Annotated in this window: 206 protein-coding genes, 3 tRNA genes and 4 pseudogenes (2 of these 213 cut by a window edge); 126 read left to right on the top strand and 87 right to left on the bottom strand. The window is 73.3% G+C overall.

What is annotated here, in order from left to right:
• Positions 1-79: the 3' end of a divisome protein SepX/GlpR gene (sepX, locus tag ACSNOA_RS05165; RefSeq protein WP_436656778.1), read on the top strand. It extends 713 nt beyond the left edge of the window; the window shows 79 of its 792 coding nt (coding positions 714-792); its start codon lies off the left edge, out of view; it ends in the stop codon at positions 77-79.
• Between the two features lie 433 nt (positions 80-512).
• Positions 513-589, top strand: a tRNA-Ala gene (locus ACSNOA_RS05170).
• Between the two features lie 62 nt (positions 590-651).
• Here ACSNOA_RS05170 and ACSNOA_RS05175 read toward each other — a convergent pair.
• The 4 genes from ACSNOA_RS05175 to ACSNOA_RS05190 all read right to left on the bottom strand — a co-directional run bounded on the left by ACSNOA_RS05175 (position 652) and on the right by ACSNOA_RS05190 (position 4911).
• Positions 652-1191 carry a tyrosine-type recombinase/integrase gene (locus tag ACSNOA_RS05175; RefSeq protein WP_436656779.1) on the bottom strand — a complete coding sequence of 180 codons (540 nt, stop codon included), beginning with the start codon at positions 1189-1191 and terminating at the stop codon, positions 652-654.
• Between the two features lie 1506 nt (positions 1192-2697).
• Positions 2698-3741 carry a DUF6461 domain-containing protein gene (locus tag ACSNOA_RS05180; protein WP_436656780.1) on the bottom strand — a complete coding sequence of 348 codons (1044 nt, stop codon included), beginning with the start codon at positions 3739-3741 and terminating at the stop codon, positions 2698-2700.
• Entirely contained in the window at positions 3728-3850 is a 123-nt protein-coding gene (locus ACSNOA_RS05185) for a hypothetical protein (RefSeq protein ID WP_436656781.1), read from the bottom strand. The genes ACSNOA_RS05180 and ACSNOA_RS05185 overlap by 14 nt, the downstream gene beginning before the upstream one ends.
• 122 nt (positions 3851-3972) lie before the next feature.
• Positions 3973-4911: an RNA polymerase sigma-70 factor gene (locus ACSNOA_RS05190; RefSeq protein WP_436656782.1), complete on the bottom strand. Its 939-nt coding sequence runs from the start codon at positions 4909-4911 to the stop codon at positions 3973-3975.
• 167 nt (positions 4912-5078) lie between these two features.
• Between ACSNOA_RS05190 and ACSNOA_RS05195 the strand changes: the two genes are divergently transcribed.
• Positions 5079-5564 carry a carboxymuconolactone decarboxylase family protein gene (locus tag ACSNOA_RS05195; RefSeq protein WP_436656783.1) on the top strand — a complete coding sequence of 162 codons (486 nt, stop codon included), beginning with the start codon at positions 5079-5081 and terminating at the stop codon, positions 5562-5564.
• Between the two features lie 123 nt (positions 5565-5687).
• On the opposite strand, the gene ACSNOA_RS05200 is transcribed toward ACSNOA_RS05195, so the two are convergent.
• Positions 5688-7133, bottom strand: a complete 1446-nt coding sequence (locus ACSNOA_RS05200) for an FAD-dependent oxidoreductase (protein WP_436656784.1) — start codon at positions 7131-7133, stop codon at positions 5688-5690.
• Between the two features lie 100 nt (positions 7134-7233).
• Here ACSNOA_RS05200 and ACSNOA_RS05205 point away from each other — a divergent pair, with 100 nt between their 5' ends.
• Complete coding sequence (locus tag ACSNOA_RS05205; protein WP_436656785.1) at positions 7234-7761, top strand: NUDIX domain-containing protein; 528 nt, start codon at positions 7234-7236, stop codon at positions 7759-7761.
• A 140-nt stretch (positions 7762-7901) separates the two neighbouring features.
• Here ACSNOA_RS05205 and ACSNOA_RS05210 read toward each other — a convergent pair whose 3' ends face one another.
• Complete coding sequence (locus ACSNOA_RS05210; protein WP_436656786.1) at positions 7902-8879, bottom strand: DUF4352 domain-containing protein; 978 nt, start codon at positions 8877-8879, stop codon at positions 7902-7904.
• Positions 8880-8978: 99 nt separating this feature from the next.
• Positions 8979-9635: a 4'-phosphopantetheinyl transferase family protein gene (locus tag ACSNOA_RS05215; RefSeq protein ID WP_436656787.1), complete on the bottom strand. Its 657-nt coding sequence runs from the start codon at positions 9633-9635 to the stop codon at positions 8979-8981.
• Between the two features lie 200 nt (positions 9636-9835).
• Here ACSNOA_RS05215 and ACSNOA_RS05220 point away from each other — a divergent pair, with 200 nt between their 5' ends.
• A complete protein-coding gene (locus ACSNOA_RS05220; protein WP_436656788.1) occupies positions 9836-10102 on the top strand; it encodes a hypothetical protein in 267 nt (88 codons plus the stop codon).
• Between the two features lie 85 nt (positions 10103-10187).
• Here ACSNOA_RS05220 and ACSNOA_RS05225 read toward each other — a convergent pair whose 3' ends face one another.
• From ACSNOA_RS05225 to ACSNOA_RS05235, 3 genes are all read right to left on the bottom strand, one after another.
• Positions 10188-10988, bottom strand: a complete 801-nt coding sequence (locus ACSNOA_RS05225; protein ID WP_436656789.1) for a peptidase — start codon at positions 10986-10988, stop codon at positions 10188-10190.
• 2 nt (positions 10989-10990) lie between these two features.
• The gene (locus ACSNOA_RS05230; RefSeq protein WP_436656790.1) at positions 10991-12322 is read right to left on the bottom strand and encodes a VWA domain-containing protein; all 1332 of its coding nucleotides are present in this window, start codon (positions 12320-12322) and stop codon (positions 10991-10993) included.
• Positions 12323-12710: 388 nt separating this feature from the next.
• Positions 12711-14303, bottom strand: coding sequence for a dolichyl-phosphate-mannose--protein mannosyltransferase (locus ACSNOA_RS05235; protein WP_436658320.1), 1593 nt, complete (start codon positions 14301-14303; stop codon positions 12711-12713).
• A 185-nt stretch (positions 14304-14488) separates the two neighbouring features.
• On the opposite strand from ACSNOA_RS05235, the gene rsmI reads away from it, so the two are divergent.
• Positions 14489-15337 carry a 16S rRNA (cytidine(1402)-2'-O)-methyltransferase gene (rsmI, locus tag ACSNOA_RS05240; RefSeq protein WP_436656791.1) on the top strand — a complete coding sequence of 283 codons (849 nt, stop codon included), beginning with the start codon at positions 14489-14491 and terminating at the stop codon, positions 15335-15337.
• Between the two features lie 127 nt (positions 15338-15464).
• Here rsmI and ACSNOA_RS05245 read toward each other — a convergent pair whose 3' ends face one another.
• Complete coding sequence (locus tag ACSNOA_RS05245) at positions 15465-16841, bottom strand: hypothetical protein (RefSeq protein WP_436656792.1); 1377 nt, start codon at positions 16839-16841, stop codon at positions 15465-15467.
• Positions 16842-16999: 158 nt separating this feature from the next.
• Here ACSNOA_RS05245 and metG point away from each other — a divergent pair, with 158 nt between their 5' ends.
• Complete coding sequence (metG, locus tag ACSNOA_RS05250) at positions 17000-18802, top strand: methionine--tRNA ligase (RefSeq protein ID WP_436656793.1); 1803 nt, start codon at positions 17000-17002, stop codon at positions 18800-18802.
• Positions 18803-18916: 114 nt separating this feature from the next.
• Here metG and ACSNOA_RS05255 read toward each other — a convergent pair whose 3' ends face one another.
• Together ACSNOA_RS05255 and ACSNOA_RS05260 are read right to left on the bottom strand one after the other, a co-directional pair.
• A complete protein-coding gene (locus tag ACSNOA_RS05255; protein ID WP_436656794.1) occupies positions 18917-19768 on the bottom strand; it encodes an alpha/beta fold hydrolase in 852 nt (283 codons plus the stop codon).
• 95 nt (positions 19769-19863) lie between these two features.
• The gene (locus ACSNOA_RS05260) at positions 19864-21108 is read right to left on the bottom strand and encodes a hypothetical protein (protein WP_436658321.1); all 1245 of its coding nucleotides are present in this window, start codon (positions 21106-21108) and stop codon (positions 19864-19866) included.
• 120 nt (positions 21109-21228) lie between these two features.
• Here ACSNOA_RS05260 and ACSNOA_RS05265 point away from each other — a divergent pair, with 120 nt between their 5' ends.
• The 7 genes from ACSNOA_RS05265 (at position 21229) to ACSNOA_RS05295 (ending at position 27557) form a co-directional block, all read left to right on the top strand.
• A complete protein-coding gene (locus ACSNOA_RS05265) occupies positions 21229-22137 on the top strand; it encodes a TatD family hydrolase (RefSeq protein ID WP_436656795.1) in 909 nt (302 codons plus the stop codon).
• 55 nt (positions 22138-22192) lie between these two features.
• Positions 22193-23062, top strand: coding sequence for a 16S rRNA (adenine(1518)-N(6)/adenine(1519)-N(6))-dimethyltransferase RsmA (gene rsmA, locus ACSNOA_RS05270; RefSeq protein WP_436656796.1), 870 nt, complete (start codon positions 22193-22195; stop codon positions 23060-23062).
• A gap of 9 nt (positions 23063-23071) precedes the next feature.
• Entirely contained in the window at positions 23072-23224 is a 153-nt protein-coding gene (locus tag ACSNOA_RS05275; protein WP_436656797.1) for a hypothetical protein, read from the top strand.
• Positions 23221-24171: a 4-(cytidine 5'-diphospho)-2-C-methyl-D-erythritol kinase gene (locus ACSNOA_RS05280; RefSeq protein WP_436656798.1), complete on the top strand. Its 951-nt coding sequence runs from the start codon at positions 23221-23223 to the stop codon at positions 24169-24171. Before ACSNOA_RS05275 ends, ACSNOA_RS05280 begins: the two co-directional genes overlap by 4 nt.
• Positions 24172-24551: 380 nt before the next feature.
• Positions 24552-26357 carry an ABC-F family ATP-binding cassette domain-containing protein gene (locus ACSNOA_RS05285; RefSeq protein WP_436656799.1) on the top strand — a complete coding sequence of 602 codons (1806 nt, stop codon included), beginning with the start codon at positions 24552-24554 and terminating at the stop codon, positions 26355-26357.
• A 115-nt stretch (positions 26358-26472) separates the two neighbouring features.
• On the top strand, positions 26473-26928 hold the full coding sequence (locus ACSNOA_RS05290) for a DUF4383 domain-containing protein (protein ID WP_436656800.1): 456 nt from the start codon (positions 26473-26475) through the stop codon (positions 26926-26928).
• Between the two features lie 152 nt (positions 26929-27080).
• Positions 27081-27557, top strand: a complete 477-nt coding sequence (locus ACSNOA_RS05295) for a DUF4383 domain-containing protein (protein WP_436656801.1) — start codon at positions 27081-27083, stop codon at positions 27555-27557.
• 35 nt (positions 27558-27592) lie between these two features.
• On the opposite strand, the gene ACSNOA_RS05300 is transcribed toward ACSNOA_RS05295, so the two are convergent.
• Together ACSNOA_RS05300 and ACSNOA_RS05305 are read right to left on the bottom strand one after the other, a co-directional pair.
• Entirely contained in the window at positions 27593-28276 is a 684-nt protein-coding gene (locus ACSNOA_RS05300) for a TetR family transcriptional regulator (RefSeq protein WP_436656802.1), read from the bottom strand.
• 226 nt (positions 28277-28502) lie between these two features.
• Positions 28503-29459, bottom strand: a complete 957-nt coding sequence (locus tag ACSNOA_RS05305) for an acyl-CoA desaturase (protein WP_436656803.1) — start codon at positions 29457-29459, stop codon at positions 28503-28505.
• Positions 29460-29586: 127 nt separating this feature from the next.
• Between ACSNOA_RS05305 and ACSNOA_RS05310 the strand changes: the two genes are divergently transcribed.
• From ACSNOA_RS05310 to cysN, 9 genes are all read left to right on the top strand, one after another.
• A complete protein-coding gene (locus ACSNOA_RS05310; protein WP_436656804.1) occupies positions 29587-30456 on the top strand; it encodes a helix-turn-helix domain-containing protein in 870 nt (289 codons plus the stop codon).
• Between the two features lie 7 nt (positions 30457-30463).
• Positions 30464-30535: transfer RNA gene (locus ACSNOA_RS05315), tRNA-Gln, on the top strand.
• 102 nt (positions 30536-30637) lie between these two features.
• Complete coding sequence (gene glmU / locus ACSNOA_RS05320) at positions 30638-32173, top strand: bifunctional UDP-N-acetylglucosamine diphosphorylase/glucosamine-1-phosphate N-acetyltransferase GlmU (protein ID WP_436656805.1); 1536 nt, start codon at positions 30638-30640, stop codon at positions 32171-32173.
• 57 nt (positions 32174-32230) lie between these two features.
• Positions 32231-33211, top strand: a complete 981-nt coding sequence (locus ACSNOA_RS05325; protein WP_436656806.1) for a ribose-phosphate diphosphokinase — start codon at positions 32231-32233, stop codon at positions 33209-33211.
• Positions 33212-33565: 354 nt separating this feature from the next.
• Positions 33566-34264: a 50S ribosomal protein L25/general stress protein Ctc gene (locus ACSNOA_RS05330; RefSeq protein WP_436656807.1), complete on the top strand. Its 699-nt coding sequence runs from the start codon at positions 33566-33568 to the stop codon at positions 34262-34264.
• A 97-nt stretch (positions 34265-34361) separates the two neighbouring features.
• On the top strand, positions 34362-34952 hold the full coding sequence (gene pth / locus ACSNOA_RS05335) for an aminoacyl-tRNA hydrolase (RefSeq protein WP_436656808.1): 591 nt from the start codon (positions 34362-34364) through the stop codon (positions 34950-34952).
• Positions 34953-35087: 135 nt separating this feature from the next.
• Complete coding sequence (locus ACSNOA_RS05340) at positions 35088-35918, top strand: inositol monophosphatase family protein (protein WP_436656809.1); 831 nt, start codon at positions 35088-35090, stop codon at positions 35916-35918.
• A 74-nt stretch (positions 35919-35992) separates the two neighbouring features.
• Positions 35993-36901: a sulfate adenylyltransferase subunit CysD gene (gene cysD, locus ACSNOA_RS05345; RefSeq protein ID WP_436656810.1), complete on the top strand. Its 909-nt coding sequence runs from the start codon at positions 35993-35995 to the stop codon at positions 36899-36901.
• The gene (gene cysN, locus ACSNOA_RS05350; RefSeq protein ID WP_436656811.1) at positions 36901-38205 is read left to right on the top strand and encodes a sulfate adenylyltransferase subunit CysN; all 1305 of its coding nucleotides are present in this window, start codon (positions 36901-36903) and stop codon (positions 38203-38205) included. The genes cysD and cysN overlap by 1 nt, the downstream gene beginning before the upstream one ends.
• 40 nt (positions 38206-38245) lie before the next feature.
• Here the strand turns inward: cysN and galK are convergent, their stop codons facing one another.
• On the bottom strand, positions 38246-39403 hold the full coding sequence (galK, locus tag ACSNOA_RS05355; RefSeq protein ID WP_436656812.1) for a galactokinase: 1158 nt from the start codon (positions 39401-39403) through the stop codon (positions 38246-38248).
• A complete protein-coding gene (galE, locus tag ACSNOA_RS05360) occupies positions 39400-40383 on the bottom strand; it encodes a UDP-glucose 4-epimerase GalE (protein WP_436656813.1) in 984 nt (327 codons plus the stop codon). Before galE ends, galK begins: the two co-directional genes overlap by 4 nt.
• A 182-nt stretch (positions 40384-40565) precedes the next feature.
• Between galE and ACSNOA_RS05365 the strand changes: the two genes are divergently transcribed.
• From ACSNOA_RS05365 to ACSNOA_RS05390, 6 genes are all read left to right on the top strand, one after another.
• Entirely contained in the window at positions 40566-41591 is a 1026-nt protein-coding gene (locus tag ACSNOA_RS05365) for a hemolysin family protein (RefSeq protein WP_436656814.1), read from the top strand.
• A 33-nt stretch (positions 41592-41624) separates the two neighbouring features.
• Positions 41625-42650 (top strand): tryptophan--tRNA ligase, encoded by a 1026-nt coding sequence (gene trpS, locus ACSNOA_RS05370; protein ID WP_436656815.1) that lies wholly within the window; start codon positions 41625-41627, stop codon positions 42648-42650.
• Positions 42651-42704: 54 nt separating this feature from the next.
• The gene (locus tag ACSNOA_RS05375; RefSeq protein WP_436656816.1) at positions 42705-43253 is read left to right on the top strand and encodes a 2'-5' RNA ligase family protein; all 549 of its coding nucleotides are present in this window, start codon (positions 42705-42707) and stop codon (positions 43251-43253) included.
• A gap of 58 nt (positions 43254-43311) precedes the next feature.
• Positions 43312-44235 (top strand): YihY/virulence factor BrkB family protein, encoded by a 924-nt coding sequence (locus tag ACSNOA_RS05380; RefSeq protein ID WP_436656817.1) that lies wholly within the window; start codon positions 43312-43314, stop codon positions 44233-44235.
• Positions 44232-44621 (top strand): GntR family transcriptional regulator, encoded by a 390-nt coding sequence (locus ACSNOA_RS05385; RefSeq protein WP_436656818.1) that lies wholly within the window; start codon positions 44232-44234, stop codon positions 44619-44621. Before ACSNOA_RS05380 ends, ACSNOA_RS05385 begins: the two co-directional genes overlap by 4 nt.
• Before the next feature lie 83 nt (positions 44622-44704).
• Positions 44705-45148, top strand: a complete 444-nt coding sequence (locus tag ACSNOA_RS05390; RefSeq protein WP_436656819.1) for a hypothetical protein — start codon at positions 44705-44707, stop codon at positions 45146-45148.
• Positions 45149-45299: 151 nt separating this feature from the next.
• Here the strand turns inward: ACSNOA_RS05390 and ACSNOA_RS05395 are convergent, their stop codons facing one another.
• The 3 genes from ACSNOA_RS05395 to ACSNOA_RS05405 form a co-directional block, all read right to left on the bottom strand.
• A complete protein-coding gene (locus ACSNOA_RS05395) occupies positions 45300-45671 on the bottom strand; it encodes a VOC family protein (RefSeq protein WP_436656820.1) in 372 nt (123 codons plus the stop codon).
• A 225-nt stretch (positions 45672-45896) separates the two neighbouring features.
• Positions 45897-47555, bottom strand: a complete 1659-nt coding sequence (locus ACSNOA_RS05400) for a glycoside hydrolase family 13 protein (RefSeq protein WP_436656821.1) — start codon at positions 47553-47555, stop codon at positions 45897-45899.
• A gap of 430 nt (positions 47556-47985) precedes the next feature.
• Positions 47986-49092 carry a LacI family DNA-binding transcriptional regulator gene (locus tag ACSNOA_RS05405; protein WP_436656822.1) on the bottom strand — a complete coding sequence of 369 codons (1107 nt, stop codon included), beginning with the start codon at positions 49090-49092 and terminating at the stop codon, positions 47986-47988.
• Between the two features lie 200 nt (positions 49093-49292).
• On the opposite strand from ACSNOA_RS05405, the gene ACSNOA_RS05410 reads away from it, so the two are divergent.
• From ACSNOA_RS05410 to ACSNOA_RS05465, 12 genes are all read left to right on the top strand, one after another.
• Positions 49293-50540, top strand: coding sequence for a sugar ABC transporter substrate-binding protein (locus ACSNOA_RS05410; RefSeq protein WP_436656823.1), 1248 nt, complete (start codon positions 49293-49295; stop codon positions 50538-50540).
• Positions 50540-52174 (top strand): ABC transporter permease subunit, encoded by a 1635-nt coding sequence (locus ACSNOA_RS05415; protein WP_436656824.1) that lies wholly within the window; start codon positions 50540-50542, stop codon positions 52172-52174. Before ACSNOA_RS05410 ends, ACSNOA_RS05415 begins: the two co-directional genes overlap by 1 nt.
• Positions 52171-53094 (top strand): sugar ABC transporter permease, encoded by a 924-nt coding sequence (locus tag ACSNOA_RS05420; RefSeq protein ID WP_436656825.1) that lies wholly within the window; start codon positions 52171-52173, stop codon positions 53092-53094. The genes ACSNOA_RS05415 and ACSNOA_RS05420 overlap by 4 nt, the downstream gene beginning before the upstream one ends.
• Complete coding sequence (locus ACSNOA_RS05425) at positions 53091-54929, top strand: glycoside hydrolase family 13 protein (RefSeq protein ID WP_436656826.1); 1839 nt, start codon at positions 53091-53093, stop codon at positions 54927-54929. The genes ACSNOA_RS05420 and ACSNOA_RS05425 overlap by 4 nt, the downstream gene beginning before the upstream one ends.
• A gap of 201 nt (positions 54930-55130) precedes the next feature.
• A complete protein-coding gene (locus tag ACSNOA_RS05430; RefSeq protein WP_436656827.1) occupies positions 55131-55472 on the top strand; it encodes a hypothetical protein in 342 nt (113 codons plus the stop codon).
• Positions 55473-55745: 273 nt separating this feature from the next.
• Positions 55746-56810 (top strand): BMP family lipoprotein, encoded by a 1065-nt coding sequence (locus tag ACSNOA_RS05435; RefSeq protein WP_436658322.1) that lies wholly within the window; start codon positions 55746-55748, stop codon positions 56808-56810.
• A gap of 254 nt (positions 56811-57064) precedes the next feature.
• On the top strand, positions 57065-58588 hold the full coding sequence (locus ACSNOA_RS05440) for an ABC transporter ATP-binding protein (RefSeq protein WP_436658323.1): 1524 nt from the start codon (positions 57065-57067) through the stop codon (positions 58586-58588).
• A complete protein-coding gene (locus ACSNOA_RS05445; protein ID WP_436656828.1) occupies positions 58585-59940 on the top strand; it encodes an ABC transporter permease in 1356 nt (451 codons plus the stop codon). The genes ACSNOA_RS05440 and ACSNOA_RS05445 overlap by 4 nt, the downstream gene beginning before the upstream one ends.
• A gap of 3 nt (positions 59941-59943) precedes the next feature.
• Complete coding sequence (locus ACSNOA_RS05450) at positions 59944-61224, top strand: ABC transporter permease (protein WP_436656829.1); 1281 nt, start codon at positions 59944-59946, stop codon at positions 61222-61224.
• A 14-nt stretch (positions 61225-61238) separates the two neighbouring features.
• Positions 61239-61943 (top strand): cytidine deaminase, encoded by a 705-nt coding sequence (locus ACSNOA_RS05455; protein WP_436656830.1) that lies wholly within the window; start codon positions 61239-61241, stop codon positions 61941-61943.
• A 45-nt stretch (positions 61944-61988) separates the two neighbouring features.
• On the top strand, positions 61989-63269 hold the full coding sequence (locus tag ACSNOA_RS05460; protein WP_436656831.1) for a thymidine phosphorylase: 1281 nt from the start codon (positions 61989-61991) through the stop codon (positions 63267-63269).
• A gap of 101 nt (positions 63270-63370) precedes the next feature.
• Complete coding sequence (locus ACSNOA_RS05465; RefSeq protein ID WP_436656832.1) at positions 63371-64051, top strand: DUF4272 domain-containing protein; 681 nt, start codon at positions 63371-63373, stop codon at positions 64049-64051.
• A 9-nt stretch (positions 64052-64060) separates the two neighbouring features.
• Here ACSNOA_RS05465 and ACSNOA_RS05470 read toward each other — a convergent pair whose 3' ends face one another.
• Together ACSNOA_RS05470 and ACSNOA_RS05475 are read right to left on the bottom strand one after the other, a co-directional pair.
• Positions 64061-64924, bottom strand: a complete 864-nt coding sequence (locus ACSNOA_RS05470) for a putative RNA methyltransferase (protein WP_436656833.1) — start codon at positions 64922-64924, stop codon at positions 64061-64063.
• Positions 64925-64943: 19 nt separating this feature from the next.
• Complete coding sequence (locus tag ACSNOA_RS05475; protein WP_436656834.1) at positions 64944-65768, bottom strand: sensor domain-containing protein; 825 nt, start codon at positions 65766-65768, stop codon at positions 64944-64946.
• A gap of 168 nt (positions 65769-65936) precedes the next feature.
• On the opposite strand from ACSNOA_RS05475, the gene ACSNOA_RS05480 reads away from it, so the two are divergent.
• A complete protein-coding gene (locus tag ACSNOA_RS05480; protein ID WP_436656835.1) occupies positions 65937-67022 on the top strand; it encodes an adenosine deaminase in 1086 nt (361 codons plus the stop codon).
• Positions 67023-67047: 25 nt separating this feature from the next.
• On the opposite strand, the gene ACSNOA_RS05485 is transcribed toward ACSNOA_RS05480, so the two are convergent.
• Entirely contained in the window at positions 67048-67344 is a 297-nt protein-coding gene (locus tag ACSNOA_RS05485; RefSeq protein ID WP_436656836.1) for a hypothetical protein, read from the bottom strand.
• 501 nt (positions 67345-67845) lie between these two features.
• Here ACSNOA_RS05485 and ACSNOA_RS05490 point away from each other — a divergent pair.
• The 4 genes from ACSNOA_RS05490 to ACSNOA_RS05505 all read left to right on the top strand — a co-directional run bounded on the left by ACSNOA_RS05490 (position 67846) and on the right by ACSNOA_RS05505 (position 73031).
• A complete protein-coding gene (locus ACSNOA_RS05490) occupies positions 67846-71565 on the top strand; it encodes a nitrate- and nitrite sensing domain-containing protein (protein WP_436656837.1) in 3720 nt (1239 codons plus the stop codon).
• On the top strand, positions 71562-71966 hold the full coding sequence (locus ACSNOA_RS05495) for a roadblock/LC7 domain-containing protein (RefSeq protein WP_120778597.1): 405 nt from the start codon (positions 71562-71564) through the stop codon (positions 71964-71966). Before ACSNOA_RS05490 ends, ACSNOA_RS05495 begins: the two co-directional genes overlap by 4 nt.
• 92 nt (positions 71967-72058) lie before the next feature.
• Positions 72059-72436 (top strand): DUF742 domain-containing protein, encoded by a 378-nt coding sequence (locus ACSNOA_RS05500; RefSeq protein ID WP_436656838.1) that lies wholly within the window; start codon positions 72059-72061, stop codon positions 72434-72436.
• Between the two features lies 1 nt (position 72437).
• Positions 72438-73031, top strand: a complete 594-nt coding sequence (locus ACSNOA_RS05505; protein ID WP_436658324.1) for a GTP-binding protein — start codon at positions 72438-72440, stop codon at positions 73029-73031.
• 885 nt (positions 73032-73916) lie between these two features.
• On the opposite strand, the gene ACSNOA_RS05510 is transcribed toward ACSNOA_RS05505, so the two are convergent.
• Together ACSNOA_RS05510 and ACSNOA_RS05515 are read right to left on the bottom strand one after the other, a co-directional pair.
• The gene (locus ACSNOA_RS05510) at positions 73917-76304 is read right to left on the bottom strand and encodes a transposase (RefSeq protein WP_436656839.1); all 2388 of its coding nucleotides are present in this window, start codon (positions 76302-76304) and stop codon (positions 73917-73919) included.
• A 39-nt stretch (positions 76305-76343) separates the two neighbouring features.
• Positions 76344-77288, bottom strand: a complete 945-nt coding sequence (locus tag ACSNOA_RS05515; RefSeq protein ID WP_436656840.1) for a DNA primase — start codon at positions 77286-77288, stop codon at positions 76344-76346.
• 128 nt (positions 77289-77416) lie between these two features.
• Here ACSNOA_RS05515 and ACSNOA_RS05520 point away from each other — a divergent pair, with 128 nt between their 5' ends.
• On the top strand, positions 77417-77758 hold the full coding sequence (locus ACSNOA_RS05520; protein ID WP_436656841.1) for a PadR family transcriptional regulator: 342 nt from the start codon (positions 77417-77419) through the stop codon (positions 77756-77758).
• Between the two features lie 180 nt (positions 77759-77938).
• On the opposite strand, the gene ACSNOA_RS05525 is transcribed toward ACSNOA_RS05520, so the two are convergent.
• From ACSNOA_RS05525 to deoC, 10 genes are all read right to left on the bottom strand, one after another.
• Positions 77939-78613, bottom strand: a complete 675-nt coding sequence (locus ACSNOA_RS05525) for a permease prefix domain 1-containing protein (RefSeq protein ID WP_436656842.1) — start codon at positions 78611-78613, stop codon at positions 77939-77941.
• A gap of 69 nt (positions 78614-78682) precedes the next feature.
• Positions 78683-80713, bottom strand: coding sequence for a thiol reductant ABC exporter subunit CydC (gene cydC, locus ACSNOA_RS05530; RefSeq protein ID WP_436656843.1), 2031 nt, complete (start codon positions 80711-80713; stop codon positions 78683-78685).
• Positions 80710-82395, bottom strand: coding sequence for a thiol reductant ABC exporter subunit CydD (gene cydD, locus ACSNOA_RS05535; protein ID WP_436656844.1), 1686 nt, complete (start codon positions 82393-82395; stop codon positions 80710-80712). The genes cydC and cydD overlap by 4 nt, the downstream gene beginning before the upstream one ends.
• Positions 82392-83399 (bottom strand): cytochrome d ubiquinol oxidase subunit II, encoded by a 1008-nt coding sequence (locus ACSNOA_RS05540; protein ID WP_436656845.1) that lies wholly within the window; start codon positions 83397-83399, stop codon positions 82392-82394. Before ACSNOA_RS05540 ends, cydD begins: the two co-directional genes overlap by 4 nt.
• 12 nt (positions 83400-83411) lie before the next feature.
• Positions 83412-84659, bottom strand: a complete 1248-nt coding sequence (locus ACSNOA_RS05545) for a cytochrome ubiquinol oxidase subunit I (protein WP_436656846.1) — start codon at positions 84657-84659, stop codon at positions 83412-83414.
• Positions 84660-84826: 167 nt separating this feature from the next.
• On the bottom strand, positions 84827-85732 hold the full coding sequence (locus tag ACSNOA_RS05550) for a M56 family metallopeptidase (protein WP_436656847.1): 906 nt from the start codon (positions 85730-85732) through the stop codon (positions 84827-84829).
• 10 nt (positions 85733-85742) lie between these two features.
• A complete protein-coding gene (locus ACSNOA_RS05555; protein WP_436656848.1) occupies positions 85743-86273 on the bottom strand; it encodes a BlaI/MecI/CopY family transcriptional regulator in 531 nt (176 codons plus the stop codon).
• 200 nt (positions 86274-86473) lie between these two features.
• Positions 86474-87310, bottom strand: coding sequence for an aldehyde dehydrogenase family protein (locus ACSNOA_RS05560; RefSeq protein WP_436656849.1), 837 nt, complete (start codon positions 87308-87310; stop codon positions 86474-86476).
• A complete protein-coding gene (locus ACSNOA_RS05565; protein ID WP_436656850.1) occupies positions 87303-88733 on the bottom strand; it encodes an aldehyde dehydrogenase family protein in 1431 nt (476 codons plus the stop codon). Before ACSNOA_RS05565 ends, ACSNOA_RS05560 begins: the two co-directional genes overlap by 8 nt.
• Before the next feature lie 5 nt (positions 88734-88738).
• Positions 88739-89698: a deoxyribose-phosphate aldolase gene (deoC, locus tag ACSNOA_RS05570; RefSeq protein WP_436656851.1), complete on the bottom strand. Its 960-nt coding sequence runs from the start codon at positions 89696-89698 to the stop codon at positions 88739-88741.
• A 136-nt stretch (positions 89699-89834) separates the two neighbouring features.
• On the opposite strand from deoC, the gene upp reads away from it, so the two are divergent.
• The 4 genes from upp (at position 89835) to ACSNOA_RS05590 (ending at position 93100) form a co-directional block, all read left to right on the top strand.
• Positions 89835-90467, top strand: coding sequence for a uracil phosphoribosyltransferase (gene upp / locus ACSNOA_RS05575; RefSeq protein WP_436656852.1), 633 nt, complete (start codon positions 89835-89837; stop codon positions 90465-90467).
• A 224-nt stretch (positions 90468-90691) separates the two neighbouring features.
• Positions 90692-91231: an RNA polymerase sigma factor gene (locus tag ACSNOA_RS05580; RefSeq protein ID WP_436656853.1), complete on the top strand. Its 540-nt coding sequence runs from the start codon at positions 90692-90694 to the stop codon at positions 91229-91231.
• A gap of 10 nt (positions 91232-91241) precedes the next feature.
• Positions 91242-92288, top strand: a complete 1047-nt coding sequence (locus ACSNOA_RS05585; RefSeq protein ID WP_436656854.1) for a CU044_5270 family protein — start codon at positions 91242-91244, stop codon at positions 92286-92288.
• Positions 92289-92422: 134 nt separating this feature from the next.
• Complete coding sequence (locus tag ACSNOA_RS05590; protein WP_436656855.1) at positions 92423-93100, top strand: GOLPH3/VPS74 family protein; 678 nt, start codon at positions 92423-92425, stop codon at positions 93098-93100.
• A 123-nt stretch (positions 93101-93223) separates the two neighbouring features.
• On the opposite strand, the gene ACSNOA_RS05595 is transcribed toward ACSNOA_RS05590, so the two are convergent.
• A complete protein-coding gene (locus ACSNOA_RS05595; protein WP_436656856.1) occupies positions 93224-94891 on the bottom strand; it encodes a phospho-sugar mutase in 1668 nt (555 codons plus the stop codon).
• Positions 94892-94960: 69 nt separating this feature from the next.
• Positions 94961-96997, bottom strand: coding sequence for a protein kinase domain-containing protein (locus tag ACSNOA_RS05600; RefSeq protein WP_436656857.1), 2037 nt, complete (start codon positions 96995-96997; stop codon positions 94961-94963).
• Between the two features lie 205 nt (positions 96998-97202).
• Here ACSNOA_RS05600 and ACSNOA_RS05605 point away from each other — a divergent pair, with 205 nt between their 5' ends.
• Both ACSNOA_RS05605 and ACSNOA_RS05610 read left to right on the top strand, forming a co-directional pair.
• Positions 97203-98786 carry an acyl-CoA mutase large subunit family protein gene (locus ACSNOA_RS05605; protein WP_436656858.1) on the top strand — a complete coding sequence of 528 codons (1584 nt, stop codon included), beginning with the start codon at positions 97203-97205 and terminating at the stop codon, positions 98784-98786.
• Between the two features lie 639 nt (positions 98787-99425).
• The gene (locus tag ACSNOA_RS05610; protein ID WP_436656859.1) at positions 99426-100685 is read left to right on the top strand and encodes an amidohydrolase; all 1260 of its coding nucleotides are present in this window, start codon (positions 99426-99428) and stop codon (positions 100683-100685) included.
• Here the strand turns inward: ACSNOA_RS05610 and ACSNOA_RS05615 are convergent.
• Entirely contained in the window at positions 100642-101583 is a 942-nt protein-coding gene (locus ACSNOA_RS05615; protein ID WP_436656860.1) for a DUF4349 domain-containing protein, read from the bottom strand. The genes ACSNOA_RS05610 and ACSNOA_RS05615 overlap by 44 nt on opposite strands.
• Before the next feature lie 116 nt (positions 101584-101699).
• Here ACSNOA_RS05615 and ACSNOA_RS05620 point away from each other — a divergent pair, with 116 nt between their 5' ends.
• The 3 genes from ACSNOA_RS05620 to ACSNOA_RS05630 all read left to right on the top strand — a co-directional run bounded on the left by ACSNOA_RS05620 (position 101700) and on the right by ACSNOA_RS05630 (position 104116).
• Complete coding sequence (locus ACSNOA_RS05620; protein ID WP_436656861.1) at positions 101700-102326, top strand: MBL fold metallo-hydrolase; 627 nt, start codon at positions 101700-101702, stop codon at positions 102324-102326.
• Positions 102327-102330: 4 nt separating this feature from the next.
• The gene (locus ACSNOA_RS05625; protein ID WP_436656862.1) at positions 102331-103293 is read left to right on the top strand and encodes a hypothetical protein; all 963 of its coding nucleotides are present in this window, start codon (positions 102331-102333) and stop codon (positions 103291-103293) included.
• Positions 103294-103354: 61 nt separating this feature from the next.
• On the top strand, positions 103355-104116 hold the full coding sequence (locus tag ACSNOA_RS05630) for an SCO6745 family protein (RefSeq protein ID WP_436656863.1): 762 nt from the start codon (positions 103355-103357) through the stop codon (positions 104114-104116).
• A gap of 234 nt (positions 104117-104350) precedes the next feature.
• On the opposite strand, the gene ACSNOA_RS05635 is transcribed toward ACSNOA_RS05630, so the two are convergent.
• The gene (locus ACSNOA_RS05635; RefSeq protein ID WP_436656864.1) at positions 104351-104806 is read right to left on the bottom strand and encodes a gamma-glutamylcyclotransferase; all 456 of its coding nucleotides are present in this window, start codon (positions 104804-104806) and stop codon (positions 104351-104353) included.
• Positions 104807-104912: 106 nt separating this feature from the next.
• Between ACSNOA_RS05635 and ACSNOA_RS05640 the strand changes: the two genes are divergently transcribed.
• Positions 104913-106316: an NAD(P)H-quinone dehydrogenase gene (locus tag ACSNOA_RS05640; RefSeq protein WP_436656865.1), complete on the top strand. Its 1404-nt coding sequence runs from the start codon at positions 104913-104915 to the stop codon at positions 106314-106316.
• Here the strand turns inward: ACSNOA_RS05640 and ACSNOA_RS05645 are convergent.
• Entirely contained in the window at positions 106294-107115 is an 822-nt protein-coding gene (locus ACSNOA_RS05645) for a DUF998 domain-containing protein (protein WP_436656866.1), read from the bottom strand. The two genes, ACSNOA_RS05640 and ACSNOA_RS05645, sit on opposite strands and share 23 nt — an antisense overlap.
• 137 nt (positions 107116-107252) lie before the next feature.
• The gene (locus tag ACSNOA_RS05650; protein ID WP_436656867.1) at positions 107253-107861 is read right to left on the bottom strand and encodes a DedA family protein; all 609 of its coding nucleotides are present in this window, start codon (positions 107859-107861) and stop codon (positions 107253-107255) included.
• 507 nt (positions 107862-108368) lie between these two features.
• Between ACSNOA_RS05650 and thrS the strand changes: the two genes are divergently transcribed.
• Positions 108369-109598, top strand: coding sequence for a threonine--tRNA ligase (gene thrS, locus ACSNOA_RS05655; protein ID WP_436658325.1), 1230 nt, complete (start codon positions 108369-108371; stop codon positions 109596-109598).
• Positions 109599-109603: 5 nt separating this feature from the next.
• Here thrS and ACSNOA_RS05660 read toward each other — a convergent pair whose 3' ends face one another.
• The 4 genes from ACSNOA_RS05660 to ACSNOA_RS05675 are packed head-to-tail and all read right to left on the bottom strand — an operon-like array spanning position 109604 to position 114344.
• Positions 109604-111664 carry an ABC transporter ATP-binding protein gene (locus ACSNOA_RS05660; RefSeq protein WP_436656868.1) on the bottom strand — a complete coding sequence of 687 codons (2061 nt, stop codon included), beginning with the start codon at positions 111662-111664 and terminating at the stop codon, positions 109604-109606.
• Positions 111661-113397 carry an ABC transporter ATP-binding protein gene (locus ACSNOA_RS05665; protein WP_436656869.1) on the bottom strand — a complete coding sequence of 579 codons (1737 nt, stop codon included), beginning with the start codon at positions 113395-113397 and terminating at the stop codon, positions 111661-111663. Before ACSNOA_RS05665 ends, ACSNOA_RS05660 begins: the two co-directional genes overlap by 4 nt.
• The gene (locus tag ACSNOA_RS05670) at positions 113391-113873 is read right to left on the bottom strand and encodes a MarR family winged helix-turn-helix transcriptional regulator (protein WP_436656870.1); all 483 of its coding nucleotides are present in this window, start codon (positions 113871-113873) and stop codon (positions 113391-113393) included. Before ACSNOA_RS05670 ends, ACSNOA_RS05665 begins: the two co-directional genes overlap by 7 nt.
• A 24-nt stretch (positions 113874-113897) precedes the next feature.
• Positions 113898-114344, bottom strand: coding sequence for a DoxX family protein (locus tag ACSNOA_RS05675; RefSeq protein ID WP_436656871.1), 447 nt, complete (start codon positions 114342-114344; stop codon positions 113898-113900).
• A 79-nt stretch (positions 114345-114423) separates the two neighbouring features.
• Here ACSNOA_RS05675 and ACSNOA_RS05680 point away from each other — a divergent pair, with 79 nt between their 5' ends.
• Positions 114424-114987, top strand: coding sequence for a TetR/AcrR family transcriptional regulator (locus ACSNOA_RS05680; RefSeq protein ID WP_436656872.1), 564 nt, complete (start codon positions 114424-114426; stop codon positions 114985-114987).
• A gap of 86 nt (positions 114988-115073) precedes the next feature.
• Positions 115074-116204 (top strand): hypothetical protein, encoded by a 1131-nt coding sequence (locus ACSNOA_RS05685; protein ID WP_436656873.1) that lies wholly within the window; start codon positions 115074-115076, stop codon positions 116202-116204.
• Between the two features lie 48 nt (positions 116205-116252).
• On the opposite strand, the gene ACSNOA_RS05690 is transcribed toward ACSNOA_RS05685, so the two are convergent.
• Entirely contained in the window at positions 116253-117692 is a 1440-nt protein-coding gene (locus tag ACSNOA_RS05690) for a GuaB1 family IMP dehydrogenase-related protein (protein WP_436656874.1), read from the bottom strand.
• An 87-nt stretch (positions 117693-117779) separates the two neighbouring features.
• Positions 117780-118376, bottom strand: a complete 597-nt coding sequence (locus tag ACSNOA_RS05695) for a LysE/ArgO family amino acid transporter (protein WP_436656875.1) — start codon at positions 118374-118376, stop codon at positions 117780-117782.
• A 68-nt stretch (positions 118377-118444) separates the two neighbouring features.
• Between ACSNOA_RS05695 and ACSNOA_RS05700 the strand changes: the two genes are divergently transcribed.
• On the top strand, positions 118445-119341 hold the full coding sequence (locus ACSNOA_RS05700) for a LysR family transcriptional regulator ArgP (protein ID WP_436656876.1): 897 nt from the start codon (positions 118445-118447) through the stop codon (positions 119339-119341).
• A 94-nt stretch (positions 119342-119435) separates the two neighbouring features.
• Here ACSNOA_RS05700 and ACSNOA_RS05705 read toward each other — a convergent pair whose 3' ends face one another.
• The gene (locus ACSNOA_RS05705) at positions 119436-121187 is read right to left on the bottom strand and encodes an acetyl/propionyl/methylcrotonyl-CoA carboxylase subunit alpha (RefSeq protein WP_436656877.1); all 1752 of its coding nucleotides are present in this window, start codon (positions 121185-121187) and stop codon (positions 119436-119438) included.
• Between the two features lie 147 nt (positions 121188-121334).
• Here ACSNOA_RS05705 and ACSNOA_RS05710 point away from each other — a divergent pair, with 147 nt between their 5' ends.
• Positions 121335-121946: a PadR family transcriptional regulator gene (locus tag ACSNOA_RS05710; protein ID WP_436658326.1), complete on the top strand. Its 612-nt coding sequence runs from the start codon at positions 121335-121337 to the stop codon at positions 121944-121946.
• On the opposite strand, the pseudogene ACSNOA_RS05715 reads toward ACSNOA_RS05710, so the two are convergent.
• Positions 121947-122054: pseudogene (locus ACSNOA_RS05715) on the bottom strand (hypothetical protein); the annotation flags it as partial.
• 18 nt (positions 122055-122072) lie between these two features.
• Between ACSNOA_RS05715 and ACSNOA_RS05720 the strand changes: the two are divergent.
• Together ACSNOA_RS05720 and ACSNOA_RS05725 are read left to right on the top strand one after the other, a co-directional pair.
• Positions 122073-123032, top strand: a complete 960-nt coding sequence (locus tag ACSNOA_RS05720) for an ATP-binding cassette domain-containing protein (RefSeq protein WP_436656878.1) — start codon at positions 122073-122075, stop codon at positions 123030-123032.
• A 17-nt stretch (positions 123033-123049) separates the two neighbouring features.
• Positions 123050-123805: an ABC transporter permease gene (locus tag ACSNOA_RS05725; protein ID WP_436656879.1), complete on the top strand. Its 756-nt coding sequence runs from the start codon at positions 123050-123052 to the stop codon at positions 123803-123805.
• Between the two features lie 186 nt (positions 123806-123991).
• On the opposite strand, the gene ACSNOA_RS05730 is transcribed toward ACSNOA_RS05725, so the two are convergent.
• The 6 genes and pseudogenes from ACSNOA_RS05730 to ACSNOA_RS05755 all read right to left on the bottom strand — a co-directional run bounded on the left by ACSNOA_RS05730 (position 123992) and on the right by ACSNOA_RS05755 (position 129331).
• Positions 123992-124645 carry an O-methyltransferase gene (locus ACSNOA_RS05730; RefSeq protein WP_436656880.1) on the bottom strand — a complete coding sequence of 218 codons (654 nt, stop codon included), beginning with the start codon at positions 124643-124645 and terminating at the stop codon, positions 123992-123994.
• A 9-nt stretch (positions 124646-124654) separates the two neighbouring features.
• Positions 124655-125311 carry a nucleoside triphosphate pyrophosphatase gene (locus tag ACSNOA_RS05735; protein ID WP_436656881.1) on the bottom strand — a complete coding sequence of 219 codons (657 nt, stop codon included), beginning with the start codon at positions 125309-125311 and terminating at the stop codon, positions 124655-124657.
• Positions 125312-125763: 452 nt separating this feature from the next.
• Positions 125764-127035: pseudogene (mycP, locus tag ACSNOA_RS05740) on the bottom strand (type VII secretion-associated serine protease mycosin).
• Positions 126942-128309, bottom strand: coding sequence for a hypothetical protein (locus ACSNOA_RS05745; RefSeq protein ID WP_436656882.1), 1368 nt, complete (start codon positions 128307-128309; stop codon positions 126942-126944). The pseudogene mycP and the gene ACSNOA_RS05745 overlap by 94 nt, the downstream one beginning before the upstream one ends.
• On the bottom strand, positions 128306-128761 hold the full coding sequence (locus tag ACSNOA_RS05750; protein WP_436656883.1) for a hypothetical protein: 456 nt from the start codon (positions 128759-128761) through the stop codon (positions 128306-128308). The genes ACSNOA_RS05745 and ACSNOA_RS05750 overlap by 4 nt, the downstream gene beginning before the upstream one ends.
• A gap of 363 nt (positions 128762-129124) precedes the next feature.
• Complete coding sequence (locus tag ACSNOA_RS05755; protein WP_436656884.1) at positions 129125-129331, bottom strand: acyl-CoA carboxylase subunit epsilon; 207 nt, start codon at positions 129329-129331, stop codon at positions 129125-129127.
• Between the two features lie 93 nt (positions 129332-129424).
• Between ACSNOA_RS05755 and ACSNOA_RS05760 the strand changes: the two genes are divergently transcribed.
• Positions 129425-131461 carry a protein kinase domain-containing protein gene (locus ACSNOA_RS05760; RefSeq protein ID WP_436656885.1) on the top strand — a complete coding sequence of 679 codons (2037 nt, stop codon included), beginning with the start codon at positions 129425-129427 and terminating at the stop codon, positions 131459-131461.
• A 35-nt stretch (positions 131462-131496) separates the two neighbouring features.
• The gene (locus tag ACSNOA_RS05765; RefSeq protein WP_436656886.1) at positions 131497-131793 is read left to right on the top strand and encodes a hypothetical protein; all 297 of its coding nucleotides are present in this window, start codon (positions 131497-131499) and stop codon (positions 131791-131793) included.
• Positions 131794-131886: 93 nt separating this feature from the next.
• Here ACSNOA_RS05765 and ACSNOA_RS05770 read toward each other — a convergent pair whose 3' ends face one another.
• A complete protein-coding gene (locus ACSNOA_RS05770; RefSeq protein WP_436656887.1) occupies positions 131887-132639 on the bottom strand; it encodes a GH25 family lysozyme in 753 nt (250 codons plus the stop codon).
• 190 nt (positions 132640-132829) lie between these two features.
• Between ACSNOA_RS05770 and ACSNOA_RS05775 the strand changes: the two genes are divergently transcribed.
• The 4 genes from ACSNOA_RS05775 to ACSNOA_RS05790 are packed head-to-tail and all read left to right on the top strand — an operon-like array spanning position 132830 to position 136012.
• Positions 132830-133573 (top strand): M50 family metallopeptidase, encoded by a 744-nt coding sequence (locus ACSNOA_RS05775; RefSeq protein ID WP_436656888.1) that lies wholly within the window; start codon positions 132830-132832, stop codon positions 133571-133573.
• A 29-nt stretch (positions 133574-133602) separates the two neighbouring features.
• Positions 133603-134586, top strand: a complete 984-nt coding sequence (locus tag ACSNOA_RS05780; protein WP_436656889.1) for a ketopantoate reductase family protein — start codon at positions 133603-133605, stop codon at positions 134584-134586.
• A gap of 60 nt (positions 134587-134646) precedes the next feature.
• Positions 134647-135147 (top strand): SigE family RNA polymerase sigma factor, encoded by a 501-nt coding sequence (locus ACSNOA_RS05785; protein ID WP_436656890.1) that lies wholly within the window; start codon positions 134647-134649, stop codon positions 135145-135147.
• Positions 135140-136012, top strand: a complete 873-nt coding sequence (locus ACSNOA_RS05790; RefSeq protein ID WP_436656891.1) for a hypothetical protein — start codon at positions 135140-135142, stop codon at positions 136010-136012. The genes ACSNOA_RS05785 and ACSNOA_RS05790 overlap by 8 nt, the downstream gene beginning before the upstream one ends.
• Positions 136013-136208: 196 nt before the next feature.
• Here the strand turns inward: ACSNOA_RS05790 and ACSNOA_RS05795 are convergent, their stop codons facing one another.
• Positions 136209-137792 (bottom strand): acyl-CoA carboxylase subunit beta, encoded by a 1584-nt coding sequence (locus ACSNOA_RS05795; RefSeq protein ID WP_436656892.1) that lies wholly within the window; start codon positions 137790-137792, stop codon positions 136209-136211.
• Positions 137793-137876: 84 nt separating this feature from the next.
• Here ACSNOA_RS05795 and ACSNOA_RS05800 point away from each other — a divergent pair, with 84 nt between their 5' ends.
• Entirely contained in the window at positions 137877-138752 is an 876-nt protein-coding gene (locus tag ACSNOA_RS05800) for a biotin--[acetyl-CoA-carboxylase] ligase (RefSeq protein WP_436656893.1), read from the top strand.
• 184 nt (positions 138753-138936) lie between these two features.
• Positions 138937-139509, top strand: a complete 573-nt coding sequence (locus ACSNOA_RS05805; protein WP_436656894.1) for a PH domain-containing protein — start codon at positions 138937-138939, stop codon at positions 139507-139509.
• Between the two features lie 245 nt (positions 139510-139754).
• Here ACSNOA_RS05805 and ACSNOA_RS05810 read toward each other — a convergent pair whose 3' ends face one another.
• From ACSNOA_RS05810 to ACSNOA_RS05820, 3 genes and pseudogenes are all read right to left on the bottom strand, one after another.
• Positions 139755-140474: a GtrA family protein gene (locus tag ACSNOA_RS05810; protein WP_436656895.1), complete on the bottom strand. Its 720-nt coding sequence runs from the start codon at positions 140472-140474 to the stop codon at positions 139755-139757.
• Positions 140475-140536: 62 nt separating this feature from the next.
• Positions 140537-141133: pseudogene (locus ACSNOA_RS05815) on the bottom strand (GtrA family protein); the annotation flags it as partial.
• A gap of 164 nt (positions 141134-141297) precedes the next feature.
• Positions 141298-141388, bottom strand: a pseudogene (locus ACSNOA_RS05820) (GtrA family protein); the annotation flags it as partial.
• 139 nt (positions 141389-141527) lie between these two features.
• Between ACSNOA_RS05820 and ACSNOA_RS05825 the strand changes: the two are divergent.
• The 4 genes from ACSNOA_RS05825 (at position 141528) to ACSNOA_RS05840 (ending at position 145808) form a co-directional block, all read left to right on the top strand.
• Positions 141528-143372, top strand: a complete 1845-nt coding sequence (locus ACSNOA_RS05825) for a phosphoenolpyruvate carboxykinase (GTP) (protein ID WP_436656896.1) — start codon at positions 141528-141530, stop codon at positions 143370-143372.
• Between the two features lie 37 nt (positions 143373-143409).
• Positions 143410-143727, top strand: a complete 318-nt coding sequence (locus tag ACSNOA_RS05830; RefSeq protein ID WP_436656897.1) for a hypothetical protein — start codon at positions 143410-143412, stop codon at positions 143725-143727.
• 88 nt (positions 143728-143815) lie between these two features.
• Positions 143816-145006, top strand: a complete 1191-nt coding sequence (locus ACSNOA_RS05835) for a geranylgeranyl reductase family protein (protein ID WP_436658327.1) — start codon at positions 143816-143818, stop codon at positions 145004-145006.
• 31 nt (positions 145007-145037) lie between these two features.
• Complete coding sequence (locus ACSNOA_RS05840) at positions 145038-145808, top strand: isoprenyl transferase (protein ID WP_436656898.1); 771 nt, start codon at positions 145038-145040, stop codon at positions 145806-145808.
• Between the two features lie 45 nt (positions 145809-145853).
• Here the strand turns inward: ACSNOA_RS05840 and otsB are convergent, their stop codons facing one another.
• The 3 genes from otsB to ACSNOA_RS05855 all read right to left on the bottom strand — a co-directional run bounded on the left by otsB (position 145854) and on the right by ACSNOA_RS05855 (position 147707).
• Complete coding sequence (gene otsB, locus ACSNOA_RS05845) at positions 145854-146678, bottom strand: trehalose-phosphatase (protein WP_436656899.1); 825 nt, start codon at positions 146676-146678, stop codon at positions 145854-145856.
• Between the two features lie 69 nt (positions 146679-146747).
• Complete coding sequence (locus tag ACSNOA_RS05850) at positions 146748-147101, bottom strand: hypothetical protein (protein ID WP_436656900.1); 354 nt, start codon at positions 147099-147101, stop codon at positions 146748-146750.
• A gap of 162 nt (positions 147102-147263) precedes the next feature.
• A complete protein-coding gene (locus ACSNOA_RS05855; RefSeq protein ID WP_436656901.1) occupies positions 147264-147707 on the bottom strand; it encodes an XRE family transcriptional regulator in 444 nt (147 codons plus the stop codon).
• Between the two features lie 264 nt (positions 147708-147971).
• Between ACSNOA_RS05855 and ACSNOA_RS05860 the strand changes: the two genes are divergently transcribed.
• From ACSNOA_RS05860 to ACSNOA_RS05885, 6 genes are all read left to right on the top strand, one after another.
• Positions 147972-148316, top strand: coding sequence for a hypothetical protein (locus tag ACSNOA_RS05860; protein WP_436656902.1), 345 nt, complete (start codon positions 147972-147974; stop codon positions 148314-148316).
• Positions 148317-148347: 31 nt separating this feature from the next.
• Positions 148348-148689 carry a hypothetical protein gene (locus ACSNOA_RS05865; protein WP_436656903.1) on the top strand — a complete coding sequence of 114 codons (342 nt, stop codon included), beginning with the start codon at positions 148348-148350 and terminating at the stop codon, positions 148687-148689.
• Positions 148690-149115: 426 nt separating this feature from the next.
• Positions 149116-150531: a PhoH family protein gene (locus tag ACSNOA_RS05870; protein ID WP_436656904.1), complete on the top strand. Its 1416-nt coding sequence runs from the start codon at positions 149116-149118 to the stop codon at positions 150529-150531.
• A 263-nt stretch (positions 150532-150794) separates the two neighbouring features.
• Entirely contained in the window at positions 150795-151475 is a 681-nt protein-coding gene (locus ACSNOA_RS05875) for a lytic transglycosylase domain-containing protein (protein WP_436656905.1), read from the top strand.
• 111 nt (positions 151476-151586) lie between these two features.
• On the top strand, positions 151587-152231 hold the full coding sequence (locus ACSNOA_RS05880) for a rhomboid family intramembrane serine protease (protein WP_436656906.1): 645 nt from the start codon (positions 151587-151589) through the stop codon (positions 152229-152231).
• A gap of 112 nt (positions 152232-152343) precedes the next feature.
• A complete protein-coding gene (locus ACSNOA_RS05885; protein WP_436656907.1) occupies positions 152344-153312 on the top strand; it encodes an NAD(P)/FAD-dependent oxidoreductase in 969 nt (322 codons plus the stop codon).
• Positions 153313-153315: 3 nt separating this feature from the next.
• Here the strand turns inward: ACSNOA_RS05885 and ACSNOA_RS05890 are convergent, their stop codons facing one another.
• On the bottom strand, positions 153316-154248 hold the full coding sequence (locus ACSNOA_RS05890) for a DMT family transporter (protein ID WP_436658328.1): 933 nt from the start codon (positions 154246-154248) through the stop codon (positions 153316-153318).
• Between the two features lie 26 nt (positions 154249-154274).
• Positions 154275-155306 carry a class II fructose-bisphosphatase gene (glpX, locus tag ACSNOA_RS05895; protein WP_436656908.1) on the bottom strand — a complete coding sequence of 344 codons (1032 nt, stop codon included), beginning with the start codon at positions 155304-155306 and terminating at the stop codon, positions 154275-154277.
• A 149-nt stretch (positions 155307-155455) separates the two neighbouring features.
• Between glpX and ACSNOA_RS05900 the strand changes: the two genes are divergently transcribed.
• The 3 genes from ACSNOA_RS05900 (at position 155456) to ACSNOA_RS05910 (ending at position 158092) form a co-directional block, all read left to right on the top strand.
• Positions 155456-156175 (top strand): DUF4245 domain-containing protein, encoded by a 720-nt coding sequence (locus ACSNOA_RS05900; protein ID WP_436656909.1) that lies wholly within the window; start codon positions 155456-155458, stop codon positions 156173-156175.
• A 104-nt stretch (positions 156176-156279) separates the two neighbouring features.
• Positions 156280-157089, top strand: a complete 810-nt coding sequence (locus tag ACSNOA_RS05905) for a hypothetical protein (protein ID WP_436656910.1) — start codon at positions 156280-156282, stop codon at positions 157087-157089.
• A gap of 142 nt (positions 157090-157231) precedes the next feature.
• Positions 157232-158092: a hypothetical protein gene (locus ACSNOA_RS05910; protein ID WP_436656911.1), complete on the top strand. Its 861-nt coding sequence runs from the start codon at positions 157232-157234 to the stop codon at positions 158090-158092.
• Positions 158093-158111: 19 nt separating this feature from the next.
• Here the strand turns inward: ACSNOA_RS05910 and ACSNOA_RS05915 are convergent, their stop codons facing one another.
• Together ACSNOA_RS05915 and xseA are read right to left on the bottom strand one after the other, a co-directional pair.
• Positions 158112-158333 (bottom strand): exodeoxyribonuclease VII small subunit, encoded by a 222-nt coding sequence (locus ACSNOA_RS05915; RefSeq protein ID WP_436656912.1) that lies wholly within the window; start codon positions 158331-158333, stop codon positions 158112-158114.
• A 22-nt stretch (positions 158334-158355) separates the two neighbouring features.
• A complete protein-coding gene (gene xseA / locus ACSNOA_RS05920; protein WP_436656913.1) occupies positions 158356-159576 on the bottom strand; it encodes an exodeoxyribonuclease VII large subunit in 1221 nt (406 codons plus the stop codon).
• Positions 159577-159742: 166 nt separating this feature from the next.
• Here xseA and ACSNOA_RS05925 point away from each other — a divergent pair, with 166 nt between their 5' ends.
• Entirely contained in the window at positions 159743-160729 is a 987-nt protein-coding gene (locus tag ACSNOA_RS05925; RefSeq protein ID WP_436656914.1) for a 4-hydroxy-3-methylbut-2-enyl diphosphate reductase, read from the top strand.
• A 42-nt stretch (positions 160730-160771) separates the two neighbouring features.
• A complete protein-coding gene (locus ACSNOA_RS05930; protein WP_436656915.1) occupies positions 160772-161239 on the top strand; it encodes a hypothetical protein in 468 nt (155 codons plus the stop codon).
• A gap of 15 nt (positions 161240-161254) precedes the next feature.
• Here ACSNOA_RS05930 and ACSNOA_RS05935 read toward each other — a convergent pair whose 3' ends face one another.
• On the bottom strand, positions 161255-162418 hold the full coding sequence (locus ACSNOA_RS05935) for a DNA recombination protein RmuC (protein ID WP_436656916.1): 1164 nt from the start codon (positions 162416-162418) through the stop codon (positions 161255-161257).
• A gap of 53 nt (positions 162419-162471) precedes the next feature.
• On the opposite strand from ACSNOA_RS05935, the gene ACSNOA_RS05940 reads away from it, so the two are divergent.
• Complete coding sequence (locus tag ACSNOA_RS05940) at positions 162472-163260, top strand: hypothetical protein (protein ID WP_436656917.1); 789 nt, start codon at positions 162472-162474, stop codon at positions 163258-163260.
• Between the two features lie 159 nt (positions 163261-163419).
• Here ACSNOA_RS05940 and ppc read toward each other — a convergent pair whose 3' ends face one another.
• The gene (gene ppc, locus ACSNOA_RS05945) at positions 163420-166206 is read right to left on the bottom strand and encodes a phosphoenolpyruvate carboxylase (RefSeq protein ID WP_436656918.1); all 2787 of its coding nucleotides are present in this window, start codon (positions 166204-166206) and stop codon (positions 163420-163422) included.
• Positions 166207-166390: 184 nt separating this feature from the next.
• Between ppc and ACSNOA_RS05950 the strand changes: the two genes are divergently transcribed.
• Positions 166391-167431 carry a S66 family peptidase gene (locus ACSNOA_RS05950; protein ID WP_436656919.1) on the top strand — a complete coding sequence of 347 codons (1041 nt, stop codon included), beginning with the start codon at positions 166391-166393 and terminating at the stop codon, positions 167429-167431.
• Positions 167432-167458: 27 nt separating this feature from the next.
• Here ACSNOA_RS05950 and ACSNOA_RS05955 read toward each other — a convergent pair whose 3' ends face one another.
• A complete protein-coding gene (locus tag ACSNOA_RS05955) occupies positions 167459-168382 on the bottom strand; it encodes a cyclase family protein (RefSeq protein ID WP_436656920.1) in 924 nt (307 codons plus the stop codon).
• A gap of 422 nt (positions 168383-168804) precedes the next feature.
• On the opposite strand from ACSNOA_RS05955, the gene mfd reads away from it, so the two are divergent.
• From mfd to ACSNOA_RS05975, 4 genes are all read left to right on the top strand, one after another.
• A complete protein-coding gene (gene mfd, locus ACSNOA_RS05960) occupies positions 168805-172467 on the top strand; it encodes a transcription-repair coupling factor (protein ID WP_436656921.1) in 3663 nt (1220 codons plus the stop codon).
• Positions 172468-172692: 225 nt separating this feature from the next.
• A complete protein-coding gene (locus tag ACSNOA_RS05965) occupies positions 172693-173481 on the top strand; it encodes a hypothetical protein (RefSeq protein WP_436656922.1) in 789 nt (262 codons plus the stop codon).
• Entirely contained in the window at positions 173481-174464 is a 984-nt protein-coding gene (locus ACSNOA_RS05970; RefSeq protein ID WP_436656923.1) for a nucleoside triphosphate pyrophosphohydrolase, read from the top strand. The genes ACSNOA_RS05965 and ACSNOA_RS05970 overlap by 1 nt, the downstream gene beginning before the upstream one ends.
• 99 nt (positions 174465-174563) lie before the next feature.
• Entirely contained in the window at positions 174564-176183 is a 1620-nt protein-coding gene (locus tag ACSNOA_RS05975) for a DUF885 domain-containing protein (protein WP_436656924.1), read from the top strand.
• A gap of 38 nt (positions 176184-176221) precedes the next feature.
• Here ACSNOA_RS05975 and ACSNOA_RS05980 read toward each other — a convergent pair whose 3' ends face one another.
• On the bottom strand, positions 176222-176914 hold the full coding sequence (locus ACSNOA_RS05980; RefSeq protein WP_436656925.1) for a hypothetical protein: 693 nt from the start codon (positions 176912-176914) through the stop codon (positions 176222-176224).
• Between the two features lie 236 nt (positions 176915-177150).
• On the opposite strand from ACSNOA_RS05980, the gene eno reads away from it, so the two are divergent.
• From eno to ACSNOA_RS06005, 5 genes are all read left to right on the top strand, one after another.
• Positions 177151-178434 carry a phosphopyruvate hydratase gene (eno, locus tag ACSNOA_RS05985; protein ID WP_436656926.1) on the top strand — a complete coding sequence of 428 codons (1284 nt, stop codon included), beginning with the start codon at positions 177151-177153 and terminating at the stop codon, positions 178432-178434.
• 32 nt (positions 178435-178466) lie between these two features.
• The gene (locus ACSNOA_RS05990) at positions 178467-179105 is read left to right on the top strand and encodes an FtsB family cell division protein (protein WP_436658329.1); all 639 of its coding nucleotides are present in this window, start codon (positions 178467-178469) and stop codon (positions 179103-179105) included.
• 35 nt (positions 179106-179140) lie between these two features.
• Complete coding sequence (locus ACSNOA_RS05995; RefSeq protein ID WP_436656927.1) at positions 179141-179695, top strand: DUF501 domain-containing protein; 555 nt, start codon at positions 179141-179143, stop codon at positions 179693-179695.
• Positions 179692-180213: an amino-acid N-acetyltransferase gene (locus tag ACSNOA_RS06000; RefSeq protein WP_436656928.1), complete on the top strand. Its 522-nt coding sequence runs from the start codon at positions 179692-179694 to the stop codon at positions 180211-180213. Before ACSNOA_RS05995 ends, ACSNOA_RS06000 begins: the two co-directional genes overlap by 4 nt.
• Positions 180214-180516: 303 nt before the next feature.
• The gene (locus ACSNOA_RS06005; RefSeq protein WP_436658330.1) at positions 180517-181455 is read left to right on the top strand and encodes a Ppx/GppA phosphatase family protein; all 939 of its coding nucleotides are present in this window, start codon (positions 180517-180519) and stop codon (positions 181453-181455) included.
• A gap of 19 nt (positions 181456-181474) precedes the next feature.
• On the opposite strand, the gene ACSNOA_RS06010 is transcribed toward ACSNOA_RS06005, so the two are convergent.
• The gene (locus tag ACSNOA_RS06010) at positions 181475-182101 is read right to left on the bottom strand and encodes a LysE family translocator (protein WP_436656929.1); all 627 of its coding nucleotides are present in this window, start codon (positions 182099-182101) and stop codon (positions 181475-181477) included.
• A gap of 79 nt (positions 182102-182180) precedes the next feature.
• On the opposite strand from ACSNOA_RS06010, the gene ACSNOA_RS06015 reads away from it, so the two are divergent.
• The 11 genes from ACSNOA_RS06015 to ACSNOA_RS06065 all read left to right on the top strand — a co-directional run bounded on the left by ACSNOA_RS06015 (position 182181) and on the right by ACSNOA_RS06065 (position 191622).
• Complete coding sequence (locus ACSNOA_RS06015) at positions 182181-182513, top strand: PadR family transcriptional regulator (protein WP_436656930.1); 333 nt, start codon at positions 182181-182183, stop codon at positions 182511-182513.
• Positions 182510-183538 (top strand): HAAS signaling domain-containing protein, encoded by a 1029-nt coding sequence (locus tag ACSNOA_RS06020; RefSeq protein WP_436656931.1) that lies wholly within the window; start codon positions 182510-182512, stop codon positions 183536-183538. Before ACSNOA_RS06015 ends, ACSNOA_RS06020 begins: the two co-directional genes overlap by 4 nt.
• A gap of 183 nt (positions 183539-183721) precedes the next feature.
• Positions 183722-184228, top strand: a complete 507-nt coding sequence (locus tag ACSNOA_RS06025; protein WP_436656932.1) for an LppU/SCO3897 family protein — start codon at positions 183722-183724, stop codon at positions 184226-184228.
• A 208-nt stretch (positions 184229-184436) separates the two neighbouring features.
• Positions 184437-185120 (top strand): dienelactone hydrolase family protein, encoded by a 684-nt coding sequence (locus tag ACSNOA_RS06030; RefSeq protein WP_436656933.1) that lies wholly within the window; start codon positions 184437-184439, stop codon positions 185118-185120.
• Positions 185113-185853, top strand: a complete 741-nt coding sequence (locus ACSNOA_RS06035) for a uracil-DNA glycosylase (protein ID WP_436656934.1) — start codon at positions 185113-185115, stop codon at positions 185851-185853. Before ACSNOA_RS06030 ends, ACSNOA_RS06035 begins: the two co-directional genes overlap by 8 nt.
• A 22-nt stretch (positions 185854-185875) precedes the next feature.
• Positions 185876-186667: a DUF4129 domain-containing protein gene (locus tag ACSNOA_RS06040; protein WP_436656935.1), complete on the top strand. Its 792-nt coding sequence runs from the start codon at positions 185876-185878 to the stop codon at positions 186665-186667.
• A complete protein-coding gene (locus ACSNOA_RS06045; protein WP_436656936.1) occupies positions 186664-187248 on the top strand; it encodes a hypothetical protein in 585 nt (194 codons plus the stop codon). Before ACSNOA_RS06040 ends, ACSNOA_RS06045 begins: the two co-directional genes overlap by 4 nt.
• Positions 187248-188255 carry an AAA family ATPase gene (locus tag ACSNOA_RS06050; protein WP_436656937.1) on the top strand — a complete coding sequence of 336 codons (1008 nt, stop codon included), beginning with the start codon at positions 187248-187250 and terminating at the stop codon, positions 188253-188255. Before ACSNOA_RS06045 ends, ACSNOA_RS06050 begins: the two co-directional genes overlap by 1 nt.
• Complete coding sequence (locus ACSNOA_RS06055) at positions 188255-189631, top strand: DUF58 domain-containing protein (RefSeq protein WP_436656938.1); 1377 nt, start codon at positions 188255-188257, stop codon at positions 189629-189631. The genes ACSNOA_RS06050 and ACSNOA_RS06055 overlap by 1 nt, the downstream gene beginning before the upstream one ends.
• Positions 189631-190191 (top strand): hypothetical protein, encoded by a 561-nt coding sequence (locus ACSNOA_RS06060; protein WP_436658331.1) that lies wholly within the window; start codon positions 189631-189633, stop codon positions 190189-190191. Before ACSNOA_RS06055 ends, ACSNOA_RS06060 begins: the two co-directional genes overlap by 1 nt.
• A gap of 105 nt (positions 190192-190296) precedes the next feature.
• Positions 190297-191622, top strand: a complete 1326-nt coding sequence (locus ACSNOA_RS06065; RefSeq protein WP_436656939.1) for an NAD(P)/FAD-dependent oxidoreductase — start codon at positions 190297-190299, stop codon at positions 191620-191622.
• A gap of 53 nt (positions 191623-191675) precedes the next feature.
• Here the strand turns inward: ACSNOA_RS06065 and ACSNOA_RS06070 are convergent, their stop codons facing one another.
• On the bottom strand, positions 191676-193541 hold the full coding sequence (locus ACSNOA_RS06070) for a hypothetical protein (protein WP_436656940.1): 1866 nt from the start codon (positions 193539-193541) through the stop codon (positions 191676-191678).
• Positions 193542-193631: 90 nt separating this feature from the next.
• On the opposite strand from ACSNOA_RS06070, the gene ACSNOA_RS06075 reads away from it, so the two are divergent.
• From ACSNOA_RS06075 to ACSNOA_RS06090, 4 genes are all read left to right on the top strand, one after another.
• Positions 193632-193712: transfer RNA gene (locus ACSNOA_RS06075), tRNA-Leu, on the top strand.
• A gap of 109 nt (positions 193713-193821) precedes the next feature.
• Complete coding sequence (locus ACSNOA_RS06080; RefSeq protein ID WP_436656941.1) at positions 193822-194637, top strand: Bax inhibitor-1/YccA family protein; 816 nt, start codon at positions 193822-193824, stop codon at positions 194635-194637.
• 97 nt (positions 194638-194734) lie between these two features.
• Positions 194735-195529 carry a Bax inhibitor-1/YccA family protein gene (locus ACSNOA_RS06085; RefSeq protein WP_436656942.1) on the top strand — a complete coding sequence of 265 codons (795 nt, stop codon included), beginning with the start codon at positions 194735-194737 and terminating at the stop codon, positions 195527-195529.
• A gap of 49 nt (positions 195530-195578) precedes the next feature.
• The gene (locus ACSNOA_RS06090) at positions 195579-195899 is read left to right on the top strand and encodes a hypothetical protein (RefSeq protein WP_436656943.1); all 321 of its coding nucleotides are present in this window, start codon (positions 195579-195581) and stop codon (positions 195897-195899) included.
• An 11-nt stretch (positions 195900-195910) separates the two neighbouring features.
• Here ACSNOA_RS06090 and ACSNOA_RS06095 read toward each other — a convergent pair whose 3' ends face one another.
• The 3 genes from ACSNOA_RS06095 to ACSNOA_RS06105 all read right to left on the bottom strand — a co-directional run bounded on the left by ACSNOA_RS06095 (position 195911) and on the right by ACSNOA_RS06105 (position 199116).
• Entirely contained in the window at positions 195911-197173 is a 1263-nt protein-coding gene (locus tag ACSNOA_RS06095) for an acetyl-CoA C-acetyltransferase (RefSeq protein WP_436656944.1), read from the bottom strand.
• A 90-nt stretch (positions 197174-197263) separates the two neighbouring features.
• Positions 197264-198067, bottom strand: coding sequence for an SGNH/GDSL hydrolase family protein (locus ACSNOA_RS06100; RefSeq protein ID WP_436656945.1), 804 nt, complete (start codon positions 198065-198067; stop codon positions 197264-197266).
• Positions 198064-199116: an SGNH/GDSL hydrolase family protein gene (locus ACSNOA_RS06105; RefSeq protein WP_436656946.1), complete on the bottom strand. Its 1053-nt coding sequence runs from the start codon at positions 199114-199116 to the stop codon at positions 198064-198066. Before ACSNOA_RS06105 ends, ACSNOA_RS06100 begins: the two co-directional genes overlap by 4 nt.
• Before the next feature lie 179 nt (positions 199117-199295).
• On the opposite strand from ACSNOA_RS06105, the gene ACSNOA_RS06110 reads away from it, so the two are divergent.
• Together ACSNOA_RS06110 and ACSNOA_RS06115 are read left to right on the top strand one after the other, a co-directional pair.
• Positions 199296-199652 (top strand): YkvA family protein, encoded by a 357-nt coding sequence (locus tag ACSNOA_RS06110; RefSeq protein ID WP_436656947.1) that lies wholly within the window; start codon positions 199296-199298, stop codon positions 199650-199652.
• Between the two features lie 76 nt (positions 199653-199728).
• Positions 199729-201099, top strand: a complete 1371-nt coding sequence (locus ACSNOA_RS06115; protein ID WP_436658332.1) for a cystathionine beta-synthase — start codon at positions 199729-199731, stop codon at positions 201097-201099.
• Between the two features lie 39 nt (positions 201100-201138).
• Here the strand turns inward: ACSNOA_RS06115 and ACSNOA_RS06120 are convergent, their stop codons facing one another.
• From ACSNOA_RS06120 to ACSNOA_RS06145, 6 genes are all read right to left on the bottom strand, one after another.
• On the bottom strand, positions 201139-202095 hold the full coding sequence (locus ACSNOA_RS06120) for a S1C family serine protease (RefSeq protein ID WP_436656948.1): 957 nt from the start codon (positions 202093-202095) through the stop codon (positions 201139-201141).
• A gap of 210 nt (positions 202096-202305) precedes the next feature.
• Positions 202306-202815 (bottom strand): N-acetyltransferase family protein, encoded by a 510-nt coding sequence (locus ACSNOA_RS06125; RefSeq protein ID WP_436656949.1) that lies wholly within the window; start codon positions 202813-202815, stop codon positions 202306-202308.
• Positions 202812-203741 carry a ribonuclease Z gene (locus ACSNOA_RS06130; RefSeq protein ID WP_436656950.1) on the bottom strand — a complete coding sequence of 310 codons (930 nt, stop codon included), beginning with the start codon at positions 203739-203741 and terminating at the stop codon, positions 202812-202814. The genes ACSNOA_RS06125 and ACSNOA_RS06130 overlap by 4 nt, the downstream gene beginning before the upstream one ends.
• A 438-nt stretch (positions 203742-204179) precedes the next feature.
• Positions 204180-204542 (bottom strand): YciI family protein, encoded by a 363-nt coding sequence (locus ACSNOA_RS06135; protein ID WP_436656951.1) that lies wholly within the window; start codon positions 204540-204542, stop codon positions 204180-204182.
• 139 nt (positions 204543-204681) lie between these two features.
• Positions 204682-205353, bottom strand: coding sequence for a peptide-methionine (S)-S-oxide reductase MsrA (msrA, locus tag ACSNOA_RS06140; RefSeq protein WP_436656952.1), 672 nt, complete (start codon positions 205351-205353; stop codon positions 204682-204684).
• Between the two features lie 110 nt (positions 205354-205463).
• Positions 205464-205883, bottom strand: a complete 420-nt coding sequence (locus tag ACSNOA_RS06145) for an HIT family protein (RefSeq protein WP_436656953.1) — start codon at positions 205881-205883, stop codon at positions 205464-205466.
• A gap of 206 nt (positions 205884-206089) precedes the next feature.
• Between ACSNOA_RS06145 and ACSNOA_RS06150 the strand changes: the two genes are divergently transcribed.
• From ACSNOA_RS06150 to ilvA, 3 genes are all read left to right on the top strand, one after another.
• The gene (locus tag ACSNOA_RS06150) at positions 206090-207232 is read left to right on the top strand and encodes a cystathionine gamma-synthase (protein WP_436656954.1); all 1143 of its coding nucleotides are present in this window, start codon (positions 206090-206092) and stop codon (positions 207230-207232) included.
• Positions 207233-207248: 16 nt separating this feature from the next.
• Complete coding sequence (locus ACSNOA_RS06155; protein ID WP_436656955.1) at positions 207249-208658, top strand: amidase; 1410 nt, start codon at positions 207249-207251, stop codon at positions 208656-208658.
• Between the two features lie 82 nt (positions 208659-208740).
• On the top strand, positions 208741-209961 hold the full coding sequence (ilvA, locus tag ACSNOA_RS06160; protein ID WP_436656956.1) for a threonine ammonia-lyase: 1221 nt from the start codon (positions 208741-208743) through the stop codon (positions 209959-209961).
• A gap of 70 nt (positions 209962-210031) precedes the next feature.
• On the opposite strand, the gene greA is transcribed toward ilvA, so the two are convergent.
• Entirely contained in the window at positions 210032-210529 is a 498-nt protein-coding gene (gene greA, locus ACSNOA_RS06165; protein WP_436656957.1) for a transcription elongation factor GreA, read from the bottom strand.
• A 153-nt stretch (positions 210530-210682) separates the two neighbouring features.
• Positions 210683-211120, bottom strand: coding sequence for a DUF4307 domain-containing protein (locus tag ACSNOA_RS06170; RefSeq protein WP_436656958.1), 438 nt, complete (start codon positions 211118-211120; stop codon positions 210683-210685).
• Between the two features lie 198 nt (positions 211121-211318).
• Between ACSNOA_RS06170 and mca the strand changes: the two genes are divergently transcribed.
• The 6 genes from mca (at position 211319) to purE (ending at position 219047) form a co-directional block, all read left to right on the top strand.
• A complete protein-coding gene (gene mca, locus ACSNOA_RS06175; protein WP_436656959.1) occupies positions 211319-212203 on the top strand; it encodes a mycothiol conjugate amidase Mca in 885 nt (294 codons plus the stop codon).
• Positions 212204-212251: 48 nt separating this feature from the next.
• Entirely contained in the window at positions 212252-212545 is a 294-nt protein-coding gene (locus tag ACSNOA_RS06180) for a hypothetical protein (protein ID WP_436656960.1), read from the top strand.
• Positions 212546-212724: 179 nt separating this feature from the next.
• Positions 212725-215253, top strand: coding sequence for a putative bifunctional diguanylate cyclase/phosphodiesterase (locus tag ACSNOA_RS06185; protein WP_436656961.1), 2529 nt, complete (start codon positions 212725-212727; stop codon positions 215251-215253).
• A 50-nt stretch (positions 215254-215303) separates the two neighbouring features.
• Positions 215304-217346 (top strand): thioredoxin domain-containing protein, encoded by a 2043-nt coding sequence (locus ACSNOA_RS06190; protein WP_436656962.1) that lies wholly within the window; start codon positions 215304-215306, stop codon positions 217344-217346.
• Positions 217347-217383: 37 nt separating this feature from the next.
• A complete protein-coding gene (locus ACSNOA_RS06195) occupies positions 217384-218559 on the top strand; it encodes a 5-(carboxyamino)imidazole ribonucleotide synthase (RefSeq protein WP_436656963.1) in 1176 nt (391 codons plus the stop codon).
• Entirely contained in the window at positions 218556-219047 is a 492-nt protein-coding gene (purE, locus tag ACSNOA_RS06200) for a 5-(carboxyamino)imidazole ribonucleotide mutase (protein WP_436656964.1), read from the top strand. Before ACSNOA_RS06195 ends, purE begins: the two co-directional genes overlap by 4 nt.
• 558 nt (positions 219048-219605) lie before the next feature.
• Here the strand turns inward: purE and ACSNOA_RS06205 are convergent.
• Together ACSNOA_RS06205 and ACSNOA_RS06210 are read right to left on the bottom strand one after the other, a co-directional pair.
• A complete protein-coding gene (locus ACSNOA_RS06205; RefSeq protein WP_436656965.1) occupies positions 219606-224507 on the bottom strand; it encodes an SCO7613 C-terminal domain-containing membrane protein in 4902 nt (1633 codons plus the stop codon).
• A gap of 159 nt (positions 224508-224666) precedes the next feature.
• On the bottom strand, positions 224667-226094 hold the full coding sequence (locus tag ACSNOA_RS06210) for a UDP-glucose dehydrogenase family protein (protein ID WP_436656966.1): 1428 nt from the start codon (positions 226092-226094) through the stop codon (positions 224667-224669).
• A 293-nt stretch (positions 226095-226387) separates the two neighbouring features.
• Between ACSNOA_RS06210 and ACSNOA_RS06215 the strand changes: the two genes are divergently transcribed.
• Entirely contained in the window at positions 226388-227551 is a 1164-nt protein-coding gene (locus ACSNOA_RS06215) for an acyl-CoA dehydrogenase family protein (protein WP_436656967.1), read from the top strand.
• 49 nt (positions 227552-227600) lie between these two features.
• Here the strand turns inward: ACSNOA_RS06215 and ACSNOA_RS06220 are convergent, their stop codons facing one another.
• On the bottom strand, positions 227601-228260 hold the full coding sequence (locus ACSNOA_RS06220; protein WP_436656968.1) for a hypothetical protein: 660 nt from the start codon (positions 228258-228260) through the stop codon (positions 227601-227603).
• 23 nt (positions 228261-228283) lie between these two features.
• Between ACSNOA_RS06220 and ACSNOA_RS06225 the strand changes: the two genes are divergently transcribed.
• Positions 228284-228437 carry the beginning of an acyl-CoA thioesterase gene (locus tag ACSNOA_RS06225; RefSeq protein WP_436656969.1) on the top strand. It continues 365 nt past the right edge of the window, so 154 of the gene's 519 nt are visible here — the first part of the coding sequence; its start codon is at positions 228284-228286; its stop codon lies off the right edge, out of view.

Below are 228437 nucleotides of genomic sequence, written 5' to 3' on the forward strand. Positions count from 1 at the left end.
CGGCTCGGTCTCCTACCGGCGCGCGGGTGGGCTGCGCGGCCGCGCCTACGAGGCCGGTCGCGGCTCCCACACGGCCTGACGGCCCCGGGTAGCGGCGGCTGCCCGGGTGGCCTTCGCGGGCCCGGGTTCGCCCTCAGGCCGGCCCGTGTCCGCCCTCGGGGCCGGCCCGTGTCCGCCCTCGGGGCCGGCCCGTGTCCGCCCTCGGGGCCGGCCCGTGTCCGCCCTCGGGGCCGGCCCGGCCGCATGATCGACTCGACTCCCTTGAAGTCGGGGTGACCACCCGGCCGGAACACCGCGACTTCAGGAAAGCCGAGTCGATCATGCGGATCGTGTCGATCGTGGTGCCCGGAATGGGCTGGTCTGCGGCTTCTCACCGTTGCGGGTTCCGCGTGATCGCCGATGGCGGCGCGGCGGACGGGGGCGGATTCGCCCCCGGGGCGCCCGACCTGTTAGCCTTGTCGCCGGCCCGCCCGGTGTAAGCCGGGTGGGACCGACGCCGGCACGCCGGCGGAGGGGCTGTGGCGCAGACCGGTAGCGCACCTCGTTCGCATCGAGGGGGTCAGGGGTTCAAATCCCCTCAGCTCCACCAGTAACACCGTTGAGCAGCGGCAATGCTGCTCACAAGATCATCGGGTACACATCCGGTACAAGTCAGCGCGAATCCTGGGTCTTCGGGGACCGTTGGCGCTTTGTGCTCGCGTCGCGGAGCGCGCTGCTGATGATGTTGCGGCGGCGGTCTTTCTTCGGCCACCAGTGGACGTAGGTCTCTAGGGTGATTCGCAGGCTGGAGTGCCGTAGGGCGTTCTGCACGTCCGTGTGATCGGCGCCTGAGGTGATCAGCCGGGTGGCGAAGTAGTGCCGCAGCGAGTGGAAGGTGCCTTCATCAGGCCACCCGGCCGCCCTGCGCCAGATCTGCCACAGGTCAGACCAACGTTGGCCGTGGATCGGCCGGCCCAGGTCGTCGGTGAATAGCAACGGCACCGGTCGTCGCTTGGGATCCTTGCCCGGGTCCGGCGTGCCCGCGGTGATGTCGGGCAGCTCGACCAGGGCGGGCGGGTACTTGCGGACGTGTTCGGCGAAGACGGCCGCGACGTGGTCGTCCAGATCGACGTCGCCGACTGAGCCGGCTTTCGGTGGGGCGAGGTAGAAGCCGCCGTAGCTGGCCTTGTGGAAGCGCAGTTGCTGGACCACGTGGAGTTCCTGCCGGTCCGGGTCGATGCACCGGGTGCTGTCCTCAAGGCGGCCCGCGTCGCGGGCCGCTCGCGCCGCCGAACCTGGGCCGGGCCGAAGGCCCGCCGCCGCGCCTCTGGCTTCGGCCGCCAGCGCGTCGGTGATAGCCCGCCGGCGGCGCGACATACGACGAAGCCCCGGGCCGCCATGAGTACAGGCAGATCCGGGGCTTCGGAGTTGAGCGTGACGACCAGGGCATGCCTCCGGCGGGGTCTCGGGCACTCCGGGATGGTGGTGCCATCCCGCCAACCTTCGTCCGGGCGGAGCCGAGCGGGCAGGGCCTGCCCGGTCAAGGTCGTTCAGCCGCTGGGTGCTCCACCTTGACCGGGCAGGCCCCACCCGCTCCACGGTGTGCGGACGAAGTCCGACGGGATGGCTGGAAGGGCGCAGCGGAGGGGAACCCGGCGCGACCGACTAACGGTGACGTCCGGAACCGCAACCGATGTTGGGTGAACGTGCAGGGCCATCAGAGGGGTTGGAACTAAACCCGCATGAGACGGGGCAGTGAACTGGGTCTACCTGAACTGAGGACCCGGACCAACCCGCGCTTAACGATCTGAAGCTGCTCAGGAGGCAAGTGGAGAGCGAAGTGGACCTCCCGCGGTAGATCCAGGTCTATTGCAGTCTGGGCAGCGAAGACCAGCCGCAACTCACTCGTGTCGCTGGGAGGCATCATGGGAAGGGTTGGTTGCCGCGACGGGGCGAGTTCGCACTCGATCACCTCCCCATAGCAGCCCAGCTCGCCATACGGACCGACCCCGATCCAGTATGTGTCCATGCCGTGCGACTTGTCCTCCTCACTCGTTCCGGGGCACTCCTGGAAGATCAGTGACCACGACTCCAAGAGGGGCGTCTCGCCGATCCCGAAGGCATAGGCCGGATCGTGTGCCTCCCCCGCGTGTCGCAGTACTGGCGGCAGGCCGTTGTCGAAGGTCTCCCACGTCACACGTCCCAATCTAGATCGACCGGCGGCTGCCAGGAGTTGGGGCCGGCGGGCTGGGATCGCCGAGGAGCTTGAAGCCGTCGAAGATCATCTAGTACAGATCGGGTACAACTGAGGGCAACCAACGGTGGCAAGCGTTGGCAGGCGTCCGCAGGTTCTTCCCCCTGATCGCGCCGTCGATCGGACCGATTGATGATGTTCTCTCGCTACCGTGGGTGTAAGGGGTTCAAATCCCCTCAGCTCCACCAGTAACACCGTTATCCAGGGAATCCGCCAGCAAGATCGGCGGGCACGCATCAGCGAGGATCCGGGGCCTTCGGGCCCCGTTTTTGTTTGGCGCGCGCGTCGCGGAGCGCGTCGCCGTTGAGCCATACGATCACGGGACACGGTAACGCCGTGAGCAACCGGACGACCTGCACACGACTGGTCAGCGAGGCGCGAGGGGCCCGGTGGGCAGCCACATCCCGGCCATGGCATCGTCGCTGACCCCGGAAAAAAACCGCTTACCGCCCAGTTTCAATGAGTCAAAGCGTGCTGCCGTGATGCCTCGCCCGTCGCCACAGTTCGGCGCGGATGGCCGGCCACCGCTCCTGAAGCGCCTGTTGGGCGTACCACAGCGCGTCCAATGGCTTTGACCTGTCGTGGGGGTCGACGACCGTCGCGGTGAAGGCCTGACCAGCGCGCATGCGGTAGAACCGGCGCCAGCGTTCGGGCGACATGCCCGGGCTGGCGTTGACTTCCGCGTTCAGCCGGGAATCCAATGCGTGAGACTCGGGCCCCAGGTCCTTGCGGGCGGGCCAGTCGTGCGTCAACGTGCCGAGCACCGCGTCGACCAACGGCTCGCTACGCAGATCCCAGTCGTCGGCGAGCTGGTCGAGCACCCAGCGCAGTGCGGCGCGGTACGTCGGCTCGTCGGCCATGAGGAGCCTGGCCGCAAGGTCCGGGTCCGTTGCGGCGAAGTTGCCCGGTGGGCGTGGGTCGTCGGGGATCGGCTTGCGCAGCACGACTGTCGGGTGCGGCTGGTCCAACCAGGCGGCGTCCAGCCGGACCCCGGTGCGCCGCTCCACCAAGGCCAGTTGGGCCGGGTAGTCCAGGTCGGGATCGTCGGTGAGCCCGCGCAGCGCGGCGCGATCCTCGTCGAGGGCTTCGGGCTGTTCACCGCCGGGCTGGTCGTCGTCGAGATACTGCAACTGGGTCAGCAACCGGCCGAAGACGGCGTAGCACAGCAAACTACGGCCGTTGGCGGAACCCCACCACGAGCTGTGCACGACAGCGCCGTCGGACAGCCGCCGCAGTACCTCCTCGCGGATGCCCTCGGCGTTCATCACCTCCGCCATCACCACGGCCGGGCCCACCTGGTTGAGGTGCACCACCGATGCGGGGGCATCAGGGTCCCATCCGCTCCGGTGCTCGATCTCGGCTGGATCTCCACCGAGCCGGCGCACCACCTCGGCCACCGTGACCGGCTTGGTCAACGGCTGTATGACCGTCCAGCATGGTACTTCGTCGATCAGTTCCGGCTTCGCGTCGAGCAGCCGCTGGTACCACGCCACATCATCGTCGGCCATGGACCGGAGTCTCCCACTCGACGGAACCGGACGGGGTCCGGCAGTACGCCTCCGCCAGGCCCGGAAAGCGGTCGGAGAACCAGGTGTAGTCCGAGGCGGTCGCGCTCATGTCCGGATCCTCGCAGGTGCCGCCGACAACTCGCCCCCGTGGCGCACGCGACGGGACCGGCATCCGGCTCGTGACCGCCGTCCGCCGGGCTCGCCCAACGGGCCCGGACGACGGTGACGGGTTCAACGGCGCAGGGCGGTCTCGCGCTCCATGTGCGACAGCTTCTCCGGGTTGCGTACGGCGTAGAGCCCGGTGACGAGCCCGTCGTCGATGCGTACGGCCAGGACGGTGTCGATCTCGCCGTCGAGCCGGAGGATCAGCGCCGGGTAGCCGTTGACCTGTGCCGGCCGCAGCGACGCGGCGCGGATCCTCGGCAGCCCGGCGGCCAGCACCCGGGACACCTTGTCGGCTCCCACGATGGGCCGCGGGACGGCCTGCTTGACGCCGCCGCCGTCACCGAGAAGGACGACATCCGGGGCGAGGATGTCGAGGAGGTTCTGCAGGTCGCCCGTGTCGACCGCCCGCTGGAACGCTTCGAGCGCGGATCGGGTCTCGGCCGCGGAGACCACCCCGCGCGGCCGCCGCGCCGCGACGTGTGCCCGCGCCCGGTGCGCGATCTGGCGCACCGCGACGGGGCTCTTGTCGACGGCCTCGGCGATCTCGTCGTAGGCCAGGTCGAACACCTCGCGCAGCACGAACACGGCCCGCTCGATCGGCCCGAGCGTCTCGAGCACGAGCAGCATGGCCATCGAGACGCTGTCGGCCAACTCGACGTCCTCGGCCACGTCGGGCGTCGTGAGCAGTGGCTCGGGCAGCCAGGAGCCGACGTAGGACTCCTTGCGGCGGCCGAGCGTCCGCAGCCGGGAGAGCGCCTGGCGGGTGGTGATCCGGACCAGGTACGCCCGCTGGTCCCGCACCGCGTCGAGGTCGACGCCCGCCCACCGCAGCCAGGTCTCCTGGAGCACGTCCTCCGCGTCGGCGGCCGAGCCCAGCATCTCGTACGCGACGGTGAACAGCAGGTTCCGGTGGGCGAGGAACGCCTCGGTGGCGGGGTCGGGACGGTTGTCGAGGCTGCCGTCCCGGTCGCGGTCGTCGAGCGGAGTCTGCGACGTGCCGGCCATGGGTGGCTCCTGTTCGCTCGCGGCTGTGTCACCCATCAGATGCCGGGCCGCGCCGTCGTGTGACACCGGGACGCTATGTCGTACGTCACGCCGTCGCCCCGTCACAGGGCTCCGCTCGGCGGCATCCCATGTTCGTCCACGCACCACCACGACGGAAGGACGAGGCCATGGAGACGCGGTTCAACATGTTCGACAACGAGGTCGCCGTGAAGTTCGCGAAGCGGTTCGCCAACGCCGGCCTGGTGATCCAGCAGTCGCCGCTGCCGGCGTCGACGCAGGAGTTGGTGTCGCTGCGGGCCAGCCAGATCAACGGCTGCGGGTGGTGCATCGACATGCACACCAAGGAGGCGGCGGCCGCCGGTGAGACGTCGGTCCGGCTCAACCTGGTGGCCGCCTGGCGCGAGTCGACGGTGTTCACCGAGGCCGAGCGCGCCGCGCTGGCGCTCGCCGAGGAGGGCACCCGGCTCGGCGACGCCCACCCGGGCGTGTCCGACGAGACGTGGGCCCAGGTGCGCAAGCACTACGACGACGACCAGATCGCGGCGCTGGTCGCCCTGGTCGCCCTCATCAACGCGGCCAATCGGCTCGCCGTGATCGTGCACCAGAAGGGCGGCTCCTACGAGCCCGGCATGTTCGCCGCCGCGTTCCACTGATCGCCACCGCCACCGCCACCGCCACCGCCGCGGCCACCGCCATCGCCGGCCCGGCCCGGATCGGCCGATCCGGGCCGGGCCGAATCGCCGCCGACGACAGCTACGTCGGCCCGCGGCAGCGGATCAGGTCCGCGCCGGAGTGCGGCCCTCGGCCGGGGTGGCGGCGCGGGGCGGGAACAGGCGGATCCGGAGCGCCCGCAGCAGGACGCCGGGCCGGCTCAGCGCCGCCGGATGGTCGAGCATCGTGGTGACCCGGCCCAGCCGGGCGCTCAGCACCGGGTCGGTCATCGACGCCCGGAAGACCAGGTCACCGAGCCACCGGGTGAGCCGGTACCCGCGCGGGTACGGGCCGTCGACGTGCGGCAGCGCGATGTCGGCGGAGGTGGAGATCTGCCACGCGGCGTCGACGACGACGCGTACCTGGTCGAAGTAGGCCCGCGCCGGCTGCCGGTGCGGTGCCGGCCCGGATCGCAGGTACGCCGACAGGCAGGAGGCGTGCAGCATCGCGGACGTCATGCCCTGGCCGTACACCGGATTGAAGGAAGCGACGGCGTCGCCGGCGGCGACCAGTCCCGCGGGCAGCCGGTCGAGCCGGTGGAAGTCCCGGCGTCGGCTATCCGCCTGGTGGTACGTGACCACTCCGCCCAGCAACTCCCCGCGTTCCGCGATGGCGCCGAACATCGGGGGATAGTGGTCGCGGCAGCGGGCCGTGAAGTCGGCGACGTCGCGGCTGGGCCGGTCCTCGTCGTAGCCGGCGACCAGCATGATCCAGCGGTCGCCCTCGACGGAGTTGATCCCGCCGATCCGCGCCGTGCGGCCCCTGCCGGCCATGGTCTGGTAGACCACCACCCAGGTGTCGCTCACCTCCTCGTCCCGCCGAAAGAGCGCGGTCGCGTAGTTCAGCTTGATCGGCATCCGCTGCATCGGCGGCCGGGGCCAGCCGTTGGCCTCGAGCCAGTCGCTCAGCCGGCTGGACCGGCCCATGGCGTCGACCACGAGGTCCGCCGGCTCGACGACCGGCGTGCCGCCACCCTCGGGCACGTACCGCGCGCCGGCCACGCGCCCGTCGGCGAAGACGAGCCCGTCCGCCCGGCCGTACACCATCGTGATGTTGGGACGGGCGAGCGTCCGCCGCCGGACCAGCGCCTCCAGGAACGGACGCGTGGTGATCAGCATCGGGCCCGTGGACGACGGGGCCGGCGGGACTCCCAGCACGTCGTTCACGAAGATCTGCGCCGTGGCGCCCTGGCCCGGCGGCAGCGGAGCACCGAGCGCGACCGCCTCGTCGACGATGCCGGGAAACCAGCGCTCCAACTGGAACTGCCCGGCGGGCAGCAACGCGTGCACCTGGCTGCCCTGCGGCACGCCGGGGCGCGGCCCGTCCGCCATGTCGGACGGGTCCCGCTCGACGATCAGCACCTCGTCGGCGTGGTCGCTGAGCACCCGGGCGGCCATCAGCCCCGCGATGCTGCCACCGAGCACCACCGCGCGTCGCATGACCACCCGGGTCTGGGCCGGCGGTTCGGCCGTCGCTATCGCGGCGAAGAGGCGGGACGCGGAGGGGCGCATGCGATCTCCCTGGCTGCTCGGGACACGTCGACATCCACGACCGTAGTTTCCCGCCGCACCGCCGCCCACCGTCGGCCCCGCGGCCTGGTTGAATCTGCCCATGGACGACCAGTCGCCGCTCTCCGCCGACGAGATGCTCGACATCGTCGACGAGCACGACCGGGTGGTGGGCCAGGCGCGGCGCGCCGAGGCGTACGCCCGACGGTTGCGGCACCGCTGCGTGTTCGTGCTGGCGCGGGACCCCGCGGGCCGCGTCTTCGTCCACCGCCGTACCGACCGGAAGCTCGTCTTCCCGTCCCTCCACGACATGTTCGTCGGTGGCGTGGTCGGGGCCGGCGAGTCGTACGACGCTGCGGCGCTGCGCGAGGCCGAGGAGGAGCTGGGCGTACGCGGACTGCCAGCGCCCGTACCGCTGTTCACGTTCCTCTACGAGACACCCGAGCACAGCTGGTGGTCCGCCGTCTACGAGGTGCGCTGCCCGTCCGAGGTCGCCCCGCAGGCCGACGAGGTCGCCTGGCACGCGTTCCTTTCCGACCACGAACTCGACCGCCGGCTCGCGGAGTGGGAGTGGGTGCCGGACGGTCTGGAGGCGTACCGGCGGCTTCGCGCCTGGCGCGCGGCGCACTGACGAGCGGGTTCCCGTTCGTTCGCTGGGCGGTGCGCGCTGGCCAGGATGGCGGACGTGGTGATGACCGACCCGGAGGGCAACGAGTTCTGCGTGGTGTGACCGGCGGGAGGCCGACCGGCGGGCCGGCCTCCCGGCCGTCGTCACGGTCGCCAGGATCCGGCGGTCTCGAACCGGTGCTGGTACTCCAACGCGCCGTTCGTGTCGGCCACGTCGAACACGACCGTGCCGGTCCGCTCGCTGCCGGTGCTGAGGTTGCCGGGCGGCAGGGTCTTGCCGCAGCCGGAGAACGCGCCGGCCACCGCGTTCGACTCGGTGCCGTCCGCCGCCATCCAGCGGAAGAAGAGCGGGTTCACCGAGCCGCTGCCCTCGGTGACCTTCACGGTGACGTCGGCGATCAGGTACATGCCCTCGTCCGGGTCGAGCCCGAACTGTTCGCAGGCCGTCTTCCGGGTGCTGAACCTCGTCACGGTGATGTGGATCGTGCCGTCGTCGTCGCTGATCACCAGGGTGTCGCCCGCCGGCATGTTCATGGTCTCGCCGTCGGTCGGCGCGGCGGAGCCCCGGGTGGGCGCCGCCGGGGAGGACGGGCGGCTGCCCGGGGTGTCGCCCACGCCGCTGGTCACGGCGGGCGTGGGCAGCGATTCCACGGGGTCGTCCGTGTTCGCGCCGACGATCACCGCGGCGATGCCGCCCCCGCAGCAGAGGAGGGCCAGCACCGCGACCACCACCGCGATGACGATCAGCAGCGTACGGTTCGACCTCTTCTCCGGCGGCAGGCCCGCGGGCGGGTAGCCGGCGCCGGGCGGGTATCCGCCGGGGCCCTGCGGATAGGGCGGCTGCGGTGGGTGGGCCACCGGCGGGTACGGCCCGTGCGGAGGGTACGGCGCGGCGCCCGACACCGGCGGGTAGGGTGCGGCGCCCGACACCGGCGGGTACGGCGGCCCCGACACGGGCGGCTGGGGCGCGGTGGGCGGGGCCCACGGCTGCTGCCCGGCCGGTGGCGGTTGCGGCGCCCCGGACACCGGCGGGATGGGCGCCGTGGGGACCGCCTCGGTCGGCGGTTCCGGAGGTGGCTGGTGGGGGTCGTGCGGCCCGGCGGGCGGCTCGGGGTGGCTCACCGTACTCCTCGGGATGTCGACGGGGGATCTGGCCGACGCTATCGCGCATCGGCAACGGACGCGCCCGCGGCGATCGGCGCGTGGGGTGGTGACGTCGGCTCAGGGCGGCGGGAGCACCGCGGCGGTGCGGACCAGCCCGCCGGCCACCGCGAACCGGCCGCGGACCGTCATCGGTGGATCCGAAACGGGCGCGGCGTCGACGCGGGCGGGCGCGATCCGGGCGGTGAATGTGCCGGTCTCCGGGTCGATGTCCACGAGCGCGTCGGTGAAGTCGAGCCAGGTGCCGACCACCGGGTGCCACACCTTGTAGACGGTCTCCTTGGCGCTGAACAGCACCGCGGGCCACGAGACACCGGCCGGCAGGGAGGCCAGCCGCTCGTCCTCCTCGGGCAGGCAGACCAGCCGTCGTACCCCCGGATCGAGCTCCCGGTGCTGCTCGGCGTCGATCCCGACGGCGCGCAGGTCCGTGCGGCGGGCCGCGGCGGCCGCGCAGTAGCCGTGGGTGTGGGTGATGGCGCCGACCACGCCGTCTGGCCAGACGGGCGCCCGGTCCGCGGCAGAGGGTACGGCCGCCGGGGGCAGGCCGAGCGTCGTCATGGCCCGGCGGGCGCAGACCCGGCCGGCCGTGAAGTCCCGCCGGCGGTCGTCGACGGCCCGCGGGCCGAGACACGCCAGCTCCTCGGCGAGCAACGGGCCGGTCCAGTCGTCGGGCCCGGCCACGGCCACGGCGACCTCGGGCGGCAGCAGGTCACGCATGGGCGGCGCGCGGCTGACCAGCGGGAATTTGGCCGAGCGTCGGCTTTCTGACTGTCATGGATGCCGAACGTACCGCAATCATGTAACACCGGAGGGTTGCGGAGCGCTGTTGGCCACGCATGGCACGGGGGTGTGATCGCCGTAGATGAATAGGGCACGGGCGGACGCCCGGCCCCTGCAGGTACCGGAGAGGGAGTGCGATGACCGGTGGTGCGGAACCGTCCGGCCGGCGGAGCGACGAACACGCCCCGGTGACACCCGGCTGGAGCTGCGGCTCCTGCGGTGAGGACTGGCCCTGCGCGACGAAGCGCAGCCGGCTGCTGGAGGAGTACGGCGACCGCGCCACACTCAGCATCTACCTCGGGTCCTGCCTGGCGGCCGCCACACAGGACCTGCGCCCCTCGTCGGTGACGTCCCTCCAGGACCGGTTCATCGGGTGGCTGCCCCGAGGTCCGCGTACCCACTGAGGGCCCGCGTGCGCGCCGGCCCCGTCCCCGGAACGAGCCCGGGACGGGGCCGGCGTGCGCGCCCGAAGCGGCGCCGCGAGGTCGGTCAGCCGCGTCGGGGGCGGCGGGTCAGCGCGAAGCCGACGACACCGGCGACCGCGGCCAGGACACCGCCGGCGCTCGTCCAGATCCAGCGGGACCCGAGCGCGGGCAGCGTCACGAGGTCGGCCAGCCCGTCGTCCTCGTCCTCGTCGGTGGTGGACGCCGACACCTGCTGGTCGGTGAGCACCGCGCCGGGCCGGGTGTTCGGCACGAGCGGCGTCGCCAGTTCGCCGTCGTCGGCCGGGCTGCCGCCCTCGCCGTCGGCGCTCACCAGCAACTCGACGTCGACGGGCGCGCCGAGGTCCGGTTCCGGCACGTCCACGACGGAGATCCGGACGAAGTACGTGCCGGGCAGCGGGTCACCCGACCACGGCTCGGCCCACGGCCGCACCTCGCGCAGCGCGCAGCCGAGCGTGACGCTGGCGGCCGCCGCGTCGACCGTGGGCGTCTGCGCCCCGTCCGTGCACGCCTGGCGGCGCCGGAGCCCGTCGAAGACCTCGACGGTCCACGTGGACGCGCCGCCGCGATCACGCGGGAACGTCACCGTCGCGGCGACGTCGTGGACCTGGCCGGCCTTCGCGGTGAACGACCAGTAGAGGTTGTCGCCCGTGGACGCCCGGACCTGGACCGGCTGGCCGGCGGCGATCGTGGTGGCGGTGAGGAACGACGTGCCGGCCCGGTTCACCGTGACGGCGCCGGGGGAGGGGGTGGGCGACCCGGGGGCGGCGAGGGCCGCGGCGGGCAGCAACGCGGGGCCGGCGGCGGCCACGAGCGCCGCGAGCGACCGGACGAGGATGGTACGCATGCTCACTTCTCCCTCCAGGTGGCCACCCACCAGCGGGTGAGCAGGCCGGTGACCAGGCCGGCGAGCAGGCCCGCCACGGTCAGCAGGACCAGCAGCACCCAGCCCCGGCCGAGGTCCGGTCCCCGCGGTGTCGGGGACGCGGCGACCACGTCGACGGTCAGCTCGACCGGCATGCCGGGGGTCACGCCGGTGCCGGGGCGTGGGGCGAACGAGTTGCTGACCACGAGGCAGACCATGGCGACCCGCCCGGTGGTCGCGGCGCCCGCGGTTTCGTCGACGTCGGGCGTGGGGTCGGCGTCGTCGTCCTCGGCGTCGTCGTCCTCGGTGCGGTCGTCGGACCAGCGCAGGCCCGCGGAGACGACGTCCGCCCGGCCGCTGCCGGCGTCCGCCCCGCGCACCAGTTCCCGGCCGTCCGGGGCCACGGCCCGCAGCAGGACGCCGTAGTCCCGGTTCACCGGCCGGTCCAGCGCGACGCTGACCGATGCGCGCAGCTCCTGCCCGGGGCGCACCGGGACCCGGTACCAGCGGTGCTCCGAGAAGGCCTCCCGGTCGGTGTAGACGCCGGGGGCGAGCAGCGGCGCGCCGTCGCAGGCGGTGCCGCCGCCGACCACCGTGGGCGTCCGGGTGTACGTCTCCCGCGCCCGCTCCACCAGCTGCTTGATCCGGCCGGTCAGCTCCTCCGTGCTCTGGGCGGCCGTGTACGTGCCACCGGTCGCGCCCGCGATGCAGAGCAACTGCCGCCGTACCTTCTCGTCGGGGGCGAGGCCCAGCGTGTCGACGACCAGCCGGGTGCCCTGGGCGGCCAGTTCCCGCGCGACCTGGCACGGGTCGGGCGGGGCGCAGGTGTCCTCCCCGTCGGTGATCAGGACGATCCGCCGGGTCGTGGCTCCGGTGCCGAGGTCCTCGGCGGCCTTCCGCAGGGCGAGCCCGACGGGGGTGAAGCCCGTCGGGCGCAGCGTGGCGACCGCGCCCTTCGCCTGGGCCCGGTCGACCGGGCCGACCCGCACGATCTGCTGGGTGTCCTGGCAGCCGACCTTCTTGTCGTCGCCCTGGTAGGTCGCGCCGAGCACCCGGATGCCGAGCTGGGTCTCCTCCGGCAGCGCGTCCACCACCTCGTTGAACGCCTGCTGCGCCACCGAGATCCGGCTGCGGCCGTCGATGTCCCGGGCCCGCATCGACCCGCTGACGTCCAGCACCAGCTCGACGCGGGGCGGCTCGGCGGGTGCCGGCTCCGTCGTGCTCGGCTCGTCGGCCGCGGCGGGCACCGGCCTGAGCAGCGCGAATGCCACCACCAGTCCGGTGAGGACGGTGGTGGACCGTCTTGAGTTGATCACCGGGCGAGTGTAGAGAGAATCCACTTTGGATGATCATCGGGGTGGGGCTTGGAAGATCGTCCGCGCCGGACCCGGAAGACCGCCGTCGGCCGGCCGGGAGCCGCCGTCCGGTGGCGTACGGCGGGTCCTTTGGAACACCCCGGTGACCGTCGGTCAACCACCGAATGTGCCCCGTCACCAATCGGGTATCCGTCAGAAATCTGACCCAAGTTGACCCGTTGTGCCGGTGGTGCGCGGTGGTTAAGCTTCTCTTGCGCGCCCCAATCGCCCGCTTCCCCCGTGGCAGGCGATCGGGGCGCGCTTCTTCGTCCGGTGGGCCCCGCACGCGACTCGCGCGCGGGGCCCACCGTCGTCCCGCAGGTCCACCGGTTCCCGGGCCGCTGCCCGCTCAGATCCAGCGACCGCCCAGCCACATCCGGGCCGACCAGTCCGCGTACGGCATGACGGTGCCCATGAAGAGCGGATAGAAGTACGCGAAGCACAGGGCCACCAGCAGCACGTACACGCCCACCACGACACCGCCGACCAGGCGCCGGTCGTACCCCGGATCGCCCGGCGTGATCCGTCGGGCCGCGCCGGCCCCCGCCCGGGCGGGCGACACGATGGCGCCCAGCACGTAGACCACGGCGAGCACCAGGAACGGCAGCGCCGGCGCCGTGTAGAACGAGAACATCGTCCGGCCGTCGAGGGCGAACCAGAACCAGGGCAGCAGCCCGGCGGCCACGAACAGCAGGATCGCGCCGGCCCGCCAGTCTCGGCGGGCCAGGCCGAGCCAGGCCGCCGCCACGAGGGCCGGCAGGAACGACCACCACAGCAGCGGGGTGCCGAGCAGCAGGACCTCCGCCGCGCAGCTCGCCGCGCCGCACGGCCCGTCGCCCGACCAGTAGAAGGCCACGGGGCGGCCCAGCAGCAGCCACTGCCAGGGCCAGGACTGGTACTTGTGCGGGTCGTCGAGCCCGGTGTGGAACCCGTACGCCGCCCGGTGATACTCGAACAGGTTGATCAGTGGACCGATCACCGGGGTGTCGCTGAGTGGGGCGCCCGGGTAGGCCGAGGCGAGCCGGTAGTAGCCGTCGTCGGTGAACAGCCAGCCCGACCACGTGGCCAGGTACGTGCCGAACATCAGCACCCCGGCCAGCGCCATCCAGGGCAACTCGTCGACGAGCGCGGCCCGCCACGGCCGCGGCACCCCGGCCGAGCGCCGGACGCCGACCTCCCAGAGGAGCACCAGCAGCACGAACGCCGGCAGGAAGTAGAGCGCGCTCCACTTCACCGCGCACGCGCAGCCGAGCAGCACCCCGGCGGCGAGCCGCCACCACGGCCACCCCCGCCACCCGGTCGCCGGGCGGCCGGCCCGTCCGCGCCGGGTGGGATCCAGCCCGGCGTCGAGGGCGCGCGCCCAGCGGCGCCGGCGGGCGTCCCGGTCGAGCACGATCGCGCCGAACGCGGCCAGCACGAAGAAGAGCAGGAAGATGTCGAGCAGCGCCGTCCGGGAGAGCACCAGGTGGAAGCCGTCCAGGGCGAGCAGCAGACCCGCCGCGCAGCCGAGCACGGTCGACCGGAACAACCGCCGGCCGATGCGGACGAGCAGCAGCACCGACAGGGTGCCCACGACCGCCGCCGAGAACCGCCAGCCGAACTCCGGGGCCGTGGTGAGCAGGTGGCCGGGCACCGAGATCCGGCTCTCCGCGTCCTGGTAGCCGAAGGCCCACTCGCCGAGCCCGATGAGCCACTTGCCCAGCGGCGGGTGCACCACGTACGACGCGTTGCCGTCCTTGTAGTTCCACTCGACGCCCCGCGAGATCAACCCGTACGCGTCCTTGGCGTAGTAGGTCTCGTCGAAGATCTTTCCGGCGGGGTGGGCCAGGTTGAGGAAGCGCAGGATGCCGGCGATCAGCACCACCACGCCGGTGGCCAGCCACGACCGCGCGTCGAGCCGGGCGTCGACCGTGGCGAGCCGCCGGCGGACCACGCCGGGCAGGCGGCCCTCCGCCGGGGCTGCCTCGGCGGGCGCCCCCTCGACCGTACGGCCCGACTCCGTCCGGCCCACGTTCGCGCTCTGTGCTGTCGACGCACTCGTCACCCGGCGATCGTAGGCTGCGAGGGTGACCGGTGGCGCCCGTCGTCCCCGATCCGGTACGGCCGTCGATGGAGGAGCACGGACTCGTGGGTGAAATGTCGGACGTCGGGCGCCTCGTCCTGCTCGGTGCACCGCTCGGCAATCCGGCCGACGTCTCCGCCCGGTTCCGCGAGATGCTCGCCACGGCCGACGTCGTGGCCGCCGAGGACACCCGCCGGCTCACCCGCCTCGCCCGGGATCTCGGCGTCGACGTGCCGGGCCGGATCGTCTCGTACTTCGAGGGCAACGAGGAGCGGCGCACCCCGGAACTGGTCGAGGTGATCCAGGCCGGCTACCTGGTCGCGCTGGTCACCGACGGCGGCATGCCCAGCGTCTCCGACCCGGGCTACCGGCTGGTGCGGGCCGCCCTGGAGGTGGGCGCCCCGGTGACCGCCGCGCCCGGCCCGAGCGCCGTCACCACCGCCCTGGCGCTCTCCGGGCTGCCCTCCGACCGGTTCTGCTTCGAGGGGTTCCTGCCCCGCTCGCCGGGCGCCCGGCGGTCCCGCCTGCGGGCGCTCGCCGGCGAGGAACGCACCCTCGTGCTCTTCGAGGCGCCGCACCGGATCGCCGCGGCGCTGACCGACCTGGCGGACGCGTTCGGCGCCGACCGGCCGGCCGCGCTGTGCCGTGAACTCACCAAGACGTACGAGGAGGTGCTCCGGCGTCCTCTCGGTGAGTTGGCCCGCTGGGCCGCCGAGGGGGAGCCGCGCGGCGAGATCACGCTGGTGGTGGGCGGCGCACCGGCGACCGCGCCGGAACGTCCCGACGACGAGACGCTGCGCGCCGCCGTGGCCGACCGCGAGGCCGCCGGCCTCTCCCGCCGGGACGCGATCACCGACGTCGCCACCACGTACGGCCTGCGCCGTCGCGAGGTCTACGCGGTAGTACACGCCTGACCCTCGCCCCTCCCCGCCCCCCGGGTTCCGCGGCGTCGATCATGCAGTTGTGGTGGGGGACAGAGGCCGTGAACGCGGTCGAGCCGGGCACCACAAGTGCATGATCGACCGGGTGGAGGGGGGCCGGTCACCAGGCCGCGACGAGGAAGCCCGCGGCGATCAGCGCCGGGCCGGCGAACGACGCGCCGATCGCCCAGCGCCGGGCGCGCTGCCCCGCGATGCGGGACGCGCCGGTCCAGCGGGCGATGCCGGCCCCGCACAGCGCCACCGCCGCCAGCCCGAGCAGCCAGCGCAGGTGCTGGCTCGCGCCGGTGTCGGCGTACGCCGTGGTGCCCTCCGGCCCGGTCATCCGGGCTGGAAGGGTGCTGCCGGCCGCGCTCCGGTCGGCCGGCACGCCGCTGACCCGGACCCCGTGGGCGAGCACCCGCCCGCTGTCGGCGGCGAAGATCCCGCGGCACCGCTGGGTGAGCCCGCCCCCGTCGCAGTCGGTGATCACCACCGTGCCGCGGGTGCTGTGGCCCAGCGCGAGCCAGAGCGGCCCCGCGCTCACCCACGCGAAGAACGCCGCCACCAGGCTCAGCGTCACCAGCGCGGTGAGCCCGGGAAGCGGGTCGATCGGGTACGCGGTCGGGCGGCGGCGCCGGGTTGCGGCGGTACGGGCCGGACGCTCCTGCTCACGCGCCGGCTCCTCCCGGATCGGGGTGCCGTCCCAGTGCACCTCCTCGATCGGTGCCCAGGACGTCTCGTCGTCCTCCTCCGCACCGCCCCGGAGGCGGCGCCAGCGGTTCGGTTGGCGTACGGGCACCCGGCTGGGAATCGCGTCCACCGGCGCGCCGGTGGTCGGCTCGACCTCGACGGACGGCTCTCCGGGCGCACCGGCCACCTCCGGTGCTGCTCGGTCGGCCTGGCGCGGTGCCCGAGGCCGGCCCTTCGGCGCCGGCTCGACGTTCTCCTGGTCGGTGGGCGGCGCGGGGGCCGGAGGATCCGTCGACGGGGCGGGCCGCGGGGGGCCGGCCGGCTTGTTCGGGCGGGTGCCCTGGCCCGGCCGTGCCCGCCGGGCCGGGGGTGTGGTGCGCGGAGGCCGGCTGGGGGCGGGGGTCGCGTCGCCGCCCGGCTTCGGGCGTTGCTGAGGGGACCCGGCGGGCTGCGCGGCGGCGGGCGGCTGCGCGGCGACGCCGGAGTCCGGGCGGGGCTGCGGTGCGACACCCGACGCCCGGGCCGGGCGGATCGGACCTTTCCCACCGCCCGAGGCGGCCGCGCCGCCCGGGCCGCCCGAGCCAGCCGGGCCGCCCGAGCCGGCCGGGCCGACCGAGGCTGCCGCGCCGCCGGAGGGAGCGCCCGCGCCGCCCGAGGTGGCCGCGCCGCCAGGGGAAGCGGTCGCGGCACCGGTGGCCGGGCCCTCGTCGGCCGGGGCGTCGGTTCCCGTCGAGGCGTCCCCGCCGTCGACGACCGCCGCCCCGGTGGGGTGATCGTCCGGTTTCCGGGCCGCTCGTCTGCCAGTCACGACGTTCATTGCACACCCGGAGCGGAGGCGCACCGGCCAGTTCAGGCCGCGTGTCGGCGACAAATCGGACCAACAGCGGACCCCACGCCGACCTACCGCCGACCCGCGGGCCCTATTGGTTCGCGGCCGCGCCGACCGGGTCACTACGCTTGCTGGTCATGAGTCACGTTCTCGCGGCGGTTGCCTGGCCCTACGCCAACGGCCCGCGCCACATCGGCCACGTCTCCGGTTTCGGCGTTCCCTCCGACGTCTTCAGCCGGTACATGCGGATGGCCGGCCACGACGTGCTCATGGTCTCCGGGACGGACGAGCACGGCACGCCCATCCAGGTGCAGGCCGACGCCGAGGGGGCCACCCCGCGCGAGCTGGCCGACCGGTACAACCGGGTGATCGTGGAGGACCTGCACGGTCTCGGCCTGTCGTACGACCTGTTCACCCGCACCACCACCCGGAACCACTACGCCGTGGTGCAGGAGCTGTTCGAGGGGCTCTACCGCAACGGGTACGTCGTGCCGAAGACGACGATGGGCGCGATCTCCCCGTCGACCGGTCGTACGCTGCCGGACCGGTACATCGAGGGCACCTGCCCGATCTGCGGCTACACGAGCGCGCGCGGCGACCAGTGCGACAACTGCGGCAACCAGCTCGACCCCATCGACCTCATCGACCCGAAGTCGAAGATCAACGGCGAGACGCCGGAGTTCGTCGAGACCGAGCACTTCTTCCTGGACCTGCCCGCCCTGGCCGACGTGCTGCGGCAGTGGCTGGACACCCGGGAGGGCTGGCGTCCCAACGTGCTGCGGTTCTCGCGGAACCTCCTCGACGACCTCCAGCCCCGGGCCATCACCCGGGACCTGGAGTGGGGTGTGCCGATTCCGCTGGAGGGCTGGCGTGACCGGTCGGACAAGCGGATCTACGTCTGGTTCGACGCGGTGGTCGGCTACCTGTCCGCCTCGATCGAGTGGGCCCGCCGCTCCGGCGACCCGGAGGCGTGGCGCCGGTGGTGGTCCGCCGACGGGGAGGGCAAGGACGCCCGCGCCTACTACTTCATGGGCAAGGACAACATCGTCTTCCACTCGGTCATCTGGCCGGCGCTGCTCGCCGGCTACTCGGGTGAGGGGTCGCGCGACGGCGAGCCGGGTGGGCTGGGCCGGCTCAACCTGCCCACCGAGGTCGTTTCCAGCGAGTACCTGACCATGGAGGGGCGGAAGTTCTCGTCGTCCCGCCGGGTGGTCATCTACGTCCGTGACTTCCTGGAGCGCTACGACGCCGACGCGCTGCGCTACTTCATCGCGGCCGCCGGGCCGGAGAGCAACGACACCGACTTCACCTGGGCGGAGTTCCTCCGCCGCAACAACGACGAGCTGGTCGCCGGCTGGGGCAACCTGGTCAACCGGTCCATCTCGATGGCCGCGAAGAACTTCGGCGCGATCCCGCCGGTCGACCCGGCCGGGCTCACCGAGGCCGACGAGGCGCTGCTGGCCACCGCCCGGGCCGGCTTCGCCACCGTGGGCGACCTGATCGCCCGGCACCGGCAGAAGCAGGCCATCGGCGAGGCCATGAGGGTGGTCGCCGAGGCCAACCGGTACCTGTCCGAGCAGGCCCCGTGGAAGCTCAAGGACGAGGCCGACAAGCCCCGCATGGGCACCATCCTGCACGTCGCGCTCCAGGTGGTCAGCGACGCGAACACGCTGCTCACCCCGTTCCTGCCGCACTCCGCGCAGAAGGTGCACGAGCTGCTCGGCGGCACCGGGGTGCACGCGCCCATGCCGTCCATCGTCGAGGTGGAGGACCTCGACGGCGGCCCGTCGTACCCGGTGCTCACCGGGGACTACACGCAGGGCGCGCGCTGGGAGTCCGTACCCCTGGAGGTGGGCCGGCCGCTCGCGGCGCCGAAGCCGGTGTTCCGCAAGCTCGACCCGTCGATCGTCGACGAGGAGCTGGCCCGGCTGGGCGGCTGACGGCGGACACGGCGGTGCGGCCCGGGGCACCCCCGGGCCGCACCTCACCCGGCCGACCGCGAGGCCGGCCGTGTCAGGCCCGCGCCCCGCACCCGGCGCGGGCCACGAACCGCGTCAGGCGCGTGCCATGGCCGGCGCGCCGATGAAGTCCATGATCGCCTTGTTGACCTCGGCGGCGTTCGTCCACGGGATGCCGTGCGGGGCGCCCTTCAGCGTGATGAGCTGGCTGCCGGCGAGCATCGGTTGCAACCGCTGACCGGTCACCGCGAACGGCAGCACGTTGTCCTTGTCACCCTGGACGATCAGCACCGGCACGTCGATCTGCGGCAGGTCGCCCCGGAAGTCGGTCAGCCACGCGTCCACACTGTCGTAGGTGGCCTTCGCCGACGCACGCGCGCCGATGTCCCAGTGGGCCCGGTACGCCTCCTGGCTGACCAGCTTCCCCTTGTTCTCGTCCCAGTTGAAGAAGTTGTTGCAGAACTGGGTGAGGAAGGCGAACCGGTCGTCGATGATCGCCTGCTGGAAGCCGTCGAACTTGCTCTTCTCGACGCCCTGCGGGTCGTCGGGGGCCTGGAGCAGGTACGGCGCCAACGGGGCCAGCATGATGGCCCGGTTCACGCGCTGCGATCCGTACGCGCCGAGATAACGGGTCACCTCACCGGTGCCCATCGAGTGCCCGATCAGCATCACGTCCCGCAGATCCAGCTCGGACATCAGGACGTCGAGGTCGGCGGCGAAGGTGTCGTAGTCGTACCCCATCGAGGGCTGCGCCGAGTTGCCGAACCCCCGCCGGTCGTAGGTGATGACCCGGTATCCGGCGTTGAGCAGCGGCATGGCCTGCTTCTCCCAGGTCGCCCCGTTGAAGGGGAAACCGTGGATCAGCACGATCGGCTGGCCGGAGCCGTGGTCCTCGTAGTACAGGTCGATGGGCGCGGAGTTTTCCGTACCCACGGTGATGAACGGCATGCTCTTCTCCTGAAGTCGGGCTCGGTCTCTCCTCGCCCGGCGCATTCCCGCCCGATCCGCCGATATGCCCGCCGCCGCCCGTCCGTGGCCGCTGCTCAGAGCGCGTACGGGAGGTTCACCACCTGGTCGTCCGTGACCTCCGCGCCCGGGGCCCATGTCTCGTAGACGCCCCGGTCGTGGCACTGCGCCCCCGTCACGGCCACCGTTTCCGGATCCGGCCGGCGCAGCCGCAGCCGCAGCCAGCCCGCCTCCTCCCGCAGCACCAGGCAGGGCACCCCCCGCCACTGCGCGACGCGCAGCCGCCGGGCCGCCGCCTCCACCGGATAGCGGGCGGCCCGCGTCATCGCCAGCACCCGGAAGCCGCCGGGCAGGTCACCGACCGCCTCGTACTCGGCGCCGCCGTACAGGCCGACCAACTGCGTGGAGCGGGGCGCCTCGCCGGTCGGCACGTACTCCTGGTCGGGGGAGACCCCGGGGACCGCCGCGAGCAGGTGCCGCCACTGCGGCCCCACCATGCGCAACCAGCCCCGCTGCTCCGCCTGGTAGGTGTAGAGCACCACCTCGACGCCCTCCGCCGGGTACGCGAGCAGGGTCGCGTTCGCCGGCATCGGCAGGTCGGCGAAGTCCCGGGTGACGAACTCCGGGATCAGCTGGCCGCTGCTCGGCACGAAACCGGTGCCCAGCACGGGCGGCCCCACCCGGTCCCGCGGGGACAGCGCGCCCAGGCCCCGGAACGCCTCACCCACCGGCACGTCGTAGTCGCTCGGGTCGGCGGCCCGCCACCGCAGCGCGTACGCCACGTCCGGACCGTCGCGGCCCACCTCACCGTCGGTGCGCAACACGGTCAAGGCGGCCGGCGTACGCAGGTGGGCGACGTCGTGCTCGCGGTAGCAGAAGCCGTGCGGCAGCCAGCCCCGCACGTACCCAGAGAGCTGCCGCGCCGACAGCACCTTGACCATGCGCGTGCCCCGCCGCACCACCGCCGATCTCCGCACCGCGGCGAGGCTGGGGTCGCCGGCCGCGTCCGGGCGCTGGCTCAGCTGCTGCACGTACGCCCAGCCGCGCTCACGGTGCGCCGGCACCATGAGCGGCGGGTCGGGCTCCTCCGCCGGCTCCGGCGCGCCGTGCACCGCGGTGACCTCGGTGACGTGCACGAACCGGCGCCACGGCAGGGCCGAGCCGGGCCGCGGAGACCACTCGAACCCGGGCACCTCGTCGGCGCTGAACAACTCGTAGGCGGCGCCCCGGGCGATCTCCTCCGCCGGGTAGACACCCCCGCCGTACGCCACCCGCAGCCCCGTGCGCTCGCCCGCGTCCCCGCCGGCCGGAGTGACGCCCAGGGCGTCACTGTGCTGCCACGGCTGCTCGATCACCGGGCGACCGTAGAGTCGCACTCGGTAATCGAGGTGAACGTCAGGTGGCGGGCGGATGGACCACCCCCGTGTGTGATCCTTTGGTGGATGACCGAGCCAACCGAACAGACGACGGAGCAGACCGAATCGCGTCGGGCCCGGGCCGCCCGCCGTGCCGGCGAGTTCCCGCCCGCGCCGGAGCCGCTGCCCCGGCCGGTGCTCGACAGCCACACCCACCTGGACATCACCGTCAGCGAGGCCGGCGTTCCCGGGGGCGGTCCCGCCGACGACCCGGTCGCGGCGGCCGTCGCGGTCGCCGCCCGGGTCGGGGTCGACCGCCTGGTGCAGGTCGGCGTGGACGTCCCCTCCTCGCGCTGGGGCGTGGAGACGGCCGAGCGGTACCCGGCCGTCGTGGCCACCGTGGCCCTGCACCCCAACGACGCGCCCCGCCTACCCGACCTCGACGAGGCGCTGCGGGAGATCGAGGCGCTCGCCGCCCACGACCGGGTCCGCGGGATCGGCGAGACGGGCATGGACTTCTTCCGCACCGGCGACGAGGGCCGCGCCGCCCAGGAGGAGAGCTTCCGGGCGCACATCGCCATCGCCAAGCGGTACGGCAAGGCGCTGGTCATCCACGACCGGGACGCGCACGCCGACGTCCTGCGGGTCCTCGACGACGAGGGCGCCCCGGAGACCGTGGTGCTGCACTGCTTCTCCGGCGACGCCGACTTCGCCGCCGAGTGCGTGCGCCGCGGCTACCTGCTGAGCTTCGCGGGCACGGTCACCTTCGCGAGCGCGAAACCGCTGCGGGAGGCCGCCGCCGTGACCCCGCTCGAGCAGATGCTGGTGGAGACCGACGCCCCCTACCTCACCCCGACCCCGCACCGGGGGCGGCCGAACGCGTCCTACCTCGTCCCGCTGACCGTCCGGTCGCTCGCCGAGACCACCGGCGCCGACCTCGACACGCTGTGCGCCGCCATCTCCGCCACCGGCGACCGCGTCTTCGGCCCGTGGTGACCGCGCGCACGGGGTGCGCGCCGGACACGCCCGCCCGCTGCCTACGCTGCTGTCCATGACCGGTCTCCTCGGCCCGGCGGAGATCCGGGAACTGGCCGCCCGGCTGGGCGTCGCGCCCACGAAGAAGCTCGGGCAGAACTTCGTGCACGACCCGAACACGGTGCGGCGGATCGTCACCACGGCCGGGCTCGCCCCCGACGACGTGGCGCTGGAGGTCGGCCCCGGCCTGGGCTCGCTCACCCTGGCCCTGCTCCCCGTGGCCGCGCACGTGCACGCCGTCGAGATCGACCCGGTGCTGGCCGGCGCGCTGCCGGAGACCGCCGCCCGACACGCCGGCCCCGACGCCGCCCGGCTCACCGTGCACCGCGCCGACGCGCTGCGCGTCACCGCCGCCGACCTCGCCGATCCGGCTCCCACCGCGCTGGTGGCGAACCTGCCGTACAACGTGGCCGTGCCCGTGGTGCTGCACCTGCTGGCCGAGCTGCCCGGCCTGCGCCACGGCCTCGTCATGGTGCAGAAGGAGGTCGCCGACCGGCTGGTCGCCGGCCCCGGCTCGAAGGTGTACGGCATCCCCTCGGTGAAGCTCGCCTGGTACTCCCGGGCCCGCGCCGCCGGCCGCGTCCCGCCGAACGTCTTCTGGCCGGTGCCCAACGTCGACTCCGGCCTCGTCGCGTTCACCCGGCGCGAGCCGCCCCGGCCCGACGTACCCCGCGAACAGGTCTTCGCGGTGGTCGACGCGGCGTTCGCCCAGCGACGCAAGACGCTGCGCGCCGCCCTCGCCGGCTGGGCCGGCGGCGCGGACCGAGCCGCCGCCGCCCTCACCGCGGCCGGTGTCGACCCCGGCGCCCGGGGGGAGTCGCTCACCGTCGAGCAGTTCGCGGCCATCGCCGCGTCGGCCCCGGCCGCCACCTCCGCCGGGCAGTAGGCTGGCGCCGTGCCCGCCGACGCCGGCGTCCGGCACCCGCCGCACCTGTACGCGTACGACCTGGTCGACGGCCGGTACGAGCCGGTCGCCGACTCCGCCGAGGAGCTGATCGTGGACAAGCCGTTCGACATCCGCCTGAGCCTGCGAGACATCGCACCGTGACCGAGGCCTGGCGACCGGAGGGCGAGGACGAGCGGCGTGGCGCCAGCGGGCCCGTGAAGGTCCGCGTGCCCGCGAAGGTCAACCTGCACCTCGGCGTGGGACCGCTGCGCCGCGACGGCTACCACGAGCTGAACACCGTCTACCACGCCATCTCCATTTACGACGAGCTGACGGCACGCCGCGGCGACACCCTCACGCTCACCATGGAGGGCGAGGGCGCCGGCGAACTGGCCCTGGACGACTCGAACCTCGTGATCCGCGCGGCGCACGCGCTCGCCGGGTACGCGGGCGTCCTCCCGCACGCCCGCCTGCACCTGCGCAAGCAGATCCCCCTCGCGGGCGGGCTGGCCGGCGGCAGCGCCGACGCGGCCGCCACCCTCGTGGCCTGCGACGCGCTCTGGGGCACCGGCCTGTCCCGCGACGAACTGGCCTCCATCGCCGCCGACCTCGGCTCCGACGTCCCGTTCCTCATCCACGGCGGCACCGCGCTGGGCACCGGGCGCGGCGAGGCCGTGAGCCCCGTCCTGGCCCGCCCCACCTCCTGGCACTGGGTGGTCGGCATCGCCGAGGGCGGCCTCTCCACCCCGGCCGCCTACCGGGAACTCGACCGGCTCCGCGAGGCCGGCACGGCCGGCCCGCCGCTGGGCAGCACCGACCGGCTGCTCGCCGCGCTGCGCCAGCGGGACCCGCGGGTGCTGGCCGCCGCGCTCGGCAACGACCTCCAGGACGCCGCGCTCGCCATGCGGCCGGCGCTCGCCGACACGCTCAAGGCGGGGGAGGCGGCGGGGGCGCTCGCCGGCATCGTCTCCGGTTCCGGGCCGACCTGCGTGTTCCTGGCGACCGACGCGGCGCACGCCGGCAGCATCGCCGCCGACCTCACGGCCGCGGACGTGTGCCGCGACGTGCGCATCGCGCACGGGCCGGTGGCCGGCGCCCGGATCGTCTGACGCCGGGCGGGCCCTCGGAGGGGGGCCGGGCGGCTCCCGCCGGCCAGCCGCCCGACCCGCGCTGGGCGGCCGCCCGACCCGCGCTGGCCGGCCGCCCGACCCGCGCTGGCCGGCCGCCCGGCCTGCCGCTGGCCGACCGACTGGCCCGAAGATCCGCACAGTTTCCCGGATGTTGCTGCCTCCGGCACGCCCGAGGCGACAACTTCCGGGATGTTGCGCGGATCTTGCGCCGGCACGCCACGGACCGCGGGCGCACCGCGGATCGCGGGGCGCCGCGGGGGACCCTCGCCGGACGCACGGACCGTGGGCGCCGCGTACGCTGGGAGGCCAGGCGTCCCGTGCCCGCCGGCACCGGACGCCTTGATCATGGAAGGTAGGTCGTGGCCAACATCGTCAACCTGGACCGGGTGTCCAAGGGCTACGGGGCCGCCGGGCCGCTGCTCACCGACGTCTCGCTCGGCCTGGACGACGCCGACCGGATCGGCGTGGTCGGCCTCAACGGCGCCGGCAAGTCCACCCTGCTGCGGCTGCTCACCCGCACCGAGGACCCGGACGACGGGCGCGTCACCCACCGTCGCGACCTGCGCGTCGCCTGGCTGCCGCAGAACCTCACCCTCGCACCCGACGCCACCGTGCGGGACGTCGTCCTCGGCACCGAGTGGCTCGACGAGAGCATGGGCGCCGAGCACGAGTGGGCCGGCGACGCCGGCGTACGCGCCATCCTCGACGGCCTCGGGATGCCCCACCTCGGCCTCGACCAGCCCGTCGGCCCGATGTCCGGCGGCGAACGCCGGCGGGTGGCGCTCGCCGCGCTGCTCGTCCGCGACTCCGACCTGCTGATCCTCGACGAGCCCACCAACCACCTCGACGTCGGCGGCGTCGACTGGCTGGCCCGGCACCTGCTCGGCCGCAAGGGCGCCCTCGTCGTGGTCACCCACGACCGCTGGTTCCTCGACGCCGTCTGCACCACCACCTGGGAGGTCGCCGACCAGACCGTCCGCGCGTACGACGGCGGCTTCGCCGCCTGGACCCTCGCCCGGGCCGAGCGGGAGCGGGTCGCCGCGGCCGTCGAGGCGCGCCGGCAGAACCTCCTGCGCAAGGAGATCGCCTGGCTGCGCCGGGGGCCGCCGGCCCGTACGTCGAAGCCGCGGTTCCGCATCGAGGCGGCCAACGCGCTGATCGCCGACGTCCCGCCGCCGCGCGACACCATGTCGCTGCAACGGCTGGCCACCGCACGGCTCGGCAAGCAGGTGTACGACCTCACGGACGTCACCCTGCACGCCGGCCCGAAGGAGATCCTGCACGACGTCACCTGGCAGGTCGGCCCCGGCGACCGCGTCGCCATCCTGGGCGCCAACGGCGCCGGCAAGACCACCCTGCTGCGGATGCTCGCCGGCGTCACCCACCCGCACGGCGGCGCGTTCGTCACCGGGTCGACCGTCCGGCCCGCGTTCCTGTCGCAGGAGCTCGCCGAGCTGCCCGGGCACCTGCGCGTGCTGGAGGCGGTCGAGGAGGTGGCCCGCCGGGTCCAGTTCGGCGACCGGGAGATCTCCGCCGCGCAGCTCGCCGAGATGTTCGGCTTCGACGACCGGCGGCTCTGGACGCCCGTCAGCGACCTCTCCGGCGGCGAGCGCCGCCGGCTGCAGATGCTCCGGCTGCTCGCCGGCGAGCCCAACGTCCTTCTCTTCGACGAGCCCACCAACGACCTCGACACCGACACCCTCGCCGCCCTGGAGGACCTGCTCGACTCCTGGCCGGGCACGCTCGTCGTGGCCAGCCACGACCGGTACCTCATCGAGCGCGTCACCGACGTCGTGTACGGGATGTTCGGCGACGGCCGGCTGGTGCACCTGCCCGGCGGGGTCGACGAGTACCTCGCCCGGGCTGCCGCCCGCCCCGGGTCCGCGCGGGCGGAGGCCGTACCGGCGGCCACACCCGAGGCGCCGGCCCGCACCGGTCTCTCCGCCGCCGAGGTGCGGCAGGCCCGCAAGGAGCTGACCCGACTGGAACGGCAGGTCGGCAAGCTGGAGCAGCGCGAGACCGCCCTGCTGGACGAACTCGCCGCGCACGCCACCGACTACGCGAAGGTCGCCGAGCTGGACGGCCAGCTCAAGGACGTACGGGCCGAGCGGGAGCGCACCGAGGAGGCCTGGCTCACCCTCGCCGAGCAGCTTCCCGCCGACTGACCCGGCGCCCGTCCCCGGGCCGACACCGCAGGTGGACCCCCGTGTGCGGCGTCACATCCCGACGTGCGGGAGAATCGTCGGCGACCCTCACCCGAACGGCGTTGGAGACTCAGACATGGCCCACACCCCCGTCAACCATCCCGCGCGGCCGATCTACCGGGCGATCGGCGGGCTGACCGGTCTGTACCTGGTGGTCTTCGGTGTGCTCGGCATCATCGCGAGTGCCGGCAACGAGTTCTTCGCCCAGGACGACACCCGGGTCCTCGGTCAGGGCACGAACCTCGGCTTCTCGGTGGTCAGCATCCTGCTCGGCCTTCTGGTGCTGGCCGGAGTGGCGCTCGGCCGCAACATCGACGTGCTGATCAACACCTGGCTCGCGTACGTCGTGATGGCCATCGGCCTCGCCGGCCTCGCGTTCATCCGGACCGACGCGAACATCTTCAACTTCTCCGTGGTCACGGTCATCGTGGTCATGGTGACCGGCCTCGTGCTGCTGATGGTCGGCATGTACGGCAAGGTCGGCACGGAGGAGGAGAAGGACGCCTGGCAGAAGGCGCGCCTCGTCCTCTGACCCTGCCCGCCACACCCTCTCCGCCCGCCCTGCCGGCGCTTCCCGCGCCGGCAGGGCGGCTTGCTGTGGGGCCTGGACGATTCGCCGGACAACCGGCACCCTTACGCGCGACAATCCTCCGGAACCGGTCATCTCGGGCGGAGGAGAGGCTCATGGCGCACTTTCCGGTCAACCATCCGGCGCGGCCGATCTACCGCGTGCTCTCCGGCCTCATCGGGCTCTACATCCTGGCCTTCGGGGTGTGGGGAGTCGTCCTCACCGCCGGAGAGCCGCTCTTCGGGCGCGAGAGCAACTGGGCGCTCGGACTACGCACCAACCTCGCGTTCTCGCTGGCGTCGCTGATCTTCGGCGCCTTCCTGCTGATCGGCGCCTCCCGGCGCACCAACCTCGGCCACTACATGAACCTGACGGCCGGGATCGTCTTCCTCGTCACCAGCATCCTCATGATGTCGGTGCTGCAGACCGAGGCGAACTTCCTGAACTTCTCCATGTCCACGGTCATCGTGTCCATGATCTTCGGCCTCGTGCTGCTCGGCACCGGCCTGTACGACAAGATCGGCACGCCGGAACACGCCGAACAGGAGCGGATGCTCCGCGCCCACCCCGTCTCCGAGGCCCACCGCCGCTGACCGCCGCGTCGGCCCAGGACCGCGTCGGCCGGATCTCAGCGGCCGCGCGCCCGGATCAACGTGGGCTTCGACTCCAGGTGCGACAGACCGTTCCAGGCGAGGTTCACGAGGTGCGCCGCCACCGTCTCCTTACGCGGCTTGCGCACCTCCAGCCACCAGCGGCCGGTCAGCGCCACCATGCCCACGAGCGCCTGCGCGTACAGCTCCGCCAGCTTCGGGTCGTACCCCCGGCTCTTGAACTCCGCGCCCAGAATGTGCTCGACCTGGTGCGCCACGTCGTTCAGCACGCTGCTGAAATTGCCCGTCGCCGCCATCAGCGGCGACTCCCGGACCAGCACCCGGAAGCCGCTGGTCTCCTCCTCGATGTAGCCCAGCAGCGCCATGGCCGCCTGCTCGAGCAGCTCCCGCGGATGGCCGGCCGTCAACGCCGTGGTGATCCGGTCCAGCAAGGCCCGGACCTCGCGGTCCACCACCACCGCGTACAGGCCCTCCTTGCCGCCGAAGTGCTCGTAGACCACCGGCTTGGAGACCTTCGCCCGGGCCGCCACCTCCTCGATCGAGGTCGCGTCGAACCCCCGCTCCGCGAAGATCAGCCGGCCGATCGAGATCAGCTGCTCCCGGCGCTGCGCCGCCGACATGCGTACGCGGGAGGAGGGCTTGCCGCTCGCGGCCACCGCCCGTCGTCGGTCACTGCCGCCGTCGCCTGGGACATCCGCCATCTCGTCACCTCGCCGGCGCTCGGTGACGCCCTGCCGTGGGATGGTGCCTCCGCTGTGCCCGTTCACCTCGCCGCCTCACTGGCGTACGGCCGGAAGGCGCTCGTGCGCCACCCGACCGTACCCCCCGCCCGCCCGGCCCCCGTGTCGCCGAGCCCCGCGGCATTCCCCCCGCCTCGTTCGGTCACCCGGCCATACTGCCAGGTAGCCGCCGAGCCCATCGCCTTCATTACGGCGCCGTGCGTGACACCAGCTTCGCGGCGAGCCGCTCCGGCTTCGGCCAGCGGACGTCGTACGCCGCGCCCACCTTCTCGAAGAACCAGATCACCCGGGCCGAGATGTCCACCTGGCCGCGCAGGACGCCGTGCCGCGCGCAGGTCGGGTCCGCGTGGTGCAGGTTGTGCCAGCTCTCGCCGAACGAGAGGATCGCCAGCGGCCAGAAGTTGGCCGCCCGGTCACCCTGGCGCATGGCGAACGGCCGCTCGCCGTAGACGTGGCAGACCGAGTTGATCGCCCAGGTGACGTGGTGCAGCAGCGCGACGCGGACCAGGCCACCCCAGAAGAGCGCGGTCAGCGCGCCCTGCCAGGACCAGGTCAGCAGGCCCCCCATCAGGGCCGGACCGAGCAGCGAGATCGTCACCAGCAGCGGGAAGGACTTGTCGACCCGCTTGATGTCGCGGTCGGCGATTAGGTCCGGAGCGAACCGCTCCCGGTTGGACAGCTCGCGGTTGAACATCCAGCCGATGTGCGCGTGGAACATGCCCCGGGTGAGACCCCAGACGCTCTCACCGAACCGCCACGGCGAGTGCGGGTCGCCCTCCACGTCGGAGAACGCGTGGTGCCGGCGGTGGTCGGCGACCCACTGGATGATCTCGCCCTGCACCGCGAGGGAGCCGGAGACCGCGAGCGCCGCGCGCAGCCAGCGCCGGGCCTTGAACGAGCCGTGGGTGAAGTAGCGGTGGTAGCCCACCGTGACGCCGAGCCCCGAGAGCACGTACCAGAAGGCGGCGATGCCCACGTCGGTCCAGCTCAGCCAGCCGCCCCAGGCCACCGGCACCGCGGCGACGAGGGCCACGAAGGGAATCACCACGAACACCCACAGGGCGACGAGGATGGCGGGCGACTGGGCGCCCTGCGTCAGCGGTTTGGGTCCAGAGGCCTTGGGTTCGAGCAGAGCGGTCGACATGGCACCTCGCACAAGGGGTAGGAAGATCAACGAAGCTACGCCTACGTCACCGTAACTTACGGAACCGTAGATCGCACGGCGAAGTTCGCGAACGCTTCTCGTCGTACCGGTGTCCTAGCGTCGGCCCGTGACCGATCCCGTGGCTGCCGAGGTGCGTCGCCTCCGCACCGTCGAACGGCTCTCCGTCCGGGAGATCCGGGCCCGCACGGGCCTCGGCCGCAACCGGGTCTACGACCTGCTGCGGGGGGTGCCACCGCCGGAGTGGACCCGCCGCCCGAACGCGAAGGACGAGCTGCGGGCGCGGGCGGTCGAGCTGCGCGCCCGGGGTTGCTCGCTGTCCGAGATCGCGGCCCGCACGGGGGTGGCGAAGTCGACGGCGTCCCAGTGGGTGCGCGACGTGCCGCTACCGCCCGACGACGACGCCCTACGATCCCGGCGCAGGGCGCACGCGAAGGCGATGTCGGAAGCCCGCTGGGCCGCGCACCGGGCGGAGCGCGATGCGGCCCGGGCCCGGGTGCACGCCGAGGCCGCCACCGTGGTGGGGCCGCTCGACGACCGGGACCTGTTGCTGCTCGGCGCGGCCGTCTACTGGTGCGAGGGCGCCAAGTCGAAGCCGTGGCGACGCGACGACCACGTCCAGTTCATCAACAGCGACTCCGGCCTGCTGGCGCTCTTCCTGCGCTTTCTGGAGAGATGCGGCGTGGACCGGTCCGTCCCGACGTACCGGGTCAGCATCCACGAGACGGCCGACGCCGACGCGGCGACCGACTGGTGGGCGCGGCGGCTGGCCCTGCCACCGGCCCGATTCCGCCGGCCCACGCTGAAGCGGCACAACCCGTCGAGCGTCCGGCGGAACACCGGCCCCGACTACCACGGCTGTCTCGTGATCAACGTGCCGGGCAGTCGCGCGCTCTACTGGCGGATCGAAGGTATGATCGCCGGGCTGTTCGAAAAAGCAGACGACGTGGGCCTTCGGGTAACAGACGGTGAGGCCTGACGGTCATTGGGGTGTGGGGTAACGGCAACCCGCAGGCCTTTGGAGCCTTGAGCTCCTGGTTCGAATCCAGGCACCCCAGCTCACGCTGGTTTATCGGCATTCGCCACGGCCGTGCCAACGGCCGGTTGATGTCTGGTTAGCATGGCCGCGGAAGTGTCGCCGTCCCGACGGGAGCCACGTCGTGCCCCAGCCCCACCTCCGCACCGTTGTCGTGCTCGCCGCCGGTGAGGGCAAGCGGATGAAGTCGGCGTTGCCGAAGGTGCTGCACCCGCTGCTCGGTCGTACGCTGCTCGGTCACGTGCTGAGCGCGGCGGCTCCGCTGAACGCCGACCGGACCGTCGTGGTGGTCGGCCACGGCGCCGACCAGGTCCGCGCGCACCTCGACGAGATCGCCCCGGACGCCGTTCCCGTGCTCCAGGCCGAGCAGCTCGGCACCGGCCACGCCGTGCGCATCGCGCTGGAGGCGGTCCCGGACGCCACCGGCACGGTCGTCGTCATCAACGGGGACGTGCCGCTGCTGCGCCCGGAGACGGTGAGCGCGCTGGTGCACGCGCACGAGCAGGCCGGGGCCGCCGCCACGGTGCTCGCCGCCGAGGTGCCCGACCCGACCGGCCTGGGCCGGATCGTGCGCGGCGCCGACGGCCGGCTGGAGCAGATCGTCGAGGAGCGCGACGCCACGCCGGCGCAGCGTGCCATCCGGGAGATCAACGCCGGCAGCTACGCGTTCGACGTGGCTCGCCTGCGGGACGCGCTGGGCAAGCTCTCCACGGACAACGACCAGGGCGAGGAGTACCTGACCGACGTCTTCGCCCTGCTCGGCTCGGCGGGTGAGCCGGTGACCGTGCACGTGGCGCCGGATCACGTGGAGACGCTGGGCTGCAACGACCGCGTCGAGCTGGCCGGGCTGCGCCGGCTGCTGCGCGACCGGATCAACGAGGGTTGGATGCGCACCGGGGTGAGCCTGCTCGACCCGGAGACCACCTGGATCGACGTGACCGTGGCGCTCGACCGCGACGCGGTCGTCGACCAGAACACGCAGCTGCGGGGGGCCACGGTGGTGGGCTCCGGCGCGGTCGTGGGGCCGGACGTCACGCTCGTCGACACGGTGGTCGGCGAGGGCGCGACCGTGCTGCGCAGCCACGCCGTGGGCGCCGAGGTCGGCCCGGGGGCGAGCGTGGGTCCGTACGCGTATCTGCGCCCGGACGCGCGGCTCGCGGAGAAGTCGAAGGTCGGCACGTTCGTCGAGGTGAAGAACTCCGAGGTCGGTCCGGGCGCCAAGGTGCCCCACCTGTCGTACGTGGGTGACGCGACGATCGGCGCGAAGGCGAACATCGGGGCCGCGACGATCTTCGTGAACTACGACGGTGTGAACAAGCACCGGACGGTGGTCGGCGAGGGCGCGTTCGTCGGCTGCGACACGAGCCTCATCGCGCCGGTCGAGGTGGGCGCCGGGGCGTACGTGGCGGCGGGCAGCGCGATCGCCCAGGACGTGCCGCCGGGCGCGCTCGGTGTGACCCGGGCGCCGCAGCGCAACATCGAGGGCTGGGTGGCCCGGAAGCGGCCGGGGACGGTGTCCGCGGCGGCGGCCGAGCGGGCGTTGCGGGCGGCGGAGGATGCGTCGGCCGGCACCGGGGCGGCAAGTGAAGGTGAGGCAATCCACGGGGATGCCCAGGCGGTGGGCGGGGAATCCGCTGCGGGAGATACTGCAACCGACTAGTCCCCGGCCCACCACCACCGTGCCGGGCACCACCGACCAACGGGAGCAGACGGGCCCATGGGCAGCATCGTCGCCGAAAACCGTAAGAGCCTGATGCTCTTCACCGGACGTGGTTTTCCGGAGTTGGCCAAGGAGATCGGCGAGGTGCTCGGCGTCGCGCCGACGCCGGCCGACGCGTACGACTTCGCCAACGGCGAGATCTTCGTCCGTTACAGGGATTCGGTGCGTGGTTCGGACGCTTTCGTGGTGCAGTCCGTCACGCACGGGGTGAACACCTGGGTCATGGAGACCCTCATCATGATCGACGCGCTGAAGCGCGGTTCGGCCAAGCGGATCACGGTGGTCCTGCCGTTCTATCCGTACTCCCGGCAGGACAAGAAGCACCGCGGCCGGGAGCCGATCTCGGCCCGGCTGATCGCGGACCTGCTGAAGACGGCGGGGGCGAACCGGATCCTCACCGTGGACCTGCACACGGCGCAGATCCAGGGCTTCTTCGACGGTCCGGTCGACCACCTGTTCGCCATGGACGTGCTCGCCGAGTACGTGGAGCGGCGGTACGCGGGCCGCCCCATGACGGTGGTCGCACCGGACTCGGGCCGGGTGCGGGTCGCCGAGCGGTGGACCGACCGGCTGGGCGGGTGCCCGCTGGCGTTCATCCACAAGACCCGCGACCCGCTGAAGCCGAACCAGGTGGTGGCGAACCGCGTGGTCGGTGACGTCGAGGGCCGGGTGTGCCTCATCGTCGACGACATGATCGACACGGGCGGGACGATCTGCCGTGCGGCGGACATCCTCAAGGAGTCCGGCGCGGCCGACGTGATCGTCGCGTCGACCCACGCGCTGCTGAGCGACCCGGCGACGGAGCGGCTGAAGAACAGCCCGATCAGCGAGGTCGTGGTCACCAACACGCTGCCGCTGCCGCCGGAGAAGCAGCTCGACAAGATCACCGTGCTGTCGATCGCGCCGCTGCTGGCGCGCGCGATCCGTGAGGTGTTCGACGACGGTTCGGTGACCACCCTCTTCGGTGGCCTGAGCTGACCCGCGGCGCCCCGCGGCCGGGATCCGCCGCGGGGCGCGCCCCGGGGCCGGCGTGCGAGGCGCGCGCCGGGGGGCGGGCTGCGATGCGGGCCGCGAGGGGCGCTCGGCGGCGGCCGACGCGGGCTCCGGGCACGTTGGGTGGGGACTGGCGGAAGGCGGGGAATCGGCTCGGGTAGACTGGTGCGGTTGCCACGGCGAGGGTGCCCGGCGGGTCGCTGACGAAGCGCCGCACGGAGGCGCCGTCATCGACGCGGTGCTCCGGGCAGTCGTTCATGACGCATGAGCCCCAGCGAGCCCCCCGCCCCAGCACCGCCAGTCGACAAGCCGCCGCAGCGAAGCATCAGGAGTTTCCCCGTGTCCGAGGTAAAGATCAGCGCCGAGCCCCGTACCGAGTTCGGCAAGGGTGGTGCCCGTCGTACCCGCCGGGCCGGCAAGGTGCCCGCCGTGCTGTACGGCCACGGCGAGAAGCCCAAGCACATCGCGCTGCCGGCCCGCGAGTTCGCGGCCGCGATCCGCAAGGGTGGCGCGAACCAGCTCTTCGCCATCGAGGTGAGCGACGGCACCCAGGTGCTCGCGCTGCCGAAGGCGATCCAGCGTGACCCGGTGAAGGACACCTTCGAGCACGTCGACCTGCTGCTCGTCCGCCGGGGCGAGAAGGTCACGGTCGACGTTCCGGTCGAGCTGACCGGCGAGGCCGCGAAGAACACCCTGATCGTGCACGACCACGACACGCTCTCGGTGACCGCGGACGCCACCCGCGTGCCGGACCACCTGGAGGCGTCGATCGAGGGCGCCGAGCCGGGCGTCCAGGTCACCGCCGGCGACGTCGCGCTGCCCGCCGGTGTCGAGCTGGTGGCCGACCCGGAGCTGCCGGTCGCCACGGTGACCGCCGCGCCGACCGCCGAGCAGCTCGAGGCCACGCTGCCCGAGGTCGAGGAGGCCACCGAGGAGGCCGAGGCCGAGGTCGGCGAGGTCACCGAGGGCTCCGAGGGCGCGGACGCTGCTCCGGCCGCCGAGGCTGGGGAAGAGACCGAGGCGCGCGCCCAGGCCTGATCGGGCCGCACCACGTGCGACAGGCGTCCCCGCTCGGTCGGGGGCGCCTGTCGTCGTATCGGGGTTCGGGTGCAAGTGACTGCGGGAAGGGCGGGTCGTGACGGACGAGACGGGGCCGTGGCTGGTGGTCGGCCTGGGTAACCCGGGCCGGGAGTACGCCGGTAACCGGCACAACGTCGGCTTCATGGTGGCGGACCTGCTGGCGCAGCGGGTGGGCGCGAAGTTCGGCCGGCACCGGCGTGCGGTGGCGGAGGTCGCCGAGGGGCGGTTGGGCTTCGGGGGCCCGCGCCTGGTGCTCGTAAAGCCGTTGACCTACATGAACCTGTCCGGCGGGCCGGTGGCGGCGCTGTCCCAGTTCTACAAGGTGGCACCGGGGCAGGTGGTCGCGGTGCACGACGAGCTGGACATCGGCTACGGGCAGTTGCGGGTGAAGTGTGGCGGCGGCGAGGGCGGCCACAACGGGTTGCGCTCGATGACGAAGTCGCTGGGCACCAAGGAGTACGTGCGGGTCCGGTTCGGTATCGGCCGGCCGCCGGGGCGGCAGGACCCGGCCGACTACGTGCTGTCCGACTTCGGGACGGTCGAGCGCAAGGAGTTGGAGTTCCTCGTGGACCGTGCCGCGGACGTGGTGGAGTCGGTGATCACCCGGGGTGTGGAGCCCACCCAGAACCTGTACCACGGCGGCTGAGCGTCGGGCGGGGCGCGCCCGCTCGGGGGTCGTGAGCCGGTAGTCTGCGCCTTTCGGCGTGTGTGACCGGTGACCCGGGTCGCGGCGGACGGCCGGCGACGCCCTGGGCCGCGGCAGGCGACGGGAGCGGATGTCATGGGCAGTCCTCCGATGATCGACGGTGCGTTCGCGCGGTGGCTGGCGGCCCGCGCCGGTCAGGCGCTGCTCGGGCTGCGGGCGGAGATGGGCTTCGCCGATCCGGGGGCGTTGAAGTCGGCGGGGGACAAGGTCTCGCACGACCTGATCCGTACGGAGTTGGCGAAGTGGCGTCCGGGGGACGCGGTGCTCTCCGAGGAGGACGAGGGGTCGCGGCTGGCCTGGGCGGCAGAGGTGACCGCCGGCGCGGTGACGCGGTTGACGGCGGACCGCGTGTGGATCGTCGATCCGCTGGACGGCACCCGGGAGTTCGCCGAGGAGGGCCGGACGGACTGGGCGGTGCACGTGGCGCTGTGGGCGCGTACGGCGCCGAGCCCGCACGGGTTGGTCGCCGGCGCGGTGGGGCTGCCGGCGCAGCACCGGGTGCTCGCCACGGACTATCCGCCGGCGTATCCGCCGATGACGGTGGAGGCGGCGACGGCCGGTGGCCGCATCATCCGGCTGGCGGCGAGCCGGAGTCGCCCGCCGGTGTTCCTCACCGACCTGGCAGAGGACGTGGGGGCGCATCTGGTGCCCATGGGTTCGGCGGGCGCGAAGATCGCCGCGGTGGTGACCGGTGAGGTGGACGCGTACATCCACGCGGGTGGCCAGTACGAGTGGGATTCGGCGGCGCCGGTGGCTGTGGCGTCGGCCACCGGTCTGCACGCTTCCCGGATCGATGGATCTGCGCTGAAATACAACGAGGCGGATCCACGCCTGCCCGACCTGCTGGTCTGTCGCAGGGATCTCGCCCCCCGGTTGCTTGCGGCGTTGCAGAGACATTCCGGGTAGCCTGACGCAAGTTCTTGAGTTCTCCGACCGGGAAGGTCTGGAAATCGGATGAGCGAGCGAATCGAGCCCGGGTCGTGACCGCCCCCGCCTACCAGGTGTCGCACCTGGACGCGTTGGAGGCCGAGAGCGTCTTCGTGATGCGTGAGGTGGTCGCCGAGATGGAGCGGCCGGTGCTGCTCTTCTCCGGCGGCAAGGACTCGATCGTGATGCTCCGGCTCGCGCAGAAGGCGTTCGCGCCGGCGAACGTCCCCTTCCCGGTGATGCACGTGGACACCGGGCACAACTTCCCGGAGGTCCTCGAGTACCGCGACCAGCGGGTCGCGGAGCTGGGCCTGCACCTCGTGGTGGCGAGCGTGCCGGAGGCCCTGGCCACCGGTCTCGTGCGCGAGTCGCCCGACGGGACGCGCAACCGCATCCAGACCCCGGTGTTGCTCGACGCGGTGGAGAAGCACCGCTTCGACGCGCTCTTCGGCGGCGCCCGCCGGGACGAGGAGAAGGCCCGGGCCAAGGAGCGGGTGTTCAGCTTCCGCGACGAGTTCGGCCAGTGGGACCCGAAGAACCAGCGCCCGGAGCTGTGGGCGCTCTACAACGGCCGCCACCACCCGGGCGAGTCGATCCGCGTCTTCCCGCTGTCCAACTGGACCGAGCTGGACGTCTGGCACTACATCGCCCGGGAGCGGATCCCGCTGCCGTCGATCTACTACGCGCACGAACGCGAGGTCGTCGACCGCGACGGGATGCTGTACGCGGTCAACGAGTTCCTCCGCCCGCGGGCCGGTGAGGAGCGGTTCAAGGCGCGGGTGCGCTACCGCACGGTAGGCGACGCGTCCTGCACGGCCGCCGTCCGCTCGGACGCCGACACGGTGGAGAAGGTCATCGCCGAGGTGGCGGCGACCCGGATCACCGAGCGCGGCGCGACCCGCGGCGACGACCGGGTGAGTGAGGCCGCCATGGAGGACCGCAAGCGGGAGGGGTACTTCTGATGACCGCCGAGACCGCCGCGCGGGCCGCGGCCGGGCCGGAGGCCCGACCCATGGACCTGCTGCGGTTCGCCACCGCGGGCAGCGTCGACGACGGCAAGTCGACGCTGATCGGTCGGCTCCTCTACGACACCAAGTCGCTGTTCACCGACCAGTTGGCCGCCGTGGAGGCGGTCAGCGCGGCGCGCGGCGACGAGTACACCAACCTGGCGCTGCTCACCGACGGCCTGCGGGCGGAACGCGAGCAGGGCATCACCATCGACGTGGCGTACCGGTACTTCGCCACGCCGCGGCGGAAGTTCATCATCGCGGACACCCCGGGGCACATCCAGTACACGCGGAACATGGTCACCGGGGCGTCCACGGCCGACCTGGCGCTCATCCTCGTGGACGCCCGCAAGGGCCTCGTCGAGCAGTCCCGCCGGCACGCGTTCCTCTGCTCGCTGCTGCGGGTGCCGCACCTGGTGCTGTGCGTCAACAAGATGGACCTCGTCGACTTCTCGCAGGAGGTGTTCGAGCGGATCGCCGACGAGTTCACCGCGTTCGCGGCGAAGCTCGAGGTGCCCGACCTCACGGTGGTGCCGGTGTCGGCGCTCAAGGGCGACAACATTGTGAGCCGGTCGGCGAACATGCCGTGGTACGAGGGGCCGGCGCTGCTGCACCACCTGGAGCGGGTGCACATCGCGAGCGACCGCAACCTGGTCGACGTGCGTTTCCCCGTGCAGTACGTGATCCGTCCGCAGTCGACCACCGTCACCGACTACCGGGGCTACGCGGGCCAGGTGGCCTCGGGGGTGTTGAAGCCGGGCGACGAGGTCATGGTGCTGCCGTCGGGCTTCACGAGCCGGATCGCCGCCGTGGAGACCGCCGACGGGCCGGTCGCGGAGGCGTTCCCACCGATGTCGGTGACCGTACGGCTGACCGACGAGATCGACATCTCGCGCGGCGACATGATCTGCCGGCCGAACAACGCCCCGGCCGCGGCGCAGGACATCGAGGCGATGGTGTGCTGGATGGACGAGACCCGTCCGCTCCAGGTCGGCGGCCGGTACGCCGTCAAGCACACCACCCGGTCGGCGCGGGCGATCGTGCGGGGCCTGCACTACCGGCTCGACATCAACTCGCTGCACCGCGACGAGTCGGCGGCCGAGCTGCGGCTCAACGAGATCGGCCGGGTCCGGCTGCGCACCACGGTCCCGTTGCTGGCCGACGAGTACCGGCGCAACCGCACGACCGGCGGTTTCGTCATCATCGACGAGACCACCAACCGCACGGTGGGCGCCGGCATGATCGTGGAGGCTCGCTGAGGTTCCCCGGCCCGCCAGCCGGCGGGCCGGGAGGAGGGTGTCAGTCGAGGCGGGCTGCGCCGGCGGCGGGGAGCACGGTGACGTGCGTGGGGGCCTGGAAGCCCTTGTCGGCGTACGCGGTGGTGACGGCGTCCGCGACCGCGTCGGCGGCGTCCGCCCCGACCAGGGCGAGGACGCAGCCACCGAAGCCGCCGCCGGTCATCCGGGCGCCGAGCGCGCCGGCCCCGAGCGCCGCCTCGACGGCCGTGTCGATCTCCGGCACGGTGATCTCGAAGTCGTCGCGCATCGAGACGTGGGACGCGGTGAGCAGCGGCCCGATCTCGCGTGTCCGGCCGGCGCGCAGCAGCGCCACCGTGTCGAGCACCCGCTGGTCCTCGGTGACCACGTGCCGCGCCCGGCGCCGGGTCTCCGGGTCGTCGAGGCGGGCCAGCGCGGCGTCGAGCTGGTCCACGCCGACGTCGCGCAGCGCGCGTACGCCGAGCCGCTCGGCCGCGGCCTCGCAGGACCGGCGGCGGGCCGCGTACTCCCCGTCGGCGTGCCGGTGCGGAGCCCGGCTGTCGACCACGAGCATGGCGAGCCCCGCGGCGTGCAGGTCGAACGGGATGTGCTCGACCTCCTCGGTGCGGCAGTCGAGGAACAGCGCGTGCCCGTCGCGGCAGCGGATGGCGGCGGACTGGTCCATGATCCCGGTCGGCGCGCCGACGTAGGCGTTCTCGGCGCGCTGGGCGAGCCGGGGCTGCCGCTCGGCGGGCAGGTCGAGGCCGCCCAGGTCGACGAGGGCGGTCAGCACGGCGGCCTCGAGCGCGGCGGACGAGGAGAGCCCGGCGCCGAGCGGGACGTCGGAGGCGATCGCCAGCCGGGCACCGGGCACGTCGTGGCCGGCCTCGCGCAGCGCCCACACGACGCCGGCGACGTACGCGCCCCAGTCGGTGACGCGGCCCGGCTCGGCGACCTCGTCGGCGCCGAAGTCGATCGTCTCGCCGGACAGCTCGGACCAGACGGTCCAGCGGGGGCCGGCCTGCGGCTGGGCCGCGGCCACCGTCCGCAGTGGCAGCGCGAAGGGCAGCACGAAACCGTCGTTGTAGTCGGTGTGCTCGCCGATGAGGTTGACCCGTCCGGGCGCGGCCCAGCGGCCGGCGGGCGACCCGCCGAACTCCCGCTCGAAGCCGGCGGCGGCGCGGTCGGCGACGTCGGTCATGCCTGCTCCAGGATGTGCGTGCGGTAGAAGGCCCAGGCGTCGCCCACCATGTCCTGCAGGGTGGGCTTGCGCGGCACCCAGCCCAGTTCCTCGCGGGCGAGGCGGGAGGAGGCCACCAGTTCGGCGGGGTCGCCCTCGCGGCGCGGCGCGATCTCGACGGGCAGCGGGTGGCCGGTGACCTCGCGGACCACGTCGACCACCTGGCGGTTGGTGAAGCCGTTGCCGTTGCCGAGGTTGTAGATCCGGTGCTGGCCGGGGGTGGCCGCGTCGAGCGCGAGCAGGTGCGCCCGGGCCAGGTCGGCCACGTGGATGTAGTCGCGGACGCAGGTGCCGTCGACGGTGGGGTAGTCGTCGCCGAAGAGCTGGAGCTTCTCGCGCCGGCCGGCGGCGACCTCCAGCGCGATCGGGATCAGGTGGGTCTCCGGGTCGTGCCGCTCGCCGAGGGCGACGTCGCCGTCGAGGTGGGCGCCGGCGACGTTGAAGTAGCGCAGGGAGACGGCGGCGAGCCCGTGCCCGATCGCCTCGGAGGTGAGCGCCATGTCGACGGCGAGCTTGGTCGCCCCGTACGTGTTGGTGGGCGCCTTGACGGCGGTCTCCGGGATCGGCAGCTCGGTGGGGTTGCCGTAGACGGCGGCCGTGGAGGAGAAGACGAGGCGGGGCACGCCGGCGGCCCGGACGGCGTCGAGCAGCGCCAGCGAGCCGACCGTGTTGGTGTGCCAGTAGAGCTCGGGCTTGACCATCGACTCGCCGGCGGCGATGAGGGCCGCGAAGTGCAGCACCCCGTCGAAGCCGGCCTCCCGGGTGATCACCCTGGCCGCGTCGTGCACGGGCGCGTCGACGTGGACGGCGTCGGGGGCGAGGGACTCCCGGTGCCCGGTGCGCAGGTCGTCGAGGACGACCACCTCGTGGCCGGCGTCGAGCAGCATCCGGGTCACCACGCTGCCGATGTAGCCGGCGCCGCCGGTGACGAGCAGTTTCACGTCGTTGCCTCCTGCCTGCCGGCCCGGGAGCGGCCGGTGTCGGTGCTCACCCTACGGGCGCGTCCGGCCGCGCCCATCCGAACCTGATTTCATCATAAACTCTCACGATCCAACAGAGTTGAACATGGCCCGTGAGTGCCGAAGCCCGGCGTCGGAACGTCCCGGTGTCTACCATCTCTGGCATGCGGGAAGCGGGCGGTCCCGAGCGCCGGCGGCGCGGGCGGCGACGGGTCGGCCCCGAACCGGGGCCCGTCGCCCGGGCCGTGGCGCGGGTGGTGGTCCGCGCCGCCGACGCCGCCACACGGCTCGTCACCGACCTGCTCGGAGCCAGTCCGGCGGCGGGCCGGGAGCGGATCAGCGAGGCCGAGCTGCGGGACCTGGTGGCCGCCAACACGCGGCTCGACGCGGACGAGCGCCGCATCATCGACGAGGTCCTGGTGGCCGGCGCGCGGCTGGTCCGTGAGGTGATGATGCCCCGGACGGAGGTCGTCTTCCTCCCCGGCGGGCTGACCATCGCCGAGGCGGCCCGGCTGGTGCGGGTCGAGACGCACACCCGCTACCCGGTCACCGACGGCACGCACGACGACGTGGTGGGCTTCGTCCACCTGCGCGACGTGCTGCTCCGGCCGGACGCCGACCCGTGCGTGACCGTCGGCGAGCTGACCCGCGAGGTGAAGCAGCTGCCCGGCAGCAAGCGGGTGCTCGCCGCGCTCACCGAGATGCGCCGCGAGGGGCACCACCTCGCCGTGGTGGTCGACGAGTACGGCGGCACGGCCGGCATCGTCACGCTGGAGGACCTCATCGAGGAACTCGTCGGCGAGATTCACGACGAGTACGACGACGCGCCGGACCCGGCGCACGCCGGGCTCCCCGCCGTCGTCGACGGCCGGCTCAACCTGGCCGACTTCGCCGAGCGCACCGGGATCCCGCTGCCGGCCGGGCCGTACGAGACGGTCGGCGGGTTCGTGATGGCGGCGCTGGGCCGGCTCCCGGTCGCCGGTGACGAGGTGCCCGTCGCCGCGGGGCCCGCCGACGCCGGCGCGCCCGAACCGGGCGACCCGACCGGCGGCTGGCTGCTGCGGGTGCTGGCGCTGGAGGGCCGCCGCGTGGCCCGGATCGCCGTGTCCGCCGTACGCCTGCCGGAGCAGCGCCGCGAGGCCACGGCGCCGGCGGCCGCAGGCGGAGGCCGACCCGCCGGCCCGTCATGACGCGCGCCCGGGCGTGCTGACAGAATTGGCGGCATGCCCGACGTTCCCGCCCGTCCCCGCGTCTTCTCCGGCATCCAGCCGACGGCCGACTCGTTCCACCTCGGCAACTATCTGGGCGCGCTGCGGCACTGGGTGGCGTTGCAGGACACGCACGACGCGTTCTACTGCGTGGTCGACCTGCACGCGATCACCGCGGGGCACGATCCGGCGCTGCTGCGCCAGCGGTCCCGGGTGGCCGCCGCGCAGCTCTTCGCGATGGGCATCGACCCGGAGCGCAGCACCCTCTTCGTCCAGTCGCAGGTGCCCGAGCACCCGCAGCTGGCCTGGGTGCTCGGCTGCATCACCGGGTTCGGCGAGGCGAGCCGGATGACCCAGTTCAAGGACAAGTCGCAGAAGCAGGGCAGCGAGCGCTCCAGCGTCGGCCTGTTCACCTACCCGATCCTCCAGGCCGCCGACATCCTGCTCTACCAGGCCGACGCGGTGCCCGTGGGTGAGGACCAGCGGCAGCACCTGGAGCTCTCCCGCGACCTGGCCCAGCGGTTCAACACGATGTTCGGCAGGACCTTCACCGTGCCCGCGCCGCACATCGTGAAGGACACCGCGAAGATCACCGACCTGCAGGACCCGACGGCGAAGATGTCCAAGTCGTCGTCCTCGCCGGCCGGCATCATCGACCTGCTCGAGGAGCCCGCCCGCACGGCCAAGAAGATCCGCTCCGCGGTCACCGACACCGGCCGGGAGATCGTCTTCGACGCCGAGGGCAAGCCCGGCATCACCAACCTGCTGACCATCCACTCCGCGCTGAGCGGCCGCGGCATCGACGACCTCGTGGCCGCGTACGCCGGCCGGGGGTACGGCGACCTGAAGAAGGACCTGGCCGAGGTGGTCACCGAGTTCGTCCGCCCGATCCAGGAGCGCACCCGCGGCTACCTGGACGACCCGGCCCAGCTCGACAAGCTGCTGGCCTCCGGCGCGGAGAAGGCCCGTGCCGTGGCGGGCGCGACGCTGCGCGACGCGTACGAGCGGGTGGGGTTCTTCCCGCCGGTGCGCGGCGAGTAACGCCGCGGCGCGGGACGGGTGGACGGGCCGTTGGCCGGGAAGGTGGCGCGCAGCGTGGAGCGCAGGGACGAAGCGCCGGGGGAGGGCGACGTCATCCAGATCGGGGTGGCCGTCGACATTCCCGAGCCGTGGGGCGGCCAGCTCACCCGGCGGCGCGCGGAGGCCGGCGACCCGCAGGCGGCGGACATCCCGGCGCACGTGACACTGCTCGGGCCGACCGAGATCCCGGTGGTCACCCTGCCGGCCGTCGAGCGGCACCTGGCCGCCGTCGCGGCCGCCCACCTGCCGTTCACCCTGCACCTGCGGGGCACCGGCACCTTCCGCCCGGTGACCCAGGTGGTCTTCGTGGCGGTGGCGGCCGGGATCAGCGAGTGCGAGCTGCTCGCCGCGGCGATCCGCGCCGCCCCCGAGCTGCGCCGCGAGGCGCGCTTCCCGTACCACCCGCACGTCACCGTGGCGCAGGACGTGGCGCCGGAGGCGCTCGACAAGGCGTACGAGGACCTTGCCGACTTCTCCGCGATGTTCGAGGTGGAGGCGTTCACCCTCTTCTCCCACAGCGGACAGGCGCGCTGGCAGCCGCGCCGGGACTTCCGGCTGGGCTGACGGGCGCGCCCGCGACGGTTACCCCCACACCGGGCCCACATCGGCGAGGATGACGGGCGTGAACGTGATCGGCCGGATCGAGGCGGCGATCGACCGCCGGGTGAGTGTCGCCCGCGGCCGGTCGCCGGTCTTCGACCACGTCTGGCGTGCCGGCGCGCTCTACGCCCAGGTGCTCGGCGGCCGGCTCGCGGCGGCCATCGCCTACTACGGCTTCTTCGCGGTGTTCGCGCTGGCCCTCGTCGTGTACGCCATCTTCGGCGCGACGCTGGACGACGGCGACGAGTTCAGCGTGGCGGTGGGCGACTTCCTCCAGCAGAACCTGCCCTTCCTCGACCCGGCGCAGATCGCCGACAGCAGCGGCACGGTCGGCATCATCGGCCTCATCATCCTGACCTTCACGGGGATCGGCTGGATCGAGGCCATCCGCTCCTCCCAGCGGCTCCTGTACGGGCTCAACCAGCAACCCGGCAACCTGGTGATCCGCCGGCTGGTCGACATCGGCGTGATGATCATCGTCTTCGTGCTGCTCGGCGCGTCGGTGGCGGCCGTGGACGCGCTGGAGTCGGTGCTGCGCTTCCTGCTGCGCAGCACCGGGTCGCTCGGTCTCACCACGTTGAGCGCGGTGCTCAGCGTGCTCGTCAACGCGGTGCTCGCCGCGCTGCTGCTGGTCGCGGTGCCCCGGCTGCGGATGAGCCGGTCCCGGCTGCGCCCCGTGGTGTGGCTGGTGGCGGTCGGCATCACGCTGCTCAACACGGTGGGCCGCTACTACGTGGTGCGCACCGAGCGGAACCCGGCCTACACGGTGGTCGCCGGCGCGGTGGGCCTGCTGCTCTACCTCTACCTGCTCAACCAGCTGCTGCTCTTCGGCGCGGCGCTCGCCGCGACCAGCACCCGGGGGCGGGTGGTGGACCTCGCGGAGGGCCCGGCGCCGCCCGACCTCGACGAGGACATCGCCCCCGGCGCCCCCGGCGGCGCCGGATGAGTGGGGAGGACCCGAAGTTGCTGATCTCCGTCGACCTCGACTCGTCCGTGCCTCCGTACGAGCAGGTGCGGGCGCAGGTCGCCGGGATGATCGGGGACGGGCGGCTGCCGGTGGGCACCCGCCTGCCCACCGTGCGGCAGCTCGCCGCCGACCTCAACCTCGCGCCGAACACCGTCGCCCGGGCGTACCGGGAGCTGGAGGGCGCCGGGCTGCTCGAGACCCGGGGCCGCAACGGCACGTTCGTCGCTCCCGGCCGGGACGACGCGACGGACCGGTTGCAGCGCGCCGCCGCCGACTACGCGGCCCAGGCCCGCCGGCTCGGCGTGCCACCCGCCACGGCGCTCGCGCTGGTCCGCGCGGCCCTGGACGCGTCCCGGCCCGGCTGAGCGCCGTGGACGACAGCACCCTGGGCGGGTGGATCGGGGGAATGCGCCCCCAGCCACCCGGTGGGACGGACCATGATGGGCCGGTGGGCGCACTCGTGACGTTGGACCTGCCGAGCGACTCGCCGATGCTGGGCCTGCCGTGGATCATCACGTTCGGGCCGCTCGGCGACGACGACGAATGGGAGCCGGTGGTGTGCGGCCCGTACGAGCGCCCGCACGCTCTCGCGCTCGCCGAGGCGGTGGTGGCCGAGGAGCAGCTGATGGCCGTCGTCGAGCCGCTGCTGCCGGCGCTGTCCGCCGAGGAGATCCGCAGCGAGATCGCCGCCGCGCAGATCGCGGCGGCCGACGAGGCGGCCCAGGTCGACGAGGCCGACCTCTACGGCGACTTCGAGGACACGATCGACGAGGAGTTGGACGCCGCGGCGGACGAGGCCGGCCGGGGCGAGCCGACCGAGCCGCCGACGGAGGCCGAGTTGCGCGCGGGTTTCCGCCGGATCGCCGAGATCCTCACCGCCAAGGGGGCGTGACCGCCGCGCGTGGGACCGGCCGGCCCGCGCCGCGGGGGCGAACAACGCGCCGCGCGCGGGCGGCGCGACCCGCCGGCCGCGCGCGAGCCGCCCGACCCGCGCGCAGGCGGCGCGACCGCCGGCCGCTCGACCGCGGACTCCGCCGCGCGCCTCAGGGGCGGCGGGCCGGCGCGTGGTCGAGGACGCAGAACTCGTTGTCCTCCGGGTCGGCGAGCACCACGAACTGCTCGTCGCCGGTCTGCCCCACGTCGGCGTGCCGAGCGCCGAGGTCGATGAGCCGCCGCACCTCGGCGGCCGGGTCACCGTCGCTGACCAGGTCGAGGTGCAGCCGGTTCTTGGCCCGCTTGGCGGTGCCGGAGCCCTGCAACCACACGGTCGGGCCGGTCCCGCCCGGCGGCGGGTAGAGCTTCGCGCTGCCGTCACCGCCCTGGTCGACGGTGTAGCCGAGCGCGGCGGACCAGAACGCCGCCATGCAGTCGACGTCCTCGACGTCGAGCGTGTACTGCGCCACCCAGGCAACCATGCGCCACCTCCCACGCGACCGTCCTCCCGCCGTACCCCGCCGTCGCGGCGGCGACACGTGACGGGCCACTGTGGTCCGGGGCGCGCCGACGGACGCCGGCGCCCCCCGGAGCGGACCCCCGCGAGGCGCCGGCGCCACCTCACCCCCCACCACAAGGGGTCGGTGCCCCAGCCGCCCGTCGGCGCGGAGCACGACGGACGACCAGGTCGAGAACGGCTTACCCGCTCAGCGCCGTTCGAACCAGGCAGCCGAGTCCACCGGCAGCAGGCGACCGCCGTCCCGCGCGGTGAGCGGCTCACTGGCGACGAGCGGGTCGCCGTACCCGTCGACGGGGGCCGGGCCGCCGCTGATGTTGACGACGCACGTGAGCACCGTGCCGGCGGCGGCGCGGGAGAAGGCCAGCACGCCGGGCCCGGTCTCCAGCCAGGTCACGTCGCCCGCGTCGGCGGCCAGCGCGGGATGCGCGCGCCGGATCCGGAGCGCGTCGCGGTACAGCTCCAGGGTCGAGCCGGGCGCGCCGGTCTGGGCGGCCACCGAGAGGGCGCCCCAGGTGGCCGGCGCCGGCAGCCAGCTCAGGTCGCAGCCCTGCGGCCCGAAGCCGTACGGGGGCAGCTCGCCGTTCCACGGGATCGGGACCCGGCACCCGTCCCGGCTTTCGCCGGTGCGCCGGAACGCCGGGTCCTGGCGCAGCTCGTCGGGCAGGTCCAGCACCTCGGGGAGGCCCAGCTCCTCGCCCTGGTAGAGGTACGCGCTGCCGGGCAGGGCGAGCATCAGCAGGGTGGCCGCGCGGGCGCGGCGCAGCCCCTCGGGCCCGTCCCCGTAGCGGGTGACGTGCCGCTGCTTGTCGTGGTTGGAGAGCACCCAGGTGGTGGGCGCGCCCACGATCGCCGATTCGGCCAGCGCGGTGTCGATGACCTTGCGGAACGACTCGGCCGACCAGGTGGCGTCGAGGAAGTCGAAGCTGAAGGCCTGGTGCAGCTCGTCCGGGCCGATGTAGCGGGCCAGCCGCTGCGGCGTCTCGGCCCAGGCCTCGGCCACCGCCATCCGGCCGCCCGGGTAGCTGTCCAGGATCGGCCGCCAGGCGCGGTAGATGTCGTGGACCTCGTCCTGGTCGAAGTAGGGCAGCCGGCCCTTGCCGAGCAGCTCGACCTGGCGGCGGCCCGTGGTCAGTGTGCTGAAGCCGACGTCCGGCAGCCCCTCCGCCTTGATCATTCCGTGTGCCACGTCGATCCGGAAGCCGTCCACGCCGCGGTCCAGCCAGAAGCGCAGGACGTCCTCGAACTCGGCACGCACCTCGGGGTGGCGCCAGTTGAGGTCGGGCTGGGCCGGGTCGAACAGGTGCAGGTACCACTGGCCGTCCGGCAGCCGGGTCCACGCCGGCCCGCCGAAGATGCTCTCCCAGTCGTTGGGGGGCAGCTTCCCGCCCTCGCCCCGGCCGTCGGCGAAGAGGTAGCGCTCGCGCTCGGCCGAGCCGGGGCCGGCCGTCAGGGCGGCCTGGAACCAGGGGTGCCGGTCGGAGGTGTGGTTGGGGACCAGGTCGACGATGATCCGCAGCCCCAGGGCGTGCGCGTCGGCGATCATCGCGTCGAAATCGGCGAGGGTGCCGAACAGGGGATCGACGTCGCGGTAGTCGGCCACGTCGTAGCCGCCGTCGACCATGGGCGACGTGTAGAAGGGGGTCAGCCAGAGCGCGTCGACCCCGAGGTCGCGCAGGTACGGCAGCCGCCGCCGGACGCCCTCCAGGTCACCGATGCCGTCGGCGTTCGCGTCGGCGAAGCTGCGGACGTAGACCTGGTAGACGACGGCGGAGCGCCACCAGTCGTGGTCGGCGTTAGGCGGGGTGCGGTCGCTGGCGGCCGGCGGGGTGGCGTGGCTGGCGGTCATCGGCGGAGTCCCCGTTCTCGGGATCGGGCGGTGGGCACCCGGCGCGACGCGGGCGGCACGGGCGTCCCCGCAGGATGCCGCCCGACCGTTGCAAGAGTCAACCAGTCCTTGCGCAAGAAACGGGCAAGGCTGACCGTGGAAGGCGGGCGACGGCGACCGGGGCCGGCGGGTCGGAAGCGCCGATGGCCTGGGCGATCCGGCCAAGATCCGCGCACCATCAGGGATGTTGTGGGGTCCGGCGCCCGGGAGGGCGCAATATCAGGGATGTTGTGGGGTCCGGCGCCGGCACGGAGACAACTTCCGGGACGCGGATCTTCCCCGGCCCACCCCGGGACCCGCACCAACGTGGCGCAGGGGCTTCCGGGCAAGGCTCGCCGCGGAACCCGACCCGCCGGTCGCCCGCCCTCGGCCCCGGCCGCCGGTCGGGCGCTCAGGCCGGTACGGCCAGGGTGGGCGGGCTCGGCCGGCGTCGGGTGGAGCCGCCGCCCGCCGCCGGGGCCACCAAAGTGGAGCCGCCACCCGCCGCCGGCGCCACGGCGGTGGAGCCGCGCACCACCAGCTCGGGCCGGAACAGGTACTCCGAGTGCGGCGCCGCGTGCCCGTTGATCTCGTCGACCAGCGCGCGGACGGCGGCCACGGCCATGGCGGCGACCGGCTGCCGCATGGTGGTGAGCGGCGGGTCGGTGAAAGCCATGAGCGGTGAGTCGTCGTAGCCGACCACCGAGAGGTCACCCGGAACCGTGAGGCCGCGCTGGCGAGCGGCCCGGACGGCGCCGAGGGCCATGAGGTCCGAGCCGCAGACGACTCCCGTGACGCCCCGGTCGAGCAGCCGCCCGGCGGCCGCCTCGCCGCCCTCCACACCGAACAGGGTCAGCTCGGCGAGCGCGTCCAGTTCGGACTCCGGCAGCCCGGAGAGCCGGGCCATGGCGTTACGCCAGCCGGCCACCTTGCGGCGTACGGGCACGAACCGGTCGGGGCCGGTGATGAGGCCGATCCGGCGGTGTCCGAGGGCGACCAGGTGCGCGACGGCCAGCTCGGCGGCCTCGCCGTCGTCGCAGGAGACGAAGGGCGCGGCGACGTCCGGCACGTACCCGTTGATCATCACGATGGGCAGCGGCCGGGCGATGAGCGCCCGGTAGCGGTCGTGGTTGGCCGCCGTGTCGGCGTGCAGGCCGGAGACGAAGACGATCCCGGAGACCTGCCGGTCGAGCAGCATCTCGACGTACTCGTCCTCGGTGACCCCGCCCGCCGTCTGCGTGCAGAGCACCGGCGTGAAGCCGCTCTGCGCGAGGGTCGACTCGATGACCTGGGCGAACGCCGGGAAGATCGGGTTGTCCAGCTCCGGCACGACCAGGCCCACGAGACCGGCGCTGCGCTTTCGCAGCCGGGCCGGGCGCTCGTAGCCGAGCACGTCGAGGGCGGTGAGGACGGCCTGCCGGGTCTCCGGGGCCACGCCGGGGCGATCGTTGAGCACCCGCGACACCGTGGCCTCGCTGACGTCGGCCTGTTGGGCGATGTCGGACAGTCGAGCGCGCATGGCGGCACTTTAGCCCACCGGCAAGTTCTTGCGTACAGCTCTGCAAGCCCTTCCATTCCCTGAAACCCCTTGCTAGCGTCCGGGCAACACGCGAGAGCAGCGGCGCCGCCTACGCGCGCCGGTTGGCAAGAACTTTCCGAGCTTTCCCCTGGCGGGGCCCCTTCCCCCGGCGGCCCCGCGTGAAAACGACAGGAGTACCGATGCGCATCCGTACGGCGGGTGTGGTCGCCGTCTTCGCCCTGGCGCTCGCCGCCTCGGGCTGTGGCGGCGGCAGCGACGAACCGGCCACGAAGGATTCCCCCAAGGCCGCGGCCGGCAAGCTGGTCATCTGGGCCGACGACAAGCGGACCGCCGCCCTCAAGCCGTTCGCCGAGAAGTTCGGCCAGGAGAACGGCGTCACCGTCGAGGTGCAGGCCGTCTCGAAGGACCTGCAGACCAACTTCGTGACCGCCTCGCAGCAGGGCAGCGGGCCGGACGTGGTGGTCGGCGCGCACGACTGGATCGGCAACCTCGTGCAGAACGGCTCGATCGACCCGGTGCAGCTCGCGGCCGACCAGAAGAGCGCGTTCCACGAGACCGCCGTGAAGGCCGTGACCTTCAACGGCCAGCTCTACGGCGTGCCGTACGCCATGGAGAACCTCGCGCTGATCCGCAACACCGCGCTCGCACCCGAGGCGCCGAAGACCATCGAGGACCTGGTCGCCACCGGCAAGCGGCTCAAGGCCGAGAAGAAGGCCAGCGAGATCCTCTGCCTCCAGTCCGGCCAGAACGGCGACGCGTACCACATCTACCCGCTCTACACCTCGGCCGGCGGCTACCTCTTCGGCACCGCCGCCAACGGCGACTACGACCCGAAGGACCTGGGCGTCGGCAAGCCGGAGTCGATCGAGGCGTTCAAGAAGATCGGCGCGCTCGGCGAGAAGGGCGAGGGAGCGTTGAAGCGTTCCATCACCCCGGAGAACTCGATCGCCACCTTCACCGGCAAGAAGTGCGCCTTCCTGGTCTCCGGCCCGTGGGCCATCGCCGACGCCAAGAAGGCCGGCATCTCGTACGACATCTCGCCGGTTCCCGGCTTCGCCGGCGGCAAGGAGGCCCAGCCGTTCGTCGGGGTGCAGGCGTTCTACGTCGCGGCGAAGGGCAGGAACAAGGCGCTCGCGCAGGAGTTCGTGACCAACTACGTGACCCGGCCGGACCTCGCCGTGGCGCTGTACCAGGCCGAGCCCCGGCCGCCGGCGCTCACCGCGGCGCTGGACCAGGTCAAGGGCACCGACCCGGACCTGACCAAGTTCACCGAGGCCGGCAGGAACGGTCAGGTCCTCCCGGCCATCCCGGCGATGGCCGCCATCTGGGACCCGTTCGGCAAGGCGGAGGCCGCCGTCATCGGCGGCGCCGACCCGGCGCGGACCATCACGTCGGCCGGCAACACGATCGCAGGCCAGATCAAGTAATGAGCACGTCGCTGTCCGGCCCGGGCCCCGCGGGGGTCCCGGGCCGGGAGCCCGTCGGCTCCCGGCCCGCGAGGCGCCGCACCGCGCGTGAGCACGCGCCGACCACCGTGACCGGCCTCGCGGTCAAGGTGGTCCTGCTCGGCCTCGTGGCCGGGATCGCGATCTGGGCGGCTTTCCCGCTGGTCGACGCCGGGAAGTGGATGGGCGTGGCCCTGGTGGCGGCCACCACGGCGGGGCTGTTCTACCTGTACCTGACCCGCCGGCACGTGCCCGCCAAGTACCTCGTCCCGGGCACGCTCTTCCTCGTCGCGTTCCAGGTGTTCCCGGTGCTCTACACGGCGAGCACCGCGTTCACGAACTTCGGCGACGGGCACCGCGGCAGCAAGGAGGAGGCGGTCGTCGCCATCCAGACCGCCTCCGTGAAGCAGGTGCAGGGCTCCACCGAGTACGCCCTGTCCGTCGCCACCGAGGGCGATCCCGCCACCGGGCCGCTGGTCTTCCTCGTCACCGACCCGGCCACCGGCGCGGTGTCGGTCGGCGACGCCGAGGGGCTGCGCCGCCTCGACGCCGGCGACGTCACGGTGGCCCCCGGTGGGAAGGTCACGGCCGCCGACGGTTACACCGTGCTGAACGTCGGCCAGGCCAGCGCCCGCAGCCAGGAGATCACCGAACTGGTGGTGCCGACCGCCGGAGGCGCGCTGCGCTCCGCGGGCCTGTCCCGCGCCTACGAGGGCAAGGCGGTCCGGGCGTACGACGCGGGGTGCGACTGCATCCGCGACGCCGAGACCGGCCGGACCTGGACCGCCGACGAGTCGACGGGCACGTTCGTGGCCGCCGACGGGGAGCGGCTGGCCCAGGGCTGGAAGGTCGGCGTGGGGCTGCGCAACTTCACGCGCGTGCTCACCGACGAGACCATCTCCGGCCCGTTCCTCGGCACGTTGGTCTGGAACTTCGCGTTCGCCCTCGGCTCGACGGGCGGCACGTTCCTGCTGGGCACGTTCGTGGCGCTGGCCCTGCACTCGCCGCGGATGCGCGGCACCAACCTCTACCGGGTGCTGCTGATCCTGCCGTACGCCATGCCGTCGTTCGCGATGCTGCTGGTCTGGCGGGACATGTTCAACACCGACTTCGGCCTCGTCAACGACCTGTTCGGGCTGAGCGTGAACTGGTTCGGCCAGGAGTGGTCGGCCCGCGCCGCGGTGCTGCTCGTGCAGCTCTGGCTCGGCTACCCGTACATGTTCCTGGTGGCCACGGGCGCGCTCCAGGCCATCCCGCGCGAGCTCACCGAGGCGACCTCCGTCGACGGCGCCTCGCCGTGGCAGTCGTTCCGGACGGTCACCCTCCCGCTGCTGCTGGTGGCGCTCTCGCCGCTGCTGATCTCGTCGTTCGCGTACAACTTCAACAACTTCAACGCGATCTACCTGACCACCGAGGGTGGGCCGTTCCCCGCCGACAACCCGACCAACGGCGCCACGGACCTGCTGATCACCTACACGTACCGGCTGGCCTTCGGCGGGCAGGGCGCCGAGTTCGGGTTCGCGGCGGCGATCTCCATCTTCATCTTCGCCATCGTGGCGGTCGTCTCGGCGGTGAGCTTCCGGCGCACCCGCAAACAGGAGGAGGTGTACGCATGACCGCGCTCACCGGGCGGGCCGTCACCGCCGCCGGCTCACCACCGGCGAACCGGAACGCGCGCCGGCGGAACAACCGGTGGCTGGCCCAGGTCGGCTGGCGGCACCTGGTCGCCGTGCTCGCCGTGCTGTTCAGCCTCTTCCCGATCGTGTTCGTGTTCTCCGCCGCGCTCAACCCGCTGGGCACCCTGTCCTCGACGGACCTGGTGCCCACCGACGGGCTGTCGTTCGGCAACGTCCGCGAACTGTTCGCGCAGACGGCGTTCGAGCGGTGGTTCCTCAACTCGCTGCTGATCGCCGGTCTCGCCGCGCTTGCCTCGGTGGCCCTGTCGGCGCTGGCCGCGTACGCCTTCTCCCGCATGCGGTTCCGCGGCCGGCGGGCCGGCCTGCTCTCGCTGCTGCTGATCCAGATGTTCCCGCAGTTCCTGGCGATCGTGGCGATCTTCCTGATCTTCACGACGATCACCGACCTGTGGCCGGGCATCGGCTTCAACACGCCGTGGGGGCTTTTCCTGCTCTACATGGGCGGCGCGCTGGGCGTGAACACCTGGCTCATGAAGGGCTTCTTCGACACCCTGCCCAGGGAGCTCGACGAGTCGGCCACCATGGACGGCGCCACGCACGCCCAGGTCTTCTTCCGGATCATGCTGCCGCTCGTGGCGCCGATCCTGGCGGTGACCGGGCTGCTCGCGTTCATCGGCACCATCAACGAGTTCCTCATGGCGAACGTCTTCCTCACCGACGCCGACTCGAAGACCCTCGCGGTCGGGATGTACGGGATGTTGCAGGGCAACGAGCGGAACAACAACTTCGGGATGTTCGCGGCGGCCACCCTGCTCACGGCGATCCCGACGGTGCTCGTCTTCCAGGTGCTCCAGCGCTACATCGTCTCCGGCCTCACCGCCGGAGCCGTCAAGGGATGAGGAGGCTGCCGCACCACGACGGGTCGGCGCTGTACGTCCCCGAGCAGGCGCCCGCGCTCGGGGACACCGTCGACGTGCTCGTGCGCGTGCCGGCGGGCGGCGACGTACGTCGGGTGCACGTGCGCACCACCCCGGACGGCGAGCCCCGGTTCGCCGAGGCCGTCGTGGACCGGGTCGACGGCGACGAGGTCTGGTGGCGGGCGCCGGTCGAGGTCCGGAACCCGGTGAGCACCTACCGCTTCCTGCTCACCGGGCGCCACGGCTACCGCTGGCTCAACGCGGCCGGCCTCGTCGCGCACGACGTCCCGGACGCGGGTGATTTCCGCCTGGTCAGCCACGCACCGCCGCCGGACTGGGCCCGGGACGCGGTGATCTACCAGATCTTTCCGGACCGGTTTGCCCGCTCGGCCGCGGCCGACGGCCGGCCGGCGCCGGACTGGGCGATCCCCTGCGACTGGGACACCCCGGTGGTCGGGCGGGGCCCGGAGACTCCGTATCAGTTCTACGGAGGCGACCTGGACGGGATCGTCGAGCGGCTCGACCACCTGGACCGGCTCGGCGTGAACACCGTCTACCTCACGCCGATCTTCCCGGCCCGCTCCAACCACCGCTACGACGCCGCCGACTTCGACGCGGTGGACCCGCTGCTCGGTGGGGACGCGGCGCTGGCCCGGCTCGCGGATGCCGTACACGCCCGGGGCTGGCGGCTGCTCGGCGACATCACGAGCAACCACACCGGGGACGCGCACCGGTGGTTCACGGCGGCGGCCTCCGACCGGTACGCCCCGGAACGGGAGCTGTACTACTTCGACGAGGCGACGGGCGACCACGAGTCCTGGAACGGGGTCACGTCCCTGCCGAAGCTCAACTGGGGCAGCGCGGAGCTGCGTCGCCGCTTCGCCACCGCACCGGACGCGCTGCTGCGGCGCTGGCTGCGCGAGCCGTACCGGCTGGACGGCTGGCGCGTGGACGTCGCCAACATGACCGGCCGGCGGGGCGCCGACGCGTACACCCACGAGGTCGCGGCGCTGCTGCGGGAGGTCGTCACGCAGACCCGGCCGGACGCGCTGGTGATGGCCGAGCACGGCCACGACCACACCGGTGACCTGGACCGGGACGGCTGGCACGGCACCATGAACTACGTCGGCTTCACCGACCCGGTCTGGTCCTGGCTGCGCTCCGGGCGCCGGCCGGCCGGGGCCGGCGGCTGGCGGCAGCCGCTGCCGAACTTCCTCGGCACACCCGGCGGGGTCCGCCGCCGCGACGCCGGCACGGTGCTCGCCACCATGGACGCGTACCGCAGCCTGGTCTCCTGGCGTTCCTACACGCACTCGTGGCAGTTGCTCGGCTCGCACGACTCGGCGCGCATCCGGACGGTGGTGGGCGACGCGGCCCGACAGGAGGTGGCGGCCGGGCTGCTCGCCACGATGCCCGGCACGCCGATGATCTTCGCGGGGGACGAGCTGGGGCTCACCGGCGACAACGGCGAGGACTCACGTACCCCCATGCCGTGGCACCGGCCGGAGCGCTGGGACCGCGGCACGTTCGCCGCGTACCGGTCCCTGATCGCGCTGCGCCGCGCCGAGCCAGCGCTGCGCCACGGCGGCCTGCGCCGGCTGCACCACGACCCGGACACCCTGGTCTTCGCGCGCGAGTCGCCAGACGGCGCGGTCCTGGTGCTGGCCCGGCGCGCGGCCGCCCGGCCGGTGCGGCTGACCGGCCTGCCGGCGGCTGAGAACGTCTACGGGGGCGCGCCCGGGCTACGGCCGGACGCGGGAGGCCGCGTGACGCTGCCCGGCGACGGCCCGACCTTCCAGGTGTGGCGGCTGGATTGACGCCAGCGCGTTGGGGCGTCGGTTCACCAAGATCTGCGCAACATCAGGGATCGAGTGGTCTCCGGCGTCCGTGATGCCACTACACCAGGGAAGTTGCGCGGATCATGCGTGCGGCGCCGCCGCCGGCCCACCGCCCCGCCCCGGGAGCGCCACGCCGGCCCCCCTACTACAACCTGTCGTTGATGGGGGAGGATAGGGCACGTGGAAGCTCTGAGGCTGGTCCTTCTCTACATTCACCTGATCGGGTTCGCGCTGCTGCTGGGCGGGGGCATCGCCCAGTACGTGAGCGGACGGCTGCGGATCAACGCGGCCATGCTCTGGGGGAGCGTGATCCAGCTCCTGACCGGCATCGGGCTCTCCGCCCCACTGCGTGACGGCGACGAGCCGTCGCCCGCGAAGCTCGGCGTGAAGCTGGTGATCGCCCTGCTGATCTTCGTGATGGTCTTCTTCTCCCGGAAGCGGGAGGCGGTCAACCGGGGTCACTTCCTGGCCATAATCGGGTTGACGCTGGTCAACGCGGCGGTCGCGGTCTTCTGGCGGTGAGGTCGCCGGTCACAGAACGCCCGTACCGGGGCATTCTCGACACCTAGGCGCATGCCTGCCAACACGAAGAGTGAGATGCCCCACGCGAGGGTTACGTAGGGGTAACAGGCGCTCAACAGTCGTGCACGATTGTCGGCCGGTGGGTGGGCGCGGGCGTACGCTCCCGTCCGTAATGTGAGACGCCGGCGGCGCAGCGCAGGCCGGTTCAAGGGCAGCCACCGCACAAGGCGCGGTGTGCGATGGGAAGGAGACGTCTTGCGCTCGGTGCGTGGGATGCGGATCGCCTCGATCGTGGCGGCGGGTGGGCTCGTCCTGAGCGCCGCCGCGTGTGGTGAGGCGCCGGACGAGAACAACGCCGGTGACGGCGGCAAGAAGTTCAGCGCCTGCATGGTGACCGACGTCGGTGGCATCGACGACAAGTCGTTCAACGCGTCGGCGTGGAAGGGCCTCCAGGAGGCCAAGGCGGCCAACGACAACATCGACATCAAGTACGTGGCGTCGAAGGCCGAGGCCGACTACGAGCCGAACCTGACGCAGTTCGTCAACCAGAAGTGCGACTTCATCCTGGCCGTCGGTGGCCTCATGGCCAACGCCACCTCGAAGATCGCCAAGGCGAACCCGAACCAGCAGTTCGGCATCGTCGACGCCAACCCGGGTGACGCCAACATCTACCCGATGCAGTTCGACACCGCCCAGGCCGCGTTCCAGGCCGGCTACCTGGCCGCGGGCATGACCAAGACCGGCAAGGTGGGCACGTACGGCGCGGTTCCGATCCCGCCGGTGACCATCTTCATGGACGGCTTCGTCGACGGCGTGGCGCACTACAACAAGACCAAGGGCAAGAACGTCCAGGCGCTCGGCTGGAACAAGGAGACCCAGAAGGGCTCCTTCACCAACGACTTCGCCAAGCAGGACGAGGGCAAGAAGGTGTCCGACACCCTGGTCGCCCAGGGCGCGGACATCGTCATGCCGGTCGCCGGCGGCTCCGGCCTCGGCACCACGGCCGCCGCGAAGGCCTCGGGCGGCAAGTTCAGCACCATCTGGGTGGACGTCGACGGCTGCGAGAGCACCCCGGACTGCTCGGCGATCGTGACCACGGTCGTCAAGAACATCCCGGACGCCGTCAAGGAGGCCGTGCTCAAGGCCGCCGGCGGCGAGAAGCTGCAGGCCAAGCCGGGCTTCGTGGGCACCCTGGCCAACAACGGCGTCTCCATCGCGCCGTACCACGACTTCGACAGCAAGGTTCCGGCCGAGCTGAAGGCCGAGGTCGACAAGATCAAGGCGGACATCGCCGCCGGCACCATCACCGTCACCTCGAAGGCGCAGCCGACCAAGTGACGGGCGGCCGTACCTCCCGGTGAGATCATCGGAAGGTTGGCCGGCAACAGGTACGACCGATCCGGCCGCTCCGGCTCCGCGCGGGACCCCCGCCGGGGCCGGGGCGGCCGATCGCGCACCACGGCGACCGGCCGGCCCGGCCGCGCCGGACGGCAGCTAGGCTGCTCCATCCGTTCGCACTCCAGGAGGTTGCGCTGAGACTCGAACTGCGCGGCATCACCAAGCGGTTCGGTGATCTGGTCGCCAACGACCACATCGACCTGACGGTGGAGCCTGGAGAGATCCACGCCCTGCTCGGCGAGAACGGCGCCGGCAAGTCGACCCTGATGAACGTGCTCTACGGGCTCTACCAGCCCGACGAGGGCGAGATCCTGGTCGACGACAAGCCGCTGAAGCTGCGCGGCCCCTCCGACGCGATCGCGGCCGGCATCGGCATGGTGCACCAGCACTTCATGCTCGTGCCCGTCTTCACCGTGGCCGAGAACATCATGCTCGGCGCCGAGCAGGTCCGGGGCGGCATCGCCGGTTTCCTGGACCGCCGCCGGGCCCGCCGCGGGGTCGTCGAGGTGTCCGAGCGGTACGGCCTGCGGGTCGACCCCGACGCGGTGATCGAGGACCTGCCGGTCGGCATCCAGCAGCGGGTGGAGATCGTCAAGGCGCTGACCCGCGACGTGGACCTGCTCATCCTGGACGAGCCGACCGCGGTGCTCACGCCGCAGGAGACCGAGGAACTGCTCACGGTCATGCGGTCGCTCAAGGCGGCCGGCAAGTCCATCGTCTTCATCACCCACAAGCTCGGCGAGGTCAAGGCGATCGCCGACCGGATCACGGTGATCCGGCGTGGCAAGACCGTCGGCACGGCCTCGCCCGAGGCGAGCCGGGACGAGCTGGCGGCCCTGATGGTCGGCCGCAGCGTGCGGCTCACCGTGGAGAAGGCCCAGGCCGAGCCGGGCAAGCCGGTGCTCGAGGTCGCGGGCCTGGTCGTCGACGACGACCGGCAGGTCCGCGCCGTGGACGGCGTGGACCTCACCGTGCGCGCGGGCGAGGTGCTCGGCGTGGCGGGTGTGCAGGGCAACGGCCAGACCGAGCTGATCGAGGCGATCATGGGCCTGCGCCCGGCGCTCGCCGGCTCGATCACCCTCGACGGCGAGCGGATCGACGGCTGGTCGACCAAGAAGGTGCTCCGCGCCGGCGTCGGCTACGTGCCCGAGGACCGCAGCGTCGACGGGCTGGTCAAGGAGTTCAGCGTCGCCGAGAACCTGGTGCTGGACATCTACGACCGGCCGCCGTTCGCCGGTGGGCTGGCCCTCAAGCCGGACGCGATCGCGGCCTCGGCGAAGGAACGGATCGCGCAGTTCGACGTGCGGACGTCCTCCGCCGACGCGCCGGTGGGCACCCTCTCCGGCGGTAACCAGCAGAAGGTCATCGTGGCCCGGGAACTGTCCCGGCCGCTCAAGCTCTTCATCGCCGCCCAGCCGACGCGCGGCGTGGACGTCGGGTCCATCGAGTTCATCCACAGCCGGGTCATCCGGGAGCGGGACGTCGGCACCGCCGTCCTCGTGGTGTCCAGCGAGCTGGACGAGGTCATCGGGCTGGCCGACCGGGTCGCCGTGATGTACCGGGGCCGGATCATCGGCATCGTCGGCCCGGACACCCCCCGCGAGGAGATCGGCCTGCTGATGGCCGGCGTCACCCCGGAGGCGGCGGCCGAGCGGACCGGCGCGACCGACGACGACGCGGCGACCGCCCAGGGCGCACGGAGCGAGGACGAGGAATGACCAACCCGAACCCGCAGTCCGGCTCGCCGGACAAGGAGCCGGCGACCGAGGCGCAGGCGCGGCAGACGGCGCTGGGCAACACCGAGCGGGCCGAGGCGGCGACCACCCCGCAGGGCGGCGCGCCGGAGCCCCAGCCCACCCTGGGCCGGCTGTTCGTCCAGAACCTCTGGGCGGCCAACACGTTCACGGTCACCCTGCTGTCGCTGGTGCTGGCCATCGTGGTCGGCGGGATCCTGATGATCATTTCGGATCCGGACGTCCTGTCGACCTACTCCTACATCACGGCCCGTCCGTCGGACGCGCTCGAGTCGAGCTGGACGCTCGTGAGCGAGGCGTACGCGAACCTCTTCAAGGGCTCGGTCTTCGACCCGGAGGCGTTCTCCGGCTGGCTGAACGGCAGCAACGGCTGGCAGGCCGTGCTCGCGCCGATCTCGGAGACGCTCACGTACACCGCCCCGCTGGTCTTCACCGGTCTGTCGGTGGCGCTCGCGTTCCGCGGCGGCCTGTTCAACATCGGGGCACAGGGCCAGGCCACCCTCGGCGTGATCCTGGCCGCGCTGGCCGGCTTCCTCCTGCCGCTCCCACCCGGCCTGCACCTGATCGTCGCCGTGCTCGCCGGCGCCCTGGGCGGCGCCGTCTGGGGCTACATCCCGGGCATCCTCAAGGCGCGCACCGGCGCCCACGAGGTGATCATCACGATCATGCTCAACTACGTGGCCACGTACTTCCTGACCTGGCTCATCGTGCAGAACGGCGTGCACGACCCGGTTCGTACGGACGCGATCAGCCGGCCGGTGGACGCCTCGGCGCAGCTGCCGCGGCTGCTCGGCGACAACCTGCGGGTGCACGCCGGCATCCTGCTCGCGGTGCTGGCCACCTGGGCGGTGGCGTGGCTGCTCAACCGCTCCACGCTCGGCTTCGAGCTGCGGGCCGTGGGCGCCAACCCCGACGCCGCCCGCACCGCCGGCATCAGCGTCACCCGCACGTTCGTCCTCATCATGGTCTTCGCCGGGCTCCTCGCCGGCCTCGGCGGCTCGAACATGGTGCTCGGCTCGACGGCGAGCGCGCTCACGCCGCTCGTGGTGGCGCAGATCGGCTTCGACGGCATCCTCGTGGCGCTGCTCGGCCGCCTGAAGCCCTGGGGGGTCGCGCTCGCGGCGCTGCTCTTCGGCGCGCTCCAGGCCGGCGGCAACCGGATGCAGTCGTACTCGGGGATCTCGCTGGAGCTGGTCACCGTGCTCCAGGCGCTGATCGTCATCTTCATCGCCGCGCCGGCCCTGGTGAAGGCGATCTTCCAGCTCCGGGCCGCGCGGGCCGCCCGGTTGCAGACGAGCCTGGCGAAGGGCTGGTAACTCATGTCCACCATGGCTGTCCCCGACGTGGCGGTCGCTCCGGTCGACGCGGGCTTCTGGACCCGCGGCCGCAAGGCCGGCCTCGTGCTGCTGCTGCTCGGCCTGCTGGCCGCGGTGCTGTTCGGCGCGCTCGCCACCGACCAGCAGGCCCGGTTCACGCTCAGCGAGGACGCCGGCGGCGCCGCTCTGGAGGTCAACGGCACGGTCGGCGCGATCCTCTTCGGGGCGATCGCGGCGGCCGCCGGTGGGGCGCTGCTCGCCGGGCTGCCGAAGCGCTGGTTCCTCACGGTCCTCGGCGTCGGGCTCGTCGGCTTCGTGCTCTCGTTCCTCTGCTGGCAGGTCTCCTCGGCTCCGGCCGGGCAGAACTTCATGCCGCTGGTCAACATCATCCGGGGCACGTTCATCCTGGCCCTGCCGCTGATCTTCGGTGCGCTCGCCGGTGTCCTCTGCGAGCGCTCCGGCGTCGTCAACGTGGCCATCGAGGGGCAGCTCCTCATGGGCGCGTTCAGCGGCGCCCTCTTCGGCAGCATCACCGGCAGCGTCTGGGTGGGCCTCGTGGCCGCGGCGATCGGCGGCGCGGTCATCTCGCTGCTGCTCGCGATCTTCTCGATCCGCTACCTCGTCGACCAGACGGTCATGGGGATCGTGCTGAACCTGCTCGCGGTGGGCGTCACCGGCTTCCTCTACGAGCGGCTCATGCAGACGAACGCGGAGCGGTACAACAGCGCGCCGCGGTTCAGCAACTGGGAGATCCCGCTGCTCAAGGACATCCCGGTGCTCGGGCCGGCGCTGTTCCGCGGCAACATCTTCCTCTACCTCGGGCTGCTGCTGGTCCTCGTCATCCACCTCGCGCTGTTCCGCACCCGGTGGGGCCTGCGGACGCGCTCGGTGGGCGAGCACCCGACCGCCGCCGACACCCTCGGCGTCCGCGTGCTCGGGCTGCGCTACCGCAACGTACTGCTGGCCGGGGTCGTCGCCGGCATCGGCGGCGCCTCCTACACGCTGGCGCTCTACTCGTTCACGAAGAACATGATCGGCGGCAAGGGCTTCATCGCGCTGGCCGCGCTGATCTTCGGCCGGTGGAACCCGACCGGCGCGCTGCTGGCCGCGCTGTTCTTCGGCTTCGCCGACCAGCTCGCCACCTACCTGGGCGCGATCAACAGTGTGATCCCCAGCCAGTTCCTGGCCATGCTGCCGTACCTGGCCACCATCCTGGCCGTGGCCGGGCTGGTCGGCCGGGTGCGGGCGCCCGCCGCCGACGGCAAGCCGTACGTCAAGGGCTGACAGGGGAGCACCACATGGAGATCGACTGGGCGAGGCTGCGCGCCGCCGCCACCGAGGTCATGCGCCACGCGTACGTGCCGTACTCGAAGTTCCCGGTCGGGGCGGCCGCCCTGGTCGACGACGGCCGGGTGGTGGTCGGCTGCAACGTGGAGAACGCCGCGTACGGCGTGGTGCTCTGCGCCGAGTGCGGGGTGGTGTCGTCGCTGCACGCCACCGGCGGCGGCCGGATCGTCGCCCTGTCCTGCGTCGACGCGACCGGCGAGCCCCTCATGCCGTGCGGCCGGTGCCGGCAGCTGCTCTGGGAGAACGGCGGGCCGGAGTGCCTCATCGAGGCCAGGGAGCGCCCGCTGCGGATGGCCGAGCTGCTGCCGCACGCCTTCGGGGTGGAGGACCTGGAGGCGGTCACCGGTGAGACCCCGCTGCCGGTGGTGCCGGAACGGCTGGCCGCCTGGCGGGGGCGCGGCACGGTCTTCGTGCACCCGGACCTCTCCGCCGGCCAGCAGGTCTGGACGGCGTACTGGGAGCGGTCGGCCGGCGACGACGCGGACGCCGAGACCGGTGTCCTCGAGGAGGGGCCGAGCTGGGACGACACGGCGGAGGCGATCACCTGGGGGCTGGCACGTACACCCCGTGTGGTGGTCGTCGACGAGACCGGCACCATCTTCTGGGCCGGCGAGGGCGAGCCGCCGCTGGAGATCCCCACTCGCTGGGGTGGCTGAGCCCGTCCGCCGGTCGCTGTCGGTGAGGACTGTGAGGAATTTCTGGTGAGTGCTTTTACCGCCGTTGACGTCATCCGGACGAAGCGGGACGGGGGTGTGCTGTCGGACGCCCAGATCGACTGGGTGGTCGACGCGTACACCCGGGGCGTGGTCGCCGACGAGCAGATGTCGGCGCTGGCCATGGCGATCCTGCTGCGCGGCATGACCGGCCCGGAGATCGCCCGGTGGACCGCCGCGATGATCGCCAGCGGCGAGCGGCTGGACCTGTCGGCCGTGGACCGGCCGACCGTCGACAAGCACTCGACGGGCGGCGTCGGTGACAAGATCACTCTGCCGCTCACGCCGCTCGTGGCCGCGTGCGGGGCCGCCGTGCCGCAGCTCAGCGGCCGGGGCCTCGGGCACACCGGCGGCACGCTGGACAAGCTCGAGTCGATCCCCGGCTGGCGGGCGACGCTCGGCAACGACGAGTTCATCAGCCAGCTGCGCGACGTGGGCGCGGTCATCTGCGCGGCCGGCGCCGGGCTCGCCCCGGCCGACCGGAAGCTCTACGCGCTGCGCGACGTGACGGGCACCGTCGAGGCCATCCCGCTGATCGCCAGCTCGATCATGAGCAAGAAGATCGCCGAGGGTACGGGCGCGCTGGTGCTCGACGTGAAGGTCGGCTCGGGCGCGTTCATGAAGTCCGTCGAGCACGCCCGCGAGCTGGCCCGCACGATGGTCGAGCTGGGCGGTGCGCACGGCGTACGGACCGTCGCGCTGCTCACCGACATGTCCACGCCGCTCGGCCGCGCCATCGGCAACGGCGTCGAGGTGACCGAGTCGGTGGAGGTCCTCGCCGGCGGCGGCCCGGCCGACGTGGTGGAGCTGACGCTGGCCCTGGCCCGGGAGATGCTGGACGCGGCCGGGCTGCCGGACGCCGACCCGCTGAAGGCCCTGCGCGACGGCCGCGCCATGGACGCCTGGCGCGCGATGATCCGCGCCCAGGGCGGCGACCCGGACGCGCCGATGCCGAGCGCCCCGGAGGTCGAGGTGGTCCGGGCCGTGGCCGACGGCTACGTCGAGTCGGTCGACGCGTACGCCATGGGTGTGGCCGCCTGGCGGCTCGGCGCGGGCCGTGCGCGCAAGGAGGACCCGGTCAGCGTCCCGGCCGGTGTGCTCCTGCACAAGCGGCCCGGTGACGCCGTGGTCGCCGGGGAGCCCCTCTACGAGCTGCGGGCCGAGGAGGCCGCCCGGATTCCCGCGGCGCTGGCCGAGGCCGCCCGCGCGGTACGGATCTCCGCGACCCCGCCGGCCGCCACACCGCTGGTGCTGGAGCGGATCGGCTGACACAGCGGGCGGGGCGGCGTGGTGCCGGTCACGCAGGGGCGCTATCCTGCCTGGCCAGGGGGGACCACCGGCGTCGAGCCGCCGCGAGCAAGGGAAACGCCGTGACCGTACCTGCCCCCGACCCGCGTGAGGTGCGCGAGGCGAGCCTGGACGAACTGAGCCGGCTCGGCCTGCCGTTGCCGCCGCCGCAGTTCCCGCTGGTCTGGGAGCCGGGTGACCAGATCGAGCTCCGCCCCACGGCGGAGATCGAGGCACGGATCGCCGTGCTCCACCTGATCCTGGCCCGCTGCTTCGGGATGCCGCCGCAGGCCGCCATGAGCTGGCTGCTCGCCTCGCACCTCGTGGAGATGGTCACCCCGCCGGAGTGGCAGTTCGTGACCGGCAGCAAGGGCGACCACCGGTCCTTCGTGCTGCACCACGACGCGCTCTTCTCGCTGGCCTGGGTGCTCGGCCTCACCAAACAGCTCGACCCGACGCTGCCCGTCGACGAGCGGCTCGTCGAGCGGATGCCGCACATCGCCGACGGGGAGACCTTCGCGCAGTGGCAGTCGCGGATCCTCGCCGCGCCGCAGCACCCGGCCGACGCGGCCGCCCTGCTCGACCTGCACTACTGCCTCGACTGGGCGTACCTGGAGCTGGAACGGCACGGCCGGATCCCGCCCGGCCTCGTCGACGCGAACGCGATCGGCCAGCGGCGGTGGGCGCTGGAGTGGGCCGTGGTGCTGCGTGGCCCGTACCACGACGAGCCCCCCGGCTGGGAAGAGGTCGACCTCTCCACCTGAGCCGCGCGGTCAGCGCGGCACGGGACGCCACACGGCCAGCCGCACGGCCACGGTGACCCGCACCGGCTCGGGGAGCCCCGCGATCCGGGCGGCCAGCCCCGCCGGGTCCGTGTGCCAGGCGCTCGGCCCCATGCCCACCAGCGTGGCGACCTCCGGCCCGGTCAGCGCCAGCTCGCGGCGGTGCACCGACGTGCTCTCCCGGGTGAAGTGCCCGCCCAGGCTGCCGGCCACCCGGTCCTCCTTGGCCGGGTCGACCCGGAGCAGCCCGAGCGGGCCCACCAGCTCGGCGAGGTGGTCGTCGTCGGGCGTCACCACGAGCAGCGCCCCCGCCGGGTCCAGCACGCGACGGAACTCGGCGCCGTTGCGCGGCGCGAACACGTTCAGCAGCAGCGCCACGGCGCCGTCGGCGAGCGGCAGCCGCTGCCACGTGTCGGCCAGCGCCGCGGCGGCCCGCGGGTGCGCCCGGGCCGCCCGGCGCAGCGCCGGCTTGGACACGTCCAGCGCCAGGCCCACGGCGTCCGGCAGCGCCGCCAGCACCGCCGCGAGGTGCCGGCCCGTGCCGGCCCCGGCGTCGACCACGAGGGGGTACGCCCCGACGGCCGGCCCGATCACGGCCACCGCCGCGTCGGCGAGCGCCGCCGAGATCAGGTCGTAGTGGCCGGCGGCCAGGAAGTCGGCGCGGGCCGCCACCATCTCGGGGCTGTCCCCGGCGTGCGGCGCGCGGCCGGCGAGCAGGTTCACGTAGCCCTGCCGGGCGACGTCGAAGCTGTGCCGGCGCGGGCAGCGCAACGCACGGGCGGTGCCGGCGCTCGCCTCGGCCAGCGGCTCGCCGCAGACGGGGCAGCGCAGCCGGTCGAGGATGCGGGCGTGCATGGTCAGGTGTCCTGGTCGGTCAGCACCGCACGGCCGCGGCGGTGGTCGTCGTCGCACCCGTGCGGGTCGCGCTTCGCGCGGATCGGGTCGATGTGGGCAGCTCCACGGCCACCACGGTAGGCCCACCGGCCGGCGTGCCGACCGTCCGGGCCCGGATGCCGGTCGGCTCTGGCAACCGCTCGGTGCGCGCGGCGCCGGCGGTCGGCCCGAGCAGCGTCCGGGTCAGCCGGGCCTCCAGGTCGATCAGCCCGCGCGGCAGCCAGTACGCGCCGACCGCCGCGAGCACCCCGGCGAGCCAGGCGTGGGGAGAGCCGACCGGGAGGGCGAACCGGGCGTCCACCAGGCCGGGCCGGACCTCGTGCAGCACCGGCAGCGCCAGCCCCAGCGCCGCGCCCAGCCAGAGCGCCGCCGGCAGCGCCGCCGCCACCAGGCCGAGCGGGAGATGGACGAGCGGGAAGGCCAGGTCGCGGTAGGAGGCCGGATCGGCGAGCAGCACTGGCAGCCGGGCCGTGAACGGGCCGGCCGCCGGCCGGTACGGCGACGGCACCGGCTCGCCCCCGACCCGCGCCCGTTGCCGGTCGAGCACCGCGCGTGTGCGGGTCACCGCCCGGTCGAGCAGCGGCAGCCCGATGCCGACCACGCACAGCGCGGCGGCGGTCAGGGTCGCCACGGCGAGGAGCGTGCCGGCCAGCGCGAGGGGCAGGCCGCCCACAAGGTGGCGCAGGTCGAGTATCGCCTGACGCGCGACGCTCACCGGTTCCACGTCCCCGCCGGCACGCAGCGGGTCCGCCACGGAACGCTTCTTCGCCGACCCGCCCACCCCCGTTGCCGCCGTGGTCCCCATCGCCGCCTCCGCCCGCCGCCCGACACCTCCGACGCTAGGCGGGCCGGGTCGTCCGTTCGATGGTGCCGGCACGACACCTCATGGTGGGGCTGGCACCACCTGTGACGCGGCGCCGGGTCCACGGCCGGTCCCGGCGCGGTCCCGTCGGCGCCTGACTAGGGTCTGAGCATGGTCGCGAACATCCGGTACGAGGACATCGTCAAGGTTCCGAAGGCGCTGCTGCACGATCACCTCGACGGCGGCCTGCGGCCGGCGACGATCGTCGAGCTGGCCGCCGAGGTGGGCCACGAGCTGCCCACCACGGATCCCGAGGCGCTGGGGCGCTGGTTCGTGGCGGCGGCCGACTCCGGTTCCCTCGAGCGCTACCTGGAGACGTTCGCGCACACGGTGGCCGTCATGCAGACCGCGTCCGCGCTGCGTCGGGTGGCCGCGGAGTGCGCGCTCGACCTGGCCGCCGACGGGGTCGTCTACGCCGAGGTGCGCTTCGCGCCGGAGCAGCACCTGGAGCGGGACCTCACCCTGGACGAGGTGGTCGAGGCGGTGCTGGCCGGCTTCGCCGAGGGCAGCGCGCTGGCGGCGGCGGCCGGCACTCCCATCCGGGTGGGCACGCTGCTCACCGCGATGCGGCACGCGGCGCGCTCGCAGGAGATCGCCGAGCTGGCCGTGCGGCACCGGGACACCGGCGTGGTCGGGTTCGACATCGCGGGCGCCGAGGCGGGCTTCCCGCCCACCCGGCACCTGGACGCCTTCGAGTACCTCCAGCGGGAGAACTTCCACTTCACCATCCACGCCGGCGAGGCGTTCGGGCTGCCGTCGATCTGGCAGGCCATCCAGTGGTGCGGCGCGGACCGGCTGGGCCACGGTGTGCGGATCGTCGACGACATCAGCATCGAGGGGCCGGAGCCGGTGCTCGGCCGGCTGGCCGCGTACGTGCGGGACAAGCGGATCCCCCTGGAGCTGTGCCCGTCATCGAACGTGCAGACCGGCGCGGCCGCGTCGATCACCGACCACCCGATCGGGCTCCTGCGTGACCTGCGCTTCCGGGTGACGGTCAACACCGACAACCGGCTGATGAGCGGCACGTCGATGTCGCGGGAGATGGCGCTGCTGGTGGACGCGTTCGGCTACGGCTGGGCCGAGCTGCGGTGGCTCACCATCAACGCCATGAAGAGCGCCTTCATCCCGTTCGACGAGCGGTTGCGGATCATCGACGAGGTGATCAAGCCGGCGTACGCGGTGCTGCTGGGGGACTGATCGACCGGCCCGGTCGCGGCGTCGATCACGACCGGTGCGGGTGGCCGGCGAGCAGCCCGGCCACCCGGTGCAGCACCTCCCGGCCCCGTGCCGCCTCGGCGCCGAGCCCGGTCTGCCGGCGCAGCACGGCCGGCTCGGCGCGCAGCAGCGCCACGCCCCGCCGGATGAGCACCCGGGGCGCCTTGCGCTGCTCGCCCAGGTCGCGGGCGAGCCGGCGGAGGAAGGTCGCCCCGCGGGGCCGGCGCAGCGCGTACGCCCCGGCGAGCAGCCCGCGCCGGCGGCACTCCGCGACTATGTCGGCGGCGAAAATCCCTTCGGCCACAAAAAGTGGCGATCCGGCTATGTCGAATGTCCGGGTGGCTACCCGACGGTCCGCGCCTATCGCATAAACCGGCACATCGGCCCGACCCTCACGGGCGAGCCGGGAAATCGTCTCCACGGCCGCCTCGGCATCCCAGGACAGGGGCGACTCCCAGTCGACCTGGCCGTTTTGGCGGGGCAACGTAGGGTCATCACCGTCCTTGTAGAAGTCGTCCAGACACAGCACCGGCAGACCGGTTTGCTGCGCTATATACGACTTTCCGGAGCCGGAGGGACCGGCCAACAGGACGACACGGTGCGGGTGTTCCATTACCTTCAGTGACTCCGGCCAGACGGACTGCTATCAAATCGCATCAACATCTCATCACACCATCGGCGGCGACTAACCTGGGCTTTCCTCTTGCCGGGCGGCGTGATGGAATCTCGGGGGTCCGACCCGCCGGGTCGGTCGCTGGGCGTTGCCCGGGCAACGCGCGGAAGCTGTAATCGCGAGGGCGGTGACGTGAGCAAACGGCCAAAGACGGCGGGCTCCTTCCTGTCGCGGCTGCGCCAGCCGGCCAGCCGGCTCCGGGACATGCCGATCTGGTCCAAGCTCGGTCTCATCATGATCGTGCCGACCATCGCCACAGTCGTGGTGGGCACCAACGGTCTGATCGACCACCTGGAGACGCTCAACAATGCCAACCGGGCGGGTGACCTGGCCAACCTGTCGGGCTACTCGGGTGACCTGATCGACACCCTGCAGGACGAGCGCACCACAGCCGTCCTCCTGCTGGTGTCGCCCCCGGGCCAGGCGCGGGCGCAATACCAGGAGGCGTACAGCCGGGTCAACACCCGGGTGGACCAGTCCAAGGCGCCCTACCTGGGGCAGCGGGCCACGCTCGAGGACGTCCCCACCAGCATGGAGGGCCTGCTCGACGAGATCGACCAGAGCCTGACCGACCTGCCCGGCATTCGCAGCCAGGTCTACAACGGCAAGCTCCGGCCGACCGACGCCACCCAGGCGTACGAGGGGCTCATCACCGACCTGCTCGCCATCCGCGACTCGGCCACCCAGCTCGCCGGTGACAACGACCTGAGCGACCGGATGCGGGCCGCCGCCGCGGTGGCGCGGGAGAAGGAGTTCCTCTCCCTGCGCCGTGTGGTGGTGCACCGCGCGCTCGCGCAGAAGCAGCTGACGCCGGTCCTGCGCACCGAGTACATCGCCAGCGGCACCGGCCAGGACCAGGCCGTGCAGAACTTCAAGGCCGTCGCCAACGAGGAAGAGACGCGCTTCCACGACCAGACGGTGGCCGGCGGCGACCGGCGCGAGGCCGAGCGCTACATCGGCTGGATCAACGGCAACACCAGCGGCAGCATGGCCGGCGCCCCGTTCGGGCCCGACCAGTGGGACGCGGCCATGGTCGCCAACGCGAAGCTGATCCGGGCGGTCGAGACGAAGCTCGACGGCGACGTGGTCCGGCAGGCCGACAGCATCCGCTCCGACGTGCAGCGTCAGGTGTTCCTCGAGACCGGCCTGCTGCTCAGCATGCTGCTGCTGGCCATCCTCTTCGCCTACCTGGTCGCCCGCTCGATGGCCCGTTCGCTGCGCGAGCTGCGCCAGGGCGCCCTCTCCGTGGCACAGTACGGCCTGCCGCAGGCCGTGGCCCGGCTGCGCGACCCGCAGGTCACGGGCCAGCTCTCCCCGGCCCAACTGGCCAACCAGATCGCCGAGCCGCTGCCGGTGCGCAGCAAGGACGAGTTCGGCCAGGTGACCGAGGCGTTCAACGCGGTCCACCTGGAGGCCGTCCGCACCGCCGCCGAGCAGGCCGCGCTGCGCGCGTCCGTCGCCACGATGTTCGTCAACCTCGCCCGCCGGTCCCAGATCCTGGTCGACCGGCTCATCGGTCACCTCGACCGGCTGGAGCGCGGCGAGGAGGACCCGGACCGGCTCGCCGAGCTGTTCCAGCTCGACCACCTGGCCACCCGGATGCGGCGCAACGACGAGAACCTGCTGGTGCTCGCCGGCGCCGACTCGACCCGCGTCCAGCGGGAGCCGGCCGCCCTGATCGACGTGCTGCGCGCCGCCCAGTCCGAGGTCGAGCACTACACCCGTATCGAGTTCGGCGTCATCGACCGGGACATCGAGATCGCCGCGCACGCGGTGAACGACCTCGTGCACCTCGTCGCCGAGCTGTTCGACAACGCCACCGCGTTCTCGCCGCCCGACTCGCAGGTGATGGTCGAGGCACGCCGGGTCGGTGACCGTGCCTCGCTCTACGTCGAGGACCGCGGCATCGGCATCAGCGCCGACCAGCTGCACGAGCTCAACGAGCGTCTCGCCACGCCGCCGCAGGTGGACGTGGCGGTCTCCCGAATGATGGGCCTGGTCGTGGTCGCCCGCCTGGCGTCCCGGCACGGCGTCCGGGTCGAGCTGCGCCCCGGCGCCGACCGCGGGACGGTCGCGGACGTCACGCTGCCCACCTCGGTCCTGGTGCCCCGGGCGCTCTCCGGTCGGGCGCAGCAGCCCCCGGCGCTCCCCGCGTCGGCGGGTGGCCCCGCCTCCTCCGGCCCCGCCCCGGCCTTCGGCGCGCTGCCCGCGCTCGGCGCCCGGCAGAGCGAGTCCGGCAACCAGGTGACCCTCGGCGGTCGCCCCTTCGAGCCGTCGCGCAACGGCTCCGGCGCCCCGGCGGTGGCCGGCCCGGCGCGCAGCATGCCCGCCTGGTCGGACCTCACGGGTGCGAGCGGCGCCAACGGCAGCGGCACGTTCACGCCGCGCCCGACCAACGGCCAGTCCGCCGACCCGCTGCCCCAGCGGCGGTCCGGTGACGGTGAACCGACCAACGGCTCCTCGCCCGCCATCCCGCGGCAGCTGCCGAGCAGCCCGGAGGCGCCGTACTCGCCGCCGCCGGTCTCCGCTCCTCCGCTGCCCCCGGTGTCGGGCGGCCCGGTGTCCGGCTCGCCGGTCTCCGCGCAGCCGTTCTCGGGTCCGCCGGTCTCCGCGTCTCCGTACGCCGGCCCGCCGACCTCCGCGTCGCCGTACGCCCAGCCCACCTCCGCGTCGCCCTACGGCGGCCCGCCGGTGTCGGCCCAGCCGTACTCGGCGCCGCCCGTCTCGGCCCAGCCCTACTCGGCGCCGCCCGCCGGTCAGCCGTACTCGGCGCCGCCCGCGGGTCAGCCCTACTCGGCGCCTCCGGCCGGCCAGCCGTACCCGGCGTCGCCCGCCGCTCAGCCGTACCCGGCGCCTCCGGCGGCCGGACAGCCAGCTCCGCCGCAGCCGGCGAGCCCGCTGCCGACCCGCCCGGCCTCGAGTGCCGCGGCCCCGCCGGCCTGGCCCCCGGTGGCCGGTGCGGAGCGCGACACGGCCACCCCACCGGTGCCCGAGCGTCTCGCCGCAGCCCTGGACATGACCACCGAGCTGCCGCGCGTGCCGCGGCCGGGCGCGGAGGCCCAGCCGGCCGCCGCACCGGCGCCGACGCCCGCACCGGCGGCCCCCGCGCCGCAGGCGCAGGTCCGGCCCGCACAGCAGGCGCAGGCCCGGCCCGCGCAGGCTCCCCAGGGCCAGAACCAGCAGCGGTACGCGGACGAGACGATGGAGCTGCCGATCTTCCGGGAGCTCGAGTCGGCCTGGTTCCGCACCCGCCGGCCGGGGCCGGAGGAGACGGCCGGCGCCGCGAAGCCCGCGGCGGCCACGAACGGTGCCCCGACGCAGCAGTTCGCCGCGGTCGACGCCACCGGTCACGCCGTCCAGAAGACACCACCCGGGACGACAGGTAACGCACCGATGGCAGACACTCCGACGGGCGCGGGGGCGTCGCAGGAGAGCGGGTCGACCGCGAACGGGGGCGCCCGCCGTCCCACGATCGCGGAGAGCCTGCCCACCCGCCGGCCCTCGCAGAAGACCAACGGCTGGCAGACCGCTGCCGACGACGGGTGGCGGGCCGCCACGGCAGCCACCGACGTGCCGGTACGGTCGACCACCCCGACGGGGCTGCCGAAGCGCACGCCGATGGCGCAGCTCGTGCCCGGCGCGGTGGAGAAGCCGTCCACGTCCGTCCAGAAGCGCACTCCGGAGGGCGTACGCGGTCTGCTCTCCGCCTACCACCGGGGTGTGCAGCGGGGGCGTACGAACCCCGCGGAGAGCAACCCGACCAACCCGGAGGCAACTCCGGGAGGGCAGCAATCCTCGCAGTCTGACTCAGGCCCCGTGGCCGGGAGCGGGCAGAAGGAGCAAGAAGGATGACTAGTACGCAGGATCTCGGTTGGCTGCTCGCCAACTTCGCCGACCGGGTACCCGGGGTCGCGCACGCGGTCGCCGTCTCGGCGGACGGCCTGCTCCTCGCGGCGTCACGGGATCTCCCGCGTGACCGGGCCGACCAGTTGGCCGCGATCGCGTCTGGCCTGGTCAGCCTGACCCAGGGCGCGGCCCGCTGCTTCGAGGGCGGCGCGGTGTTGCAGACAGTCGTGGAGATGGACAATGGCTTCCTGTTCCTGATGTCCATCTCGGACGGCTCGTCGTTCGCGGTCCTCGCGGCGCGCAGCTGCGACGTGGGTCAGGTCGGTTACGAGATGGCTCTGCTCGTCGACCGGGTCGGCGACGCGCTGACCCCGCAGCCGCGCGCGGCCGCGGGAATGCTGGGCTGACGTCCTGCTGACCGAGGTCGGCGGGGCAGCAACGACAGGACGGGCTCCATCGTGCGGAGCCGGTGTCGGGTACGAAGGAGGTGAGCGGCGACATGGCCGATCGTGACGAACCGACCGGCGCGTTGGTCCGTCCATACGCCGTCACCCGTGGTCGTACCCGCCCCCGGCTGGACATCGCGCTGGAGGCGCTCGTCGAGACGACGGTGCGCGGCCGGGCCACTGCCAACGGCAACGGTGGCCAGGGCCGCGAGCACCAGTACATCGCCGCGCTGTGTGACGGACGCGTGCAGTCGCTCGCCGAGATCGCGGCGCGGATGCAGCTACCGCTCGGTGTGGCCCGGGTGCTCATCGCCGACATGGCGACGGACGGCCTGGTCGCGGTCCACGAGCCGACCATCCTGGACGACTCGAACGACGCGGTGGGCACTGAACTGCTGGAGAGGGTGCTGAGTGGACTTCGCAGGCTCTGACATGTCGCACCGCCCGCCGAACCCGAGCGGGCGCGTGACGTCGGCGAAGATCGTTATCGCCGGTGGGTTCGGCGTCGGCAAGACGACGCTGGTCGGCTCGGTCTCGGAGATCACGCCGCTGACCACGGAGGCCATCATGACCTCCGCCGGCGTGGGCGTCGACGACACCCGGCAGGTGCCGGGCAAGGCGACGACCACCGTGGCCATGGACTTCGGTCGTATCACGATCGATCGTGACCTGATCCTGTACCTGTTCGGTACGCCCGGTCAGACGCGGTTCTGGTTCATGTGGGACGAGCTGGTACGCGGTGCCATCGGCGCCGTCGTGCTGGTGGACACCCGCCGGCTGGCCGACTGCTTCGCGGCGATCGACTTCTTCGAGCACCGGCGGCTGCCGTACCTGGTGGCCATCAACTGCTTCGACGGGATGCAGTACCACGACCCGCAGGACGTCCGCGAGGCGCTCGCGATCTCCAGCGACGTGCCCGTGGTGGCCTGCGACGCCCGGAACCGGGAGTCGACGAAGCACGTGCTCATCTCGCTGGTCGAGTACGTGCTCACGATGCGCCGCTCCCGCGCGGTCGCACCGGCCTGACCGGTCTCGTCGGCGCCCGGCACGGCTTCGGCCGTGTCGGGCGCTTGTCGCTGTCCGGACCAGAGTCCTGGTCGATCCCGGCTGGCCTCGTCCGCTACACCCGCCCGTTCCAGGCCGGCGGGGTCCGCGGGCGGGGCCCTGCTGTGTGTGAGGGCGGGTGTGTTGGGAACGCGCGCCAAGATCCGCGCAACTTCAGGGACGTAGTGGCCTCGGGCGGCCGTGAGGCCACTACTTCAGGGAAGTTGCACGAATCTTGTGCCCCGGCACCCGGCGCCTCGCCCAGGCGGGGGCGGCGCCTCGGCGTCACAACGCCCCAACGCCCCGGCGTCCCAACGCCCCGGCGGTCGTCCCGCCGTTGATCGGGGTTTGGCGGGTGGGGGTCGTCGCCCGGGCGCTCGGAGCCTTCTTCAAGATCCGTACAACTTCAGGGATGTAGTGGCCTCGGGCGGCCGTGAGGCCACTACTTCAGGGAAGTTGCGCGGATCTTGCGCCCCAGCGCCCCAGCGTCCGCGCCTCGGCGGCGTCCCGCGCGTCGGCGGCGCCCCGCGCCCCAGAGCCCCGCGCCCCGGCGCCTTGCCGCGAGCCCCAACGTCCCGTCGAGCATCCCGCGCCGGTGGCCCGCCGGGCAGCCGCCTGGCCCGACCGGCGCTCACCGTGCCGCGTCCTGCAACGCGCGACGTAGGCCGTGGACGGTAGCTGTCGCAGCGCAGCTGCCCCGGGGCGGCGGTCAGGCGCCACGAGCCGCACGCTGAGGGCCGTCCGCGCGTCGGCCGGCCCCGTGCGAACCATCCGCCACGCCGACCCGTGAGGGCCGCAGCGAAAAGCCCCTGCCCGATTCCCGCCGGGTGATCCGGTCGGGCCCGGGCAGGGGCTCTCCGCGTGCAGTCAGGATCGGTAGCCCGCGGAGCGGTACTCGTACTCCCGGTCGTCGTCGCGGTCACCGTGGTCGCGGCTGAAGTCCCAGCCACCTGCGGCCTCGCGGCCCGGCCGGCCGCCCACCGCGAAGCCACCGATTTCCTGGCCGCGGCGCCAGCCGCGGAAGTAGCCGGTGGTGTTTTCGGCGAGGCTGGCGGCGTCGCGCACGATCCGCAGCGGCCGCTCCTCGCGCAGCGGTGAACCGGGCACCAGGTTGGCCTGCGGCACCCGCTTGGGCAGTCCCGAGCTGGTCTCCGAACCCACCGCGGGGCGCGCGGCCTGCTCCGCCGCCTGCCACCCGCTGTCGGCCATGGTCGACCAGTCCAGCTCGGTCTCGTCGGTGTCGTGACCGACGAACCAGGCGGACTTCGCCTGCGCGAAGATGAGCAGGTCACCGTCGCCGCTCTCCTCGGCCACGGGCGGCGGCCGGTGCTCGACGGGCGGCGGTGGCCGGTGCTCGACCGGAGGCGGCGGCCGGTGCTCGACCGGGGGACGCTCGGACCGGGCGGCGGGGCGGCCGTTGCGGCCGGACTCGGGCCCGTCGACGAGCCGCAGCGGCGGCGTCTCCAGTTGCGGGTCGGTGTTCTCGCGCAGCGCCCGGTCGGCCAGCGGCGGCGGCTCGACGAGCCGCAGCATCGGCGGCTCCTGGGGCAGGTCGTCGGCGAGCCACGGCGGCGTCACCCGGCCCTCGCCCGTGCCCGGGTCGGTCGGCGCGTCGACGCTCCGGCCACCGCCGTACGAGGGGTAGGCCACCGGGTTGTTCGGCGAGCTGTCGGCCGGGTCCTCCGGGTTGTTGACGAGCGGCCAGTTGGCGCGGGAGCCGGGCGGCGCGGTCGGTTCCTGGTCGGGCCGGGGCGTGGGCACGGGCACGCTCAGGTCGGTGACGCTGAAGCCGCCGGTGGGAGGCGACCCGGCCGCACCGTTCGTCTTCGGCCGGGGCGGGATCACCGTGCGCTGCCGCTCGGCGCGGGCGCTGTTGATCGCCGCGGTGGTGAGCGTGGGCCGGAACGGCTCACCCGCCTCGGCGGGTGGCACCTTGCCGCGCTGTGCGGGGGCGATGGGCGTGATGCCCGGCGGCGGAGGTGGCGGAGCGGAGACTGGCCGATTGGTCGGCGCGTCGATCTGGCTGGGCGCGGGCTCGGTGCGCCCGGGGGGCGCGGAGACGGGCGGCCCGGCCACCGCGGCCGGGATCACCGGCGCGGGCGCGACGGGCGGCGGCGTGACCGGGGCCGGCGCGATCGGGGGCGGCCCGAGGGGGCGGGGAGGCGGCGGAGGGCTGCCCGCAGAGACCGGCTCGGGGCGGCTGCGTCGCCCGCCGGAGGGCGTCGGCTCGGCGGCACCCGGACGGATCGCGCGGATCCCCCCGGTCGTGCCCGTGAGGCCGGGGAGGTCGCCCACCGGCTCGCCCCGTCGGGCGGCCGCCCGACGGCCCGGCGTCGCGGCCGGCGTGGTCACGCGGGAGGCGAGCGCGCTCACCAGCGCCTCGCAGCCCGCATCGCAGGCCCGGACCGAGGCGACCGCCTGCCGGACGGTCTCTGCCACGGCGGACGTGAGCGCCCGGTTGACCGCGGCCCGCCGGGGGGTCTCGGCGATGGCGACCCGCAGGGCCGTCACCGCCTCGTCGATCTCCTGGGCCTCGGCCACACCGTCCGCCGCGAGGTGCGCGGCGATCGCGTCTGCGGCGACCGAGACCTCACGGCCGCGGGCCACGGTGCCGGCGAGCATGCTGGGCTCGGGCAGGGCGTCCAGCACGGCCAGCGGAACGGCCTCGGCCGGATCCGGGTACGCGCGCAGCGCGGCCGGGTAGAGCTCCCGCAGCACCTCGCGCAGCGCGACGGCGGCGGAGTGACGGCCGCTGGCCAGCGCGGCGTGCGCGGCGAGGACCTGCTTGTAGCCGGCGAGGTCCCGGGGAGCGGGAAGTGTCACCGCGGAGAGCGCGCCGGCCTGCAGCGCCCGGGCCAGGCCGACCGCACGCCGCTCGGCGGGCGGCGACTGCATCTCCTCCAGCGAGTCGTCGTCGGCGAACCGCTCCGCGAAGTCGTCGACCGAGTCGTCGTCGGCGATCGCCAGGGGACGCCCAGCCGCGCTGAGCAGCGAGGTCACCGTGTGGTCGTCGCTGTCGGCGGCGATTGCCGCACCGCTCGGCCCGCCCGACCGCTCCACGAGCAGCGCGACCAACCGGGCGTAGCCGGCCGGGTCGTCGCCGATCTCGCAGACATGCAGCAGACGGCCTGCGTCGTCGACCACAGCGGACGTCAGCGTCGAACCGGCCGAGGCCGGTCGGTCGGCCGGATCCGCCGAGGCCAGACCGCAGTACACGCGCACGAGCGCCACGGCGTCGTCCTCCTCCCGGGACAAAGGTTTCCTCTGCCAGAGACTGATGCTCCCCGGTAAGGGTCAGTCGCGCCAGTCCACGACAGCAGAGATCTTGCCGACAATGGTGCGCCAACCGAGACTTGCGGTTTGTGCCCCGATTTTCTTCAGCCGCCGCCGACCCATGAAACCGCCGAGCCCGCCGTTGACGCTGGCCCGCAACGCCTCGTCCAGGTCGTCCAGGCTGGAGCCGGCGGAGAGCATGTCGAGCACGGCCGGTAGCCGCAGGGCGTACGACAGGTCACGGGCGACCTCGCCGGCCTCGATGAGCAGCGTGGGATCCCACGTGTCGTGGCCGCCGCGGAGGTTCTCCACCACGAGGTCGAGCTCGTAGGTGTCCTCGTCCAGCGGGGCGATGTCGGCCGGTTCCACCCGTTCGGACAGTTCTCGCCAGCTGTCCAGTTGAGACAGATCGTTGGGCGCGCCGGACCGGATGAAACTGACCAACGACTCCGGGGTCTTGAAGAGCAGCAGCCGGCCCTTGTGGCTGAGGAAGATCGGCACCTCCTCGTCGCCCGCCTCGTCGGCCGTCTCCTCCTCGTCGGCGTCGGCCTCGTCGCCGGCCGCCCTGCGGCGTTCCGCCGCCTCCTCGTCGCTCTCGGCGAACTCCTCGGCCAGATCCTCGTCGAGGATGACGACGGTCTCGTCGTCCTCCTCCTCCTCGATCACCTGGCGGCGCGCGAGGAACGGGTCGTCCTCGTCCCGCTCGGCGACGTCGGTCGGGGTCAGTTCGCGGGCCGGCCGGTACGCCCGGAGCGTGAAGCCCGTGCCGGCGGGCAGGGCGATCTCCACCGGGTCGATGGCGACCGCCTCCCACAGCGAGCGGTCGGGCGCCGCGGCGGGCTCGTCGGTGTCGGCGTCCTCCGGCTCGACCGCGTCGACGGTGTCGTCGAGCTCGGGCTCGTCTGCGTCTGGCCGTTGAGGCGACTGGCGGGCCACGCTGACCTCCGTGTGCTTCGGGTTGCCCACCCGCCGGCGTCTCCGGCCGGCGAGTGACTCTGGGCACATACCCTAGTGGGCCGCTGCGGAACGCCGATGCCCGCACCCCGCATGGATCAGGTGGCGGTCCGCCCGTCGGACAAGTAGCGTAACTACGCATGAAGGCCCAGGCGCTGCACGGACACCTCGACGCCCTGCTGCTCGCGGTGCTGGAGGGGGGTGCGCTGCACGGCTACGCCATCATCGAGGCGCTGCGTGCCCGCAGCGACGGCAACCTCGACCTGCCGACCGGCACGATCTACCCCGCGCTGCGCCGGCTGGAGCGGGCCGGGCACGTGGTCAGCACCTGGAGCACGGTCAACGGGCGCGAGCGGCGGACGTACCACCTCACCGACGCTGGGCGCCGGGAGCTGGCCGGCGAGCGGGCGGGCTGGCGGGAGTTCAGCTCGACGGTGGGCCGTTTCCTCGACCCCGGCACGTCCCCGGCCGCCCCCGCCTGAGCGCCGCCGCGCCCGCCGGTCGCCGCGACCGGCCGGCACGCCGCCCGGACGGCGCGAGTGCCGCAGGACGGCATGGAGCGCGACCGGCACGGCACGAGCGCGATCAGCTCGGCACGAGCATCGCCGACCCGGCCCGAGCGCCCCGGACGCGGTGCCCGGGGGACGCGCGAACGGCCGTTGTCAGCGAGCGGCCAGCAGCCAGTTGCGGGCGGCCCCGCCCGCCCAGACGTAACCCGCGCTCGCCACCACCGACCCGATGATCATCGGCGGCCAGGTGAGCGCGGCGTCCCAGAGCAGGGCCGACCAACCGAACAGGCCGGCGCCGGTGAGCGCACCGAGCAGGAGCGCACCGGTGAGACCGGCGCCCACCAGCCGCGCGAGCGCGGCGTGGCCGGGGCGGGCCGACCGGGCGGCCACCGTGACGAGCAGCAGCCCTCCGACCGCCAGGGCGAGCGCCGCCATCCAGACGCCGTGCACGGTGCTGGAGAGGAGCCGGTAACCCTCCGGGGGAGGGACCTCGCCCTCGCTCCAGCTGGAACCACGCCAGGTGAGGTCTCCCGCGACGACCAGGACCGTGGCCACCGAGAGCACGCGCAGCGACAGGCCGCGCAGCGCACCCACCGCGAGTTCGGCCTGCCAGCCGGGAAGCAGCTGCGCCGGGCTGCCGAACTCGGCCACCGCGCGCCGCTCCGCCTCCACGGCGGGGAGCCCACCCGCCCGGTACGCGTCGACGGCGTCGAGCAGCCCGTGCCGGGCCTCGGTCAGCAGGTCGGCCTTCAGCCGGGCCGGCCCGCGCAGCCGACCGGCGAGCTCCCGCAGCCGGTCCTCCACCAAGACGTCCTCACCGCACGGCATGGCACCACCCTGCCACGTCCCGCGGGATCGTGGGGTCCGGGAAAGACCCTGGTCCGACCCGGAAAGCGGTCAGGGCGCGAGGGCCAGGTACCCGCGTTCGGCCGCTTCCTGGAGCAGCCACTGGTCCCGGTACCAGCCGGGGACGGTCACCAGCTCGGGGTGGCGTCCGCGCTGCACCACCCGCCCGGCGTCGAGGACCACGATCTCGTCCAGCCCGTCCAGGCCGGTGAGCCGGTGGCTGATCAGCAGCACCGAGTGGCCGGCCGGCGTGGCGGCCAGCGCCGAGGCGAGCACCGCGTCGGCGGCGGCCGGGTCGAGCCCCTCGGTGGGTTCGTCGAGCACCAGCACCGGTGCGGCGGCCAGGAGCGCGCGGGCCAGCGCCAGCCGCTGCCGTTGCCCGCCCGAGAGCTGCCCGCCCTCCTCGCCGACCACCGTGTCCCAGCCGGCGGGCTGCGCGCGTACCCAGTCGAGCAGGCCGGCCGCGGCCGCCGCGGCGGCCAACTCCGCCTCGGACGCGCCCGACCGGCCGAGCAGCAGGTTCTCCCGGACCGTGGCGTGGAAGACGTACGCCTCGGCGAGGAGGCCGCCGACGACCCGGGGCAGCTCGTCCTCGGGATACGTGGCGAGGTCGCGCCCGCCCACCGTGACGTGCCCGCCGGAGGGGCGTACCGCGCCGGTCAGGACGGCCGCGAGGGTGCTCTTGCCGGCGCCGCTGGGACCGACCACCGCGATCCGCCGACCGGCGGGCAGGTCGAGGCTCACCCGGTCGAGCGCGGGCGCCGCCCCGGCGCGGTACCGGACCGTGACGTCGTCGAGCCGCAGGCCGTGGTTGCCGGCGGTCGGCGCGGCCCCGGCCGGAGGGGGCAGCGCGCCGCCGGGCAGCGGCTCGGTCTGCGTCATCGGGCGTTCCGCCGGGGCCGGCGTGGCAGCCGGTGGTGCTCCGGTGTCGCCGAGCAGGGCCGCGACCCGGGTCAGGCCGCCGCCGAGCTGTGACCGTTGCCGGGCGGCCCCGACCAACGCGAGCGCGACCTCGACGGCGGCCAGGGTGCCGACGGCCAGCACGCCGACCAGGGCGCCGGGCACGCCCGCGGCCAGCGCGACGAGCACCACCGCGCCGGCCGTGAGCCCGGCGACGAGGGTGCCGGCCGCGTCCACCGCGAACCCGGCGGCGGCGAGGCGCCGTTCCAGGCGGGCCAGCCGCCGGGTGCGTCCGGTGGCGGCGCGCAACGCGGCGTCGGTGGCGCCGAACGCGGCGAGGTCGGCGGCGCCGTGGGTCAGGTCGATCGCGTCGGCGGCCAGCGCGCCGCGCAACGGCGCCAGCTCGGCCGCGCTGCGCCGGGTCAGCCGGGTCGCGAGGACGGGCAGCGCCGCCCCGGCGACGAGCAGCCCGACGGCGAGCACGCCGGCGGCCGGCGGCGAGATCAGCAGGGCGCCGCCCACGGCCACCACGCTCACGAGCACCGCGCCGGCGCCCGGCACGAGCACTCGCAGCAGCAGGTCCTGGACCGTCTCGACGTCGGAGACGAGCCGGCTCAGCGCGTCGCCCGAGCGCGGCGGGGCGGACCGCCGGGCGGCGAGCGCCGCGAAGACCCGGGCACGGACGTCGGTGATCATCCGCAGGACGGCGTCGTGGCCGGCGAGGCGTTCGGTGTAGCGGAACACGCCCCGGCTGATCGCCAGCGCGCGTACCGCGACGATGGCGACCGTGAGCCGGTCGAGCGGTGGCCGTCCGGCGGCGCTCATGAGCAGCCACGTGGCGGTCGCCATCAGGGCCAGGCCCGCGAACTCGGTGGCGGCGGCGAGCAACCCGGCGCCGACCAGCCGGCCGAGGTACGGCCGGGCCAGGCGCAGCACGGCCCGTTCGGCCGCCCCCGCCCGCCCCCGCTCGGCCCGGTCGCCCGGGTCGGCGGCCCGTACGGGCGGGTCGACGGTGGCGGGGCCGCGCACGTCGAAGTCCGCGGGCCGCGAGACGCCCGCCACGGTGGGGCCGGCCCCGGTCCGGTCCGCGGCGGTCGGGTCGGCTTCGGTCGGGAGGGCCGGCCCGGTGGCCGACTCCACCGATGGCTCGGGAACGGGATCGCGGCGCGGGTCGTCGCTCATCGGGCCGCCCCTTGCGTCGGCGCGGGGGTCAGCTCGGTGACCCGGCCGTCCTCGACCCGAAGGATCCGGTCGGCCTGGGCGAGCAGCGCGGGGCGGTGCGCGACCAGCAGCGCCGTCCGGCCGGCCACGAGCCGGCGGGTGGCGTCCAGCACCATCGCCTCGGAGGCGCTGTCGAGCCGCGCGGTCGGTTCGTCGAGCAGCACCACGGGGGCGTCCCGCAGGAACGCCCGGGCCAGCGCCACCCGCTGCCGCTGCCCGCTGGACAGGCCGTGACCGCGTTCGCCGAGCACCGTGTCGAGCCCGTCCGGCAACCCGGCGACCACCTCGTCCAGGGCCGCGTCGTGCACGGCGGCGGCGAGCGTCTCGGCCGGGGTGTCCGGGGCGCCGAGCCGGATGTTGTCGGCCAGCGAGGCCGCGAAGAGGTGCGCGCGTTGCGGCACCCAGGCGAGCTGCCGGCGCCAGGCGTCCAGGTCGGCGCCGGCCAGGTCGACCCCGCCGACGCTCACCCGGCCGCTCGTCGGGGTCACGAAGCCGAGCAGCAGCCCGAGCAGGGTGCTCTTGCCGGCGCCGCTGGGCCCGATGACGGCGATCCGCTCACCCGGCCGTACGGTCAGCGTCACGTCCCGCAGCGCCGTGGTCCGCTCGTACGCGACCGTCACCGACTCGAACCGGATCTCACCCCGGCCGTCCGGCACGGGGCGGGCGACCCGCTCGCCGTCCCGCTCCGGGGCGGGCGCGCCGGCCTCCACCTCGAACGCCTCGTTGAGTGCGGTGAGCCCCTCCATGCTGGCGTGGAACCGGCTGCCGGCCGCCCGCAGCGGCAGGTACGCCTCCGGGGTGAGCAGCAGCACGAGGAGCGCCGTGTGCAGGGCGATCCCGCCGCCGAGCAGCCGGATGCCGACCGGCACCGCGACCAGCGCCACGGAGAGCGTGGCGACGAGTTCCAGCACGAGGGCCGACAGGAAGGCGATGCGCAGCGTACGCATGGTGGCGACCCGGTGGCCGTCGGCCATCCGGCGCACCACGTCGACCTGGGCCCGGGCGCGGCCGAAGGCGCGGAGGGTGGGGAGGCCCGCCACCATGTCCAGGAAGTGCCCTCCGAGCAGGGAGAGCCGACGCCACTGGCGCTCGGTGGCGGCCTGCGCCTGCCAGCCGAGCAGCGCGCCGAAGATCGGGATGAGGGGCAGCGTCAGCGCGATGATGAGCGCCGAACTCCAGTCGGCGAGACCGATCCGGGCGAGCACCGCCAGCGGAACGGTGACGCTGAGCACCAGCTGCGGCAGGTAGCCGGTGAAGTAGGCGTCCAGGGCGTCCAACCCGCGCCCGGCCAGGGTGGCGAGCTGACCGGCCCGCTGCCCGGCGACCCAGCCGGGCCCGCGCCGGCCGACCGCGCCGAGCAGGTCGGCGCGGAGTGCGGCCTTGACCGTGGCGGCCACCCGGGCGGCCACCGTGCCCTGCGCCCAGACGACGAGGGCGCGCGCCGCGACCGTGGCCGCGAAGCCGGCGAGGGCCGGGCGGTCCAGCCGCGCGTCGAACGCGGTGGCGAGCAACGCGGCCAGCGCGGTGGCCTGCGCGACGACGAGCGCGGCGGCGACGACGCCGAGGAGGGCGAGCAGGGCGAGGTCGCGGCGGGCCGCGGGGACCCGTCGCAGCAGACGCGGGTCGAAGGGGCGGCGGTTCACCAGTACACCGGTGCCCTGCCGTCGGTCCGTCCGCGGAACACCCACCAGCACATCAGTTGAAAGCCTAGTAGGGCCGGCACGAGCGGCAGCGCCAGCCAGCCCAGGAGGCGCAGGGTGGGTGCGCTGGCGGCGGCGTCGGCCACGGTGAGCGACGCGCCGGTCCCGGTGGTGGAGACCAGCACGTAGGGCCAGAGGGTCGCCCCGACCAGCGCCACGGGCAGCGCGAGCGCCACGCCGGTGGCGGCGAACGCCACCCCCGGCCGCCGCCGGGCGAGCGCCGCCCGGGCCACCAGCAACGCCGTGACCAGCAACAACGCCAGCAGTACGCCGACCGCGGGCCGCTGGGCGGCCTCGCGTACCCGCCCGGAGAGCAGGCCGAGGACGGCGGCCGCGCCGACCGCGGTGATCGCCACCGGGACGAGCCGGCGGGCCAGTCGGCCGGCCCCGGCGGCGTCGGCGGCCGGCAGCCGGAGGGTGAGGAAGGTCGCACCGTGCGCCGCCACCAGCGCCACCATGGCGAGCCCGGCGGCGGCCACGAACGGCGTGAGGAGGTGGGTCAGGCCGGTCACGTGGCCGTCGGTGTGCCGCGGTACGCCCTGGAGCAGCCCGGCGAGCAGGGCCCCCCAGCCCCACGCCGCGAGGGCGCTGCCGACGACCACCACCCGGTCCCAGCGGGCCCGGATCCGCTCGTGCGCCGGGCGGCTGCGGAGTTGCACACCGGCCGTCACCAGGATCACCCCGGCGAGCGCGCCGAGCACGACCGGATAGAACCCGGAGAGCAGTTCCCCCTCGAGCACGGGGAAGGCGCCGAAGAGGATGCCGACGGCGGCCACGAGCCACACCTCGTTGCCGAGGAAGAACGGGCCGACGGCGTTGAGCGCGGCGCGCCGCAGGCCGGGGTCGGCGTTGCGGGCCAGCGACAGGCCCACCCCGTAGTCGTAGCCGGCGAGCACCAGGTAGCTGGCGAAGAAGAGGCCGAGCAGGGCGTACCAGGCGAGTTCCACGTCTCGGCTCCTCTAGGTGAAGGCGGGTTCGGGACGGACGTCGGCGGGGTGCCCCGGCGGCCGGCCGAGGGCCGGGTCGTGCGCTCCCCGGGCGGCGTGCCGGGCGATGAGCACCCAGTTGGTGACGGCGAGCGTGCCGAGCAGCAGGCTGAAGCCGACGAGCGAGGCGAGCATCACCGGGGCGCCGACGGGCGAGATCGCCTGGTCGACGGGGAGCAGGCCGTACGCGGCCCAGGGCTGGCGACCGACCTCGCGGGCCAGCCAGCCGAGGAGGACCGCCACGAACGGCAGCGGCACGGCGAGCAGGACCAGCCAGAGCGGGAAGCGGAGCCGGATGACCCAGTCCCGCCACAGCAGCGGCAGCAGCAGCCAGAGAGCGCCGAGGGTGGTGCCGATCAGGATCATGAAGCCGAGCCCGACGCCCGCGAGCGCCGGCGGCGTGTAGTCGCCGGGGCCGAACCGGGTGGTCCAGTCGGCGATCAAGCTCTGGGCGTCGTCCCCGGCGCCGAACTTGGTGGGCTGCACGGCGCCGACCGGGCCGAACTGGGCGAAGCCGAAGCCCTGTACCAGCGTGATGGCCACCGCCGAGGTGACCAGCCCGATCCGCAACGAGGTGCGGTGCAGCGCGTGGTCGGGGGTGCGGCGGATGAGGTGGAACGCGCCCACCGCGGCCATCAGCATCCCGCCGACCAGCAGCGAGGCGGCGACGACGTGGCCGAAGGCCATGCCGAACGTGGGGTTGGTGAGCAGCGCCCCGAAGTCGGTGAGGTGGGCGACCCCGTCGCGCACCTCGTAGCCCACCGGGTTCTGCAGCCAGGAGTTGGCCACGAGGATCCAGAACGCCGAGGCGTACGCGGTGAGCGCCACGCCCCAGAGCAGGGCGAGGTGCACACCGCGCCGCAGCCGGTGCCAGCCGAAGATCCACATGCCGAGGAACGTGGATTCGAGGAAGAACGCGACAAGTGTCTCGATGGCGAGCGGCGCGCCGAAGACGTTGCCCACGTAGCGCGAGACGCCGCTCCAGTTCAGCCCGAACTGGAACTCCATGACGATGCCGGTGGCGATGCCGAGCACGTAGTTGATTACGTAGAGCTGACCCCAGAAGCGGGTCAGCCGCTCGTACCTCGGGTTGCCGGTGAGCACCCAGGTCGTCTGCAACCCGACCAGGAGCGTCACGAGACCGAGCGTCACGACCACGAAGAGGAAATGGATCGACGCGGTCGTGGCGAACTGCAATCGGGCGAGGAGCAGGGTGTCCATGGCCGCTCTCCAACTGTTGGCTCGCTTTTCGTAGCGAGCCTACACGTAGATTCCCTACGCATGTCTACTACGTATTGTCGTAGTCAATATTACGACAGATCGTAGTAGTTGTGGGGGCGTGAACGGGCGGGCGGGCGGCCTTCGGGTCGAGGCGCCGGGCCCCGGGCTCAGCTCAGGAACAGGGAGACGGGAAGCGCCACGAGGGTCGAGGCCACGGCCAGCGCCGTGAGCCCGATGAACCGGGGCGGCTCGTCCGCGACCAGCAGCCGCTGCACCCGGGCGTCCAGGTCCCGGTCACCCAGGCCGAGCGCGCCGGCCGGAGTGATCCGGTGGCCGGCCGTGGCGAACCGGCGCAGCGCGGCCGCCAGCGGGGCGTCGGCGTGGACCTCGCGGGCCTTGTCGTCGGCGCGCATCTCCACGAGCAGGGCCACCCGCTCGTGCGCCTCCCGCACCCACCGGAACCAGGGCAGCGCGTGGGAGAGTGCGGTGAACGGGAGCAGCACCAGGTCGTGCCGCTCCTCAGCGTGTGCCCGCTCGTGCGTGAGCACGGCCGCCAGCTCGGCGCGGTCCAGCAGGCTGAGCGTGCCGGCGCTCACCACCACCCGGGGCTTCACACCGGGCAGGCAGTAGGCCGCGGCGCTCGGGTGGTCGAGCACCAGCGCGCCGGGCGCGGCCGGGTCGTCCCGAGCCACCAGGGCGAGCAGGTCCCGGTGCCGGCGCTGGGCCCGCACGGTGGCGTGGATGTTCCGGACGGTCGTGGTGAGCAGCACCGCCCCGATGCCGAACCCGACCCCCACACCCGCGAGGTGCAGCACGCCCAGCCCCGCGGGGAGCGTGCCGTGCAGCAGGTCGGAGACGAGGGCGAGCAGGGCGCTGCCGGTCGGCAGGTCGTACGCGCCCAGGCCGAGCGCGATGGGCACGCCCATCGCGGAGAGACCGAGCGCCAACCCGACCGCCTGCCAGCAGATGATCGCCACCCGCGGGCTGTGCCACGGCCAGGTCGACCGGGCCAGCACCTGGGCGGTCATCCAGCAGGCCAGGATGGTTGCGGCGAAGTGCACGGCGTACGCCACGGCCGCCGCCTTACCGCTCCGCCGCCTCGTCGGCGGTGGCCGGGCGGTCGGCCCGCCCGGTCGCCGGCGCCTCGATCCGGTCGGCCAACGTGCCCGCGCGGTTGGCGGGGTCGACCGGCCCGCCGCCGGTCGTGTGACCGGTCGCCGTGCCGCCGCTTCCGAAACCGGTCGCCGTGCCGCCCGCCTCGGCGCCGAGGGCGGCGCGCAGCACCTCGGCCTCGGTGCCGGTCACCGAGCGGGCGAAGCGGACGAGCGCCGCGTCCCGGCTGCCGCCGAGGTCGAGCGCGTCGAGCATGAGCTGGGCGATGTGCGCCTCGCGGCTGGCCGCGGCCCGGTAACGCCAGGCCCGTCCCTCCCGCTCGCGCTGCACCATGCCCTTGCCGGCCAGCCGGTCGAGCACCGTCATCACGGTCGTGTAGGCGAGCTCCCGGCCGGCCAGCGCGTCGGCGACCTCGCGCACGGTCACGCCGTCCGACGTGCCGGGGACCGAGTCCCACAGCACGTCCATCACCGCACGCTCAAGATCGCCCAGCCGAGTCACACACCAATCCTACCCCCCGTAGTAGAGCCACGGTGAGGCCCGGGGACGGGCCGCCGCGGGCCACGCCCAAGATCCGCGCAACTCCACGGATGTAGTGGGGTCCGGCGTCCGGGAGGGGACAACTTTCGGGTAGTTGTGCGGATCTCGACAGGAGCCCACGCCCACGCCCCCGGGGGGTGTGACCGGAGGCCGGGACGGCCTCAGACCCCCTTCGGGTGCCAGACCGTCTTCGTCTCGAGCAGGGAGGTCATCCGGGCGAGGCCGGGGTCCGCGAACCAGTCGTGGTCGACCGGCGCCGGGCGCAGCACCCGCTTGAGGTTCTCCGCCGCCCGGACCTCCAGGTCGGCGGCCAGCTCACCGTCGGTCACGCCGGTCAGGTCGATGGCGTTGACGTCCATGTGCGCGGCCAGCGTGGGCACCGTCTCGGCGATCCGGCCGGTGAGCAGGTTCACCACCCCGCCGGGCAGGTCGGAGGTGGCCAGCACCTCGGCCAGGGCGACCGCCGCGAGCGGCTCGGTCGGCGACGTCGCCACCACCACGGTGTTGCCGGTCACGATGGCCGGCGCGATCACGCTGACCAGCCCGAGCAGCGCCGGCCGCTCCGGGGCGACGGCCGCCACCACGCCGGTCGGCTCGGGCGCGGAGAGGTTGAAGTACGGGCCGGCGACCGGGTTGGCCCCGCCGTACACCTGAGCGAGCTTGTCGGACCAGCCCGCGTACCAGACCCAGCGGTCGACCGCCGCGTCCACCTCGTCGCCGGGCACGCCGAGCGCCACGAACTGCTCGCGGCGGCCCTCCAGCATCTCGGCGGCCCGGTAGAGGATCTGACCCCGGTTGTACGCGGTCGCGCCGGCCCAGCCCTTCACGGCTGCGCGGGCGGCGACCACGGCGTCCCGCGCGTCCTTGCGTGACGCAAGTGCCACATTCACAGTGCCGTCACCGCTCTGCACGAGATACGACCGTCCCGACTCGCTGCGGGGGAACTTCCCGCCGATGAACAGCTTGTACGTCTTGCGTACCGCGACCCGCTCAGACATTGAGGTACGCCTCCAGCCCGTGCCGGCCGCCCTCGCGGCCGTAGCCCGACTCCTTGTAGCCGCCGAACGGCGAGGTGGGGTCGAACTTGTTGAACGTGTTGGCCCAGACGACACCGGCGCGCAGCCGGTCGGCCATCCACAGGATCCGCGAGCCCTTGTCGGTCCAGATCCCGGCCGACAGCCCGTACGGCGTGTTGTTCGCCTTCTCGACGGCCTCGGCCGGGGTGCGGAAGGTGAGCACGGAGAGCACCGGCCCGAAGATCTCCTCGCGGGCGATCCGGTGCGCCTGGGTGACGCCCGTGAAGATGGTCGGGGCAAACCAGAAGCCCCGCTCGGGCAGCTCGCACGGCGCCGACCAGCGCTCGGCGCCCTCGGCCGACCCGGCGTCGGTGAGTTCCCGGATCCGGGCCAGCTGGGCCGCCGAGTTGATCGCCCCGATGTCGGTGTTCTTGTCGAGCGGGTCCCCGAGCCGCAGCTGGGCCATCCGCCGCTTCAGCGACTCCAGCACCCGGTCGGCCACCGACTCCTGCACGAGCAGGCGCGAGCCGGCGCAGCAGACGTGCCCCTGGTTGAAAAAGATCCCGTTGACGATGCCCTCGACGGCCTGGTCGATCGGCGCGTCGTCGAAGACGATGTTGGCCGCCTTGCCGCCCAGCTCCAGGGTGAGCTTCTTGCGGGTGCCCGCCACCGAGCGGGCGATGGCGCGGCCCACCTCGGTCGAGCCCGTGAAGGCCACCTTGTCGACACCCGCGTGCTCGACCAGCGCCCGGCCGGTCTCGCCGGCGCCGGTCACGATGTTGACCACGCCCGGGGGCAGGTCGGCCTGCTGGCAGATCTCGGCGAAGAGCAGCGCGGTGAGCGGGGTGGTCTCGGCGGGCTTCAGCACGACCGTGTTGCCCGCGGCGAGCGCCGGGGCGATCTTCCAGGCCAGCATGAGCAGCGGGAAGTTCCATGGAATGACCTGCGCGGCCACGCCGAGCGGCTTCGGGTCGGAGCCGAAGCCGGCGTACGGCAGCTTGTCGGCCCAGCCCGCGTAGTAGAAGAAGTGCGCGGCGACCAGGGGCACGTCGACGTCCCGTGACTCCTTGATCGGCTTGCCGTTGTCGAGCGACTCGAGCACCGCCAGCTCGCGGGACCGCTCCTGGATGATGCGGGCGATCCGGAACAGGTACTTGGCCCGGTCCCGGCCCGGCATCGGGCCCCAGACCTTCTCGTACGCGGCGCGGGCGGCCCGTACCGCGCGGTCCACGTCCTCGGCGCCACCCTCGGCGACCTCGGCCAGCACCTCCTCGGAGGCGGGGTTGACCGACTTGAAGCTGCCGCCGTCGGCCGGGTCGACGAACCTTCCGTCGATGAAGAGCCCGTACGCGGGCTTGATGTCCACCACCGAGCGGGACTCGGGGGCGGGGGCGTATTCGAACATCGCGCTCAGTCCAGGGTGAAGTAGTCGGGACCGGCGTAGACGCCGGTCGTCAGCTTGGTGCGCTGCATGAGCAGGTCGTTGAGGAGGCTGGACGCGCCGAAGCGGAACCAGTCCGGGTCGAGCCAGTCCGGGCCGACCGTCTCGTTGACCATCACCAGGTACTTGATCGCGTCCTTGGTGGTGCGGATGCCGCCGGCCGGCTTCACGCCCACCTGCCGGCCGGTGGCGGCGCGGAAGTCGCGCACCGCCTCCAGCATCACGAGGGTCACGGGCGGCGTGGCGGCCACCGGGACCTTGCCGGTGGAGGTCTTGATGAAGTCGCCGCCGGCGAGCATGGCCAGCCAGGAGGCGCGCCGCACGTTGTCGTACGTGGCCAGCTCGCCGGTCTCCAGGATCACCTTGAGGTGCGCGGGTCCGCAGGCCTCCTTGGTGGCGACGATCTCGTCGTACACCTCGGAGTAGCGGCCGGCCAGGAACGCGCCCCGGTTGATCACCATGTCGATCTCGTCGGCGCCCGCCTCGACGGCGGCCCGGGTGTCGGCGAGCTTGACCTCCAGCGGCGCCTGCCCGGACGGGAAGGCGGTGGCCACGCTGGCGAGGTGCACCTTCGAGCCGCGGAGCACCTCGGCGACGTACGGGACCATGGCCGGGTAGACGCAGACCGCGCCGACGTGCGGGCAGGACGGGTCGGCCGGGTCGGGGCGGAGCGCCTTGGCGGCGAGCGCCCGTACCTTGCCGGGGGTGTCGGCGCCTTCGAGGGTGGTGAGGTCGACCATCCGGATCGCGAGGTCGATGGCCTCGGCCTTGGCCGTGGTCTTGATGGAGCGGGTGCCGAGCTGGGCCGCCCGCTGCTCCGCGCCGACCTGGTCCACGCCGGGCAGGCCGTGCAGGAAGGTCCGCAGAGCGGTCTCGGATCGTCCCAGCTCGGAGAGGTCCGACCGGGCCGACGTCGCTGTCGCCGTCATGCCCAGAAGTCTACGCATCCGCCGAGGAAGTGATCTTGATCACATGTGGCGGGCGAGCGGTGTCCGGGGTGAGCGGAATCGCCCTGTCGGCCGCACCCGCACGGGAGGGCCTCACCGTTCGGTAGGTTGGGCGACCGTGGACGTACACGTCATTGACCACCCGCTGGCCCAGTCCCGGCTGACCGCCATGCGGGACGAGCGCACCGACTCCTCCTCGTTCCGGGCGGCGCTGCACGAACTGACCACCATGCTGGTGTACGAGGCGGCGCGTTCCTTCCCCATCGAGCGGTACCCGGTGCAGACGCCGGTCACCGGCACCGAGGGCACCCGGCTGGCCAACCCGCCGCTGCTGGTGCCGGTGCTGCGGGCCGGCCTCGGCATGGCCGACGCCGCGCTGGGCCTGCTGCCCGAGTCCTCGATGGGGTTCGTCGGCCTAGCCCGCGACGAGCGGACGTTCGAGCCCCGCGCCTACATGGAGTCGCTGCCCCGGGACCTGACCGGCCGGCCGGTGCTGGTGCTCGACCCGATGCTCGCGACCGGCGGGTCGCTGGAGCACTCCTGCCAGCTGCTGGCCGATCGCGGTTGCACGGACATCACGGTGCTCTGCGTGCTCGCCGCGCCGGCCGGCGTCGAGCGGCTGGAGCGCTCCGGCCTGCCGCTGCGCCTCGTCACCGCGTCGATCGACGAGGGCCTCAACGACCGGATGTTCATCGTCCCCGGCCTCGGCGACGCCGGCGACCGCCAGTTCGGCGGCATGCCCCGCTTCTGACCCACCTGCGGTCCACCGATCACGGCGAGGCCGACCGGACACCTCACCCGGCACCCGAGCGGAATGTCGCTCGCTCATTGAGAACAGGGCTCATTCGACGTCGAGTGAGCCCTGTTCCCGTAGCGAGGGCGCGTCGATCGCATCCACCGCCGTCGGTAACGATGCACCCCGTCCGCGACACATACCTGGTGTCCTGTCAGGAACTCCGGTCGGGAGATCGATAGATGGAACCCGTGGGCGAGCGGGGGGAGGGCTGGTTCACCAGCCTCTACGCCACGCACTACCCGGACATCGTCCGGTACGGCCTGCGCCGACTCCCCGACGTGGATGCGGCCACCGAACTCGCGCAGGACGTGTTCGTCGTCGTCTGGCGGCGACGGAGTGAGGTACCGGAGCGGGCGCTCCCGTGGCTGTACGGCGTGGCCCGGCATGTCGTGGCGAACCGGTGGCGACACCGCCGCGCCACTCCCGCCCTCCTTCCGCTTGCCGAGGCCGACCAGGTGCCCGCGCGGATCATCGAGCCGGACGCCCTGGTGCCGGTGCTCGACCTGCGCCGGGCGCTCGATGAACTGCCGGAGGTCGACCAGGAGATCCTCCGGCTGGTCGGTTGGGAGGACCTCAGCGTCGCGGACGCCGCCGCCGCTCTGGGCTGCAGCCGGTCCGCCGCCGCGGTGCGCCTCTTCCGGGCCCGGCGTCGCCTGCGCGCCGCCCTGGCCACGCACATGTCACTCGACGGCACCCGTCCGGTGTCCGCTGATGTCTGAGAGGAGCAGCATGCCCACACAACAGCAGGTCCGGGCCCTCCTCGGTCCGGCCGACCCGGCCCGCGGCGCCACCGTGCCACCGGCCCCGGCCGCCGCGCGCGAGCTGATCCTTCGGGCGGAACGGGAGGCGCAGCCCGAGCAGACCCCGATTCGGCGGGTCGCGAGCCGCCGCACGGTCCTGGTCGGTGGGGCCGCCGTGGCGACCGCGGTGGCGTCCGCGGGTCTGGTAGCGGCCCTGCGAGACCGACGTGCCCCCGAAGTGCCCGCGACGCCGCAGCCGGGCGAGGGGATCGTGCTGCGACCGGTGGCCTACGAGCTGACCACTGACGCCGAACAGGCCGGGCCGCACCTGCGGGCGCTCGCCGCGCACCTCGTGGCCGCGCCCTACGACGGTGCGGGTGGTCGCTACGACCATCACCGGGTCCGATCCTGGGGGAACATGGTCCAGGAGTCACCGGAGGGGCATGTCGCCAGCTATGTGGAGGAGCGCCGGAGTTGGGTGACGCGGGACGGCAGACGGTGGTCGGACCAGCAGACGCTCGACATCGAGTTCCCGGACGCGGCCTCTCGTGAGTATTGGACGAAGCAACTGGCCTCCGCGGGCGGTCCGCGCCCCGGCGCGACGTCCTCGCCGGGGGGACTTGTCGAGGAGCCGCCCGGTCAGGAGATCCGCCGGCTTCCCACCGACCGGGCGGCGCTCGCCCGCGCTCTTCGGAGCGACCTGCCGGCGGGAGACATGGCCAGGGTGGTGTACGACACCTATGTCCGTTACCTGATACCGCGTCGGGCCCGGGCCGACATCCTCACCATCCTGGCGGACAAACCCGGCTTCGTGTTTCGGGGACGGGTCGTCGACCGGGCCGGCCGGCGCGGCGTGGGGGTCACGGCCGATCTCACGCCTCCAACGCAGGATCCGCAGCGTGCGCAGATGCTGCTGGTCTTCGAACCGTCCACCGGCGAACTGCTCGCCCATGAATACCTGGAACTGGCCCCCCAGCGCCGCGTGCTCTACTACGGGCTGGTGCTCGAGGCCGGCCGGACCGACAGGCTCGGCTGACCGGTGAGGCGGTCCGCCGAGGTGAGCGGCACCCCGATCCCGCCCGCGCAGACGGGGCCGGGTGCCACGGATCTCCGACTTGCCGTCGGCGGGTTGGCGTACACGCGTGCGTCTACGGGTTACCGTCTGCGGCCATGACTGGTGTTGCGCTCGCCGAAGAGCTGCTGCTGCTCGCGTACGACGACGAAACGGGCAAGGCGACCATGCCGAGGATCAGCCTCGACCTGGGCATGGCCGCCGCGGTGTTGATCGAGCTGGCGCTGGCCGGCCGGGTCGCGTACACCGACGGCAACCTGACGGTGGTCGACCCGACGCCTACCGGTGAGCCGGTGGCCGACGGTGTGCTGGCCCGGATGGCCGCCGACACCCCGCACTCCGCCTCGTCCTGGGTGCAGCGGTTGCGGCACGGCCTGCGCGACCGGATCCTGGGCGACCTGTGCAGCCAGGGGGTCGTCCGGGACGTCGACGAGACCGAGCTGGGCTTCATCCACGTGCACCGGTACCCGGTGGTGGACAGGACGGTGGAGGCGGACACCCGCCGCCGGCTGGCCGAGGCGCTCACCGGCGGCGCGGCCCCGGACGAGCGGACCGCCGCCCTCGCGACCCTGGTCGCCGTGCTGCGGATGGAGTCAGCCCTCGGCGTGAGCGACGGCGCCGCCGAGCACGCCCGCCAACGGCTCGCGGAGATCGCCAGCGGGGCGGGTTTCTCCGGCGAGGTCACCGCGGACGACTCGGTGGTCCGCCCCTCGGTGGGCCTCGTCGTGGCCGCCCTGGCCCAGGCCGTGAACGCCGCCCTGGGCCCGCGCCACTGACCACCCGGCCCAGGCCGTGAACGCCGCCCTGGGCCCGCGCCACTGGCCACCCCCAGCCCAGGCCGCATCCGCTCCGCGCGATGCCATCGAAGGCAGCACGCGCAACCGGCGGGCGGGCGCGGGTCAGAGGCCCAGCGCCTCGGCGATCTCGGCGCGTAGTTCGGCGACGGCCTGGCTGGCCCGGTCGCGGGCCGCCTCGACCTCGCCCTCCGCGACGGGTTCCACGACCTCCAGGTACGCCTTCAGCTTCGGCTCGGTGCCCGACGGGCGGATCACCACCCGGGCCGACGGGGTGCGCAGGATCACCACGTCCGCCTCGGGGAGCAGGTCCTCGGTGGTCTCGACCGGGTGCCCCAGCAGCGACGTGGGGGTGGACGCCCGCAGCCGGGCCATCGCGTCGGCGATCTGCTTGAGGTCGTCCACCCGCACCGAGAGCTGGTCGGTGTGGTGGACCCCGAACTCGGCGGCCAGCTCGTCGAGCCGGTCGGCGAGGGTCCGCCCCTGCGTCTTGAGGCCGGCGGCCAGCTCGGCCACGGTCAGCGCGGCCGTGATCCCGTCCTTGTCGCGCACCAGGTCCGGTGCGACGCAGTAGCCGAGCGCCTCCTCGTACCCGAAGACCAGCGGGTCCGAGCCGCCGCCGGCCCGGACGATCCACTTGAACCCGGTGAGCGTCTCGTCGTACGGCAGCCCGCGCGCCGCGCACATGGCCCGCAGCAGCGACGACGAGACGATCGTGGTGGCGTAGAGGCCGGTCACGCCGCGGCGCATGAGGTGGTCGGCGAGCAGCACGCCCACCTCGTCGCCGCGGAGCATCCGCCACCCGGCCGCCCCGTCGCGGACGGCCACGGCGCAGCGGTCCGCGTCGGGGTCGTTGGCGATGGCGATGTCCGCCCGGGTCGCGTCGGCGAGGGCGATCAGCCGGTCGACGGCGCCGGGCTCCTCCGGGTTGGGAAAGGAGACGGTGGGGAAGGTCGGGTCCGGCTCGGCCTGCTCGGGCACGACCCCGGGCACCGGGAAACCGGCGCGGGCGAACGCGGCCGTGAGCACGGCCCCACCCACGCCGTGCAGCGGGGTGTACGCCACGGACAGGTCCCGCGACCCCTCGGGCGCGATCACGGCGGCGGCCCGTTCCACGTACGAGGAGACGAGGTCGTCGCCGAGCACCTGGCCGGGCGGGCCGAGCGGCACCTCGGCCAGCGGGCCGACGGCCCGGATGGCGGCCTCGATGCCGGCGTCGGCGGGCGGCACGATCTGCGCGCCCGCGCCGAGCTGCCCACCGAGCTGGGCGCCGAGGTAGACCTTGTAGCCGTTGTCCTGCGGCGGGTTGTGGCTGGCGGTGACCATCACCCCGGCCACGGCGTCGAGCCTCCGCACCGCGTACGCGAGCACGGGCGTGGGCAGCGGGCGGGGCAGCAGCAGCGCGGGGCGTCCCGCTCCCGTGGCCACACGGGCGGTCCGCTCGGCGAACTCCCGGGAGCCGTGCCGGGCGTCGTACCCGATCACCAGGGGGCCGGCGCCGCCCTGGTCGGCGAGCCAGCCGACGAGCCCCGCGGCCGCCTGGGTCACCACGGCGAGGTTCATCCCGTTCGGGCCGGCCCGCAGCGGGCCGCGCAGCCCGGCGGTGCCGAAGGTCAGCGGGCCGGCGAACCGGTCGGCGAGGTCGCCGGCGCTCGCCGGCAGCCGGTCGAGGACCGCCTCCAGCTCCGCCCGGCTGGCCGGGTCGGGGTCGTCGTCGAGCCAGCGTCGGGCCCGCGCGCGGATGTCGTCGATGTCAGTGGTGTCCGCCGGCATGCCTCTTGATAGCACGCCGACGGATCACCGCTGACGGTTCCCTCCCGGCCGGGCCGCCCGGCGGCCCGCTCAGCCGGCGTCGGTGAGCTTGAAGGTGCGCACCATCTCGTCGAAGATCGGCTTGCTCTCGGCGTACCGGGCGTCGGTCACCGACAGGTAGAACGAGTAGATCTTCCCGTTGCTGACCACGCCCCGCCACACGCCGTGCCGCCTCGAGTCGCTCTCGCCGCAGGTGTACTCGAACTCGGCCGCGGGCTTGCCGGCCAGCTCCTGCTCGGTCATGGCGATCCGGGCGTACGGCTTGGGGCAGCTCTTCGCCTTCTTCAGGTTGCCCTCGGCGATCTCGGCCCAGCGCATCGAGCTGGTGCCGCTGAAGTTCTCGGTGAGGATGCGCACCTTGCGGCCGCTGTCCTCCGGGTCGACGTAGTCGATGTAGACGCCGCCGGTCGCCTTCTCCCAGCCCTTCGGCACCATCACCTGGACGCCGCGGGCCGTGTGCTCCTGCATGTCGACGCCCGGGCCGGCCGGTGCGGTGGCGGTCGGCTGGGCCTGCGGGGCGGGTGGCGCGTCGTCCCCGCCGCTGAACAGGGCGACCGCCCCGATCACCAGCAGCACGGCGAGACCACCGGCCGCGGCGAGCTGGACGTTGCGCGGCCAGCCCTTGACGGTGCGGACCAGTTCGGCGCCCACCCGCCGGACGCGGTCGAGCGGCCCGCCGGTGCCCGGCGTGGCGGCGGGCGAGGTCCACGGCTGCCCGGTGCCGGGGACGGACCACTGGCCGCCGCCGTAGGTGCCGCCCAGCCGCTGGGTCGCCTCGGGCGCGCCCGGGTACGGAACCGCCTGCGTGGCGTCCGGCCGGACCCCCCAGGTGACCCGCTGGGTGGCGTCCGCCTGCGCGCCGGCGTCAACCCGCTGGGTGGCGTCGGCGCTGCCGCCGTACGTGCGGCCGGGCGCCGGCATGGCCCCGGTCGGCGTGTGCAGCGGGCCGGCCAGCGCGTCGGTGCTGGTCTCGTCGAGGGCGGCGGCGTCCCCGGCGGCCGGCGCGGGCCGCTCGCCCCGCCGCAGCGCGGCCAGCCGGTCGGTCAGCGACTCGCCGGGGGCGAGCATGGCCGGGCCGCCGATCTGGCCGGTCGGCTTCGGCTCCGGCGGGGCCGGCGGCGGTGGGAGCGGCCGCTGCACGGGCACCACGGAGTACGGGTCGGTCACGGAGTGCACGGCGGCGGCGGTGTTGCTCAGCGGGCCGGCGAGCAGCTCGCGGAGCATCGCGCGGGCCGTGTGCACGTCCATCCGGCGCGCCGGGTCCTTCTCGAGCAGGCCCATGAGCACGTTGGTCAGCGGGCCGCTGCGCTGCGGTGGGGCGGGCGGGTCCTCGACCACGGCGTGCATGGTCTCGATCGGGTCGCCCTTGTCGAACGGCGGCCGGCCCTCGACGGCGGTGTAGAGCGTCACGCCGAGGGAGAACAGGTCGCTGGGCGGCCCGAACTCCTGGCCCATGGCCCGCTCGGGGGAGATGAAGTGCGGCGAGCCGAGCACCATGCCGGGCGTCGTGAGCTGCACGTCGGTCGGCATCCGGGCGACGCCGAAGTCGGTCAGCACGCAGCGTCCGTCGGTGCAGATCAGCACGTTGGCCGGCTTGACGTCGCGGTGCAGCACGCCGATCGCGTGCGCCACCTCCAGCGCGCCGAGCAACGCGATGCCGATCTTGGCGACGACTCGCGGCGCGACGGGCCCGTCCTCGATGACCATGTCGGCGAGGCTGCGGGCGTCGAGCAGCTCCATCACGATCCACGGCCGGCCGGCCTCGGTCACGACGTCGTACACCTGCACGACGGCGGGGTGCTGGATCGCCGCGGCGGCGCGGGCCTCGCGGAGGGTGCGCTCGTACATGGCGTCGCGGTCGCTGGGGGCCAGCCCCGGGGGGAGGACGACCTCCTTGACCGCCACGTCCCGCCGCAGCAGAGTGTCTGTCGCGCGCCAGACCGTGCCCATGCCGCCGTTGCCCACCGCCGAGCGCAGCTCGTAGCGACCACCGATGGTGGTGCCGGGCGCCGCGCGGCCGCTGGGGGGACTGACAGGTCCGCCGCTCCAGGTCGGGATCTGAGTCACAGAAGAGCCACCGGGGGATATCGAGGGGGCTGGGACACAACCCCCCTATCTTGCTGGTTCCGACGCCCGATGCGAAAGCCGACGCGTCGGGCGTTTGTCGAAGTCGACGTTACGTGCCGAGTCGTTCACCTCTCGTTGACCTTCCCCGACGCACTGTGCGGAATCCCTCACCGCGGGCCGCCGCGGCGCGTCCTACCATCCGGGGATGAGCGAACGGCGGTTGAGCGAGTCCGGTTTCCCCATCCAGGGCGTCTACACGGCGACCGACCTTCCGGACGACCTGGACTCGCGGCTGGGCGCGCCGGGCGAGTTCCCGTACACCCGCGGTGTCTACCCGACCATGTACACGTCCCGCCCGTGGACGATGCGCCAGTACGCCGGGTTCGGCACCGCCACCGAGTCCAACGCCCGTTACCACCAGCTGTTGCGGGCGGGCACCATGGGTCTCTCGGTCGCGTTCGACCTGCCGACGCAGATGGGGTACGACTCCGACGACCCGATCGCGCACGGCGAGGTGGGCAAGGTCGGGGTGGCCATCGACTCCATCGAGGACATGCGGCTGCTCTTCGACGGCATCCCGCTGGACAAGGTCTCCACCTCGATGACCATCAACGCGCCCGGCTCGGTGCTGCTCCTGCTCTACCAGCTGGTCGCCGAGGAGAACGGCGTTCCCGGCACCGCCCTGAACGGGACGATCCAGAACGACATCCTCAAGGAGTACATCGCCCGGGGCACGTACATCTTCCCGCCGAAGCCCTCGCTGCGGCTGGTCGCCGACACGTTCGGCTACTGCCGCAAGGAGGTGCCGAAGTGGAACACGATCTCCATTTCCGGCTACCACATGGCCGAGGCCGGGGCGAGCCCCGCGCAGGAGATCGCGTTCACGCTGGCCAACGGTGTGGAGTACGTCCGCGCCGCGCTCGCCGCCGGCCTCGCGGTGGACGACTTCGCGCCCCGGTTGTCGTTCTTCTTCGTGGCCCGCACCACGCTCATCGAGGAGGTCGCGAAGTTCCGCGCGGCCCGGCGGATCTGGGCGCGGCTGATGCGCGACGAGTTCGGTGCCAGGAACCCGAAGTCGATGATGCTGCGCTTCCACACCCAGACGGCGGGTGTGCAGCTCACCGCGCAGCAGCCGGAGGTCAACCTGGTCCGGGTGGCGGTGCAGGGGCTGGCCGCCGTGCTGGGCGGCACGCAGTCGCTGCACACCAACAGCTTCGACGAGGCGATCGCGCTGCCCACCGAGAAGGCCGCCCGGCTCGCGCTGCGCACCCAGCAGGTGCTGGCGTACGAGACGGACCTGACGGCCACCGTCGACCCGTTCGCCGGGTCGTACGTCGTCGAGGCGATGACTGCGGAGATCGAGGCGGCCGCCACCGAGCTGATGGACCGGGTCTTCGACCACGGTTCGGCGGTGGACGCGATCGAGGCCGGCTTCCAGAAGCGCGAGATCGAGCAGTCCGCGTACCGGATCGCCCAGGAGATCGACTCGGGCGAGCGCGTGGTGGTCGGCCTGAACCGGTTCCAGATCGACGAGGAGGAGCCGTACGAGCCGCTGCGGGTCGACCCGGCGATCGAGGCGGCGCAGGGGCAGCGCCTCGCGGAGCTGCGGCGGACCCGTGACGCTGGCGCCGTGGACCGCGCCCTCGGGGAGCTGCGTGCCGCGGCGTCCGGCACCGAGAACGTGCTCTACCCGATGAAGGAGGCCCTGCGCGCCCGGGCCACGGTCGGCGAGGTCTGCGGGACGCTCCGCGAGGTGTGGGGCCAGTACCGGCCCAGCGACCGGTTCTGACCCGTCGTACGCACGGCCGCCCGGCGCGTTCGCGCCGCCGGGCGGCTGTCGTGTTTCTGCTGCTCAGGCGCTCCGTCGTCGGGCTCGGGCGGCGCTACAGTCGGAAGCAGTTCCCCGGCCGGCGTGGCGAAACGCCCGCCTCCGGGACGGCACGCGCGGCGCCGCCCGTTCCGCCCCGGATCGCCCCGGGGCGGCGCTGCCCCGACCGGCGCGCGGCGTGTGCCCGTGGGGTTTGCGGGTACCCCGCTGGTGAACGGGGACGGACACCGTGTGCGGTTCCGCTCGGCGGGTGTGTGTGAGCGTTCGGTCCGGTTTGTTGCGGAGTGTGGTCGCCAATTGGCGGACTGTCAGTTCACCAAGCTGACTAATGCGACAATTCGCAACGAAGGCCCGAGTGGGCGAGCGTGGATTCGTGACCACCGAATCGGTTACGCGTTGTAGGAGGTGAGGCGGCCGATGACAGCGTTCGAACGCGATCTACCTGCTGCGCCGCAGATCTCCGAGCGCTCCCAGCAGGGCATTCGTGACGCTGTGCGCTCCGACCACTACCGGAACGAGGTTGCGCAGCGTCACCGTCGGAGGTCTAGGCTGTCTCCTGTTCCTGATGATCCATCCATCTCTAGTGATCGAGAATTCGACGTGACGAGTGCGTTGACGCTGCCGACCGGCAGCCAGCTGGCGTCGCCCTGGTCGGAGACGCCGTCCGGGTCCCAACCCCTGCCGTTCGAGCTGGACCAGTTGCTCGCGCTCCGCGTACCCGGGCTCGTCGCCACACGTCGTCACATCCACGCCCACCCGGAGCTCTCCGGAAACGAGTTCGACACCGCGGCCCTGGTCGCCCGGGAGCTCACACTGGCCGGGCTGCACCCGCGGATGCTGCCGAAGGGCAACGGCGTCCTCTGCGACATCGACGGCCGCCCGGACGGCCCGGTGGTCGCCCTGCGGGCCGACATCGACGCGCTCCCGCTGACCGACGTCAAGGACGTGCCTTACCGCTCGACCGTGGACGGGGTCTGCCACGCCTGCGGTCACGACGTCCACACCACGATCATGCTCGGCGTCGGGATGCTCCTGGCCCAGCTCGCCGAGCGCGGCGAGCTGCACGGCCGGGTCCGGCTGATCTTCCAGCCGGCCGAGGAGATCCTGCCCTGCGGCTCGCTGGAGGTCATCGAGGCCGGCGGCCTGGACGACGTCGTGCAGATCTTCGCGCTGCACTGCGACCCGAACCTGCCGGTCGGGCAGATCGGCCTGCGGGTCGGCCCGATCACCGCGGCCGCCGACAACGTCACCGTCCGGCTGAGCGGGCCCGGCGGGCACACCGCCCGCCCGCACCTGACGGTCGACCTCGTCGATGCCCTCGGCCGGCTGGTCACCGAGGTGCCCGCGCTCGTGAGCCGCCGGGTGCCGGCCAACAGCGGGCTGCTGCTGGTGTTCGGCCACGCCCAGGCCGGCACCCGCTACAACGTCATCCCCTCCGAGGCGTGCGCGGCCGGCACCCTGCGGGTGATGGACCGCGACACCTGGGAACTCGCTCCGAAGATCGTCGGTCAGGTGGTCCGGGACGTGATCGCCCCCACCGGCGCCACCGTCGATTTGGAGTACCTGCGCGGCCGCCCGCCCGTCAGCAACGACGCCCGGGCCATCCAGGTCCTCACCGCGGCCACCACCGCGGCACTCGGCCCCGACGGTGTCGCCGAGACCCCGCAGAGCATGGGCGGTGAGGACTTCTCCTGGTACCTGGAGTACGTCCCCGGCGCGCTGGCCCGGCTCGGCGTCGGCCGGTCCGGACCCAACGTCGACCTGCACCGCGCCTCGTTCGACGTGGACGAGCGCGCCATCCCGGCCGGCGTACGCGTCATGGTGCAGACCGCGCTGCGGGCACTGGAGGCGGCGCGCTGACCGGTGGCGCGACCCGGCGGCGCCGCCGCCGGCGCAGCGCCACGAGCAGCGCCGCCACCGGTACGCCCAACGCGACCAGCCACGGCAGCAACGCGCCCAGCACGGTCAGCAGCACGGTCATCGAACCCAGGAACGCCCGCCAGCCGTTGCGGAGACCCACGAGGAAGCCAAGCTCGGTCTCCTTCTCCGCCGTGGTCACGTCCGGTCCGACCACCGTGAGCGTGATGGTGGACAGCGCCGCGAGGTCGTCCAACCGGCGCTTCTTCGCCTCCAGCGAGGCCAGGTCCGCCTCCCGCTTCGCCAGCTCGGACTCGAGCGACACGAGGTCGCTGATCGTGGTGGCCCGGGCGAGCAGCCGCCGGCCGCTCTCGACGCGGGCGCGCTGGGTGGCGATCCGCGCGTCCAGGTCGACGGTCTCCTCGGTGACGTCCTCGGTGCGGATCTCCCGCTGCTCCGGCCGTCCCAGTTTCGCCAGCTCGTCGACCACGGCCGTGAACCGCGCCGCCGGCACCCGCAGCTGCAGCTCGACCCGGGCGTCGGCGGCCGCGCTGCTGCGCTGGTCGCCGCCGACGAAGCCACCCGCCGCGGTGACCGTCTCGACGGCGCGCCGAGCGGCGCCGTCCACATCGTCCGCCCGCACCAGCATCGTTCCCGTGTAGATGATCGATCGCTGGTCCACGCGCAGGTCCGGGGCGCCCGGGGCGGCCCCGGTCGGCGCGCCGGCGCCCGCCGCGTTGCGCTCGGCGGCGCCCGCGTCCGCCGGTCCGGCCGCCGGCGCCCCGGCCGAGGTGGCCCTGTCTTCGCCGCCGTCGGCCGTGCAGCCGCCCACGGCAAGCACCGCCGTCAAACCCATCGCCGCGAGCGCCACGCCGTGGCGCCGATCCGTCCGCCCGTCCATCCCCGCTCCCGTCTGCGTCCGCCCGAAGTGGGCGATACCTCGGACGCGGCGCGTGAGCACGCCGGTTCCGGCAGACTGCGCTGAGGACGTCACGATTCGATAATCGAGGAGTCACGATGCAGCTCACCAAGTACGCCCACTCGTGCCTGCGGGTCGAGCACGACGGGGGAGTGCTGGTCATCGACCCCGGCGTGTTCAGCGACCCGGCGGCGCTGGACGGGGCGGACGCGGTGCTGATCACGCACGAGCACCCGGACCACCTGGACGCCGCCGCGATCACCCGGCAGCTCGACCGGCGGCCGTTCACGCTGCACGGGCCGTCCTCGCTCTCGGCCGCGCTCGGCGACGCGGCCGAGACCCTGCAACCGGTGCGGGCCGGCGAGTCGTTCACGGCGGCCGGGGTGGCCATCCGCGCGTACGGCGGGCGGCACGCGGTGATCCACCCGGACATCCCCGTCGTCGAGAACATCGGCTACCTGATCAACGACGTGGTCTACCACCCGGGGGACTCGCTCGTGGTGCCGGACCTGCCGGTCGACACGCTCTTCGCGCCGATCCACGCCCCGTGGAACAAGTTCTCCGAGGTGCTCGACTTCATCCGGGCGGTCGCGCCGCGCCGGGCGTACGCGCTGCACGACGCGCTGCTCAACGACAACGGCTACGCCGTGCTCGACCGCCAGTACAGCGCGCTGTCCCGCACCGACTACCGGCGCCTGGAGCCGGGCACGCGGGTGGACGCCTGAGGCGATGCCCGACCCCTCGCCCGAGCTGGTCCGGCAGCTCTACAGCACGCCTCCCGACCGGTTCGTCGCCGCCCGGGACGCGGCGGTCGCCGAGGCACGCCGCGCCGGCGACGCGGCGACCGCCCGGCAGATCGCCCGGCTGCGCCGGCCCACGGTGGCCGCGTGGCTGGTCAACCTGCTCGCCATCCGCCGACCCGAACTCGTGGCCGATCTGGTGGAGCTCGCCGGGTCGCTGCGATCGGCCCAACGGGAGCTGCGCGGCCCGCGCCTGCGGGAACTCTCCGCGCAGCGGCGGGCAGTGGTCGGTGCGCTCGTCGCCGAGGTACGCAAGCTGGCCGCCGGCGAGGAGGGCGCCCCGTCGGCCGGGAAGCTGCCGCTGGCCGAGGTGGAGGCGACCCTCAACGCGGCGCTCGCCGACACCGAGGTGGCCGAGCAGCTCCGCGCCGGCCGGCTCCTGCGGGCGGCCACGTACGCCGGCTTCGGCGAGGTGCCCCGGCCCCAGCTGCGCCTCGTCACCGGCGGCGAGGACGAGGAGGAGCGCCGGCCGCCGAAGGAGGCGGGCCGGGCCCCCGCCCAGCGGGCCCCGGGCGACCGGGCGGCCGAGCGGGCCGCGGAACGGGCCGAGAAGGCCGCCCGGGCCGAGCGGGCGCGGCAGCGCCGGGCGCTCGAACGTGAGCTCGCGAAGGCGCGTACCGACCAGGAGCACGCCGAGTCGGAGCTGGCCGACGCCACGGAGGCCGAGCGCGACGGCGCGGCCGCTCTCGACGACATTGAGGCCGAGCTGGCCGAACTGGAGCGGCGGCGGGCGGTCGCCGAGCAGGAGCTGAGTCGGGCGAAGCTGGCCCGCCGCGGGGCGGAGCGGACGCTCACGGCGGCCCGCCGACGCACGGGCGAGGTCGAGGCGGCCATGGAGGCGCTCGAGGCCGAGGAGGGGGCTGCCGGGACGGGGCGCGGCGAGGCAGACTGACGTCGATGGACGGACGTGGGGTGCGGGCGGGGTGGGCCGGTGCCGGCCGCGGGTGGCTCCGGTGACGCCCGAGCAGGTCGCCGCGGCGAGCAAGCCCCTGGTGCTCGATCTGGGCGAGGCGTACGGCCGCTGCCCCGTGACCCTGCGCCGCGCCCGGCTGCTCGGCATCTCCGGCTGGGCCTTCTACGTGAGCGGCCGCGCCGGCGCGCTCGGCGACGTCCGCGCCGAGACGGTGGCCGCCGCGCTCGGCTTCCTGTCACCGGACGCGGTGGCCGACGGCTGGGACGGCGCCGCCCGGACGGTCCGGCCGTTCGAGGTGGCCGCCGCGTCCCTCGCCGAGTGCTGCCGGTGGGGCGCGCAGCACCTGGACGACGCACCCCGCGTCGACCGTCTCGCCCTGCTGGTGGAGCGCGCGGTCGCCGCGGCGGACGCGAGCGGGATGCCGCTGTTCGCCGCCTGGCGGGCGATGCTGGTGCCGGGCCGCACACCGGGCGCCCGTGCCGCGGCGGCCCTCCGGCAGCTCCGTGAGCACTTCACGGCCGCGTACCTGCTCGCCGTCCGGGCCAGCGGGATGACTCCCCTGGAGGCCGTGCTCGCCGGCCCCGAGGGGGAGGCCGGCGCCATGGCCTGCGGCTGGCCGCCGCCGTACCCGCCGGTCGGGCCGCTGGTCCGCCGCCGGCTCTGGGCGGAGGCGGTGACGGACCGGCTGGCCGCCCCGGCGTTCGCGGCGCTCGGCCCGGTCGACGGCGCCGAACTGGTCGAGCTGCTCACCGTCACCCGGGCCCACCTCGGCGCGGTGGCGCGGTCGCACCCGGCGGCCTGAACGCCGACGGTCGCGCCGGAACCGGACCGCCCCGTTCGGTGGGGCTGCGGGAGACCCGCTGGACCGAGATGTACGAGCTTGCCGTCCCGGCCGCCCGGGCGGCGGTGCCGCCCGCGGGGTGTGTGATGCGCGACGCCGACCGGGGCCGGCGGGCCGTCGGAGCGGCCCCGGTAGCACACTGGGAGCGTGCGAAACGCGCTCAGCGGCCCCCCGCGCTCCCGGGTTCCCGGGCGGTCAGGCCGAGGCCGTGCCGGTGGGGCGGGACCGCAGCTCGGTGACGTAGTCGTCGGGCGCGCCGGCCTTCTCGGCCGCGTTCGCGATCTCCGAGAGGTACCACGAGGTCGGCAGGCCGCCCTCGTACCCGTCGAAGACGTAGATCCACGCGGTCACGTCGCCGTCGAGGGTGGAGATCCGGACGTGCAGCTTGCGGTACGTGCCGGCGGTCACGCCCTCGATCTCGTCGAGCTGGGCGGCGTCGTACGGATGGATGTCGTAGAGCGCCACGAAGACCCGGTCGCCGGGGGACTCGACCACGGTGCTCACCGCGCCCTCCCAGCCGATGACGTCCTCACCGGCGAAGGTCAGCCGCCAGCCCTCCAGCCAGCCGGTGCCCACCATGGGCGAATGCGGGCAGTAGGCGCGCATCCGGCCGGGGTCGAGGTTTGAGCCGTAGGCGGCGTGAAGACGCACGGCGATGACGATAGCCCGGCGAACGGGTGGGGGAGAATACGACGGTGCGTGTCGGACGCGTTCGGGAGAAGAAAGTCACTGTGAGCATCGACGGAGGGCGAGAGCTGTGAGCCGGATCGTGATCATCGGCGGGGGGCCGGCCGGCTACGAGGCGGCGCTGGTCGCCGCACAGCTGGACGCCGACGTCACCGTCGTCGAGGCCGAGGGCGCCGGCGGGGCGTGCGTGCTGTCCGACTGCGTGCCCTCGAAGACCTTCATCGCCAGTTCCGAGGTGGTGACCGGCTACCGGGACACCGAGGAGTTCGGGGTGCACTCCGACGGCCTGGAGGCGGTCACCGTCGACGCGCACGCGGTGCACCAGCGGGTCAAGCGGCTCGCACTGGCCCAGTCGTCCGACATCCACGCCAAGCTGCTGAAGGCCGGGGTCACCTTCGTGGCCGGCGCCGCCCGGCTGGGCGAGGACACGCTCGGTCACACCCACCGGGTGGTCGTCACACCGGCCGACGGTGGCAGCGAGTACACGATCGACGCGTCCACGGTGCTGATCGCCACCGGGGCGACCCCGCGCCAGCTGCCGACCGCCCTCCCGGACGGCGAGCGCATCCTGACCTGGCGCCAGGTGTACGACCTGGCCGAGCTGCCCGAGCACCTGATCGTCGTCGGTTCCGGCGTGACCGGCGCCGAGTTCGCGAGCGCCTATCTCGCGATGGGCATCAAGGTGACGCTGGTCTCGAGCCGTGACCGGGTGATGCCGCACGAGGACGCCGACGCGGCCTCGGTCCTCGAGCGGGTCTTCCGTGCCCGGGGGATGAGCATCCTCAACAACTCCCGGGCGGCGGCCGTGCGTCGCACCGAGTCCGGCGTCGAGGTCGAGCTGGCCGACGGTGGCACGGTGTCCGGGTCACACGCGCTCATCACGGTCGGCTCCATCCCGAACACCGAGGGCCTCGGTCTCGCCGAGTACGGCGTCGAGCTGGGCCCGGGGGGCCATGTGACCGTCGACCGCGTGTCCCGCACCAACGTGCCCGGCATCTACGCGGCCGGCGACTGCACGGGCGTGCTCGCGCTGGCCAGCGTCGCGGCCATGCAGGGCCGGATCGCCATGTGGCACGCGCTCGGCGAGGCGGTCCGCCCGCTGCGGCTGCGGACCGTCGCCGCGAACGTCTTCACCGATCCCGAGCTGGCCAGCGTGGGCGTCTCGCAAGACGAGGTGGACGCCGGCAAGGTCCCGGCCCGGCAGGTGATGCTGCCGCTGTCGGGCAACGCCCGGGCCAAGATGGACGACCTCGCCGACGGCTTCGTGAAGCTGTTCTGCCGGCCGGCCAGCGGCCAGGTGATCGGTGGCGTGGTCGTCGCACCGAAGGCCAGCGAGCTGATCCTGCCGATCACCATGGCTGTCGAGAACAACCTGACCGTCAACGAGCTGGCCCAGACCATCACGATCTACCCGAGCCTCTCCGGCTCGATCACCGAGGCGGCGCGCCAGCTCATGCTGCACGTACTGGAGTAACGCCCCCCGTCCCCACCCCCACCCCGGCCCCGGCGCCCGCGTCCCTCTCTGCGTCGATCATGCAGTTGTGGTGCCCGCTTGCTCCCGATCCGTCGCCTTTGCGAGGCACCACAACTGCATGATCGCGGGAGGCATCGCGGAGGGCTGAGCGGGGGGCCGAGCGGGAGGCGCGGGTTACCGTGAGGGCCAGGACGGTCAGCAGGGCGGCTTCGGTCACGATGAGCAGGCGTTCCGCCAGGCCGATGAGCAGCCGGTCCCCGGGATAGGCCGACCAGACCATCGCCGCCGCGAGCACCGCGCTGGTGATCGCGAGGCCGCGTACCCACCGCGCCACGTCCGGCGGCAGGCGCTCGGCGAGCAGCCAGCCGCCGAGCGGCAGGGCGAGGAACGCGACCACCGAGGCGTACCGGTGCACGTACGCGGCCGCGCCCATCGGGGCTCCCGGCTCGTTCGTCGGCACGAACGCGGCCAGCAGCAACCCGCCGACCCAGGCGATCAGCAGGCCCTCCGCCCACCGACCCCGGTGTCGTCGCGCCGGCCGGTCCCGGCCTGCCGCCGGAAGGGGCGGTAACGCCGTACGCATCCCGCGCAGGGCGGGCAGCAGCGCGGCCGTGGCCAGCGCGAGCACCACCATCGCCGTGTCGATCACGCCACCCCGGTCGGAGACGGCGAAGTCGCTCACCGTCAGCGACCAGGGGGAGAGGTCCTCGTTCACCTCGACGTGGCCGACCACGACGAGCAGCGCCGCGAGGGCGATGCCGGCGAGGGCGGACAGGCCGGCTTTCCGGGTTCCAGGCATGCCTCAGCCTGTCGCCGGAACCACCCGAAACGGATCGGGGCGGGCCACCGAATTCGGTCCCGGGGAGCACCCCGAGGCACGGGCCGGGGTTTGACCGCAGGGGTCGGCTCCGACTTACCGGGCGTCGACCGCGACACTCAGTCCACGGGGAGGTCGGGATGGGTGCGGCGGGCGTTGACCATGGTCATCACCCAGCCGGCGCCCGCGAAGCCCACCGCCGCCACGGCGGCGATCGCCGCGAGCCGCCAGGTGGACTGGGTCAGCGCCGTCCCGCCCAGGTGACCGACGAGGGCGCCGTAGGTCGCCCAGCCCACCGCGGCGGTCGTCTCGTAGAGCAGAAAGAGCCGGTACGGGTAGCGGCTGCGGCCGGCCGAGAAGCAGGCCGCCATGCGACCACCGGGCACGAACCGGCAGAGCAGGATCACCAGTGGGCCGGGACGGCGCAGGCCCTGGGTGACCCGACCGGCGACCCGTCGGGTCCGGCTCGGCTCGGCATGTCGGGGTGGCCGTCGGTCGGGCGCGGTACGCCCCAGCAGGTAGCACGCCAGGTCGCCGGCGAGCACGCCGGTGGCGCCCACGGCGATGATCAGGGGCAGGTCCAGGCCGCCGTACACGGTGAGGGCCCCGCCCGTGATCATGATGGCCTGGGTGGGGATCACCGGCACGAACGCGTCGGCGAGCAGCAGGCCGAGCAGCGCGAGGTACGCCCACGTCGGCGACGCGACGTCAGTGAGTAGTTCGGGCACGCCTGCCACCTCGCCGGATGCGGCCGATCGGATGTACCGAGCCTGACGGCGTGTCCGCCGTCACCGTGGACAGCCCTGGTCGGTGGTGACCATGGACACGGCAGGGCCACCCAGGCACAACGAGGCTCCCCCGCCTCCGGTCACGGCCGCCGGCGGTCGGCGGATCGGCGTTCGTCGGCGTACCGTTGTGCGGACGCGGCCCCACGACCGTCAGGTCCCCCGTTCCTGACGACCGGGCCGCATCGGGCCGCCGGCAGGTCCCGTGCCGGCGGCCCACCCTCTCCGACCCGCCCCCGCCCTGTCCGCTGGCAGGCCCGACCCACGGAAATCCGGGTGCGCGGGGGGCGGGGCCGGGCGTACGGTCGCGCCATGCGCAGCGCGGATCTGACCACGACGCCGGGAAACCCCGGCGTGCCGCACTGACGTTTCCGTCCACGAGGCCCCGGGGCGATCCGCCCCGAGGGCCTCGCGGCGTTCGGTGACCAGGTCGCCTCCGGGTCGTACCCGATCAGGGAGAGCGACATGATCGACCACCGCAGGCTCGGCCGGGAGCTGGAGCTGTTCGTCTCCGATCCCCTCGCGGGCGCCGGGCTGCCGATCTGGCTGCCGGCCGGCGCCGCCGCCCGGCACGCGGTCGAGGAGTACGTCCGGGAGGTGGAGCGCCGCGCCGGCTACCGGCACGTCTACTCCCCGCCCCTGGGCAAGCGGGAACTCTTCGAGCGCTCCGGGCACCTCGGCTACTTCGCCGACGACATGTTCCCGCCGATGCGGGTCTCGGCCGACGACGAGTTCGTGCTCCGGCCCGCCCTGTGCCCGCACCACGCACTGGTGTTCGCGGCCCGCGGCCGCTCGTACCGTGAACTGCCCCTGCGCATCGCCGAGCTGGGCGGGATGTACCGCTCCGAGCGGTCCGGGGTGCTCGGCGGGCTGTCCCGGGTGCGGGCCATCTCGCTCAACGACGCGCACAACTTCTGCGCCCTGGAGCAGGTCGGGGAGGAGGTCGCCGAGATCCTGCGGCTCACCCGCGAGGCGCACGCGGCGCTCGGGGTCCGGCCGGCGGGGTTCCGGCTGTCCCTGCGCGGGCCCGGGCAGCGGTACGTGGGCGACGACGCCCAGTGGGCCCGCGCCGAGGAGCTGCTGCGCGCCGCGCTGGCCGGGACCGCGTACGTCGAGGCGCCCGGCGACGCCGCGTTCTACGGGCCGAAGATCGACATCCAGATCGTGGACGCCGCCGGCCGGGAGTCGACCCTGGCGACCGTGCAGCTCGACTTCGACAAGCCGGAGCGGTTCGACCTGTCGTACACCGACCGGGACGGGTCGCGGCGGCGGCCCGTCATGGTGCACCGCAGCCTGGTCGGCAGCATGGAGCGGTTGTTCGCGTACCTCATCGAGGTGCACGAGGGCGCCTTCCCGGCGTGGTACGCGCCGGTCCAGCTCGTCGTGCTGCCCGTGGACGGCGGGCAGGCCGGCGCCGCGGCCGACCTGGCCCGCCGGGCCGAGGAGGCCGGGCTGCGCGTCGAGGTCGACGGGGACGGCTCGTTGGGCGCCCGGGTCCGCGACGCGGCGCGGCGCCGGATCCCGTACGTCGCGGTGATCGGCGCCCGGGAGGCAGGCGACGGGCGGGTGGCCCTGCGGCTGCGCGACGGGCGCGGGCTCGACCCGATGCCCGTCGACGCGGCCCTCGGGCTGGTCACCGGCGTGGTGACCGCCCGCTCCGCCGACCTGCTTCCCGGCTGACCGGCTCACGCCGACAGTGCCCCCTGCGCCGGTGCGGGCCGGCGGGGGGCGCCGTCGGCCGGTTCGTCGGGCTCGGTGAGCGCGGACGTGAACTGCGACTGGTACAGCCGGTGGTACGCCCCGCCCGCCGCGAGCAGTTGCTCGTGCGTGCCCTGCTCGACGATCCGGCCGGCCTCCATCATGAGGATGAGGTCGGCGTCCCGGATGGTGGAGAGCCGGTGCGCGATCACGAAGCTGGTCCGGTCGGAGCGCAGGGCGGCCATCGCCCGTTGCAGCAGCACCTCCGTACGCGTGTCCACCGAGCTGGTCGCCTCGTCGAGGATCAGCAGCGACGGCTCGGCGAGGAAGGCCCGGGCGATCGTGATGAGCTGCTTCTCGCCCGCGCTGACGTTGCTGCCCTCCTCGTCGATGACCGTGTCGTACCCGTCGGGGAGGCTGCGGACGAACCGGTCGACGAAGGTGGCCCTGGCCGCGGCCAGGATCTCCTCCTCCGTGGCGTCCGGCCGGCCGTACGCGATGTTGTCCCGGATGGTGCCGCCGAACAGCCAGGTGTCCTGGAGCACCATCCCGATCCGGCCGCGCAGGTCGTCGCGCCGCATCGTCGTGACGTCCACCCCGTCCAGGGTGATGCGCCCGGCGTCCAGCTCGTAGAAGCGCATGATCAGGTTGACGAGGGTGGTCTTGCCGGCGCCGGTGGGCCCCACGATCGCCACGGTGTGGCCCGGCTCGGCCACGAGGGACAGGTCGTCGATCAGCGGCTTGTCCGGCTCGTACCGGAACGAGACGTGCTCGAACTCGACCCGGCCGTGCGGCTGCGCCACCCGGGCCGGCTCGGCCGGGTCGGGGCTCTGCTCCTCGGCATCCAGCACCGCGAAGACACGCTCCGCCGAGGCCACCCCCGACTGGAGCAGGTTGGCCATCGAGGCCACCTGGGTCAGCGGCTGGGTGAACTGGCGCGAGTACTGGATGAACGCCTGCACGTCACCGAGGCTCATCGTGCCCGAGGCGACCCGCAGGCCACCTACCACGGCGATCGCCACGTAGCTCAGGTTCCCGATGAACATCATCGACGGCATGATGATCCCGGAGATGAACTGCGCACCGAAGCTGGCCTTGAACAGCTGATCGTTCTTCTCGGTGAAGGCCGCCTCGACCTCCCGCTGACGGCCGAACACCTTGACCAGCTCGTGGCCGGTGAACGCCTCCTCGATCTGGCCGTTCAGCTCACCGGTGTGCGTCCACTGAGCGATGAACTGCTTCTGCGACCGCTTGGCGATGCGCTGTGTCACGAGCACCGACAGCGGTACGGCGACCAGCGCCACGAGGGCCAGCAGTGGCGAGATCCAGAACATGAAGCCGAGTACGCCGACCACGGTGAGCAGCGACGTCAGCAGTTGGCTCAGCGTCTGCTGGAGGCTCTGCGAGATGTTGTCGATGTCGTTGGTGACCCGGCTGAGCAGCTCGCCGCGGGGCTGCCGGTCGAAGTACGGCAGCGGCAGCCGGTTGAGCTTCTCCTCCACCTCGGCGCGCAGCTTCAGCACGGTGCGCTGCACCACGCCGTTGAGCAGCCAGCCCTGCCACCACATGAGCAGGCTCGCGGCCAGGTAGAGCCCGAGCGCCAGCAGCAGAACCCGCCCCAGGGCGGTGAAGTCGATGCCCGCGCCCGGCACCGGGTTCATCCGGGCGAGCATGTCGGCGTACGCGTCGTTGCCGGCCGCGCGGGCCGCGGCGACGGCCTGCTCGGTGGTGACGCCCGGCGGGATCTGCCGCCCGATCACGCCCGTGAAGATCAGGTCGGTGGCGTGGCCGAGGATCTTCGGGCCGGTGACGCTGAGCCCGACGCTCACCAGGGCCAGCGCGATGACCACGCCGAGCTGGAGCCGCTGAGGACGGAGCCGGCCGAGCAGGCGCCGCGCCGACGGCCCGAAGTTCATCGACCGCTCGGTGGGCATCCCGGCGCCGCCCCACGGCGGCCCGCCCCGCCCGCCCCCGGGCAGGCGCCGCGGCGTCCGCCCGGCGCCGGCCGGCTTCTGCGCGGGCACCGCCCTCGTGCTGCGGTCGCTCATGCCGCCACCCCTGCCGTCTGCTGCGAGGCCACGATCTCGGCGTACGTCGGGCAGCTCTCCAGCAGTTCCTCGTGTCGTCCCACTCCGACGACCCCCCCGTCCTCGAGCACGATGATCTGGTCGGCGTCGACGATCGTGGACACGCGCTGGGCCACGATGACCACGGCGGCGTCCGCGGTGACCGGCCGCAGCGCCGCCCGCAGCCGCGCGTCGGTGCCCAGGTCCAGCGCGGAGAACGAGTCGTCGAACAGGTAGATCTCCGGCTTGCGGACCAGGGCCCGGGCGATGGCGAGCCGCTGGCGCTGGCCGCCGGAGACGTTGGTGCCGCCCTGCGCGATCGGCGCGTCGAGCCCGTCGGGCATCTGGGCGACGAAATCGGCGGCCTGCGCGATCTCCAGCGCGGCCCACAGCTCGTCGTCCGTGGCGTCCGGGTTGCCGTAGCGCAGGTTGCTCGCCACGGTGCCGGTGAACAGGTACGGCCGCTGCGGCACCAGGCCGATGCGGCGCCACAGCTCGTCGGGCGCCAGGTCCCGGACGTCCACCCCGTCGACCAGCACGGCCCCGGCGGTCACGTCGACGAGCCGGGGGACCAGCGACAGCAGCGTCGTCTTGCCCGCGCCGGTGCTGCCGATGACGGCCGTCGTCGTGCCCGGCCGCACCCGGAACGAAATGTCCCGCAGCACGGGCGCGGCGGCGCCCGGGTACTGGAACCGCACGTCGCGCAGTTCCAGCTCGGCGCGGGTCGTCGGCACCTGGGCGGACGAGGTCTCGGGCGGCACCACGGACGAGTCGGTGTCCAGCACCTCGCCGATGCGCTCGGCGCAGACCGCGGCCCGGGGCACCATCATGAGCATGAAGGTGGCCATCATGACGGCCATCAGGATCTGCATGAGGTACTGGAGGAAGGCGGTCAGCGCGCCCACCTGGATGGCGCCGGAGTCGACCCGCTGGGCGCCGAACCACAGCACCGCGACGCTGGACACGTTCAGCACCAGCATCACGACCGGGAAGATCAGCGCGAGCAGCCGGCCGACCCGCAGGGCGGTCGCCGTCAGGTCGGCGTTGGCCACCCCGAAGCGCCGTGTCTCGTACGGCTCGCGGACGAAGGCCCGGACGACCCGGATGCCGGTGATCTGCTCGCGCAGCACCCGGTTCACGGTGTCGATGCGGGTCTGCATGAGCCGGAAACCGGGCACCATCCGACGGATGACCGACGCCAGCGCGGCGGCCAGCACCGGGACGCAGACCAGCATGAGCCAGGAGAGGCCGACGTCCTCGCGGAGCGCCATGAACACGCCGCCGACGCTCATGATCGGGGCGGCCACCAGCATGGTGCAGCTCATCAGCACGAGCATCTGCACCTGCTGAACGTCGTTGGTGTTGCGGGTGATGAGCGAGGGCGCGCCGAAGCGGGCGACCTCGCGGGCCGAGAAGCGGTTGACGTGCCGGAAGATCGCCGCCCGGACGTCGCGGCCGAAGCCCATCGCGGTCCGAGCGCCGAGGTAGACCGCCGCGATCGAGCACACGATCTGGACGAGGCTGACGAGCAGCATCCAGCCGCCGGTCCGCACGATGTAGTGGGTGTCGCCCTGCGCCACGCCGTGGTCGATGATGTCGGCGTTGAGGCTGGGCAGGTAGAGCGAGGCCATGGTGCCGACGAACTGCAGCAGCACCACGGCGGCCAGCGGCTTCGGGTACGGGCGCAGGTGGCCGCGCAGCAGCCGGATCAGCACAGCGGCCCTCCCGTCTCGCCGGTGGGTTCGGTCATGCGCGGGTCCTCTCCACTACCGATGACCTCCAACAGGAACTCGCGGATCACGGCGGCCTTCTCGGGGTCGGCGTCGACCGAGGTGAGCGGCCTCCCGGAGCGAATGAGGGCGTTGATGCCCGCCACCCGCTCGCGGCCGGCGGGGGTGATCGCCAGCCGTATGCTGCGCCGGTCATTGTCGTCGCGCTGCCGTTCGACGAGCCCGTCACGCTCGAGGGTGTCGATGATTCCGGTCAGCGTGGCGGGCCGGACGAAGCATTGCTGGGCCACCTCGCGGTGTGGCAGGGCGCCGGCGCGGGCGAGTGTCATGAGGGTGGCCATGCCGGCCTGGGTGAGGTTGAACCTCTCTGCCAGGAAGCGGTTCCACCGCTGGGTGACGACGTGACCCGCAACCGCCAGCAGGCGGCCCATGGGCACGTCGGAAAGGGTGACCAGATCCACGGAGGTACCTTAGCCCCCTGATAGTCAGGGGCCAAACGAAATAACGGCGGCCGTGGCAACGAACATGATCTGCAGCGCGGTCCGCGGCACCAACGGGGTGACGGGGCGGCCGGCCAGGGTGAGCCCGCGCCGGGCCGCCGAGACGTTCGCCGGGAACATCGCGAGCATCAGCAGCCCGAGCCCGGCCGCGGCCCACCGGGCCGTGGCGGGCACCAGCAGCCCGACCGCGCCGGCCAGTTCCAGTACGCCGGTGGTGGCGACCAGCAAACCGGGCCGCGGCAGCCGCGGCGGCACCATGGCGATCAGGCCGGACCGGCGGGGCTCGACGAAGTGGGCGACGCCGGTCAGGACGAACAGGGCGGCCAGTCCGACCCGGAGTGCGGGTGACCACCCGTGCAGGGAGTCGACGCCCGCCAGGCCGGCGAGGCGGGCGAGCGTGGTGACGGCGAGCAGTGCGACCAGGGGGGCCATGACGTCCTCCTCGATAACTTGTCAACGACAAGATGTGCCATGGGATGCCATCTTGTCAATGCCAAGATAGGATGGCGGTATGACTTCGACGCGTGGCTACCACCACGGCGACCTGCGCCGCACCCTGCTCGACGCCGCCGTGGAGGTGATCGCCGAGTCCGGGCCCGGTGCCGTCAGCCTGCGCGACCTGGCCCGCCGGGCCGGCGTCTCGCACGCCGCGCCCGCGCACCACTTCGGTGACAAGGCCGGCCTGCTCACCGCGCTCGCCGTCCAGGGCTTCGACCTGCTCGCCGAGACGCTGCGCGACGCGGGCGACGGCCTGCTCGACGCGGGCGTCGCGTACGTCGACTTCGCGGTGCGGCACCGCGCGCACTTCGAGGTGATGTTCCGGCCCGACCTCTACCGGGCGGACGCCGCGGAGGTGCGGGCGGCCAGCGCCCGGGCCGGTGACGTCCTGCGGTCCCGGGTGGCCGGCCTGTCGGCCCGCGACGGCGGCCCGGCCGACCCGCAGCGGGACGCGCTCGCCGCGTGGTCGATCGTGCACGGCTTCGCCACGCTGTGGCTGGCCGGAGCGCTGCCCGAGCGCGTGGGCGACGACCCACGAAAGGCGGCCCGGGTCGTGATCCGCCGTCTTTTCGAATAGCGCGGGAACGGTTCCGTCGCATATTGACACACATCGCGGCGTCACTGTAAAGAAGGTGCACTGATACGCGCCCGCGGAGGTGTCGGATGCGACGGTCCCTGGTCCTCCTCACGGTGCTGCTCCTGCTCACCACGACCGTGCCGGGGGCGGCGACCGCCGCACCGGACAGGGTCGGGACGCGTGGAGCGGCCGGTGCCGCCACCACGAGCGCCGCGGCCACCCCCGCGCAGGTCTACGGTGCCTGGCACTGCGGCAACGACTACTGCACCTGGGGCACCGTGCGTGGCCTCGCAGATTTCGACAGCCAGAACCGCTGGCTCGTCGACCGCGGCGACGGCCGTCCCTCCGTCAACCTCGTCGTACTCAGCTTCGTCAACCCGCTGGCGCTGCTGCGCCAGACCACCGACCAGACCACCCTCGACGGCGTCCCCAGGGGCATGACGCCGGAGATCGTCAGCTACTTCACCTCTCGGGGCGTCCGGGTGATGCTCTCCATTGGCGGCATCACCTACACCGACGACTGGGACGCCGCGCTCGCTGAGAACCCGACGCTTTTCGGCCAGCGTGCCGCGGCGGTCGCCAGCCGGCTGGGTGTCGGCATCGAAATCGACTACGAGCAGAACACCGACCCCGACCTCACCGGTCTCCAGGCCTTCATCGACGCGTACCGGGCGGTGCATCCGTACGACGCCACCGGCAGCCGGCCGGAGGCCAGGCTCACCATCGACGTGGCGGCCGGTGATCGCTGGCTGATCGCGTTGAACCGCAAGGCCACCGAAGACTGGCTGCGGACGGACCGACCAGTGCTCGACTACGCCAACGCCATGGTCACCGCCCGGCCCGCCTCGGCCAGCGCCTCTCAGGACAACTGGCAGGAGCACGTCGACGGCAAGGCGCAGTTCAGCCCGCCGGTGCCGCCGCTCGCACCCGCCAAGTTCACCGGCGGCGTCTACATCGCCTACGGGGGCAGGGCGCTGCCCGAGTGCGTCGACTACGCCACCTCGGTACAGCGGGCGACCGCCCCCTACGTCCAGACGGTCGCCCCCAACGGTGCGGGCACCACGCCCGGCATGCTGGGCTTCATGTTCTGGGCCGCCGAACGCCCGTCCACGCGGGGCATCGGTACCGTGCCGCCGTACACCTGTGACGGTGGGGTCGGCGCCGGCGCGACGGCGCTGGCGGTTCCGGTGCCGATGCCGCCGCTGCGGCAGGGCTGACCGTCAACTCGCGGGCCGCCCGCGCCTGACGGTGAAGCCGCGCCCGGCTCACCAGCTCGTCGGCAGCGGCATCCCCTCGGTGTAGCCGGCGGCGCTCTGCACACCGACCACCGCCCGCTCGTGGAACTCCGGCAGGCTCCGGGCGCCCGCGTAGGTGAAGGCGCTGCGTACGCCCGCGATGATCTCGTCGATCAGGTCCTCCACACCCGGACGGTTGGGGTCGAGGTACATCCGGGCCGAGGAGATGCCCTCCTCGAAGACGGCCTTGCGGGCGCGGTCGTACGGGCTGTCGTCCGCCGTACGGGCGCTGACCGCCCGGGCGGAGGCCATGCCGAAGCTCTCCTTGTACCGCCGGCCGTCGGGCTCCGTGTAGAGATCCCCGGGCGACTCGTAGGTGCCGGCGAACCAGGAACCGATCATCACGTTGGAGGCGCCGGCCGCGAGCGCCAGCGCGACGTCCCGCGGGTGCCGCACACCGCCGTCGGCCCACACGTGGCGGCCGAGCGCGCGGGCCGCCGCCGCGCAGTCCAGGACGGCGGAGAACTGTGGCCGTCCCACGCCGGTCATCATCCGGGTGGTGCACATGGCCCCCGGCCCGACGCCCACCTTCACGATGTCGGCGCCCGCCTCCACCAGGTCGTGCACGCCCTCGGCGGTGACCACGTTGCCGGCCGCCACGGGCACTCCGGGGTCGAGCTTCCGGACCGCCCGCAGCGCGGAGATCATCCGCTCCTGGTGCCCGTGGGCGGTGTCCACGACCAGGGTGTCCACCCCGGCTTCGAGCAGGGCCGCGGCCTTGCCGGTGACGTCCCCGTTGATGCCGATGGCCGCCGCGATCCGCAGCCGGCCCCGGTCGTCGAGCGCCGGGCGGTAGAGCGTGGCCCGCAGCGCGCCCTGACGGGTGAGCACGCCGACCAGGCGCCCCTCCGGGTCGACCACGGGGGCGAGCCGGCGGCGGCCCGCCGAGAGCCGGTCGAAGCCGGTACGCGGGTCCGCGTCCGCGGGCACCGTGTGCAGCTCGGTGGACATCACGTGCCGCAACTGCGCGAAGCGGTCCACGCCCACCGTGTCCGCCTCGGTGACCACGCCCAGGGGGCGGCCGTCCGTGTCGACCACGACGACGGCGCCGTGCGCCCGCTTCGGCAGCAGGTGGATGGCGTCACCCACCGTGTCGGTGGGGCCGAGCGTGATCGGGGTGTCGTACACGAGGTGGCGCTGCTTCACCCAGGCCACGACGTTCGCCACCACCTCGATGGGGATGTCCTGCGGGATCACCGCGATCGCGCCGCGCCGGGCCACCGTCTCGGCCATCCGCCGGCCGGACACCGCCGTCATGTTCGAGACCACGAGCGGGATCGTGGTGCCGGTGCCGTCGCCCGTGGAGAGGTCGACGTCGAGGCGGGAGCCCAGGTCGGAGCGGGCCGGCGCCATGAAGACGTCGTTGTAGGTCAGGTCGTGCGCGGGGACCGCGCCGTGAAGAAACCGCACCCGGCAATCATGGCTGGCCCGGACCGCCCCCGCCCCCGCTGGTAGCGGAAAACACCTTCCCAACCCCCCTGCCGCGAGGCGCGCCGGTCAGCCGAGCAGCAGGGTGATCGCGAGCGCGGCCATCACCGCGGCGATCAGGCCGTCGAGGACCCGCCAGGCGGCGGTACGCGCCAGCAGCGGCGCGAGCCGGTGCGCGCCGGCGCCGAGCGCCGTGAACCAGACCACGCTGGCCAGGGCGGCCCCGGCGCCGAACACCCAGCGGTGCGGGTGCTGCTGGGCGATCCCGCCCAGCAGCAGCACGGTGTCCAGGTAGACGTGCGGATTCAGGTACGTGAAGGCGAGGCAGGCCAGGATGGTGGCGCCCAGCGTGGCGGGGGGCCGGTCGGTCGGCACCAGCGCGCCGGGGCGCAGGGCGCGGCGGGCCGCGAGCGCTGCGTAGCAGAGCAGGAAGACCGCGCCGCCCCAGCGGACCGCCGTGAGCAACGCGGGCCGGCCGGTCACCATCGTGCCGACCCCGGCGATGCCCGCGCCGATGAGGAGGGCGTCGGAGGCGGCGCAGGTGAGGACGACGGGTACGACGTGCTCGCGGCGCAACCCCTGGCGCAGGACGAACGCGTTCTGCGCCCCGATGGCGACGATCAGGGCGATGGCGACCGAGAAGCCGGCGACGGCGGAGCTGAGCACGGACCGACGATAGGCCGCTCCTGATCATCAGTCGAACTAAAGATTCTGCTGCCGATTAAGCTCAACTGATGGACGGGCTCGACTCCACCCAACTGCGTACCCTCGCGGCGGTCGTCTCGGAGGGCAGCTTCGAGGCCGCGGCCCGGCTCCTGCACCTCACCCCGTCGGCCGTGAGCCAGCGGGTGAAGGCCCTCGAGGAGACGGTGGGGCAGGTGCTCGTCCGGCGCGCCCGGCCCTGCGTGGCCACGTCCGCCGGCGCGCCGCTGCTGCGCCTCGCCGGTCAGCTCGTCCTCCTCGAACGGGAGGCGCTGGCCGACGCCCGCGGCCCCCTCACGGGAGGCGGTGCCCGGACGCGGCTCGCCGTCGTGGTGAACGCCGACTCGCTGGCCACCTGGTTTCCCGGCGCCCTGGCCCGGCTGCCCGACGGGTTGGCGCTCTCCTTCGACCTCCGGCAGGACGACCAGGACCACACCGCCGAACTGCTCCGCGACGGCGTCGTGACGGCCGCGGTGACCGCCCAGCGCGAGGCGGTGCAGGGCTGCCGCGTACGCCGGCTCGGCGCGATGCGCTACCGCGCCCTGGCCACCCCGGCGCTGGCCGCCGCCCACTTCGCCGGCGGCCTCACCCCGGAGGCGCTGGCCACCGCGCCGGTGATCGTCTTCGACCGCAAGGACCGTACGCAGCACCGCTTCATCCGTACGGTGACCGGGCAGGTGCTCGATCCGCCCGTGCACTACGTGCCGTCGGTGCCGGCCTTCAGCGAGACGATCCGGCTGGGCCTGGGCTGGGGGCTGGTGCCCGAGCAGATCGCCGACGACGACCTCGCCTCCGGGCGCTGCGTCGACATCGCCCCCGGCCGGCACGTCGACCTCCCGCTGTACTGGCAGCACTGGCGGCTCGAGTCGGACGTGCTGAACGCCCTCACCGGCGCCGTACGCGCGGTGGCCGCCGAGACCCTCCGCTGACCGCGCGCCGGGCCGGTCCGCGGCCCGCGCCGGAGCACGGGCGCGTGGCGCCCGTGGCCCGCGCCAAAGCACGGGCGCGCGGGGCCCGAACGGGTCAGGAGATCGTGCAGATCGGTGCGCCGGCGGTGATCACGGCACCGACCTCGGCCGTGAGCCCGCTGATCGTCCCGGCCTTGTGCGCGTGCAGCGGCTGCTCCATCTTCATGGCCTCGAGCACCACGACCAGGTCGCCCTCGGCCACGGTGTCCCCGTCGGCCACGGCGATCTTGACGATCGTGCCCTGCATCGGCGAGGTGAGCGCGTCGCCGCTGACCGTCGCCCCGGCCTTGGCGCCGCCGCCCCGGCGGGCCGGCTTGCGGGCGGCCGCCGCCACGGGGGCCGTACCGGCGCCGAGGCCGGCCGGAAGGGTGACCTCCAGCCGCTTGCCTCCCACCTCGACCACGACGGTCTCCCGCTCGGCCGGCTCGGCGGCCGTGCCGGCGACCGCCGTGAACGGCGGAACGGTGTTGTCGAACTCCGTCTCGATCCACCGCGTGTGCACGCTGAACGGCTCGGCGGTGAACGCCGGGTCGCGGACCACGAGGCGGTGGAACGGCAGCGCCGTGGCCATGCCGTCGACCACCATCTCGTCCAGCGCGCGGCGCGCCCGCTCCAGCGCCTCGGTGCGCGTCTCGCCGATGATGATGACCTTGGCGAGCAGCGAGTCGAAGTTTCCGCCGATGACGTCACCGGCGGAGACGCCGGTGTCCACGCGTACGCCCGGCCCGGTCGGCAGTCGCAGGGCGGTGATCGCGCCCGGGGCGGGCAGGAAGTTGCGGCCCGGGTCCTCGCCGTTGATCCGGAACTCGATGGCGTGCCCGCGCGGCGTCGGGTCCTCGGTGAAGCGGAGCTTCTCCCCGTCGGCGATGCGGAACTGCTCGCGTACCAGGTCGATGCCGGCCGTCTCCTCGGTGACCGGGTGCTCCACCTGGAGCCGGGTGTTGACCTCCAGGAAGGAGATGGTGCCGTCGACGCCGACCAGGTACTCGACGGTGCCGGCGCCGTGGTAACCGGCCTCGCGGCAGATCGCCTTGGCGCTGTCGTGGATCTGCGCCCGCTGAGCGTCGGTGAGGAACGGCGCCGGCGCCTCCTCGACCAGCTTCTGGTGCCGCCGCTGGAGCGAGCAGTCACGGGTGCCCACCACGATCACGTTGCCGTGCTGGTCGGCGAGGACCTGCGCCTCCACGTGGCGGGGCTTGTCGAGGTAACGCTCGACGAAGCACTCGCCCCGGCCGAACGCGGCGACCGCCTCCCGGGTGGCCGACTCGAACAGCTGCGGGATCTCCTCCATGGTCCGGGCCACCTTGAGACCGCGACCGCCGCCGCCGAAGGCCGCCTTGATGGCCACCGGCAGGCCGTGGTCGACGGCGAAGGCCATCACCTCGTCGGCGTTGCCGACCGGGTCGGGGGTGCCGGGGACGAGCGGGGCGCCGGCGCGCTGGGCGATGTGCCGGGCCGTGACCTTGTCGCCGAGGTCGCGGATCGCCTGCGGCGTGGGGCCGATCCAGGTGAGCCCGGCGTCGATGACCGCCTGGGCGAAGTCGGCGTTCTCCGAGAGGAAGCCGTAGCCCGGGTGGACGGCGTCGGCGCCGGCCTTGGCGGCCACGTCGATCAGCTTGTCGATACGCAGGTAGCTGTCCGCCGCGGTGTCCCCGCCGAGGGCGTACGCCTCGTCGGCCAGGGTGGCGTGGAGGGCGTCCCGGTCGGAGTCCGCGTACACGGCGACGCTCTCCAGACCGGCGTCGCGGCAGGCGCGGATGACGCGGACGGCGATCTCGCCGCGGTTGGCGATGAGTACCTTGCGCACCGTGGGGGCTCCTCCCGGGAGGTCGTTGACCGGGAGTGTATCGGCCACCGAACGGGCCCTAACGATCGCTCAGTGTGGGATGGCGCACCATCACATCGCGCTTTAGTCAAACTTGCCTATTACGCTTGTCCGGTGTCTGCCACTCGGATGATGATTCTCGGCCTCGTGAAGTGGATGCAGCCGGTGCACGGCTACGACGTCCGACGCGAACTGCTCAGTTGGAACGCCGACAAGTGGGCCAACGTGCAGCCGGGCTCGATCTACCACGCGCTGCGCAAACTGACCGAGGAGGGGCTGCTGCGCGCGGTGGCGACCGAGCAGGTCGGCGGTCGCCCGGCGCGCACGACGTACGAGATCACGGACAAGGGCCAGGAGGAGTTCGAGTCGCTGCTGCGGGGGCTCTGGTGGCAGCTGCACGAGCCGGCCGACCCGTTCGCGGCCGCCTTCTCGTTCCTGCCCGCGCTCCCGCGCGACGAGGCGGCCGCCGCTCTGCGCAACCGCGCGAACCTGCTGCGTGCCGGCACCGCGTGGATGCGGACGTCGCTGGACTCGGGCTGGATGCGCGACACCAAGCCGGTCCACGTGGGCTGGATGTTCGAGCTGTGGACGGCCCGGGCCGAGGCGGAGATCGCCTGGTGCGACCGGATCGCCGAACGCATCGAGACGGGTGTGTCGTACCTGCCTGGTGGAGTGGAGCGGGCGGAGGGTTGGTCTGGCTGGGAGGAGCGCCTGCCCGCCCGACCGTCCGATCTCGAATAATCAACGTTGACCACAAGAGCTATATCGCGTTAGCCTCTGCGCGACAGAACGGGGGGAGCACGCCGTCCGGCGGTGCTTCCAGCGGACCCGTGCCGGTCGCACCGGCCCGGACGACCAGGAGCACGCATGATCGAGACCAGAGGGTTACGCAAATCCTTCCGATCCCGAGCGGGCCGGGAGACGAAGACCGTCGAGGCCGTGCGCGGCGTCGACCTCACCGTCGCCGAGGGCGAGATCTTCGGCTTCCTCGGCCCGAACGGCGCCGGCAAGACCACCACCCTGCGGATGCTCGCCACGCTCATCGAGCCGGACGGCGGCGAGGCGACCATCGCGGGCGCCGACCTGCGCAAGGCCCCCGGTGAGGTGCGCCGCCGGATCGGCTACGTGGCCCAGGGCGGCAGCACCTGGGACGAGTCCACCGCCCGCGAGGAACTGGTGCTCCAGGCCCGGCTCTACGACATCGGCAAGGCCGACGCGCACCGGCGCGCCGCCCGGGCGCTGGACGCCTTCCAGCTCAGCGAGTTCGCCGACCGCAAGTGCAAGACGTACTCGGGCGGCCAGCGCCGCCGGGTGGAGATCGCGCTCGGCATCATCCACGAGCCGAGGATCGTCTTCCTGGACGAGCCCACCACCGGCCTCGACCCGCAGAGCCGTGCCCACATGTGGGACGAGATCCGCCGGCTGCGCGCCGCCGGAATGACCGTCTTCATCACCACGCACTACCTCGACGAGGCCGACGCGCTCTGCGACCGGATCGCGATCATGGACCACGGCGAGGTGGTGGCCGAGGGCACGCCGGCCGACCTCAAGCGGGAGATCTCCGGCGATGTGGTCCAGGTGGGCCTCGACATCGGCACCACGCCGCAGGCCGCGAAGGCGCTCGACGGTGAGGCGTACGTCAAGAAGCTGGAGACCGCCGACGAGGGCGGGCTGCGCCTCTACGTCGACGAGGGCGCCACCGCGATTCCGCAGATCCTCCGGCGGCTCGACCATGCCGGCCTGGCGCTCTCCTCGATCGAGCTGCACCGGCCCAGCCTGGACGACGTCTTCCTCACCAAGACCGGCCGCTCGCTGCGCGAGTCCTGACCCTCCGGAGACCGATCATGAAGCTCGTCCGCGACACCTGGCTGATCTTCCAGCGTCAGTTCCTGCTGCTCATCCGCAATCCGGTCTGGGTCTTCGTCGGGGTCTTCCAGCCGGTGATGTACCTGCTGCTCTTCGCGCCGCTGCTCAAGCCGGCGCTGAGGGTGTCGACCCAGGCCGAGGCCTACAAGGTCTTCGTTCCCGGCCTGCTCGTGCTGCTGGCCATCTTCGGCGGCCTGTTCCAGGGCTTCGGCCTGATCGCCGAACTGCGCGCCGGAGTCATCGAACGGTCCCGGGTCACCCCGGTCAGCCGACTCGCGCTGCTGCTCGGCCGCTCGCTGCGCGACGTCGTCTCGCTGATCGTGCAGGCGGTCATCATCACGCTGCTCGCGCTCGTGTTCGACCTGCGCGTCTTCATCGGCGACCTGCTGCTCGCGTACCTGATGCTGGCCCTCATCGCGCTCATGACCTCGGCCGTCTCCTACGGCGTGGCGCTCAAGGTCAAGAGCGAGGACGCGCTGGCGCCGCTCATGAACACCGTCGCCCAGCCGGTCCTGCTGCTCTCCGGCATCCTGCTGCCGCTCTTCTACGCCCCCGGCTGGTTGCAGGGCGTCGCCGAGTGGAACCCGTTCGCCTGGGCCGTCGACGGCACCCGGGCGCTGTTCGCGGGCGACCTCGGCAACGACAAGGTCTGGCAGGGGCTGACGATCATCGCGGTGCTCGCGGCCCTCGGCGTGTTCTGGGCGGCCCGGCAGTTCGCCCGCAGCGTCCGCTGACGGTCCCGGTCGATCCACGCCGTTCTCGGGGAGTCGGGGTGTCGGACCCGTTCCGGCACCCCGAATCTTCGGGAGCCCGTGGTCGGGGCGGGCGTGGCGGTGCGAGCTCGGCTCCGTCCGGCTTGGCCGCGGCCCGGCTTGGCCGCGGCTCGGCTCGGCGCCGGCCCGGCGGGCAGCGGGTTGGGGTCAGCGCACGTGGGCGAGCGTCAGCCCGTCCGCGATCGGCAGCATCACCGCGTCCACCCGGACATCGGCGAGCACCTCGTCGTTGAAGGCGGCGATGGCCCGGTCCTCGGCGCTCTGCGGGGCGATCACCCGACCGCCGCGCAGCACGTTGTCGACGGCGATCACGCCGCCGGGGCGCATCCGCGGCACCAGCTCCGCCCAGTAGATCGGGTAACCCGTCTTGTCCGCGTCGATGAACGCGAAGTCGAGGTACCGCTCGTGGGGCAGCTCGCGCAGCGTGTCCCCGGCCGGGCCGAGGCGCAGCTCGATCCGGTCGGCCACACCGGCGCGGGCCCAGTAACGGCGGGCGATGCCCGTGTACTCGTCCGAGATGTCGAAGCACGTGAGCCGGCCACCCTCGGCCAACCCGCGGGCGATCGCCAGCGAGGACAGCCCGGTGAACGTGCCCACCTCCACAGCCTGCCGCGTACCGAGCAGCCGGGTGAGGAACGTCAGGAACGCGGCCTGCTCGGGCGCAACCTGCATGGTCGCCTGGTCCGGCAGCACGGCACGGGTCTCCGTGGCGAGATCGCGGACGATCTCGTCGGGCGGGGAGCCGTGCCCCACGAGGTACGCGTGCAGTTCCTCGGTGAGCGGGATCGACTTGGTCGTCATGGCTGGACGCTAACCGAGTGGCTCGATCGACTGGCCGCCAGGCGCGACCTTCGTCCACAGATCGGTGATCTGCAGGTCGAGGTCGGCGAGGAGCCGGCGCAGCAGCGGCAGTGAGAGCCCGACCACCGTACCCGCGTCGCCCTCGATGCGCTCCAGGAACGGGCCGCCCAGCCCGTCGATGGTGAACGCGCCCGCCACCGCGAGCGGCTCGCCGGTGGCGACGTACGCGTCGATCTCCCGATCACTGATGTCGGCGAAGTGCACGACCGTCGAGGCGACCGCCTCGGCGCGCCGCCCGGCCGTCGCGTCGACCAGGCTGTGCCCACTGTGCAGGACCCCGCTGCGGCCCCGCATCCGTCGCCACCGGCTGGTGGCATCCGCCGGGTCGGCTGGCTTGCCGAAGATCTCGCCGTCGAACTCCAGCACCGAGTCACACCCGATCACCAGCGTGCGCTCGTCGGTGCCCGGCCGGAGTCGGGTGAGCACCGCCTGCGCCTTCATGCGAGCGAGTTCCAGGCACAGCTCCTCGGCGCGGTCCGCGACCACGAGAGACTCGTCCACACCACTGACCAGGACCTCCGGCTCGATGCCGGCGGCCCGGAGAAGCTTGCGGCGCGCGGGACTGGCCGATGCGAGTACGAGACGAAGCGGCAACTGATCAGGCACCCCGCCGACGTTACCGGCTGTCCTCGCCGAGGGGTGGCCGGCGTCCGCAGGCGGTGCGGGGATGTCGCTGTCTCGGGGGCTTGGGCCGCGTGTCGGCGTTGGCTAGCGGGGTGGGGCCGGGGTTGGTGTGGTCTGGCGGGGTGGGCCGGGCGTTCGCGTGGTCTGGCGGGGGCGTGCCGCGCGGTGTCGTGGTTTGGCGGGGTCGGGCCCGCAACTTCAGGGAAGTTGTTGCCTCCTGTGGCCGTGAGGGGACAACTTCCCTGAAGTTGTGGGCTCGCGAAGGTGGTCTGGTCGGTCGGGCCGGGCGTTGGCGTGGTCTGGCGGCGTCGGGCCGCGCAACTTCACGGAAGTTGTTGCCTCCTGCCGCCGTGAGGGGACAACTTCCCTGAAGTTGTGCGCTTGCGAAGGTGGAGGCTCTCTTCGACACCGTCCCGCTGCAGGAGCGGGACGGGTCAGTGGCTGATGTGGGGTGGCGGGTCGTCGCGGCGCCGCCTGCGTACGACCAGAGCCCACGCCGCTCCGCCCGCCACGAGCACGCCGAGCGTGACCAGGCCGCGGACCGTCGCCGCTCTGTCGCTGGTGCTCTCATCGGTGGGTGGAGCCGCCGCGGTCGTGCCCCCACTGCCGCCAGTCGGCGTGCTCGGCGTCGCCGACTCGAAACCCAGAGGCGGCACGTCCGCCGTCAGCGCCGCAACGATGTCGATCACGCCGTACCCGTACTCGTCGTCACGCCCGGGTGGCCCCTTGTCGACAGCCGTGGCGGTCAGCCGGTGCGCGACCTCCCGCGCCGGCAGGTACGGATACTTCGACCGGATCAAGGCAGCCGCCCCGGCGACGATCGCCGTAGCACTCGATGTCCCAGTGCCCTTGGAGTACTTCCCGTCATAGCTGGTGCTATAGATATCTACGGCGGGCGCGGAAATGTCTATCTCGGACCCGGCGACCGAGACTTCGGCGTGATTGCCGGAGCGCTGCACGCCCGCCACCGCTATAACTCCGTCTTAGGATGCAGGGTAAGTGACCCGGTCGTCTGCGGGCTTATTGCCGGCGGCTGCTACTAGGACAATGTTCGAGGCGAGCGCCGTTCGAATTGCTTGCCTCAGGCGTGCGCTGGTGCCGCCCCCACTAGAGATGCTGATGATGCCGGCCTTGCGGGAGATTGCGTACTCGATGGCTTGAGCAAGAGCATCTGGCTCGCCCTCTCCTGCAGGCGGAGAGGTGAAAATTGGTAATATCTTCGCCTGCGGTGCGATGCCCAGAGCTCCCCTTGTATCGCCCTGACCATGGGCCGCAATCAGCCCTGCCATCGAAGTACCATGGCTGTCTCGATCTTCCTGGCCATTACCAGCTCCGCCGGGGAGGATATCCGTTCCCGACAGCAAGTTCCGGTTAAGATCAGGGTGTGGATCCACTCCGGTGTCCGGCACTGCAACCACAATGCCTTCTCCTTGCGCAACTCGATGTGCCTGAGTAACGCGCAAGAAGGCCAAGTGCCACTGATCGGTCCGGATGAGATCGGCGGCGCTCGGGTTGGCGTCGCGCCAGTCTTGCACCCGGTGCAAATGGGAAGGCGGACTTGGCGCGGCAAAGGCTGCGAGTAGCGCAACTGCTGCAACCGTTGCGTTAGTGCTCACCGCCGCAGGCCAATGGCTGGCCCCGGGTCGATCGGGCCCTCCTCGTTCGGCGGCATCATAATAGGATTGACGCCTCGATCGATCTTCCATGGATCATTTGGGTCCCAGGTGCGCCGCAAGTCAAGATCGCGTCTTTGGCTTTCGTATCGCTTTTCTGTTCCACTCGCGCTACGGGGGCCTAAGTTCGGTGATGTATGGAAGGGTGGGGTGCCGAGACCTCGACCAATGCCCGGGCGAGAGCCGGCTCCACCGGTGGGTGCCGTGCCGGCACTGCCACCGCCGATTACTCCACCGACCGGGTTTATTCGACGCGGCTGCGAATCGGCTGAGTTTGGATTGGTGGTAGGTCCAGAAACGCTACCGATCATTCCACCTGGCGGTAGTGGCCGACTTTGAGCAGGCCCAGCGGTGCGGGGTGGGGCCGCGCGGTCGCCCGGCGTTGTTTCGCTTCCCATGTTGGGTGGACGCTGGTCAAGGCTAGGCATTTTTGGCGGTCTCGATGGTTTGAGCGGCGGACCCGTAGGTAGAGCGCCGACATGCGGTGCGTTATTCGGCGACGTTGTCGGGCGCGAGGCGTGGGCGGGGGAGCCTTTCGGCCCGGCACCTGCACCGCCGAGTACCGGCCCTGATTGGCGCGAAAACGGGGGTGCGGTGGGTTGAGTAGCGGCGCTTGCCTTGGGGCTTTGACCTTGCTGGGCGAGGTTGTTAGCCGGAAGCGGCATGATCGGAGGAATCATCGGCGGGCCGCTGGCACCGTAAACATCGGGATTTTCCGTTTGTTTCGGCGGCCGTGACGGCGGAGGTGGTTGGCGGAGCGCCACTTGGGCGTGCTGGAGTTCGGCGCTGAGGCCGTACATGATGCCGCGCGCCTGCACGTTCAGCTGCTCCAGGTCGGCGTCGGTCACCGGCCGGTCCGGTACGCGGCTGCCCATGGCTGCCTTCGGATCAGCGGCGGTGGCCTCGTACGCGCGCTTCTGCTGGAGCTTGACCGCGTACTCCTCGTGGATCTTCCCGAGCGTGGCCCTGGTGCCGCTGATGGCCTGGGTGGCGGCGGCGAGGGTGGTGTAGTTGGTGGCCGCCGCGTCGTGGGTGTGCCGGACCTTCTCGATGAGTTCGTCCAACTCGGCGAGGTACCTGCGGGCGGCGGCACTGGTGGCGGGCGGCCAGGCTTCGGCGAGGCCTCGCCGGTACTCCTGGAGGCGTGCCAGGTGCGCCTGCGCCAGGTCGCAGATTTTGCGCCAGCCGGCGACCTGCTTCCAGTGGTTGGTGGTGTCGTGGTCCTGCAGGCAGGCCCACATGCTGTTCACGTCCATGCGGTGCCAGTCGGTGAGGCCGGATGTGCGGCCGCTGCCCCGGTCGATCACGGCAGCACCACCGGTCCCTCCTCCGGCCCGGTCGGGTCGCGGAGGAGCACCGACGGGACGGCGGGCGCGACCGCGCGGGGATCGGCGAGGGCCTGTTCGACGTCGGCGACGCGGGCGGCGCTGAAGGCGTCGGCGCTGGCGTACCGGTCGGCGACGGTGCCCGCGGCGGCGGCCAGGTGGCCGGTCGCTCCGCGTACGCCCCACACCATCTCGACGGTGGCCTGTTGGGTCTCGTGGTGCGTGCGCAGGAAGTGCACCAGCTCGATGAAGGCGTCACACGGGTTGGGGAGGGGGGCCGTCATGTCGTCGGCGATGTACGACAGGTGCGGCGAGTAGTTGCGGTCCACCTCGGCGGCGAGCCGGTCGGCGAACTCCCGCAACTGGCGGATGTCGGCCTCGATGCCGCCGTAGCCGCTCAGCCACGCCGGGGGGCGGTCCTCCTCGGGGATCATCGGTCCTCCCTCACCGTCACGGCCCCATTTCCCTGAGTGAGGTTAACCCCTCCCCGCGCCCCTGACAGCCCCCACCGACTCCGGGGGCGCATCGCCGCGACAGCCGGATCGGGGCGCGGCGGCGGCCGGCTGGGGCGCGGACCACAGCGCCACGAGAGCCGCGTCGCGGCAAGCGCCACACCGAAAGGCCGCACCGCAAAGGCCACACCGCCACGAGAGCCGCGTGGCGGCAAGCGCCGCACCGCAAGGGCCACACCGCCACGAGGGCCGCACCCTCACGAGGACCGCATCACCGCGACAGTCGCGTCGCCGCAAGGACCGCGACGGCAGCGGCCATCAGCCGGCGGCGAGCCGGCTCCGACGTCAGCGCGGCAGGCCGGACGCCCGCCAGGCGCCGGGGCCGGGGGCCACCGGGGCCGGCCGGCCGCTGCGCGCCCACGCGGACACGGCGACGGGGGCGGGTGCGGCGGTGGGCCGTGAGCGGGCCACGACGGCGCCCACGAGCGCGGCCAGTTCCTCGGCGGTGGGAGCCCCGCGGACGACCCGGAACAGCGGCTCTTCGGCAGACATGCGCCCAGCGTACGCGCCGGACGACCTCGACCTTCACCGCAGTGTGGCGTGCCGGCGGTGTGGCGGTCGGTGGCGCCGGGTACCGTCTCTGCGATGTCGAACGCGCTTCCCCAACTTGTCGCTGACCGATACCGGCTGATTTCGCCGCTCGGTCAGGGTGGCATGGGTCGCGTGTGGAAGGCGCGCGACGAGGTGCTGCACCGCGACGTGGCGATCAAGGAACTGGTTCCGCCGCCCAGCCTCACCAACGACGAGCGCCGGGAGATGCGGGAACGTTCGCTGCGGGAGGCGCGGGCCATCGCCCGGCTCAACCACATCAACGTCGTCCGCATCTTCGACGTGCTGCGCACCGACGGCGACCCGTGGATCGTCATGGAGTACGTCGCGTCGAAGTCGCTGCAGGACACGCTCGCCGAGTCCGGCCCGGTGTCACCGGCTCGCGCCGTCGAGATCGGGCTCGGGGTTCTCGGGGCGTTGAAGGCTGCGCACAAGGCCGGCGTGATGCACCGGGACGTGAAGCCGGGCAACGTGCTGCTCGGCAACGACGGCCGGGTGGTGCTGACCGATTTCGGTCTCGCCACCATCCCCGGAGACCCCAACGTCACCCGCACCGGCATGGTGCTGGGTTCGCCGGCGTACATCGCGCCGGAACGGGCACGCGACGGCACCGCGGGGCCGGAGGCCGACCTGTGGTCCCTGGGCGCCACGCTCTACGCGGCGGTCGAGGGCAAGTCGCCGTACGCGCGGCCGTCCGCGATCGCCACCCTCGCGGCGCTGGCCACCGAGCCGCTGCCTCCGCCGAAGAACGCGGGCCCGCTGAAGCCGGTGCTGCAGGGGTTGCTGCGCAAGGACCCGAGCGAGCGGATCAACGCCGAGGTGGCGGAGCGGTTGCTGCGCCGGGCCAGCGGCAAGCGCGGGCGGGGGATCTCCCTGCTCGACGGCGTACGCCGGCCGGGCCCGAACGGCCCACGCGTGCCCCGCCCGACGGTGGTGCCCGCGCCGCGCCCGGCCGAACCGGCAGATCGGCCGGTGACCCCACCGGCGCCGCGGACGCCTCCGGCGGCCGGCGCCGCGGCGGCGGCCGGACCGGCGGCGGACCCCACCGCGAAGGTGCCGACCGGCGCCGACGCCGCCCCGACCGCGAAGGTCGACCCTCCGTCTACCGCGGACGCCACGCCCACGGAGCTGGTGGACCGCGAGCCCGCAGCCGCGGACGCCGCGCCCACGGCGGCGGTCGACCGGCCGACCGCCGTCGAGGACCCGGCGGACGTTCCGGCCGGCGACCCGGTGGACGAGGCGGACGCGACCGGAACGACCGACGCGACGCCCGAGCCGACGACGCCCGAGCCGGCCAGGCCCACGTCCGTTCTCCCGGTGAGCCCCTCCGCGTCACCCGCCGGGCGGGCGCCCATCCCGCCGCCGTCGAACGCGCCGTCCGACCACCGGCGGCGCAACCTGCTGATCGGCGCGCTGGTGGCCGTACTCCTGGTGGGTCTCGCCGTGGTCGTGCCGCTCCTGAGCAGCGGCGACGACCCCGACGGCGGCGGCACCCCGCAGGCCGACGGCAGCAGCGTGGCGTCGGCGTCGGCGACCGCCCCGGAGAGCTCCGCGCCCGCCGCGCCGCCGCCGACCAGCGCCGCGGCGAGCCCGACCGCGTCGGCCAGCCCGTCCACCGATCCGAATGCGCTGCCGCCCGGCTGGACCATGCACGAGGACGCCGCCGGCTTCAAGCTGCCGCTGCCACCCGGTTGGAAGGGCAAGCGGGTCAGCGGCGACACGGTCGTCTTCGAGGAGGTCGACGGGGTGGGTGAGCTGCTCGTCCAGTGGACGGACCGCCCCCAGCCGGACGCCTTGGCGGACTGGGAGGAGAAGGAGCCGGCGCGCAAGAACTACGTCAGCAACTACCAGAAGATCAGCATCAAGCGTTGCGACTTCTGGAAGACGTGCGCCGACTGGGAGTGGCTGGAGACCCGCGACAACACCCGGATCCACGTGCGGAACCGGGGCTTCGTCACCGCCCACAACCGTGGCTACGCCATGCGGTGGGAAGTGGCGGACCGGGACTGGGCGGCCCGGCTTCCCGACTTCGAGCGGATCGCGAAGGGCTTCGTGCCGGACCGCAAGGACTGACCACGGGATTTCGTGTCGTTGCGAGACTCGTTCGCATGACCTCCCACCGTCCGGGGTACCTGATCTCCGACGACGGAAGGAGGTACGACATGGGTTGCCGACGGAGGGACGCCCGGCCGCGGGTGGCACTGTGGATGCTCGTGGCGCTCGGCGACGCGGTCCTGCTCCTGGCCAGCATCGGGGTCCCGGCGCTCATCGCGCTGCTCAGCGTCGTGGCCGTCACCGCCGCCGGAGTGGGCGCCTGGCGGGTGAGCCGCCGCGCCTCCCTCGTCCGTGAGGACCCCCTACCCGCCCGCGTCGCGGTGCCGGTGGGGAACCGGCGCCGGGCCTGACCCCGAAGAGGTCGCCGTGGCGGCAGCCGGACCGGTTGTCGACCGTACGGTCGCAGTCGATCCCGCTGCCGCCACCGGAGCACCTCGGGGGGATCAGGTGTTGTTCGCGAGGGCGATCAGGCGGGAGCGGTCGCCGTTCCAGTAGTTGCGGTCGACGGCCCCGCTGATGCCGGAGACGCTGCCGGTGCTCGTGTACTGCCAGAAGCTCCAGAACGGCGCACCGGCCGGCAGGGTGCCGGGCGCGCTGGCCCAGCGGGCGATCCACAGCGGGTGGTTGGCCCACGGCCCGGTCCAGCTGCCGGTGCACTGGTTCCACCAGCTCGTGGTGGTGTAGATGACGGCGTAGCGGCCGGTGCGCGAGCGGTACGTGTTGAGGAAGTCCTGCACCCAGTTGCGCATGCCGGTCGTGCTGAGGCCGTAGCAGTAGCCGCCGGTGTACGGGTTGGCCTCGAGGTCGAGCGCCGCCGGGAGGGTGCGGCTGTCGGCCGACCACGCGCCGCCGTTGGACGCCAGGTAGTTGGCCTGGACCGCGCCGGAGGAGATGTTGGGCCGGGCGAAGTGGTACGCGCCGCGGATCACGCCGGCGTTGTACGCGTTGACGTAGTTCGCGTTGAAGTTCGGGTCCTTGTAGCTCGTGCCCTCGGTGGCCTTGATGAAGGCGAACTCGATGCCGGCGTTGCGGACGCTGGTCCAGTTGATGCTGCCCTGGTAGCGCGACACGTCGATGCCGGCGACCGTGGCGGCGGAGGCCGGGCCGGCGGTGGCGACGAGCGCGGCGGCCGCGGTGGCGACGACGGTGAGGCCGGCCGCGAGGATCCGACGCAGGGGTGATCTGGTACGGGACATGGGAGCCTCCAAGGGGGCGGATCGATTGATGGAAATCTTTGGAGATAACTACCCAAGATCGCAAGGGGGCCTAAAGAAACTTTCATAGGCGGTGGTATGGACGGCCGGGATCTGGACCGAAGGTCGCCGTCCGACCACGCCTCGTCACGGAGGTGATCTCCGGCCGGACGTGCCGGTAGGCTCGCGCCCCATGGTGTCGTTCGACGGGCTGACCGACCTCTGGGACCGGCTGTTCGGCGCGCAGCCCGACCCGCCGCCGTTGCTGGTCCTCGTGACGGCCGCGGTCGCGCTCGTGGTGGTCTGCACCCGGCTGCCCTGGCGGATCGCCCGCAACGCCGTGACGATCGCCCACGAGGGCGGGCACGCGCTGGCGGCCCTGCTCACCGGTCGCAAGCTGCGCGGCATCCGGCTGCACTCGGACACGTCCGGTCTCACGCTCTCCGCCGGCCGTCCCACCGGGCCGGGCATGGTCCTCACCCTGCTCGCGGGATACGTCGCCCCGCCCCTGGTCGGGCTGGCCGGCGCCTGGCTGCTCGGGGACAACCGGATCACGCTGCTGCTCTGGCTGGCCGTCGTCCTGCTGCTCGCGATGCTCATCATGATCCGCAACGCGTTCGGCGTGGTGTCGCTCCTGGTCACCGGCGGGCTCGTGCTCGCCGTCTCCTGGTACGCCACGCCGCAGGTGCAGGCCGCCTTCGCGTACGCCGGGGTGTGGTTCCTGCTGCTCGGCGGCGTACGGCCGGTTGTCGAGCTGCAACGGCTGCGATCCCGGGGGCGGATGCCCGCCTCCGACGCCGACCAACTGGCCGGGCTCACTCCGTTCCCGGCGTTCTTCTGGGTCGTCGTCTTCGCCCTCGTGAACCTCGCGGTGCTGCTCGTGGGCGCCACCCTGCTTGCCGATCCGCTCCTCGCCGACAGCGGCCTCGCTCTCTGACCGGCCCCGAGCAGGGGCAGAATGAGGGCGTGCGGTATCTGATCATCGGAGCGGGAGCGGTCGGCGGGACCATCGGGGCACGCCTCGCGGCGGCCGAACACGAGGTCACGCTGGTGGCGCGGGGCGCCCACCTGGCCGCGATCCGCGAGCGCGGGCTGACCCTGCGGCAGCCGGAGCAGGAACGGACCGTCCGGCTCCCCGCGACGGACCGCCCGGACTCCCGGCCGCTGCCCGCCGACACCGTGCTCGTCCTCACCGTGAAGTCGCAGGACACCGAGGCGGCGCTGGCCACCTGGGTGGACGCGCCGGTGGCCGGCGGTGGCACGGCGGGCGAGCGGCTGCCGCTGTTCACCGCACAGAACGGTGTGGCCAACGAGGGGGCCGCGCTGCGGCTCTTCGCCCGGGTGCACGGCGTGTGCGTCTGGCTTCCCGCCACCCACCTCGAACCCGGCGTCGTGGTGGCCAACGGGCACCCGCACCCCGGAGTCCTGCACCTCGGCCGCTACCCGTCCGGTTCGGACGACACGGACCGCGCGGTCGCCGCCGACCTGACGGCCGCCGGCTTCGTGGCGCCGGTGCGGGCCGACGTGATGCGCTGGAAGTACGGCAAGCTGCTGGGCAACCTCGGCAACGGGTTGCAGGCGCTGTTCGGCCAGGACATCCCGGAGGATCTCGCCGAGCGCGTACGGGCCGAGGGCGAGGCGGCGCTGGCCGCGGCCGGCATCCCGCACACCGACCGCCACGAGGAGGCGGCCGCGCGCGGTGACCTCGTGCGGCACCGGCCGGTCGGGGGCGAGCAGCGGGCCGGCGGCTCCACCTGGCAGAGCCTCGCCCGTGGCGCGGGGTCCGTCGAGACCGACCACCTCAACGGGGAGATCGTGCTGCTGGGCCGGCTGCACGGCGTACCGACGCCCGCCAACGCCGCCGTGCAGCAGGCGGTACGCCGGGCCGTCCGCGAGCGGATCCCGGCCGGCGGGTACCCACTCGCCGAGTTGACCAAGTTGCTCGGCTGAGCAGGCAACCCGAGGCACGGCCCGGCGCGTGTCACCTGCGACCGCACGGGAGGTAACCAGGTGCCCGACGTCGAGGGATTCGACGAGTTCTACCGGGGCAGCCGGCAACGGCTGCTCGGTTTCGTCTACGTGCTCACCGGCAACCTCGCCGAGGCGCAGGACGCGGTGCAGGAGGCGTACATCCGGGCCTGGCAGCGCTGGTCGACGGTGAGCGGCTACGACGACCCGGAGGCGTGGACCCGGGTGGTGGCCAGCCGCATCGCGGTCAGCCGCTGGCGGAGCCTGCGCAGCCGGGCCCGCGCGTACCTGCGGCACGGCGCCGTCGAGACCGTGCCGCCGCCGGGCACCGAAACGGTCGAGGTGGTGGCCGCGTTGCGCCGGCTCCCCGAGGAGCAACGCACCGCCATCGCCCTCTACTACCTGCTCGGTATGCCGGTCGCCGAGGTGGCCCGCGAGACCGACGCTCCCGTGGGCACCGTGAAGGCCCGCCTCTCCCGGGGGCGCGCCGCGCTCGCCGGGCTGCTCGCCGTCTCTGACCTGGAGGAGGCCGCCGATGCGTGACGACCTGATGTTCGTCGACCAGGTGCAGCGGGAGCTGCGCGACGTGCGCTGGCCCGGCCCCGAGGAGATCCGCGCCCGGGCCCGACGGCGCACCCGGCGGAGGATCGCCGCGGCGACCGCCGTGCTGGCCCTCGCCGGGACCTCTGCGATGGCCGTCGCCGGTGCCGGTGTCGTTGGCCCGCCCGCCGAACCGGCCCTGCCGGCGGCCTCGGCCACACCGGACAACCAGATCCGGCACGAGATCAGCGCCGACGCGCTGCTGCTGCCGGCCGACCTGCAGCAGAAGGTGGACGTGCAGCTCAGCCAGTCGGGAATGGCCGAGCCGGTGCGGATCGACGACCTGCTCGGCCTCTGCCGGACGAGCCAGGGGCTGCCGGAAGGCTGGCAGACGTCCCGCTGGTCCCGCTCCCAGTCGCTGCTGTGGAAGCAGGCGTACGGTGACCGCCAGGTCGGTGGCACGGTCCTGACTCAGGACCTCTACCGGCTGACGCCGGAGGCCGCCACACAGGTCCTCTCCGGCCTCGACGAGACGATCGCCCCGTGCGCCGAATGGCGGAACGTCGCGCCGGGCGGGAGCGGGGGGCGCGTCGGCGCGACGGAGGTGGTCCACCGGTGGTCGGTGACGCGGCGCGGATTCGCGGGGGACGACTCCGCCATGCTGCGGCTCTCGCTCTCGGCCGCCCGGGACGTGCGGACCGGGCGGACGCTCGGCGGAGATTCGGCACCGAGCAGCGTGGCCGTCGTCCGGGTCGGTGACCTCGTCACGGTGCTCCGGCCGGGTCAGGACGGAACGGAGCCGGAGTTGGCGAAGCTCGCCGTGGTGGCCGCCGACCGGATGTGCGCCGCAGCCAATCCGGCCTGCTGACCCGCACGCCAGCCCCACTGACCCCCGCGACGGCCCCGTGGATCCGTGGGGGCCGCGCGGATCCGCGGGGGCTGCGTGGATCCGCGTCAGCCCGTTGATCCGCGCAACTTCCGGGACGTGGTCCCCTCCCACGGCCGGGAGGGGGCACCGTCCCTGAAGTTGCGCGGATCTTGGCGCGCGGCAGGGCGGCGCGGACCTACAGCGGGATGTTGCCGTGCTTCTTCGGCGGCAGGGTCTCGCGCTTCGTACGCAGCACCCGCAGCGCGCGGACGATCTGACTGCGGGTCTCGTGCGGCGGGATCACCGAGTCGACGTACCCGCGTTCCGCCGCGATGTACGGGTTGGCGAGGGTGTCCTCGTACTCGGCGATCTTCTCGGCGCGCAGCGCGGCCGCGTCCTCGGCGCCGGCCAGCTCCGAGCGGTAGAGGATGTTCACGGCGCCCTGCGCGCCCATCACCGCGATCTGCGCGGTCGGCCAGGCGAAGTTCAGGTCCGCGCCGAGGTGCTTGGAGCCCATCACGTCGTACGCCCCGCCGTACGCCTTGCGGGTGATGACCGTGACCTTCGGGACGGTGGCCTCGGCGTACGCGTAGATGAGCTTCGCGCCGCGGCGGATGATGCCGTCCCATTCCTGGCCGGTGCCGGGGAGGAAACCGGGAACGTCCACGAAGGTCAGCACCGGGATGTTGAAGGCGTCGCAGGTGCGCACGAACCGGGCCGCCTTCTCCGACGCGGCGATGTCCAGCGTGCCCGCGAAGTGCATCGGCTGGTTGGCCACCACACCGACCGGGCGCCCCTCGACGCGGCCGTAGCCCACCACCATGTTCTGCGCGTACAGCGGCTGGACCTCGAGGAACTCCCCGTCGTCCAGCACGTGCTCGATCACCCGGTGCATGTCGTACGGCTGGTTGGCCGAGTCCGGGATCAGCGTGTCCAGCTCCCGGTCCGCGTCGGTGACGTCGAGGTCGGCGGGAGCGTCGTACACGACCGGCTCGTCGAGGTTGTTCGACGGCAGGTACGACAGCAGCGCCTTCACGTACTCGATCGCGTCCTCCTCGTCGGACGCGAGGTAGTGGGCGTTGCCGCTGCGGGTGTTGTGCGTACGCGCGCCGCCCAGCTCCTCCATCCCCACGTCCTCGCCGGTGACCGTCTTGATGACGTCCGGGCCGGTGATGAACATGTGCGAGGTCTGGTCGACCATCACGGTGAAGTCGGTGACCGCGGGGGAGTAGACGGCGCCGCCCGCGCACGGCCCCATGACGAGCGAGATCTGCGGGATGACGCCGGAGGCGCGCACGTTGCGGAAGAAGATCTCGCCGTAGAGACCGAGACTGACCACGCCCTCCTGGATCCGGGCGCCGCCGGAGTCGTTGATGCCGATGACCGGGCAGCCGATCTTCATGGCCAGGTCCATGACCTTGACGATCTTCTCGCCGAACACCTCGCCGAGGGAGCCGCCGAAGACCGTGAAGTCCTGGGCGAAGACGCAGACCTGGCGGCCGTCCACGGTGCCGTAGCCGGTCACCACGCCGTCACCGTACGGGCGGGTCCTCTCCAGGCCGAAGTTCGTGGACCGGTGCCGGGCCAACTCGTCCAGCTCGACGAAGGAGCCCTCGTCGAGCAGCAGCTCGATCCGCTCCCGGGCGGTCTTCTTGCCCCGGGCGTGCTGCTTCTCGACCGCCCGCGCCGACCCGGCGTGCACCGCCTCGTCGACCCGCCGGTCCAGGTCCGCCAGCTTGCCCGCCGTGGTGTGGATGTTGATCCCGGTGTCGGTAGTCACCCACGGAATATAACGATGGTTCAGGACCGGGCCGCTGTGCAGTACACCTCACTGCCCGCCGTCGGGCCGCCGTAGGCTGGCGGAATGCCGGGTTCCCCGTACACCGATCTGGACCGCCCGCCCCTGTCGGCGGCGCGGCTGCGCCGGGCTCTGGTGGCCCCGTACGGTCCGTGGAGCCGGCTGGAGCTGCACGCCGAGACCGGCTCCACGAACGCCGACGCGGCGGAGGCGGCGCGGGCGGGCGAGCCGGAGGGGCTCGTGGTGGTCGCGGAGCGGCAGAGCGCCGGGCGCGGGCGCCGCGGCCGGGTGTGGCAGTCGCCACCGCGGGCCGGCATCGCGACGAGCGTCCTGCTCCGGCCCGGCGAGGCGGTTCCGGAGAAGGGCTGGGCCGCGGTGCCGCTCACGGGGTACGGCTGGCTGCCGCTGCTGGCCGGCGTCGCGCTCGTGGAGGCGGTGGCCCGCCTGGCCGAGCTGGACGCCGTGCTCAAGTGGCCGAACGACCTGCTCATCGGAGGCGCGAAGTGCGCCGGCGTGCTCGCCGAGACCGCTCCGGGAGCGGCGCCGGCCCAGCCGCCGGCCGTCGTGGTCGGCATCGGGCTCAACGTCACGTTGCGGGCCGAGGAGCTGCCGGAGAACCCCACCGGCCTGCCGGCCACCTCGCTGCAGCTCGCCGGGGCCACGGCCACCGACCGCGATCCCCTGCTGCGGGCACTGCTCCGCTCGGTCGCCGACTGGTACGACCGCTGGCGCACGGCGGGCGGGGACGCCGTCGGCAGCGGCCTGCGGGAGGCCTACCTGGCCGCGTGCGCCACGGTCGACCGCCCGGTACGCGTCCTGTTGCCCGGCGGTGGCGAGGTGACCGGCACCGCCACCGGCGTGGACCCCGACGGCCAGCTCGTGGTCGAGACGCCGGACGGAGAGCGTCACCTGGCCGCCGGCGATGTCCTCCACCTGCGCTGACCCCGTACCCCCGCGATCTTGCAGTTTGTGCCTCGCCAGACGGGATAAAAGGGGCAAACAGGGGGCGTAAAGTGCAAGATCGCGGCGGCGGGTGCGTGCCGGGCGCGGGCCGGCCGCGCGGCTGATGGCCCGATGGGCGGTGACCGGTTACGGTCACCCCGTCCGTTCCTGCGAGGAGGTTTCCGTGGCGTTCCCCGAAGACGTGCTCACCGAGGACGAGCATGTCGTGTTGCACCTGCACCCGCACTGGAAGGCGCTGATCCGGCCGGTCGTGGTGCTGGTGCTCGCCGTCGCCGCGGTGGTGGCCGGCGTGGCCCTGCTCCCCTCCGGCGGCGGCGGGTCGATCGCGCTGGCCGTGATCGGTGTGCTCGCGCTGGTCGCGGTGCTCTGGTTCGCGCTCTGGCCGTTCCTCGTGTGGCGCACCACCCACTACCTCTTCACCAACGAGCGGGTGCTGCTCCAGCACGGCGTGTTCTCGCGGGACCGCCGGGACATCCCGCTCACCCGGGTCAACGACCACTCGATGAACCAGCGCTTCCTCGAGCGGCTGCTCGGGTGCGGCACGCTGACCATCGAGTCCGCCGGCGAGCGCGGCCAGTCGGTCCTGGCCGACGTGCCCCGGGTGGGCCAGGTCCAGACGAAGCTCTACGAACTGGTCGAGGCGCAGCACGACAAGCACTCGCTCGGCGACGGTGAGATGCGCGAGATCCTCGCCGACATGCGCGAGGGCAAACCGCTCCGCGACCCGACACCCTGACCGGCCCCCCAGCCCGGCCCGGGCCCCTGCCGGGCCATCGGCCGTCGCCCTCCCCGTTGATCATGAAGTTATTGCTGCGACACGCCGGTCAGGGCGGCAATAACTTCATGATCACGCGGCGAAGCGGCGGGCACGCGGCGAGGGCGGCGGGCACGCGGCGAGGGCGGCGGGCACGCGGCGAGGGCGGCGCGGGCCACGGCGAGGCGGCGCGGACCGCGGCGAGGCGGCGCGGGCCGCGGCGGGGGTCAGCGGCGTGGGTGGCGGCGGGTGATGGGTTCGAGTTCGGCCAGCTCGGCGTCCAGGTCGACGCCCGTGAGGCCCGTGTCCAGGTGCGGGGTGCGCTGGGGCGCCGGGGTCACGGACTGGCCGTTCGGCACACCTCTCGGCCGGCCCGGCTCCTCGCCCTGCGCCGGCTCGGCCTCCTCGAGTTCCGAGACCGACTCGGCAAGCTCGGCGACCGGGTCCATCTCCGCCATGGTGTCCCACTCGTCCCGCGGGATGCGGTGCCAGTTCTCCTCGGTGGGAACGGGCGCGGGTGGTTGGAAGACGAACGTCCGGTAGGACCAGAAGCGGAACATCGTGGCCAGGAGCACGCCGCCGGTCTTCGCCGCGTTCAACGCGAGGAGGCTGGTCACGCCGAGGCCGTACTTGGCCGCGGCGAGGACGCCCAACTCGATGAGCAGGCCCGTCGCGTTGAAGAGGAAGAACAGGACATACTCGCGCCGAAGTGCCGACTTCGGTCGGTCCCGGTACGTCCAGTGACGATTCATCAGGTACGAGGTGATCGTCGCCACCACGGTGGCGATGACCGTCGCCTTCAGCTGACCGTCGACGAAAACGGTCAGTGCCAGCGCATTGAACACGGCGTAATTGATAGCGGTGTTGATGCCACCGACGATGCCGAATTTGAGCGCCTCGTGGATGAACTTCTGCCAGCGCTCAGGCAGCAGACGGACAAGACGCATGCGGAACACCTTAGGGCAGTGGGTTGGGCCGGTCGCTCCGGCCGGACAGGATGGGCGGAAGGTCACGCCCCGTGATCTCGGTCGTACGTCGCTTCCGGAACGGCTGGGGTTCCCGCTTCGACGAAGACGAACCGTCGATAGGACCAGAACCGGAACAGCGTCCCGAGCCCCGTGCCGACGATGAAGCTGGCGATGTTGTCGGCCAGCGGGGTGCGGAAGACGTCCGGCCAGACGCTGCCCAGCCCGTAGCGGCTGATGGCGAGGCAGGCGACGGCGATGCCCAGGCCCACACCGTTGAAGAAGAAGAACAGCGCGTACTCGCGCGCGGGATTGTTGCGCTGCCGGTGCCGCCACGTCCAGAACCGGTTGCCGACGAAGGCGACGGTCGCGGCCACGACCGTCGAGATGGTCTTGGCGGTCACCTGCTCCATGCCGCGACCGGCGGTCAGGTAGTTGAACAACGCGAAGTCGAGGAGGAAGGCGACCCCGCCCACCGTGGCGAACTTGCTCATCTCCCGGATGAGGTGGCCGAAGCGGTCCACCAGTGCCCGGAACGGACCGGTGCGCGTCCCTGGAGAGCTCGGCTGCTCTCCCGTCATCGTCGCGGCCACCCGCCGAGCCTACCGGCTGGGGGCACCTGGCACGGGTAGCAACGGGTTTCGGGGGCGGCCGGCATCGCCAGCGCCTCCCGCGTCCGCCGTGGACATGAACCGAGCGTAGTCACCGGGTCCACCGAGCGGGGGCGGAACGGTGGATCCCGTACGACCGGCGCGGGTCGTACCGGGGCGGGTCGGAAACCGGCGCGCGGACATCCGGCGACGGAGGTTCCGTTGAAGATTTGCGTGAAACTGCGCGCAAAAACGGGTATCAGCTCGTGATGCCGCAGCGTGGCCGTACCTTGTGCAGTTCTTCACAACCAGTACCACTGACTGGGGAGGCTGCCCGGTTTACGCTGAGCCCAATCCCAGGTTTCCACGTAGGCGCAGCGGTTCCCGCCCGCCCAGACTCGTGCATCCCATAGATCGGTCAGCGTCGACCACAAGGAGATGTGTCATGGTTGCTCCGGCTACTGTTCGGGGTATCGATCAGGCCCCGACGTCCCATCCGAAACTGCTCGCCTGGGTCCGTGAGGTGGCGGAACTGACCACACCCGACCGGGTGGTCTGGGTGGACGGGTCCGACGAGGAGTGGCGTCGCCTCACCGACGAGCTGGTCGAGGCCGGCACGCTGATCCGCCTGAACCCGGAGAAGAAGCCGAACTCGTTCTACGCCCGTACCGACCCGTCGGACGTCGCCCGGGTCGAGGAGCGCACCTTCATCTGCTCGGTCGACGAGGCGGACGCCGGTCCCACCAACAACTGGATGGCGCCGGCCGAGATGAAGCGCGTCATGACGGACCTCTACCGGGGTTCCATGCGCGGCCGCACCATGTACGTCATCCCGTTCGTGATGGGCCCGGTCGAGGCGAAGAGCCCCATGTTCGGCGTGGAGATCACGGACAGCGCGTACGTGGTCGCCTCGATGCGGATCATGACCCGGATGGGCAAGAAGGTCCTCGACGCCATGGGGAACGACGCGGACTTCGTCCACGCGCTGCACTCGATCGGCGCGCCGCTCGCCCCCGGCCAGAAGGACGTGGCCTGGCCGTGCAACGAGACCAAGTACATCTCCCACTTCCCGGAGACCCGCGAGATCTGGTCGTTCGGTTCCGGGTACGGCGGCAACTCCCTGCTCGGGAAGAAGTGCTACTCGCTGCGGATCGCGAGCGTCATGGGCCGCGACGAGGGCTGGCTCGCCGAGCACATGCTGATCCTGAAGATCACCTCGCCGGAGGGTCGCGTCTACCACATCGCCGGCGCCTTCCCGTCGGCCTGCGGCAAGACCAACCTCGCCATGCTGGAGCCGACCATCCCGGGGTGGAAGGTCGAGACGATCGGTGACGACATCGCCTGGATGCGCTTCGGTCCCGACGGCCGCCTCTACGCGGTCAACCCGGAGTTCGGCCTCTTCGGCGTCGCGCCCGGCACCGGCTGGAAGAGCAACGCCAACGCGATGCGCACGCTCGACCGCGGCAACTCGGTCTTCACCAACGTGGCCCTCACCGACGACGGCGACGTCTGGTGGGAGGGCATGGGCGACCCGCCGGCGCACCTGACCGACTGGAAGGGCAACGACTGGACGCCGGAGAGCGACAGCCTCTCCTCGCACGCGAACAGCCGTTTCTGCACGCCGATCACGCAGTGCCCGATCCTCGCCGAGGACTACTACGACCCGAACGGCGTGCCGATCGACGCGATCCTCTTCGGCGGTCGCCGCCGGGACACCATCCCGCTGGTCACCGAGGCGCGCGACTGGGTGCACGGCGTCTACATGGGCGCCACGCTCTCGTCCGAGACCACCGCGGCGGCCTCGGGCGCGGTCGGCGTGGTCCGCCGCGACCCGATGGCGATGCTGCCGTTCATCGGCTACCACGCCGGCGACTACTTCCGGCACTGGATCGAGATGGGCAAGGGCGCCGACGGCGACGAGTCGAAGCTGCCCCGCATCTACTACGTCAACTGGTTCCGCAAGGACCCGGAGGGCAACTTCCTCTGGCCCGGCTTCGGCGAGAACTCGCGCGTGCTCAAGTGGATCGTCGAGCGGATCGAGGGCAGCGCCGACGCGGTGGAGACGCCGATCGGCATGGTCCCGGCCCAGGACGCGCTGGACGTCGAGGGTCTGGACATGACCCCGGAGGACGTCCGAATCGCGCTGAAGGTGGACCCGGAGGAGTGGCGCAAGGAGCTGCCGCTCGTCACCGAGTGGTTCGAGAAGTTCGGCGACAAGCTGCCCGGTGTGCTGTGGGCCGAGCTGGACGCGCTGCGCGAGCGGCTCGACGCGGAGCAGCCGCGGCGATAGGTGTACCGCGCCCCGCCCCGGGGCATCTTCCGATCCCGTGAGGACGGCCGCCGAGACCGAGGTCCGGCGGCCGTCCGCCGTCCGGGCGCCGACCTCGCTGCTCGCGGTGACGGCGGCGGCCACCGTCGTGGTCGAGCTGCTCGCCCGGTGGTACGCCCCGGAGCAGGGTTTCGGGCTCGCGGTCCGGACCGGCTGGGCGATGCTGCGCTCGCTCGGTTTCGTGGTGCTCGTCGGGCACGTCCGTCGTGTTCGGACGGTGGCCCACCCGTTCGGGCTGGTCCTGGCCGTCCCCGAGGCCTGTCGATCATGGAGTTGTTGCGGCGACACGCCGGCTGCCGGAGCAATGACTTCATGATCACGCGGGCCGGGAGGTCGGGCATCCGTGCGACGTGCCGGTGCGGGGTCGACGATCGGGCGTCCCCGGAGGGCATGATGGGGTGAGCTTGGTCACCGGCCGGGGCGGCGGCGGTCCGCCGGGGGAGGGCGACTCCGTGAGCGACGAGTTCGACGTGGTGGTGGTCGGCGCCGGTCCGGCGGGTTCGGCCGCCGCCCTGGCGGCGCGGCGGGCGGGCGCGCGCGTGCTGCTGCTCGACCGGTCAGACTTTCCGCGGGACAAGGCGTGCGGGGACGGGATAGCCGCCCACGCGCTGGACGTCCTCGACGAGCTGGGCGTGCCGGACGCGGTCGCCGGATATCCGCCGCTGCCGGCGTTGCGGCTGGTGGGCCCGGGTGGCGGCACGGTCGCCCGGGAGCTGCCCCGGCCGGCGTACACGGTGCCCCGGACGGTCTTCGACGCCCGGCTGGTCGCCGCGGCCGTGGCGGCCGGCGCGGAGCTGCGCCGGCACGCGGTACGCCGGGTCGAGCAGCACGCCGACCGCGTGGTCCTCGACGGCGAGCTGGTGGCCCGGGCCGTGGTGGGCGCCGACGGGGCCGGCTCGGTGGTGCGCCGGGTGCTCGGCAATCCGGTGAACCCCGACCGCCATCTCGCGCTCGCGATGCGGGGCTACGCCCCGGCGCTGCCCGGGCCGCCCGAGCAGCTCATCGTCACCTCGCACGCCCGCTGGCCGGCGTACGCCTGGTCGTTCCCCATCGGCGACGGCCGGGCGAACGTCGGGTACGGGGAGGTTCTTCGCGGTGAGGCACTGACCCGCACGCACCTGCTGGAACGGCTCGCCGCGCTGCTGCCGGGCACCGACCCGGCCACGGTCGAGGGCCTGCGGGCGCACCACCTGCCGCTGTCGACGCACCGCCCGCCGCCGGGCCGGGGGAGGGTCGTGCTGGCCGGGGACGCACTCTCGCTGATCAATCCGTTCACCGGTGAGGGGATCTTCTACGCTCTGCTCTCGGGCGCGCTGGCCGGCGCGTCGGCGGCCGGGTCACCGGGGCGGGCCGCCGCTCGCTACGCCGACGCGCTGCGCCGCCGGGTCGGCGCCCACCTGCGGCACAGTTCGATGGCGGCCTGGCTGGCGCGGCGCCGGGGGGTGGTCGACGCGGCGGTCCGTGCGGCGAGGCGGGACGACCGGGTCTACCGCGCGATCGTGGAACTCGGGCTGGGTGACGGCCGGCTGGACGCCCGCACCCTCGCGATGATCGGCATCGGTCTGCGGGCGCGGGATGAGGCTCCGCGGCGATGATGTGCCTGGCGGGTCGCTACGCTGCTAGGTGATGTCTCTGCGGAACCTTGTCTACTCCGTGTACGAGCGCCGCCTGCGGGCGAAGCTCGTGGGCAAGCCGGTGCCCCGGCACGTCGGCGTCATGTGCGACGGCAACCGCCGGTGGGCCAAGGAGATGGGCTTCGTCGACCCCAACGACGGGCACCGGGTCGGCGCCGCCAAGATCAAACATGTGCTCGGCTGGTGCGACCAGGCAGGTATCGCGCACGTCACCCTCTACCTGCTGGCCACCGACAACCTGCGCCGCCCGGCCAGCGAACTCGAGCCGCTGCTCCAGATCATCGAGGACCTGGTGGTAGAGCTGGCCGAGGAGGGCAACCCGTGGCGGCTGCGGATGGTCGGCGCGCTCGACCTGCTTCCCGCGCAGACGGCCGCCGCGCTCAAGGGGGCCGAGGAGCGCACGCGGGGCCGCAGCGGCGGCGCCGAGGTCAACATCGCGGTCGGCTACGGCGGTCGCCGGGAGATCATCGACGCGGTCCGCTCGCTCCTGCTGGAACACGCGGCGGGTGGCGGCACCATCGAGGAGCTGGCCGAGACGCTCGACGTGGAGCACATCGCCGAGCACCTCTACACCCGCGGGCAGCCGGACCCGGACCTGGTCATCCGCACCAGCGGCGAGCAGCGCCTCTCCGGCTTCATGCTGTGGCAGTCGGCACACTCGGAGTTCTACTTCTGCGAACTCAACTGGCCCGACTTCCGGCACATTGACTTCCTGCGGGCGCTGCGGTCGTACGGCAACCGGCAACGGCGCTACGGCGCCTGACCGCCCCGCCCGCCGCCTCTGCGCCGAGCGGGTGCGCGTCGGCCGTCAGCCCAGGTGGTGGGTGGCCTCGGTCAGGAAGTCGCCCAGGGCGGCGGGGGAGTCGATGGTGAGGTCGGCGGCGTCGGCCACCTCCTGACCCGTCTCCGGGTTGGCCACCGCCACACAGACGCCGAAGAAGCCCGGGTCGGTCGTGGCGCGCGCCCGGAGCGCGGCGAAGGCCTTGATGTCCGACACGTCGTCGCCGAAGTACCAGGCGCCGTCGGCGTCGCGGATCACCTCGCCGATCACCATGCCCTTGTCGCGGTCGACCGGCGGCTTCAGCTCCAGCACCATCCGGCCCGCCTGCACGCGCAACCCGAGCCGGTCGGCCTGGGCCCGGCCCCACTCCTGCACCGCCTCGCCGAGCTGCGGCGCGGTGCGCCAGTGCAGCGCCACGGACAGCCGCTTGTACTCCACCAGCGCGCCGGCGGGAAGCTCGGCGCGAGCCTGGTCGGCCAGCTCGGCCATCGTCGGCACCCAGGGCAGCGCGGCGGGCTCGGTCACCGTCTCGCCGCCCGAGTGACTGTGCTCCAGGCCGTAGAGGCCGTAGAGGTCGATGCCGTCGAGGCCGCCGAGGTGGTCGCGCAGGAACTCGACCGGCCGGGCCGACACGATGGCGATCCGGCGTACGAGCGGGGCGAGCGCCTCGATCGCGGCCAGCACCTTCGGCGCGGGGCGTACGGCGGTCGGATCGTCGTCCACCGGGGCCAGGGTGCCGTCGAAGTCGAAGAAGAGCACGGTCCCGGCCGCCCGGCCGGCGGTCGTCCGCCACGCCTCGTCGGCGTTCAGCGGGGTCTTCGGCTGCTGGTTGCCCAGATTCAACGGCGGCACGCGCGTCAGCGTACCCCGGTGGCGGCGGCTCATTCGTGGCCCGGAAGCGGCGTCGGCGGGGGCGGCGCGTCAGCGTTCGGCGGCTCCCCGTCCCCGGCGCCCGAACGGCACGACCGAAGCCTCCTGACCGTGGCTGAGCAGGTAGCCCTCCACGAATCCGGTGTTGCGGTCGCCGGCGCGTGACTCGATCTCGTTCAGCCGTGCCACCAGGAACTCGGTGAGAGCGCTTACGCGGTCGTTCAACCGCTCGTGCAGCTCGGCGAGCACCGCAAGGACGACAGCGGTGCCGGCGGCCACGAGCGCGAAGAGATTGACGAGCAGGGGAAGCTGCCCGCCGTCGACCACCAGGGTCACCGCGTTCCCGGTGGCGCACAGTGTCACCGACACCGTGGCCACCACGACTGCCAACCATTTCAGGGTCATGGACAGACCCCTCCTTCTGTCCCGCAGGGCTGGGTTCGGCCTTGTCCCGTCCCCCCGCCGACGACGAGCCCAAGCAGTACGAATAGGGACGCTAGCGTGCCCGTTCCGGCCCCGGAGCGAAACGAATGAGTCTGGCCTGCCGTTCTTTCGCCATCTGAGGAACTAGCCCGCTTCTTTACCGCGCTTTCGGACACCGAGCGGGAGAGTTGGACGATAGGCGAGATAACGAATGGTTTCGCGAATGTGGAACTTCTCCGCGTCGGACACGTTCGGGTCCACCAGTCGACGCAACAGTGCCTCGACGTCGGGGTCCATCGGAGGGGCGGGCTGGTTGGCGCGCGGGGCCGTGGCGGTGCGGTCCCAGCCGAGGGCGGCGAACGCGGTGGCCGGGTTGAGCCCGAGGCCCTCGCAGAAGGCGACCACCCGCTCCGCCTCCGGGTCGCTCGCCCAGTCGCCGCGCACCCAGCGGTTGATGGTCTGGCGCGAGACGCCGGTGCGCCGGGAGACCTCGGTGCCGCTCCACGCCCGTGTCGCGCGCGCGTCGTCGAGCGCACGCCGGACGAAGGTGGCGAAGGCGATCTTCCGGGCGTTGGCGGTCTCGGTCACCCGGTGACGGTACGACCACTCCGCGGCAGAGGTGGTCCCTGGCACGCTGTTGTCACGCGAACGTGACGGCTCGTTCGGGTTTCCGGTAAACGATCCAGCGCCGTTCCTGAGGGGCGTCACAGGGGCAGAATAGATGCCCGTAGGTGTCGGAGTAAACGAACGAAAAGCTGATACTGTCACGTACATGGGACAACCTACGGTGTGTCACGTGCCTGAGACGACTGGTGCTCACAAGCGTCACGCCCCCGGTGCGGGGGAGGTGTGGTGACCGAAATCGCGACCCGTGCTCAGGCCTTCGGCCTGATCGCCGAGGGCGTCGCCGCCGGGCTGAGCGCCCCCTGGCGCCTCTACCTCGCGCGGGGTTGCCGCTACCTCTCCCTGAGCGTGGGTGACCGGGCCGAGTGGAACGCCTGGCGCACCCACCTCGGGTGCCCGGAGCTGAGCGTGCGGGTCTACGACTCCGGTGGGGAGATCCGCCGGTCGTCGGTGGCGGAGGTTGTCCTGGACGGCTGCCGGATCAGTGTCGAGCTGGTCGAGGAGGTCAGCACCGACGACCTGGACCGGTTGCTCGTCGCCGATCCCACATCGGTCGAGCCGGAGGAGCGATGATCCGGCCACAGCGGCACCCGGGAGAGACTCGATGAGCCCGTTTCTCGCGATCTTCCTCGTGCTCGTGCTCGGCGCGACAAGCTACGCCGCCGGGCGGCTGCACGGGCAGCTCAGCTACCGCATCGGCTACCGGTTCGGTTACCGCCAGGGCTACTTCGACGGCGACCGCGGCGCCTGGAACCGCCGCCGCCGGGACGCCCAGGCCGCCATCGCGTCGGCGCTGGCGGCGGCCCCGCCGAGCACCATCCGGGTGAGCGGAGCGGTCGCCCGCCCCGGCCCCGGCACCACCTACACCGGTTCGTCGTTCTCGACGCCGGCCGCACCGGTCACCGGGCGGCACCCGACCGGCACCCTGGTGAGACGGACCGGTTGAACGGCCGGCGGGGTGCCTGCGGGGCGCCCCGCCGGCCGGCACCCGAGACGCGGTGCGTCGTCCGCGGCGGACACGCACCGTCGGGGCCACGTCAGACCGGTGACGGTGGTCCCACCGGCCGGGATGCGCGCAGGGGGCATGCATCCCGGCCGGCCCGCCGCCCCGTGGCCCGGCAGCCGGCGTGCCCGATCGCGCCGGCTGCCGCGGGCGGCCGTTCACCTGCCCGTCCCCCGGGAGTCACGATCGACCTCTAGCCGGGATGCCCGCGCACGGCTAGCGTCTTAGGCATGGCACGGGGTTCTCCCGGGCCAACCGGCAAGCCCGGACCTGCGACCTCGCGCACGGGGCCCGCATCCGACCCCGTGTCCCCGGGCACCGGAGGAGGCGGAACGCGGGTGTCCGGGTGCACATCCGCCGGAGCAGCCTGTGACGACTCGTCGTACGACCGCCGGTGCCGACCAGACCCCGGCCGCGACCGCCACGACCCGCCGCGCCACCCGGAGCCGCCGCAGGGCGGTCGACGCGCCGGCCGACGCCAAGGAGCCCCGACCAGCAGGCCAGGCCTTCGTCCTGGACACCTCGGTGCTGCTCTCCGACCCGGCGGCGTTCCATCGCTTCGCCGAACACGAGGTGGTGCTGCCGCTCGTGGTGATCTCGGAGCTGGAGGGGAAGCGGCACCACCCGGAGCTGGGCTGGTTCGCCCGCCAGTCGCTGCGCATGCTCGACGAGCTGCGGGTGCGGCACGGCCGGCTGGACCGCCCGGTGCCCGCCAACGACGTGGGCGGCACGCTGCGCGTCGAGCTGAACCACACCGACGACGGCGTGCTGCCACCGGGATTCCGCACCGAGAGCAACGACGCGCGCATCCTCTCCGTGGCGCTCAACCTGGCCGCCGAGGGGCGTGCGGTCACGCTGGTCAGCAAGGACATGCCGCTGCGGGTCAAGGCCGCGTCGGTGGGCCTGCGGGCCGACGAGTACCGGCACGGTCAGGCCAGCGATCCCACCTGGACCGGGATGGCCGAGCTCTCGCTCGGTGAGGAGGAGATCGGGCGGCTCTACGCCGGCGAGGTGCTCGACCTGGACGAGGCGGCCGGGCTGCCCTGCCACACCGGCCTCGTGCTGCACTCCGCGCGGGGGTCGGCGCTCGGCCGCGTCCTGCCCGACAAGACCGTACGACTGGTGCGCGGCGACCGGGAGGCGTTCGGCGTCCACGGGCGCTCGGCCGAGCAGCGGATCGCCCTGGACCTGTTGCTGGACGAGTCGATCGGGATCGTCTCGCTCGGCGGCCGGGCCGGCACCGGCAAGTCGGCCCTCGCCCTCTGCGCCGGTCTGGAGGCGGTGATGGAGCGCCGCCGGCACAAGAAGGTGGTCGTCTTCCGCCCGCTCTACGCCGTCGGCGGGCAGGAGCTGGGCTATCTCCCCGGCTCGGAGTCGGAGAAGATGTCGCCCTGGGCGCAGGCGGTCTTCGACACCCTCGGTGCGGTCGTGCACGAGAACGTGCTGGAGGAGGTCACGTCCCGGGGCCTGCTGGAGGTGCTCCCGCTGACCCACATCCGCGGCCGGAGCCTGCACGACGCGTTCGTGATCGTCGACGAGGCACAGTCGCTGGAGCGGGGCGTGCTGCTGACCGTCCTGTCCCGGATCGGGCAGGGCTCGCGGGTCGTGCTCACCCACGACGTGGCGCAGCGGGACAACCTCCGGGTCGGCCGGCACGACGGCGTGACCGCGGTGATCGAGGCGTTGAAGGGCCATCCGCTCTTCGCCCATGTCACGCTCAGCCGGTCGGAGCGGTCCCCGATCGCGGCCATGGTGACGGATCTCCTGGAGGACATCCCGAACTGATGACTGGTTTGTAAGCGTTCGTCCCGATAATTTTTGTGGCGCAAGTCACAAATCTGCCTCTTGGTTTCCCATCAGCCTCACTGTGCGCCATCGTTTCCCACGAGCGCCTCCGCACCGGAGAGATCGTCGGGAATCGTTCGTCACACCCGTCACGACCACCGGTACGCCGGCAGCCGCCGGCACCGTCGGGGCGCTCACGGCGTGGCAGCGGTCCCCGACGGCCCGGCGCGCCGTGTCCTTGCCCCCGACGAAGGGACCACTTCGTGAGTCGGCTGTGGAGCCGGTTGGGTGCCCGTACGGCCGCCGTCGCACTGCTCTCCGTGGGCGTTGCCGGCGGCTTCTATCTGGGCGAAGACCGGGAGACCCAGCAACAGGGCCTCACGGCGCAGGTCGGCGCGGAGGTCGACCAGGCGGAGTACGACTACCAGCGTGAGCGCCAGGCCGCCCACCAGGTGCAGTCCGCCCGGCAGCGCGCCGCCGAGTACCAGGCCAAGCTGCGGGCCGCCGAGGCGGCCAAGGAGGCCGCCGAGCGGGCCCGTAAGGCCGAGCAGGCGGCGGCATCCCGCAAGCGCGAGCGGGAGGCCGCGAAGGAGGAGGCCGCGAAGCCGTACACGGGGCCCATCCCCGCCTCCTGCGAGGAGTTCAGCGGCAACCGCAAGATCGGCTGTGCAGAGATGATCAAGGCGGGGTTCGGCATCGACCAGTTCCCCTGCCTCGACAAGCTCTGGACGAAGGAGAGCGGCTGGAACCACAAGGCCAGCAACTCGTCCTCCGGCGCGTACGGGATTCCGCAGGCGCTGCCCGGCAGCAAGATGAGCTCCGTGGCGGACGACTGGCGGACCAACCCCGCCACCCAGGTCAAGTGGGGCCTCGGCTACATCGAGGGCCGGTACGACACGCCGTGCGACGCCTGGGCGCACTCGAAGAGCAGCGGCTGGTACTGATTCGCGACCAGCGGCGGAACGGGGGCGGGTGGTGATTCACCCGCCCCCGTTCGCGCGAGGACGTCGGTACGTGAGTGGCGGTTGTCGCTCTTTACTGATAGCTGTTGGGGGGTGACCCTGCTCCCCGGTAGCGGCGACCCGCACCGCTTCGGCACCGAGGCGTTCTACGCCGCGCTCGGCCGTGCCTTCGTCGCCATGTGTGCGGTGGTGCCGTTCCTCTTCCTCATCGAGGTCGTCGACCAGGGCCTCGCGTTCGGTCTCGACACGGCCGCCGGGATCATCCCGAAGCGCATCGACGGGCTGGACGGGGTCTTCTTCTCGCCGTTCCTGCACCACGGCTTCGACCACCTCTACAGCAACAGCATCCCGCTGATCCTGCTGGGCACCTTCGTGCTGGCCGCGGGCGCGCGCCGGTTCCTCTGGTCCACGCTGCTGATCGTCCTGGTGAGCGGCCTCGGCGTGTGGTTCACCGGCTCGCCGAACTCGGTGGTGGTCGGCGCGAGCGGGGTGATCTTCGGCTACCTGGGGATCCTGCTCACCCGGGGCATCGTCGAGCGCAGCTGGTGGAACTTCGCGGTCTTCCTGCTGGTCGGCCTCCTCTACGGCTGGCAGATCGTCGGCGTCCTGCCCACCGACGAGCGGATCTCCTGGCAGGGGCACCTGTTCGGGCTGATCGGCGGCGTGGTCGCGGCCATCCTGTTCCGGCGCCGCCGCCACGACCCCTACCGGTCCGAGTCCACGCTCAGCCTGCCCTGACCCGACGCGACCCGCCCCCGTCGGCCGCGGGACGTGCTTGCCCGGGCCGCCTCCCGGCCCTACCGTCGGCTTCAGCACGCGTTGATCCGCGAGCGGGAAGCGACGGTACGCCATGCGCGAGGTCGATGTCGCCGTGATCGGGGCCGGTCCGGCCGGTCTCTTCGCCGCGTACTACGCCGGCTTCCGTGGTCTCTCGGTGGCCGTGGTCGACGCGCTTCCCGAGCCGGGTGGCCAGGTCACCGCCATGTACCCGGAGAAGCTGATCTTCGACGTGGCGGGCTTCCCCTCGATCAAGGGTCGGGACCTCGTGGCGAACCTCGTGGCGCAGGCCGCGCCGTTCGACCCGTCCTACCTGCTGGGCACGCGGGCGGAGCGGTTGTCGTACGCCGAGGGCAGGCCCGTGCTCGGCCTCGCCGGTGGCACGGAACTCCGCTGCGGCGCGGTGATCGTCACGGGCGGGCTGGGGAGCTTCACCCCGCGCCCGCTGCCGGTCGCCGCCGACTTCGTCGGCACCGGCATCGTCTACTTCGTGCCGCGACCGGCCGATCTGACCGGGCGGGACGTCCTCATCGTGGGCGGCGGTGACTCGGCCTTCGACTGGGCGTCGACCCTGCACCCGCTGGCCCGCTCGGTGACGCTCGTGCACCGGCGGGAGAAGTTCCGCGCGCACGCCGGGACCGTGGCGCGGGTGCTGGGGCTGCCCGTGCGGGTCATCGTCAACGCCGAGGTGACCCGGCTGCACGGCGACGGCACGGTCACCGGCGCGGAGATCACCGTGCGGGGTGGCGCGGCCGAGACGCTGCCCGTCGACACGGTCGTCGCGGCGCTCGGGTTCACGGCCGACCTCGGCCCGCTCGCCGACTGGGGGCTACGGCTGGACCGCCGGCACATCGTCGTGGACAGCACCATGGCCACCAACCTGCCGCGGATCTTCGCGGCCGGCGACATCACCGAGTACCCGGGCAAGGTCCGGCTCATCGCTACCGGATTCGGTGAGGCCGCGACGGCCGTGAACAACGCGGCCGTGGTCATCGACCCGGGGGCGCACCTCTTCCCCGGGCACTCGTCGGACGGCACCTGACGGTCAGCGGGGCGGGGCGAGGGCGGCGACCAGCACGGCGACCAGGGTGAGGGCGGCTCCGGCCAGCGTCGTGAGGCCGGGGTGCGAGGCGGCCGTCGGCAGGGCCAGGTCCAGCAGGACGGCGCCGACGATCTGACCGGCGATGGTGGCCAGGCCGAGCAGCAGCACGCCCGTGAAGCGGACGATGGCCGCGGCGACCGCGATGAAGACGATGCCGATGGGGCCGCCGAGGTACAACCACGGCTCGGCCGGCAGGCTCCCGGCCGGCCAACCGCGTACGGCCACGTCGACGGCGAACGCGACGAGGAGGGCCGCCGTGCCGACCGTGAAGTTCACTAGCGTGGCGGTCAGCGCGCTCCCCGTGGCCACCCGTACCCGCCCGTTGACCGCCTGCTGCCAGGCGGTGGTCACACCGGCGAGGAGCGGCAGCACGGCGAGCACCAGCGCGTCCGGCTGGCCGAGCCGGTCGCTGACCGCCAGGATCACCGCCACCACGGCGAGCGCCGCGCCGGCCAGCCGCTGACCGGTGACCGGCTGGGCGCCCGTGGGGCCGATCCCCGCCCGGTCCACCGCGAGACCGCTGCCCGACTGGCCGGCGACGACCGCCACCGTGAAGACGGCGACCCCCAGCGTGCCGATGGTGAGCCCCTGGCTGGCCACCAGGAACGCCCCGCACAGGCCGCCCAGGCACTGCCACGGGCGCAGCGTCCCGGCGGTGAGGGTGTCCCGCAGGGCGAGCAGGCCCTGCCGCCCGGTGGGCGTGAGGGGGACGAGCACGAGCAGCACCAGCAGCCCGATGCCGAACGAGATCACCGCGGCTCCGAAGCCGTCGCCGAGGCGTACGCCCAACTCGCCGTTGATCCGCGACTGGATGGCGACGGCGACCCCCGAAAGGGTCGCCAGGCCCACCCCCGCGATCCGCTGGCTCGCCGGCAGGACGGGCCGGTCGGTCGTCGCCGCGCTCACTCCTGCTCGGCCAGGGGCCGGCCGTCGAAGTCGACGGCCGAGTAGAGCGCCAGCTTCTCCAGACGGTGGTAGGAGTCGATGACGCGGATCGTGCCGCTCTTGGAGCGCATGACGATCGACTGCGTGTACGCCCCACCGGACCGGTAGCGCACACCGCGGAGCAGGTCGCCCGAGGTGACGCCGGTGGCCACGAAGAAGCAGTTGTCGCCGGTCACCAGGTCGTCGGTGGTGAGCACCCGGTCCAGGTCGTGGCCGGCGGCCAGCGCCTTCTCCCGCTCCTCGTCGTCCTTCGGCCAGAGCTTCGCCTGCATCATCCCGCCCATGCACTTCAGGGCGCAGGCGGCCGTGATGCCCTCCGGCGTCCCGCCGATGCCCATGAGGACGTCGACGTCCGACTCGCCCCGCGCCGCCGCGATGGCGCCGGCGATGTCGCCGTCGGAGATGAACCGGATGCCGGCGCCCGCCCGCCGGATCTCGGCGACCAGGTCCTTGTGCCGCGGCCGGTCCAGGACGCACACCGTCACCTCGGACACGTCGGCGCCCTTGACCCGGGCGATCCGGCGCAGGTTGTCGGCCACGCCCGCGTTGATGTCCACCACGTCGGCGTACTGCGGGCCGACGGCGAGCTTCTGCATGTAGAAGACGGCGCTCGGGTCGAACATCGCCCCGCGCTCGGCGACGGCCAGCACCGCGAGGGCGTTGGGCATCCCCTTGCTCATGAGCGTCGTCCCGTCGATCGGGTCGACCGCGACGTCCACCTCCGGCCCGCTCCCGTCACCGACCTCCTCGCCGTTGAAGAGCATCGGCGCGTTGTCCTTCTCGCCCTCGCCGATCACCACGACGCCCCGCATGGGGATCGAGTTGATCAGCTTGCGCATGGCGTCGACGGCGGCCCCGTCGCCGCCCTCCTTGTCGCCGCGGCCGACCCACCGGCCGGCGGCCATCGCCGCCGCCTCGGTGACCCGTACCAGGTCGAGGGCGAGGTTTCGGTCCAGATTCTGCGGGATCCGGGTCCTGGTGTTCGTCATGACGGCTCCTCCTCGCGACGGTGCGGGGTGGCCCGGCGCCAGTGGCTGCCGGCTTTGTCGCTGATCCTCACACGATGGCGGACCGGCCGCCGGGGCGGGGCGGTGATGGCCCGGATACCGCCCGTCGGGAGGGCTGCGACAATGGAGGGGTGGAACCCGCACACCCCGCCGACCGCGTACCCTCCGAGCCCGTCCCGACCAGTCCGGCGCCCACCGGCGAGCCGGCCCTGGTCGAGCCGACGGGTGAGACGGCGCTCGTCGAGCCCGCGGGCGCCGGGCGGGCCGAGGCGTCCGTCCCGCGGGAGCCGTCGGCGACCGATCCCGTGGACCCGCCGGCGCCGCCGCCCGCCGTCGAGGCCCGTCGGTCCGACCGGTCGCCGAAGGACATGGCTATCTCGCTGCTCGTCCTGTTGATCCCGATCGCCCTGCTGCTGGCGTTCTACCGGGGCTTCCTCGGCGGCGACCAGGCGACCCCGGTCGACCCGGCGCCGGCCATCGAGCAGGCACGGTCGGCGAACGCCTTCCCGGTGAGCGAGCCGGCCGGTCTCGGCGACGGCTGGCGTACGGTCACCGCCCGCTACCAGACCGTCGACGACGGGAGCAGCCTGCGGCTCGGCTACCTGACCCCGGAGGGCCAGGGCGCCCAGCTGGTCCAGAGCAACGTGCCCGCCGAGCGGCTGCTGCCGTCCGAGCTGACCGAGAAGGCCCAGCCTCAGGGCCAGACCGACCTGGCGGGGCGGAACTGGCAGCGGTACACGGCCCGGGCCAACGAGCAGGCGTTCGTGCTGCTGGAACCGAACCGCACGGTGATCGTGGTCGGCGACGCGCGGGAGAGCGAGCTGCGCCAGCTCGCCGGGTCGCTGCGCTGAGGCACGCCCCCCGAAGCTCCGCAAGATCGGTTACGCTGCTCCGGCTCACCGCCCGGGACGTGTACGTCGCCCGGGCGATTTCCGTACAGCGAAGAGAGAAAAACGTGAACATTCGACGGTGGAGCTTCGGCATGCTCGCCGCCACCCTGCTCGTCCCCGGCCTCACCGCCTGCAACTCGGGCACCGACGCGGACGAGCCGGCCGCCGCGAACTCCTCCGCCGCCGCCGTACCGGCGGACCCGAAGGAGGCGCTGCTCGCCTCCACGAAGGAGCTGGAGAAGGGCAACTTCACCTTCACCCTGGCCGGTGACGGCGTCACCGGCCAGGGCCTGGTGCACAAGCCCAGCAACAGCGCCCAGGTCACCATGACGATGGACGACGGCTCCGGCACGAAGATGGGCATGGAGCTGATCCACATCCAGCCGGAGAGCTGGGTGAAGCTCGACCTGGGCGAGCTGGGGGCCATGATCCCCGGTGCGGCCGCCATGAAGGACAAGTACCAGCACCTCGACCAGTCCAAGGTCAAGGACGTGCGGGACCTGACCCTCAACATGGAGGACCTCGACCCGGGCGACAGCGCGATGGTGCTCAAGGGCGTCACCGAGGTGCAGAAGACCGGCGAGGGGGCGTACAGCGGCAAGGTGGACGTGTCCGGCGTGACCGACGCCGATTCCCTCGACGCCGATGTCATCAAGGCGCTGGGCGCCCAGGCCAAGTCGCTGCCGTTCACCGCCAAGCTGGACGCGCAGGGCCGGCTCACCGAGTGGGTGATCTCGATCCCCGCTGCCGGTGAGACGAAGGCGCACGACATCAAGGTCACCTACGCCGACTACGGCAACGCCACCGCCGCGCAGAAGCCGGCGGCCGACAAGGTGGTCGAGGCGCCCGCCCAGACGTACGAGATGTTCAAGTAGATCGGCACGACCGGAACGGGGCGGCGGCTGCCGCCCCGTTCTCCGTTTCCGGGGCCATCGGGAAACCCGACGGCTGGGCGATTGCCGGACTCCACGGGAGGGAACAAGACAGTGGCGAGCTGATCCTTCCTGGGAGACACAGATGACTCTTCGACGACTGAGCGCCGGCCTGGTGGCCGCCGCGTTGTTCACCCCCGGTCTGGCGGCCTGCAACGCGGCCGGCGCACCGGGCACCTCCGCGTCGCCGTCCGTCACCGCGTCCGGCACCGCCACGGCCACGTCGACGGCCAGCGGCACCGCGTCCCCGGTGGCCGGCGACGCCAAGCAGGCCCTGCTCGCCTCCACCGAGGCGATCCGCGGCGGCAACTTCCGGTTCAGCATGAGCGGGGTCGGCAGCACCGCCGAGGGCCAGGTGCACGAGCCGAGCCAGAGCGCCCAGATGCGGGTGTCGATCGGCGACGCGTCCTCGGACCTGTCGATGACGCTCGACGTGATCCACGCCAAGCCGGACAGCTGGGTAAAGGTGGACCTGGGCGGGAAGGCGGCCGGCAGCGTGCCCGGCCAGCAGAGCCTGAACCTCGGCAAGTACCAGCACCTCGACCAGACCCGCATCAAGGGCAACCGCAACCTCGGCTTCGACTTCGACAAGCTCGACCCGGCCGGCAGCGAGGTGCTCACCCAGGGCATCACCGAGGTCCGGCAGACCGGCGAGGGCGCGTACGCCGGCACGATCGACGTGTCGAAGGCCGCCGAGGCCGGGTCGCTCGACGCCAACGTGATCACGGCTCTGGGCGCGCAGGCCAAGTCGGTGCCGTTCACCGCGAAGCTGGACCCGCAGGGCCGCCTCAGCGAGCTGGTGATCCAGATCCCGGCGGCCGGCCAGACGAAGGCCCAGGACGTGAAGATCACGTACTCCGACTACGGCAACGCGACCGCCGCGCAGAAGCCGCCCGCGGACCAGGTCGTCGAGGCCCCGCCGGAGCTGTACAACCTCTTCAACTGAAAGGCCGGGGCGCCGCCCGTCAGGAGCTCTGTTCCTGGCGGGCGGCGTCGATGCGGGCGCGGGCGCCGTCGAGCCAGCGCTGACAGATCACCGCCAGCGCCTCGCCGCGCTCCCACAGCGCCAGCGACTCCTCCAGCGAGGTGCCACCGGCCTCCAGCCGCTCCACCACCGACGCCAGCTCGGCGCGGGCCTGCTCGTAGCTGAGCCGCTCGTCGGGGGCGGCCTTCGTCTCGTCAGTCATCGGCTCCATCCCAGCACACGGGTCACCCGTCCACCGTGGCGGCCAGCTCGCCGTCGGCGAGGCGTACCCGCAGTGGATCGCCCTTGCCCACCTCGGCCGCCGCGCGCACCACGTGGCCGTCGGCGCGCTGGACGATCGCGTACCCCCGCTCGAGCGTGGCCGCCGGTGAGAGCGCGCGCAGTCGCGCGAGGGTGTGTCGCAGCTCGTCATCGGCGGCGGCCAGCCGGTGGTCCAGGCAGCGCCCGGCCCGCTGTCGCAGCGCCGCCAGGTCGGTCGCCCGCTGGTCGACCATCACCTGCGGGCGGGCCAGCACGGGCCGGGAACGCAGCGCGTCGAGCCGGTGCGCCTCCCGGTCGACCAGGTTGCGCACCGCCCGTTCGAGCCGGTGCCGGGCCTGGCCGAGCAGGCGTACCTCCTCGGTGAGGTCGGGTACGACCCGTTTGGCGGCGTCGGTCGGTGTCGAGGCGCGCAGGTCGGCCACGTAGTCGAGCAGCGGGGCGTCGGTCTCGTGGCCGATCGCGCTGACCACGGGGGTGCGGCAGGCGAAGACCGCCCGGCAGAGCGCCTCGTCGGAGAAGGGAAGCAGGTCCTCGATGCTGCCGCCGCCCCGCGCGATGATGATCACGTCGATGGTCGGGTCGGCGTCGAGCACCTTGAGGGCGTCGACGATCTGCGGCACGGCGCTCGGCCCCTGCACGGCCACGTTGACCGTGCGGAACTCCACGGCGGGCCAGCGCCGGCGGGCGTTGGTGAGCACGTCGCGCTCGGCGGCCGAGGCCCGCCCCGTGATCAGCCCGATCCGACCGGGCAGGAACGGCGGGCGGCGCTTGCGGGCCCGGTCGAACAGGCCCTCGGCGGCGAGCAGCTTCTTCAACTTTTCCAGCCGCGCCAGCAGCTCGCCGAGACCCACCTGGCGGATCTCGTCGGCGCGCAGGCTCAACGTGCCCCGGGCGGCGTAGAACTCGGGCTTGGCGTGCAGCACCACCCGCGCGCCCTCGCGCAGCTCCGGCGCCCCCATGTCGAGGACGTCCCGGTTCGTGGTGACGGTCAGGCTCAGGTCGGCGGACGGATCCCGGAGGGTGAGGAAGACCGTGCTGGCGCCCGGCCGGCGGCTGATCTGGGCCACCTGCCCGTCGACCCACACCCAGCCGAGCCGCGCGATCCAGGCGCCCACCTTCTGGCTGACCACCCGGACCGGCCACGGCTCCTCGGACGTGCTCCGTCCCACCTCACCCGTGCTCACCCGCCCACCCTACGGCCCACCCCCGACCCCCTCTTCGTTGATCATGAGGTTGACGGCGGTGTCGATCTCCGGCGGCGCCGCCAACCTCATGATCAACGGCGTGCGGGGGCGGTGGGGGACGGTCACAGCCGATGTCGGGTTCCCGAGCGGCACGTACGATGGGCGGGTGACTCAGGCTGAAGCGACTTCGCGGACCGGCAAGCGCGTACTCCTGGCCAAGCCCCGCGGCTACTGCGCGGGTGTCGACCGAGCGGTGCAGACCGTGCAGGAGGCGCTCAAGCTCTACGGCGCCCCGATCTACGTGCGCAAGCAGATCGTGCACAACAAGCACGTGGTGCAGACGCTGGAGGCACAGGGCGCGATCTTCGTGGAGGAGAACGAGGAGGTGCCGGAGGGCGCCACCGTCATCTTCTCCGCCCACGGCGTCGCCCCCGAGGTCTACGAGCAGGCCAGGGCGCGCTCGCTGAAGGCGATCGACGCGACCTGCCCGCTGGTCACGAAGGTGCACCAGGAGGCGAAGCGGTTCGCCGCCGAGGACTACGACATCCTGCTCATCGGCCACGAGGGGCACGAGGAGGTCATCGGCACCTCCGGCGAGGCCCCCCGGCACATCCAGCTCGTCGACGGCCCCGAGGACGCCGACAAGGTCACCGTCCGGGACCCGAACAAGGTGGTCTGGCTCTCCCAGACGACCCTGTCCGTGGACGAGACGCTGGAGACCGTCGCCCGGCTCAAGAAGCGGCTGCCCATGCTCCAGTCGCCGCCGAGCGACGACATCTGCTACGCCACGTCCAACCGGCAGCACGTCGTCAAGCAGATCGCGCCGGAGTGCGACGTCATGATCGTCGTCGGGTCGCGCAACTCGTCGAACTCCGTACGCCTCGTCGAGGTCGCGCTCGACGCCGGCTCGCGCGCCGGGCACCTCGTCGACTTCGCGCACGAGATCGACGACGCCTGGCTGGAGGACGCCCGCACGGTGGGTGTGACGTCCGGGGCGAGCGTGCCGGAGGACCTGGTGGCGGAGGTGCTCGCGCACCTCGCGGCGCGGGGCTTCACCGACGTGGACGAGGTGACGACCGCGAACGAGCGGCTCACCTTCTCGCTGCCGCAGGAGCTCAAGCGGGACATGCGGGCCGCCGCGGCCCGTGGCTGACCGGGCGGAACGTCTCGTGCCCCCGGCACGTCCGATACCGGCATGAGGACCCTTCGGCTCGCCGCCCTCGCACTGGTCGCCGCCGCCGCGCTCGCCGCGTGCGGCGACCCGGACGGCACGGGCACCCCGACCCCCACCGCGACGGGAGCGTCCCCGGTGACCGAGCAGCCGCCGAGCGCGACGCCGCCCCCGACGGCGTCGACGGGACCGACGGCGTCGACGCGACCGACGCCGCCACCGAGCGGGCCCGTGCGCCCGACCGTCCCGCCCAAGAGCCCGGGCGGCCCCACCCTGCCGCCGCCGGTCGGCGCCACCACGCTGACCGGCACCGTCGTCCCGGGCGTCGAGCCGAAATGCCTGCTGCTCGACGGCTACCTGCTGATCGGTGGGCCCCGGGACGTGCTCACCGCGGGCGCGACGGTGACCGTCAGCGGCCGGCCCGAGCCGGGCATGATGACGACCTGCCAGCAGGGCACCCCGTTCGTCGTGGAGAGCGCCCGCCGCGCCTGACGCGCCCCGTCGGGGTCAGCGCGGCGCGGCCTCGCCGTCGGGGGCGTCGACCAGCTCCGGCGCCTGCGGCTGCCGGGGGGCCAACTCGACCTGCGCCGGCGCGGCCAGCTCCTGGTCGGAGACGCCCAGCTCGGCGAGCTTGCGGGCGCTCACCAGCACCCGCGCCTCCAGCGAGCCGACCGCCCGGTTGTACGCGGTCACCGCGCCGCCCAGCGCCGAGCCCAGCTTGCCGACGTGGTCGCCGAGCGTGGCGAGCCGGCCGTGCAGCTCCCGGGCCAGCGAGTGCACGGCCGCCGCGTTGCGGGCCAGGGCCTCCTGGCGCCACGAGTAGGCGACGGTGCGCAGCAGCGCCACGAGCGTGGCCGGGGTGGCGAGCACGATGTTGCGGGCGAAGGCGTGCTCCAGCAGCGTCGGGTCGCGCTGGAGCGCCACGTCGAGGAACGGATCCGCCGGCACGAACAGCACCACGAACTCCGGGGTGCTGTCGAACGCGGCCCAGTAGGTCTTGGCGGCCAGCGCGTCGACGTGCGCCCGCAGGTGCCGGGCGTGGGCGTCGAGGTGCGTGTCGCGGCCCCGCTCGTCGCGCGCCTCCATGGCTGTGAGGTACGCGTCGAAGGGCGCCTTGGCGTCGACCACCACCGAGCGGCCGCCGTGCAGCCGGACCACCAGGTCGGGGCGGACGCCCTGGTGGTCGGTGGCCGCCGTGACCTGCTCGGCGAAGTCGCAGTGCTCCAGCATGCCGGCCGCCTCGACGATCCGGCGCAACTGGTGCTCACCCCAGCGGCCGCGGACCTGGGGCGCGCGCAACGCCGCCACGAGCTGCTTGGTCTCGGTGCGCAGCTCGCCGGAGACCACGCTCATCGACCGGACCTGCTCGCGCAGCTCGGCGTACGCGTCGACCCGGTCGCGCTCCAGCTCCGCCACCCGCTGCTCGTAACGACGCAGGGTCTCGTGCAGCGGGGCGACCGCCCGGGCCACCGCCTCCTGGGACTGGGCCGTCGCCTCGTAGCTCAGCGCCCGCATGGACTGCTCGAGCCGCCCCTCGCCCTCCCGGGTCGCCCGCAGCGTGGCGTCTAGGCGGGCGATCTCGGCGGTGGAGCGGGACCGGGCCGCGAGCCAGCCCACCGCGCCGCCCACGCCGAGGCAGACCACCACCACGGCCAGCGTTGGGAAGTCCATCACTGAAGCTTGCCAAACGGGTACGACGAGCGCCCGCTGGGTACGTTCGAATCATGGATGTTGCCCTGTGGGTGGCCCTGATCCTGATGCTCGGAGGTGCACTGGTGTTGTGGCGGTGGGGGAGCCGGTCCCGGCGGGCCGCCGAGCTGGCCGACGCGCGCGCCGAGGCGCAGCGGTGGTACGAGCGGCTCGGCGGGCAGCTGATGAACCTGCACGGGGACGCCCCGGCGGTCCGGCAGGCGCTCGCCGACGCGGGTGAGCGGTACAACGCGGCCGGCTCGCAGTTGGAGGCGGCGAACACCCCGCACCAGTTCGCGCTGGCCCGGGAGACCGCGCTGGAAGGTCTCGCGTACATCCGGGCGGCGCGGACCGCGATGGGCATCGACCCGGGCCCGGAGCTGCCGCCGCTGGCTGCCGCCCGGGGCGCCGGGATGCTCACCAAGGAGCGCGAGGTCAACGTCCAGGGGCAGACCTACCGGGCCGGCCCGCAGCCGGGAAACCAGACGCCCTACTACTATCCGGGCGGAAACTGGCAGGGACGCCCCGTGCCGGCCGGGTGGTACTCGACGCCGTGGTGGAAGACCGCCCTCGGGGCCGGGGCCGGGGTGCTCGGCGGCATGCTCATCGCCGACGCGCTCTTCTCGCCGGCCTTCGCCGACCCGGGTTACGGCTACGAGGCCGGCTACCAGGAGGGCTTCTCCGACGGCGCCGACTACGGCGACCAGGGTGACCAGGGCGACCAGGGCGACTACGGCGACCAGGGCGGTGACTTCGCTGCCGGCGGCGGCGACTTCGGGGGCGGCGACTTCGGGGGCGGCGACTTCGGGGGCGGCGACTTCTGACCCGCCGCCCCGGCCCGCAACGTCGGGGGTGGACCCCCACCGCACCGCGAGCCTGATGCCTCAGAGGCATATTTATGACTCTGAGGCATCAGGCTCACCAGGTAGGTACCCCGCCCGTCCCGCACGACGGCCCCGCGCACCGCGCAGGCTGGTGTGCGCTCAGCCCGTGTTGCGCATGCCGGCCGCGATGCCGTTCACCGTGGTGAGGAGGGCCCGCTCCAACGCCGTACCGTCGCTCGGGGCGCGGCGGCCACCCGGCGCCGTGGCCACGGCCCGGCCCGCGGCGCCGGAGTCGCGGTACTGGCGCAGCAGTGCGACCTGGAGGTGGTGCAGGGGCTCCAGGTAGGTGTCCCGCACCGCGAGGGTGCGCTGGAGGACGGGCGAGTTCTCCAGCAGGGCCGGGGAGGCCGTCACCGCGAGCACCTCTCGCTTGGTCAGCTCGTACTCCTCCTCGATCTTCTCGAAGATCGGCTGGAGCTTCTTCGGCACGAGGGACTCGACGTACCGGCGGGCGATCGTCAGGTCGGTCTTGGTCAGCATCATCTCCACGTTGGACAGGAACGTCCGGAAGAAGTGCCAGTTGCGGTGCATCTCGGCCAGGACGTCGGCCAGCCCCGCCTCGCGCGCGGCGGCCAACCCGGAGCCGACCCCGAACCACCCCGGGACGATCTGCCGGGTCTGCGTCCACCCGAACACCCAGGGGATGGCCCGCAACCCGGACAGGCCGGCGCCCGTGTTCGGCCGCTTCGCCGGGCGTGAGCCGATGTTGAGCGCGCCGAGCAGCTCCGTCGGCGTGGACGCCCAGAAGTAGGCGGGCAGGTCCGGGTCCTCGACGAGCGAGCGGTACGAGCGGAACGCCGACTCGGAGACCACGTCCATCGTGGCGTCCCAGCGCTCCAGCATCTCGGCGGGCTGGCGCGGCGCGGTGTGCAGGAGGGTGGCCTGCAGGACCGCGGCCAGCGTCAGCTCCAGGTTCTCCCGGGCCAGCGACGGCAGGGTGTACTTGTCGGAGATCACCTCGCCCTGCTCGGTCACCTTGATGGCGCCGTCCAGCGTGCCGTACGGCTGGGCCAGGATCGCCTCGTGCGTGGGCCCGCCACCGCGCCCCACGGTGCCGCCGCGGCCGTGGAAGAGCCGCAGGTGCACCCCGTGCCGGGCGGCCACGTCGCGGAGCGCGCGCTGCGCCCGGTGGATCGACCACTGGCTCGTGGTGATCCCCGCCTCCTTGTTCGAGTCGGAGTAGCCGAGCATGACCTCCTGCACGTCGCCCCGGGCGGCCACGAGCGCCCGGTACGCGGGCAGCGACAGCAACTCGTCGAGCAGCTCACCGCCGGCGTTGAGCTCACCGGGAGTCTCCAGCAGCGGCACGAAGCCGATCCGGGCGCGACCGCTGTGCACGTCCACGAGACCGGCCTCGCGGGCGAGCACCACCGCGGCGAGCACGTCGTCCACGCCGAGGGTCATCGAGATGATGTACGACTCGATGACCTCGTTGCCGAACCGGTCCTGCGCCTCGCGGATGGCGCCGAACACGTCGAACGTCTTGCGGGCCGACTCGGTGAGCGGCGTGTCCAGCGTGGACAGGGGCCGGCGACCGGCCAGCTCGTCGGCGAGCAGCTTGGTGCGCTCCAGCCGCGTCAGCGCCGGGTAGTCGGAGACCTCCCCGACGGCCGCGTAGAGCTGGGCCAGCACGGCGTGGTGCGCCTCGGCGTGCTCCCGGACGTCCATCGTCGCGAGGTGCAGGCCGAACGCGGAGACCGTACGGATGGTGGAGGCGAGCCGGCCGACGGCCGTGAGCTGCCCCGAGTTGCGGGCCAGCGAGGCGCGCAGCAGCTCCAGGTCGGCAATCAGCTCGGCGGAACCCCGGTAGTCGCGGCCCGGCACGTGCGGGGTACCCCGGCGCAGGCGCTCGCGCGTGTTGGCGAGCTTGGCCTTCACGCAGCGTGCCTTGAGCCGGTACGGCTCCTCCGCGTTGACCCGCCGGAACCGGGGCGCCACCTCGGGCAGGGCGTCGAGGTCGGCGGCGAGGCTGGCCGAGAGGTCCAGCGACACCCCGCGCAGCCGCCGGGACACGGAGACCTCGTTGATGAGGTGCTCCATCGCCGACTCCGTGGCCTGGATGCCGTGCTCGTGCTGGATCCGCAGGACCTCACGGGTGACGGTCGGGGTGACGAACGGGTTTCCGTCCCGGTCGCCACCGATCCACGTGCCGAAACTCAGCGGCCGGGCGGTCGGCGAGGTCTCCACACCCAGGGTGCGCAGCGTGTCGGCGAGGTCGTCGAGGACCTGGGGAGCGGCCTCGGCGTAGAGGTCGCGCAGGTAGTAGATGGCGTTGCGGGCCTCGTCGGTCGGGTCCGGCCGGTCGAGCCGCAGCTCGTCGGTCTGCCACATGAGGTCCAGCAGCTCCGCGAGCCGCCGGTTGGCCGGGCCCTCGTCGCTCGCGCCGTAGAGGATCGCGTTGGCGGTCTCGGCGTCCAACTCGTCGGCGATGGCGCGCAGCTTCGACAGGATCGACCGCCGGGCCGCCTCGGTGGGGTGCGCCGTGAAGACCGGCCGGACCGCGAGCCGGCGGGCCACCGCGGCGATCTCCTCGGCCGGTACGCCCCGCTCGGCGATCATCTTCGCCGCCTGGTCGAGCCAGCCGCCGTGGACCGCCCGCCGCCGGCGCAGGTCGCGGGCGCGGTGCACCTGCTCGGTGATGTTGGCCAGGTGGAAGTAGGTGGAGAAGGCACGTGCCAGCTTGGTGCCGGTCGTGACGTCGAGGGTGGCGAGCCGCTGCGCGGCGGTCGGGGCGTCCGAGCGGACCAGCGCGCGGATCTCCTCGACGAGGTCGAGCAGGGGGCGGCCCTCCTGGCGGGCCAGGGTCTGGCCGAGCAGAGTGCCGAGGCGGCGGATGTCGGCGCGCAGGGCGGCGTCGGGGCCGTCGTGGTCGTGCTGGTCGGTCACGGGGCGCTCCTTACGTGCGTACGAAGGACAGCGCTGTCCGACTCCCCTGGATGGTAGCCGCGCGGGCGCGGATCCAAGGAGGGGACCCGTGTTATCGCCTTCACAGAAGCAGGACCCTGTCGGGGCTCCTTCTGTGGCGATTCGCCCGGTGAAAACGCCTTGGCCCGTCCGTTAGCGTCCGATCATGGTGTCGTTGCGTTATCCGCCGAAGCCGCGCCCCGGCGACCGGGTCGCGATCGTCTCGCCCTCCGCCGGCCTGCCGGCCGTCTTCCCGCACGTGTACGAGTTGGGGCTGCGCCGGCTGCGCGAGGAGTTCGGCCTGGAGCCCGTCGAGTACCCGACGACCCGGGTCATGGGCGCACACCCCCGGGACCGGGCCCGCGACCTCACCGCCGCCTTCGCCGACCCGTCGATCACCGCCGTGCTCGCCACCGTCGGCGGCGACGACCTGATCACGGTCACCCCGTACCTCGACGACGCGGTGCTCCGCGCCAACCCCAAGCCGTACTACGGCTACTCGGACAACACCAACGTGCTCAACCACCTCTACCGGCTGGGCATCGTGGCGTACCACGGCGGGTCGGTGCTCGTGCACCTCGGCCGGTCCGGCGCGCCGCACCCGTCGACCTTCGACTCGCTGCGCGCCGCGCTGTTCTCGTCCGACTGGTACGAGCTGACGCCCGCCAAGGAGTGGGGCGACGAGCCGCGTGACTGGCGGGACCCGACCACGCTGACCGTCGAGCCCGTGATGTTCCCCGGCGAGGGCTGGCGGTGGCAGGGGCCGGAGCGCGTGGTGACCGGGCGGACCTGGGGCGGCAACCTGGAGATCCTGCACTGGCTGATGGCCGCCGACCGGGTGCCGTCCGCGGCGGAGCTGAGCGGATCGGTGCTGATCATCGAGACGTCGGAGGAGCTTCCGCCGGCCACCGAGGTCTTCCGCATCGTCCGGAACATGGGCGAGCGGGGGCTGCTCGCCGCGTTCGGGGCGGTTGTCGTGGGGCGGGCGAAGGCGTGGGAGTTCGACAAGCCGCACACGCTGGAGCAGCGGCTGGCCTGGTGCGCGGCGCAGCGGGAGGCGATCACGAAGGTGCTCGCCACGTACAACCCGGACGCCGTGACGGTCTTCGACGTGGATCTCGGCCACACCGACCCGCAGCTGATCATCCCGTACGGCGGGGAGATCCGGGTCGACGCCGTCGAACGGCGGATCTCGGTGCGCTACTGACGGCGCCGCCCTCGGCGTTCGGGTCGGTCAGGCGTCGACGGTCGCGAAGGCGCGGACCGGGAAGGTGCCCATGCCCGCGACCCGGGGCGGGGCCGCCGTGAACCGGAAGCCCTCCGGCGGCAGCGCGTCCAGGCCGGTCAGGTGTTCGACGATGGGGATGCCGGCGGCGAGCAGCACGCTGTGTGCGGGCCGCTCGCCGCCGCCCGCCGGGCTCATGTCGTCGATGTTGATCGAGTCGATGCCGACCAGGGCCGCCCCGGCGTCGGCGAGCGCCCGGGCGCCGCCCCCGGTCAGGTACGGCGCGTCGCTGCCCGCGTACCGGTCGGTGCCGAAGTGCGCGTTCCAGCCGGTGTGCAGCAACACCGCCCTGCCGGTCAGGTCGTACGGGGCGAGCAGGAGCCGGTCGACGGCGCGGGTGCCGGCCGGCACCCGGACGACGAGCCCCGGCAGGTCGGCGAGGCGCTCGATGGGCACCCCGGTCAGGTCGGCGCCGTCCGCCCAGCGGTGGGAGGGGGTGTCCACGTACGTGCCGGTGTTGGCGATCATCTCGATCTTGCCTACGTGGAACTCGGTGCCCGGCGCGTAGTGCGCGCGGGAAGCCTCCCGGGTCAACCAGTCGGTGATGCGTGGCCCCGGCCAGCCGGGCAACGTGACCATGCCGTCGCTGATCACGTGGCTCAACTCCACCAGGCGCCGGCCGGTCGCCGGTCCCGCGGGCTGCGCGCCGGTCACGCCGCGCCCGCCCTTGTGCGGCTCCTGGATGATCGTCTTGTTCCGCACGCGTACCTCGGCGACCATGAGCAGGCCGAGATGCCGCACCAGCAGCGCGCCCAGGTCCTCGTCACTGATCTCCCGGCCGGGGATGTCCAGCCGGAACCCCTCCGTGCTGAGCCCGCCACCGTTGGCGAAGCTCACCTCCGCGTCGAACTGTGCCCGCCACTGCTCGCTCACCCCGAAACCCGACCACGCGATCCCGCGTCCGGTCAAGATCCCCGGGCCGCACGGAGGCTGCGGGCCGGGATTTCCCTCGGGGCCCGCGGCGAAGATCCGCGCAACTTCCGGGAAGTAGTGGCCTCCGCCCGCTTCGGGGCCACTACTTCCGGGATGTTGCGCGGATCTTGGGCGCGGCGGCGGCCGGCCCGGCCGCTGACGGCCGGGCCGCTGCCCGGGCAGCGGCCCGTTGTGGCCGGGCGCCGGACGGCCGCCGTGTGGAGCGCCGGGCGGCGGGCAGGTGACAGGCCGGGCGGAAACGGGCCGGTGTCGGTCTGCGGAGATAGGCTGGTGATCGTGCACCCCCCGTCCGGCTGGACGCGGGGGATCTGCTCGTGTGCCCCGAGCGCGTCACGCGCGTCGACTCCCCTGGAAGTGATCGCATGCTCACCGGACTGTTCTCCGCCGCCCTGGCCGATCCCGGGCTGGCCCGGGCCCGTGACCTGGCGCGCTCCGGTGCCGCCCGGGTCGACGGGCTCGACATCACCGCGCCGCCGGCGTTGCGCCCGTTCGCCGTGGCCGCCGTCGCGGCCGACGGGGGCCGGGCGGGCAACGCGGGCAGCTCCGCCGGCGCGGGGGGCGCCGGGCGGCCCGTGCTCGCGGTCACGGCGACGACGCGAGAGGCCGACGACCTGGCCGCCGCGCTGGGCAGCCTGCTGCCCGCCGAGCAGGTGGCGGTCTATCCGTCCTGGGAGACCCTGCCGCACGAGCGTCTGTCGCCGCGGTCGGACACGGTCGGCCGGCGACTCGCCGTCCTCCGCCGGCTGGCCCACCCGGAGTCGGCCGACGCGCACGGGCGCACCGGCCCGCTGCGCGTGGTGGTGGCCCCGGTCCGCTCGCTGCTGCAACCGCAGCTCAAGGGTCTCGGAGACCTGGAGCCGGTGCAGCTCGCCCCGGGCGCGGAGGCCGACCTCGAGGAGGTCGCGCGCCGGCTCACCGACATGGCGTACGCCCGGGTCGACCTGGTCACGAAGCGCGGCGAGTACGCGGTGCGCGGCGGCATCCTCGACGTCTTCCCGCCCACCGACGAGCACCCGTCCCGGGTCGAGTTCTGGGGCGACGAGGTGGAGGAGATCCGCACCTTCGCGGTCGCCGACCAGCGCACCATCGAGCAGGTCACCCAGCTCTGGGCGCCGCCCTGCCGTGAGCTGCTGCTCACCCCCGAGGTGCGCCGGCGGGCCGCGGCGCTGGCCGAGCGGCACCCGGAGCTGGCCGAGATCCTCGACAAGCTCGCGGAGGGCATCCCGGTCGAGGGGATGGAGTCGCTCGTCCCGGCGCTGCTGGGCGGCGAGAGCCTGGAGCTGCTGCTGGACGTCATGCCGGCCGGCACCCACGTGTTGCTCTGCGACCCGGAGCGGATCCGCACCCGCGCCCACGACCTCGTGCGTACCTCGGAGGAGTTCCTCCAGGCGAGCTGGGCCGCGGCCGCCGTCGGCGGCCAGGCCCCGGTCGACCTGGGCGCCGCCGCCTTCCGCAGCCTCGCGGAGGTGCGCGCGGCCGCCGGGAAGCTCGGCCTGCCCTGGTGGACGCTGTCCCCGTTCGGCCTGGTCGAGGCGGAGGCCGCGCCGGCCCGCCAGCCCTGGGAGGACGCGCCCGAGGAGGTCAGCGTCACCCCGGACGACGCCATCGCGGTGACGCTGGCCGCCCAGCCGGCGCCGCTCTACCACGGTGAGACGGCCCGGGTGGTCGACGACCTGAAGCGGTGGGCCGGGGAGAGCTGGTCGATCGCGCTGGTGTTCGAGGGGCACGGCCCGGCCCAGCGGGCGGTCGAGGTGCTCCGCGACGCGGGGCTGGGCGCGCGGCTCACCGAGGACGTGCCCGTTGCTCCCGCTCCCGGCGAGCTGCTGGTCACCTGCGGCTCGTTGAGCGCCGGCTTCGTCGACGAGGCGTCCCGCTTCGTGCTGCTCACCGGCAACGACATCACGGGCGGTCGGGGCGCCTCGACCCGTGACATGCGCAAGATGCCGAGCCGGCGCCGCAACACCATCGACCCGCTGGAGCTGAAGGCCGGCGACCACGTGGTGCACGAGCAGCACGGCATCGGCCGGTACGTCGAGCTGGTGCAGCGCACCGTCAACGGCGCGAGCCGCGAGTACCTGGTCATCGAGTACGCGCCGAGCAAGCGCGGCCAGCCCGGTGACCGGCTCTTCGTGCCGACCGACCAGCTCGACCAGCTCAGCCGGTACGTCGGCGGCGAGCAGCCCACCCTGCACAAGATGGGCGGCTCGGACTGGCAGAAGTCCAAGGCCCGCGCCCGCAAGGCGGTCCGCGAGATCGCCGCGCAGCTCATCCAGCTCTACGCGGCCCGGAAGGCGTCCAAGGGGCACAACTTCGGCCCCGACACGCCGTGGCAGCGGGAGCTGGAGGACGCCTTCCCGTGGCAGGAGACGCCGGACCAGCTCGCCGCCATCGAGGAGGTCAAGCGCGACATGGAGCAGACGGTCCCCATGGACCGGCTGATCTGCGGCGACGTCGGGTACGGCAAGACCGAGATCGCGGTCCGGGCGGCGTTCAAGGCGGTGCAGGACGGCAAGCAGGTGGCCGTGCTGGTGCCCACGACGCTCCTCGTGCAGCAGCACTACAACACGTTCGCCGAGCGGATGAGCCAGTTCCCGGTGACCATCCGGCAGCTGTCCCGGTTCCAGACGCCGAAGGAGGCCGAGCAGACGCTCGCCATGGCGGCCGACGGCACGGCGGACATCGTCATCGGCACGCACCGGCTGCTCCAGGCGGCGACCCGGTTCAAGTCTCTCGGGCTCGTGATCGTCGACGAGGAGCAGCGGTTCGGCGTCGAGCACAAGGAGCACCTGAAGACGATGCGCGCCTCGGTCGACGTGCTGAGCATGTCGGCCACCCCGATCCCGCGGACGCTCGAGATGGCGATCACCGGCATCCGGGAGATGTCCACGATCGCCACCCCGCCGGAGGAGCGCCACCCGGTGCTCACGGCGGTCGGGGCGTACGACGACCGGCAGGTGGCCGCGGCCATCCACCGCGAGTTGCTGCGCGACGGCCAGGTCTTCTACCTGCACAACCGGGTCGAGTCGATCGAGCGGGCGGCCCGGCGGCTCCGCGAGCTGGTGCCCGAGGCGCGGGTCGCGGTGGCGCACGGCCAGATGGGCGAGGAGGCGCTCGAGAAGGTCATGGTCGGCTTCTGGGAGAAGGAGTTCGACGTCCTGGTCTGCACCACGATCGTCGAGTCCGGCATCGACATCCCGAACGCCAACACCCTCATCGTGGAGCGTGCCGACCTGCTGGGCCTGGCCCAGCTGCACCAGATCCGGGGCCGCGTCGGCCGGGGTCGGGAGCGGGCGTACGCGTACTTCCTCTACCCGGCCGACAAGCCGCTCACGGAGAACGCCCACGAGCGGCTGGCCACCATCGCGCAGCACACCGAGCTGGGCGCCGGCATGTACGTGGCCATGAAGGACCTGGAGATCCGCGGCGCCGGCAACCTGCTCGGCGGCGAGCAGTCCGGGCACATCGAGGGCGTCGGCTTCGACCTGTACGTGCGGATGGTCGGCGAGGCGGTGCAGGCGTTCAAGGGCGAGCGCCCCGAGGAGGAGGCCGACGTCAAGATCGACCTGCCGGTGGACGCGCACCTGCCGCACGACTACGTCGGTGTGGAGCGGCTGCGACTCGAGATGTACCGCAAGCTGGCCGAGGCCCGCGACGAGGAGCGGCTGCGCGAGGTGGTCGCCGAGATGACCGACCGCTACGGCGAGCCGCCCGCGCCGGTGCAGAACCTGGTGGCGGTGGCCCGGTTCCGGCTGCTGGCCCGCCGGTACGGCCTCACCGACGTGAGCATGCAGGGCAAGCACCTCCGGTTCAGCCCGCTGCCGCTGCCGGACTCGAAGCAGATGCGGCTCAAGCGCTACCACCCGGACGCCGTCTACAAGCAGGCCACCGACCAGGTGAGCGTGCCCCGGCCGAGCACGCGCCGGGTCGGCGGCGAGCCGCTGCGCGACCAGGCCCTGCTGGAGTGGTGCGCCCAGCTCCTCTCCGACGTCCTCGGGGAACCTGCCCTCGCGGCCGCGGCTGGCTGAGCCACGGCGGCTGGCTGAGCCACGGCGGCTGGTTCAACTCCGGGGGCGGTTGGGCTTCGGCGCCCGGCTGGCCCCCGGCGGCCGGCAGAGGTCCGGCGGCCCGCCTGGGCTCCGGCGGCCGGCCGGGGGCCGGCGGCCCGCCTGGGCTCCGGGGCACGCCATCGTGGACGCGAGCAGGGGTGGGGGGCGTCACAGGCCGCCGCTCGGCATGAGAGAGTGGCGCACATGCGTGCTCGTCGCCTGATCGCCGCCGCCAGCGTCGCGGCCCTCGGTCTCCTCTCCCTCACCGCCTGTGGGAAGTCCGCGCCGGACGTCGCCGCGTACGTGGGCGACACCACCTGGTCGATCCAGCGGGTCGACGAGATCTACGACGACGTGCAGGCGAAGTACGGCGAGGCCGTTCGGCAGGAGGCGTCCCAGACGGGGGCGAGCCCGTCGCCCGAGCAGTTGCGTTCCACGGTGACGCGCCAGGACGTGCTCAACCTGCTGGTCAGCCTCGAGCTGGGCAAGCGGGTGGCGGCCGCGAAGAACCTGCAGGTGCCCGACCAGATCAGCGCCGAGCAGTTGCAGCAGGGCCTGCGGGTGCCGGCCACGGCCGAGTACACCCGGCTCTGGGGTGAGTGGGTCGACATCCTCCAGGTCCTCAACCAGCAGCTCCCGCCCGCCGACCTGAACGACGAGGCGGTCATGGCGGTCTACCAGGCGATCGCCAAGACCGGGGCGATCGACGCCGGGCTCTCCATGGAGCAGATCCGGCAGGCGTTCGGCGACGGCGGGTTCGTCCGTAGCGCCTCCGCGGTCAGCGCCGCTCTCGAGGAGGAGGCCGACCGGGTGGACACGTCGGTGAACCCGCGGTTCCAGGAGATCGGCGTGCCGTCCTTCGTGAACAGTCCCCAGGGCCTGGTCTTCTACTCGCTGCCCTACATCGACCGCAGCGGCCCGGTCACCGACATCTCGACGCCGGAGCCGCCGGCCGCCACTGCCGGCGAGGAGACGCCCGGCACGCAGAACTGATGCCGGGTCGGATCGTCCTGCTGGTCACCTCGCCCCGGCTGCCGGCCGGGCTGCTGACGGCGGCCGCGTGGGACGTCGTACGGTCGGCGCCCGTGCTGACCGGCGCGGAGAGCGAGCTCACGGTGGCGGTCCGCGCGGCCGGTGGCCGGGTCGACGTGGTCGACGGCCCGGCGACACAGGCGCTGCTGGACGCGGTGTCGGCGCACGGGACGGCGGTCTGGCTGGCCGGGCCGGCGGGTGACGAGCCGCTCGCGCGGGAGCTGGGGCTGCGGCTGGCGCGGGAGCCCGGTCTCGCCGAGCTGGAGCTCATGTACGGCTCGTGGGACCCGCCGGGCGCCCGCCTGCTCGATGCCGTGGCGGTCATGGACCGGCTGGCCTCCCCGGGCGGCGACCCGTGGAAGCGGGCGCAGACGCACGAGAGTCTCGCGCGGTTCCTCCTCGAGGAGTGCTACGAGGCGTACGACGCCATCGGCGCCGGCGACACCGACGCGCTCCGCGAGGAGTTGGGCGACGTGCTGCTCCAGGTGCTGCTGCACGCCCGCCTCGCCGAGGAGCTGCCCGACGGCGAGCGGTGGACGGTCGACGACGTGGCGGGCGGGCTGGTCGACAAGATGATCCGCCGCAACCCGCACGTCTTCGCCGGAGCCGAGGCGGGCAGCCTCGACGAGATCACCGCCAACTGGGACCGGATCAAGCGGGCCGAGAAGCCGAGCGGTTCGGTGCTGGACGGTGTGGCGCTCAGCCAGCCGGCGCTGGCCCTGGCCGCGAAGATCCTGGAACGCGCCAGCCGGGTCGGGCTCGCCGTGCCGCCGCCGCTCGCCGAGGGTCAGGTCGACCCGGAGGCGCGGCTGGGCGCGAGCCTGCTGGCCACGGTGGCGGCCGCCCGGGAGTCCGGCCTCGACGCCGAGGCCGCCCTCCGCCGGGCCGCCCTGGCGTACGCCGACGCCGTCCGCGCCGCCGAACCCCCCGCCGACAGCCGCTGACCACGAAGTTGTCGCCACGACACGCCGGTGCCGGGGACAACAGCTTCATGATCAACCATGTTCCGCGCGGGTGATCGGGCGGGCCGGTAGGGTCGTCGGGTGGAATCGTTTGCACCGCTGGCCGAGCGGATCGTCGAGGCGCTGCTGGAGAGCCGCCCCGGTCTCGCCACGTCCGCCGGCGACCACCGCTTCGACGACCGGCTGCCCGACCTCTCGCCCGACGGGCGCATCGCCGACCGGACCATGCTCACCGACGCGGCCAACGCGCTGTCGGAGATCGACCCGGAGTCGCTGGAGGTCGAGGAGCGGGTGGACCACGCCCTGCTCAGCGCGCTGGTCGACCGGGAGCTCTTCGAGCTCACCGAGATCCGGGCGTACGAGTGGGATCCGCTGCGGCACAACCCCGGTCCGCTGCTGCACGCGATCGTCGCGCGCCCGTACGCTCCGGCGGAGGAGCGCCTGGCCCAGCTCGCCGGGCGGCTCGGGGCCGTTCCCGACGCGCTGGCGATCGCCCGGGGGACGCTGCGCGACATGCCACGAATCCACGCGGAGACGGCCGTCGGGCAGTTCACCGGTACGGCCGCGCTGATCCGCGACGAGGTCCCGGCGCTGCTCGCCGAGGCCCCCGCGCTGTACAGCCGGGTCGAACCGGCCGCCACGGCGGCGATGGCAGCGCTCGAGGAGTTCGTGGCCTGGCTGCGTGCCGGGTTGGCCGCCGACGCCGGCCCGGGCCGTGACCCGAGGCTGGGCCGGCGGCGGTGGGAGGCGCGGCTCTGGCACACGCTCGACACCGAGCTGGGCGCGCCGGAGATCCTGAACCGCGCGTGGGCGAACCTCGACCGGGTCACCGCGGAGATCCGCGAGGCGGCCGTCGAGCTGGTCGGTGGCCCGGCCGACGACGAGACGGTACGGCGGGCGCTGGATCTGCTCGCCGCCGAGCACCCGGACGACGCGACCATCGTGGACCTCGCCTCGATCACGCTCGACGAGGCGACGGACTTCGTCCGCGCGCACGACCTCGTGACGCTCGTCGGCGACCCGTGCGTGATCCAGGAGATGCCGGAGTTCGCGCGGGGTGTGGCCGTCGCCTACTGTGACGCGCCCGGCCCCCTGGAGAGCGCGGACGTCCCCACCTTCTACTGCATCGCGCCCACGCCGGCCGAGTGGCCGGCGCGCCGGGTGGAGTCGTTCTACCGCGAGTACAACGACCACATGATCCGCAACCTGACGGTGCACGAGGCGATGCCGGGGCACTTCCTCCAGCTCGCCCACGCCCGCCGGTACGCCGGCGGCACCCGGGTGCGGGCGCTGGCCGAGTCGGGGCCGTTCATCGAGGGCTGGGCGGTCTACGCGGAGGAGCTGATGGCGGGGCGGGGCTTCGGTGGCCTGCCGGTGCGGTTGCAGCAGCTCAAGATGCAGCTACGGATGACGATCAACGCGCTGCTCGACCAGCTGGTGCACGGCGAGGACCTGCCCGAGGCCGAGGCGATGGCCCTCATGACGGGGCGCGGGTTCCAGGAGGAGGGCGAGGCGGCCGGCAAGTGGCGCCGGGCGTTGCTCACCTCGACGCAGCTCTCCACGTACTTCGTCGGCTACAGCGAGGTCGCCGAGATCGCCGCGGCCCGGCCGGACGGCGTGTCGCTGCGGGAGTGGCACGACGCGATGCTCGCCCACGACTGCCCGCCCCCGCGCCACCTGCGTACCCTGCTCGGTCTCTGACGGTCACGGCGGCGACCGGCGCTCCCCGCGCCGAACGGTCAGGAGCCGGTCGTCCGCCGGTCGACCACGCCCGCCCCAGCGGGCAGCTCGAACGCCGCGCCGTCGACCGTCTCGGAGTACCGGTTCAACGCCAGCTCCACCGGCCGGCCGTCGACGTGTCCCGTGAAGCTGCCAAGCACCCCCTCGGTGGTCACGCACGCCGTGAAGTCGCCCGCCGACCGGTCGACGTCGACGCACGTGGCGTGGTGCCCGGCCACCGTCGTGTCGCTCTGGCCGATGACGGCTTCGGGGTCGAGCGCGGCGGCGGTCAGCATGCCCACCACGACCGGCGGCGTGAGCAGGCCGCGCCGCTTGGCCTCGGTGAACACGGCCACCGAGGGCTTGCTGCCGGGCGTGGGCGGCGGAGCGAGGGTGCAGACCGTGCGGGCGCCGGTCGCCTCGCACTGGGTGGTGGCGTCGGCGGTGACGGTGAGCTTGCCGCCCGGGTAGCTGTACGCGGAGCGCGCCGGGTCCTGCGCCTGGGAGATCGAGGCCGTCTGCCCGCCGGGGAGCTGGTAGTCCGCCGAGTACGTCAGCTCGAGCGCCCGGTCCAGCCGAGCCGCGAGGTCGTTGACCAGATCCGCGCGCCCGATGGTCCGTCCGGCGTCGTCCAGGGTCTGGCAGCCGGTGACTGTGAGCGACGCGATGACCGACACGGCGAGCAGGCGAAGGGTGGTCGAGGCGGCGGGCATGCCGCCCAGCCTGATCGATCAGGTCCACGCTACGCAAACCGGTTGCCGGTTGACGCCGGAGAATCCGGGAATGTCCGTGTAGGCAGGCGCGGCGGGCCGGTCCACGGCCGTCCGGACGTGCCCCGTGCGTGACCGGACGGCCCGCGCTCAGCCGTCGCCCGCTACGCTGCGTTCAACACCTGCCTCAGCCGCACCGTCGCGGCCGCACCCGAACAACACATACGAGGAGCGACTCAGTGGCAACCATCGAGGGAATCGTCGCCCGGGAGATTCTCGACTCGCGGGGCAACCCGACCGTCGAGGTCGAGGTCGGTCTGGACGACGGCACGGTGGCGCGCGCCGCGGTGCCCTCCGGCGCCTCGACCGGCGCCTTCGAGGCGCTCGAGCTGCGCGACGGTGACGCCGACCGGTACAACGGCAAGGGCGTCGAGAAGGCCGTCTCGAACATCGAGGACCGCATCGTCGACCAGATCATCGGCTACGAGGCCAGCGAGCAGCGCATCATCGACCAGAAGATGCTCGACATCGACGGCACGGACACCAAGTCGGAGCTGGGCGCGAACGCGATCCTGGGCGTCTCCCTTGCGGTGGCGAAGGCGGCCGCCGGCAGTGCCGAGCTGAGCCTCTTCCGCTACCTGGGCGGGCCGAACGCGCACCTGCTGCCGGTGCCGATGATGAACATCCTCAACGGCGGCGCGCACGCGGACTCCAACGTCGACATCCAGGAGTTCATGATCGCGCCGATCGGCGCCCCGAGCTTCCGTGAGGCGCTGCGGTCCGGCGCGGAGGTCTACCAGGCGCTGAAGTCGGTGCTGAAGAAGAAGGACCTCTCCACCGGCCTCGGCGACGAGGGCGGCTTCGCGCCGAACCTGCCCACCAACTCCGCCGCGCTGGACCTCATCGCGGAGGCCGTCGAGAAGGCCGGCTACCGCCTGGGCACCGACATCGTCTTCGCCCTCGACGTGGCCGCCACCGAGTTCTGCGAGAACGGCGTCTACACCTTCGAGGGCGCGCAGAAGTCGGCCGAGGAGATGAGCAACTACTACACGAAGCTCATCGGCGACTACCCGATCGTGTCGATCGAGGACCCGCTGTCCGAGGACGACTGGAGCGGCTGGCAGACGCTGACCGCGGCCGTCGGCGACCGGATCCAGATCGTGGGCGACGACCTGTTCGTCACGAACCCGCAGCGGATCGCGCGTGGCATCGCCGAGCAGGCCGCCAACGCGGTGCTCGTCAAGGTGAACCAGATCGGTTCGCTCACCGAGACCCTCGACGCCGTGGACCTGGCCCACCGGGCCGGCTTCAAGTGCATGATGAGCCACCGCTCCGGCGAGACCGAGGACACCACGATCGCGGACCTCGCCGTGGCCACCGGCTGCGGGCAGATCAAGACCGGCGCGCCGGCCCGTTCGGACCGGGTCGCCAAGTACAACCAGCTCCTGCGGATCGAGGAGGAGTTGGCCGACGCGGCGCGGTACGCCGGCGTGGGCGCCTTCCCGCGCTACCGTTCCGCCTGAGACGCGCGAGGCCTCGGGGGAGGGGTGTGACGATGCAGCAGCGCCGCACACCGGGTGGTCAGCGTCCCGCCCGCCGGCCCGGCCAGACCGGCCGGCCGGGCGGGGCTCGTGCCGCCCGGACGTCGCTCCGGGAGGCCGGCGTCCGCGCGGAGCCGCGCGGTGCCGCCGGTCGCGCTCCGGGTGCCGCCCGCGGCACCGAGGGCGTACGTTCCGCGAACCGGCCCGCCGCGGCCCGGCGCAGCGGGGCGGGCGGCCAGGTCAAGCGGCTGTCGGCACCCCATCCCCGGCGCTTCACGGGTCGGGCCACCGTCCTGTTCGCGGTGCTCATCGCGCTCGCGCTGGCGTACACCTATCCGGTCCGGGTCTACCTCGACCAGCAGGCGGACATCGAGCGGATGGAGGCCGCGCAGGAGGAGCAGGAGCGGCTGATCGCCCGGCTGTCGGCCGAGGCCGAGAACTGGAAGGACAAGGCCTTCATCGAGACCAAGGCGCGGGAGCGCTTCTTCATGGGGCGGCCCGGGGAGAAGCTGGTGATCCTGCTGAACGACCCGGAGGGCGCCGCCCGGGACGCGGGAAAGAGCGCGCCCGGCGCGCCGACCACGCCCGACCCCTGGTACGACACCCTCTGGTCGAGCGTGCGGGCGGCGAACGGCGACCAGCCCGCCAAGTGAGCACCGGTCGAGCAAGCGAACGAGAGATGGGCACCGTGACTGTCGTACCACCGCAGGACCCGGCGGATTCCGTACCTCCGCCGCAGCGGGAACCGGCCACCGAGGCCGACCTGGCCGCGGTGGCCGCGCAGCTCGGCCGCGCGCCGCGGGGCACCCGGGCCGTGGCCCACCGGTGCCCGTGTGGCCTGCCGGACGTGGTGGAGACGACGCCGCGGCTGGCCGACGGCACGCCGTTCCCGACGCTGTTCTATCTCACCTGTCCCCGGGCCACCGCGGCGTGCAGCCGACTGGAGTCGGCCGGGTTGATGAAGGAGATGGCCGAGCGGCTGGCGGCCGATCCCGAGCTGGCCGCGCACTACCGGGCCGCGCACGAGGACTACCTGGCCCGGCGGGAGGCCATCGGCCACGTGCCGGAGATCGCCGGTATCTCGGCGGGCGGCATGCCGGGGCGGGTCAAGTGCCTGCACGTGCACCTGGGCCACGCGCTCGCGGCCGGCCCCGGGGTCAACCCGTTCGGCGACGAGACGCTCGCGCTGGTCGAGCCCTGGTGGGCGACCGGGCGTTGCGTGGACGTCCCCTCGGACGAGTGAGTGACGCCGTGACGGACGAGATCGTCGTGCGCCGCGCCCGCACGGGGGACGTGCGGGGGATCCGTCGCCTGGTGGACACCTACACCGACGATCGCCGGCTGCTCAGCAAGGCGACCGTCACCCTCTACGAGGACGTGCAGGAGTTCCGCGTGGCGGCGCGCGCCGACGACGACGCGGTGGTCGGTTGCGGGGCGCTGCACGTGATGTGGGAGGACCTCGCCGAGATCCGCACGGTGGCGGTCGACCCCGCGTACCGGGGGCGGAAGCTCGGGCACCGGATCGTCGGCGAGCTGATCGACGCGGCGCGTGAGCTGGGTGTCGCCCGGATCTTCGTGCTCACCTTCGAGACCAGCTTCTTCGGGTCCTTCGGGTTCGCCGAGATCGACGGCGCCCCGGTGCCGCAGCCGGTCTACGAGCAGTTGCTGCGCTCGTACGACGAGGGCGTCGCGGAATTCCTCGACCTGGAACGGGTGAAGCCGAACACGCTCGGCAACACCCGCATGCTGCTGCGTCTCTGAGGCGACCGTCACGCACCGTGGTTTCAGCGTTCCTCCGGCGTGACCATCTTCGCGCCTTTGCTCTGCACCCACGGATGCACCAGTCACGGTGCGTAGGGCCCGGCAGCGACCTTGCCGACCTGATTCGCCTGCTCAGAGCCGGTGGTGCATATGAGGGTGCAGAGCAAAGCGTCCATGCTGGGGTGTTGACGGTCGCTGGCTGGTGACCTTCCGTGGTTATTGCTGTCTGTAAGGGTGGATGGTCGTCGCGCGGCGAGGGGACCGCGTCTCGTCCTGCCGTAGGGTTGCGGCGTGACGACGCGCGTGGCTGCCATCGACTGCGGAACCAACTCGATCCGGCTCCTGGTCGCCGACCTGCCCGATCCGGCCGCCGGGCCGGAGGTGCCGCTCACCGACCTCAGCCGGCGGATGGAGATCGTCCGGCTGGGGCAGGGCGTCGACCGCACCGGCCGGCTCGCGCCCGAGGCGATCGAGCGCACCCGGGTCGCCCTGGCCGGCTACGCCGCCGAGATCGAGAAGTTGGGCGCCGAGCGGGTCCGGATGTGCGCCACATCGGCCACCCGCGACGCCTCGAACAGCGCGGACTTCCGCACAATGGTCGAGCAGACGCTCGGCGTGGCCCCCGAGGTGGTCACCGGCGACGAGGAGGCGCGGCTCTCCTTCACGGGCGCGGTGCGGGGGCTGCCCACCGACGCGAAGCCGCCGTTCCTCGTGGTCGACATCGGCGGCGGCTCGACCGAGTTCGTGGTGGGGACCCGCGAGGGCGGCGTGGAGGCCGCCGTCTCCATGGACATCGGCTGCGTCCGGATGACCGAACGGCACCTGCACGGCGACCCGCCGACCCTCGACGAGATCGCCGCCGCGCAGGCCGACATCGCGGTGGCCGTCGACCGCGCGCTCTCCCTCGTGCCCGGGCGCGAGGCCGCCACGCTGGTCGGGCTCGCCGGGTCGGTCACCACCGTGGTCGCGATCGCCCAGGGGCTCCAGGCGTACGACCCGGAGCGCATCCACCACGCCCGGGTGTCGTACGACGCGGTCGCCGAGGTGACCGCCGACCTCCTCGGCGAGACGCGCGAGCAGCGCCTGGCCATCCCCGTGATGCACCCGGGCCGGGCCGACGTGATCGGCGCCGGAGCCCTCGTGCTCCGCGTGATCATGGAGCGGGCCGGGATGCCGTCCGTGGTGGCCTCGGAACACGACATCCTCGACGGCATCGCCTGGAGCCTGGCGACCGACCGGTAGCGGTGACGGTGGGCGCGGGTCAGGCGCGCTCGGTGGCGAGGCGTACGCCGAACCCGAGCAGGGCGACCCCGGTGAGCGCGTCCAGCCGGCGGCGGATCCGGCGGCGGGAGAGCAGCGTCCGGGCGCGGTGCAGCGCGCCGACGAGGACGAGCAGGTAGAGCAGGGAGAGCACCGCGTGGCTGAGCGCGAACGCGACGAGCACCGCGAGCGGTGCCGAGCCGCCGACGAACTGGGGTAGCACGGCCAGGTAGAAGGCCAGCACCTTCGGGTTGGTGATGTTGGACAGGAAGCCCTGCCGGAACCCGGTCAACGCCTGGCCGGGATCCGGCAGGCCGTCGTCGAGCGGCGCGTAGCGGCCCACCCACGCCGAGCGCCACGCCTGCACGCCCAGGTAGCCGAGGTAGGCGACGCCGGCCCACCGGATCGCCTCGAACAGCGGCTGCGAGCGGACCACGAGCGCGCCCAGACCGGCGGCGGCCGCGATGCCCTGCACGGCGTTGGAGCCGCTCACCCCCACGGCGCTCCAGACGCCGCGGCGCCGGCCGGAGGCCAGGGTGTTGCGGGTGACCACCGCGAAGTCGGGGCCGGGGATCAGGATCAGCACCAGGGCGAAGACCAGGAAGGATCCGTAGCTGCTCCACGACATGCCCCGACCCTACGACCGGCCTCCGACACCGGTGCTGTTCCGTTGACACTACTGTGCAAAGCACAGTAGTGTCAGTCGCGTGGACACAACCCAGCTGTTGAAGGGCGTGCTGGATCTCGCCGTTCTCGCCGTGCTCCGGGACGAGGACGGCTACGGCTACGACATCCTCCGCCGGCTCCGGGAGGCCGGGCTGGAGGAGGTCGGGGACGCGTCGGTCTACGGCACCCTGCGCCGGCTCTTCGCCGCGGGGCTGCTCACCACGTACGTCGTGCCGAGCGAGTCCGGCCCGCACCGCAAGTACTACTCACTGAACGCGGCCGGGCGGGACCAACTCACCCGCTCCGGCAAGCTCTGGCGCTCCTTCGCCACGACCATGGACGCACTGCTCGACGAACGGGGGATGGCGGCATGACCGTCATGGAGCAGGAGATCGCCGCGTACGTCGGACGCGTCCGCGCGGCGCTGGCCGACCTGCCGCCGACGCTCCGCGAGGAGCTGCTCGAGGACCTTCCGGAGCACCTCGCCGAGGTGGCCGCCGAGGGCGAGGGGTCGCTTGTCGACCGGCTCGGCGCGCCCGAGGCGTACGCCGCCGAGCTGCGGGTGGCGGCCGGCGCCCCGATCGCCCGCAGGAGCCAGCTGGACCAGCGCGTCGCCTGCGCCGTGGCGCGCGGCCGGGCCCGGCTGCGCGACCTGGACGCCCGGCTCGGCCCGCCACTGGGCTACCCGACCGCGAGCGAGTTCCTGCGGCTGCTCCGGCCCGCCTGGTGGGTGCTGCGGGCCTACCTGGCGGCCATGCTGGTCACGGTGATCAGCACGGGTGGCCGCGTCGGCTTCCTCCCCCGGTTCGGCGGCGAACTCCTCGCCGGCCTGTTCATGCTCGTCGGTTTCCTGCTGGCCTCGATCTGGCTGGGCCGCCGCTCCGAGCGGCTGCGGCGCTGGCCTCGATGGGCGCTGCACGCCAGCAGTCTCGTGCTCGTCGTCTTCGCCCTGGCCGGGCTGCAGGAGGCGGAGGACCGGGCAGGCTACTCCGACTACGGCTACGACCCGATCGCGGTCGACAACCCGTACGACCGGATCCGGGACGTCTTCGTCTACGACAGCGAGGGCCGGCTCGTGGAGAACGCCCGGCTCTTCGACCAGAACGGCGACCCGATCCGCCTCGGCTACCCGGACTGCGACGACCCGAGCGCCACGTACGGCAACCCGCTGCTGCGTCCCTACCCGTACTGCCCGGAGCAGGCGCCCTTCGCGCCGCGGGCGTCCACCGGGCCGGTGATCCTGCCGCCGCTGCCGCCCAGCCCGTCCGAGAGTGGGGCCCCCGCGCCGACGACGAGCGCCGGCCCCGGCGCGACGGCGAGTCCGAGCGGCACGGCGTCGCCCAGGCCGACGGGAACGCCCACACCCACCGGGACGCCCACGCCGGGCGCCACCGGCTGACCGTCCCGTGCGGATGCCCGGTCGCCGCCGAACGGCGGCCGGGCATCCCGCCGTTTCCGCGAACCTGTGAGGTTTCTGTGCAAGCTGGGAAATGGCTGAACGGCTGACCCCCACGGGGCGGCGGGCAGACGTTGATCATCGCTACGGTGTCGTCTGCTCATCAACCCCTTGGAAGGAACCTCCGTGTCAGAGCAGGTCGCACCGCCCCCTCCGGCCACTCCCGAGCAGCCCCAGCCGGCCGCGCAGCCCGACCCGGCCGCGCCGGTGTCGCCGGTGTCGCCGGTCGAGCCGGAGGCGAAGAAGTCCGGCGCCCGGAAGGCGCTCGGCGTCGTCGGCGCGATCCTCGTGTTCGTGGTGGTCGCGGGGCTCAAGTTCGGTCTCGCCAGCGCCGTCGGCAACTTCTTCGACAAGGACGCCACCGCCGAGGCGAAGGCCGGCGACTGCATCGCCGAACTCCCCGCGGTCCTGGGCACCGAGGAGAAGGAGGTCGACGACGCGAAGGTCGTGGACTGCGCCTCGACGGACGCGGTGTACAGCGTGGTCGGTCGCGTCGACGGCCAGACCCAGGCGCAGGCGCAGGCCGGCACCGCGTGCGAGCAGTACATCAAGGAGGACCAGGAGGGTTACCTCTTCTACAGCATCGAGCCCGGCAAGACCGGCTACCTGCTCTGCCTCACGAAGAAGTCCTGACGGACGGGCCGGGCCCGACGCCCGGCACGGGCTCCCCGAGGGCGGCGCGGAGATCCTCCGCGCCGCCCTCGGCGTACGCGCCGTCAGCAGTGGACGAACAGGAGGTGAATGCCACTGCTCCGGCGTCTTCCCGGGGCGGTCGTGGCGTGGCAGGCTACCGGCACTGGGCGACCAGCCAACGATGACTGACCGCTAGGAGGATGGGCCGATGGGCGAAATGGTGAGGTACCGCAGCCAGGGTACGAGCGAGGGGTATCTCGCGATACCCTCCGGCGGTGCGGCCAGCCCCGCGGTCATCGTCATCCAGGACTGGTGGGGCCTGGTGCCCCACGTGCGTGCCGTCGTGGACCGGTTCGCCGAGGCGGGCTTCGTGGCCCTCGCTCCCGACTTCCGGCACGGCGGCCCCGCCAGCAGACCGAGTGAGCCGCGGCAGATGCTGAACAGCGCCCAGATGGACGAGGCCGCGTCGGACATCGCGGCCGCCGCCGACTTCCTCGCCGGTCGCCCCGAGGTCACCGGCAAGGTCGGCTGCGCGGGCTTCTGCGCCGGGGCCAGTCTGGCCCTGTGGGCCGCCACCCGCTCCGAGCGGATCGTCGCCACGGCGGCGTTCTACCCGAGGCTGCCCTGGGAGGGCATGCGCGCCGAGTGGACGGACTACGCGGGCAAGGCGGCCGTCATCCACTGCTCCGAGGCGGACGGCACCTCGGCCGACGAGGGTGTGCAGACCGTACGCCGGGCCATCGAGAGCGCCGGCGGAAGCTGCCAGACCCACGACTACCCCGGCACGGCCCACGCGTTCTTCAACGAGGACCGGCCGGAGAACTACGACCAGCGTGCCGCCGCGACCGCGTGGGCCCGCACCCTCGAACTCTTCCGGGCCAAGCTTGGCTGAGCCGCGTACCCCGGAGGAGGTGGTCGACCGCGCCGCGCGGGCGACCGACCTGCCCGACCTCGACGCCGCCGTGAGCGACTGCTTCGCCTGCCCCCGGCTGGTGGACTGGCGGGAGGAGGTCGCCCGGACCCGCCGGGCGGCCTTCCGTGAGCAGCGGTACTGGGGGCGACCGGTGCCCGGCTTCGGCCCGCCGGACGCGCGGATCGGGATCCTCGGCCTGGCGCCGGCCGCACACGGCGGCAACCGCACCGGCCGGATCTTCACGGGCGACCGCTCGGGTGACGTCCTCTTCGCGGCCCTGCACCGTGCCGGTCTCGCCAACCAGCCGACCAGCGTGGCGGCCGACGACGGCCTGGCCCTGCGCGACACCCGCATCTTCGCGGCCGTCCGCTGCGCCCCGCCGGACAACAAACCGACTCCGCAGGAGCGGGACACCTGCGCGCCCTGGCTGCACCGCGAGGTCGCGCTGATTCGCCCCACACTGCGGGTCGTGGTCGCCCTGGGCGCGTTCGCGTGGGCCGCGTGGTGGCCGGCGCTGCGCCAGGTGTACGCCGTCCGTCCGCCCAGCCCGCGACCGGCGTTCGGCCATGGGGCACACTGGTCCGGCACGGCCGCACCGGATCTGCTCGGCTGCTACCACGTCAGCCAGCAGAACACCTTCACAGGGCGGCTCACACCAGAGATGCTGGACGAGGTGTTCGCCCGGGCGAAGCGGCTGGCCGGAGTGGACTGAAGAACGGCGTGGGGCGGTGGCGATGACGGACGGAACGCGCCGGCCCGCACCGTACGCCCCGGCCGGCGAGGGAGGCCCGGGAGCGGGTCTCGTGCGCCGCTGGTGGCCGGTGGCCGTGGTGGCCGTGCTGCTCGCCGTCGCGGCGGCCGCCGCCGCCCACTCCTCGATCGGGGCGAGCCGGATCCCGCCGGCGGCGAAGGAGATCCCGTTCGTCCCGGAGTATCCGACCGCGGAACCGCAGCCGTCGATCCCCGTCGAGCCTCGCGGCGACGGCCGGAGCCTGCCGGAGCTTCCGCACTGGGTCGTGACCGGCGCGCTCGTCCTGCTGGCGGTGGCCATCCTCGGCGTGCTCGGTTACCTGGCCTGGGCGTTGATCCGGGGCGGGCGGCGCCGGACCACGCGGACCCTGCCCCGGCAGCGGGCGCGGCGCAGCGCCGAGGGCACCACCCGCGAGGTGGTGGCCGCGCTCGACGCCGGCCTCGTGGACCTGGACGACCGCGACACCGACCCGCGGGTCGCGGTCATCGCCTGCTGGGTGCGCCTCGAGGAGGCCGCCGCCGCTGCCGGCGTGTCCCGGCTGGCCGGCGACACACCGACCGACCTCGTCACGCGGCTGCTGCGGGGCGACCCGTCGGCCGGTGTCCCGGCGATCGTGAGCGCCGACGTGCTGGCCGAGTTCGCGCACGTCTACCGGGAGGCCCGGTACGCCACCCGCCCGGTCGACGAACGCACGCGGGACCAGGCGCGGGCCGCGCTGCGCCGGTTGCGCGGCGAGCTGACGGCGACGACCCCGGACGGCGGGGCGGGGGCATGAGCAGCACCAGCATCGACGACCTGCTCACCTTCGAGGAGGAGCGACCGCGGCGCGACGAGGAGCCGCGGGGCGGCCGGCTGGGCCAGCTGCTGCGGATCCTCGGCGGCACCGCGGCCACGGTGGCCGTGGTGGTGGTCGGCCTGCGCGCCGTCGGCCTGCGGGTCTCGCTGCTGATCCTGGTCACCGGGGTGCTCGCGCTGTTCGCCGTACGCCGCGTCGTGGCCGCGCTGGCGCCCGGACCGCTCCCGCCACCGCCCCGGACGCCGGTCACCGGCGTCGACGACGGCACCTGGAACTGGAGCGCCCGCGACGCGTTGCGCAGCGCCATCAACGGCTGGGAGTGGCCGCTCGAGTGGTCCGACACCCGGCCCGAACGGTTTACCAACGTGATCCTGCCCCGCCTCGGTGAGCTGGCCGACGAGCGACTGCGCCTGAAGCACGGCGTGACCCGCGAGACGGATCCGCTGCGCGCCCGCGCCCTGCTGGGCGAGCGACTGTGGACGTTCCTGGAGACACCGCCCCGCCGGACCCCCTCGCCGCGCGACCTCGCGGCAATCGTCGCCGAACTGGAGAAGATCTGATGAACGACGTGGACCGGAGCATGCCCGCCGTCGAGGTCGGCCACCTGGCCCGGGCGGTGCTGGACGCGGTCGGCACGGTCGTGGTCGGCAAGCGGGACGCGTTGGAGCTGGTGCTCGCGGGCATCCTGGCCGGCGGGCACGTCCTGCTGGAGGATCTGCCGGGGCTCGGTAAGACGCTCACCGCGCGCTCGTTCGCGCAGGCGCTCGGGCTGGACTTCCGCCGGCTCCAGTTCACCCCCGACCTCCTGCCGGCGGACGTCACCGGATCGTTCCTGTACGACCAGCGCAGCGGCGACTTCTCCTTCCGCGCCGGCCCGGTCTTCACCAACCTGCTCCTCGCCGACGAGATCAACCGGACCCCGCCGAAGACCCAGTCGGCCCTCCTCGAGGCCATGCAGGAGAAGCAGGTCTCGGTCGAGGGTGTGACCTACCGGCTCGACGAGCCGTTCCACGTGCTCGCCACCGCCAACCCCGTCGAGTACGAGGGCACCTACCCGCTGCCCGAGGCGCAGCTCGACCGGTTCCTGCTCCGCGTCTCCTTCGGCTACCCGGAGCACGAGGAGGAGTGGGAGGTGCTGCGCCGCCGGATGGCCCGCCGCCGGGAGGAGGCCGAGATCAAGCCGGTGGTGGACGCGGCCACCCTGCGTGCCATGCAGGCCGCGCTCGAGGACGTGGTCGTCGAGGACTCGATCGGCCGGTACATCGTGTCGCTGACGGCGGCTACCCGCGAGCACCCGTCGGTGCTGGTCGGCGCGTCGCCCCGCGGCTCGCTGGCGCTGCTGCTGCTGGCCCGGGTCCGGGCCGTGTTCGCGGGCCGGGACTACGTGGTGCCGGAGGACGTCAAGGAGGTGGCGGCGCCGGCGCTCGCGCACCGGATCACGCTGCGTCCGGAGATGTGGCTGCGCCGGGTCGACCCGTCCTTCGTGGTCGGCGAGGTTCTTGAGGGCACCCCGGCGCCGGCCAGCGGCGCCCTGCCCAGCTACGCGGCCGGTCGGCCCGGGCACTGATGGCGGGGTCGAGCGTGCCGGACCAGCAGCCGGCGGTGACCGGCTGGGTGCCCACCCGGGCGCTCGGCCGCGCCGTGCTGCTCACCGGTCTGCTGCTGGTGGCCGGGGTGGTGCTCGGGCGGATCGACCTGATCGTGCTCGCCGCCCCGTTCGCCCTCGGCACCGCGTACGCGCTGCGCCGCCGGCCCGCCGCGCTGCCGCAGGTGTGGGTGGGCGGCGCCGACGACCACCTCGTCGAGGGAGGGGAGATGGCCGGCGCGGTGACCGTCGGCAACCCCGACGCCGTCGACTACGACGTGGCCGTCGTCCGGGCCCGGGTGTCGCCGTGGCTGCGCGTCGAGCGCGCCGGGATCGCCGGCGGCTCGCTGGCGGCGGAACGGATGGCGGACCGGCCGTTCGTGACGTCGGTGCCCGCGGCGGAGGCCGTCGACCTGGAGCTGTCCGGCACCGCGCTGCGCTGGGGGCGGCATCCGATCGGGCCGGCCGGGGCCCGCGTGGCGGCGGCCGGTGGGTTGCTGGTCTCCCGGGCCGTGATCGCCGAGCCGGTCCGGGTTCCGGTCTATCCGAGGACGGAGCCGTTCGAGGCCGTCGAGGCGATGCCGCGGGCGGCCGGTCTGGTCGGCGCGCACCACTCGCGGCGGCCCGGCGAGGGCGGCGAGCTGGCCGGCGTCCGGATCTTCGCGCCGGGGGACCGGCTGCGCCGGATCGACTGGCGTGTCTCGCTGCGGGCCCGCCAGCTGCACGTGGCCGCCACCCTCTCCGACCGGGACGCCGAGGTGGTGGTGCTGCTCGACGTGCTGGCCGAGGCGGGCCGCTCCGGTGGCGTCTCGGGCGCCGCCTCGGTGCTCGACACGACGGTGCGGGCGGCGGCCGCGATCGCCGAGCACTACCTGCACCGCGGCGACCGGGTGTCCATGTTGGAGTACGGGCCGGCCGCCCGCCGGCTGCGTCCCGCGACGGGCCGGCGGCAGTACCTCACGGTGCTGGAGTGGCTGCTCGACGTCCGCGTCGAGTCCAGCGGGTCCCACGAGCCGTACGACCAGGTCTTCGGCCCGCAGCTGCTCGCCGCGGACGCGCTGGTCGTGGTGCTCACCCCGCTGCTGGACGAGCGTTCCGCGCAGATGCTCGCCCGGCTGGCCCGCTCCGGCCGTTTCGTGGTGGCCGTGGACACGCTTCCCGCGGATCTGAGCCCGCCGAAGGATCGGGGCTGGGCCGAGGTGGCGTACCGGCTGTGGCGGCTCGACCGGGACACGATGGTCGCGCAGCTGCGCGAGCACGGCGTGCCGGTGGTGCGTTGGGCGGGGGCGGGCAGCCTCGACCAGGTGCTGCGCGACGTGGCCCGGCTCGCCACCGCACCCCGGGTGGGCGCCCGATGATCGAGTCGGCCCTCGGGCGCGTGCGGGCGCTGCGCGTCGCGGCGAGCCGGGTCAGCCTCACGCCGCTGCTGGTCCGCGCCGGTGTCTTCCTGACCGTGCTGGTCGGTTTCCTGGTGGCGTTCCCCGCGGAGGCGCTCACCGGGCGGAACCTCGGGCTGCTCGTGCTGGCGGCGTCGCTGCCCGCGATCGGGCCGCGCCGGGTCTGGCCGACCTTCGCGGCGCTGGTGGCGGTGGCCGGTTGGCTGCTGGCCGCCGACGGGTACGGCCGACCGTTCGCGCTCTGGCGGCTGCTCGCCCTGGCCGCGCTTCTCTATCTCGCGCACACCCTCTGCGCGCTGGCCGCGCTGCTGCCGTACGACGCGGTGGTGGATCCGGCGCTCATCACGCGCTGGCTGCTCCGCGCCGGTGCCGTGGTGCTCGCGGCGGCCGTCCTCGGGGTGCTGCTCATGGGGGTCGGCGGCCTCGGCGGGACCGCCGGTCACCAGCTCGTGACGGTGGCCGGTCTGCTGGTCGCCGTGGGCGTCGCGGCACTGCTCGGCTGGCTGCTGCGGCGCCGGTGAGACCCGGGGTGAAAAGCACGTTGTGCAGGTCACAGCGGTTGTGCTCCGTCACAGAAGGAGGCCGCGACCGGGATTAGCCGAGCGCCGCGGGGAAAGATAGTTGACGTGAATCCGAAGCGGATCCTTGTGGTGGGCGCCGGGCACGTCGGTCTCTACGCCGCCCTGCGCCTGTCGAAGAAGCTCAGCTCCCGTGAGGCTGAGGTCATCGTGGTGGACCCCCAGCCGCACATGACCTACCAGCCGTTCCTGCCGGAGGCCTCGGCCGGCAACATCTCCCCCCGCCACTCCGTGGTGCCGCTGCGACGCGAGTTGCGGCGGTGCACCGTGGTCGCGGGCGCGGTCACGCGGATCGAGCACGCTCGCAAGGTCGCGACGGTCCAGCCGATCGCGGGGCCCCCGCGCGAGATCGCGTACGACCACGTGGTCGTGGCGCCCGGCTCGGTGTCCCGGACGCTGCCGATTCCGGGCCTGCACGAGCACGGCATCGGCTTCAAGACCATCGGCGAGGCCATCTACCTGCGCAACCACGTGCTGGACCGGCTGGACGTGGCGGCCGCCACCTCCGACCCGGAGGTCCGCCGCAGCGCCCTGACCTTCGTCTTCGTGGGCGGCGGCTACGCCGGCATCGAGGCGCTCGCCGAGATGGAGGACATGGCCCGCGACGCCCTGCGCTACTACCCGGAGCTGAAGCCGGAGGACATGCGCTGGGTGCTGGTCGAGGCCACGCAGCGGGTGCTGCCCGAGGTCGACCGGGACATGGGCGCCTACACGGTGCAGCAGCTGCTCAAGCGGAACATGGACATCCGACTCGACACCCGGCTCGAGTCCTGCGTCGACGGGGTGGTCAAGCTGTCCGACGGGGACAGCTTCGCCTCCGACACCATCGTCTGGACGGCGGGCGTCAAGCCGTCGCCGCTGCTCGACAAGACGGACTTCCCGCGCGACGAGCGGCGCCGCGTCACCTGCCGGCCGACCCTGCAGATCGTCGACGGCGACAAGGTCGTCGAGGGCGCGTGGAGCGCCGGTGACTGCGCCGCGGTGCCGGACCTCACCGGCCCGCCCGGGGCGTACTGCTCGCCGAGCGCCCAGCACGCCGTGCGCCAGGCGGCCCGGCTGGCCGACAACATCCGCGCGGTGATCCGCGGCCGGGAGCCGGTCGAGTACCGGCACAAGCACGCCGGCAGCGTGGCGAGCCTCGGCCTGCACAAGGGCGTGGCCCAGGTGTACGGGATCAAGATGACGGGCTGGCCGGCCTGGGTCATGCACCGCACGTACCACATGAGCCGGATCCCCTCGTTCAACCGGAAGGTCCGGGTCGTGGTCGACTGGAGCCTGGCCTTCTTCCTGAAGCGCGAGGTGGTCGCCCTCGGCCAGCTGCACGACCCGCGCGAGGAGTTCGCCGAGGCGTCGCAGCCGGTGAGCGCCCGCTAGGTGACGACGGTACGACGGGGCCCTTCCGCCGCGGCGGAAGGGCCCCGTCGCGTTCAGACCCGCCAGATCCAGGCGTCGGCGACCCGGTTGGACGGGCCGTAGAGCTGGTCGAGCGTGATCCGCAGGCTGTCCCCGTGCGGGGTGCCGTCGGCGAGGGCCACGCACGACGCGCCCCAGAAGTCGGCGTCGCGAGCCGCCTGCCGCCGCTGTTCCTCCCCGATCACCGGCCGGTCGCCCCGCCGGGCCACGTCGCCGAGCAGGGCGGAGGTCGGCCGCGGGTAGGTGCCGAAGGCGGCCGTGCCGCCGCGCCCGTACGGCCCGATGAAGAAGCCCTCCGGCATGCGGAAGGCGGCGTCGGCGGCGGCCGCCCAGCGCATGGGCCAGGGCTCTCGGGGGCTCGGCAGCGGCACGGGCACCAGTACGCCGCCCGGCTCGACGCACGTCCGCCAGTGGCCGCCGGTGATGAACTGCGGCAGCGGCGGGCGCTCGGCGGTGGGCAGCGGCGTGGGCAGCAGCGGCAGCAACGCCACCCCGACCGCCGCGGGCACCAGTCGGCGGGCGCGGCCGGTGCCGGCCAGCGCCCGGTCCACGGCCAGCACCAGCAGCGTCCCGATCAGCGGGAGCACCGCTAGGGCGAACCGCATCGGCAGCGCGCCGTCCACGACCGGCAGCCCGCGCAGCAGGGCGTACGGGCCGGGCAGCCCGGTGCGCGTGCCGTCGAGCACCACGACCGGGCCGAGCGACAGCGCGCCCATGACGAGCGCCGCGACCGCGCAGGCGACCGCCACCATCCGGCGCCGGCCGAGCCAGACCGCGCAGCCCGCGCCGACCAGCAGCAGCGGCAAGCCGAGGAAGCTGTTGTACTCGGCCGGGCCGGTGGTCAGCCGGGCCGCCTCGTCGCCGCCGGCCAGCGACAGCGGCGAGATCGTCCACCAGCTGCGCAGGTCGGCCGAGAAGTGGTACGGGCTGAACACCCCGTCGGCGACGCCCTGCGGCCCCGCGAACTGGAACCAGAGCGGGAACCCCAGCACGACCAGCGCGAGACCGGCGGCGATCGCCATGCCGCCGGCGAACCCGGGCAGCGCCCGGCGGGCCAGGTCCCGGTCCACGACCGCGCAGGTGACCGCCATGACGAGCAGGGTCACCGCGGCGAGGAACAGCACCTCCTCGCCGATGAAGACCTGCGCCGTGACCGCCGCCGCCAGGCCGAGCGCGGAGCTGACGATCCGGCGCCGGTCCGGACCGAGCACGACGACGGATCCGTCCGCGTCGGTGGGCCCCACCCGTTCGGGGTCGGCGGCCCGGAGCAGCCGTACCACCAGCCAGACGATCACCGGAACCAGCCACTGCGCCGTCATGTGCAGGTGGCTGTTGGTCTGGGACACCATGCCGGGGCCGAAGCCGCACAGGGCGGCCCCGAGCGCGGCGGCGAGCCGGCGGGCGCGCAGGGTCCGGGTGTAGAGCAGGTACCAGGCGACCGCCGTGCCGGCCAGGTTGGCCGCCGCCAGCACGGCGAAGGTGACCGGCGCGCCGAGCAGCAGGGTGAGCGGGGCGAGCGCGATCCCGAGGGCGATGACCGTCGTGTTGGCCATCAGGTTCACCCCGTCCGGCGCGTTGAGCCGGTCGGTGAGCAGGCTGAAGTCGCCGAGCAGGGCCCGCGAGTCGACCGCGAGGAACCACTCGTAGAGGGCCTGGTCGGCCGGGTTCAGGGCCAGCGTCCGGGCCGCCGGGTCCGGCCAGAACCCGTGCGTGAGCCACCCGGCGAACGCCACGAACGCGAGGGCGAGCGTGAGGTCGGCGCGGTGCCGGCCGAGCGCGGCCAGGACGCGCGCCGTCCGGGGCCGGCGGGCGGCGGGATCGGCGCGGCGGAGAGACCGCTCGGGGGTGATGTCGGGGGCGGTGGGGGCTGCGCTGCTCACAATCCCGCAACGGTAACGGGGTACGCCGAGTCGCGCCCGACCGGTTAACGTGACACTGCACCGCAGCGTGTCGACGCGCCGGTGTCACCCGCCCGGGTGGTGGAACGGCAGACACGGCCGCCTTAAAAGCGGCTGCCGCAAGGCGTGCGGGTTCGACCCCCGCCCCGGGCACCGACGCGTCTCCACCCCTCTTCCCTCGGTGATCTCCATGGACGTGCGTTGCCGTCTACTCTTGTGTGTGCACTCTCACGTGCACACGACCCCCTGAGGGAGGCCAGAAGTGAAGACCACGAACCCGGTGCTCGCCGGGCTCGGCCAGGCGGCCGAGCGGGAGCGCTCCGCCGGGTACGCCCCGACCGGGCCGTACGGCGCGCCCGGTATTCCGCAGCAGTACCCGACCCAGGCCGGCTACCCGGCGGCGCCCTCGACGGTGGCGCCCATGTCCCTCGACGACGTGGTGGTCAAGACCGTCGCCCTGCTCGGGATCCTCGGCGTGTCCGCCGCGGCCGCGTGGGTGCTCGTTCCCGACGCGCTGGTCGGCGCCGCCTGGATCGGCGCCCTCGTCGTCACCCTCGCCCTCGGCATGATCATCTCGTTCTCCCGGATGGCGAACCCGGCGCTGATCGTCGTGTACGCGGTCGTCGAGGGTGTCCTCGTCGGCATGGTGAGCAAGACGTTCGAGTCGGCCTACGAGGGCATCGTCCTCCAGGCGGCGGTCGCGAGCTTCGGCATCTTCTTCGTCATGACCATGCTCTACAAGGCGCGGGTCATCCGGGCGACGCCGGCGTTCGTCAAGGGCATGGTCGCCGTGATCGCCGGCCTCTTCGCCGTCATGCTGATCAACCTCGTGCTGTCCCTGTTCGGCGTCAACACGCACCTGCGCGACGGCAGCAAGCTCGCCATCGTCTTCAGCCTGGTCTGCATCGTGGTGGCCTCGCTCAGCTTCGTGCTGAGCTTCAAGGAGATCGAGGACGGCATCCGGATGGGGCTGCCGCAGCGCTACTCCTGGGTCGCCGCGTTCGGCATCCTCGTGAGCGTCGTGTGGCTCTTCTTCGAGCTCCTGCGCCTGATCAGTTACTTCCAGGGCGACGACTGACCCGTCCGTCCGCTGACGACCGGCGCCCGTCCCCGCACCGGGGGCGGGCGCCGTCGCGTCCGACCCCGCCGTTTACCCGCCGCCGCGGGACCGGCCGGTGCAGAGTGACTGCGAGGGGTACGGCGGCGAGGGGGTGACGGTGCGCAGCAGCAACCCGGTGCTGAACCGGCTCGACGAGACCACCCGGGCGGAGAGCCGGGTGCTCGGCCTCGCCGAGGAGATGACCGTCGACGACGTGGTGGTCCGTACCGTCGCGCTGCTGCTGATCACCGGTGTCACCGGCGTGGTGGCGTGGTTCGTGGTGCCGCAGGCCGTCTGGGTGCCCGCCGCGCTCGCCGGCAGCGCCCTGGCGGCCATCGTGCTGGCGCTCGTCATCTCGCTGCGCGCGATCACCAACCCGGTGCCCATGGTGGCGTACGCCGTGATCGAGGGGCTGCTGCTCGGTGTCGCGAGCCGCGCGTTCGAGCTGGTCTACCCCGGGATCGTGTCGCAGGCGGTGGCCGGCACGTTCGGGGTCTTCCTCGGCATGGCGCTGCTCTACCGGGCCCGGCTCATCCGGGCCACGCCCCGGATGGCCCGCCTGGTCATCGGCACGCTGTTCGGGATCGTGGCGATCAGCGTGGTGAACCTCGTGGTCTACCTGGTCACCGGGCGGCAGGGGTTGGAGGTCTACAGCCTGACCGGCGAGGTCGGCGGGCTCGCGTACGTGTTCGCGATCGTCGCGATCATCGCGGGCGCCTTCAGCTTCATCCTCGACTTCGACCTCATCGAGCGGTCGGTCCGCGCCGGGCGACCACGTCGGTACGCCTGGCTCTGCGCGTTCGGCCTGCTCACCGGCTTGGTGTTCCTCTACTGGCACCTGCTGCGGCTGCTCAGCTACGTGCGCCGGTGACCCGCGGCTGCCCACGGCCCGGCGGCGGCGGTCCGTAGACTCGGCGGCGATGAGCGCAGCAGAACTGGAGCGGGCGGTGCAGCTCCTGGTCCGTCAGGTCGGGCACTGGGAACAGCCCCGCTGGGCCGCCACGGCGACGGGCGGCAACGCGGCCCGCGCCGACGTGGTGCACCGGCTCGTGCAGGAGATCGCCAACCTGGCGGCCGACGCGGAGGGGGAGCCCCGCCGCACGGTGCCGCGGCTCGCGAACGACCTCGCCCTGCCCGACCAGCTCCGGGTGGTCGCCGCGGACCTCGTGGCGGCCGGCGCGGCACCCGACGTGCTGGCCCGGGCCGCCGCCGAGGTGGCGGCGACCCGGAACGCCCTCTGACCTGGCCGCGCTCAGCTGAGCCGTTCGAGCACCATGGCCATGCCCTGGCCGCCCCCGACGCACATGGTCTCCAGCCCGATGGTCTTGTCGTGCCACTCGAGGGCGTTGAGGAGGGTGCCGGTGATCCGGGCCCCGGTCATGCCGAACGGGTGGCCGACCGCGATCGCGCCGCCCATCACGTTGAGCTTCTCCAGCGGGATGTCCAACTGCCGGTACGACGGGATCACCTGGGCGGCGAACGCCTCGTTGATCTCGACGAGGTCGACGTCGTCGATGGTCATCCCGGCCCGCTTGAGGGCCTGCCGGGTCGCCTCGACCGGACCGAGGCCCATGATCTCGGGGGAGAGCGCCGTGACGCCGGTGGAGACGATCCGGGCCAGCGGGGTGATGCCGAGGTCCCGGGCGCGCTCGGCGCTCATGACCACCACGGCGGCGGCGCCGTCGTTGAGCGGGCAGCAGTTGCCCGCCGTGATTCGCCCGTCCGGCCGGAACACCGGCTTCAGGCCGGCCACGCCCTCCAGGGTGACGCCCGGACGCGGGCCGTCGTCGGTGCTCACCACCGTGCCGTCCGGAGTGGTCACCGGGGTGATCTCCCGGGCCCAGAAGCCGTCGGCGATGGCCTTCTCGGCGAGGTTCTGGCTGCGTACGCCGAACTCGTCCATGTCGGCGCGGCTCACGTCGTACACCTGGGCCAGGTTCTCCGCGGTCTGCCCCATGGCCAGGTAGATGTCGGGCAGCTCGCCCGACTCGCGCGGGTCGGTCCAGGTCTCGGCGCCCCCCTGGGCGCGGGCCTTCGACCGCTCGCGGGCGGCGGCGAAGCGCGGGTTCTCCCAGCCGCCGCCGACCAGCGCCTGCGCCTCCGGCGGAAGGCCGTCGGAGTTGCCCCGGGCATACCGGGAGACGGTCTCCACGCCGGCGGAGACGAAGACGTCGCCCTCGCCGGCCCGGATCGCGTGCATGGCCATCCGGGTGGTCTGCAACGAGGAGGCGCAGTAGCGGGTCAGGGTGGCGCCGGGCAGGCCGTCCAGACCCATGAGGGTGGCGACCACTCGGGCCATGTTGAAGCCCTGCTCTCCGCCGGGCAGGCCGCAGCCCAGGTAGAGGTCGTCGATCTCGGCCGGGTCGAGCTGGGGGACCTTGTCGAGGGCGGCCCGGACGACGGTGGCGGCCAGGTCGTCGGGGCGTACGTCGCGCAGGGAGCCCTTGTGGGCGCGGCCGATGGGGGAGCGGGCGGTGGCGACGATGACGGCGTCGCGGGACGACTCGGTCGACATGAATCCACGCTAACTCGCGGGTAACTTGGCGCGGAAGTCGCGGGCACGCCGGGAAATGTCACTCCCGATCGCGCAGTGCGGGACGACGTTTCAGTGGCGCGACGCGACGGCCGCCGCGGCGGCGACCGCGGGCAGCAGCGCGTGCGCCCACACCCGGTAGCCGTCGGCCGAGGGGTGGTAGCCGTCGTGGCAGAGGGTGCCGGCGTCGGCCCGGAACACCGGACCCGTCTCCGTGGCCAGGTCGACCACCGACCCGCCGGCGTCGAGCACGGCGGCCGTCTGCGCGCGGGCGACGCGTCGACCGGACCAGCCGACCACCTGCCGCAGCGGGGGTGCGATGGCGCGTACGGCGCCGAGGTCGGGGCAGGTGCCCACCACGACCTCGACCCCCGCGTCCCGCAGCCGGTGCACGGCCGCGGCCAGGTAGGCCGCCGCGTCGGCGGGACGGCGCAGCCCGGTGGCGTCGTTCGCCCCGATGAGGATCAGCGCCACGTCGGGCCGCTCGCCGAGCAGGGCGCGCGCCACCTGCGTGGCGAGGTCCGTCGAGCGGGAGCCGGAGACCCCGACGCTCGACAGGTGCACGAGCCGGCCGTTGGGACCCTCGGCGAGCAGGTTGGCGAGCTGCCCGCCGATCGTGTCGTCGAGCCGGTCGACCCCGACACCGAGGGCGGACGAGTCGCCGAGCAGGACCAGCCGCACCGGCGGCGCGCCGACCCGGCCGACCGTGGCGCGCAGGGCCAGACCGAGCTCGGGCTGGGCGTAACGCCGGTGCCGCGCGAGGAACGCCTGACCGGCGAGGACGGCAGCGCCGCCCACCGTGCCGGCGACGAGGGTGAGCGCCGTCGCCCGGCCGAGCCGGCCGGCGACCCTCGTGGCGATGTCGTGCTCGCTCATGCCAGTCCCTCCACAGTGGGTGAGTCGGCGGCCGGACCGGGTTGCGGCACGGCGCCCACGCCGAAGAAGGCCCGCCGGCGCAACTGCGCCCACCGGCCGGCCGGCCCGCGGTCGCGGCCCCGTACCTGGGCACCGCTGACCTCCGTGCCGGCGTGCCGGGCCGCCTCCTGGGCCGCGTCCGGCAGTGACCGTACGCCCCCCGCGAGGGTGGGCGCTGCCCGCCGTTCCTGCCCGGCGCCGAGCGCGGACAGCACGGTGGGCAGCATGGCGGCCGCGGCCACCGCGTAGCCCTCGGCCGAGGGGTGGAACCGGTCCCAGGCGAACATGCGCGCCGGCTCGGCCGCGAACCGGGGGCCGAGCAGGTCACCGAGGGAGACGGTCCACCCGCCGGCCTCGACCACGGCGATCGTCTGGGCGGCGGCGAGCTGACGGCTCCAGCGCCGGGCCAGCCACCGCAGCGGCGGTTGGATGGGCTGGATGGCCCCGAGGTCCGGGCAGGTGCCCACGACGACCTCGCAGCCGGCGGCGCGCAGGGTGCGGACCGCCTCGACCAGGTAGCGCACGGCGAGCGCGGGCGGCGTGCGGTTGGTGACGTCGTTGCCGCCGATGAAGACCACCGCGATGTCGGGGCGGCAGTCCAGTGCCGCCTCCACCTGGTGCTTCAGGCCGGCCGAGATGGCGCCCACCACGGCGAAGCGGTGCAGGCGCACGGGCCGCTGGGTGCGGCGGGACAGGCCGGTGGCCAGCAGGGCGCCCGGTGTCTCCCGGCGGCGGTGCACCCCGTAGCCGGCCGCGGACGAGTCACCGAGCACGACCATGGTGAGCGGCGGCCCCGGAAACTTCGCCCCGTAGACGCCGTCGCAGCGCGGCGGGGGCGCCTCGGCCAGGGGGATGGTGCGGCGGGCCTGACGGGCCTGGCCGAGCAGCACTCCGGCGGTGGCCACGGCGGCCGCCGCGGTGGCGCCCGTGCCGATCGCCGCCAGGCGGGCGACCTGCCGCGCGCGCTGCCAACGCGGACCCACCGGTGCGACGGAACCAGCCACCCCCATGCTCCGACAGTATCGCGCGGGCCCGACGGGCCGCTGTCGTCGTACCGGCTGACGGCGGCCTGACGGACGACCGTTCTGGGTACCGGAGACTGTGGCGGCCCGACGCGACCGGGCCCGCCGGCCGGGCTCCGGCCGGCTTGCGTACGGACGCCACGCTGACCCCCGGAGAGGAGCCCGAGATGGCGAAGACACTGAAGCGGAGCGCGGCGTTCACGGCCCTGGCCCGGGCGCTGGCCGCCGGGGCGCGCGGAGGCCCCACGCTCGGCGCGCGGCTGGCCGCGCTGCCCCGGATGATCCGCGCGACCGCCCGCGGCGAGTACGACGGCGGCCTCCGGCTGGCCCTGATGACCGCGGCGACCGCCTACATCGTCTCGCCCGTGGACCTGCTGCCCGAGATCCCACTGGCGATCTTCGGGCTGGCCGACGACGCCGTCATGGTCACCTGGCTGGCCGGCAGCGTGCTGGCCGAGACCGAGCGATTCCTGGAGTGGGAAGCACGGCGTAGCCAGACGATCCCGGGGCGTGTGGTGCCCTGACGGCACGTACCCTGGGCGCTGGGAATCCGTCCAGCCGCCCGGCGTCGCCGGCGTCGAGGAGAAGGACACAACGAAGGTGCAGTACTACGACAACGTCGTCGAGATGATCGGGAACACTCCGCTCGTGCGGCTGCGCAACGTCACCGAGGGCATCCAGGCCACGGTGCTCGCGAAGGTGGAGTACCTGAACCCGGGCGGCTCGGTCAAGGACCGCATCGCGCTGCGCATGGTGGAGGACGCCGAGGCGGCCGGGATCCTGAAGCCGGGCGGCACGATCGTCGAGCCGACCAGCGGCAACACCGGCGTCGGGCTGGCCCTCGTCGCCCAGCTCAAGGGTTACCGCTGCGTCTTCGTGTGCCCCGACAAGGTCAGCCAGGACAAGCAGGACGTGCTGCGGGCGTACGGTGCCGAGGTGGTGGTTTGCCCGACCGCGGTCGCGCCGGAGGACCCGCGCTCCTACTACAACGTCTCCAACCGGCTGGCGAGCGAGATCCCGGGCGCGTGGAAGCCCGACCAGTACAGCAACCCGGCCAACCCGCGCTCGCACTACGAGACCACCGGGCCCGAGCTGTGGAAGCAGACCGAGGGCCGGCTCACCCACTTCGTGACGGGCGTGGGCACCGGCGGCACGATCTCCGGCATCGGCCGCTACCTGAAGGAAGCCTCCGGCGGCCGGGTGCGCGTCGTGGGCGCCGACCCGGAGGGCTCGGTCTACTCCGGGGGCACCGGCCGTCCGTACCTCGTCGAGGGCGTCGGCGAGGACTTCTGGCCGGAGACGTACGACCGGGGCATCGCCGACGAGATCGTCGAGGTCTCCGACAAGGCGTCGTTCGAGATGACCCGGCGGCTGGCCCGCGAGGAGGGGCTGCTGGTCGGCGGCTCCTGCGGCATGGCCGTGGTGGCCGCCCTCGAGGTGGCCCGCAAGGCCGGCCCCGACGACGTGGTCGTGGTGCTGCTGCCCGACGGCGGCCGGGGCTACCTGTCCAAGATCTTCAACGACCAGTGGATGGCCCGGTACGGCTTCCTCGACAACTCCGGCACCGAGCCCACCGTGGCCGACGCCCTGTCGAGCAAGCCGGGCGGCCTGCCCGAACTGGTGCACGTGCACCCCACCGAGACGGTCCGCGACGCGATCGACTACATGCGCGAGTACGGCGTCTCCCAGCTCCCGGTGCTCAAGGCAGAGCCGCCGGTGGTCACCGGCGAGGTGGCCGGCTCCATCGCGGAGAAGGACCTGCTGGACGCGCTCTTCACCGGCCAGGCGCACCTGCACGACACCATCGAGCGGCACATGGCCGCGCCGCTGCCGATGATCGGCGGCGGGCAGCCGGTGAGCGAGGCGGTGGGGCTGCTGGAGAAGTCCGACGCCGCCCTCGTGCTTGTCGACGGCAAGCCGAAGGGCGTGCTCACCCGTCAGGACCTGCTCGCCCACCTCGGCGCCCGCTGATCCGACGACGCCGCCGGAGGCGACCTCCGGCGGCGTCGCTCAGCGGCCCAGCTCTGTCGGCACCGCCACCACGTCCACGAACGCGCCCTTGCGCAGCACCGTCACCGGCAGGCGGCTGCCGATCGCCGGGCCCAGCATGAGCCGTTGCAGGCCCTGGCCGTCGCCGATCGGCCGCCCACCCGCGGAGAGGATCACGTCGCCCAGGTAGATGCCGGCCGTTCCGGCCGGGCTGCCGGGTACGACCTCCACGACGCGCAGGCCGCGCCGCTGGCCCGTACGCGCCGTCACCTCGGGCGGCAGCGGCACCGGCACCCCGGCCACACCCAGCCAGGCCCGGCGGACCCGACCGTCGGTGGTGAGGTCGTCGATGATCTGCCGGGTGGTGCTGTTGATCGGCACCGCGAGCCCGAGCCCGTACCCGGCGACCGCCGTGTTCACGCCGATCACCCGGCCGGCCGAGTCCGCCAGCGCCCCGCCCGAGTTGCCCGGGTTCAGCGCGGCGTCGGTCTGGATGACGTCCTCGATGAGCCGCGTCACCCGGCCGTCGCGGGCCGGCAGCGAGCGGCCCAGGCCGGAGACGACACCGGCGGTCACGGAGCCCGCCAACCCCATGGGGTTGCCGACGGCGACCACCAGTTGGCCGATCCGCAGCCCGTCCGCGTCGCCCAGCTCGACGGGCGGCACCGTGGTCTCGTCGACGCGGAGCACGGCGAGGTCCGACAGCGGGTCGGCGCCGACCACCCGGAACCGGGCCTCGGTGCCGTCCCCGAACGTCGCGACGCCGTCCCGCGCGCCCTGCACCACGTGTGCGCTGGTCAGGAGGAGGCCGTCGGTGCCCACGGTGACCGCGGAGCCGGCGCCGGCCCCGCGCGCGGTCCGCACCGACAGAGCGGCCACGCTGGGCAGCACCCGGGCCGCCACGGTCGTGACCACCTGGGAGTACGCGTCCAGAGCGGCGGCCTCGGCCCGCTCCGGCGCGGTGTGCTCGGTGTCCATGACACTGGCAACGCCTCCGGATCGACGGCCATGCCCGGCGGGCCTCCGCTCAGAGCGAACGCCGGCCGGTGGCGCAAGATCCGCGCAACTTCCCTGAACTAGTGGCATCGAGGGGCGACGGAGGCCACTACGTCCCGAAAGTTGCGCGGATCTTGGTGTCGAGCGCGCGCCTGCGTGCGGCACTGGTTCCGGCGTGCCAGCCCCGCCGGCCTAGAGCGGGCGGGCGTAGCGGAGCTGGACCGTGACCACGGAGCCGATCAGGTCCTCCCGCTCGGTCCCCGTCGGCGTCCAACCGCCCCGCTCGTAGAAGCGCCGAGCGGACACGTTGCCCGTGAGGACCCACAGCGCGGCGCGCCGCCAGCCCCGCTTCCGCATGCCGTTCAGCGCGTCGATCATCAGCTCGCGTCCCGTCCCGCGGCCCCGCTCGGCCGGGTCGAGGTGGATGGCGTTCAGCAGCCCGGTGGCCGGGTCGCCCTCGTCGTCCGGGCCCACGTAGGTGAAGCCGACCAGCTCACCGTCCCGTTCGGCGACGGTCATGAGGTGGTCGTCGCGCTCCCAGCCCCACCGCTCGACCCAGTAACGGCCCATCGCGTCGGGAGTCGGCTCGACGAGCGCCTCGGGCGGCAGGAAGGGCGAGTACGTGGCCACGCGGGAGCGCTGGTGAAGCGCGCCGACCGCCATCAGGTCCTCGGCGGTGGCCGGACGGAGCGTGATCGTCACCCGGCCGAGGCTACCCGCCGTGGCGGAACCTGAACGGTCATCAGGTCCTCGGCGATCACCAGGTCGCCGTCGAAGTGCGCCCGGGCCTCGTCGAGGAACCGGCGCGGGTCGGCGTACCGCTGGGAGAAGTGGGTGAGCACGAGCCGGCGTACGCCCGACTCGGCCGCCACCCGCGCGGCCTGGCCCGCCGTGAGGTGGCCGACCTCGGCGGCGAGCGCGGCCTCCGACTCGAGGAACGTCGACTCGACGACCAGCAGGTCGGCGTGTTCGGCGAGGGCGTACACCGCGTCGCAGAGGCCGGTGTCCATCACGAAGGCGAACCGCTGCCCCGGACGGGGGACGCTCACCTCGTCCCGGGTGACGCGGCGGCCGTCGAGGTCGAGGTGGCCGGCGCGGATCAGCTCCCCGACAGCGGGACCGGAGATGCCGTACGCGGCCAGCTTCTCCGGCAGCATCCGGCAGCCGTCCGGCTCGACGAGGCGGTAGCCGTACGTCTCGATGGGGTGCCGCAGCCGGCGGGCCTCCAGGGTGCCGCAGCGCAGCGCGATCCGCTGCCCGTCGGCGTCGATCGGCTCGACGCGCAGCTCGGCCGTCTCGTAGAAGCTCGTGGCGTGCCGCAGGCGGGCGAAGAACTCCGCGCCACCGGCCGGGAAGTGCACGGCCACCGGGTGCGGCACCCGGTCCAGGGAGAGCCGTTGGATGGTGCCGGGCAGGCCGAGGCAGTGGTCGCCGTGGAAGTGGGTGACGCAGATCCGGGTCAGGTCCGTCGCGGTGACCGTGGTGTGCAGGAGCTGCCGCTGGCTGCCCTCGCCCGGGTCGAAGAGGATCACCTCGTCGTCCCAGCGCAGCACGTACCCGTTGTGGTTGCGCTGCCGGGTCGGCGCCTGGCTGGCCGTCCCGAGCACCACCAGCTCGCGCATCGACACGGGGGCCTCCGGCGGGTCGTCCGGCTCGGGCCGGAACAGAAAGCGACCCCCGGGGTTTCCGCGCTCGCGCGCGGGCCGGCTGGACTGTGGCCGGCACCCCGGGGGTCGGGTGGCTGTCGTGGATTCGCCGCACCGCTGCCACACGGTCTCGACGATGGTGCCTGAGCCCGCCTCGCGGCGGACGGTTCTACTGTCGAGGACAGCGGCTAGCGGACAGCCACCTCACGAGTCCGATTGCTATACAAGTCTGGACCACCTCCTTTCCCGTGTACCGCCACGCTATCCACTCGCCGAGGGGCCCGGCAACGGATTTCGATCACACGGCGGTGGGAATGCGGTGCCGCCCGCGGCGCGGGGCCACGGGCGGCGGGCGCTGACCGGGTCGCTCAGCCGGCCGTGCGGGCCACGCCCACCGGGCAGCTCAGCCCGTCTCTTCACTCACTCATCACCGGATTGGGGGCCGCGGCCGAACCGTCGGACCTCCTGGGGCCAGCCGCATGCTTCCGCGAGCTTGCCGGCCCACATCCGGGCCGTCTCCTCATCGGCCACGTCCACCACGGTCAGCCCGCCCAGCCACTCCTTGGTTTCGGCGTAGGGCCCGTCGGCGAACATCAACGTGCCGCTCGTGGCGTCGGCACTGAAGACGGGGCCGTCCTCCTCCAGGCCCCCGGCGAACACGTACGCCCCGGCCGCCTTGATCTCGTCCACGACCGCCCTGGCGAGTGGCCCGCGCTCGCGGAACCACTCCGCAGTGTGGTCACCCACCCACTGCTGGTTGAAGTAGATGAGGTACTCGGCCATGTCCGCTCCTTCGTCTCGGCAGACCTTCGTCTGCCCCCACCTCTGCTACGAACGGCGCCGGGCGGATACGACACCTCAGGCGGCAGATCTCCACCTCGATGTAGGCGGGGGAGCGGTGGACCGGCTCTGTCCGAGCGATCTAGTGAAGGTCGGACGGCACCCGGGCCACGCCCACCGGGCAGCTCAGCCCGTTGGGGCCGTGGTTGCAGTACCCGTTGGGGTTCTTCGTGGGCGCCAGGTACTGCTGGTGGTAGTCCTCGGCCAGGTAGTACGAGCCCAGCCGGTCGATCTCGGTGGTGATCTCACCCTTGCCGGCGCGGGCCACGATCGGCGCGAACGCGTCACGGGAGGCGATCGCGGTGGCCAGCTGCTCGTCGGTGGTCGCGTAGATCGCCGACCGGTACTGCGTACCCACGTCGTTGCCCTGGCGCATGCCCTGGGTCGGGTCGTGGTTCTCCCAGAAGACCTTCAGCAGGTCCTCGTAGCTGATCTTGGAGGGGTCGTAGACCACCTGGACGGCCTCGGCGTGCCCGGTCATCCCCGAGCAGACCTCCTCGTACGTCGGGTTCGGCGTGTAGCCGCCCGCGTAGCCCGCCGAGGTGGTGATCACGCCGGGCAGGGTCCAGAACAGCCGCTCGGCTCCCCAGAAACACCCCATGCCGAAGACGGCCACCTGGCTGCCCTCGGGGAACGGGCCCTTCAGGGGGGTGCCCAGCACCTCGTGCCGGTCGGCGACCGGCATCGCGATCGGGCGGCCCGGCAGGGCCTGGTCGGGGGAGATCATCTCGGCCTTCATGCGGCGAAGGAACACGGTGGGACTCCTCTCGTGGCTTTCCCAGCCTGTGCAACACCGCCGGGTGCCCCATCCTTACCCGCTGGGCCCCGGCTCAGGCGGGCGCGCGGCTCAGCCGGGCGTGCGGCTCAGGCGGGCGCGAGCGCGGCGGTGACCCGGGCCGCGAACTCCTGCGCCTCGGCGTCGTCGGCGTAGCGGGTGCGGGGCCAGAAGAAGCCGCGCAGGCCGTCGCCCTTCGTCCGCGGGACGACGTGGGTGTGCAGGTGTGGCACCGACTGGGATACCTTGTTGTTCATCGCCACGAAGGTCCCACCGGCGCCCAGACCGGCCTCGACCGCCACGGCGAGCCGCTGCACCAGGCCGAAGTAGCCGGGCAGGGACGCCGGCGGCAGGTCGGCGAGCGTCACGAGGTGGGTGCGCGGCACCACCAGGACGTGGCCCTTGAACACGGGCCGGGTGTCGAGGAAGGCGACTCCGTCCGGCTCGTCGGCCACCCGGAACGCGGGCACCTCACCCGCCACGATCCCGCAGAACACACACCCGGCCACCCGACCAGGCTATGTCGAGCCCGCGGCCGCCGCGCGCCGCCCCGGCCGGGGCCCCTGCTTGATCCACACCGGATCCCGGATGTGGCGGCATCCCGCGCGTCCGGACACCGCCACATCGGCGAATCGGAGTCGATCAAGCAGCGCGCCGACGTGACGCACCCCGGGTTGCGCCCGGTCGGCGGGGGTCGCGGACTAACGTCACGGGAATGAGTCACGGCTTCGAGACGCTCGCCATCCACGCCGGCCAGGACCCCGAGGCCCGCACCGGCGCGGTGATCCCACCCATCTTCCAGACCAGCACGTACGCGCAGGACGCCGTCGGCGCGCCGCGGCTCGGCTACGAGTACAGCCGATCCGGCAACCCGACCCGGGACGCGCTCCAGGAGTGCCTGGCGGCGCTGGAGGGCGGGCCGGTCGGCCTGGCCTTCGCCAGCGGGCTCGCGGCCGAGGACACCCTGCTGCGTACCGTCTGCAAGCCCGGCGACCACGTGGTCATCCCGGACGACGCGTACGGCGGCACCTACCGGCTCTTCGCCCGGGTGGTGGAGCGGTGGGGCCTGGAGTTCACCCCGGCCAAGGTCTCCGACCCGGCCGCGATCCGGGCCGCGATCCGCCCGGGCAGCACGAAGATCGTCTGGGTCGAGACGCCGACCAACCCGCTGCTCGGCATCGCCGACATCGCGGCCCTGGCCGCCGTGGCGCACGACGCGGGCGCCCTGCTCGTGGTGGACAACACCTTCGCCTCGCCGTACCTCCAGCAGCCGCTCGCGCTGGGCGCGGACGTGGTGGTGCACTCGACGACCAAGTACATCGGCGGCCACTCCGACGTGGTCGGCGGGGCGCTGATCGCCGCCGACGCGGGCCTCGGTGAGGAGCTGCGCTACCACCAGAACGCCATGGGCGCGATCAACGGCCCGTTCGACGCCTGGCTCACCCTCCGCGGCATCAAGACCCTGGGCGTACGGATGGACCGGCACTGCGACAACGCCGAGCGGCTGGCCGCGTACCTCGACGGGCACGCGAAGGTGTCCCAGGTGATCTACCCGGGCCTGCCGTCGCACCCGGGCCACGAGGTGGCGGCGAAGCAGATGCGCCGGTTCGGCGGCATGATCTCGTTCCGCGCCGCGGGCGGCGAGGAGCACGCCGTGGAGATCTGCAACCGGGCCACGCTCTTCGTGCTCGCCGAGTCCCTCGGCGGCGTGGAATCCCTGATCGAGCACCCCGGCCGGATGACACACGCAAGCGCTGCGGGCTCACCGCTTGAAGTTCCCGCCGATCTCGTGCGACTGTCTGTCGGCATCGAGACGGTCGACGACCTGCTCGCCGATCTGGAGCAGGCGCTGGGCTGACCGCTGGCTGGGGAGGGTGGCCGTGCAGGACATCATGCCGACCTGGGTCGGGGCGACCGCCAAGCAGATCGCCCGGGGCGTACGCCGCGGCGACGTCTCCGCCACCCAGGTCGTCGCGGACCACCTCGACCACATCGCCCGGGCCGACGCCGACCTCGCCGCGTTCCGCACGGTACGCGGCGGGGAGGCGATCACCGAGGCGGAGAAGGTCGACGAGCAGGAGGACCTCGCCAACCTCCCGCTGGCCGGTGTGCCGGTGGCGGTGAAGGAGAACACGCCCGTCGCCGGCCTGCCCACCTGGAACGGCTCCGCCGCGGTGCGTACGCCGGTGGCCGAGGCCGACCACGAGGTGGTCCGCCGGCTGCGCGGCGCCGGCGCGGTGATCATGGGAGTGACCCGGATGCCGGAACTCGGCCTCTGGGGTCTCACCGACGACGACACCGGCGTGACCCGCAACCCGTGGGACCTCCGCCGCACCCCGGGCGGCTCCTCGGGCGGCGCGGCGGCCGCGGTGGCCGCCGGGCTGGTGCCGATCGCCCACGGCAACGACGGTCTCGGCTCGATCCGCATTCCGGCCGCCTGCTGCGGGCTCATCGGGCTCAAGCCGGGCCGGGGCGTGGTGCCGTGCCAACTCGGCGCCGACGACTGGTTCGGCCTCACCGAGCACGGGATGCTCAGCACCACGGTCGCGGACGCGGCCGTGGGCTTCTCGGTGCTGGCCGGGCGCCGCCCGGAGAAGCTGGTGCCCCCGCAGCGGCTGCGGGTCGGCGTCTCCCTCCGCTCGCCGGTGCGCGGCGTGTCGCCCGACGCGCCCAACCGCGACGCGGTCGCCGCCGCGGGCCGGCTGCTCGCCGCCGCCGGCCACGACACGGTGCCGGCCGACCCGGTCTACCCGACCCGCCTGGGGCTGCAGGGGATCGCCACCTGGTTCGCGGCGGCGGCCGCGGACGTCGCGGCGGCCGGCATCGACCGGCGCACCCTGCAACGGCGCAGCCGCCGGCACGTCGCGCTCGGCGAGTGGGCGCAGCGACGGGGGTACGTGCGGGAGGCCGACCGGCTCGCGTGGCGGGACCGCTCCGTCGGCTTCTTCTCCGACCACTCCGTGGACCTGCTGCTCACCCCGGCGCTGGCGGGCCGGCCGCCGGAGGCGGCCGGCTGGTCGACGCGCTCCTGGCGGGCCAACATGGCGGCCAACATCCGGTACGCCCCGTACGCGGCGCCGTGGAACATCGCGGGCTTGCCGTCCATCGTGGTGCCGGTCGGGCGGCGCCCCGACGGCCTCCCGGTCGCCGCGCAGCTGGTCGGGCCGCCCGGCTCGGAGCTGCTGCTGCTCGGTGTGGCCGGCCAGTTCGAGATGGCCGCCCCGTGGTCCCGGCACGCGCCCGGCTATCCGCGCGTCGGCACGGGGTCGCCCGCCGTGGCGTGATCCGCTGGCGGCCCGGGCGACCCAACCCCGGTCCCGGGGCGTCGCCGCCGGGCGTCACCGGGGCTGGTGGCACGATCGGGGCATGACGGATCTGGTCGGTCTCGCCGACGTACAGGCCGCGCGGGAGCTGCTCGCCGGCGTCACCCGGACCACCCCGCTGGAGCCCTCCCGGCCGCTCAGCGCGGCCCTCGGCGGGCCGACGTGGCTCAAGTGCGAGAACCTCCAGCGCGCCGGCTCGTACAAGGTGCGCGGCGCGTACGTGCGGATCTCCCGGCTGTCGGAGGAGGAGCGGGCGCGCGGTGTGGTGGCGGCGAGCGCCGGCAACCACGCCCAGGGGGTGGCGCTCGCCGCGGGCCTGGTCGGCACTCACGCCACGGTCTTCATGCCGGTGAACGCGCCGCTGCCGAAGGTCGCCGCCACCAAGGGGTACGGCGCGCAGGTCGAGCTGGTCGGCAACACGGTCGACGAGTCGTTGGTGGCGGCGCAGACCTTCGCCGAGCGGACCGGGGCCGTCCTGATCCATCCCTTCGACCACCGGGACGTGATCGCCGGGCAGGGCACCGTGGCGCTGGAGATCCTCGAGCAGTGCCCGGAGGTGAAGACGATCATCACGGGTGTGGGCGGCGGCGGGCTCGTCTCCGGTATCGCGGTGGCGGCCAAGGCGCTGCGCCCGGACGTCCGGGTCATCGGCGTCCAGGCGGTGGGGGCGGCCGCGTACCCGCCGTCGCTGCTCGCGGGGGAACCGGTGCGACTGCCCGCGTTCACCACCATCGCCGACGGCATCGCGGTCGGCCGGCCGGGTGACCTCACGTTCACCCACGTGCGCAAGCTGGTGGACGAGGTGGTCACCGTCTCCGAGGAGGACATCTCCCGGGCGCTGCTCATGCTGCTGGAGCGCGGCAAGCAGGTGGTGGAGCCGGCCGGCGCGGTCGGCGTGGCGGCGCTGCTGGCCGGGGTCGTGGAGGTGGAGGCACCGGTCGTGGCGGTGCTCTCCGGCGGCAACATCGACCCGCTGCTGATGCTGCGTGTGATCGAGCACGGTCTCGCGGCGGCCGGCCGCTACCTGCGCTTCACGGTGCGCTGCTCGGACCGGCCCGGCCAGCTCGCCTCGCTGCTCGGCGAGATCGCGGAGCACCGGGCGAACGTCGTGGACGTGGTGCACCAGCGGGCCCACCCGCACCTGCACCTCGGCGAGGTCGAGGTGGCGCTCTCGGTCGAGACGCGCGGTGTGGAGCACTCGGACACGCTCATCAGCGCCCTGCGGGCGAGTGGCTATCAGGTGGTTTTCGCGGGCGAGGCGTGACACCGGGCGGTGCCACGCCTCGCGCGGAACGACAGGGGTGCGGGCCGCGGGCGGACCGCAGCGATCGGGCTCAGCCGGAGAACGGCTCGAAGCTGACCACGGTCACCTTGATGTCGGCGCCGCTCGGCGCCGTGTAGGTGCAGGTCTGCCCCGCCCGGCCGCCCAGGATGGCCTTGCCGAGCGCCGACTCGGGGCTGTAGACGGTCATGTCGGTGGTGGATGCGATCTCGCGGGAACCGAGCAGGAAGGTCTCGGTGTCGTCCTTGTCGTCGTCGAAGTAGATCGTCACCACCATGCCGGGCGCGACCGCGTCGGCGGACGGCGCCTCGCCGACCTTGGCCGTGCGCAGCAGTTCCTGGAGGTAGCGGATGCGCCCCTCGGCCTTGCCCTGCTCCTCGCGGGCGGCGTGGTAGCCGCCGTTCTCCCGCAGGTCGCCCTCCTCGCGCCGCGCGTTGATCTCGGCGGCGATGACCGGCCGGTTGGCGATGTGCTCGTCGAGCTCGGCCTTGAGTCGGTCGTAAGCGTCCTGCGACAGCCAGGTGGCGGGCGCCTCGTTGCCAGTGGACACAGGCGGTCTCCTCAGTTGTGCGTGGCTGGCTGACAGGTGAACTTCCAAATTACCAGTGCGGTACGACACGAGGTGGCGACGATCACCAGGAGTGCCGGCCCCGGTACGGGTGACGCCGGGCCGGGGCTCCCTGCTCCGGGTGGGTCGCGCGCGTCAGGCCGGGGGCCGGCAGCGCAGCACCTCGCCGATGAAGGGCCGGCCCGTCGTCGTCAGCCGATGCTGCGCGGTGACGTGCCGCTCGCCGGGCGCCGCCGACACGGTGACCTGCTCCCGGGCCACCTCGCTGCCGGCGCGGTCCCGGGCACGGAGCAGGCAGACCGCCGACCCGCCGGAGGGCACGGTCACCCGGAAGTCGACCCGTACCTGGGTGTCCGTGATGTCCGTGTACGTGATGACCTGGACGTCGTAGTTCGGATCGCCGTACTGCCGGTAGAGGCGGACCGCGATCAGACTGAGCGCGGCCAGCAGGACGACCAGCGCCGCCGCGGCGATCACCTTCGGGCGGCGCCGGCCCGACTCTCGGCGGCGGCCGTACCGCCCGGGCGGGAAGACGGGCGCTCCCGAGGGAATTGTGGCGTGCGTCTCGCTCACCGGCGGGTATCTCCTGGCGTTGTTGTCGGCGGCATCGGCAAGAATGGCTCTGTCCATTCTCCCAGCCCGGCTCCGTGCCAATCATGGCAGGTCGGCCGACGGAGGTGACCGTCCGGCCGATCAGCGGGCGGGAGGATTCCGGCAGGTCAGCGGCCCGTGGCGGGCCGCCCCGGCCGACCCAGACGAGGAGTGCCGAAGTTGGCAGAACAGCTACGCCTCATGGCCGTCCACGCGCACCCGGACGACGAATCCAGCAAGGGCGCCGCCACCATGGCGAAGTACGTCGCGGAGGGCGTGGAGGTCCTCGTCGTGACGTGCACCGGGGGCGAGCGCGGCAGCGTGCTCAACCCGAAGCTCGACCGGCCCGACGTGTGGGCCAACATCGCGGAGATCCGCCGCGGCGAGATGGACGCCGCGCGCGCGATCCTCGGCGTCGAGCAGGCCTGGCTCGGCTTCGTCGACTCCGGGCTCCCGGAGGGCGACCCGCTGCCCCCGCTGCCCGAGGGGTGCTTCGCCCTGCAGGACGTCGACGTGGCCGCCGGCCCGCTGGTGCGGCTCATGCGTGAGTTCCGCCCGCACGTGGTGACCACGTACGACGAGCGGGGCGGCTACCCCCACCCCGACCACATCATGTGCCACAAGGTCACCGTGGCGGCCTTCGACGCGGCCGGCGACCCGGAGCGCCACGCCGACCTCGGCGAGCCCTGGCAGCCGCTCAAGCTCTACTACGACGTGGGCTTCTCCAAGGGCAAGATCATGGCGCTGCACGAGGCGATGCTCGCGGCGGGGCTCGAGTCGCCCTACCTCGACTGGCTCAAGCGCTGGGAGGAGAACCCGGACGAGGTGCGCCCGGAGGTCACCACGCGGGTGGAGTGCGCGCAGTACTTCCCGGTCCGCGACGACGCGCTGCGCGCCCACGCCACCCAGGTCGACCCGGACGGCTTCTGGTTCCGGGTGCCCATGGAGGTCCAGCAGCGCGCCTGGCCGACCGAGGACTTCCACCTGGCCCGTTCGCTGGTCGACAGTCCGCTGCCCGAGTCGGACCTCTTCGCCGGGGTACGCGAGACGGCCCGTGCCCGCTGACCCGATCCGGCGCTACGCTGGTCAGGACCCGCACTTCGGAGGAATGCCATGCTGACCGCTGCCCAGGTGCTCGCGGAGAACAACTTCGGGGACACCCGCACGGGTGGCCTGGCCGGCCCGATGGGCCTGTTCCTCATCCTGGTGCTGAGCGCCGCGACCGTTCTGCTCATCCGCAACATGAACTCCCGGCTGCGACGGCTGCCCGACCGGTTCCCCGCACAGGGGCGGCCGGGCGAGCCGGGTCGGACGGACGCGGTCGTCGCCGATCCGACAGACGGGACCGGCCGACAGGATTCATCCCCGGAATCTCCCACCGGCCCCCAGCAGCACCGGAACGGGTAGTCCCCGCGTGATTCACGCCGAACCCCACCGCCGACCCCTGTTGCGGCCATCGGGTTTGGCTTAGCCTTCCGCCGGGGGGACCAAAAGTCCCCGAGCCGTGCGCGGGAGGGGGCGCCGATGACCACTACAGCAGCGGCTGCCCGTCGCACGGCCGACCGGCCGGCCCACGGAGCGGGTCGGTGACCTCCGGCAGGGCCGACGAGCAGGCCGACCGGCTGGGGTTGCGCGGCACTCCGCCACGCGTGCTCGTGCTCACCGCCGCGGTCACCGTGACGGCCCTCGTCGCCTCCGCCGTCGGGTTGAGCCTCCCCTCGGGGCTGCCCGCCGACGACGCGATCCCCGCCCCGGTCCGCTACGGCATCGCGGTCGCCGTCCTGGGCGTGGCCCAGCTGGCCCGGCTGCGGTTCCGCGCCGGCGCCGGCATGGTCAGCATCACGTGGGGCGAGGCCGCCCTGATCATCTGCCTGCACCTGGCGCCGGCCGGCTGGCTGCCCTCGGCCACCCTGCTCGGCGCCGGGCTCGCCTGGTCGGCGCTCTCCGCGTTCGGCGAGCGCCGGCCGGTACTGGAGATCGTGCGCATCGCGGCGTCGCTGTCCGCCGCGTCCGCGCTCGCCGTGGCGGTCACCACGGCCGTCGGGCGGCCCTTGCTGGCCGCCCCCACCCCCGCGCTGGCCGCCGCCGTGGTCGCCGGATCGGTGACGTACCTGCTGGTCACCGCCTGGCTCAGCGGCGTCACGCTGGGCGTACGCAGCGGCGTGCCGATCGGGCCGCCCGTGCTCGCGGCGCTGCGGGGCAAGCTGCTGATGTTCGTGGGCAACGTGGCGGTGGGCCTCGTCGTGGTCACGCTGCTGGAGATCGACCCGCGCTGGCTGCTGCTGCTCCCGCCTCCGCTCTGGCTGCTCCAGCAGACCTACCGGCAGCGGCTGCGGGCCGACCAGGAGCGCCGCACCTGGCGGAGCTTCGCCGAGGCGACCGCCGCGCTCAACCAGCTCGACGAGCGGGGCGTCGCGGGCGCCGCCGTGAGCGGGGCGCTCGCCCTGTTCCACGCGGAACTCGTGGACGTCGACGTGGCCCGCGGTGACGGGCGCTGGCAGCGCTACCGCGGTGACGCCGCGGGCGGCCTCGTCGAGCGGGAGGTCACCGGGTCGCCGCCCGCGGAGCCCGACGAGCACGAACTCGTACGCCCGCTCACGGTCGGCAGCGTGTCCGTCGGCCGGCTGCGGGTGCGCTTTCCCCGGTCGGCGCCCCCGAACGGGCGGGAGCGGGACGCCATGGCCGCGTTCGGGGACGCCCTCGCCGCGGCGCTGCACGACGCGGCGACGCACCGCGAGCTGCGGATGGTCACGGCCCGGTCGTCGTACGAGGCGGTGCACGACCCGCTCACCGGTCTGATCAACCGGGCAGCCATGCTCAGCAAGGGCGACCAGGCGCTGCGGCAGCTCGCCCACGACCACCCCGTGGCGTTGCTGCTGCTCGACATCGACCAGTTCAAGGAGGTCAACGACACCCTCGGGCACGCGGCCGGTGACCAGCTGCTCCGGCTGGCCGCCAACCGGCTCGGCACGATGGCGCGCTCGGGTGACCTGCTGGGCCGGCTCGGCGGCGACGAGTTCGCGCTGCTGCTGACGTCGGTCCCGGTGATCGGCGACCGGGCCGCGCCGACGGCGTACGCGCTGCGCCAGGCCCGCGAGATCGCCGAGCGGCTCGCGGCGCCGACCGAGGTGGCCGGGGTGCGGATGTCCGTCGAGGTCTCCGTCGGCGTGGTGGTGGCCGACGCCGGCACCGCCGACCTGACCGAGCTGCTGCGCCGGGCCGACATCGCCATGTACCAGGCCAAGGAGGGCGGCGGGAACGTCGCCGCGTACGACAGCACCCGGGACGCGGCGAGCACCGACCAGCTGGCCCTGCTGGCCGAGCTGCGCGAGGCGCTCGAGGTGGACGACCAGCTCGTCCTGGCGTTGCAGCCGGCCGTCGACCTGGCCACCGGCGCCCCCACCGGCGTGGAGGCGCTCATCCGCTGGCGGCACCCGCGGCGCGGCTGGCTCGGCCCCGTCGACTTCATCCGGCCCGTGGAGAACAGCGAGCAGCTCGGCACGTTCACCCGGTACGTGCTCGACAAGGCGCTCGCGGTCGCCGCCGGCTGGGCCCGCGAGGGGCTCGACATCCCGATCTCGGTCAACCTCTCGGCGCGCAGCCTGCTCGACCCGCGCCTGCCCGGCGAGATCGGCGAGGCGCTGCGTCGCCACCAGGTGCCGGCGCACCGGCTTGTGCTCGAGATCACCGAGACGGTGGTGATGAGCGAGCTGGAGGTCATCGACGAGGTGCTGGCCACGCTCCGGTCGATGGGCGTGCAGCTCGCGGTGGACGACTTCGGCACCGGCTTCTCGTCGTTGACCTTCCTCACCCGGATCGCCGTCGACGAGCTGAAGGTGGACCGCTCGTTCGTGCTCAAGATGGCGGACTCGCCGGAGGCGGCTGCGATCGTCCGGACCACCGTGGGTCTCGCGCAGGAGCTGGGGCTGCGGGTGGTGGCCGAGGGCGTGGAGACCGCCGAGCAGCGCAGCGCCCTGGCCGAGCTGGGCTGCACGGCCGCCCAGGGCTACCACTTCTTCAAGCCCATGCCGGCCGACAAGATCGGCGCCGTCCTCGGCACCCTCCTGGACGAGGCGCGCCCCAACGTCTTCCCGCTGCGCGCCGACGGCGCCTGAAGATCGCCGCGACTCCAGCGGGCGTCCCCGGGGGTGGTTATGGTCGTCGGGTGAACCGACTCGCCGACGCCACGAGCCCGTACCTGCTCCAGCACGCCGACAATCCGGTCGACTGGTGGCCGTGGTGCGAGGAGGCGTTCGCCGAGGCGCGGCGGCGTGATGTGCCCGTCATCATCTCCGTCGGGTACGCCGCCTGCCACTGGTGCCACGTCATGGCGCACGAATCGTTCGAGGACGAGTCGGTCGCCGCGCTCATGAACGGCGACTTCGTCTCGATCAAGGTGGACCGGGAGGAGCGCCCCGACGTCGACGCCGTCTACATGACGGCCACCCAGGCCATGACCGGCCAGGGCGGCTGGCCGATGACCGTCTTCGCCGCCCCGGACGGCACCCCCTTCTTCTGCGGCACCTACTTCCCGAAGCCGAACTTCGTCCGGCTGCTCCAGTCGGTCACCACCGCGTGGCGGGACCAGCGGGACGACGTGCTGCGCCAGGGCGCCGCCGTGGTGGAGGCCATCGGTGGAGCCCAGGCCGTCGGCGGCCCCACCGCGCCGCTGGAGGCCCCGTTGCTCGACGCGGCGGCCGAGCAGCTCGCCAGCGAGTACGACGAGAGGAACGGGGGCTTCGGCGGCGCCCCGAAGTTCCCGCCGCACATGAACCTGCTCTTCCTGCTGCGGCACCACCAGCGCACCGGCTCGGCCCGGAGCCTGGAGATCGTCCGGCACACCTGCGAGGCCATGGCCCGGGGCGGCATCTACGACCAGCTCGCCGGCGGTTTCGCCCGCTATTCCGTGGACGCGCACTGGACCGTGCCGCACTTCGAGAAGATGCTCTACGACAACGCGCTGCTGCTGCGGACGTACACCCAGCTCTGGCGCCTGACCGGCGACCGGCTGGCCCGGCGCGTGGCCCGGGACACCGCACGGTTCCTCGCCGACGAGCTGCACCGGGCCGGCGAGGGCTTCGCCTCCGCGCTGGACGCCGACACCCAGGGCGTCGAGGGCCTCACCTACGTGTGGACCCCGGCCCAGCTCGTGGAGGCGCTCGGCGAGGAGGACGGCCGGTGGGCCGCCGACCTGTTCGAGGTGACCGACTCCGGCACCTTCGAGCACGGCACCAGCGTGCTGCGACTGGCCCGGGACGTCGACGACGCCGACCCGGAGATCCGGGCCCGCTGGCAGGCCGTCGTCGCCCGGCTGCTGGCCGCGCGGGACACCCGGCCGCAGCCGGCCCGGGACGACAAGGTGGTGGCCGCCTGGAACGGGCTGGCGATCACCGCGATCGCCGAGTTCCAGCAGGTGGCCGCGAGCTGCGCGAGCGCGGACGACGAGGACGCCAACCTCATGGACGGCGTCCTCATCGTGAGCGACGGCGCGATGCGCGACGCCGCCGAGCACCTGGCCAGCAGGCACATCGTGGACGGGCGGCTGCGCCGGGTCTCCCGCGACGGCGTGGTCGGCGAGCCGGCCGGCGTCCTGGAGGACTACGGCAGCGTGGCCGAGGCGTTCTGCGCGATGCACCAGCTCACGGGCGAGGGGCGGTGGCTGGACCTGGCCGGGCGGCTGCTCGACGTCGCGTTGGAGCGGTTCGCCGCGCCGGGCGGGGGCTTCTACGACACGGCCGACGACGCCGAGCGGCTGGTCGCCCGGCCCGCGGACCCCACCGACAACGCCACGCCGTCCGGCCGTTCGGCGCTCGTCGCCGCGCTCGTGACGTACGCGGCGCTCACCGGCGAGACCCGGTACCGGGAGGCGGCCGAGGCGGCCCTGGGCACCGTCGCGCCGATCGTGGGCCGGCACGCCCGCTTCACCGGGTACGCGGCGACCGTCGGCGAGGCGCTGCTGTCCGGGCCGTACGAGATCGCCGTGGTGACCGACCAGCCGGCCGGCAAGCCGCTGCTCGCCGCCGCGCACCGGCACGCCCCGCCCGGGGCGGTGGTCGTGGCGGGCCGGTCCGACCAGCCGGGGGTGCCGCTGCTCGCCGACCGGCCGATGGTCGACGGGCGGCCCACGGCGTACGCCTGCCGGGGTTTCGTCTGCGACCGCCCGGTCACCGACGTGGTGGATCTGGTCGCCCAGCTTGGTGGCCGGTAACGGGCGCGGTCGGCCGCCCCGATAGGCTGGCGGCGCTATGGATTCCCGTACCGGTCTGCCCGTTGTCGGCATGGTGGGCGGCGGCCAGCTCGCCCGAATGACCCACCAGGCCGCGATCGCCCTCGGCCAGTCGCTGCGCGTCCTCGCGCTGGCCCCCGACGACGGCGCCGCGCTGGTGGCCGCCGACGTCCAGTACGGCGATCACACCGATCTCGCCGCGCTGCGCACCTTCGCGAAAGGCTGCGACGTGGTCACCTTCGACCACGAGCACGTGCCGAACGAGCACGTGCGCACGCTCGCCGCGGAAGGCGCGAAGCTCTACCCGCCCGCGGAGGCCCTCCGCTACGCCCAGGACAAGCGGGCCATGCGGGAGCGGCTCACCGAGCTGGGCGCCCCGGTGCCGGCCTGGCGGCCGGTGGGGGAGCCGGACGAGCTGGTGAGCTTCGGCGCCGAGGTGGGCTGGCCGGTCGTGCTCAAGGCGGCCCGCGGCGGCTACGACGGCCGGGGCGTCTGGATGGTGACCGACGCGGCGCACGCCGCCGAGCTGGCGGCCACGCTGCTCGCGGGCGGCACCGAGCTGATCGTCGAGGAGCGGGTGCCGCTGCGCCGGGAGCTGGCCGTGCAGGTCGCCCGGTCGCCGTTCGGGCAGGTGGCCGCGTACCCGGTGGTCGAGACCGTGCAGGTCGACGGCATCTGCGTCGAGGTGCTGGCCCCGGCACCGGACCTGCCCGAGGACCTGGCGGTCGCCGCCCAGCAGCTCGCCATCGACCTGGCCACCTCGCTCGGCGTGGTGGGGCTGCTCGCGGTCGAGCTGTTCGAGGTGGTCGACGCGTCCGGCCGGCCGGGCATCGTGGTCAACGAGCTGGCGATGCGGCCGCACAACTCGGGGCACTGGACGATCGAGGGCGCCCGTACGTCGCAGTTCGAGCAGCACCTGCGGGCCGTGCTCGACTACCCGATGGGGGACACGTCGCTCGCCGCGCCGGTGGTCGTGATGGCGAACGTGCTCGGCGGTGAGCCGGGTGGGATCTCCATCGACGAGCGGCTTCATCACCTCTTCGCTGCCGAGCCGGGCGCCAAGGTGCACCTCTACGGCAAGCAGGTGCGGCCCGGCCGCAAGATCGGGCACGTGACGGTGCTCGGTGACGACCTGGACGACGTACGGGCGCGGGCCGCACGGGCGGCGCGCTGGCTGCGCGAGGGGCACGAGTGAGCACGGTCGGGATCATCATGGGCAGCGACTCGGACTGGCCCACCATGAAGGCTGCCGCCGAGGTCATGGACGAGTTCGGCGTGTCGTACGAGGTCGAGGTGGTCTCGGCGCACCGGACGCCCGTCAAGATGATCGACTACGGCCGGGCCGCCGCCGACCGCGGCCTCAAGGTGATCATCGCGGGGGCGGGTGGGGCCGCGGCGCTGCCCGGCATGGTGGCCTCGGTCACGCCGCTGCCGGTGATCGGCGTACCGGTGCCTCTCAAGCACCTGGACGGCATGGACTCGCTGCTCTCCATCGTGCAGATGCCGGCGGGTGTCCCGGTGGCCACCGTCTCGATCGGCAACGCCCGCAACGCCGGCCTGCTCGCCGTCCGCATCCTGGGCGCGAGCGACGCGGAACTGCGGGGCCGAATGGCCGACTACCAGGCGAGCCTGGAGCAGTTGGTCGCCGAGAAGGACGCCGCGCTGCGCGCCAGCCTCGCCTGACCGGGGCGTCTTCGCGAGCCCTGCACGCTCGCCGGCCGGCGTCGTGGCCGGTTGGGCACGTTGTCGCCCCCCGTCGCCCCGTCCCCGTCCCGTTCCCGTCCCCGTCCCGTTCCCGTCCCCGTTCCGTCGCCATCGCCGTCGCTCGGGGCCGGTCGGGCGGGCGGTCCGCTCTCGTGGCCATGAGCCCCACCCCGGTGACTCTTCGTGATTTTCGCGGCTGCCTCCGCCACTGCCTCGCGGACCCTTTGCTCTGCACCCCCATATGCACCAGTTGCGCGGCGTAACCGTCGCCGTCGACGCGAGGCCCGGTGGTCGGCGCACACTCCCTGGTCAAGGCGATGGTGCATCGAGGGGTGCAGAGCAAAGGAGGCGAGGGGGAGGGCTGGGGCCCGGAGGTTCTGGTTACGCAGGGCGACAGGACGCATGTCACCGAGCGTGAGGGCGGGAGCGCGCCAACAGCGCGCAAAAGCCCGGAGCGGGTCGCCCGTGTCACCCCACGCTCACACCGGCGTCAGCCCGACGAGGTGGCGCGACGGGCCCGCCGTGAAGCCTCCGGTCTCACCTCATGCCGCGGAGCGCCGTCTGGAGGCGTTCCTGCGCGCGGCGGCGGCGCTCGTTGCTCGCCCCGAGGACGAGCAGCAGGATGCCGACCGGGATGAGCGCCAGCCACGGCCCGAAGGCGAAGAGCGCGTGGATCGCGGTGATGGCCGTGACCGTCGCCCCAACGATCACCGGGGCCTGCTGCCGGCTCGACGACCCGAACACCAGGACGGCGACCGCGCCGAGCAGCAGCAGCACCTGCCGCAGGGTGGTCGACCCGGTCGCCAGGACGATGGCGAGGCTCGGCAGGAACGCGGCGACCAGCGCCGGGCCGTACGCCACCCAGCTGCTGAGATCCGGCCGCTGCCGCAGTTCCAGTACCCCGACGAGGAGGGCCAGAGCCGCGAACGGCAGCGTGTACGCCTCGGGCAGCGCCACCTCGGCGACCCGCATGAGGATCCACCAGGCGGTGATCTCGCAGAGCACCACCGCCCAGAACAGGATGCGGCGCTCCACCGGGCGGCGGTTGGGCCGGCTCGCCGCCACCCCGAGCACCGCACCCCAGGCGGCCAGCAGCGCGGCGATGTGCCGGGGCGAGTCGAAGGCCAGCGCCAGCGCGATGAGCGCGGCGGCGTGCCCGCTCCACTCCACGGTGGCCGCCTCGCGCTGCGCCTCCGGCCGGCGCAGTCGGGGCAGCATGGCGGCGAACACCTGCAACACGGCACCCACCGCGAGGACGCCGAACGCGGACCACACGGCGGCCAGCCCGGCGACGAGACCGGCGGTCAGCACGAAGAGCTGCCCCATCAGCGAGGCGAAGAGCCACCCGAGGATCCGGGCCCGCTGCGTGGTGCCGAACAGCGCCGCCACCGTGCCGACGCCGACCGCGCCGCCCAGGGTGAACAGGGTCAGCTCCCGGGTGGCGAGGCTGCCGGCCAGCCCCGCGCCGCCGGCTGCCAGGCCGATGGCGAACACCAGCACCCGGGCCAGGCGCAGCGACCGGGCCGGCTCGGCGAGCGGCGGTGGCGGGGTCAGCGCCAAGCCCAGCATCGAGATGGTGAAGACGGAGAGCGCGGCGAGGACGCTCGCCGGCCAGCCGCTGCCCAGCGCCGTCGGGGCGATGAGCAGCGTCACGGCGGCCCCCGGCAGCACCACGGGCACGGCGCGGGAACGCCGGCCGCCGCTGAACCCGGTGGCCGCGAGCGTCGCCGTGGCGGTGAGCAGCAGCGCGGTGAGCACGTGCGTCGGGTCGACCGCACCGGCCGGCGGATCGAGCAGCTCGGGCGGCGGGCCCTCCCAGATCCGGGCGAGCGTCCGATGCGGCTCGACGAGGGCGACCTCCAACGCCTGCGCGATCGAGGCGAGCGCCAGGGCGGTCGGCAGGGCGGCCGCGGCCAGCGCCCCGGCGGCCGGGCTCACCCGCCAGCGGCGCCGGTCCGGGTCGTCGGGCAGGCGGCGCAGGGCCCCGCCGAGCAGCACCTGCCAGCGTCGGACCGGCCGCGCCGACCCGGCCGGCGGCACGGTGGCGCCGCGCACCAGCTCGGCGAGCACGCCCAGCAGGCCCGCGGCGGCCGCGTACACCCCGACGGCCAGGTCGTTGGGGAACGCGGCGAGCGCGCTGATCGTGGCGCCGCCGGCCACCGCCACGCTGGCCCACGGCAGGTACTGCGGGACCCGCCGGCGGGCCGCGGCCACCGCCGCCAGCCCGAGACTGGACGCGGCCAGGGCGGCGGTCAGCACCACCTGCGCCGAGTGCTCGAACTCGGCGGCAAGCGCGGCCAGCGCGCCCGGGAGCGCGAGCAGTGCGGCGCCCGCCGCGGCCCCGCCGATCTGGACGAGGTGCGGCGGCATGCCCTCGGATTCGACGTCGTCGACCATCGTGCCGGCGACGTTGCGGGCGAGCGTGGCCACGACCAGGCCGATCAGCGCGATGCTGCCCAACGCGAGCGCGGTCGTCCACGGCCGGACCAGGCCGGCGCCCGCCGCGTGCAGAGCCACCACCCCGGCGACCACCGCCCGGGACAGCGCGGCCCGCGGATCCACGGAGGCCACCGCGGCCATCCCGAAGACCGTGGCCACCATGGCGCCCACGAGGACCGGCGACCACCAGTCCAGCGCGAACGCGGCGGGCGCGCCGATGGTGGCGAGCACCACGGCCGCGCCGGAGACGTCGTACCTCCACGGCGAGGGCAGCAGGATGCCCGCCGCCAGCGCGAGCAGCACCAGGGCCACCGGTGCCTGCCAGGTCGAACCCCCGGTCGGGGCGGCGGGCCACCCGGAGAGGTCACCGGCCCAGATCGGGCCGGGTGTGGCCAGCACGCCCACGCCGCCGCGCAGCGCCGTCCAGCCGGCGAGAAGACCGATCAGAAGGCCACCCACGGCGATGCCGAGGATCGGGCCGCGCCGCCACTCCTCCGGCATGGCCCGGGCCGCCACGGCGACCACGAGCACCAGCCCGGCCGCCACCACGAGCTGGCCGCCCGGAGCGAGGACGGCCGCGATCCGGGCCAGCGTGGCGATCAGGGTCGCGGTCACCGCGGCGGCGGCGAGGTCCGACCCGTCGAGCGTGAGGTCGGAGCGGCGGCCGGCGTCGATCGACGGCGCCAGGAAGACCAGCACCGCGGAGACCAGCAGCAGCGCGCCGACCCAGGCGTCGGCGACCGTCGCGCCGGGAGCGCCGAACGCGGCGGCGGTCACCACGAGCGCGCCGAGGCCGGTGCCGACCGCCAGCGGCGCCGGGATGTGCCGCTGCGAGACCTGGATGATCGCGGCGTGGCCGAGGGTCACGCAGACCGCGAGGAACGCGGCCGCGAGCACCGGGACGGTGACCTCGCGCAGGCCCGCCGGGGTGGGCGTCGAGTCGGCCCGAACGGTGGACGCCACGAAGGCGGCCACCGCCCCGGGCAGGGCGAAGGCGGCGCCGCCGGCGGCCCAGGCCGAGACGATGTCGGCCGGCGCGGGCGCGATCCGGATCCGGGGCGCCACGGCCACCAGGGCGCCGGCCGCGAAGAGCACGAGCAGGACGGCCGCGGTGAGCGCCGGTCGGGCCAGGCCGGCGCCCGCGCCGAACAGGCCCACCCCGGCCGCGCCGGCGGCATGGGCCAGCGCCGCCCGCCTCGTGCGGGCGGACAGGCCGGCCACCCCGATGCCCACGGCGGCGAGCACCATGGGCCACGGCGCGACGGCCCAGTCCAGGCCGAACGAGGCCGGCACGGCCAGCGCCGTGAGCGCGGCCCCGGCCACCGCGAACTCCCGGCGGATGTCCGTGGGAAGGGCCAGCACCGCGGCGACGGTGAGCAGGAACGCGCTGGCCGCGAGCTGCCAGGCGGCGGGCCCGACCGCGGCGGCCAGCTCGGCGGAGTGCCGGTCGAGATCGGCGGCCCACGCGGGCAGCGCGGCGCGTACCGGGGCCACGCCGGCGCGCAGCGCGCCCCCGGCCACCACGAGGCCGCTGACCGTGAGGGCCACGGCCGAGGCGAGCTGCGGACCGCGTCGGGCGGCCTCCGGCACGGCCCGGACGGCCAGCCCGGTGACCGCGATGACCGCCGCGATGAGCAGCAGCGCCCGGCCGGGCAGCGCCACCGAGGCGACGCGGCTCAGGGCGCCGATGACCGCGAGGGTGAAGATGCCGGCGCCCACGTCGGGCAGCGGCGGGCGGCGTACCGCGAGCGTGCCGGCCAGCGCGGTGCCCGCGGCGAGCAGGAGCACCAGCCCCGCGCCGGTGGCGGTCGGCACGGTGGTGGCGCGGAGCAGGGCGGTCACGGCGTACGCGAGCGCGAGCGCGACGGCGACGCCGTGCAGCAGCCAGGTCAGCTCGCGCAGCCCCGGCACGGGACGGACCGGCTCGGCCCCTGTGGCTGGCGCCTCGGGTGCGAGCACCTCGGCGCCCTCCTCGGGCGCGCCCTCGGGGCGCTCGGAGGCGCCGCGCTGCCGGGGCGCGGTCGGGGTGGCCGGCGGCGGAGTCGGCTCGGGCAGGTCGCGGCGGACCGGCCGCTCCACGGTCACCGCGGAGCGGACCAGCCAGATGTCGAGGAGGGCCACCACGGTGAGCGCCAGGGCCCAGCCCGCCGGCCCGGTGATCCGGTCGTACGCCAGCAGCGGCACCACGGGTTGCGTGGCGAGGACGGCCGCGAAGCGGGGCGCGCGCAGCCCTGTCCAGCCGGCGTAGCCGACGGAGACCGCGGCCGTGACCGCGAAGATAACCCCGGCGAAGACGGCGCCCGAGGCGCCACCGTTGCCGATCCGGTCCACGGCCCAGAGGGCGTACCCGGCGAGCGGCACCAGCAGCAGGCCGACGGCGGCGATCGTCTCGGCCGTGGAGGTGAGCCCGCGCCGGGCGAGCACCGGCGGGGCGAGCAGCAGCAGCACCGTCGCGACGAGGAGGATGCCGAGCCGGGCCAGGGCGTCCATCGAACTGGTCGCCACGGCGGCGAACACCACGGCGGCCACCCCGAGCAGCAGCGCGCCGAGACCGAGCGGGATGTTCTGCACCTCCCGCGACGACGCCTCCGGCGGGTGCTCCGGGTCGTCCGCGTCCAGCCAGGTCGGGGGCGGTGGTGGCGGCTCGGCCGACCCCGGCGGCGTGCCCTGCCGGGGCACCCGGGGCGGTGCGCCCGTGGCGGCGGTCGGTGGGCGCCGGCCGGCGCGCCGGCGCAGCACCCGGCGCGGCCGGGTGGCCTGCTTCAGCCGTTCCTCGCCGGCGTGGGAGAGGATGTCCCGCTGGAAGAGCGCGGCCTGCATCTTCGCGGCGATCTGCCGCTGTTCCCGGGCGATGGCGGCGTCACGGGCCTTCATCTCCGCGATGGAGCGCTCGATCTCCGCGAGGTGTTCCACCCACTGTGGCTGGTCGGCGCCGCAGTGCGGGCAGCGGACGGCCGGCTTGATCTCCCGGCCGCACGAGGAGCACTGAAAGGTCGCCACGACACCCCTCCACCCGCACTGTGGACTCCCACTGTCGCAGCATGCCCAATAGCGGCGCGATTTTCGACAGTTGTCGGCGGGTCCAGGACAAACGAGGCCGGCGCCGGAAGGAAACGGCCGGCCGCGGAATTCCGCGGCCGGCCGTCGTGGCGTGGTGGGTCAGGGGCGTCCCATGCCCCGGTACTCCCAGCCGGCCTGCGTCCACAGTGCCGGGTCGAGGCAGTTGCGCGCGTCGACGACCTTGCGCCCGGCGACCAGCTCGCCGAGGGCGACCGGGTCGGCGTTGCGGAAGTCGGCCCACTCGGTGAGCACGCAGACGAGGTCGGCGCCGGTCGCGGCGTCGGCCATGGTGGCCTCGTACGTCAGCTCCGGCATCGCCCGGCGGGCGTTCTCGGTGCCCTGCGGGTCGTAGACGTGCACCTCGGCGCCGGCCTTGTGCAGCAGCCCGGCGACGGCGAGCGCCGGGGCGTCGCGTACGTCGTCGGTGTTGGGCTTGAACGTGGCGCCGAGCACGGCGATCCGGGTGCCGGAGAGGTCCGGGCCGGCGGGCCCGGAGCGGCGGCCGAGCAGGTCCGCGGCGAGGTGGAGCACCCGGCCGCGACGGCGCAGGTTGATGAGGTCGACCTCGTGCAGGAACCGCAGCGCCTCGCCCGCGCCCAGTTCCTGGGCCCGTGCCTGGAAGGCGCGGATGTCCTTCGGCAGGCACGCGCCGCCGAAACCGAGGCCGGCCTGGAGGAACCGGTTGCCGATCCGGGGGTCGTAGCCGATCGCGCGGGCGAGCTGGGTGACGTCGCCGCCGGCGGCCTCGCAGACCTCGGCCATCGCGTTGATGAACGAGATCTTGGTGGCGAGGAACGCGTTCGCGGCGACCTTCACCAGCTCGGCGGTGGCGAAGTCGGTGACCACGAGGGGCACCTCGCGGTCCTCGGTGGCGGCCAGGTCGAAGACGCCCTTGTGCGCGGCGTAGAGCATGCCGTTGGCCCACTCGCTCTTCACGCCGACGACGATCCGGTTGGGGCGCAGCACGTCGTCGACGGCGAAGCCCTCCTGGAGGAACTCCGGGCTCCACGCCACCTCGACGCCGAGGTCGGCCGGGGTGTGCTTGCCGACGAGCTGCTCCACCCACTCGGCCGTGCCGACCGGCACCGTGGACTTGCCGACGATCAGCGCCTTGCGGGTGAGGTGCTGGGCGAGGCTCGTGACCGACGCCTCGACGTACGACAGGTCGGCGCCCATGCTGTCGGCGCGCTGGGGGGTGCCCACGCAGATGAAGTGCACGTCGCCGAAGTCGGCGGTCTCGGCGATGTCGGTGCTGAACCGCAGCCGGCCCGCCGCGAGGTTGCGCTTGAGCAACTCGTCGAGCCCGGGCTCGTGGATCGGCACCTGGCCGGCGTTGAGCATGGCGATCTTGTCGGCGTCGACGTCGAAGCCGAGGACCTCGTAGCCCAGCTCCGCGTAACAGATGGCGTACGTCGCACCGAGGTAGCCGGTGCCCAGGAAGGTCACCCGGGGCCGGGGTGCGCCGGAGGGGGGCGTCACCGCGGCGATGGCGGGTACCGGCTGGCTGTTGGGGTACGGGATCGTCACGCCTGTCTTCTCCGCTCGCACTGGGCGGCGCACCGTCGCGTCGCGTACTGCTGCGGCGCCTGGCCGGGCACCGGGAGGAACTTCTCTTCTCTATGGTCGCCCTACGGCGCCTTCTCTATGGTCGCCCTGCGGCGTCGTTCCATGGTCGCCGGGCGGCGCCGGCCCTCATCGAGCACGAGCGTACGCCGCGGTAACTTGTACCTGAACCTTGGTCGCTATCCTTCAGTCTGCGTGGTCAGCGTTCACGAGACGGTACAGACTGCGCATGATAGCGGTGAAGGGGAGGGGCCGGCATGGCCGCAGAGGAGTCGTTCGACGTCTACCGACTGCCCGAGGAGCACGAGGCGATCCGGGAGGCGGTCCGGGAGGTCTGCGCCGCGAAGGTGGCCCCGAACGCCGCCGAGGCCGACGAGACCGGTGAGTTCCCGAAGGCGTCCTACGACGCGCTGCGGGCGGCGGACTTCCACGCGCCGCACATCCCCGTCGAGTACGGCGGCGCCGGCGCGGACGCGCTCGCGACCGCCATCGTGATCGAAGAGGTCGCCCGCGCCTGCGCCTCGTCCTCGCTCATCCCCGCGGTGAACAAGCTGGGCACCATGCCGCTGCTGCTGGCCGGCTCCGAGGAGCTCAAGCGCCGCTACCTGACGCCGGTGGCCGCCGGCGACGCCATGTTCTCCTACTGCCTCTCCGAGCCCGAGGCTGGCAGCGACGCCGCGTCGATGACCACCCGGGCCGTCCGTGACGGGGATCACTGGGTGCTCAACGGCGTGAAGCGCTGGATCACCAACGCCGGGGTGTCCGAGTTCTACACGGTCTTCGCCACCACCGACCCGTCCGCCCGGTCCCGGGGCATCTCCGCCTTCGTGGTGGAGAAGTCGGACGCCGGGGTGAGCTTCGGCGCGCCGGAGAAGAAGCTCGGCATCAAGGGTTCGCCGACCCGCGAGGTCTACCTCGACAACGTGCGCATCCCGGCGGACCGGATGATCGGCGCCGAGGGCACGGGGTTCGCGACGGCGATGCGCACCCTCGACCACACCCGGGTCACCATCGCCGCCCAGGCCGTCGGCATCGCCCAGGGCGCGCTCGACTACGCGAAGGGCTACGCGCGCGAGCGCAAGCAGTTCGGTAAGGCGATCGCCGAGTTCCAGGGCATCCAGTTCATGATCGCCGACATGGGCATGAAGCTGGAGGCGGCCCGGCAGCTCACGTACGCGGCGGCCGGCAAGTCGGAGCGCGGCGACGCCGATCTGACCTACTTCGGCGCGGCCGCCAAGTGCTTCGCGTCCGACGCGGCCATGGCGATCACGACGGACGCCGTGCAGCTGCTCGGCGGCTACGGCTACACCCGGGACTACCCGGTCGAGCGGATGATGCGGGACGCCAAGATCACGCAGATCTACGAGGGCACCAACCAGGTGCAGCGCATCGTGATGGCCCGCCAGCTGCTGCGCGACTGAGCCGTCGCCTGGTCGGGGGCGGGCCGGGAGCGCCGGCCCGCCCGGCGGCTCAGCGGATGCCGGGGGCGGTGTCCTCCGGCCGGTTGGCGGCGCGCGGCGGCGCCGACCACGGTGACTCGCCACCGGTGCGCCGCGGCAGCGGCTCCGTCGGCGTCGAGTCCGGGTACGCCAGCGTGATCGGGGGAGTGTCCCGGTCCGGCGAGTCCAGCGGCGGCCAGTCGGTCAGCGTGAAGTCACGCTGCGGGGTCTCCTCCACCGCGGCCGCGGCCGGCTCGGCGGTGGGCTGTGGCCAGCGGCGCCACCGCTGCACGCTGACGGTCGCCATGAGCAGCAGCAGGCCGATGAGGAAGAGGGTCCCGTTCTCCACCGGCAGCTGGAGCGGCAGCGGATCGCCGAACAGCTTCCAGCCGTCGGGGATGCGGTCGCGCACCGCGAACGGCGCCACGAACATCCCGACGTACGGGGTGACCAGCAGCAGCCCGGCCACGAGCGGGCCGAGCGGCGAGATGCGCAACGTGCCGAGCAGGCCCAGGAGGACACCGCCGACACCGAGGTACACGGCCGGCTCGATCAGGTTGGCCGTGTTGAACGTACCGATCTCCGCCCAGCGGCCGATCGTCCGGCTCGAACCGTCCTGCCCGAGCGTGACCAGCACCCAGGTGACGGGCGCCACCACCAACCCGGCGAGGAAGCTCCAGAGATGTCGCATCCGCGCACCGTACCGTTTCCGTCATGACCGAGCACCCCTCCACCACGCCGTCGGGTAAGCCGACGTCGTACTCCCGCGTGACGCTGAGCCGGATCATGACGGCCGTGGACGTCAACCTCTACGGCACCGTGCACGGCGGCGTGCTGATGAAGTTCGTCGACGACGTGGCGGGGGCCG

Source organism: Micromonospora sp. URMC 103 (assembly GCF_051386435.1).
In the GTDB taxonomy this organism is placed as follows: Bacteria; Actinomycetota; Actinomycetes; order Mycobacteriales; family Micromonosporaceae; genus Micromonospora.

Coding starts and splice junctions, on each gene's coding strand:
- ACSNOA_RS05625 (WP_436656862.1), top strand. CDS start 102,331: ATGCCCGACCCCTCGCCCGAGCTGGTCCGGCAGCTCTACAGCACGCCT.
- ACSNOA_RS06020 (WP_436656931.1), top strand. CDS start 182,510: ATGACCGTCATGGAGCAGGAGATCGCCGCGTACGTCGGACGCGTCCGC.
- ACSNOA_RS05970 (WP_436656923.1), top strand. CDS start 173,481: ATGCCGGGTCGGATCGTCCTGCTGGTCACCTCGCCCCGGCTGCCGGCC.
- ACSNOA_RS05770 (WP_436656887.1), bottom strand. CDS start 132,639: ATGTCCCGTACCAGATCACCCCTGCGTCGGATCCTCGCGGCCGGCCTC.
- ACSNOA_RS06090 (WP_436656943.1), top strand. CDS start 195,579: ATGAGCGCAGCAGAACTGGAGCGGGCGGTGCAGCTCCTGGTCCGTCAG.
- ACSNOA_RS06215 (WP_436656967.1), top strand. CDS start 226,388: ATGGCCGCAGAGGAGTCGTTCGACGTCTACCGACTGCCCGAGGAGCAC.
- ACSNOA_RS05605 (WP_436656858.1), top strand. CDS start 97,203: ATGAGCGAACGGCGGTTGAGCGAGTCCGGTTTCCCCATCCAGGGCGTC.
- ACSNOA_RS05180 (WP_436656780.1), bottom strand. CDS start 3,741: ATGGCCGACGATGATGTGGCGTGGTACCAGCGGCTGCTCGACGCGAAG.
- ACSNOA_RS05545 (WP_436656846.1), bottom strand. CDS start 84,659: ATGGACACCCTGCTCCTCGCCCGATTGCAGTTCGCCACGACCGCGTCG.
- ACSNOA_RS05990 (WP_436658329.1), top strand. CDS start 178,467: ATGCAGCAGCGCCGCACACCGGGTGGTCAGCGTCCCGCCCGCCGGCCC.
- ACSNOA_RS05525 (WP_436656842.1), bottom strand. CDS start 78,613: ATGCCGTGCGGTGAGGACGTCTTGGTGGAGGACCGGCTGCGGGAGCTC.
- ACSNOA_RS05425 (WP_436656826.1), top strand. CDS start 53,091: ATGAGGAGGCTGCCGCACCACGACGGGTCGGCGCTGTACGTCCCCGAG.
- cydC (WP_436656843.1), bottom strand. CDS start 80,713: ATGAGCGACGACCCGCGCCGCGATCCCGTTCCCGAGCCATCGGTGGAG.
- metG (WP_436656793.1), top strand. CDS start 17,000: ATGAGTCACGTTCTCGCGGCGGTTGCCTGGCCCTACGCCAACGGCCCG.
- ACSNOA_RS05470 (WP_436656833.1), bottom strand. CDS start 64,924: ATGCACGCCCGCATCCTCGACCGGCTGCGCTGCCCCGTCTGCGGCGAG.
- ACSNOA_RS05480 (WP_436656835.1), top strand. CDS start 65,937: ATGGTCGCGAACATCCGGTACGAGGACATCGTCAAGGTTCCGAAGGCG.
- ACSNOA_RS06220 (WP_436656968.1), bottom strand. CDS start 228,260: ATGCGACATCTCTGGAGCTTCCTCGCCGGGTTGGTGGTGGCGCCCGTC.
- ACSNOA_RS05580 (WP_436656853.1), top strand. CDS start 90,692: ATGGAACCCGTGGGCGAGCGGGGGGAGGGCTGGTTCACCAGCCTCTAC.
- ACSNOA_RS05595 (WP_436656856.1), bottom strand. CDS start 94,891: ATGCCGGCGGACACCACTGACATCGACGACATCCGCGCGCGGGCCCGA.
- ACSNOA_RS05405 (WP_436656822.1), bottom strand. CDS start 49,092: ATGCGCGCTCGACTGTCCGACATCGCCCAACAGGCCGACGTCAGCGAG.
- ACSNOA_RS05660 (WP_436656868.1), bottom strand. CDS start 111,664: ATGAGCGACCGCAGCACGAGGGCGGTGCCCGCGCAGAAGCCGGCCGGC.
- ACSNOA_RS05840 (WP_436656898.1), top strand. CDS start 145,038: ATGTCTCTGCGGAACCTTGTCTACTCCGTGTACGAGCGCCGCCTGCGG.
- cysN (WP_436656811.1), top strand. CDS start 36,901: ATGACCGCCGAGACCGCCGCGCGGGCCGCGGCCGGGCCGGAGGCCCGA.
- ACSNOA_RS05810 (WP_436656895.1), bottom strand. CDS start 140,474: ATGCGTCTTGTCCGTCTGCTGCCTGAGCGCTGGCAGAAGTTCATCCAC.
- ACSNOA_RS05935 (WP_436656916.1), bottom strand. CDS start 162,418: ATGGACTTCCCAACGCTGGCCGTGGTGGTGGTCTGCCTCGGCGTGGGC.
- ACSNOA_RS05385 (WP_436656818.1), top strand. CDS start 44,232: ATGAGTGGGGAGGACCCGAAGTTGCTGATCTCCGTCGACCTCGACTCG.
- ACSNOA_RS05645 (WP_436656866.1), bottom strand. CDS start 107,115: ATGCCTGGAACCCGGAAAGCCGGCCTGTCCGCCCTCGCCGGCATCGCC.
- ACSNOA_RS05560 (WP_436656849.1), bottom strand. CDS start 87,310: ATGTCTGAGCGGGTCGCGGTACGCAAGACGTACAAGCTGTTCATCGGC.
- ilvA (WP_436656956.1), top strand. CDS start 208,741: ATGACGGATCTGGTCGGTCTCGCCGACGTACAGGCCGCGCGGGAGCTG.
- galK (WP_436656812.1), bottom strand. CDS start 39,403: ATGACCGACGTCGCCGACCGCGCCGCCGCCGGCTTCGAGCGGGAGTTC.
- ACSNOA_RS05685 (WP_436656873.1), top strand. CDS start 115,074: ATGCGACGGTCCCTGGTCCTCCTCACGGTGCTGCTCCTGCTCACCACG.
- ACSNOA_RS06100 (WP_436656945.1), bottom strand. CDS start 198,067: ATGAGCGAGCACGACATCGCCACGAGGGTCGCCGGCCGGCTCGGCCGG.
- ACSNOA_RS05445 (WP_436656828.1), top strand. CDS start 58,585: ATGACCAACCCGAACCCGCAGTCCGGCTCGCCGGACAAGGAGCCGGCG.
- ACSNOA_RS05725 (WP_436656879.1), top strand. CDS start 123,050: ATGAAGCTCGTCCGCGACACCTGGCTGATCTTCCAGCGTCAGTTCCTG.
- ACSNOA_RS05185 (WP_436656781.1), bottom strand. CDS start 3,850: ATGAGCGCGACCGCCTCGGACTACACCTGGTTCTCCGACCGCTTTCCG.
- ACSNOA_RS05520 (WP_436656841.1), top strand. CDS start 77,417: ATGAAGGCCCAGGCGCTGCACGGACACCTCGACGCCCTGCTGCTCGCG.
- ACSNOA_RS06040 (WP_436656935.1), top strand. CDS start 185,876: ATGACGGACGGAACGCGCCGGCCCGCACCGTACGCCCCGGCCGGCGAG.
- ACSNOA_RS05750 (WP_436656883.1), bottom strand. CDS start 128,761: ATGATCCCCGAGGAGGACCGCCCCCCGGCGTGGCTGAGCGGCTACGGC.
- ACSNOA_RS05325 (WP_436656806.1), top strand. CDS start 32,231: ATGGGCAGCATCGTCGCCGAAAACCGTAAGAGCCTGATGCTCTTCACC.
- ACSNOA_RS06055 (WP_436656938.1), top strand. CDS start 188,255: ATGGCGGGGTCGAGCGTGCCGGACCAGCAGCCGGCGGTGACCGGCTGG.
- ACSNOA_RS05340 (WP_436656809.1), top strand. CDS start 35,088: ATGGGCAGTCCTCCGATGATCGACGGTGCGTTCGCGCGGTGGCTGGCG.
- ACSNOA_RS06105 (WP_436656946.1), bottom strand. CDS start 199,116: ATGGGGGTGGCTGGTTCCGTCGCACCGGTGGGTCCGCGTTGGCAGCGC.
- ACSNOA_RS05930 (WP_436656915.1), top strand. CDS start 160,772: ATGAGGACCCTTCGGCTCGCCGCCCTCGCACTGGTCGCCGCCGCCGCG.
- ACSNOA_RS06120 (WP_436656948.1), bottom strand. CDS start 202,095: ATGGACACCGAGCACACCGCGCCGGAGCGGGCCGAGGCCGCCGCTCTG.
- ACSNOA_RS05200 (WP_436656784.1), bottom strand. CDS start 7,133: ATGCGCCCCTCCGCGTCCCGCCTCTTCGCCGCGATAGCGACGGCCGAA.
- ACSNOA_RS05965 (WP_436656922.1), top strand. CDS start 172,693: ATGCGTGCTCGTCGCCTGATCGCCGCCGCCAGCGTCGCGGCCCTCGGT.
- ACSNOA_RS05400 (WP_436656821.1), bottom strand. CDS start 47,555: ATGACCGCCAGCCACGCCACCCCGCCGGCCGCCAGCGACCGCACCCCG.
- ACSNOA_RS05585 (WP_436656854.1), top strand. CDS start 91,242: ATGCCCACACAACAGCAGGTCCGGGCCCTCCTCGGTCCGGCCGACCCG.
- ACSNOA_RS05255 (WP_436656794.1), bottom strand. CDS start 19,768: ATGCCGTTCATCACCGTGGGTACGGAAAACTCCGCGCCCATCGACCTG.
- rsmA (WP_436656796.1), top strand. CDS start 22,193: ATGACCGGTCTCCTCGGCCCGGCGGAGATCCGGGAACTGGCCGCCCGG.
- ACSNOA_RS05500 (WP_436656838.1), top strand. CDS start 72,059: ATGGCCGATCGTGACGAACCGACCGGCGCGTTGGTCCGTCCATACGCC.
- ACSNOA_RS06030 (WP_436656933.1), top strand. CDS start 184,437: ATGGGCGAAATGGTGAGGTACCGCAGCCAGGGTACGAGCGAGGGGTAT.
- ACSNOA_RS05215 (WP_436656787.1), bottom strand. CDS start 9,635: ATGCGTGACCTGCTGCCGCCCGAGGTCGCCGTGGCCGTGGCCGGGCCC.
- ACSNOA_RS05700 (WP_436656876.1), top strand. CDS start 118,445: ATGGACGGGCTCGACTCCACCCAACTGCGTACCCTCGCGGCGGTCGTC.
- ACSNOA_RS06045 (WP_436656936.1), top strand. CDS start 186,664: ATGAGCAGCACCAGCATCGACGACCTGCTCACCTTCGAGGAGGAGCGA.
- ACSNOA_RS05565 (WP_436656850.1), bottom strand. CDS start 88,733: ATGTTCGAATACGCCCCCGCCCCCGAGTCCCGCTCGGTGGTGGACATC.
- ACSNOA_RS05195 (WP_436656783.1), top strand. CDS start 5,079: ATGGAGACGCGGTTCAACATGTTCGACAACGAGGTCGCCGTGAAGTTC.
- ACSNOA_RS05910 (WP_436656911.1), top strand. CDS start 157,232: ATGACTCTTCGACGACTGAGCGCCGGCCTGGTGGCCGCCGCGTTGTTC.
- ACSNOA_RS05825 (WP_436656896.1), top strand. CDS start 141,528: ATGGTTGCTCCGGCTACTGTTCGGGGTATCGATCAGGCCCCGACGTCC.
- ACSNOA_RS05450 (WP_436656829.1), top strand. CDS start 59,944: ATGTCCACCATGGCTGTCCCCGACGTGGCGGTCGCTCCGGTCGACGCG.
- ACSNOA_RS05205 (WP_436656785.1), top strand. CDS start 7,234: ATGGACGACCAGTCGCCGCTCTCCGCCGACGAGATGCTCGACATCGTC.
- ACSNOA_RS05615 (WP_436656860.1), bottom strand. CDS start 101,583: ATGGACGGGCGGACGGATCGGCGCCACGGCGTGGCGCTCGCGGCGATG.
- ACSNOA_RS05885 (WP_436656907.1), top strand. CDS start 152,344: ATGCGCGAGGTCGATGTCGCCGTGATCGGGGCCGGTCCGGCCGGTCTC.
- ACSNOA_RS05950 (WP_436656919.1), top strand. CDS start 166,391: ATGGTGTCGTTGCGTTATCCGCCGAAGCCGCGCCCCGGCGACCGGGTC.
- ACSNOA_RS05590 (WP_436656855.1), top strand. CDS start 92,423: ATGACTGGTGTTGCGCTCGCCGAAGAGCTGCTGCTGCTCGCGTACGAC.
- ACSNOA_RS05710 (WP_436658326.1), top strand. CDS start 121,335: ATGATGATTCTCGGCCTCGTGAAGTGGATGCAGCCGGTGCACGGCTAC.
- ACSNOA_RS05495 (WP_120778597.1), top strand. CDS start 71,562: ATGACTAGTACGCAGGATCTCGGTTGGCTGCTCGCCAACTTCGCCGAC.
- ACSNOA_RS06195 (WP_436656963.1), top strand. CDS start 217,384: ATGGATTCCCGTACCGGTCTGCCCGTTGTCGGCATGGTGGGCGGCGGC.
- glpX (WP_436656908.1), bottom strand. CDS start 155,306: ATGACGAACACCAGGACCCGGATCCCGCAGAATCTGGACCGAAACCTC.
- mfd (WP_436656921.1), top strand. CDS start 168,805: ATGCTCACCGGACTGTTCTCCGCCGCCCTGGCCGATCCCGGGCTGGCC.
- ACSNOA_RS05850 (WP_436656900.1), bottom strand. CDS start 147,101: ATGACCCTGAAATGGTTGGCAGTCGTGGTGGCCACGGTGTCGGTGACA.
- ACSNOA_RS05295 (WP_436656801.1), top strand. CDS start 27,081: ATGGCGCACTTTCCGGTCAACCATCCGGCGCGGCCGATCTACCGCGTG.
- ACSNOA_RS05790 (WP_436656891.1), top strand. CDS start 135,140: ATGCGTGACGACCTGATGTTCGTCGACCAGGTGCAGCGGGAGCTGCGC.
- ACSNOA_RS05455 (WP_436656830.1), top strand. CDS start 61,239: ATGGAGATCGACTGGGCGAGGCTGCGCGCCGCCGCCACCGAGGTCATG.
- ACSNOA_RS05980 (WP_436656925.1), bottom strand. CDS start 176,914: ATGCCCGCCGCCTCGACCACCCTTCGCCTGCTCGCCGTGTCGGTCATC.
- ACSNOA_RS05225 (WP_436656789.1), bottom strand. CDS start 10,988: ATGCGTACCATCCTCGTCCGGTCGCTCGCGGCGCTCGTGGCCGCCGCC.
- deoC (WP_436656851.1), bottom strand. CDS start 89,698: ATGACGGCGACAGCGACGTCGGCCCGGTCGGACCTCTCCGAGCTGGGA.
- ACSNOA_RS06180 (WP_436656960.1), top strand. CDS start 212,252: ATGCTGACCGCTGCCCAGGTGCTCGCGGAGAACAACTTCGGGGACACC.
- ACSNOA_RS06095 (WP_436656944.1), bottom strand. CDS start 197,173: ATGTCGACCGAGTCGTCCCGCGACGCCGTCATCGTCGCCACCGCCCGC.
- ACSNOA_RS05765 (WP_436656886.1), top strand. CDS start 131,497: ATGACCTCCCACCGTCCGGGGTACCTGATCTCCGACGACGGAAGGAGG.
- ACSNOA_RS05680 (WP_436656872.1), top strand. CDS start 114,424: ATGACTTCGACGCGTGGCTACCACCACGGCGACCTGCGCCGCACCCTG.
- ACSNOA_RS06010 (WP_436656929.1), bottom strand. CDS start 182,101: ATGTCGTGGAGCAGCTACGGATCCTTCCTGGTCTTCGCCCTGGTGCTG.
- ACSNOA_RS05675 (WP_436656871.1), bottom strand. CDS start 114,344: ATGGCCCCCCTGGTCGCACTGCTCGCCGTCACCACGCTCGCCCGCCTC.
- ACSNOA_RS05775 (WP_436656888.1), top strand. CDS start 132,830: ATGGTGTCGTTCGACGGGCTGACCGACCTCTGGGACCGGCTGTTCGGC.
- ACSNOA_RS05410 (WP_436656823.1), top strand. CDS start 49,293: ATGCGCATCCGTACGGCGGGTGTGGTCGCCGTCTTCGCCCTGGCGCTC.
- ACSNOA_RS05290 (WP_436656800.1), top strand. CDS start 26,473: ATGGCCCACACCCCCGTCAACCATCCCGCGCGGCCGATCTACCGGGCG.
- ACSNOA_RS05760 (WP_436656885.1), top strand. CDS start 129,425: ATGTCGAACGCGCTTCCCCAACTTGTCGCTGACCGATACCGGCTGATT.
- ACSNOA_RS05305 (WP_436656803.1), bottom strand. CDS start 29,459: ATGTCGACCGCTCTGCTCGAACCCAAGGCCTCTGGACCCAAACCGCTG.
- ACSNOA_RS05395 (WP_436656820.1), bottom strand. CDS start 45,671: ATGGTTGCCTGGGTGGCGCAGTACACGCTCGACGTCGAGGACGTCGAC.
- ACSNOA_RS05800 (WP_436656893.1), top strand. CDS start 137,877: ATGCCGGGTTCCCCGTACACCGATCTGGACCGCCCGCCCCTGTCGGCG.
- ACSNOA_RS05865 (WP_436656903.1), top strand. CDS start 148,348: ATGAGCCCGTTTCTCGCGATCTTCCTCGTGCTCGTGCTCGGCGCGACA.
- ACSNOA_RS05435 (WP_436658322.1), top strand. CDS start 55,746: ATGCGGATCGCCTCGATCGTGGCGGCGGGTGGGCTCGTCCTGAGCGCC.
- ACSNOA_RS05940 (WP_436656917.1), top strand. CDS start 162,472: ATGGATGTTGCCCTGTGGGTGGCCCTGATCCTGATGCTCGGAGGTGCA.
- ACSNOA_RS05505 (WP_436658324.1), top strand. CDS start 72,438: ATGTCGCACCGCCCGCCGAACCCGAGCGGGCGCGTGACGTCGGCGAAG.
- ACSNOA_RS05420 (WP_436656825.1), top strand. CDS start 52,171: ATGACCGCGCTCACCGGGCGGGCCGTCACCGCCGCCGGCTCACCACCG.
- ACSNOA_RS05720 (WP_436656878.1), top strand. CDS start 122,073: ATGATCGAGACCAGAGGGTTACGCAAATCCTTCCGATCCCGAGCGGGC.
- ACSNOA_RS05475 (WP_436656834.1), bottom strand. CDS start 65,768: ATGGGGACCACGGCGGCAACGGGGGTGGGCGGGTCGGCGAAGAAGCGT.
- ACSNOA_RS06135 (WP_436656951.1), bottom strand. CDS start 204,542: ATGGCCGAGTACCTCATCTACTTCAACCAGCAGTGGGTGGGTGACCAC.
- ACSNOA_RS05365 (WP_436656814.1), top strand. CDS start 40,566: ATGCGGGAAGCGGGCGGTCCCGAGCGCCGGCGGCGCGGGCGGCGACGG.
- ACSNOA_RS05190 (WP_436656782.1), bottom strand. CDS start 4,911: ATGGCCGGCACGTCGCAGACTCCGCTCGACGACCGCGACCGGGACGGC.
- trpS (WP_436656815.1), top strand. CDS start 41,625: ATGCCCGACGTTCCCGCCCGTCCCCGCGTCTTCTCCGGCATCCAGCCG.
- ACSNOA_RS05730 (WP_436656880.1), bottom strand. CDS start 124,645: ATGACGACCAAGTCGATCCCGCTCACCGAGGAACTGCACGCGTACCTC.
- ACSNOA_RS06150 (WP_436656954.1), top strand. CDS start 206,090: ATGAGTCACGGCTTCGAGACGCTCGCCATCCACGCCGGCCAGGACCCC.
- ACSNOA_RS05620 (WP_436656861.1), top strand. CDS start 101,700: ATGCAGCTCACCAAGTACGCCCACTCGTGCCTGCGGGTCGAGCACGAC.
- ACSNOA_RS06110 (WP_436656947.1), top strand. CDS start 199,296: ATGGCGAAGACACTGAAGCGGAGCGCGGCGTTCACGGCCCTGGCCCGG.
- ACSNOA_RS06050 (WP_436656937.1), top strand. CDS start 187,248: ATGAACGACGTGGACCGGAGCATGCCCGCCGTCGAGGTCGGCCACCTG.
- ACSNOA_RS05915 (WP_436656912.1), bottom strand. CDS start 158,333: ATGACTGACGAGACGAAGGCCGCCCCCGACGAGCGGCTCAGCTACGAG.
- ACSNOA_RS05220 (WP_436656788.1), top strand. CDS start 9,836: ATGACCGGTGGTGCGGAACCGTCCGGCCGGCGGAGCGACGAACACGCC.
- ACSNOA_RS05265 (WP_436656795.1), top strand. CDS start 21,229: ATGACCGAGCCAACCGAACAGACGACGGAGCAGACCGAATCGCGTCGG.
- ACSNOA_RS05300 (WP_436656802.1), bottom strand. CDS start 28,276: ATGGCGGATGTCCCAGGCGACGGCGGCAGTGACCGACGACGGGCGGTG.
- ACSNOA_RS05415 (WP_436656824.1), top strand. CDS start 50,540: ATGAGCACGTCGCTGTCCGGCCCGGGCCCCGCGGGGGTCCCGGGCCGG.
- ACSNOA_RS05755 (WP_436656884.1), bottom strand. CDS start 129,331: ATGTCTGCCGAAGAGCCGCTGTTCCGGGTCGTCCGCGGGGCTCCCACC.